The sequence below is a fragment of the Pseudomonas sp. 5C2 genome, assembly GCF_034314155.1.
Taxonomy (GTDB): domain Bacteria; phylum Pseudomonadota; class Gammaproteobacteria; order Pseudomonadales; family Pseudomonadaceae; genus Aquipseudomonas.
In genome coordinates this window covers 976,517-1,207,202 of sequence record NZ_JAVIWH010000002.1, presented here as the reverse complement: position 1 = coordinate 1,207,202, position 230,686 = coordinate 976,517, and the positions used below count along the sequence as shown (strand labels likewise).

At 57.2% G+C, this 230,686-nt stretch carries 197 protein-coding genes, 2 tRNA genes and 10 pseudogenes (2 of these 209 cut by a window edge); 103 read left to right on the top strand and 106 right to left on the bottom strand.

Annotation, left to right across the window (positions count from 1 at the left end):
• The 3 genes in view from RGU44_RS06190 to RGU44_RS06180 are tightly spaced (at most 10 nt apart) and all read left to right on the top strand, a layout consistent with a single transcriptional unit that may run on beyond the window.
• Window positions 1-1,164, top strand: partial view of an acetyl-CoA C-acyltransferase family protein gene (locus RGU44_RS06190; RefSeq protein ID WP_322216178.1) — the 3' portion only. Its footprint begins 18 nt before the window's first position; 1,164 of the gene's 1,182 nt are visible here — the last part of the coding sequence; its start codon lies off the left edge, out of view; its stop codon occupies window positions 1,162-1,164.
• 10 nt (window positions 1,165-1,174) lie between these two features.
• Entirely contained in the window at window positions 1,175-2,026 is an 852-nt protein-coding gene (locus RGU44_RS06185; protein WP_322179306.1) for a 3-hydroxybutyryl-CoA dehydrogenase, read from the top strand.
• The gene (locus tag RGU44_RS06180; RefSeq protein WP_322179307.1) at window positions 2,013-2,642 is read left to right on the top strand and encodes a TetR/AcrR family transcriptional regulator; all 630 of its coding nucleotides are present in this window, start codon (window positions 2,013-2,015) and stop codon (window positions 2,640-2,642) included. Before RGU44_RS06185 ends, RGU44_RS06180 begins: the two co-directional genes overlap by 14 nt.
• Here the strand turns inward: RGU44_RS06180 and RGU44_RS24940 are convergent.
• The gene (locus RGU44_RS24940; protein WP_369125130.1) at window positions 2,528-2,779 is read right to left on the bottom strand and encodes a helix-turn-helix domain-containing protein; all 252 of its coding nucleotides are present in this window, start codon (window positions 2,777-2,779) and stop codon (window positions 2,528-2,530) included. The two genes, RGU44_RS06180 and RGU44_RS24940, sit on opposite strands and share 115 nt — an antisense overlap.
• Window positions 2,780-3,221: 442 nt before the next feature.
• Between RGU44_RS24940 and RGU44_RS24935 the strand changes: the two genes are divergently transcribed.
• On the top strand, window positions 3,222-3,467 hold the full coding sequence (locus tag RGU44_RS24935) for a DUF2061 domain-containing protein (RefSeq protein WP_369125012.1): 246 nt from the start codon (window positions 3,222-3,224) through the stop codon (window positions 3,465-3,467).
• Between the two features lie 130 nt (window positions 3,468-3,597).
• Here the strand turns inward: RGU44_RS24935 and RGU44_RS06175 are convergent, their stop codons facing one another.
• From RGU44_RS06175 to RGU44_RS06060, 24 genes and pseudogenes are all read right to left on the bottom strand, one after another.
• The gene (locus tag RGU44_RS06175; protein ID WP_322179308.1) at window positions 3,598-3,756 is read right to left on the bottom strand and encodes a hypothetical protein; all 159 of its coding nucleotides are present in this window, start codon (window positions 3,754-3,756) and stop codon (window positions 3,598-3,600) included.
• Between the two features lie 35 nt (window positions 3,757-3,791).
• A complete protein-coding gene (locus RGU44_RS06170; RefSeq protein ID WP_322179309.1) occupies window positions 3,792-4,088 on the bottom strand; it encodes a 2Fe-2S iron-sulfur cluster-binding protein in 297 nt (98 codons plus the stop codon).
• Window positions 4,089-4,180: 92 nt separating this feature from the next.
• Complete coding sequence (locus RGU44_RS06165; protein ID WP_322216176.1) at window positions 4,181-4,609, bottom strand: tautomerase family protein; 429 nt, start codon at window positions 4,607-4,609, stop codon at window positions 4,181-4,183.
• A 58-nt stretch (window positions 4,610-4,667) separates the two neighbouring features.
• Complete coding sequence (locus RGU44_RS06160) at window positions 4,668-5,423, bottom strand: SDR family oxidoreductase (protein WP_322216172.1); 756 nt, start codon at window positions 5,421-5,423, stop codon at window positions 4,668-4,670.
• A 58-nt stretch (window positions 5,424-5,481) separates the two neighbouring features.
• The gene (gene dmpG / locus RGU44_RS06155) at window positions 5,482-6,537 is read right to left on the bottom strand and encodes a 4-hydroxy-2-oxovalerate aldolase (RefSeq protein ID WP_322179312.1); all 1,056 of its coding nucleotides are present in this window, start codon (window positions 6,535-6,537) and stop codon (window positions 5,482-5,484) included.
• Window positions 6,537-7,451 carry an acetaldehyde dehydrogenase (acetylating) gene (locus RGU44_RS06150; protein WP_322179313.1) on the bottom strand — a complete coding sequence of 305 codons (915 nt, stop codon included), beginning with the start codon at window positions 7,449-7,451 and terminating at the stop codon, window positions 6,537-6,539. Before RGU44_RS06150 ends, dmpG begins: the two co-directional genes overlap by 1 nt.
• A complete protein-coding gene (locus RGU44_RS06145; protein WP_322179314.1) occupies window positions 7,448-7,660 on the bottom strand; it encodes a tautomerase family protein in 213 nt (70 codons plus the stop codon). Before RGU44_RS06145 ends, RGU44_RS06150 begins: the two co-directional genes overlap by 4 nt.
• 24 nt (window positions 7,661-7,684) lie before the next feature.
• Window positions 7,685-8,488, bottom strand: a pseudogene (dmpH, locus tag RGU44_RS06140) (2-oxo-3-hexenedioate decarboxylase).
• Complete coding sequence (gene dmpE / locus RGU44_RS06135) at window positions 8,485-9,282, bottom strand: 2-oxopent-4-enoate hydratase (protein ID WP_322179316.1); 798 nt, start codon at window positions 9,280-9,282, stop codon at window positions 8,485-8,487. Before dmpE ends, dmpH begins: the two are co-directional and overlap by 4 nt.
• 7 nt (window positions 9,283-9,289) lie before the next feature.
• Window positions 9,290-10,750 carry a 2-hydroxymuconic semialdehyde dehydrogenase gene (locus RGU44_RS06130; protein WP_322216169.1) on the bottom strand — a complete coding sequence of 487 codons (1,461 nt, stop codon included), beginning with the start codon at window positions 10,748-10,750 and terminating at the stop codon, window positions 9,290-9,292.
• Between the two features lie 214 nt (window positions 10,751-10,964).
• The gene (locus RGU44_RS06125) at window positions 10,965-12,026 is read right to left on the bottom strand and encodes a phenol 2-monooxygenase domain-containing protein (RefSeq protein ID WP_322216166.1); all 1,062 of its coding nucleotides are present in this window, start codon (window positions 12,024-12,026) and stop codon (window positions 10,965-10,967) included.
• A gap of 15 nt (window positions 12,027-12,041) precedes the next feature.
• Window positions 12,042-12,398 carry a phenol hydroxylase subunit P4 gene (locus RGU44_RS06120; RefSeq protein WP_322179318.1) on the bottom strand — a complete coding sequence of 119 codons (357 nt, stop codon included), beginning with the start codon at window positions 12,396-12,398 and terminating at the stop codon, window positions 12,042-12,044.
• Window positions 12,399-12,462: 64 nt separating this feature from the next.
• Window positions 12,463-13,983: a YHS domain-containing protein gene (locus tag RGU44_RS06115; RefSeq protein WP_322179319.1), complete on the bottom strand. Its 1,521-nt coding sequence runs from the start codon at window positions 13,981-13,983 to the stop codon at window positions 12,463-12,465.
• Between the two features lie 15 nt (window positions 13,984-13,998).
• Window positions 13,999-14,268, bottom strand: coding sequence for an MmoB/DmpM family protein (locus RGU44_RS06110; RefSeq protein ID WP_322179320.1), 270 nt, complete (start codon window positions 14,266-14,268; stop codon window positions 13,999-14,001).
• 9 nt (window positions 14,269-14,277) lie between these two features.
• On the bottom strand, window positions 14,278-15,270 hold the full coding sequence (locus RGU44_RS06105) for an aromatic/alkene monooxygenase hydroxylase subunit beta (protein WP_322216164.1): 993 nt from the start codon (window positions 15,268-15,270) through the stop codon (window positions 14,278-14,280).
• Between the two features lie 47 nt (window positions 15,271-15,317).
• Window positions 15,318-15,611 carry a phenol hydroxylase subunit gene (locus RGU44_RS06100; protein ID WP_322179322.1) on the bottom strand — a complete coding sequence of 98 codons (294 nt, stop codon included), beginning with the start codon at window positions 15,609-15,611 and terminating at the stop codon, window positions 15,318-15,320.
• 10 nt (window positions 15,612-15,621) lie between these two features.
• Entirely contained in the window at window positions 15,622-16,551 is a 930-nt protein-coding gene (locus tag RGU44_RS06095; protein WP_219061755.1) for a catechol 2,3-dioxygenase, read from the bottom strand.
• Window positions 16,552-17,005: 454 nt separating this feature from the next.
• Entirely contained in the window at window positions 17,006-17,446 is a 441-nt protein-coding gene (locus tag RGU44_RS06090; protein WP_322216160.1) for a helix-turn-helix domain-containing protein, read from the bottom strand.
• Between the two features lie 5 nt (window positions 17,447-17,451).
• On the bottom strand, window positions 17,452-18,684 hold the full coding sequence (locus RGU44_RS06085; RefSeq protein ID WP_322216158.1) for a sigma-54-dependent Fis family transcriptional regulator: 1,233 nt from the start codon (window positions 18,682-18,684) through the stop codon (window positions 17,452-17,454).
• A 122-nt stretch (window positions 18,685-18,806) separates the two neighbouring features.
• Complete coding sequence (locus tag RGU44_RS06080) at window positions 18,807-19,871, bottom strand: methyl-accepting chemotaxis protein (protein ID WP_416194630.1); 1,065 nt, start codon at window positions 19,869-19,871, stop codon at window positions 18,807-18,809.
• A gap of 446 nt (window positions 19,872-20,317) precedes the next feature.
• Window positions 20,318-22,717 carry an efflux RND transporter permease subunit gene (locus RGU44_RS06075; protein WP_322179325.1) on the bottom strand — a complete coding sequence of 800 codons (2,400 nt, stop codon included), beginning with the start codon at window positions 22,715-22,717 and terminating at the stop codon, window positions 20,318-20,320.
• Window positions 22,717-23,730, bottom strand: a complete 1,014-nt coding sequence (locus tag RGU44_RS06070; protein ID WP_322216157.1) for a WD40/YVTN/BNR-like repeat-containing protein — start codon at window positions 23,728-23,730, stop codon at window positions 22,717-22,719. The genes RGU44_RS06075 and RGU44_RS06070 overlap by 1 nt, the downstream gene beginning before the upstream one ends.
• Window positions 23,731-23,965: 235 nt before the next feature.
• Window positions 23,966-25,321 (bottom strand): DUF1329 domain-containing protein, encoded by a 1,356-nt coding sequence (locus RGU44_RS06065; RefSeq protein WP_322216155.1) that lies wholly within the window; start codon window positions 25,319-25,321, stop codon window positions 23,966-23,968.
• A gap of 33 nt (window positions 25,322-25,354) precedes the next feature.
• Complete coding sequence (locus tag RGU44_RS06060; protein WP_322216153.1) at window positions 25,355-27,013, bottom strand: DUF1302 domain-containing protein; 1,659 nt, start codon at window positions 27,011-27,013, stop codon at window positions 25,355-25,357.
• Window positions 27,014-27,418: 405 nt separating this feature from the next.
• Here RGU44_RS06060 and RGU44_RS06055 point away from each other — a divergent pair, with 405 nt between their 5' ends.
• Window positions 27,419-28,318, top strand: a complete 900-nt coding sequence (locus tag RGU44_RS06055) for a LysR substrate-binding domain-containing protein (RefSeq protein ID WP_322216151.1) — start codon at window positions 27,419-27,421, stop codon at window positions 28,316-28,318.
• A 29-nt stretch (window positions 28,319-28,347) separates the two neighbouring features.
• Here RGU44_RS06055 and RGU44_RS06050 read toward each other — a convergent pair.
• The 11 genes from RGU44_RS06050 to RGU44_RS06000 all read right to left on the bottom strand — a co-directional run bounded on the left by RGU44_RS06050 (window position 28,348) and on the right by RGU44_RS06000 (window position 42,585).
• Window positions 28,348-28,443 (bottom strand) — tRNA-Sec (locus RGU44_RS06050).
• A gap of 12 nt (window positions 28,444-28,455) precedes the next feature.
• Window positions 28,456-30,369 carry a selenocysteine-specific translation elongation factor gene (gene selB, locus RGU44_RS06045; protein ID WP_322216148.1) on the bottom strand — a complete coding sequence of 638 codons (1,914 nt, stop codon included), beginning with the start codon at window positions 30,367-30,369 and terminating at the stop codon, window positions 28,456-28,458.
• Window positions 30,366-31,796 (bottom strand): L-seryl-tRNA(Sec) selenium transferase, encoded by a 1,431-nt coding sequence (gene selA, locus RGU44_RS06040; protein ID WP_322216145.1) that lies wholly within the window; start codon window positions 31,794-31,796, stop codon window positions 30,366-30,368. The genes selB and selA overlap by 4 nt, the downstream gene beginning before the upstream one ends.
• A 67-nt stretch (window positions 31,797-31,863) precedes the next feature.
• On the bottom strand, window positions 31,864-32,790 hold the full coding sequence (fdhE, locus tag RGU44_RS06035; protein WP_322179331.1) for a formate dehydrogenase accessory protein FdhE: 927 nt from the start codon (window positions 32,788-32,790) through the stop codon (window positions 31,864-31,866).
• 4 nt (window positions 32,791-32,794) lie between these two features.
• The gene (locus RGU44_RS06030) at window positions 32,795-33,460 is read right to left on the bottom strand and encodes a formate dehydrogenase subunit gamma (protein ID WP_322179332.1); all 666 of its coding nucleotides are present in this window, start codon (window positions 33,458-33,460) and stop codon (window positions 32,795-32,797) included.
• Window positions 33,457-34,407 (bottom strand): formate dehydrogenase subunit beta, encoded by a 951-nt coding sequence (gene fdxH / locus RGU44_RS06025; RefSeq protein ID WP_322179333.1) that lies wholly within the window; start codon window positions 34,405-34,407, stop codon window positions 33,457-33,459. Before fdxH ends, RGU44_RS06030 begins: the two co-directional genes overlap by 4 nt.
• The gene (gene fdnG, locus RGU44_RS06020) at window positions 34,408-37,473 is read right to left on the bottom strand and encodes a formate dehydrogenase-N subunit alpha (protein WP_322216144.1); all 3,066 of its coding nucleotides are present in this window, start codon (window positions 37,471-37,473) and stop codon (window positions 34,408-34,410) included. It lies immediately after the preceding gene.
• Between the two features lie 182 nt (window positions 37,474-37,655).
• Entirely contained in the window at window positions 37,656-38,204 is a 549-nt protein-coding gene (locus RGU44_RS06015; protein WP_322179335.1) for a cupin domain-containing protein, read from the bottom strand.
• 141 nt (window positions 38,205-38,345) lie between these two features.
• Window positions 38,346-39,629 carry an FAD-binding oxidoreductase gene (locus tag RGU44_RS06010; RefSeq protein ID WP_322217766.1) on the bottom strand — a complete coding sequence of 428 codons (1,284 nt, stop codon included), beginning with the start codon at window positions 39,627-39,629 and terminating at the stop codon, window positions 38,346-38,348.
• Window positions 39,630-39,683: 54 nt separating this feature from the next.
• Entirely contained in the window at window positions 39,684-41,174 is a 1,491-nt protein-coding gene (locus RGU44_RS06005; RefSeq protein WP_322179336.1) for an aldehyde dehydrogenase, read from the bottom strand.
• Between the two features lie 34 nt (window positions 41,175-41,208).
• Entirely contained in the window at window positions 41,209-42,585 is a 1,377-nt protein-coding gene (locus RGU44_RS06000) for a glutamine synthetase family protein (protein WP_322179337.1), read from the bottom strand.
• Between the two features lie 214 nt (window positions 42,586-42,799).
• Here RGU44_RS06000 and RGU44_RS05995 point away from each other — a divergent pair, with 214 nt between their 5' ends.
• From RGU44_RS05995 to RGU44_RS05980, 4 genes are all read left to right on the top strand, one after another.
• Window positions 42,800-43,561, top strand: coding sequence for a gamma-glutamyl-gamma-aminobutyrate hydrolase family protein (locus RGU44_RS05995; protein ID WP_322179338.1), 762 nt, complete (start codon window positions 42,800-42,802; stop codon window positions 43,559-43,561).
• A gap of 234 nt (window positions 43,562-43,795) precedes the next feature.
• The gene (gene potA, locus RGU44_RS05990) at window positions 43,796-44,938 is read left to right on the top strand and encodes a polyamine ABC transporter ATP-binding protein (RefSeq protein ID WP_322216141.1); all 1,143 of its coding nucleotides are present in this window, start codon (window positions 43,796-43,798) and stop codon (window positions 44,936-44,938) included.
• A 17-nt stretch (window positions 44,939-44,955) separates the two neighbouring features.
• Window positions 44,956-45,837 (top strand): ABC transporter permease subunit, encoded by an 882-nt coding sequence (locus tag RGU44_RS05985; RefSeq protein ID WP_322182696.1) that lies wholly within the window; start codon window positions 44,956-44,958, stop codon window positions 45,835-45,837.
• Entirely contained in the window at window positions 45,834-46,718 is an 885-nt protein-coding gene (locus RGU44_RS05980) for an ABC transporter permease subunit (RefSeq protein WP_322216139.1), read from the top strand. The genes RGU44_RS05985 and RGU44_RS05980 overlap by 4 nt, the downstream gene beginning before the upstream one ends.
• A gap of 157 nt (window positions 46,719-46,875) precedes the next feature.
• On the opposite strand, the gene RGU44_RS05975 is transcribed toward RGU44_RS05980, so the two are convergent.
• Complete coding sequence (locus RGU44_RS05975; RefSeq protein ID WP_322179341.1) at window positions 46,876-47,658, bottom strand: sulfite exporter TauE/SafE family protein; 783 nt, start codon at window positions 47,656-47,658, stop codon at window positions 46,876-46,878.
• A 192-nt stretch (window positions 47,659-47,850) separates the two neighbouring features.
• Window positions 47,851-49,209 (bottom strand): chromate efflux transporter, encoded by a 1,359-nt coding sequence (gene chrA, locus RGU44_RS05970; RefSeq protein WP_322216137.1) that lies wholly within the window; start codon window positions 49,207-49,209, stop codon window positions 47,851-47,853.
• A 341-nt stretch (window positions 49,210-49,550) separates the two neighbouring features.
• On the opposite strand from chrA, the gene RGU44_RS05965 reads away from it, so the two are divergent.
• The 8 genes from RGU44_RS05965 (at window position 49,551) to RGU44_RS05930 (ending at window position 59,765) form a co-directional block, all read left to right on the top strand.
• A complete protein-coding gene (locus RGU44_RS05965) occupies window positions 49,551-50,225 on the top strand; it encodes a DUF3313 domain-containing protein (RefSeq protein WP_322179343.1) in 675 nt (224 codons plus the stop codon).
• A gap of 309 nt (window positions 50,226-50,534) precedes the next feature.
• A complete protein-coding gene (locus tag RGU44_RS05960; RefSeq protein WP_322179344.1) occupies window positions 50,535-51,665 on the top strand; it encodes an efflux RND transporter periplasmic adaptor subunit in 1,131 nt (376 codons plus the stop codon).
• On the top strand, window positions 51,662-54,871 hold the full coding sequence (locus RGU44_RS05955) for a multidrug efflux RND transporter permease subunit (RefSeq protein ID WP_322179345.1): 3,210 nt from the start codon (window positions 51,662-51,664) through the stop codon (window positions 54,869-54,871). Before RGU44_RS05960 ends, RGU44_RS05955 begins: the two co-directional genes overlap by 4 nt.
• A gap of 1 nt (window position 54,872) precedes the next feature.
• Complete coding sequence (locus tag RGU44_RS05950; RefSeq protein ID WP_322216133.1) at window positions 54,873-56,327, top strand: efflux transporter outer membrane subunit; 1,455 nt, start codon at window positions 54,873-54,875, stop codon at window positions 56,325-56,327.
• Complete coding sequence (locus RGU44_RS05945; protein WP_322179347.1) at window positions 56,324-56,938, top strand: paraquat-inducible protein A; 615 nt, start codon at window positions 56,324-56,326, stop codon at window positions 56,936-56,938. The genes RGU44_RS05950 and RGU44_RS05945 overlap by 4 nt, the downstream gene beginning before the upstream one ends.
• Window positions 56,904-57,563, top strand: a complete 660-nt coding sequence (locus RGU44_RS05940; RefSeq protein WP_322216132.1) for a paraquat-inducible protein A — start codon at window positions 56,904-56,906, stop codon at window positions 57,561-57,563. The genes RGU44_RS05945 and RGU44_RS05940 overlap by 35 nt, the downstream gene beginning before the upstream one ends.
• The gene (locus RGU44_RS05935) at window positions 57,556-59,175 is read left to right on the top strand and encodes an intermembrane transport protein PqiB (RefSeq protein ID WP_322179349.1); all 1,620 of its coding nucleotides are present in this window, start codon (window positions 57,556-57,558) and stop codon (window positions 59,173-59,175) included. Before RGU44_RS05940 ends, RGU44_RS05935 begins: the two co-directional genes overlap by 8 nt.
• Window positions 59,172-59,765, top strand: a complete 594-nt coding sequence (locus RGU44_RS05930) for a PqiC family protein (RefSeq protein ID WP_322179350.1) — start codon at window positions 59,172-59,174, stop codon at window positions 59,763-59,765. Before RGU44_RS05935 ends, RGU44_RS05930 begins: the two co-directional genes overlap by 4 nt.
• A gap of 47 nt (window positions 59,766-59,812) precedes the next feature.
• Here RGU44_RS05930 and RGU44_RS05925 read toward each other — a convergent pair whose 3' ends face one another.
• The 8 genes from RGU44_RS05925 to RGU44_RS05890 form a co-directional block, all read right to left on the bottom strand.
• Entirely contained in the window at window positions 59,813-60,718 is a 906-nt protein-coding gene (locus RGU44_RS05925; protein WP_322179351.1) for an amino acid ABC transporter substrate-binding protein, read from the bottom strand.
• 55 nt (window positions 60,719-60,773) lie between these two features.
• Window positions 60,774-62,114, bottom strand: a complete 1,341-nt coding sequence (gene potE, locus RGU44_RS05920) for a putrescine-ornithine antiporter (RefSeq protein WP_322179352.1) — start codon at window positions 62,112-62,114, stop codon at window positions 60,774-60,776.
• A 61-nt stretch (window positions 62,115-62,175) separates the two neighbouring features.
• A complete protein-coding gene (locus RGU44_RS05915) occupies window positions 62,176-64,476 on the bottom strand; it encodes an Orn/Lys/Arg decarboxylase N-terminal domain-containing protein (RefSeq protein ID WP_322216130.1) in 2,301 nt (766 codons plus the stop codon).
• A gap of 199 nt (window positions 64,477-64,675) precedes the next feature.
• The gene (locus RGU44_RS05910) at window positions 64,676-67,786 is read right to left on the bottom strand and encodes an error-prone DNA polymerase (protein ID WP_322179354.1); all 3,111 of its coding nucleotides are present in this window, start codon (window positions 67,784-67,786) and stop codon (window positions 64,676-64,678) included.
• Window positions 67,783-69,198 (bottom strand): DNA polymerase Y family protein, encoded by a 1,416-nt coding sequence (locus RGU44_RS05905; protein ID WP_322179355.1) that lies wholly within the window; start codon window positions 69,196-69,198, stop codon window positions 67,783-67,785. Before RGU44_RS05905 ends, RGU44_RS05910 begins: the two co-directional genes overlap by 4 nt.
• A gap of 7 nt (window positions 69,199-69,205) precedes the next feature.
• Window positions 69,206-69,823: a translesion DNA synthesis-associated protein ImuA gene (gene imuA / locus RGU44_RS05900; RefSeq protein WP_322216127.1), complete on the bottom strand. Its 618-nt coding sequence runs from the start codon at window positions 69,821-69,823 to the stop codon at window positions 69,206-69,208.
• Window positions 69,823-70,440, bottom strand: coding sequence for a transcriptional repressor LexA (gene lexA / locus RGU44_RS05895; protein ID WP_322179357.1), 618 nt, complete (start codon window positions 70,438-70,440; stop codon window positions 69,823-69,825). The genes imuA and lexA overlap by 1 nt, the downstream gene beginning before the upstream one ends.
• Window positions 70,441-70,510: 70 nt before the next feature.
• On the bottom strand, window positions 70,511-71,185 hold the full coding sequence (locus tag RGU44_RS05890) for a hypothetical protein (RefSeq protein ID WP_322216125.1): 675 nt from the start codon (window positions 71,183-71,185) through the stop codon (window positions 70,511-70,513).
• A 415-nt stretch (window positions 71,186-71,600) separates the two neighbouring features.
• On the opposite strand from RGU44_RS05890, the pseudogene RGU44_RS05885 reads away from it, so the two are divergent.
• The 6 genes and pseudogenes from RGU44_RS05885 to RGU44_RS05860 form a co-directional block, all read left to right on the top strand.
• A pseudogene (locus RGU44_RS05885) lies at window positions 71,601-71,891 on the top strand (ABC transporter ATP-binding protein); the annotation flags it as partial.
• Window positions 71,892-72,072: 181 nt separating this feature from the next.
• Window positions 72,073-73,074: a LacI family DNA-binding transcriptional regulator gene (locus RGU44_RS05880; protein ID WP_416151999.1), complete on the top strand. Its 1,002-nt coding sequence runs from the start codon at window positions 72,073-72,075 to the stop codon at window positions 73,072-73,074.
• 91 nt (window positions 73,075-73,165) lie between these two features.
• Window positions 73,166-73,948 carry an AP endonuclease gene (locus RGU44_RS05875; RefSeq protein WP_322216123.1) on the top strand — a complete coding sequence of 261 codons (783 nt, stop codon included), beginning with the start codon at window positions 73,166-73,168 and terminating at the stop codon, window positions 73,946-73,948.
• Window positions 73,941-74,906: a sugar kinase gene (locus tag RGU44_RS05870; RefSeq protein ID WP_322216121.1), complete on the top strand. Its 966-nt coding sequence runs from the start codon at window positions 73,941-73,943 to the stop codon at window positions 74,904-74,906. The genes RGU44_RS05875 and RGU44_RS05870 overlap by 8 nt, the downstream gene beginning before the upstream one ends.
• An 83-nt stretch (window positions 74,907-74,989) precedes the next feature.
• A pseudogene (locus RGU44_RS05865) lies at window positions 74,990-76,298 on the top strand (MFS transporter).
• 5 nt (window positions 76,299-76,303) lie between these two features.
• On the top strand, window positions 76,304-77,293 hold the full coding sequence (locus RGU44_RS05860) for an NAD(P)-dependent oxidoreductase (RefSeq protein ID WP_322216117.1): 990 nt from the start codon (window positions 76,304-76,306) through the stop codon (window positions 77,291-77,293).
• Window positions 77,294-77,349: 56 nt separating this feature from the next.
• Here RGU44_RS05860 and RGU44_RS24930 read toward each other — a convergent pair whose 3' ends face one another.
• Together RGU44_RS24930 and RGU44_RS05855 are read right to left on the bottom strand one after the other, a co-directional pair.
• Window positions 77,350-77,499 (bottom strand): hypothetical protein, encoded by a 150-nt coding sequence (locus tag RGU44_RS24930; RefSeq protein WP_416194615.1) that lies wholly within the window; start codon window positions 77,497-77,499, stop codon window positions 77,350-77,352.
• Window positions 77,500-78,960, bottom strand: a complete 1,461-nt coding sequence (locus tag RGU44_RS05855; RefSeq protein ID WP_416194629.1) for a methyl-accepting chemotaxis protein — start codon at window positions 78,958-78,960, stop codon at window positions 77,500-77,502. It lies immediately after the preceding gene.
• A gap of 597 nt (window positions 78,961-79,557) precedes the next feature.
• On the opposite strand from RGU44_RS05855, the gene RGU44_RS05850 reads away from it, so the two are divergent.
• Window positions 79,558-79,833, top strand: coding sequence for a DUF1652 domain-containing protein (locus tag RGU44_RS05850; RefSeq protein ID WP_322182698.1), 276 nt, complete (start codon window positions 79,558-79,560; stop codon window positions 79,831-79,833).
• Here the strand turns inward: RGU44_RS05850 and RGU44_RS05845 are convergent.
• Window positions 79,802-82,123, bottom strand: a complete 2,322-nt coding sequence (locus RGU44_RS05845; RefSeq protein ID WP_322217763.1) for a UvrD-helicase domain-containing protein — start codon at window positions 82,121-82,123, stop codon at window positions 79,802-79,804. The genes RGU44_RS05850 and RGU44_RS05845 overlap by 32 nt on opposite strands.
• Window positions 82,124-82,584: 461 nt before the next feature.
• Here RGU44_RS05845 and RGU44_RS05840 point away from each other — a divergent pair, with 461 nt between their 5' ends.
• The 3 genes and pseudogenes from RGU44_RS05840 to RGU44_RS05830 all read left to right on the top strand — a co-directional run.
• On the top strand, window positions 82,585-83,280 hold the full coding sequence (locus RGU44_RS05840; RefSeq protein ID WP_322216115.1) for a pirin family protein: 696 nt from the start codon (window positions 82,585-82,587) through the stop codon (window positions 83,278-83,280).
• A gap of 19 nt (window positions 83,281-83,299) precedes the next feature.
• Window positions 83,300-83,407: pseudogene (locus tag RGU44_RS05835) on the top strand (IS3 family transposase); the annotation flags it as partial.
• Window positions 83,408-83,424: 17 nt separating this feature from the next.
• Window positions 83,425-83,640: pseudogene (locus RGU44_RS05830) on the top strand (integrase); the annotation flags it as partial.
• A 222-nt stretch (window positions 83,641-83,862) separates the two neighbouring features.
• On the opposite strand, the gene RGU44_RS24925 reads toward RGU44_RS05830, so the two are convergent.
• Window positions 83,863-84,570, bottom strand: coding sequence for a methyl-accepting chemotaxis protein (locus RGU44_RS24925; RefSeq protein ID WP_416194628.1), 708 nt, complete (start codon window positions 84,568-84,570; stop codon window positions 83,863-83,865).
• Window positions 84,571-85,921: 1,351 nt separating this feature from the next.
• Here RGU44_RS24925 and RGU44_RS05820 point away from each other — a divergent pair.
• The 5 genes from RGU44_RS05820 (at window position 85,922) to RGU44_RS05800 (ending at window position 88,460) form a co-directional block, all read left to right on the top strand.
• The gene (locus RGU44_RS05820; protein WP_322216112.1) at window positions 85,922-86,386 is read left to right on the top strand and encodes a DUF393 domain-containing protein; all 465 of its coding nucleotides are present in this window, start codon (window positions 85,922-85,924) and stop codon (window positions 86,384-86,386) included.
• Between the two features lie 291 nt (window positions 86,387-86,677).
• Window positions 86,678-87,388, top strand: a complete 711-nt coding sequence (locus RGU44_RS05815; protein ID WP_322216110.1) for an SDR family NAD(P)-dependent oxidoreductase — start codon at window positions 86,678-86,680, stop codon at window positions 87,386-87,388.
• Between the two features lie 14 nt (window positions 87,389-87,402).
• Window positions 87,403-87,708 (top strand): DUF6482 family protein, encoded by a 306-nt coding sequence (locus RGU44_RS05810; protein ID WP_322216108.1) that lies wholly within the window; start codon window positions 87,403-87,405, stop codon window positions 87,706-87,708.
• 190 nt (window positions 87,709-87,898) lie between these two features.
• Window positions 87,899-88,243 (top strand): cryptochrome/photolyase family protein, encoded by a 345-nt coding sequence (locus tag RGU44_RS05805; RefSeq protein ID WP_322216105.1) that lies wholly within the window; start codon window positions 87,899-87,901, stop codon window positions 88,241-88,243.
• A 31-nt stretch (window positions 88,244-88,274) separates the two neighbouring features.
• Window positions 88,275-88,460 (top strand): hypothetical protein, encoded by a 186-nt coding sequence (locus RGU44_RS05800; RefSeq protein ID WP_322216103.1) that lies wholly within the window; start codon window positions 88,275-88,277, stop codon window positions 88,458-88,460.
• Window positions 88,461-88,786: 326 nt separating this feature from the next.
• On the opposite strand, the gene RGU44_RS05795 is transcribed toward RGU44_RS05800, so the two are convergent.
• The 3 genes from RGU44_RS05795 to RGU44_RS05785 are packed head-to-tail and all read right to left on the bottom strand — an operon-like array spanning window position 88,787 to window position 91,773.
• A complete protein-coding gene (locus RGU44_RS05795; protein WP_322216102.1) occupies window positions 88,787-91,225 on the bottom strand; it encodes a flavin-containing monooxygenase in 2,439 nt (812 codons plus the stop codon).
• A complete protein-coding gene (locus RGU44_RS05790) occupies window positions 91,212-91,547 on the bottom strand; it encodes a GMC oxidoreductase (RefSeq protein WP_322216100.1) in 336 nt (111 codons plus the stop codon). Before RGU44_RS05790 ends, RGU44_RS05795 begins: the two co-directional genes overlap by 14 nt.
• On the bottom strand, window positions 91,486-91,773 hold the full coding sequence (locus RGU44_RS05785; RefSeq protein WP_322216098.1) for a lycopene cyclase family protein: 288 nt from the start codon (window positions 91,771-91,773) through the stop codon (window positions 91,486-91,488). Before RGU44_RS05785 ends, RGU44_RS05790 begins: the two co-directional genes overlap by 62 nt.
• Before the next feature lie 223 nt (window positions 91,774-91,996).
• Here RGU44_RS05785 and RGU44_RS05780 point away from each other — a divergent pair, with 223 nt between their 5' ends.
• Window positions 91,997-93,025: an AraC family transcriptional regulator gene (locus RGU44_RS05780; RefSeq protein WP_322216095.1), complete on the top strand. Its 1,029-nt coding sequence runs from the start codon at window positions 91,997-91,999 to the stop codon at window positions 93,023-93,025.
• Between the two features lie 79 nt (window positions 93,026-93,104).
• Complete coding sequence (locus tag RGU44_RS05775; protein WP_322216093.1) at window positions 93,105-94,100, top strand: IS3 family transposase; 996 nt, start codon at window positions 93,105-93,107, stop codon at window positions 94,098-94,100.
• A 45-nt stretch (window positions 94,101-94,145) separates the two neighbouring features.
• Here the strand turns inward: RGU44_RS05775 and RGU44_RS05770 are convergent.
• A pseudogene (locus RGU44_RS05770) lies at window positions 94,146-94,382 on the bottom strand (Arm DNA-binding domain-containing protein); the annotation flags it as partial.
• A gap of 479 nt (window positions 94,383-94,861) precedes the next feature.
• Window positions 94,862-95,086: a hypothetical protein gene (locus RGU44_RS05765; RefSeq protein WP_322216091.1), complete on the bottom strand. Its 225-nt coding sequence runs from the start codon at window positions 95,084-95,086 to the stop codon at window positions 94,862-94,864.
• A 479-nt stretch (window positions 95,087-95,565) separates the two neighbouring features.
• Between RGU44_RS05765 and RGU44_RS05760 the strand changes: the two genes are divergently transcribed.
• The 14 genes from RGU44_RS05760 to RGU44_RS05695 all read left to right on the top strand — a co-directional run bounded on the left by RGU44_RS05760 (window position 95,566) and on the right by RGU44_RS05695 (window position 109,341).
• Window positions 95,566-96,225, top strand: a complete 660-nt coding sequence (locus tag RGU44_RS05760) for a GntR family transcriptional regulator (protein ID WP_322217761.1) — start codon at window positions 95,566-95,568, stop codon at window positions 96,223-96,225.
• A 112-nt stretch (window positions 96,226-96,337) separates the two neighbouring features.
• Window positions 96,338-97,270, top strand: coding sequence for a 4-hydroxyproline epimerase (locus RGU44_RS05755; protein WP_322216089.1), 933 nt, complete (start codon window positions 96,338-96,340; stop codon window positions 97,268-97,270).
• On the top strand, window positions 97,267-98,382 hold the full coding sequence (locus RGU44_RS05750) for an FAD-dependent oxidoreductase (RefSeq protein ID WP_322216087.1): 1,116 nt from the start codon (window positions 97,267-97,269) through the stop codon (window positions 98,380-98,382). The genes RGU44_RS05755 and RGU44_RS05750 overlap by 4 nt, the downstream gene beginning before the upstream one ends.
• On the top strand, window positions 98,375-98,611 hold the full coding sequence (locus tag RGU44_RS05745; protein WP_322216086.1) for a (2Fe-2S)-binding protein: 237 nt from the start codon (window positions 98,375-98,377) through the stop codon (window positions 98,609-98,611). The genes RGU44_RS05750 and RGU44_RS05745 overlap by 8 nt, the downstream gene beginning before the upstream one ends.
• Complete coding sequence (locus RGU44_RS05740; RefSeq protein ID WP_322216084.1) at window positions 98,608-99,864, top strand: FAD/NAD(P)-binding oxidoreductase; 1,257 nt, start codon at window positions 98,608-98,610, stop codon at window positions 99,862-99,864. Before RGU44_RS05745 ends, RGU44_RS05740 begins: the two co-directional genes overlap by 4 nt.
• Before the next feature lie 74 nt (window positions 99,865-99,938).
• The gene (locus tag RGU44_RS05735; protein ID WP_322217758.1) at window positions 99,939-100,688 is read left to right on the top strand and encodes an AraC family transcriptional regulator; all 750 of its coding nucleotides are present in this window, start codon (window positions 99,939-99,941) and stop codon (window positions 100,686-100,688) included.
• 254 nt (window positions 100,689-100,942) lie between these two features.
• Complete coding sequence (locus tag RGU44_RS05730) at window positions 100,943-101,761, top strand: transporter substrate-binding domain-containing protein (RefSeq protein WP_322216083.1); 819 nt, start codon at window positions 100,943-100,945, stop codon at window positions 101,759-101,761.
• A gap of 10 nt (window positions 101,762-101,771) precedes the next feature.
• Window positions 101,772-103,559 (top strand): aconitase X, encoded by a 1,788-nt coding sequence (locus RGU44_RS05725; protein ID WP_322216081.1) that lies wholly within the window; start codon window positions 101,772-101,774, stop codon window positions 103,557-103,559.
• The gene (locus RGU44_RS05720; protein WP_322216079.1) at window positions 103,552-104,217 is read left to right on the top strand and encodes an amino acid ABC transporter permease; all 666 of its coding nucleotides are present in this window, start codon (window positions 103,552-103,554) and stop codon (window positions 104,215-104,217) included. Before RGU44_RS05725 ends, RGU44_RS05720 begins: the two co-directional genes overlap by 8 nt.
• 10 nt (window positions 104,218-104,227) lie before the next feature.
• A complete protein-coding gene (locus RGU44_RS05715) occupies window positions 104,228-104,878 on the top strand; it encodes an amino acid ABC transporter permease (RefSeq protein ID WP_322216078.1) in 651 nt (216 codons plus the stop codon).
• Window positions 104,871-105,593 (top strand): amino acid ABC transporter ATP-binding protein, encoded by a 723-nt coding sequence (locus RGU44_RS05710; RefSeq protein WP_322216076.1) that lies wholly within the window; start codon window positions 104,871-104,873, stop codon window positions 105,591-105,593. Before RGU44_RS05715 ends, RGU44_RS05710 begins: the two co-directional genes overlap by 8 nt.
• A gap of 9 nt (window positions 105,594-105,602) precedes the next feature.
• On the top strand, window positions 105,603-106,631 hold the full coding sequence (locus tag RGU44_RS05705; RefSeq protein ID WP_322216074.1) for a trans-3-hydroxy-L-proline dehydratase: 1,029 nt from the start codon (window positions 105,603-105,605) through the stop codon (window positions 106,629-106,631).
• A 122-nt stretch (window positions 106,632-106,753) separates the two neighbouring features.
• Window positions 106,754-107,671, top strand: coding sequence for a dihydrodipicolinate synthase family protein (locus tag RGU44_RS05700; RefSeq protein WP_322216072.1), 918 nt, complete (start codon window positions 106,754-106,756; stop codon window positions 107,669-107,671).
• Between the two features lie 89 nt (window positions 107,672-107,760).
• Complete coding sequence (locus RGU44_RS05695) at window positions 107,761-109,341, top strand: aldehyde dehydrogenase (NADP(+)) (RefSeq protein WP_322216070.1); 1,581 nt, start codon at window positions 107,761-107,763, stop codon at window positions 109,339-109,341.
• A gap of 147 nt (window positions 109,342-109,488) precedes the next feature.
• On the opposite strand, the gene RGU44_RS05690 is transcribed toward RGU44_RS05695, so the two are convergent.
• The 7 genes and pseudogenes from RGU44_RS05690 to RGU44_RS05660 all read right to left on the bottom strand — a co-directional run.
• Window positions 109,489-110,547: an AAA family ATPase gene (locus tag RGU44_RS05690; RefSeq protein WP_322216067.1), complete on the bottom strand. Its 1,059-nt coding sequence runs from the start codon at window positions 110,545-110,547 to the stop codon at window positions 109,489-109,491.
• A 3-nt stretch (window positions 110,548-110,550) separates the two neighbouring features.
• Complete coding sequence (locus tag RGU44_RS05685; protein ID WP_322216065.1) at window positions 110,551-111,594, bottom strand: aliphatic amidase; 1,044 nt, start codon at window positions 111,592-111,594, stop codon at window positions 110,551-110,553.
• A 14-nt stretch (window positions 111,595-111,608) separates the two neighbouring features.
• A complete protein-coding gene (locus tag RGU44_RS05680; protein WP_322179366.1) occupies window positions 111,609-111,956 on the bottom strand; it encodes a zinc ribbon domain-containing protein in 348 nt (115 codons plus the stop codon).
• 37 nt (window positions 111,957-111,993) lie between these two features.
• On the bottom strand, window positions 111,994-113,223 hold the full coding sequence (gene fmdA, locus RGU44_RS05675; RefSeq protein WP_322179367.1) for a formamidase: 1,230 nt from the start codon (window positions 113,221-113,223) through the stop codon (window positions 111,994-111,996).
• A 185-nt stretch (window positions 113,224-113,408) separates the two neighbouring features.
• Window positions 113,409-114,098 (bottom strand): urea ABC transporter ATP-binding subunit UrtE, encoded by a 690-nt coding sequence (urtE, locus tag RGU44_RS05670; protein ID WP_322216063.1) that lies wholly within the window; start codon window positions 114,096-114,098, stop codon window positions 113,409-113,411.
• Window positions 114,099-114,108: 10 nt separating this feature from the next.
• A complete protein-coding gene (gene urtD, locus RGU44_RS05665; RefSeq protein ID WP_322216062.1) occupies window positions 114,109-114,867 on the bottom strand; it encodes an urea ABC transporter ATP-binding protein UrtD in 759 nt (252 codons plus the stop codon).
• Window positions 114,864-115,397: pseudogene (locus tag RGU44_RS05660) on the bottom strand (ABC transporter permease subunit); the annotation flags it as partial. The gene urtD and the pseudogene RGU44_RS05660, both read right to left, overlap by 4 nt.
• Here RGU44_RS05660 and RGU44_RS05655 point away from each other — a divergent pair.
• The 7 genes from RGU44_RS05655 to RGU44_RS05625 all read left to right on the top strand — a co-directional run bounded on the left by RGU44_RS05655 (window position 115,369) and on the right by RGU44_RS05625 (window position 121,396).
• Window positions 115,369-115,998 carry an FAD-dependent oxidoreductase gene (locus tag RGU44_RS05655; RefSeq protein ID WP_322216059.1) on the top strand — a complete coding sequence of 210 codons (630 nt, stop codon included), beginning with the start codon at window positions 115,369-115,371 and terminating at the stop codon, window positions 115,996-115,998. The pseudogene RGU44_RS05660 and the gene RGU44_RS05655 sit on opposite strands and share 29 nt — an antisense overlap.
• Before the next feature lie 4 nt (window positions 115,999-116,002).
• Window positions 116,003-116,362, top strand: coding sequence for a RidA family protein (locus RGU44_RS05650; RefSeq protein WP_322216057.1), 360 nt, complete (start codon window positions 116,003-116,005; stop codon window positions 116,360-116,362).
• A gap of 464 nt (window positions 116,363-116,826) precedes the next feature.
• The gene (locus tag RGU44_RS05645; RefSeq protein WP_322179372.1) at window positions 116,827-117,792 is read left to right on the top strand and encodes an amino acid ABC transporter permease; all 966 of its coding nucleotides are present in this window, start codon (window positions 116,827-116,829) and stop codon (window positions 117,790-117,792) included.
• A gap of 15 nt (window positions 117,793-117,807) precedes the next feature.
• Entirely contained in the window at window positions 117,808-118,578 is a 771-nt protein-coding gene (locus tag RGU44_RS05640; RefSeq protein WP_322179373.1) for an amino acid ABC transporter ATP-binding protein, read from the top strand.
• 102 nt (window positions 118,579-118,680) lie between these two features.
• Window positions 118,681-119,520, top strand: a complete 840-nt coding sequence (locus RGU44_RS05635; RefSeq protein ID WP_322179374.1) for a transporter substrate-binding domain-containing protein — start codon at window positions 118,681-118,683, stop codon at window positions 119,518-119,520.
• Window positions 119,521-119,594: 74 nt separating this feature from the next.
• Window positions 119,595-120,899 (top strand): FAD-binding oxidoreductase, encoded by a 1,305-nt coding sequence (locus tag RGU44_RS05630; protein ID WP_322216054.1) that lies wholly within the window; start codon window positions 119,595-119,597, stop codon window positions 120,897-120,899.
• 26 nt (window positions 120,900-120,925) lie between these two features.
• Window positions 120,926-121,396, top strand: coding sequence for an Lrp/AsnC family transcriptional regulator (locus RGU44_RS05625; protein WP_322179376.1), 471 nt, complete (start codon window positions 120,926-120,928; stop codon window positions 121,394-121,396).
• Between the two features lie 1,044 nt (window positions 121,397-122,440).
• Here RGU44_RS05625 and RGU44_RS05615 read toward each other — a convergent pair.
• The 5 genes from RGU44_RS05615 to RGU44_RS05595 all read right to left on the bottom strand — a co-directional run bounded on the left by RGU44_RS05615 (window position 122,441) and on the right by RGU44_RS05595 (window position 126,188).
• Window positions 122,441-122,516 (bottom strand) — tRNA-Gly (locus tag RGU44_RS05615).
• 63 nt (window positions 122,517-122,579) lie between these two features.
• A complete protein-coding gene (gene pgsA / locus RGU44_RS05610) occupies window positions 122,580-123,140 on the bottom strand; it encodes a CDP-diacylglycerol--glycerol-3-phosphate 3-phosphatidyltransferase (RefSeq protein ID WP_322179377.1) in 561 nt (186 codons plus the stop codon).
• A 32-nt stretch (window positions 123,141-123,172) separates the two neighbouring features.
• Entirely contained in the window at window positions 123,173-124,996 is a 1,824-nt protein-coding gene (uvrC, locus tag RGU44_RS05605; RefSeq protein ID WP_322217756.1) for an excinuclease ABC subunit UvrC, read from the bottom strand.
• 1 nt (window position 124,997) lies between these two features.
• Window positions 124,998-125,642: a UvrY/SirA/GacA family response regulator transcription factor gene (gene uvrY, locus RGU44_RS05600; RefSeq protein WP_322179378.1), complete on the bottom strand. Its 645-nt coding sequence runs from the start codon at window positions 125,640-125,642 to the stop codon at window positions 124,998-125,000.
• Between the two features lie 180 nt (window positions 125,643-125,822).
• Entirely contained in the window at window positions 125,823-126,188 is a 366-nt protein-coding gene (locus RGU44_RS05595) for a helix-turn-helix domain-containing protein (RefSeq protein WP_322216052.1), read from the bottom strand.
• A gap of 81 nt (window positions 126,189-126,269) precedes the next feature.
• On the opposite strand from RGU44_RS05595, the gene RGU44_RS05590 reads away from it, so the two are divergent.
• On the top strand, window positions 126,270-126,503 hold the full coding sequence (locus tag RGU44_RS05590) for a DNA-binding protein (protein WP_322179380.1): 234 nt from the start codon (window positions 126,270-126,272) through the stop codon (window positions 126,501-126,503).
• A 78-nt stretch (window positions 126,504-126,581) separates the two neighbouring features.
• Here RGU44_RS05590 and RGU44_RS05585 read toward each other — a convergent pair whose 3' ends face one another.
• Window positions 126,582-127,028: a GNAT family N-acetyltransferase gene (locus tag RGU44_RS05585; RefSeq protein ID WP_322179381.1), complete on the bottom strand. Its 447-nt coding sequence runs from the start codon at window positions 127,026-127,028 to the stop codon at window positions 126,582-126,584.
• Window positions 127,029-127,725: 697 nt separating this feature from the next.
• On the opposite strand from RGU44_RS05585, the gene RGU44_RS05580 reads away from it, so the two are divergent.
• The 11 genes from RGU44_RS05580 (at window position 127,726) to RGU44_RS05530 (ending at window position 142,086) form a co-directional block, all read left to right on the top strand.
• A complete protein-coding gene (locus RGU44_RS05580) occupies window positions 127,726-128,826 on the top strand; it encodes a 3-deoxy-7-phosphoheptulonate synthase (protein WP_322179382.1) in 1,101 nt (366 codons plus the stop codon).
• 298 nt (window positions 128,827-129,124) lie between these two features.
• Window positions 129,125-130,006, top strand: a complete 882-nt coding sequence (locus RGU44_RS05575) for a triacylglycerol lipase (protein WP_322216050.1) — start codon at window positions 129,125-129,127, stop codon at window positions 130,004-130,006.
• A 107-nt stretch (window positions 130,007-130,113) separates the two neighbouring features.
• Complete coding sequence (locus RGU44_RS05570) at window positions 130,114-130,395, top strand: peptidylprolyl isomerase (RefSeq protein ID WP_322179384.1); 282 nt, start codon at window positions 130,114-130,116, stop codon at window positions 130,393-130,395.
• 290 nt (window positions 130,396-130,685) lie between these two features.
• Entirely contained in the window at window positions 130,686-132,554 is a 1,869-nt protein-coding gene (locus RGU44_RS05565) for an extracellular solute-binding protein (protein ID WP_322216048.1), read from the top strand.
• Window positions 132,555-133,628 (top strand): microcin C ABC transporter permease YejB, encoded by a 1,074-nt coding sequence (locus RGU44_RS05560; RefSeq protein ID WP_322179386.1) that lies wholly within the window; start codon window positions 132,555-132,557, stop codon window positions 133,626-133,628.
• Window positions 133,628-134,650, top strand: coding sequence for an ABC transporter permease (locus tag RGU44_RS05555; protein ID WP_219060133.1), 1,023 nt, complete (start codon window positions 133,628-133,630; stop codon window positions 134,648-134,650). The genes RGU44_RS05560 and RGU44_RS05555 overlap by 1 nt, the downstream gene beginning before the upstream one ends.
• Window positions 134,628-136,256 carry an ABC transporter ATP-binding protein gene (locus RGU44_RS05550; RefSeq protein WP_322179388.1) on the top strand — a complete coding sequence of 543 codons (1,629 nt, stop codon included), beginning with the start codon at window positions 134,628-134,630 and terminating at the stop codon, window positions 136,254-136,256. The genes RGU44_RS05555 and RGU44_RS05550 overlap by 23 nt, the downstream gene beginning before the upstream one ends.
• Window positions 136,257-136,258: 2 nt before the next feature.
• Window positions 136,259-137,674 carry a sigma-54 interaction domain-containing protein gene (locus tag RGU44_RS05545; protein WP_322216046.1) on the top strand — a complete coding sequence of 472 codons (1,416 nt, stop codon included), beginning with the start codon at window positions 136,259-136,261 and terminating at the stop codon, window positions 137,672-137,674.
• A gap of 271 nt (window positions 137,675-137,945) precedes the next feature.
• A complete protein-coding gene (locus tag RGU44_RS05540; protein WP_322216045.1) occupies window positions 137,946-139,337 on the top strand; it encodes a GntP family permease in 1,392 nt (463 codons plus the stop codon).
• 10 nt (window positions 139,338-139,347) lie between these two features.
• Window positions 139,348-140,118, top strand: a complete 771-nt coding sequence (locus tag RGU44_RS05535) for a 3-hydroxybutyrate dehydrogenase (protein ID WP_322216043.1) — start codon at window positions 139,348-139,350, stop codon at window positions 140,116-140,118.
• A gap of 12 nt (window positions 140,119-140,130) precedes the next feature.
• Window positions 140,131-142,086 carry an acetoacetate--CoA ligase gene (locus RGU44_RS05530; RefSeq protein ID WP_322216041.1) on the top strand — a complete coding sequence of 652 codons (1,956 nt, stop codon included), beginning with the start codon at window positions 140,131-140,133 and terminating at the stop codon, window positions 142,084-142,086.
• A gap of 12 nt (window positions 142,087-142,098) precedes the next feature.
• Here RGU44_RS05530 and RGU44_RS05525 read toward each other — a convergent pair whose 3' ends face one another.
• Entirely contained in the window at window positions 142,099-143,277 is a 1,179-nt protein-coding gene (locus RGU44_RS05525) for a PilT/PilU family type 4a pilus ATPase (protein WP_322179393.1), read from the bottom strand.
• 207 nt (window positions 143,278-143,484) lie between these two features.
• On the opposite strand from RGU44_RS05525, the gene RGU44_RS05520 reads away from it, so the two are divergent.
• Entirely contained in the window at window positions 143,485-143,760 is a 276-nt protein-coding gene (locus RGU44_RS05520; RefSeq protein ID WP_322179394.1) for a peptidylprolyl isomerase, read from the top strand.
• Between the two features lie 366 nt (window positions 143,761-144,126).
• Here the strand turns inward: RGU44_RS05520 and lpxO are convergent, their stop codons facing one another.
• Entirely contained in the window at window positions 144,127-145,026 is a 900-nt protein-coding gene (gene lpxO / locus RGU44_RS05515) for a lipid A hydroxylase LpxO (RefSeq protein WP_322179395.1), read from the bottom strand.
• Between the two features lie 557 nt (window positions 145,027-145,583).
• On the opposite strand from lpxO, the pseudogene RGU44_RS05510 reads away from it, so the two are divergent.
• From RGU44_RS05510 to RGU44_RS05500, 3 genes and pseudogenes are all read left to right on the top strand, one after another.
• A pseudogene (locus RGU44_RS05510) lies at window positions 145,584-145,943 on the top strand (site-specific integrase); the annotation flags it as partial.
• 20 nt (window positions 145,944-145,963) lie between these two features.
• The gene (locus RGU44_RS05505; protein WP_322216040.1) at window positions 145,964-147,553 is read left to right on the top strand and encodes an ABC-F family ATPase; all 1,590 of its coding nucleotides are present in this window, start codon (window positions 145,964-145,966) and stop codon (window positions 147,551-147,553) included.
• 154 nt (window positions 147,554-147,707) lie between these two features.
• Window positions 147,708-148,925 carry an MFS transporter gene (locus tag RGU44_RS05500; protein WP_322216038.1) on the top strand — a complete coding sequence of 406 codons (1,218 nt, stop codon included), beginning with the start codon at window positions 147,708-147,710 and terminating at the stop codon, window positions 148,923-148,925.
• Between the two features lie 42 nt (window positions 148,926-148,967).
• Here RGU44_RS05500 and glgB read toward each other — a convergent pair whose 3' ends face one another.
• Genes glgB through RGU44_RS05485 form a run of 3 tightly spaced genes read right to left on the bottom strand, consistent with a single transcriptional unit; the run spans window position 148,968 to window position 156,562 of the window.
• Window positions 148,968-151,196 (bottom strand): 1,4-alpha-glucan branching protein GlgB, encoded by a 2,229-nt coding sequence (glgB, locus tag RGU44_RS05495; RefSeq protein WP_322216036.1) that lies wholly within the window; start codon window positions 151,194-151,196, stop codon window positions 148,968-148,970.
• Window positions 151,196-154,519 (bottom strand): maltose alpha-D-glucosyltransferase, encoded by a 3,324-nt coding sequence (gene treS / locus RGU44_RS05490; RefSeq protein WP_322216034.1) that lies wholly within the window; start codon window positions 154,517-154,519, stop codon window positions 151,196-151,198. Before treS ends, glgB begins: the two co-directional genes overlap by 1 nt.
• A gap of 12 nt (window positions 154,520-154,531) precedes the next feature.
• The gene (locus RGU44_RS05485; RefSeq protein WP_322216032.1) at window positions 154,532-156,562 is read right to left on the bottom strand and encodes an alpha-1,4-glucan--maltose-1-phosphate maltosyltransferase; all 2,031 of its coding nucleotides are present in this window, start codon (window positions 156,560-156,562) and stop codon (window positions 154,532-154,534) included.
• A gap of 484 nt (window positions 156,563-157,046) precedes the next feature.
• On the opposite strand from RGU44_RS05485, the gene ccoG reads away from it, so the two are divergent.
• Both ccoG and mapR read left to right on the top strand, forming a co-directional pair.
• On the top strand, window positions 157,047-158,459 hold the full coding sequence (gene ccoG / locus RGU44_RS05480) for a cytochrome c oxidase accessory protein CcoG (protein WP_322179401.1): 1,413 nt from the start codon (window positions 157,047-157,049) through the stop codon (window positions 158,457-158,459).
• A gap of 58 nt (window positions 158,460-158,517) precedes the next feature.
• Window positions 158,518-159,927, top strand: a complete 1,410-nt coding sequence (gene mapR / locus RGU44_RS05475) for a GntR family transcriptional regulator MpaR (protein WP_322179402.1) — start codon at window positions 158,518-158,520, stop codon at window positions 159,925-159,927.
• Between the two features lie 26 nt (window positions 159,928-159,953).
• Here mapR and RGU44_RS05470 read toward each other — a convergent pair whose 3' ends face one another.
• The 8 genes and pseudogenes from RGU44_RS05470 to RGU44_RS05435 form a co-directional block, all read right to left on the bottom strand.
• Complete coding sequence (locus RGU44_RS05470; protein ID WP_322216030.1) at window positions 159,954-160,700, bottom strand: SDR family oxidoreductase; 747 nt, start codon at window positions 160,698-160,700, stop codon at window positions 159,954-159,956.
• Between the two features lie 80 nt (window positions 160,701-160,780).
• Window positions 160,781-162,883 (bottom strand): putative bifunctional diguanylate cyclase/phosphodiesterase, encoded by a 2,103-nt coding sequence (locus RGU44_RS05465; RefSeq protein ID WP_322216028.1) that lies wholly within the window; start codon window positions 162,881-162,883, stop codon window positions 160,781-160,783.
• A gap of 180 nt (window positions 162,884-163,063) precedes the next feature.
• On the bottom strand, window positions 163,064-164,533 hold the full coding sequence (locus RGU44_RS05460; RefSeq protein ID WP_322216025.1) for an efflux transporter outer membrane subunit: 1,470 nt from the start codon (window positions 164,531-164,533) through the stop codon (window positions 163,064-163,066).
• Window positions 164,530-167,636, bottom strand: a pseudogene (locus tag RGU44_RS05455) (efflux RND transporter permease subunit). The gene RGU44_RS05460 and the pseudogene RGU44_RS05455 overlap by 4 nt, the downstream one beginning before the upstream one ends.
• On the bottom strand, window positions 167,633-170,743 hold the full coding sequence (locus tag RGU44_RS05450) for an MdtB/MuxB family multidrug efflux RND transporter permease subunit (protein ID WP_322179406.1): 3,111 nt from the start codon (window positions 170,741-170,743) through the stop codon (window positions 167,633-167,635). Before RGU44_RS05450 ends, RGU44_RS05455 begins: the two are co-directional and overlap by 4 nt.
• On the bottom strand, window positions 170,740-172,044 hold the full coding sequence (locus RGU44_RS05445) for an MdtA/MuxA family multidrug efflux RND transporter periplasmic adaptor subunit (protein ID WP_322216023.1): 1,305 nt from the start codon (window positions 172,042-172,044) through the stop codon (window positions 170,740-170,742). Before RGU44_RS05445 ends, RGU44_RS05450 begins: the two co-directional genes overlap by 4 nt.
• A 162-nt stretch (window positions 172,045-172,206) precedes the next feature.
• Window positions 172,207-172,707 (bottom strand): thiol peroxidase, encoded by a 501-nt coding sequence (tpx, locus tag RGU44_RS05440; protein ID WP_322216020.1) that lies wholly within the window; start codon window positions 172,705-172,707, stop codon window positions 172,207-172,209.
• 65 nt (window positions 172,708-172,772) lie between these two features.
• Window positions 172,773-173,696, bottom strand: coding sequence for a LysR family transcriptional regulator (locus RGU44_RS05435; protein ID WP_322216018.1), 924 nt, complete (start codon window positions 173,694-173,696; stop codon window positions 172,773-172,775).
• Between the two features lie 155 nt (window positions 173,697-173,851).
• Here RGU44_RS05435 and RGU44_RS05430 point away from each other — a divergent pair, with 155 nt between their 5' ends.
• Window positions 173,852-174,847, top strand: a complete 996-nt coding sequence (locus RGU44_RS05430; RefSeq protein ID WP_322179410.1) for an aldo/keto reductase — start codon at window positions 173,852-173,854, stop codon at window positions 174,845-174,847.
• 59 nt (window positions 174,848-174,906) lie between these two features.
• On the opposite strand, the gene RGU44_RS05425 is transcribed toward RGU44_RS05430, so the two are convergent.
• The 3 genes from RGU44_RS05425 to RGU44_RS05415 all read right to left on the bottom strand — a co-directional run bounded on the left by RGU44_RS05425 (window position 174,907) and on the right by RGU44_RS05415 (window position 181,049).
• A complete protein-coding gene (locus RGU44_RS05425) occupies window positions 174,907-178,578 on the bottom strand; it encodes a translocation/assembly module TamB domain-containing protein (protein WP_322216015.1) in 3,672 nt (1,223 codons plus the stop codon).
• Between the two features lie 14 nt (window positions 178,579-178,592).
• Window positions 178,593-180,332, bottom strand: coding sequence for an autotransporter assembly complex family protein (locus tag RGU44_RS05420; protein ID WP_322216012.1), 1,740 nt, complete (start codon window positions 180,330-180,332; stop codon window positions 178,593-178,595).
• 66 nt (window positions 180,333-180,398) lie between these two features.
• Complete coding sequence (locus RGU44_RS05415) at window positions 180,399-181,049, bottom strand: GNAT family N-acetyltransferase (protein WP_219060168.1); 651 nt, start codon at window positions 181,047-181,049, stop codon at window positions 180,399-180,401.
• Window positions 181,050-181,248: 199 nt separating this feature from the next.
• On the opposite strand from RGU44_RS05415, the gene xthA reads away from it, so the two are divergent.
• On the top strand, window positions 181,249-182,061 hold the full coding sequence (gene xthA, locus RGU44_RS05410) for an exodeoxyribonuclease III (protein WP_322179413.1): 813 nt from the start codon (window positions 181,249-181,251) through the stop codon (window positions 182,059-182,061).
• Between the two features lie 99 nt (window positions 182,062-182,160).
• Entirely contained in the window at window positions 182,161-183,531 is a 1,371-nt protein-coding gene (locus tag RGU44_RS05405; protein ID WP_322179414.1) for a phosphate ABC transporter substrate-binding/OmpA family protein, read from the top strand.
• A 48-nt stretch (window positions 183,532-183,579) separates the two neighbouring features.
• On the opposite strand, the gene RGU44_RS05400 is transcribed toward RGU44_RS05405, so the two are convergent.
• Complete coding sequence (locus tag RGU44_RS05400; protein ID WP_322179415.1) at window positions 183,580-184,812, bottom strand: acyl-CoA dehydrogenase; 1,233 nt, start codon at window positions 184,810-184,812, stop codon at window positions 183,580-183,582.
• Between the two features lie 161 nt (window positions 184,813-184,973).
• Between RGU44_RS05400 and RGU44_RS05395 the strand changes: the two genes are divergently transcribed.
• From RGU44_RS05395 to RGU44_RS05385, 3 genes are all read left to right on the top strand, one after another.
• On the top strand, window positions 184,974-185,921 hold the full coding sequence (locus tag RGU44_RS05395) for a LysR family transcriptional regulator (protein WP_322216010.1): 948 nt from the start codon (window positions 184,974-184,976) through the stop codon (window positions 185,919-185,921).
• 166 nt (window positions 185,922-186,087) lie between these two features.
• The gene (locus RGU44_RS05390; RefSeq protein ID WP_219060173.1) at window positions 186,088-186,489 is read left to right on the top strand and encodes a MerR family transcriptional regulator; all 402 of its coding nucleotides are present in this window, start codon (window positions 186,088-186,090) and stop codon (window positions 186,487-186,489) included.
• A gap of 26 nt (window positions 186,490-186,515) precedes the next feature.
• A complete protein-coding gene (locus tag RGU44_RS05385; protein ID WP_322216008.1) occupies window positions 186,516-187,433 on the top strand; it encodes a hydroxymethylglutaryl-CoA lyase in 918 nt (305 codons plus the stop codon).
• A gap of 535 nt (window positions 187,434-187,968) precedes the next feature.
• Here RGU44_RS05385 and RGU44_RS05380 read toward each other — a convergent pair.
• Complete coding sequence (locus RGU44_RS05380; RefSeq protein ID WP_322216005.1) at window positions 187,969-189,648, bottom strand: AMP-binding protein; 1,680 nt, start codon at window positions 189,646-189,648, stop codon at window positions 187,969-187,971.
• 271 nt (window positions 189,649-189,919) lie between these two features.
• Between RGU44_RS05380 and RGU44_RS05375 the strand changes: the two genes are divergently transcribed.
• The 5 genes from RGU44_RS05375 (at window position 189,920) to RGU44_RS05355 (ending at window position 196,904) form a co-directional block, all read left to right on the top strand.
• The gene (locus RGU44_RS05375) at window positions 189,920-191,083 is read left to right on the top strand and encodes an isovaleryl-CoA dehydrogenase (protein ID WP_322179419.1); all 1,164 of its coding nucleotides are present in this window, start codon (window positions 189,920-189,922) and stop codon (window positions 191,081-191,083) included.
• Window positions 191,084-191,109: 26 nt separating this feature from the next.
• Window positions 191,110-192,717: a carboxyl transferase domain-containing protein gene (locus tag RGU44_RS05370; protein ID WP_322216002.1), complete on the top strand. Its 1,608-nt coding sequence runs from the start codon at window positions 191,110-191,112 to the stop codon at window positions 192,715-192,717.
• Window positions 192,718-192,741: 24 nt separating this feature from the next.
• On the top strand, window positions 192,742-193,578 hold the full coding sequence (locus RGU44_RS05365) for a gamma-carboxygeranoyl-CoA hydratase (RefSeq protein ID WP_322179421.1): 837 nt from the start codon (window positions 192,742-192,744) through the stop codon (window positions 193,576-193,578).
• Complete coding sequence (locus RGU44_RS05360; protein ID WP_322215999.1) at window positions 193,575-195,548, top strand: acetyl/propionyl/methylcrotonyl-CoA carboxylase subunit alpha; 1,974 nt, start codon at window positions 193,575-193,577, stop codon at window positions 195,546-195,548. The genes RGU44_RS05365 and RGU44_RS05360 overlap by 4 nt, the downstream gene beginning before the upstream one ends.
• A gap of 204 nt (window positions 195,549-195,752) precedes the next feature.
• On the top strand, window positions 195,753-196,904 hold the full coding sequence (locus tag RGU44_RS05355; protein ID WP_322217754.1) for a M14-type cytosolic carboxypeptidase: 1,152 nt from the start codon (window positions 195,753-195,755) through the stop codon (window positions 196,902-196,904).
• A gap of 36 nt (window positions 196,905-196,940) precedes the next feature.
• Here RGU44_RS05355 and RGU44_RS05350 read toward each other — a convergent pair whose 3' ends face one another.
• Both RGU44_RS05350 and RGU44_RS05345 read right to left on the bottom strand, forming a co-directional pair.
• Complete coding sequence (locus tag RGU44_RS05350; protein ID WP_322215997.1) at window positions 196,941-198,833, bottom strand: propionyl-CoA synthetase; 1,893 nt, start codon at window positions 198,831-198,833, stop codon at window positions 196,941-196,943.
• A gap of 105 nt (window positions 198,834-198,938) precedes the next feature.
• Window positions 198,939-200,153 (bottom strand): MFS transporter, encoded by a 1,215-nt coding sequence (locus RGU44_RS05345; RefSeq protein WP_322215994.1) that lies wholly within the window; start codon window positions 200,151-200,153, stop codon window positions 198,939-198,941.
• 105 nt (window positions 200,154-200,258) lie between these two features.
• Here RGU44_RS05345 and RGU44_RS05340 point away from each other — a divergent pair, with 105 nt between their 5' ends.
• Both RGU44_RS05340 and RGU44_RS05335 read left to right on the top strand, forming a co-directional pair.
• The gene (locus tag RGU44_RS05340; RefSeq protein WP_322179425.1) at window positions 200,259-200,816 is read left to right on the top strand and encodes a TetR/AcrR family transcriptional regulator; all 558 of its coding nucleotides are present in this window, start codon (window positions 200,259-200,261) and stop codon (window positions 200,814-200,816) included.
• A 2-nt stretch (window positions 200,817-200,818) separates the two neighbouring features.
• Window positions 200,819-202,129 carry a leucine-rich repeat-containing protein kinase family protein gene (locus tag RGU44_RS05335; protein ID WP_322179426.1) on the top strand — a complete coding sequence of 437 codons (1,311 nt, stop codon included), beginning with the start codon at window positions 200,819-200,821 and terminating at the stop codon, window positions 202,127-202,129.
• 27 nt (window positions 202,130-202,156) lie between these two features.
• Here RGU44_RS05335 and RGU44_RS05330 read toward each other — a convergent pair whose 3' ends face one another.
• From RGU44_RS05330 to RGU44_RS05310, 4 genes and pseudogenes are all read right to left on the bottom strand, one after another.
• The gene (locus RGU44_RS05330; RefSeq protein ID WP_322179427.1) at window positions 202,157-203,077 is read right to left on the bottom strand and encodes a LysR family transcriptional regulator; all 921 of its coding nucleotides are present in this window, start codon (window positions 203,075-203,077) and stop codon (window positions 202,157-202,159) included.
• Window positions 203,078-203,191: 114 nt separating this feature from the next.
• Window positions 203,192-204,509 (bottom strand): annotated as a pseudogene (locus tag RGU44_RS05320) (OprD family porin).
• Between the two features lie 635 nt (window positions 204,510-205,144).
• Window positions 205,145-206,185: an Ldh family oxidoreductase gene (locus RGU44_RS05315; protein WP_322179429.1), complete on the bottom strand. Its 1,041-nt coding sequence runs from the start codon at window positions 206,183-206,185 to the stop codon at window positions 205,145-205,147.
• 104 nt (window positions 206,186-206,289) lie between these two features.
• A complete protein-coding gene (locus tag RGU44_RS05310; protein WP_322215985.1) occupies window positions 206,290-206,478 on the bottom strand; it encodes a hypothetical protein in 189 nt (62 codons plus the stop codon).
• A 288-nt stretch (window positions 206,479-206,766) separates the two neighbouring features.
• On the opposite strand from RGU44_RS05310, the gene RGU44_RS05305 reads away from it, so the two are divergent.
• Together RGU44_RS05305 and RGU44_RS05300 are read left to right on the top strand one after the other, a co-directional pair.
• Entirely contained in the window at window positions 206,767-208,575 is a 1,809-nt protein-coding gene (locus RGU44_RS05305; protein WP_322179430.1) for a monovalent cation:proton antiporter-2 (CPA2) family protein, read from the top strand.
• Window positions 208,576-208,886: 311 nt separating this feature from the next.
• Window positions 208,887-209,093: a hypothetical protein gene (locus tag RGU44_RS05300; protein ID WP_322179431.1), complete on the top strand. Its 207-nt coding sequence runs from the start codon at window positions 208,887-208,889 to the stop codon at window positions 209,091-209,093.
• A 142-nt stretch (window positions 209,094-209,235) separates the two neighbouring features.
• Here the strand turns inward: RGU44_RS05300 and glp are convergent, their stop codons facing one another.
• Together glp and moaB are read right to left on the bottom strand one after the other, a co-directional pair.
• Entirely contained in the window at window positions 209,236-210,450 is a 1,215-nt protein-coding gene (gene glp, locus RGU44_RS05295; protein WP_322215982.1) for a gephyrin-like molybdotransferase Glp, read from the bottom strand.
• Window positions 210,451-210,456: 6 nt separating this feature from the next.
• Window positions 210,457-210,996: a molybdenum cofactor biosynthesis protein B gene (moaB, locus tag RGU44_RS05290; protein WP_322179433.1), complete on the bottom strand. Its 540-nt coding sequence runs from the start codon at window positions 210,994-210,996 to the stop codon at window positions 210,457-210,459.
• A 175-nt stretch (window positions 210,997-211,171) separates the two neighbouring features.
• Here moaB and RGU44_RS05285 point away from each other — a divergent pair, with 175 nt between their 5' ends.
• Window positions 211,172-211,396 (top strand): YgdI/YgdR family lipoprotein, encoded by a 225-nt coding sequence (locus RGU44_RS05285; RefSeq protein WP_322179434.1) that lies wholly within the window; start codon window positions 211,172-211,174, stop codon window positions 211,394-211,396.
• A gap of 92 nt (window positions 211,397-211,488) precedes the next feature.
• Here the strand turns inward: RGU44_RS05285 and RGU44_RS05280 are convergent, their stop codons facing one another.
• The gene (locus RGU44_RS05280; protein ID WP_322179435.1) at window positions 211,489-212,379 is read right to left on the bottom strand and encodes a pseudouridine synthase; all 891 of its coding nucleotides are present in this window, start codon (window positions 212,377-212,379) and stop codon (window positions 211,489-211,491) included.
• A gap of 417 nt (window positions 212,380-212,796) precedes the next feature.
• On the opposite strand from RGU44_RS05280, the gene RGU44_RS05275 reads away from it, so the two are divergent.
• The 3 genes from RGU44_RS05275 (at window position 212,797) to RGU44_RS05265 (ending at window position 214,845) form a co-directional block, all read left to right on the top strand.
• Entirely contained in the window at window positions 212,797-213,429 is a 633-nt protein-coding gene (locus tag RGU44_RS05275; protein ID WP_322215979.1) for a c-type cytochrome, read from the top strand.
• 10 nt (window positions 213,430-213,439) lie between these two features.
• Entirely contained in the window at window positions 213,440-214,357 is a 918-nt protein-coding gene (locus RGU44_RS05270; protein ID WP_322215976.1) for a c-type cytochrome, read from the top strand.
• 167 nt (window positions 214,358-214,524) lie between these two features.
• Window positions 214,525-214,845, top strand: coding sequence for a hypothetical protein (locus tag RGU44_RS05265; RefSeq protein WP_322179438.1), 321 nt, complete (start codon window positions 214,525-214,527; stop codon window positions 214,843-214,845).
• Between the two features lie 231 nt (window positions 214,846-215,076).
• Here the strand turns inward: RGU44_RS05265 and RGU44_RS05260 are convergent, their stop codons facing one another.
• The 8 genes from RGU44_RS05260 to RGU44_RS05230 all read right to left on the bottom strand — a co-directional run bounded on the left by RGU44_RS05260 (window position 215,077) and on the right by RGU44_RS05230 (window position 220,909).
• Window positions 215,077-215,457, bottom strand: a complete 381-nt coding sequence (locus RGU44_RS05260; RefSeq protein WP_322182706.1) for a rhodanese-like domain-containing protein — start codon at window positions 215,455-215,457, stop codon at window positions 215,077-215,079.
• A gap of 211 nt (window positions 215,458-215,668) precedes the next feature.
• Window positions 215,669-216,109 (bottom strand): group II truncated hemoglobin, encoded by a 441-nt coding sequence (locus RGU44_RS05255; protein ID WP_322215973.1) that lies wholly within the window; start codon window positions 216,107-216,109, stop codon window positions 215,669-215,671.
• 11 nt (window positions 216,110-216,120) lie between these two features.
• Window positions 216,121-216,408: a cyd operon YbgE family protein gene (locus RGU44_RS05250; RefSeq protein ID WP_322179440.1), complete on the bottom strand. Its 288-nt coding sequence runs from the start codon at window positions 216,406-216,408 to the stop codon at window positions 216,121-216,123.
• Window positions 216,405-216,527 (bottom strand): cytochrome bd-I oxidase subunit CydX, encoded by a 123-nt coding sequence (cydX, locus tag RGU44_RS05245; protein ID WP_322179441.1) that lies wholly within the window; start codon window positions 216,525-216,527, stop codon window positions 216,405-216,407. Before cydX ends, RGU44_RS05250 begins: the two co-directional genes overlap by 4 nt.
• A gap of 22 nt (window positions 216,528-216,549) precedes the next feature.
• The gene (gene cydB, locus RGU44_RS05240; protein WP_322215970.1) at window positions 216,550-217,686 is read right to left on the bottom strand and encodes a cytochrome d ubiquinol oxidase subunit II; all 1,137 of its coding nucleotides are present in this window, start codon (window positions 217,684-217,686) and stop codon (window positions 216,550-216,552) included.
• On the bottom strand, window positions 217,679-219,250 hold the full coding sequence (locus tag RGU44_RS05235) for a cytochrome ubiquinol oxidase subunit I (protein WP_322179443.1): 1,572 nt from the start codon (window positions 219,248-219,250) through the stop codon (window positions 217,679-217,681). The genes cydB and RGU44_RS05235 overlap by 8 nt, the downstream gene beginning before the upstream one ends.
• Window positions 219,247-219,423, bottom strand: coding sequence for a cytochrome oxidase putative small subunit CydP (gene cydP / locus RGU44_RS24920; RefSeq protein WP_322165175.1), 177 nt, complete (start codon window positions 219,421-219,423; stop codon window positions 219,247-219,249). The genes RGU44_RS05235 and cydP overlap by 4 nt, the downstream gene beginning before the upstream one ends.
• Before the next feature lie 166 nt (window positions 219,424-219,589).
• Window positions 219,590-220,909: a sigma-54 interaction domain-containing protein gene (locus tag RGU44_RS05230; RefSeq protein WP_322215967.1), complete on the bottom strand. Its 1,320-nt coding sequence runs from the start codon at window positions 220,907-220,909 to the stop codon at window positions 219,590-219,592.
• A 238-nt stretch (window positions 220,910-221,147) separates the two neighbouring features.
• Between RGU44_RS05230 and RGU44_RS05225 the strand changes: the two genes are divergently transcribed.
• Complete coding sequence (locus RGU44_RS05225) at window positions 221,148-222,026, top strand: MBL fold metallo-hydrolase (protein WP_322215964.1); 879 nt, start codon at window positions 221,148-221,150, stop codon at window positions 222,024-222,026.
• Between the two features lie 139 nt (window positions 222,027-222,165).
• Window positions 222,166-222,966, top strand: a complete 801-nt coding sequence (locus tag RGU44_RS05220) for a sulfite exporter TauE/SafE family protein (RefSeq protein WP_322179446.1) — start codon at window positions 222,166-222,168, stop codon at window positions 222,964-222,966.
• A 72-nt stretch (window positions 222,967-223,038) separates the two neighbouring features.
• Here RGU44_RS05220 and RGU44_RS05215 read toward each other — a convergent pair whose 3' ends face one another.
• Complete coding sequence (locus RGU44_RS05215) at window positions 223,039-223,536, bottom strand: PaaI family thioesterase (RefSeq protein ID WP_322179447.1); 498 nt, start codon at window positions 223,534-223,536, stop codon at window positions 223,039-223,041.
• A gap of 285 nt (window positions 223,537-223,821) precedes the next feature.
• Here RGU44_RS05215 and RGU44_RS05210 point away from each other — a divergent pair, with 285 nt between their 5' ends.
• The 4 genes from RGU44_RS05210 to RGU44_RS05195 all read left to right on the top strand — a co-directional run bounded on the left by RGU44_RS05210 (window position 223,822) and on the right by RGU44_RS05195 (window position 225,991).
• Window positions 223,822-224,148, top strand: a complete 327-nt coding sequence (locus RGU44_RS05210) for a metalloregulator ArsR/SmtB family transcription factor (RefSeq protein WP_322215961.1) — start codon at window positions 223,822-223,824, stop codon at window positions 224,146-224,148.
• Between the two features lie 526 nt (window positions 224,149-224,674).
• A complete protein-coding gene (locus RGU44_RS05205) occupies window positions 224,675-225,109 on the top strand; it encodes a YeeE/YedE family protein (protein WP_322215958.1) in 435 nt (144 codons plus the stop codon).
• A 2-nt stretch (window positions 225,110-225,111) separates the two neighbouring features.
• Window positions 225,112-225,531: a DUF6691 family protein gene (locus RGU44_RS05200; RefSeq protein WP_322179450.1), complete on the top strand. Its 420-nt coding sequence runs from the start codon at window positions 225,112-225,114 to the stop codon at window positions 225,529-225,531.
• 19 nt (window positions 225,532-225,550) lie between these two features.
• Entirely contained in the window at window positions 225,551-225,991 is a 441-nt protein-coding gene (locus RGU44_RS05195) for an OsmC family protein (protein ID WP_322179451.1), read from the top strand.
• A gap of 37 nt (window positions 225,992-226,028) precedes the next feature.
• Here the strand turns inward: RGU44_RS05195 and RGU44_RS05190 are convergent, their stop codons facing one another.
• Both RGU44_RS05190 and RGU44_RS05185 read right to left on the bottom strand, forming a co-directional pair.
• The gene (locus RGU44_RS05190; protein WP_322179452.1) at window positions 226,029-226,265 is read right to left on the bottom strand and encodes a glutaredoxin family protein; all 237 of its coding nucleotides are present in this window, start codon (window positions 226,263-226,265) and stop codon (window positions 226,029-226,031) included.
• A gap of 90 nt (window positions 226,266-226,355) precedes the next feature.
• Entirely contained in the window at window positions 226,356-227,564 is a 1,209-nt protein-coding gene (locus RGU44_RS05185; RefSeq protein WP_322215954.1) for an ammonium transporter, read from the bottom strand.
• A 356-nt stretch (window positions 227,565-227,920) separates the two neighbouring features.
• On the opposite strand from RGU44_RS05185, the gene RGU44_RS05180 reads away from it, so the two are divergent.
• From RGU44_RS05180 to RGU44_RS05160, 5 genes are all read left to right on the top strand, one after another.
• Window positions 227,921-228,235 (top strand): YqjD family protein, encoded by a 315-nt coding sequence (locus RGU44_RS05180; RefSeq protein ID WP_322179453.1) that lies wholly within the window; start codon window positions 227,921-227,923, stop codon window positions 228,233-228,235.
• Window positions 228,236-228,240: 5 nt separating this feature from the next.
• On the top strand, window positions 228,241-228,627 hold the full coding sequence (locus tag RGU44_RS05175; RefSeq protein ID WP_322179454.1) for a phage holin family protein: 387 nt from the start codon (window positions 228,241-228,243) through the stop codon (window positions 228,625-228,627).
• Window positions 228,624-228,965: a hypothetical protein gene (locus tag RGU44_RS05170; protein WP_322215951.1), complete on the top strand. Its 342-nt coding sequence runs from the start codon at window positions 228,624-228,626 to the stop codon at window positions 228,963-228,965. Before RGU44_RS05175 ends, RGU44_RS05170 begins: the two co-directional genes overlap by 4 nt.
• A gap of 120 nt (window positions 228,966-229,085) precedes the next feature.
• The gene (locus RGU44_RS05165) at window positions 229,086-230,249 is read left to right on the top strand and encodes an EAL domain-containing protein (RefSeq protein WP_322215949.1); all 1,164 of its coding nucleotides are present in this window, start codon (window positions 229,086-229,088) and stop codon (window positions 230,247-230,249) included.
• 81 nt (window positions 230,250-230,330) lie between these two features.
• A protein-coding gene (locus tag RGU44_RS05160) for a deoxyguanosinetriphosphate triphosphohydrolase (RefSeq protein WP_322179457.1) crosses the window boundary here: on the top strand, window positions 230,331-230,686 show its start. Its footprint extends 976 nt past the window's final position; only the first 356 of its 1,332 coding nucleotides appear in the window; its start codon is at window positions 230,331-230,333; its stop codon lies beyond the right edge, outside the window.

Sequence of the window (230,686 nt, the reverse complement as noted above, 5' to 3'; positions counted from 1 at the left end):
TACGTTGTCGGTGCCGCACGCACTGCAATCGGCACCTTTGGCGGATCGCTCAAAGATGTGCCGATGGCCGATCTGGCAACCACGGCCGTCAAGGCTGCCTTGCAACGCAGTGGCGTCGATCCTGCGCACGTCGAACATGTCGTGATGGGCAATGTCATTCCGACCGAGCCCCAGGATGCCTACATTTCCAGAGTCGCGGCGATGAACGCTGGCATTCCGAAGGAAACGCCCGCCTACAACGTCAACCGCCTGTGCGGTTCCGGTTTGCAAGCGATCATCTCGGCTGCACAAACCTTGCTGCTGGGCGACGCTGAAATCGCCATTGGCGCAGGGGTCGAGTCCATGAGCCGTGGTCCATACATCCTGCCTGCCGCTCGCTGGGGTGCTCGCATGGGCAACACCCAGGCGATTGACTACATGCTCGGCATTCTGCATGACCCCTTCCAGGGAATTCACATGGGCATCACCGCCGAAAATATTGCCGAACGCAATGGCATCAGCCGCGAGATGCAGGATGCCCTGGCCATGGAGGACCAGACCCGGGCGTTTCGTGCCATTGAGGAAGGTCGCTTTATCGAGCAAATCGCTGCCGTTGAAATTCGCAGCCGCAAAGGCACCCAACTGTTCAATATCGACGAGCACCCCCGTGCGACCTCTCTGGAGCAACTGGCGCAAATGAAGCCGGCCTTTAAGAAGGATGGCTCGGTCACTGCTGGCAATGCATCCGGTCTGAATGACGGTGCCGCCGCGTTGGTGATGGCCACCGGTGCCGCAGTCAAAGCCAATAACCTGCGTCCCCTCGCCCGCCTGGTCGCTTATGCCCATGCGGGTGTCGAGCCAGAATTGATGGGCCTCGGTCCGATCCCGGCCACACGTCTTGCGCTCAAGCGTGCGGGTCTGACTGTGGCTGATCTGGACGTTATCGAAGCCAATATCGCGTTCGCCGCGCAGGCGTGCGCTGTGACTCAGGAATTGAATCTGGATCCGGCCAAGGTCAACCCGAACGGTTCGGGCATTGCCCTTGGCCATCCGGTCGGGGCTACCGGCGCGATCATTGCGACCAAAGCTATCCACGAACTGCACCGCATCGGCGGGCGCTATGCGCTGGTGACCATGTGCATTGGTGGCGGCCAAGGCATCGCCGCCATTTTCGAATGCGTTTGAGGGGTTGTAAGTGAGTATTCAAAAACTAGCAGTCATTGGCGCAGGCACCATGGGCAACGGGATTGCCCAAGTGTGTGCACTTGCCGGAATAGACGTGACATTGATTGATATTTCCGATGAGGCGCTCGCAAAAGGTCTGTCGGCGCTGACTACGAATCTCGATCGCCAGCTGCGCAAAGAAACGATTACAGCAGCGGAGATGCAAGGTGCTCTCAACCGGATCTCTCTCAGCACCGACTACGTGGCGTTGAATGGAGCCGAGTTGGTCATTGAAGCGGCAACCGAGAATCTGGAGCTCAAAAAACGCATTCTCAAACGAATCGATGACACCGTGAGTGATGACTGCGTCATCGCAACTAACACGTCATCGCTGTCGATTACCGAATTGGCGGCAGTGGTCAAACACCCGGCTCGCTTCATTGGTCTGCACTTCTTCAACCCTGTACCGATGATGGCATTGCTGGAGGTCATCCGCGGTTTGCAAACGTCGGACATCACCCACGCCTTGGCGCTGAAACTCGCCGAACAGATTGGCAAGAGTGCAGTCACGGCTCGCAACAGCCCGGGCTTCGTGGTCAATCGCATTCTGTGTCCGATGATCAACGAAGCGATCTTCGTTTTGCAGGAAGGCCTGGCCAACGCCAAGGACATCGATACCGGCATGCAATTGGGCTGCAATCACCCTATCGGCCCGCTTGCGCTGGCTGATCTGATCGGCCTGGATACCATGCTGGCGATCATGGAGAGTTTCCATGATGGCTTCAATGACCCGAAATATCGTCCAGCGCAACTGCTCAAGGAAATGGTCGCGGCAGGTTATCTGGGCCGCAAAAGCGGGCGCGGTTTCCATGTCTATACCTGAGCGCTGTTCACGCTTCGCTCAGAGCCGTGACAAGGCACTGGATCTGTTCGCCAGAAAGGGATTCGGCCAGGTTGGCATGCGCGAGCTGGCAACCTATCTCGGGCTCACACCTGGCTCGCTTTACCATCATTATCCAAGCAAACAGCATTTGCTCCTCGACTTGATCGAGGAGCTTTACGAAGAACTGCTGACCACTGTACGTCTGATAGAGCAAAGCCCTGATGACGGGGTGAACACCTTGCAAGTCATTATCCGGGCACACCTGAATCTGTACCGGGAAATGCCGTTGCACTTTCGCCTGGCTGAACGCGACAGTTGTTGTCTGAACGAAGAACAACAACTGCGTGTCAGCCATTTACGCGAACAATATGAGCGCCAACTGCTCGTGGCACTGGGGTATAGAACACTGTTGACCCCGCATCGGCTTCAGGCCGCCGGGCACGCCATTGCCTCATTGCTCAGCAGCGCACCCTCCTGGTTGGTACAGCGCACCCTTGACGATCAGGACCGCGACGAACTGATGGAAGACTTGATGATGGGGGCGATTTGCTCGGTGCTCAGGTCACCGGCCTCCAGCAACGCGCGCGCCGTGTCGATGCGCAAGTTCTGCAAATAGGTTAGCGGCGACTGCTCAAGCACCCTATTGAAGCGGCGTATCAAGGTTCGCTCGCTAACTGCCAACCTCTGTGCCAGATCTGTCATACGTACCTGTTCCGCCAGGTGATCCTGAAGCCACTTCTGTGCGCATTGCATGGCGATGGCCTTTCCCGCAAATTTGTTGAGCACGTGAACAGCTTGCAATAGAAACGTGGCATGTGCGCTTATCGCATACCAGACACTCCGACTCAGTCACCATCGGACGCATTTGCAGATTGACCTGCGGAAATCTCTCGCGGAAATGCCCCTCCAGCCACCAAGTGGTTGTCGCCATTTTGTTATCGAGCAACCCCGTACCAGCGAGCAGTTGGACAAGTTGCTGAAAGCGGATCTTGTGACCTTCAACTTCCCACGGCACTAAAAATGGCGGCATAAAAATACGGCTGAAGCGACAACCACCTTGCAAAACGCCGGGGGTGGGAGGGACACTGAATTAAATTTATGTCTGCCTCTCGAGCAGCGAGGCAGACATACCCGCAACCGCTTGTAGCTGACGCATGTGTGCTAAGTTGAAACTGTTTCTACTCAAAATCTCAACATGGCAGGGCTCACCATGCCTCGAAGCGTCCTTCTACGTAGGTCAATGGTAAAAGCAGTCACCTATCGCGTAATAATTATGTGCCTGGACTTCATGACAATTTTTATATTTACGGGGACGCTGCGGGTGGCTATCGGTTTCATGGTCGTCAGTAATTTATACACCACGTTTGCTTATATTTTTCATGAGCGTCTGTGGGCAAAAATCACCTGGGGAATTGAAGAGCATCAAGATCATACCGGCTAAACAACTCGTGCCGATGCCTTCTGAGGCGCTGTTTAGATCAAAAGCCAGTGTCCTGCGTGGTTAATTCGTTTATCTATTTTAATTATTCGAATACCTGTTTCTGGCAGGCTTAAATTAACGAACTACCCACTCAGGACACTAGCTTCAAGGTGCGCAGCAACAGACGTGCGAAGAAAAATTCTGCAGTGGCCAGTTTCCCGCCATAGAAAGCTTCGTCTTCGCTGAGTTTGGCGAGATCAAATGGCTGACTGACGTAATACGAAAAGGCGCGACCACCTTTTCCACTCAAGGAATGGTGATCTTTCGCCAAGCCACCGCCATGCGTTAAAACTGTTTTTTCATCTTTCCGACAACGTGCACACACAAGTCGCTCTGAGGCATTACACGGCAAGCCAACACCGTGCCGGCCGCCAGTTCTTCTACGCTGACATGTGCGCGACTCATGGTCTTTACCTCAAAGGCACCCTTGAGGATCTGAACCTTACAGATACCGCATCCACCGCCACGGCATCCCAATGGAATGCCACGACGGCCAAGACGAGCCATACCATGCAGAACCGACTCACGCTCATCACAGGCGTAATGCTCTCCGGTGTCTTCGATCAATACTTGATATTCCATGGCCCGTTCTCACGCAGTGGAAGTGACTATCGGCAAAAGTCCAAGAGCCTCTAAAGCCGCAGTGGCACACACCTCGTCTTGTTCTTCAGTACTCATCCGAGAACTTCAAGCTTTGCAGCCCGTGCACAGATTTCCTGTTCGCGTAAGACATCTGCGCCAATGCCGCCAATCGACCAGTCCTGTGGTTCAACCCGGATGCACCTGCCCCGCACAACGCTCCGATCAACTGCTAATATTTCGACCAGCAAGGAAGTAAATCCGGTCATTAGCTTCTGACGTTCGTCCAATGGGCGTCCTTCGAGCACGATGAACTCGAAGTACGGCGCATGCAGTCGATGGGTACTGACACAGTGCCCGGCAACAGCAAACTCATCTGCTGCATGCAAGGTGATTATCGCCCGCACCCGGTCCATCGGTGACAGCAAAACCTTGCTGTAAAGATGTGAGGCATCCTGGAGCAAACGCACTTTTTGCTCAGCCGAACAAGACCCTTCAACGAGATGAAAATTTACTACCGGCATTTTTGAGGCCTCATGCATATTCTTATATTTATTGTTTAATCACACGACCCAACGCACATCAGGGCAAGCCGCGACGTCGTCCAGAATCCAGCATCAACGTGGATCCGGTCATCGCGTCAGCCTCGGGGGCTAGCAACAAACTAACGGCCCAGGCCACTTGCTCCGGCGTCGTGAAGGCACCGATGGAGGATTCAAGACACATCTCCTGCAGAACGGTTTCAGTGCTGACACCACGCTGCCTTCCCCGGTCGGCTGCCACTTTGTGCAAACGCTCCGTATCCGCAGGTCCCGGCGCAATAAGATGCGCCGTCACACCTCGCGAGCCATAAGCCAGACTGAGCTGACGTATCGCGTTCGCCAAGGCTGCGTTTGCTACTCCCGCTGAGGCCGCGTATGCCGTGGGTTCAAAACCGTAGTGTCCACCGATAGCGACGAGACGAGATCCTTTGACGAGACTCGCATCCACAGCACGGGTCAGGCGCAACAGACCGCCGACTTTAATATTGACCGCATCTGTCAGCGCAGACGTAGGGGCGTCAAGAACGCCGCCTACGACCGCCACGCCGGGGCCATGGACAATCATCCGCACCGGCCGATCCAGTACGTTTCGGATATGCGCAATGGACTCGTCGGCAGAAATGTCGGCAACACAAGGGATGACCCCAGGATGAATCCGGCTTAGCTCATCAATAGCCGCCGAGCTGCGGGCCACTGCGACGACGTCCAATCCGTTGGCGCACAGTCGCGCAACGATCTGTTTACCAAAGGCACCAGTTGCCCCCACCACCACCGCTAATTCATTACGTGAGTTCATCGTCCACCCGCCGTTAAGTTTCGGGTTCGGAGCATGCACCACATGCCCCGAAGCTTATTCAGGTGGGAAGAACTACTCCACGGTCCCTGGCCATGGTCATTGCCGTGTCGAAGATCATGTCCTCTTGGCCACCGATCATTTTCTTGCGTCCCAACTCGACCAGAATGTCGCGGGCCGGGACGCCAAATTGCAGGCTTGCACGCTTGGCATGCAGGAGGAATGTCGAGTAGACGCCTGCATAGCCGAGAGTCAGTGACTCGCGGTCAACCCGCACGATGTGCTCCATCATGGGTACGATGATGTCTTCTGCTACGTCCATCAGCTTGAACAGGTCCGTGCCGGTTTCGATGCCCATGCGTTCGCACACTGCGGCAAACACTTCCAGCGGCGTGTTGCCGGCACCGGCGCCCAAGCCAGCCACGGAACCATCAATGCGGCTAGCGCCCGCTTCGATGGCGGCGATGGAGTTGGCCACGCCCATGCCCAGGTTGTGATGGCCGTGGAAACCGATCTCGGTCTCTGGATTGAGTACCTCACGCAGGGCACCAATACGTGCTTTTACATCGTCAGGCAGCATGTAGCCTGCAGAGTCGGTGACATACACCGTCTGCGCGCCGTAGGACTCCATCAGCTTGCCCTGTCTGGCGATACCTGCAGCATCATTGAGGTGCGCCATCATCAAAAAGCCGGAGGTGTCCATCCCCAACTTGCGGGCATAGGCGATGTGCTGGGGCGAGGTGTCTGCCTCGGTGCAGTGGGTGGCCACATGCACGCTCCGCGCACCGCAGTCGAACGCCGAGTGCAGCTCCTTCATGGTGCCGAGCCCTGGAATGAGCAGGACCGATACTTTGGCCTGTTTCATCTTGGGTGCCACTGCGCTGATGTACTCCTCATTCGTATGAGGGGCAAAACCATGCTGCAGCGAATTGCCGCCCAGACCACCGCCATGGGTGACCTGAATGTAAGGCACGCCAGCGTCATCCAGCGCGGTAGCGACCTTGACCATCTGCTCGACACTGATCTGTTCACGCTTGGCATGCATGCCGTCGCGCAGGCACATGTCGTGCAGGATTACCTTGCGGCCTTTGAGGCTGGAACGGGGGGACTGACTCATTACGCGACCTCCGAAGCTTTAAGCTGAATCTTGCCGGCGAGCATTTCCTCGGCAAACATCTCTGCAGTGCGGGTAGCGGCTGCCGTCATGATGTCCAGATTGCCGGCATAGGTCGGCAGGTAGTCGCCGAGGCCTGCCACTTCCAGGAACACGGAGACTTTCTTGCCTTCAAAAACAGGCCCGTTGACCAGGCGGTAGCCCGGCACGTACTTCTGCACCTCGACGATCATTTGCAGAATCGACTCAGTGATTCGGGCTCTATCCGGCTCGTCATCCGTCAGGCAGTAGATGGTGTTGCGCATCATCATCGGTGGGTCGGCCGGGTTGATAATGGCCAACGCCTTGCCCTTGCGAGCGCCACCGACTTTCACAATGGCGCTTGAGGTGGTGTTGGTAAATTCATCCAGGTTGGCACGGGTGCCCGGGCCAATCGACTTGGACGCCAGGCTGGCGACGATCTCGGCATACTCGACGCTCTGAATACGCGAGACGGCATTGACGATTGGGATAGTGGCCTGGCCAGCGCAGGAGATCATGTTGACGTTCATCTCCAGCTTCTCCGCGTGCTCTCGCAGGTTCACCGGTGGCACGCACAGCGGGCCGATAGCCGCTGGGGTAAGGTCAATCATCAGCACACCGAGAGCGTTTAGCTTGCGGCTATTTTCGGCATGTACATAGGCGCTGGTAGCGTCAAAGGCGATCTGAATGCCATCTTCAAGCACGTGCGGCAGAAGACCGTCCACGCCTTCATGGGTGGTTTTCAAACCCATGGCACGAGCGCGCACCAAACCCTCGGATTCGGGATCGATACCGACCATCCAGACGGGCTCAAGCACTGGGCTGCGCAAGATTTTGTAGATCAGGTCAGTGCCGATGTTGCCTGAGCCTATGAGTGCACACTTGATCTTCTTCATTGAGATTGTTCCTTATTCTTCGCAGCGCGCTGTGCCATGTTCATACCGGCCACGTAAAACTCGTCGCTACCGTGCTCGGTAATGAGGATGCGCACTGTTTCCGGAGCACACTCCAGACTGTTGCAAACCGCCGTGGTGACTGCGGCTGCAACGCGGCTTTTCTGCTCTGCGGTGCGGCCTTCGACCATGTGCATTTCGATAATTGGCATGCTTGATTCTCTTCGTTTTTGTCGTTATTCAACGAAACGCATCGACACGGTACCCAGCTCCTGAAAGCGAGCCACAATGCTGTCGCCTGGTTTCACCGCAAGGGCCTCGGTGATGCCACCACTCATCACGAAGCTGCCGGCCGGCAGTATCTCGCCCATCTCCGCCAGGATATTCACCAGCATGGCAATGGCTTCGGCCGGATGGCCCATGACTGCCGCAGAAGCACCCATAGCGACGATCTCGCCATTTTTCTCCATCACTACGCCAAGGGTCTTGAGGTCCAGATCATCGACATAACGTGCCCGTCCACCCCCGACAAAGCGCGCGGAAGAACCGTTGTCGGCGATCACACTGGCCAGGTCGAACTTGAATCCGGAAAATCGCGAATCAATGATTTCGACCGCAGGGAGGACATAGTCGGTCGCCGCCAAAACGTCCTGGGCGGTGCAACCAGGCCCCTGCAAGTCACTCTTCATAACAAAAGCCACTTCGCATTCAACCCGTGGATGCACCAGGTCTGAAGTGGAGATGGCCGAACTCTCGGGGCGGGCCATGCGATCGGTCAAAAAGCCGATCGAGGGCACGTTGACACCCATCTGCTGCATCTTGGCTTTTGACGTCAGCCCGGCTTTTCAGCCGACCAGCTTGTGGCCTTTTTCGATGAAGCGACGACGAAGCTCGCTCTGCACGGCATAACCATCGGCGATGGTCATGTTCGGGTATTCGTCGGTCAGCTTGGGAATGGCGTAGGCGCGGGTCTGCGCACCTTCAACCCGCTCGCACAGGCGAACGATGTCCTCACGCAACAGTGTCAGGTTGCTGCTCATACTGCGCTCCTCCCGGAAAACTTGACGCGACAGCTACCAAGGCCGCCGACGGTACACACCAACTCATCCCCATCTGTCACCGGTACCAACGAAGACTGGGAACCCGAGAGAATCACCTCGCCTGCCTTGAATGGAATGCCCAATGCACCCAGGGTATTGGCCAGCCAGGCCACAGCATTCGCTGGTGAACCTTGCACCGCAGCACCGACGCCGGTAGAGAACAACTCGCCGTTCTTCTCCAGCACCATGCCTGCCAGGGTGATATCGAGCTTGCGCGGATCGCCCTTGGTTTTACCCAGGACGAATACGCCGCAAGAGGCATTGTCCGCAACGGTGTCCTGGATCTTGATCTGCCAGTCGGTAATGCGTGAATCGACGATCTCGAAACAAGGCACCACGTAGTCAGTCGCACGGATCACGTCCATCGCGGTGATGCCTGGCCCCTTGAGGTCATGCTTCAACACAAAGGCCAACTCGGCTTCGGCTTTCGGCTGAATCAACTGGCCGAGGTCAATGGTGTCGCCCTCTTGAAAAACCATGGCCGAAGTGAGCATCCCGAAGTCCGGCTGATAGACGCCGAGAAAGTCCTGTACAGGCTTGCTGGTCGCACCGATTTTCTTGCCGACGATGGTTTCACCCGCTGCCAGCCGCCGAGCGACGAAGCGCTCCTGGATACGGTAAGCATCCTCAATGGTGATCTCCGGCTCACGGGTGAGCAGTGGCGCAACGGCGCGACGGGAGACGAAAGCTTGGTAAAGCTCATCGCCGTAATGCTCGATCTTTTGCTTGTCCATAAGGGCCTCAGAGTTTCACGCAGATATTTCGGGTTTCGGTGTAGAACTCCAGCGAATGCACGCCGCCTTCACGACCGATGCCCGACTGTTTGGAGCCGCCAAACGGGGTGCGCAAATCGCGCAGGAACCAGCTGTTGATCCAGGTGATGCCAACGTCGATACGCGCCGCCATGCGGTGGGCACGAGATAAATTAGAGGTCCAGATGGTGGTCGACAGGCCGTAATCGGTCGCGTTGGCTTTCTGCACGACTTCGTCCTCGCTGTCGAACGGCGAAATGTGGCAGCACGGCCCGAAAATTTCTTCCTGCACAACGGAAGCTGTTTCAGGCAGGCCGGTCCAGATAGTGGGTTGCACCCAGGCACCTTCGGCCAGATCCGCCGGCATATCAGGCACACCGCCGCCGGTCACCAGAGTGGCGCCCTCCTCCACAGCCTTACGGTAGTAAGACAGCACTTTCTGCTTGTGCTCCTGGCTGATCAGCGGGCCGTAGTTGGCATGATGATCATCTGGACGACCATATTTGACCGCCTCCGCCTTGACCTTAAGGGCCTGGACAAAACGCTCGAAAATCGGCCGCTCGACATACACCCGCTCGGTGCCCAGGCAGACTTGGCCCGAGTTGAGGAATACCGAGCGTGAGAAGCTCTCAACCGCCGCATCAAAGTCGGCATCGGCAAACACGATGCCGGCATTCTTGCCACCCAGTTCGAACGACACATCGCGCATGCCTTCGGAAGCGGCTTTCATGATGGCCGTGCCAGTCCGGGTCTCGCCGGTAAAGGTGATGGCATCGACGTGCGGGTGTTGGGTGACGAACTCGCCAGCGGAGTTGGGCCCGAATCCGTTCACTACGTTGTAGACACCCTTGGGGATACCCACTGCGTTCATCACTTCACTCAGCAGTGCCGCCGTTTGTGGCGACTCTTCGGACGGCTTGACCACCACGGTATTACCGCAGGCCAGCGCCGGACCTACTTTCCAGGTCATCAGCATGAACGGGGCATTCCACGGACAGACCACCCCGATCACCCCCTTGGGGCGGCGAATCGAGTAATTGAAGGCGCCGCGACCATCAGGCGTATCCATCTGGAAGGATTCGCTGGCGACGTTCTTGATCACGTCGGCGAACACTTTGAAGTTGGCCGCCCCGCGCGGGATGAACACGTGCTTCATGACGTGCTCAGGCTGACCGGTGTCGGACATCTCGGCCTCAACGAAGTCGTCGAAGCGGCGGGTGATTTCGTTAGCGACACCGTAGAGCAACTCAATGCGTTGATCCGTGGTAAGACCACCCCACTCGCCCTGTAGCGCATTACGTGCAGCGCTGACGGCGGCATCTACCTCGCCGCGTCCGGCTTCACTGATCGAGCAAATAACACTGTTATCGACCGGTGAACGCTTGTCGAAACGTTTGCCACTGGCAGCGCCGACGAACTCACCGGCGATGAAATTTTCAATCTGGCGCATGGAAGCTCCGGGGTGTTGTTCTGTATGACTACCCGCTGCACCTTCCCCAGGTCAGCGGGTATTAGTCCCTGAAACGAGTCTAGAAAAGCCAGGCAATACCGGCTAATACTTTGTTTTACCAACTCTGATACCTACAGGGTATTGACACTGAGGTAACAAAATCAGCCCACACAAGCTCCCTTGACTAACCTGTTGGGGGCGCTAGTCGGCGCGATCAGATAGCCTTGAACAAGGGACTGCGGACCTGCTGAGCATCCGCCGCCGATATAAACTTCTCGGTATAGATGTCGCGCTCAAACAGGCGTCCCTGCATCAGCGTACTGATGCAGGAGTCAATCATTAAAGGCGGGCCACACAGGTAAGCCTTGTGCCCCCTGAAGTCGTTATTGAAGTGCGCCTTGGCCGCGTCATGGACGAAGCCACGGGAGCCTTCCCAGCCAGAGTCCTCCGGCTCATGGGAGAGCGCAGGCACGTAGTTGAAGTTCGCGTATTGCTGAGCCATGGCGAGGAAATCGTCGTGGTAATACAGCTCGCTACGATGGCGTTGGCCATAAATGAGGGTGATCGGCAGTTCAAAACCTTCCGCCAGCAGATCCAGAATCATTGAGCGCGGGCTGGAAAGCCCGGAACCGCCGCCCATGAAAATTACCGGCATATGCGCCGACTTCTTCACAAAGAAGCGACCGTAGGGGCCGGTAATGCTCATGCGCTCGCCGACCTTCACCTGCTCGTGCACATAACCCGTACCACGACCGCCTGGCACGATACGAATATTCAGCTCAATTTCACCGCCATCCGTAGGTGCACTGGCAATCGAAAATGCCCGGCTGCCGATACCGTCAGGCAACTGCAGATTGATGTATTGACCGGCCTGGAAGTGCATTCCAGCCGGATCGTCGAGCTTGATCCACACGCCCTTGATGGTAGGCGTGAGGGTTTCGATGCGGCTGACCGTACCGGCGAAGTCGCGGACCGGCAGATTCTCGGCATCCGGGTCTTCATCGATTTCCGCCTCAATCACCAGGTCGCTCTCAGCGGTAGCGCAGCAGGCCAGGCACTTCTTCTCTTCGCGCTCAAAATCCATCAGGGCAAAGCTGGAGGCCTCGCCGTGTTCAATCTCGCCATCCACCACCTGAATCTTGCAAGTCGCACACAAGCCGTGGCAGCAGGCGTGTGGCAGGTAGATGCCGGCCCGCAGAGCCGCATCGAGAATGGTCTGACCTTCTTCGATCTCGATGGTCTGACCCAGTGGTTCAATCGTCAGTTCGTAACTCATAGCCCGTCCCCCTTCTCAGCTAACTGCGCAAATAGTGTTGAGGCCCGGCGTACTGAAACGCAGCTGATCTTTGTGGCCGATAGCATTGTCGGCCAGGCTGAGATTGAAGTCGGGCACCCAAGGCCGGTTGCCCTTGAGCCACTCGACAGTGCGCCAGTTAATCGCTGCGGTATCCGGGTCCGCTTGCAGCAGCGGCTCGAGAGCGACCTGAATCAACTCGGCGAAAGTAGTCTGCGGCGGCAGACAAAGCAGGAACGGGGCAGCAAAAAGCAGATGGTGATCCCAGCTGACGTACACCAGCTGTTTGCCGTTGAAATTCTCAACGCGATCACGGGCAACGCCTACGTACTCTTTAAGGGCGACTACAGGCATTTTGTTCTCCTTATTATTGTGTTGGGCGTGGCCGCTTCAACTAACGACCACCCCCTTTAGAGGCTTACTGGTTCGACGTCGCCAGACCACGCCACAGTTCGAAGTTGTGGCGGTCCTGGGAATCGGCAAAATCACCATTGTCCTGACCGTCTTTCAGCGAAACCCACTCCATCCAGGCAGCCAGATCACCATTGAGCGGCGCTTGGAAGAGTGCAGGCATGGGCAGCCATGCCTGGATATATTTCTCCGGCTCATTATTGAAAATTTCCAGGCAATGATCAGAGCAGAAGTGATACTTATCGCCTTTGTATTCAACTTCACGGTGGCAAGTAAGCGTCGGATCATTTGGCTCGGTAAATACCGTCGGCAACTGGCAGCACTGGCACAGTTTAGCCAGGCCATAGTTCTTGAACGGCGTACCTGCCGCCGCCAGCTTTTTGATGTGTTCCCAGCGTGGCCGGTAATACTTGTCGAACGTGGTGGGGTACTTGGCAGATAACCATTGCAGGTCCTCATCCGAGGGGATCCATGCATGAAAGGCAGTACCAAAGCTCCACTGGTAAAGACCCAACATGAACTGGTGAGACATGTGGTCGATGCCTGCTTCGGCGTCATCCCAGCTCTTCGGTGGACGAATACCGTAACGCGCCAGGTCCTTGAACAGCGCACCGCCGTTCTCTGCACCGTAAATATCCCACGCCTCGCGCCACGACATGACGCGCTTGGGCAGCATGTAATCCATCATGGTGCTGACCAGGCCGAGAACCCGGAAGCCACGCCAGAACCACTTGTCGATCCAGCCCTGAACGATGGGCAGGTTGTCCGGATCCTGCTCGAGCATGAACTTGATGCATTCAAGCCCCAAGGTCATGTGCCGCGCTTCATCCGACTGGGCCGAGAAGCCGAAGGTCACCGTGGCCATGTCACCGTTGTAAGCTGCGCCGGACATGAACGGTACGAACAGCAGGTTGGTCAGCACGTATTCGAACGAGAAGCCGATGGCAATCATGAACTCAAACGGACCGGCCGACATCGCATCGTCAAAGAACGAGCGCGCCACAGACGTGTACCAGATGCGGTCACGCTGATCAGCAAACGCATGGAAGCCGTTGTAGAACTTGTTGTAATTGGACAGTGCGTGGACTTGCGTCTGGGCGTGGCGAATTTCATCAATGGCCTGCATCTGGCAGGCCACTTGCGTCCCCACACCGCGAAACTCACGGCCCACACGGGCAAACCCTTTATGCGCGGCGTACTCACCCGGACTGATGGCCTGCAGAAATATTTTCAAGGCCGACAGGTAGCGTGCATCGGTAATATTCAGATGGCCGTTATTCTGCGCATGGGCGTCGATAATCGCGTAAAACTTACGCTCTTTTTCCGCCTGATACTTCCAGTACGCATCCATGGTCAAGCGGAACGGATCTTCCCACTTGTTCCAGTCATGGATCTTCAGCCCTTCATAGGCAATGTAGGGAAAGAGTTCTTCCTCGGTGCGATAAGACGGTTCCCACGCCAGGTCGCGCGTCAACAACCGGTACTTTTCTTTCGCATTCATTTTTTTATTATTTGCTTTCATGTCCATGCTAAATATTCTCGCTTAGTTGCCCCAGGTCAGGGTCAAGGAGTCTTCGTCTTCAACGACGTTGCCGGAGAGCGTGATCAGGTTGATATTCAGCTCTTGCATATCAAAGCTGCGACCCATCTGTTCTTCAATGGTTTCTCGGCGAATGACCAAGCGGCCAGGCGCATTGATTTTGACCATCGCCGGTTCGCGATTGACCACGGCCTCGGGGTTATCTATTTCAATCGCCTCGATAATGGGGCGAGTCTCTTCATTGGTTTGCAATGCAATAAACACAGTCGACATAGAAACCTCTCAGACCACGACGCCGGTTTTTTCAAGGCGAGCCTTGAAGACGATCAATTGCTCAGCCATGACCTCATCGGCCTGGCCCGCAAAAACCTGCCCGATCACCGGCAGCAAGGCGGCTGCAGCGCGATCACGCCAAACGGCTGTCCAGGCCTGTAATTGCTCGCGGTTTTGCTCGGACTCAGCGGCCGCTACCTTCATGACCGCATCGACCCATTTGCGGGTCTCCTCAAACCAGTCGCTCATGAATTGAGTCAGCATGGCCACCGCCGAGCCGCCATTGGCCGCAAACCGGTCATCCACGATGCGCCCGTACACCAGCGGATAGAGCAAGCCATCCAGGGCCACGTTTTGCGCAACAAACAGCTCGAACGGATCGCGTACCGCCATGCAGTCCTCGGTATAACGACGCAGTGCTTGCCAGGTGTCTCCTTCCATCCAGGCGGCCTTGCCCTCTTCCAGGGCTTCGGTGCCACCCAGCAGCAGACCAATCCGCGACAGGTATTGAGCCGAACCCAGGTTATCCATCGCGTGGTACATACACGGCTGGGTAAACACCGTGCTGTAGCCGTAACCGCAGATAAAGGTGTTGTTGAGATTGGCGCCCCAGGCAGCGTGACGCAGCGGCACCAACAGATTGAGCGCGGAGCTGCGCAGATCGTCTGAAAGCATGTCGGCCAGGCCGCGGGTTTCAACGAAGTTGAAGTTCGCTTCGGTGTTCTCTTGCTGACGCGCGCGCGCCAGCGTGTAGGTGCTGTAGTAAAACTGGCGCGGGTCTTTCAAGGCGTACCAGTCGCGCATCACGATCTTGGTGATGCTGGCGTCGTAAAGCGCCTGCTCCGGGTCCCAGGTCGGCAGGTAGTGCAGATTTTCCTCAGGCTGGATGTCGTAGCTGCCTTCCTGATAGCGCGAAGAGGGCTTGTCGCCAAAACGACGGGCCAAGTGATCAAACGTCTGTCGCAATGGCTGGATGCTGACCGTGCGAAGATCTATATGCATGTGTATCTCCCACAAGCGTTTCACCTGAGGTGAAACGCCCAATTCGATTAGTTTTTGAAACGAACCTGTGTGGCGTCAGCGAGTCGCCAATCCCAATCAGCCGAAGCATCTTCCTCGTCCATAGCCGCAGTCGGCGCGGGCATCAACGCAACCTTGTTCGTGGCGCAGAACTCGGCGAATGCTTCATGAGTCAGGATCATTTCAACGAATAACCCTGGCTCGCCAATGGCGAAGTCGAACTCGACAAAGCGGCTCCCGCGATTGCCGGTAACCCGTACAAAACGCTTTTGCGTATCCAGGTCGGCCGGCTGCATTTCCAGTGACTCATCGGGCAAAGCCATAGATGTGCCCTCAGGTCACTACAGTCAGAAAGGTCTCGTGCAGTTTGCGCTGCGGGTAGTCGAGGCCTTGGGCGAAGTTGTCGTAGGTCCAAGACAGCGGCTCGTAATCTGGATAAGGGTGGTAGCCGCCCATGAAGGTTTCAAAACGATTGCCTGAGGGATCCCACGCATAGATGGTGCAGCCGCGGGTTACGCCATGACGGGTAGGGCCAATATCAACGTTCACTTCGTTCATCGACATGATGTCGCCGGCACGCAACACTTGCTCCCACGACTCGAGGAGGAATGAACAGTGGTGCAGCTTGCCCTTCTCCGGATACTCGACGAAGGCGATGTCATGGACTTTGTGCGAGCAGGACAACCAGATGCCCATGTCGCTGTCGCCATCCGGGCTGAGTACGCGCTCAACCAGAAAGAAGCCCAAGACGTCGGTGAAGATCTTCTTCACTTCGGCGATATTCGGGCCATACAGCAAGCAATGGTCCAGCTGGATAGGGGCGATGCCATGTTCGCGCTGAGCGTTCCACGGAGCCGGGTTGACTTGGGGAATGCCGTTACCTATACGGGTTTTCTCCGCATACAACTCGATCAGATGGCCGGATGGCAACTCGAAGCGCACGCGCTCGCCGGTTTCCAGCATTTCACCGGCCGGGATGCGTGTAGTGACCAAACCGTATGCTTGCAGGTCGGCATCAAGTTTTTCCAGAGTGGCCTTGTCCAACACCTTGAAGCCAAAGAAATCGATGCCAGCGGTGTCCGCCTCACGAATCACATAGCAGTTGTGATCACGCTCGTCCCAGCATTTAAAGTACACGCGCCCCTGGTCATCACGCCCGGTTTCCACCAGGCCCAGCACGTTGCGGTAAAAGTGGATGCCTTCTTCAAGGTTCAACACGCGCACCTGGGCATGCCCTGGACGCAATACACCTGTCATCGCCATTTGTTGTCTCCATTATTGGCTAGATGAGGTTGGCTCTACGCGTGCCCTTTCGGGCTAGCGACAAGCCGGACTTACAGTCTCGATCTAACTTTGCATAGAGGATGCCAATAACTTCAACTAATTGATTTATATGGTTTTTAATAGATAAACAAAAGAATAAGCCCCCCTCATAGGATGACGTTTCTGTCCATTCGCCACCCACGCCTTACAAAAACGTAAGGCCGCACATCAGCAAAACGCGATATCCCGAGCAAAACGATGTCCACCCACTGGCAAATGAGCCTGGAGTGACCGTTAGATGGGCAAAAAAAACACGTCGGGCGACGTGTTTGGCATAAGGCTTCTTAAAAAACAGGCATTCCTTCCGCCTTCACGGTCATGTCACAGGAATGCCTGGATTAAAGAGCACCTATGGATTGATAGGTGTACGCTTTTGTCAGGCGCTATCCGGGGCCTATTCGATATCACCCAATACCTGTTTTACCCGATACGCCAACTGACGACGGGTTATGCCGAGTAGACGTGCCGCGTGGGTGAGGTTGCCATTGGCCCGCAAAACAGCGAGCTGCAAAAGACGAGCTTCATGTGCCTGAAGATCGAAGCCCTCATCCAGTAAACTATCGTAAAGTTTATCTTTCCTGGCTTCATCCGCATTCCCCACCTTCCCCTGCCTGTCAATTACAGCACCGAGCGCAGTCACGGGAGCCATACCAGGGAACAGATGTTCCACCTCAATTTGTCCCCCTGAAGGAGCAAGCAAAACAGAACGCTCAACCAGGTTTTCAAGCTCACGGACATTGCCCGGCCAGTCATAGGCCATCAGCTCTTGCATCGCCAGATCGCTGATACCGTGAATAGTCTTGTGATAGAGCGGTGAGTATTTTTCGATAAGCACCGAGACTAACACCGGAATATCCGACTTGCGCTTGCGCAGGGGGGGATTTCTAATGGATAGGTCGCCAGGCGGTAGTAGAGGTCGGCGCGAAAACGACCATCGGCAATGGCTTGTTGCAGATTGACGTTGGTGGCGGCAACCAGCCGCACACTGACCTTGCGGGGCTTATCGTCGCCCAGTCGCTCGACTTCTCCGGTTTGCAGTACCCGCAAGAGTTTCACCTGGGCCGAAGGGGAAAGCTCACCCAGTTCATCAAGGAATAACGTGCCACCATCGGCTCGCTCGAACTTGCCTGGTCGTGAATTCTGCGCGCCGGTATAGGCTCCTTTCTGCACACCAAAAAGCTCTGATTCGATCAGGTCATTGGGAATCGCTGCACAGTTGATGGCTACAAACGGTTTATCTGCACGATCACTGTTTTCGTGCAGCCACTGGGCAAATACCTCTTTGCCGACCCCGGTTTCACCCAAGAGTAAAACCGTTATAGGACTGCTGGCTGCCTTACTGAGCAAACTGAAAGCAGCACTAAACGCTGGGGAGCTGCCCACCAGCTTGCCAGGCGGACGCTGTTCGCGCTGACGACCACGCACTTGCCACAGCTCCTCTTGCAACTGTTCAAAAGAAGTCTCCTTATCCTTTGGCTCCAGACAGTGTTCGAGGAAAGTGTCATCTCCCCAGTCTTCCACCGGTTTGCCAACCAGCACGCAGTTAGGGTCACCACAACACACGCATTTGGTTTCACGAAAAACAATGAAGCGCTTGAAGAATCGAGAGGTATAACCCGATGCATAGCCCGACAGGTGCCAGCAAGCAGCCTCATCGCCAGCACCAAATAATTGCAGATGCGATTCAGCTTCCCATGAGTTTTCACATTTCACTTCGCCGAAAAATGTCCCTTTTTCCCAGTCTATTTTTGCTTCGGTGATGGTTGATCGAACCAGACCTTCAAACGCGTGCAGCTCAGGGCCGATCTTGAAAACGTCAAAGTCGTCACCCTCGCCATAGAGCTTTTGCGCAAGGTCGGCATCATGCTGGCCAGCTGCAAAACCCATGCGAAACAAAAGTCCTTTGGCGCGCTTGGACCCAAGCGACTCAAACAACTCTTGGCGCAAGGCCCCGAAGGCCTTGGCGTGAAGCAGCAGCATGCGGTTTTCGTCGAGCCAGATCTGCCCGCTCTCGATATTAAAGCGCAGCCGTGAACGCAAATTGAAGCGTTCGGCAAGGGGTTGCTCGATCATGAACATTCCTAAAACGTAACGAAGCACGAGCCTTTCGATCTTGAGGACGGTAAAACTCACCAAAATCGATTGCGTTTTTTATTGTGCGTGCGATCTGAAGCGTTCGCTGCATGGGTCTTAGTTTATGCGGATAACGCGACACACGCCTCTTTGACTTTTAGGTAAGCGTTTCTGATCAAAGGAGTCGTGCGCTCACGTATCTGTTTCAGCTTCCCGCCTTGGGCAGCATTGAGCAGTTCATCACGAAGCACGCGATAGCCGTCCAAAGCTTCCCGCAAACGGGAGAAATGAGCTTTACGTGCTTCACCCCCTGCCCCTCCATCCAATTGCGCACGCCCCAGCAGATGATCGATTTCTGTGTCCAGAGAGCGTATCCGCTCTATATGCGGCAGCATCTGCGAGGTAGCGCGGGCATTCAAAACCATTATGTTGTGAGCACGAACTTCTTCGATTGCGTCAATCATGGAGGCCAGCGCATTACGACTGACATCTATTTTGTTCGCCAATACTTTCAGATCCACCAGACCCAACATCAATTGGCGTAAGCCCGCATTGCAGTCGTTGACCCGGTTATCCAGCTCGCTCGCCAAGCGGGCCACACCACCAGAGTCTTCCAGCAATTGCCCTGTCTTCTGCACTTCGACACTGGCACGCTGGGCAATCTCCTCCACCGCGCTAACGGTATTTTGCGCAGTACCTGCAATACCCTTCAGCACACCGCAAGCATCGTCGGCTTGTTTCACACCCTCGGTGGCTTCCTGGCGAGCCTGAGCCAGGCGCTGTTCAAGACGGTCAATACCGTCGCCGATCAGAGCGATGATTTCTCCGACGCCCAGTGTGGCGTCGCCTGTGCTCTCAGCCAGCTTGCGGACTTCATCAGCGACCACACTGAAACCCCGGCCTTGTTCACCCGCTCGGGCAGCCTCAATAGCGGCATTGAGCGCCAACAAATTAGTTTGCCCGGCGATGCTCCTGATAATGGCAACGATCTCGCTGATGCGTGCAATTTGATGACGAACACCATCAAACTCCTCACCCACTCCTGCCACCACATTGGCCAGATCGACCATCGCGGCGGCCACCTGCTGCACCTGCTCGCCACCACCAGACACCTGATTGCGAGCATCGGTAGTGGACGAGGCCAGTGCAATGGCCTCGCCCGACGTGGTCCGCGCGCGCTCAGCCATACCTTGGACTTCGACCATTGAGTTCACCGCCAACTCTGACTGCCGATCCGCCGTGCCAATGGCCTCGGTGAAACCCGAGACCAAGGTGCCTGCGGAAATCGTCAACTCCGAGGCCAGTACATTCATGCGCTGAACCGACTCGACCTTGTCTTGTAATACCACCAGCAAGCGCGCCATCGAATCCTGCATGCTTGTCGGTGCGGGCTGAGGATCTGCCAGCATCACAAGGGTGTTGTTCAGCGCAGCCGCGATCGCTCGTTCACGTCGCGAACTGCCACTTAGCAGCCCCCATGCAAGCAGCGCCGTCAAAATGGCCCAAAGCCAATGCAGTCCGCCTACGTCAAACCCTCCAAGCATTGCGCCAGTTGCCAGAAAAATGGTGTTGATCAGATCACGGCCGTGACCGCTCCATATAGTGCTCATAGTCAATGCACCCTTCTCGCCGGTCAGATCGCAACGCCCTGTTTGGGCTTCAACAAAAAGTGGGCCAGCGCGGGTAACAAGATCAGCGCTCCGAGCATGTTCCAGACAAACATGAACGCCAGCAAAATACCCATGTCAGCCTGGAACTTGATCGGCGACCAGACCCACGTCGCGACCGCAATCCCCAAGGTGATACCGGTTAACACCACCACCTTGCCGGTAAAGATCAACGCCTTGTAGTAAGCCTCCGAGAGCGACATGCCCTCCTTCATCCGCGCCAGCGTCACGGTCATCACGTACAGCGCGTAATCCACGCCTATACCCACACCGAGGGCGATCACTGGCAGAGTGGCAACCTTGACGCCGATATTCAGCCACACCATCAACGCCTCACACAGTACGGAAGTAATCATCAGCGGCACCACCGCACAGACAACCGCACGCCATGAGCGAAAGGTAATGAACGCCAGCACGATCACCGCCGCGTAGACCAGGAACAGCATTTGAACGTTGGCCTTTTTCACCACGATATTGGTGGCGGCCTCAATGCCGGCGTTGCCCGCGGCATTGAGAAAGCGGATGTCATCGCTGTTGTATTTAGCCGCGAAGCCTTCGACCACGCCGACCACGCTTGTCAACGTATCGGCTTTATGGTCCTTGAGGTAGGCATACACCGTGAGCAAGTCGCAATTCTGGTTGAACATCTCACGCGGGGCGCGAGTAATAATGGCATTGAGCATGTCTTGCGAACGTGGCACTTCGAACCATTTGAGACTGCCTTCGTTCATCCCTGCGTTAGCCACCTTGGCGATACCTGCCAGCGAACTGATGGCCTCGACCCCAGGCAGTTTCTGCAATTCATGCGACAGCGCATCGACAGCCATCAGCGTGCTGTAGTGAGCACACGCGTATTGCGGTGTCTTGACCATGATGATGAACACATCACTGCTCGCCGCGTAGTTGTCCACCATAAAGGCGTTATCACGGTTGTAACGCGAATCCGCACGCAGCTCCGGTGCGCCAGGATCGGTATCGCCAATTTTCAGATGGGTGCTCACCATCAGACCGATGATGCCCAAAACCAGGCCCACTGCCACGGCCACGGTCGCCCAGAAGCGTCGGGTAAACAGGTCGAGGAACGCCCAGAACGGATGCTTCCTGTGCTGCGTGTCGTTGTTTTCCGACAGTTCTGCCTTGAGGCTGCGCTTCGCTGCCGCAGGGCTGACTCCCGTGTAAGAAAGCAGGATTGGCAGCAGCACAAGGTTGGTGAAAATCAGCACAGCGACGCCGATACTCGCCGTGATAGCAAGATCCCGTATGACCTGGATGTCTATCACCATCAACACAGCGAAACCGACCGCATCGGCCAGCAACGCGGTCATGCCCGCCAGGAACAAGCGTCGAAAGGTATAGCGCGCAGCCACCCATCGGTGCGTCCCACGACCGACGTCCTGCATGATGCCGTTCATCTTCTGCGCACCGTGGCTCATGCCAATAGCGAACACCAGAAAAGGCACCAGGATCGAGTAAGGATCAAGCTCGTAACCAAGCGTAGGTAAAAGACCCAGTAGCCATACCACCGCGACCATTGAACAGAACACCACCAGCAAGGTGCTACGCAGGCAGCGGGTGTACCAAAAAAGTACCGCAGTGCAGATGACGATGGCTGCGGCAAAGAACACCAGGACCTGTCTCAGGCCATCAATCAGGTCACCCACTACCTTGGCGAAGCCGGTAATGTGGATTGCAATTTTGTCCGACTCGTATTTGGTGCGCAATTGCTCAACACGCAGGGAGAGTGCGTGATAGTCAATCCGCTCGCCGGTTTCAGAGACTTTTTCCTGAAGGGGAACCAGCACGATGCTCGACTTATAGTTCGCCGCCACCAACTGGCCAACTTCACCTGAGCGCTCGACGTTTATTCGGACCTGCTCAAGGCTTGGCACAGACCCATCATAGTTATCGGGAATAACCGGCCCGCCGTCCAAACCTTCTTCGGTCACGCCTGTCCAGCGTACGGCTGGTGCCCACAGCGACTTCATATAAGGGCGGTCGACACCCGGCAGCAGGAAGACTTCATCACTAAGCTTGCGTACCGTTTCCAGATACTCAGCACTGAAAATATTACCGTCTTTGGCCTCCACCGCAATGCGTAGCGTGTTGCCCATGCCAGACAGCTGCTTGCGGTTTTCCAGGAAGTTGACAATGTAAGGATGACCCGTAGGGATCATCTTCTCGAATGCCGCATTGAGCGAGAGCCCACGCGCCTGATAACCCAGCAACAGCGTGATGAACAAACACAGTGCAACGATCACTATGCGGTTGTTGAACAACAACCGTTCACAAAGTGTTCCTGATTGTTTATCGAACGCCTGCAGGTCGCTTATGACAGCTTCCGAGGGAATAAGCTGCGCATGATTCATTATTGAACTCCCGAAACTAATGTACCCGGCTCAATCCGGGACAGCCCGCGCGCGCCGAAAATGATCAGAGCACCCTCCGCCGACTCGACTACACCGCTGAGCCCGGCTTGCGCTTGGGTTTTGAGAGCCACAAAACTGCGGCCGTCGTCAGTACTGCGTAACAGGCGTCCACTTTCGTCAGCGAGCAGCAAAGAACCGTCGTGCAGTCGTCTTGCGGCGGTAAGTGTCACCGATTGTTCCGGCGCCACCCGTTGCCAGTTGGCCCCGTGATCCGGACTGCGCCAGACATTGCCGCGTAGACCGTAGGCCAGCAGCGTATCGCCCTCAAGATTCAGCACACCGAAGAAGGTGCCCTTGTAGGGTGTGGAGATCTCACTGAAATGGCTGCCTCCATCTATTGAGCTAAATAACACGCCTTGTTCACCGGCTATCAGCAATTCTTGATGATTGATCTGTACCTGATAAAGGTGCTTGCCACGTGGGTTAGGGATTCGTCCAACCAGCGATTGCCAGCTCTGGCCGCCGTCTGCAGTGGTGAGTGCTATGCCGTAAGCACCCACCACATAGCCATGCTGCTCATCACTAAACCGCACGCTCAAAAAAGGCTTGTCCGGACCATCGCTTATCAGGAACCCGGCACTACGCACCTCTGCGGCAGCGCCCTCTTGGCCAGCATCGGCGCGCTGGCGGGCATCGTCGAGAATCACCTGCGCGACTTTCTGGCCGTCAAGCTGACGCTGCCAGGTTTCGCCTGCATCGGTGCTGTGCAAGACCACACCGCTGTGCCCCACCGCCCAACCCTGGGTTGGTGTCGGGAAGTCCACGTCGGTCAGCAGCACACTTACCGGCACGCTCTTGGCTTGACGCCATGAATGCCCTGCGTCGTCGGAAAGCAGAACGCTACCGCGCTCGCCGACAGCGACCAGGCGCTGGCCTGCCTGGGCCACAGCCAGTAACAAACCCTGCCGTGCCCGTGTGTTCTGTTGTGCAGGAAGGTCGAGCACATCGGGCACGACCGATTGTCCTGCTGCAACGCAAAGGCTGGCCAGGCAGGAAAGACAAAGTGTGGCGACGGCAAAGGCCGTCGACCTTTTGAGCGCATTTAACATGTGCATCTGACGTACTCGAATACATCTCTCTGCCCAGATCTCAGCGTCAAGCACTGCATGGATGAGGCAAAAAAATGATGAGAAGAGACTGTCGCCACTGTGCCTGCGGGGCTCAGTGGCGACACTGCAAGCGCGTGATTTAACGTACGCCTTCGGCACCTACCGAGTCGCCGGTAAAGTAGGTCTCGGGCTTGCGTCCGACCACATGGAAAGTGGCCTCGTTAAGTGATTGCGATGAACTCATGGTATTGGCCTGCAAGTTGAATACATGCGCGGGCTTGAGTTCCAGCATTGGCACTGATGGCAACACGAACGGCGTAATCTGAGTGGTACGCCACAGCTTGCCTTCACTGTCGTAGCCATCCATCAGCAACACCATCCAGGAGTCTTCGTCGAGGTAGTAACGACGCTTGGGCACCGCATGACGCTTGCCAGCGGCAACGGTCGCCTCCACTTCCCACACGCGGTGCAACTCCCAACGCACCTTGTCAGGATTCAAATGGTGCTTGCCGTACGCCTGATCCAGCGAATCGATGACCACTTCATTGGTGTTGTAAGGTACGTACATCTCCCGCTTGCCCACCAACTTCCAGTCATAGCGGTCGACATGCCCCATCAAGCCCATAACTTCATCGAAGTAGTTCGCACCTGATGCCACGAAGTCAGGCGTGTCATACGCCACTGTCGGTGCTCGGCGCACACGCCGCTGGCCGACCAGGTACTGCCATGCCTGACGTGCCTGACTGACGTTGATGCTGTCACGAAACACCAGAGATTCCCCGGCCTTGAAGGGCGGTGCAATGGTGCTGAAACGCTGCAGGAAGTATTCGCCGCTCCATTTGTCTGCCGAACCATCTTTGTAGTAGTACGGGTATTGATTGGACTGGTCATTCATTGTCGCCATGGCCCGCGAGCCATCGGAAGTCAAAATGATGTTTTTGAAGTTGGAGACTTCAGTGGCTTCACTTTCGACGCGCAACAAGTGGTTCCAAATAGCCTCAACCCCTGATTTTGGAATCGGGAACGGCACGCCGCCATAGCAACCCTGCAAAGACATGCCATTGTCTTGAACCTTGCACTGGGTGGCATTTTTCATCGTGTTGTCATAGACATACTGCGGCGCTGCCGCCGTACGATGAGTGGGGTAAACATCCAGGCGAAAAGTATCAGGGTACTTCTTCAGCAACGCTTGAGTGCCTTCGGACAATTTATCCGCGTACGGCCCCATATTCTGTGCAGTGATCTTTGTCTGCGGCTTCTCATCCGCAAACAACTTGACGGGGATATCACCGACTTTTTCACTGGACGCCGACAATCCCTTGACCCCGCTCCAGGCCGGGATACTGCCGTCCTTATTTGCCGACATCTCTCCGCCGAGCGGTGTCAGGCTGCTTTTAAGCTTCGCAGCTTCGTCTGCGCTCACGGCAGCGTGTGCCATCTGCGTGGTTATAAAACTGGCAACCAACGCCGCCCATAAAACGGTTTTCTTATACATTGTGGTACCCCTCAGGCGGGAAAAAATTCAAACTTAAAAAGTGCGTTGAACCGACAACGAAATGAAATCACGGTCGCCGTGGAAGTTCTGGTAGGAAAGTTCGGGAACGTTGGTGTCGTACTTGATAACTGAACCGGCAGGCCCGTAGTAATGCGTGTAGTTGAGGCTGGTCTGCCAGGTTTTCATGTAATCACCTTTCAACCCAACGGTGACGTTGCCACCATGTTCTGAGGGCATTAGCACACCATTGACTGCAGAACGGCCAGAAATCCCATAGCTCACACCGATCGGAGCCTGCAGGTCCAGCCCAGGGGCAACCTGAAAGTACTCGGGCGTAAAGATGAATTGCAGCGCGCTCGCGTCACGCGTTGCCGATGGGTCCAACTGATCTCGATTTTCAGTGACGCTCAAGAGTCGGTTAAAGGCAAGTTCACCGATAACGGATGCGCCATCCCAAAACGGCGTAGCCGCCAAAACATCAATCGCTGACAAATTGGCATGCAGAGTGCGGCCCACAGGGAAGGCCGCTTTGCTGTCGCCATTTGCCCCCAGGCTAGAGGGCACGATCACCGTATTCCCGGAGGCTACCAACGGCATGTTGCTACGGAAAGAAACCTCTCCAGCGACGTTGGCTTCACCGACCAGGGTACTGAAGCTAGCGCCTATCGTACGGATATTCTCGCCGAAGACCTCCTCGTAAGAGCCGGTATCGGGGTGAACATAAAACTGAGGCATCTTGTCGTGGAACTGCGCCGCGTAAATACCGTATTCCACATCGCCTGTACTAAATTTTAGCTGGACGCCGCCCTGCCCCGAATTCTTGGCATCAATATCACGACCCCGGGAGAACGAGACCCCCGGCCCCATGATCAGCGACTCGCCGCCGTTATCAATGAAGTCGGCAAAACTGAAGTAACTGCCTGCGGCGGGCAAACGGCTTTTGCGCCATTCCAACTGGTAATAGGCGCCAATGGACACGTTTGAATTGATCTGCAATTGCCCAGAGAGCTGATCAATGGGCCGAAGAATCTCCTTGAACTGAGAGTTGGGAACTGAAAGCGCCTTGATCAAGTCGAGCGACGTTTGTGCTGCCGCAATACCGTTACTGCCGAAGAACAGGCTTTCACCGTAGAGCTGGGTAAAACGGCCCGCTTTAACGTTGAGCTGCATATCCGCTGGGGTAAAACTACCGTAAACGAACGAGTCCAACATCTCAGCGTCACGCCCCTGTAGTTTCTGGGTCGCGTGAGTGAAATGGTCATAACTGGCAGAGCGGGAATTCACCAGCGCGCCATTCAACGCGCCTGGGTTGTCGTTGGAATGGTTATAGACATCGTCATACCAGGCGGCACCGCTGAGGCGCAGACCGAAGTTACGCTTGAATCGCAGATCGAATTCAGACAACAGATCAAGGCGGTCGGAAATCAACCCACGGTCAAAGTTTAGATCACCATCGTTGGTGTTGGCCTGAACACCGGTTGAGTTATTCGCGACCTTGGAGTCTGCACCGCGAACCCGCCATGCAGCGCTGTATTTGATTGTGTTATCCAATGACATCTGAATGTCAGGATTACCGGAATCGATCTGAAATGCATAGGTTGCACTGCTCATCGACAATCCAGCGAGTACGCCAAGTGCCAGTGCTGATCGATAGCGAAAGGAAGCATTTGGTTGATAGGTATTGTTACCCATATCGTCTCCTCGATTTTTTTTGTTTTTGTAATTTCGTGCTGACGCCGCGAACATTTGCTTCGCGCTTACCGACAGCCGATGTACACGAAACTATGGGTCTTGAGGGTTACCGTCCAATACCAAAAACCTGCCAACCTGATACCTATCAGGTATCGCTATGCACGTTATGGCTAGCCGTCGTGGAGGGTCTCCCGTTCAGGTGCGGGCTGCGGTGACACACGGGCATCAGGAGGATCAATGAATCAAGCATTGACGGAGCATGCTTGATGGTTCTTCCAGCGCGTTCAACCGGCCAACGCGATGGTGGCAAAATGTATTGGTTGAATGCGTGGAACTCCAATACCATGATCGCCTCCCCTCAGTGCCTCTCGCGTACTGAGCAATCACCCGAAAGGTTTACCGCACATGGATCTACGCCATATTCGCTACTTCATCGCTGTTGCGGAGGAACTGAATATGCGCCGGGCATCCATCCGTTTACACATCTCCCAGCCTCCGTTGACTCGACAGATCCAGCAGCTTGAAGATGAGTTGGGCGTACAGTTATTCATTCGCACACCACGCGGTATGGAACTGACTCAGGCCGGTGAGTTGTTCCTCGCTGAAGCTCGCAATATTCACTCAGTGGTCGAGCAGGCAACCGAACGTACGCAAAGAGCCGGTCAGGGGAAGCTGGGCAAGCTCGATATCGGCATCTTTGGCTCGGGCATTCTTGATACCATCCCTAAGTTGCTATTGGCATTCCGCAACACCCATCCAGACGTAAAAATTGTTTTGCACAACATGAATAAGGACGAACAAATTGAAGCCTTGCGTCAACGTCGAATCGACGCGGGCTTCAACCGATTTATCACGCCGTCGTCCGACATTTCCAATGAGCTCGTTATCACGGAAAAGCTGTTACTGGCAGTCAACGAAAATCATCCTCTGGCACACGAAACTATCGTCCCGTTTCACTGCCTGGCCAATCATCCATTGATCCTGTTTCCCACGGGCTCGCGTCCAAACTTTGTCGATAAAGTCATGAGCATGTGTGAAAAAGCGGGGTTCATCCCACAGGTTGCGCAGGAGGTGGGCGATACCGTGACCGGAGTGGCCTTGGTGGCAAGTAACTTTGGCGTCTGCTTGGTGCCGGAGTCGGCCTCAGTGCTTGCTCTGCCGGGCGTGGTTTACCGGGCCCTGAGCGAGGAGCCCGATAACGCTCAAGTCGACTTGAGTTGCATTTACCGGACCGATGACCGTTCTCCGATTCTCAGTTCATTTCTAGAAATAGTTCGGGATTTTCGCACACGAAGAACGCCTTGATCTGAGGACTCCGTCTGTGCGGGGTGAAATGGCGGAAGGCAGCGGGAGTCGAACCTGCCCGGGAACGGATGCCGTCCCCAACCGGGTTTGAAGCCCGGCCGCGCCACCGGGCGCGATTGCCTTCCTTGAAATCAGTCTCACGAACTCTGTGCGAGTGCATTATCCGGACGGATACGGCGCTGGTCGCCGAGCCGTCGGGTCAAGCCAATACGGTCGAAGAACTCGAGAATCTGGATACTGCGCTTGCGGCCGATGCCCACTGCATCGCGAAATGCGGCTGCCGGTATCACTGGATTATCCGCGGACAGTTGCAACAGCATAGCTGCCAACTGGCGTACCGTGGCGTCAGTGTAAAACAGGTCGCGTACCACTTGATGGACCTGCCCCAACCGCGCCAATTTGCGCAGCAGCAAGCGCACGGCCGCTTCATCATGATGAGTCGCATTGGCCAGATCGCGGACCCAGGGCGAGTCGAAACCCGCCTGTTCGAACAGCGGCTTCAGCTGCAGCCACAGCACCTCGTCTTCTTCGCTCAGACGCACCTGGTGTTCGGGTAAATGCAACCAAGGGCCACTGGCGGCAATGGCGCCGCCGGCCAGCAATTCGTCGAGCAGGCTGATGAAGGTCGGTCGGTCCAGCGACATGCCTGCGAATCGACGCAAACGATCACGGTCCGGTCCCAATTGGTCGGGTTCCAGTTGATGAAAGCGCGCGAGTTGCTCCAGCATCCGGGCTTTCAGGGCCTGCCAATGGGCATCGCTGAACAATCGCGGCCCTTGGCGCGTGGCAATCACGAGGATATCGGCCGGTAGCTGCCACGTGGCGCGCAGGCGATTGAACTGGCGCTCAAGGCGTTGTGGGTCGAGCCCTGCGTCGCTATTGCCGAACAGCGTCGGCAAGACCTGTTCCAGGGTGTTGGTGTCGGCCAAGGCCTGTAGCTGTGCCAGCCGGGCCGGACTGCGCCGCTGGCGTGCCGGTGCAAACGGGTCGAGCACCCGCCCCCCGCCAAGGGTGCGTTGGGCGCTCTGGTCACGCAGGACCAGGTGATCACCCTGCACCGCCTGCAGTGGCGCATTCACCAACAATTGCGCGAACATTCGGTGCCCCGGCGCCAGGCTTTCACCCTCTAGTAATGCGACCCGAGCGGTGACATCTTGAGTGCCCAGGTGTACGTGCACCGGGCTGAAATGTGTAAAGGTACGCGTCTCGCTGGCAAGCAGTTGCATGTCGATGTCCAGACGTTGGGTGGGCGCATACAGCCACTCGGCCAGCAACCAGTCGCCACGATGGATCTGCTCCAGGGCCAGGCGCTCGGCGCTCAGGTTTAACGCCAACCGTTGCCCGGCCGATCCTTCGACGGCGGCCTGGTTCTGCGCATGCAGACCGCGCACCCGCACGGGCTTGCCGGATGCGCCCAGCAGCAACGTGTCGCCCACTGTTACCTGTCCGGCCAAGGCCGTCCCGGTCACCACGATGCCGGTACCGGCAACGCTAAAGGCACGATCGATGGCCAAGCGGAAACCGCCACAGGCAATGCGTTGCTGAATTTCGCGCTGTGCATCCAGCAATGCCTGACGCAGGGTCTCGATACCCTCCCCAGTCACGCTCGACAACACGATCTGCTGCGCCCCAGCATAGGGCCCGGGCGCGAGCAACGTTTCGACCTCGACCTGAACCGCCCGCACCCGTGCCGCGTTCACCCGGTCGCACTTGCTGATCGCCACCAGCGCCCGAGGGATCCCCAGCAGCTCGATGATCGCCAAATGCTCGCGGGTCTGAGGCATCACCCCATCATCCGCAGCCACCACCAGCAACACCAAGTCAATGCCCTGAATACCGGCGAGCATGTTGTGGATGAAGCGCTCATGACCGGGCACGTCAATAAAACCGGTAAGCGCCGCTCCGGGCTCCAGCACCGCGTAAATGAAACCCAGGTCGATGGTGATGCCACGCTCGCGCTCTTCCCGGCGGCGGTCACCTGACTGACCGGTCAAGGCCTTGAGCAAGGCGGTCTTGCCGTGATCGATGTGCCCTGCAGTGCCAACGATCACCCTGCCCGGCCCTGCCCTTGCAGTTGATCAAGCTGAGCCAACCAGGCCGTCTCATCGTCAAGCTGGCGCAGATCTAACCATAGGGCGTCGTCGTCGATGCGCCCGAGCACTGGAATGGGCAAGCCCCGCAATGTCGCCTCCAGCCCCTGCAACCAACGCCCGCGCAGCCGTTTAGGCGCGTGCGGTGTCAGGCACAATGCGGCGCTGGGCAGTCGGGCCACGGGCTGGCTACCGCTGCCGATCATGCTCAGCGCTGGCAACGCCGCGACGCCCCAGTCGTCGCCCAACACGTGCGCCAGTAAAGGGCGCAAGCGTTCAGCCTGAGCGAAAATATCGGTCTGGGGACGGGTGAGCAGGCGCAAGGTAGGCAGGCGTTCAGCCAGTCGGTCGGGGTCGCGGTACAAACCCAGTACCGCTTCGAGGGCCGCCAGGGTCAGTTTGTCTACCCGCAACGCACGCTTGAGCGGGTTCTTCTTGATTCGTGCGATCAGGTCCTTGCGGCCTACGATCAAGCCGGCCTGGGGGCCTCCCAGCAACTTGTCGCCGCTGAAGGTCACTATATCGGCACCGTCGATCAGCGCCTGACGCACCGTGGGTTCCGCGGGCAGTCCCCAGCGGGTCAAGTCCAACAGACTGCCGCTGCCCAGATCTTCGAGCAATGGCAGGCCGTGACGGTGGGCGAGTTGCGCCAGTTCGGCGGTGGGCACCTGAGCGGTGAACCCCTGAATGCTGTAATTGCTGGTGTGCACGCGCATCAACAGACCACTACGAGGTCCAATGGCGGCTTCGTAGTCACGGGCATGGGTGCGGTTGGTGGTGCCCACTTCATGTAGCTTGACCCCGGCCCTGGCCATGATGTCGGGAATGCGAAATGCGCCGCCGATTTCGATCAACTCGCCACGGGAGATAATGCCTTCTTTGCGCGCGCCCAGACTGTTGAGCGCAAGCAAGACGGCGGCAGCGTTGTTGTTGACCACCGTCACCGCTTCCGCGCCGGTCAGTTTGCGAATCAGGCCTTCAATCAAGTCGTCGCGGTCACCGCGTTTGCCGGTTTGCAAGTCGAATTCCAGATTGAGCGGATAGCGCGCAGCCTGTTGCATGGCCTCAATGGCTTCCTCCGGCAACAGCGCCCGCCCGAGGTTGGTGTGCAGCACCGTACCGGTGAGATTGAACACCCGTCGCACCCGGCTGGCGTGCTGGTTTGCCAGGCGTTCGCCTACCCTCCCTGCCAATACCTGCGCCGTGAGTTCAACCGCATCAAGCTGACCCCGCTGAACCGATTCGCGCAGGTCATCAAGCAATTGTCGCAGGGTGGCGAGCAATGCATCGCGGCCATACCGTTCTGCCAGTGGCTGGCAGGCAGGGCTGCGCAGCAGACTGTCTATCGAGGGCAGGCGCAAGACGCTGGAGGCAGGATTGGAGGGCATTCAGGGCTCCGGGAATGACGCGGAAGTGGGTCCGTGTATACAGAAAGCCTGAGTGTAGCCGCTGTGTTCAACCTCCTCCCGGTGTGAGCATCAGGTTCGGCGCTTGGCGTTGGTAGCCATCCAGGTCCAGACGCATGTCCAGCGTCAGGCTGGTCAGGTCCGCCGAAAGCGCCTCGGCTTCTGCATCATTTTCCAGGTAAAGCAGTTTCAGGTAGCTGTTGCAGCCGGGACAGATTTCAGCCCGCAGGGGCGCCTGATTGGCTGCATAGCGGTCATCTTCGAAGCTGACATATTTCAGCCCCTTGCTCTGTTCGCAGTAGATGCATTTGACCCGCACCACATGCCATTCGCAGGCACATAACGAACACACCAGGTAGCGCAATCCGTTGTACTTGCCACGGTGGCGAATCACCCCCGCCATGGCTGGCGAACCGCAGGCCGGGCATTGGCCGAGACTGTCGCAGGGCTTCAGGTCCACGGTTGGCATGTGCAGCAACCAGTGACTCCAGGCGGCCTGCAAGGCTGCACCGAGAAACGGCACCAGCGCTGCGGGCACCCCCTCAAACTGACCGCTGAGCAATGCGATGGCCCACGCCCTGCGCTGCCCGGCACTGGCGTTGCGCAAGGTCGCGAGGGCATTTTGCACTGGCGGCTGGGGCGGTGCCTGATAACGCAGTAGCAAGGCGTCCAGATACGGCTGCCAACCGTCCTCGCGCACCAGACTGTCGGCGGCCAGCGGCGGCAAGCCGTGTTGCTGACATAAAAGCACGTGCTCGGGGTCTGGGATTATGGCTGACGGCGGTTGATCCATCAGGCTCTGCTGGACGCGGCAAAGAGAGGCTATCAGCATCAGATAGTCGGCCAGCGGATGCCCATGGCCCACCTGTTCCAAACGTTGGGCACGTAACGTGAACAGAGTGTGCGGTGGCAGGTACAGAAACGGCGGCGCACTGGCTGACGCTTCGATCTGTCCGGGCTCTAGTATCGTGCTCAAGAACTCATCCCTTTTTGGTTATCGGACGGTCGGGACGCTCAACACGGTTGTCATCGCGAGTTACCTCGCGGTACCAGAGCTCATGGTGTTTCTTTGCCCAGGCACTGCTGACCCAGCCATGCAGCATGGCGTTCACAGAACCCTTGATCCAGATGCCCGCATAGATATGCACGATGATGCTCAGTATCAGCACAAAGGCCGCCACCGCATGCAACAGCATCGCCAGGCGAATGGCCGTGATACTGAAGTAGTTGCTGAAATAGACGCGCCAGATCACCAGACCGCTGAACAACAGCACCCACATGCAGATCAGTAAAGTCCAGAACAGCAGTTTCTGCCCAGGGTTGTACTTACCGATTGGCGGTACGCCCTCCTCTTCGTTACGCATTACACGGTTAATCCGCTTGAGCCACAGGCGGTCGTTGGCGATAAAGAAGTTAGCCCGCCAGAAACGGATAACCAGCCCCAGAAACAGCAGGAACATCAGGACGCCCATGAAGGGGTGCAGGATGCGTGTCCAGGGTCCGCCGCCAAACACGTGGCTGAGCCAGAACAGCGCCGGGTGAAACAATGCCAATCCTGACAGGGCCGCCATGAAAAACAGAATCGCTACCAGCCAATGGTGGGTGCGTTGATTGGCGGTGTAACGCAGGATCGGTTTGTGGTTCATGGTCTGTCCTCCCCGCGAGAGCCTGGGTTATGCGGATCATAGACATGCACGGCCGGGTCGACTTCGTGCACGCTGGGGTCCTTGCCTGCCTGATGTTCGTCTTCCTCGACCCGCTGCGGACCAATGCGCACGTAATGGAAAAAGCCCGCCAGCACCGCCGCCCCCATGGCCAGCAACGCCAGGGGTTTGCTCACGCCTTTCCAGAGGTCCACGAACGGGCTGATCACCGGGTCCTTCGGCAAGCCCGCGTAGAGCGAAGGATCGTCGGCGTGGTGCAGCACGTACATCACATGGGTACCACCGACCCCGGAAGGATCGTACAGACCCGCGTGCTCGAAGCCCCGGGACTTAAGGTCCACGATGCGTTCGGCGGCGTGCTCTTTCATGTCCTCTTTGCTGCCGAACACGATTGCTCCGGTCGGGCAGGTCTTGACGCAAGCGGGCTCCAGACCTACTGCCACCCGGTCCGAGCACAGCGTGCACTTGTAGGCCTTGTGATCCTTCCGCGAGATGCGCGGGACATCGAAGGGGCAGCCGGTGATGCAATAGCCGCAGCCGATGCAATGGTCCTGATTGAAGTCGACGATGCCGTTGGCGAGTTTGACGATTGCCCCCGGACTCGGGCATGCCTTCAGGCAGCCAGGGTCAGCGCAATGCATGCAACCATCCTTGCGGATTAGCCATTCCAGGTTGCCGGCCGTGTTTTCATGCTCAGTGAAGCGCATCAGCGTCCAGGTCTCGGCGCTGAGGTCCTGGGGGTTGTCGTAAGTCCCGTGGTTGTGGCCGACCTCGTCGCGCAGTTCATTCCATTCCGAACAGGCAACCTGACACGCCTTGCAACCGATGCACTTGGTGGTGTCGATCAGCTTGGCCACTTCCTCTTGTTGACGCACCGAGGGCGGTACGGTGGTGGTGGCCGAGCGGGCGATAATGTCTTGGCTGGCCATCTAGATTTTCTCCACGTTGACCAGGAATGACTTGGATTCCGGAGTCTGGGAATTGCCGTCACCGAGGAATGGCACCAGGGTATTGGTCAGGTAGCCATGGCGGGTGAGCCCGGTAAAGCCCCAGTGCAGCGGGATGCCGATATGGTGCACCGTCTGGTTGTTGACTTGCAGCGGTCGAATCCGTTTAGTCACCACCGCCACCGCCTCGATATGCCCGCGCTTGGAGCTGACCCGTACCCGGTCGCCCGCGACGATGCCCTTTTCCTTGGCCAGGACTTCGCCAATCTCGACAAATTGCTCGGGTTGGGCAATTGCGTTGAGCCGGCAATGCTTGGTCCAAAAGTGAAAGTGCTCTGTCAGCCGGTAACTGGTAGCGGCATAGGGGAAGTCCTTGGCCGTCCCGAGCGAGTCCCAGACTGAATCGAAAATACGGGCAGCCGGATTGCTCGTGACCTTTTTGTTGTTGGGGTGCAGCGGGTTGATGCCGATAGGCGTCTCGAACGGCTCGTAATGTTCCGGGAACGGCCCTTCGGCCATTTTGTCGACGGCAAAGAAACGCGCCACCCCTTCGGGGTTCATGATGAAGGGATTCATGCCCGCTTCTGGCGCCACATCGGCCTTGTAGTCGGGAACGTCAGTGCCGGTCCAGACCTTGCCGTTCCACCACAGTAGACGCTTGTTCTCGGCCCAGGGTTTGCCCTGCGGATCGGCCGAGGCGCGGTTGTAGAGAATGCGTCGGTTCATCGGCCAGGCCCACGCCCACCCTAGGTGCTGCTTCATGCCATAAGGGTCGCTGTTGTCGCGGCGGGCCATCTGGTTGCCCTGTTCGGTCCAGCTGCCGCAGAAAATCCAGCAGCCTGATGCGGTGCTGCCGTCGTCCTTGAGCTGGGCGAAGCCGGGCAGCTGCTGGCCGCTCTTGACCACCGCGCCGCTGGCATCGGTAAAGTCGGCGGTAGCGCTGCCATTGATTTCCCGGGCCAACTCCTCGGGTGATGGCTCGTCCGGAATCTTGTAGGGCCAACTGAGCTTGAGGATCGGGTCGGGAAATGCACCGCCGTGGGCCTGATAGCGCTGGCGCAGACGCAGGAACAGCTCGGTCATGATCTGCACGTCGGTGCGGGCTTCTCCAGGGCCGTCGGCGCCTTTCCAGTGCCATTGCAACCAGCGACTGCTGTTCACCAGCGAGCCGTCTTCTTCGGCGAAACAGGTGGTGGGCAGACGTATGACTTCGGTCTGGATACTGGCGGTATTGACGTCATTGTAGGGCCCGACATTGCGCCAGAACTCTGAGGTTTCGGTTGCCAGCGGGTCCATTACCACCAGCCATTTGAGCTTGGCCAACGCTGCGGTTACCCGATTTTTGTCAGGCAACGCCGCGATGGGGTTGAAGCCCTGGCACATGTAGCCGTTGACCTTGCCCTGGCCCATCATGTCGAACATTTTCAGGATGTCGTAGCTGGGGATGTCGAGTTTGGGCAGCCAATCGTAGCCCCAGTGGTTTTCCACCGTGGCGTTGGCGCCGTACCAGGATTTCATCAGGCTGACGTGGAACTTGCCGTAGTTCTGCCAGTAGGACAACTGCCCTGGACGCAACGGCTTTAGCGCACGCTTGGCAACATAGGCGTCGTAGTCCTGTTCGCCATCGCTCGGCAGTGTCAGGTAGCCGGGCAGCGAGTTTGACAAGAGTCCGAGGTCCGTCAGGCCCTGGATGTTGGAGTGCCCGCGCAAGGCATTGACCCCGCCGCCTGGCATGCCGACGTTGCCCAGCAACAGTTGCACCATGGCCGCGCTGCGGATCATTTGTGAGCCGACCGAATGCTGCGTCCAGCCCAGGGCATAGAGAATCGTCATGGTTTTGCCCGGTTGCGCGCAGGTGGCGATCTCGGTCCATATCTTGACCATGGCGTCTTGCGGCATGCCGCAGATCTGACTGGCCAGCTCCGGGGTATAGCGGCTGTAGTGGTGCTTCATCAACTGATAGACACAGCGCGGGTCTTGCAGGGTTGGGTCGACTTTAGCAAAGCCGTCCTCACCGAGTTCGTAACCCCAGCTTGATTTATCGGTATAGGTGCGTTTGGCCGCGTCGTAGCCGGTGAACAAGCCGTCTTCGAAGCCGAAGCCCGCCTTCACAATGAACGACACGTCCGTATAGGCCCGCACGTATTCGTGCTGGATCTGGTCTTCAGTCAGCAAGTAGTTGATCAGCCCACCCATGAACGCTATGTCGCTGCCGGTACGGATTGGCGCGTAATAGTCGGCCACGGAGGCGGTACGGGTAAACCGTGGGTCGGCCACGATCAGCCGCGCCTGATTGTGCGCTTTGGCTTCCGTTACCCACTTGAAGCCGCACGGGTGAGCTTCGGCAGCATTGCCGCCCATGACCAGGATCAGGTTCGCGTTGGCGATATCGGTCCAGGTATTGGTCATGGCTCCACGGCCGTACGTCGGGGCAAGACTTGCCACCGTCGGACCGTGTCAGACACGCGCCTGGTTATCGAACCCCAGCATGCCAAGACTTCGAATGACCTTATGGGTCAGGTACCCTGCCTCGTTGGACGCCGCAGAGGCGGCGAGAAACCCCACCGACAGCCAGCGGTTGACCGTCTGGCCCTGGGCGTTCTTCTCGATGAAGTTGGCATCACGGTCCGCCTTCATCAGGTCTGCGACACGGTCGAGCGCTTCATCCCAGGACACCCGCGTCCACTCATCGCTACCCGCCTTGCGCACCTGCGGGTATTGCAAACGGTCCGGGCTATGGATGAAGTCCAGCAAGCCAGCGCCTTTAGGACACAAAGTGCCGCGGTTGACCGGATGGTCAGCATCGCCTTCGATGTGGATGATGCTTTGGGCGACGTTCTTGGCCGTATCGCCCTGGCTGTACATGATCAAGCCGCAGCCCACCGAACAATAGGGGCAGGTGTTACGGGTTTCATGGGTGTGGGCCAGCTTGAAGTGACGCACGTGCTCGGCGAAGGCTGGCTCCGGGGCCATGCCTAGCGCGGCCAGGCTTGAGCCGCCAAGTCCAACAGCGGCGACCTTGAAGAACTGACGACGGTTGAGATCCATCGTGTACTCCTGATCAGGTGGAGGACACTCTGGACGTGGCCGGGGTGTCTTGGACGATCACGCTTGCGTCGACGGCGCGGCCGCCGACACTTGATACTTTAGTCAAGATTGCAAGCGCTGTAATGAAACCGGATCGCCGGTGATCGCCAACTGCCAGCCATCCCTGATCAAGGTGCTGGATATCAGAAGTTCGCGGGGGTGTTCGCGCTGATGATCTCAGCCTCGTCCTGCCCGATATTCTGGAACCGGTGAGGCAAGGTGGTGGAGAAATAGTAACCGTCACCGGCATTGAGCACGCTGACCTGGCCATCAACCGTCAACTCGACCGTGCCGCGTGTCACCAGTCCGCACTCCTCGCCTTCGGCATGCACGATGGGTTCCTCGCCAGAACTCGCGCCTGGTGCGTATTGCTCGCGCAAAAAGCGCATCTGCCGACTCGCCACGGTCGCACCTATGAGCAACAGACGCAGGCCATTACGGCCCAGATCGGGTTGTTCATTGGCGCGGAAGACGTAGCGGTCCTCCCGAGGGGGTTGATCAAAGGTAAAGAAATCCGCCAGCGACATGGGTATGCCGCCGAGCAATTTCTTCAGAGAGCTGACTGAAGGGCTTACACGATTCTGCTCAATCAGGGAGACCGTGGCATTCGTGACGCCGCTACGCCTGGCCAGCTCGCGCTGAGACAGTTTGTAGCTTTCACGTACTAATTTGAGTCGTGTCCCCGTGTCCATGGCAGCCTTATGTGAAAAATACTCAAAGGGTAGAGCGTCGAGTATTAAATCACGTTTGTTCATAGAGCTCAGCCGATTGCATAAGTGGCCGACAAAAAGAACGGCGGCCTGCGTTGAACGGGCCGCCGCAATCAATGTGTGCTAGATGCCGAACCGGTCACGCATGGCGTAATACGTGGCACCCAGGGCCGTAAGTGGAACCTGGAATGCCCTGCCACCCATCATCGGCATGTGCGGGAGCGATGCAAACGCGTCGAAGCGTTCCGCGTCACCACGGATCATCTCCGAGATCAGTTTCCCGGCCAGGTGCGAGCAGGTCACGCCATGCCCGCTGTAGCCTTGCATGTAGTAGGCATTTTTTTCAACACGACCGAACTGGGGCATGCGGGACATGGTCAGCAAGAAGTTGCCTGTCCAGCGGTAATCAATTTTGACCCCTTTCAACTGCGGAAACGTCTTGAGAATTTTGGGCAGGATCAGTTGCTCAATGTCTTTTGGCTCGCGGGCACCGTAAACCACCCCACCCCCGTAAAGCAGGCGGTTGTCCGCCGTGAGCCGGAAGTAATCGAGCAGGTAGTTACAGTCTTCGACACAGTAATTATGAGTGATCAGGCTCTTGGCAACTTTCTCCGACAACGGCTCGGTCACGACGATTTGTGAACCGCACGGCATGCTCTTGCGCGTCACGCGCGGGTCCAGGTCTTCGTTCAGGTAAGCGTTGCCCGCAATCAGCAGGTACTTTGCTCTGACCTGGCCTTTGGCCGTGCCCACAACGATAGGCTCGCCGTAAGCGATGTTGATCGCGGCCGACTGCTCGAAGATTTTACCGCCCAGCCGAATGATGGCCGCCGCTTCACCCAGCGCCAGGTTCAACGGATGAACGTGCCCACCCGACATGTCCAGAAGGCCACCGACATAATTATCAGTACCGACTTCTTTAGCAATGTCGGCGGCACTGAGCATCTGCAGTTGCTGGTTTCCGTAGCGCTCCCAATGACTTTTTTGCCCTGCAAGACCTTTGAGTTGCTTCTTGTTGAGCGCAGCGAAAATGCCGCCTTGGCGGTAATCGCATTGGATGTCGTATTGCTTGATTCGCTGGCGGATGATGTCTCCCCCCTCGAAAATCATGCTTCCCAGCACTTGCGCGGTTTTATCGCCGTAACGCTGTTCGATGACATCGACGTCACGGCTGTACGAGTTGACCAGTTGACCGCCGTTGCGACCGCTCGCCCCGAAGCCCACTTTGGCGCTTTCCAGGACGGTCACGCTGTAGCCTGCTTCGGTGAGAAACAGCGCCGATGACAAGCCGGTGTATCCCGCGCCGATCACACAGACATCGCATTCGATAACCTGGTCAAGAATCGGGAAATCGCCGACGTTGTTCCGGGTCGCGGCGTAGTAGCTATTTACGTAAGGTTGCATGATTGAATTCCTCGGCGGGACACACATCTGCGCATGTGTCCGCCTTTTTCAAGAGGTTTAAAGCTTGATCCAGGTTGCCTTGAGCTCGGTGTACTTATCGAACGCATGCAATGACTTGTCTCGACCGTTGCCCGATTGCTTGAATCCGCCAAAGGGCGCAGTCATATCGCCGCCGTCGTACTGGTTGACCCAGACACTGCCGGCCCGAAGGCCTCTGGCAACGCGGTGAGCCTTGCTCAAGTCCCGCGTCCAGACGCCCGCCGCCAAGCCAAAGATGCTGTCGTTGGCGATGCTCAACGCTTCTTCGACCGTGTCGAAGGTGATGACCGATAGCACCGGACCGAAGATCTCTTCCTGGGCAATGGTCATCGCATTGGTCACACCCTCGAAGATCGTCGGTTCGATATACAGGCCGCCGGTATCCTCAAGAATTCTATTGCCGCCCGCGAGTAACCGGGCGCCTTCCTTCTTGCCGACTTCGATGTACCTGAGTACGGACTCAAGCTGACGCTCATCGACCACTGCGCCTACGGTCGTCGCTGGGTCCAGAGCATGCCCTGGCATCCAGGCTTTTAGTGCGTCGACCACCATGGGAACGAACTGATCCTTGATCGACCGCTCAACCAGCAACCGTGAACCCGCCGTACAGACTTCGCCCTGGTTGAAGGCAATAGCACTGGCCGCCGCCTGCGCTGCAGCGTGCAAATCGGGAGCATCGGCAAAGACGATGTTAGGGCTTTTGCCACCCGCCTCGAGCCACACACGTTTCAGGTTGCTTTGCCCGGCATAGATCAGCAGCTGCTTGGCGACAGCGGTGGAGCCGGTAAACGCCAGTACATCAACATCCGCATGCAACGCCAGCGCCTTGCCAACCGTATGACCGAACCCCGGCAATACGTTGAAGACACCCTTGGGTATCCCCGCTTCCAGCGCCAACTGGGCAATCCTGATCGCCGACAGTGGCGACTTCTCAGACGGTTTGAGAATAAAGGAGTTACCTGCAGCCAGCGCCGGCGCAAACTTCCAGCTGGCCATGATCAACGGAAAGTTCCATGGCACGATGGCCGCGACGACTCCCGTCGGCTCACGGGTGATCAGCCCAAGTTGGTCCGCCGAGGTAGGTGCGACCTCGTCGTAAATCTTGTCGATTGCCTCTGCGTTCCATCGGATCGCGTTAGCAGTCGCGGGCACATCGATCGCCAGGGCGTCGCTGATGGGTTTACCCATATCAAGGGTTTCCAGCAGCGCCAGTTCCTCTCGATGGGCGAGGATCAGGTCGGCGAAACGGATAAGAATCCGCTTGCGCTCTACCGGCGCGAGCCGTGACCACACGCCCGATTCGAACGCCCGACGAGCGGCCTGTACCGCGATGTCGGCATCGGCCACGTCGGTGCTGGCGACGTTCGCCAGAAAGCGCCCGTCGACCGGGCTGTTACTGGCGAACGTTTGGCCGCTGGCGGCCCAGCAGTATTGGCCGTCAATGAATGCCCGACCTTCAAGGGTGAGTGACTGGAAGTACTGCTCCCAGTCGCTACGATTTTTGACCATATTTAAAACTCAACGCAGAGAATGTTGGCGAGCGTCAGACCGTGTGCAAGTACCAGTTGTACTCAAGGTCTGAAATGGAGTTCTCAAACTCGGCAAGCTCGCTCTCCTTGCACGCAACAAAAACGTCGATGTACTTGGGGTCGATGTAGCGCGCCAAAATCTCGCTGTCATCCAGCTCGCGCAACGCATCGCGCAGGTTGTTGGGCAGGCTTTGCTCGTTCTGTTCGTAGGAGTTGCCTGCAACAGGCTCCCCCGGCTCGATCTTGTTGGTCAGGCCGTGATGCACACCGGCGAGGACCGCCGCCATCAACAGATACGGGTTGGCGTCCGCGCCCGCCACCCGGTGTTCGATACGCACCGCATCCGGGGACCCGGTCGGTACTCGAATCGCCACCGTCCGGTTATCGATCCCCCAGCTAGGAGAGTTCGGTACATAGAACTGCGCGCCGAAGCGACGGTACGAGTTTACGTTCGGGCAGAGGAAAGCCATCGAGGCCGGTAAGGTTTCCAGCACACCACCAATGGCATGGCGCAGGATCTCGCTTTTTTCCGGGTCGTCGCAGGTAAAAATGTTTTTGCCGTCTTTGTCCAAAATAGAAATATGCACGTGCAGCCCGTTACCCGCTTGTCCGGGATACGGTTTGGCCATGAAGGTAGTGTCCATTTCATGGTCATAAGCGATGTTCTTGATCAGGCGCTTGAGCAAGACCGCGTAATCGCACGCCTTGATCGGATCAGCGACGTGATGCAGGTTCACCTCGAATTGCGCGGGCGCACTTTCCTTGACGATGGCATCCGCGGGGATACCTTGCTCCTTGGCACCTTCAAGAATGTCTTGCAGGCAATCGACGTATTCGTCCAGATCATCGATCAGGTACACCTGAGTCGAATGCGGACGTTTGCCGGAGATTGGCGAGCGTGGAGACTGCGGACGACCGTTCACGTTCTCCTGGTCAATCAGGTAGAACTCCAGCTCGAAGGCGGCGCAGATGGTCAGCCCCATCTCATCGAATTTGCTGACGACCTGACGCAATACTTCGCGAGGGTCGGCGAAAAACGGCTGCCCTTCGAGTTCGTGCATGGTCATGAGCAGTTGAGCAGTCGGACGTTTTTGCCAAGGTTCGTCGCAGAGGGTGTCAGGGATCGGATAACAGATTCGGTCGGAATCACCGATATCCAGACCCAAGCCTGTGCTTTCCACTGTAGAGCCGTTGATGTCCAGGGCAAACAGGGAGGCAGGCAGGTTGATACCTTTCTCGTAGACCTTGTGGAGACTGGTGCGCTCGATGCGTTTACCACGCACCACGCCGTTCATGTCCGCAATCAGCAGGTCAACGTACAAAACCTCAGGATGTTTCTTAAGGAATGCGTTCGCTTCATTGAGCTGAACGGCACGCAGGGGTACCGACATGTTGGAAGACCTTTATTGTTAATAATAATATTCACCGCCCTTTCACACCCCCAGTCAATCCGAAAGGATTTAGGAAGTCAACGGGTATTATTTGCGCAATATCGAACAGTAAGGATCTTTTGTGCGAAATCTTTTACAGAACGGTTGTTAATTAAAATCAACATGGCTAAGCTCCGGAAAAGCTCGTTCAAGTGCATTTTTCGAGGTGATAAAAATGGCAATCAAGCCATTGGTTGGTGTGACTGCGTGCGTCAAAGACATTGGGTTGCATACCTACCATGTGAGCGGGGACAAGTACTTGCGTGCTGTGTGCGTCGCCGCGCAAGGGATTCCCGTCGTTATTCCGTCCCTGGCGGAACTGACTGATATAGACGGGTTGCTGGAACATTTGGACGGCCTGTTGTTTACCGGTTCGCCCTCAAATGTTGAGCCGTTCCACTATCAGGGCGCGGCAAGCGAAGCGGGCACCGCCCACGACCCCCAGCGTGATAGCACCACCCTTCCCCTGTTACGCGCAGCGGTGGCTGCTGGCGTTCCAGTGCTCGGCATTTGTCGGGGTTTCCAGGAAATGAACGTGGCGTTCGGCGGCAGCCTTCACCAGAAAGTGCATGAGACCGGCACGTTCATGGATCATCGCGAAGCCGACGATTCAAGCCTGGAAATCCAATATGGTGCCGCCCATACCGTGCATGTGCAGCCTGGCGGCGTATTCGAAGCACTCGATCTGCCTCCTGTTATCCAGGTCAATTCAATTCATTCCCAAGGCATTGAACGGCTGGCACCCGGCTTACGGGTCGAAGCCACCGCCAGCGATGGACTGATCGAGGCGATCTCAATCGAGGGCAGCAAGACCTTTGCCGTCGGCGTGCAATGGCACCCTGAATGGCAGGTGCTATCGAACCCTCCTTACTTGAGTATTTTCCAGGCGTTTGGCGACGCGTGTCGGCAGCGTGCTGCGCGTCGAAGCGTGCGCTGACGGCTCGATTTCAAGCGCACACGACAATATCCAATGATCCAGACGTCACTGTGAAGTGGACTGTGCATCTGCACGTCCCTCACAGCGGCCACCCCGGTATTAACGACAAAACAAGATGCAGCATTGGGCGGCAGGGACAGCTGCGCCGGATAAACCCGCCTCAAGCGGGTTTGTCATCAACCCATTAAGTCCGGCCGTATTGGCCAGGCTACTAACACCTGTTGGGAGTTTCACATGGCTAACGCCTCCAGCATTTACAGGAAGGCTCTTGAAGGCAATCCGCGCCCTAAAAAGGTGCTGGTTAAAATTGATCGCGTAACCAAGAAGTTTGACGAAACGATTGCGGTGGACGATGTGTCCCTGGAAATCCATCAGGGTGAAATTTTCGCCTTGCTAGGCGGTTCAGGCTCAGGCAAATCAACGCTCTTGCGCATGCTGGCAGGCTTTGAGCGACCGACTGAAGGGCGAATCCACCTTGATGGTGTGGACATCACTGACATGCCGCCCTACGAGCGGCCAATCAACATGATGTTTCAGTCTTACGCGCTGTTCCCGCACATGACGGTGGCGCAGAACATTGCCTTTGGGCTTAAGCAGGACCGACTTCCCGCAGTTGAAATCGAAGCCCGCGTAGAAGAAATGCTCAAACTGGTTCATATGAGCCAATACGCCAAACGCAAGCCCCACCAGCTCTCGGGGGGACAACGTCAGCGTGTTGCCTTGGCTCGCTCACTGGCTAAAAGGCCCAAACTGCTGTTGCTCGACGAGCCAATGGGCGCGTTGGACAAGAAGCTGCGCTCGCACATGCAACTGGAGCTGGTTGAAATCATTGAGCGGGTCGGCGTGACCTGCATCATGGTGACCCACGATCAGGAAGAGGCCATGACCATGGCCCAACGTATCTCCATCATGCACCTGGGCTGGATCGCTCAGACCGGTAGCCCGATCGACATCTACGAAGCACCCGCCAGCCGCCTGGTGTGCGAATTCATTGGCAACGTGAATGCGTTCGACGGCGTCGTAATTGAAGACCAGGAAGGCTACGCGGTCATCCAGTGCCCGGATCTTGCGCAGAACATATACGTCGGCCATGGGATCAGTACATCGGTCGAAGACAAGACCATCACCTATGCCCTTCGCCCGGAGAAGCTCCTGGTGACGACGATAAAACCCGACGCCCGGTATAACTGGTCCGAAGGCAAGGTTCACGACATCGCCTATTTGGGCGGGCACTCGGTGTTTTACGTAGAACTGCCCAGTGGCAAGATCGTTCAGGCATTCATGGCCAATGCTGAACGCAGAGGCGCGCGTCCGACCTGGGATGATTCGGTCTATGTCTGGTGGGAGGATGACAGCGGCGTGGTATTGCGCTCATGAGCACTATCAAGCGGCTAATACCCAGCGGACGCCAAATGGTTATCGGCGTCCCCTTCATATGGCTATGCCTGTTTTTTGCGCTGCCGTTCTTCATCGTGATGAAGATCAGCTTTTCCGAAGCAGCGTTGGCCATTCCACCCTACACAGATATTTACACCTTCGCCGAGCAGAAGTTTCAACTGCTCCTGAACATGGGCAACTATGCCCTGTTGACCAATGATGAGTTGTACCTCTCGGCGTACCTGGGCTCATTGAAAGTGGCCTTTTTCAGTACGCTGATGTGCCTGTTGATCGGCTTCCCAATGGCCTATGCCATCTCCAAAGCCCGAAAGGAAGCACAGACCGTATTGTTGCTGCTGATCATGATGCCGACCTGGACGGCGATCCTGATCAGGGTTTACGCCTGGATGGGCATCCTGAGCAATAACGGTCTGTTGAATGCGTTTTTGCTTTGGACCGGTCTGATTCAAGAGCCGATAGAAATATTGAACACCAATATCGCTGTGTACATAGGCGTGGTGTACGCCTACCTGCCCTTCATGGTCCTGCCGCTGTTTGCCAACCTGGTCAAGCATGACCAGAGCCTGCTCGAAGCCGCCTCGGACCTGGGCTCAAGCACGCTCAACAGCTTCTGGAAAATCACCCTGCCCTTGGCCAGGAACGGCATCATCGCCGGCTGTATGTTGGTGTTCATTCCTGTGGTCGGTGAGTTCGTCATTCCCGAACTACTGGGCGGGCCGGAAACCCTGATGATCGGCCGTGTGTTGTGGCAGGAGTTTTTCAACAACCGTGACTGGCCTGTCGCCTCTGCACTCGCAGTGATCATGCTCGCCATCCTGATCGTGCCCATCGTGCTCTTCAACCGTAGCCAAGCCAAAGAGATGGAGGGACGGGCATGAACCGTTTCGGATTTTCAAGACTGATGCTGGTGCTTGGCCTGATGTTCATTTATCTGCCAATGCTGATTCTGGTGATCTTCTCGTTCAACGCCTCCAAGCTCGTCACTGTCTGGGGTGGATGGTCCATTCATTGGTACGCGGGCCTGCTCGACAACAAGCAATTGATGGGGTCCGTCGCCCGGTCCCTTGAAATTGCCTGCTACACCGCAGTCGCCGCCGTGATCCTCGGAACCCTGGCCGCCTTTGTCCTGACGCGAGTGACTCGCTTCAAGGGCCGCACGCTGTTTGGTGGTCTGGTAACGGCGCCACTGGTCATGCCGGAGGTGATCACCGGCCTGTCGTTGCTGCTGCTGTTCATCGCGATGGCCCAGATACTGGGGTGGCCTCAGGAGCGCGGCCTGATGACAATCTGGATCGCCCACACCACCTTCTGCTCCGCTTATGTAGCGGTGGTGGTTTCGTCACGTCTGCGTGAGTTGGACCTGTCGATCGAGGAAGCGGCCATGGACCTGGGCGCGCGTCCCTGGAAGGTGTTTGCGCTGATCACCATCCCCATGATCGCGCCGTCACTGGCAGCAGGCGGCATGATGTCCTTCGCCTTATCGCTGGACGACCTGGTACTCGCCAGCTTCGTTTCCGGCCCAGGCTCGACAACGTTGCCAATGGAGGTTTTCTCTGCGGTACGCCTTGGGGTCAAGCCTGAGATCAACGCCATTGCGAGCCTGATTCTGCTGACGGTCTCTTTCGCCACGTTCCTGGTCTGGTATTTCGGTCGCAGGGCCGAAGCCAACCGTAAAGTCGCGATTCAGGAAGCCATGGAGCAGACCGCGAGCGAATCGTGGAAACTACCGGAACAGAAAATGGCAGAAGCGGTTGCCTAGGCAGCCGCAGTTCCATGAACCGCCGCTGGACACGCGTAAAGCCCGGCAAATGGAACGCCACCTTGAATACAACCATAGGCGCCTTCGGGTGCCTTTTTTTTGAGGTGGATGTCGATCTGAGGAGTAAAACAACAGAGGGGCGATGATTCAAGCCAGATTAAAACGCCAGCTTGTAACCAATGAAAACCAGCATTATTGCCAGGCAAGGACGCAGTGTCTCGTCAGACACTCGACCCGTTAAATGGCTCCCCATGTAAATCCCTGGAAGTGAACCTATCAACAGGAAACCTAATACATGCCAATCCATATTACCCATACTCGCATGCCCCAAACCCGCAACCAGCGTCAGCGGGACCGCGTGTGCGATTTCGGTACCGACTAAGCGCTTGGTGGCCAGAAAAGGGTACAGGATAAAGAGTGCTACGGTGCCTAATGCGCCAGCGCCAATGGAGGTCAATGCCACCATGGTGCCCAGTATCAACCCCGTGAGTACCGTCAGCAGATTCAAGCGCGAGCCGCTGAGGTTATAGCTGCCGCCAGCACGTTTGTGGGCAAATTCAAGCAGCCTTTTCTTGAAGAAAACGGCGAGTGCTGTCACCAGCAAAACAAAGCCCAATGTTTGCTTAATCACCGCATTCATTGCTTCAGGGGCATGCAGACTGCTCAAAAACCACAGCGTCAGCGCCACCGCCGGCACACTACCAAGTGTCAGCCAGCCGGTGATGGCCCAGTCAATATTTTTGTTCTTTCGGTGAACCAGTACGCCGCCCGACTTCGTGATGGCCGCATACAGTAAGTCCGTGCCTACTGCGGTGGCCGGGTTAATTCCAAACCAAAGTAAAATCGGCGTCATTAAAGAGCCGCCACCCACGCCTGTCATCCCTACAACAAACCCGACAACCAAGCCTGCAACGACCAATCCAGCACTGCCAAAATCCATTACCACATCCCACAAATCAAGCGCGACTGCATGAAAAATATGGCCCGCAGCATAGCGACCTTTCTTAATAACCAGTTATATCGATATGGTCTATCTTTATGCTTTTCTCTACTGAATGGACTACACCTACACGTCCTTGCGCCAGGCCATGATTCGTTCAAGACTCATGGCCGCCAGATCGTCCCGCGCCCTCTAGCGCAGTAGATGCACGACCATACCAATAAGCGCACAGGCCATCAGTACCTGAATGACCCCGCGTTTGAAGCGAAACAAGGCAATAGCCGCTGCAATCGCGATCAGCGCAGAGGGCCAATCGAGATTGCCATTGAACCCTTTGGGCCAAAGCACGTGGTAACCGAAGAAACATGCCAGATTGAGAATCACACCAACCACCGCTGCTGTAATCCCGGTGAGCGGCGCGGTGAACTTGAGTTCGTTGTGAGTCGACTCCACTAGCGGGCCGCCAGCGAGGATGAACAGAAACGAAGGCAGGAAGGTAAACCACGTCACCAGTGTGGCCGCGACGGCGCCCGCAAGAAACACATGATCGGCACCGAAAACCTGCAGGACATAAGCACCGATGAAACCGACAAAGGCCACCACCATGATCAGCGGCCCAGGCGTGGTTTCCCCCAGCGCCAGACCATCGATCATCTGTGTCGGGGTCAGCCACCCAAAGTGACCGACCGCACCCTGGTAGACATAGGGAAGCACTGCATAGGCGCCGCCAAACGTCAGCAACGCGGCCTTGGTAAAGAACCAGCCCATCTGGGTCAAGGTGCCTTCCCAGCCAAAGAGCACAGTCAATACCCCCATCGGCAACGACCACAGTACAGCCCCTACGAGCATCAGCATTGCCAGTTTAGACCAGCGAAATCGGGCATGGTCAGGGGATGGGGTGTTGTCATCAATCAATGCCGGGCCGAAGGACTTTTGAGCTGCGCTATGGCCTCCGGTCCTGAAGGTCTCGGGAGCCAGGCGTCCACCGATATAGCCGAGCAACGCAGCACCCAGCACGATCAACGGGAACGGGACATTGAACGCAAATATGGCGATGAATGAAGCTGCCGCTATGGCCCACAGCCAATTGTTGTTTAGCGCTCGCGAGCCGATTCGATGAGCAGCCTGTACCACGATGGCCGTCACGGCGGGCTTGATGCCATAGAAAAGCCCAGCCACCACGGATACTTCGCCAAAGGCGATATACAGCCAGGATAATGCGATCAGGATGAACAGCGAGGGCAACACAAACAGCACACCTGCGATCACGCCTCCCCAGGTTCGATGCATCAGCCAACCAATGTAGATCGCCAACTGCTGCGCCTCGGGTCCTGGAAGCAACATGCAGTAGTTAAGGGCATGTAGAAATCGCCTTTCTGAAATCCAGCGCCGACGCTCTACCAGCTCCTGGTGCATGATCGATATCTGCCCCGCAGGCCCACCGAAGCTGATGAAACCTAATTTCAACCAGAACCAGAACGCCTCACGGAAACTGATGGCGTCAGGCCGTGGCAGCTCCTGTTCAACGGCTGAGGGGGTGACGTCACTCATGGGGATGTTCCTTTTTCACACGCTCGGCGAGCGTGAGCAATAGCCTTCAGGGGAAACGGATTCGCGTAAGGCCGCCAGTATACGTTCGATGCCAGCAGGTTCTACCGGTTGAATGGCCCTCTCATTGGCGAGCCTGCTTATTGACTGAACCCGACCAAACAATTTGACATTTATCAAGAAAATCCATGTCTCATGACCTATGTTTTAGCCATTCGAGCAAACGGGGACAGTCTCAACTAGCCTCTCTTTATTGCAAGAAAAAAGACCTCGGGACAAGCATAAAATCCCGGGTTCTATAGCTACAACTCGCGCTTAATAGCGCCCTTGAAGAGCGATGACTCATGAGCCTATTCCGCACATTGACCGTTGGTGTTGCCATGAGCTGCTGGTTAGTGGCTGGCTGCACCTCCAAGATTACAGAAAAGGAACAATATTCCGGTTTTATTTCGAATTACGACGGGTTGCAGGAAACAACCTTGCCCAGCGGTCAAACGGTGTTGCGTTGGGTAGCGCCCAGTTTTAAACCTTCGGCTTACTCTGTTGTTGTTTTTCGCCAACTCGAATTGTACCCAGCTCCCAAACCGAATGAACGCGTGAGCATGCAGACGTTGCAGTCATTGCAGTCGTTCGCCAGCTCTAGCGTAAAAACCGCTTTGGCTCAAAAGTACCGCGTCGTCACGACCCTGAAAGAAGCGCCTGCAGGTTCTCGCGCAATGATCTTGCGCTCGGCCATCACCGGAGTAACAGCGTCCAACGAAGGCATGCATTGGTACGAAGTGGTACCTGTGGCTGCTGTGGTAGGCGGTGTCACTGCAGCCTCTGGGAGTCGTGATCAAGATACGGAACTGTACGTCGAGTCCGAGCTTATCGATGCAACGACAGGTGCTCCCTTGGTGAAGGCGGTGCGAAAGGTGTTTGGTAAAACCCTCGAAAATAATCGCCAGGCTGTGAGTGCAGATGACTTCAAAGCCGCGATCAAGATTGTCACTGATGATATGAAGGCCTTTATCAAGTGATCGTCGTAATGGCTATCCTTTATGACCTGTAACTTCTGAAGTGAGTGGTCAGCACAACGGATACCGTGCCCGTTCTACAGACAACGGGCACGCATAAAGAATGACGGCGGTTGAGTATCGGCATTCAAGCTCAGGGACTGACAACGCAATCAACCCATGGGGTTGCTCATGAGTATTCGCTCAGCCAGACATTCGCGCCGGACACTAGCGGCTTTAACCATGGCCTTGGTGGCCGGTGTTCTCAGTCTGCTCTTCGGCTGTGGTAAAGAACCTGTTTCATCCTCTCGCCCCCCCACGGATGTAACCGTCATGACGGTTACTGCTCGCGACACGCCCGTGGTATTCGAATTCGTTGCTCAAACACAGAGTTCTCGCGAAGTCGAAATTCGTGCGCGAGTCGCCGGCTTTCTGGAAAAAAGGCTGTATACCGAAGGTCAGCTGGTAAAGGCCGGGCAAGTGTTGTTCCAGATGGACCGTCGGCCTTTCGAAGCAGCATTGCTGTCGGCCCAGGGACAATTGGCTCAGCAGCAAGCGCGTTGGGAAGTCGCCAAAGCCACGTTGGCGCGTGTCCGTCCACTGGCACAACAAAATGCAGTCAGCAAGATGGACCTGGACAATGCCGTCGGCAACGAGCGACAGACCCAGGCCGCCGTACTTGCCGCGCAAGGGCAGGTGCGCACCGAGCAACTGAATCTGGGTTACACCACAATTGCGTCGCCCCTTACCGGCCTGTCGAGCTTTGCCAAGAAACAGGAGGGCAGTTATGTGACGCCTGGGGAATCCGGGCTCTTGACCTCGGTATCACAGATGGACCCGATCTATGTCAATTTCAGCCTTTCGGAAAACGAAACGCTGAAACACCGTAGCGAAATTGCCGCGGGTCAGCTCAAGTTCCCACCCAACAGTAACTTTGAAGTCGAAGTGGTACTGGCGGACGGTTCGATCGTGCCCGATAGAGGTCGCCTTGACTTTGCTGCCCCCTCCTTCAGCCCGGAAACCGGTACATTTTTAGTCCGTGCGGTGGTGGCTAATCCAAAAGGCATGCTGCGCCCCGGCCAGTTCGTTCGCGCGCTGGCGATAGGCGCGTCTCGACCAAACGCCATTCTGGTCCCGCAGCGTGCAGTTCTGGAAGGCGCACGAAGTCACTACGTGTGGGTCCTCAATGGAGAAGGAAAGCCCGAGCAGCGCGTTGTCGAAGTCGGCGACTGGCATGATGCCGACTGGTTTATTACCCAAGGCTTGCGGGTGGGCGAACGAATCGTGGTCGACGGCGCGCTCCGGGTAGCCCCTGGCGCGCCGTTGAATATCGTCGACAACACTAATACGGCACCACCCAACACCGCCGTGGCGGCCGAGCGTCCCAAGGCTGCATCTTTACCGGTTCAAAAAGACCCGCAGAAAGCTGACCTGCCAGGCAATGAAAGTCGGCGGCAACCATGAGCATTTCTCATTACTGCATCGACCGGCCGATCTTCGCTTCGGTGATTTCCATCGTCATCACCCTGGCGGGGGCTGTCGCGATGTTGAACCTGCCGGTGGCCCAGTATCCGGAGATCACGCCACCACAGATCACCGTGTCGGCTACTTACCCGGGGGCTGATGCTCTGGTCGTTGCCAACAATGTGGCTGCGCCCATCGAGCAGCAGGTGAACGGCGCCGACAACATGATCTACATGAACTCGTCGAGTTCTGCGACGGGCAACATGACCCTGAACGTGTTCTTCGAAATCGGTACTGATCCTTCCCTGGCACAGGTCGACGTGCAAAACAGGGTCAACCTCGCCCTCCCCCAACTGCCCTCTGCGGTCCAGTCGCAGGGCATACAGGTTCAGAAAAAATCATCGGCCTTCATGATGGTCATCGCGGTGTATTCCCCCGATAACCGCTACGACGCCACCTACATAGCCAACTACGCCAACCTCTATGTGCTGGATGCGATCAAGCGCATTCCCGGCGCCAACCAGGCCAGTATTTTCGGGACACCCGACTATGCCATGCGGATCTGGCTGAAACCCGACCGGATGGCCCAGCTGGGGATCACGGCTGCCGATGTACAGAAAGCGGTGGCCAACCAGAACCAACAGTTCGCGGTTGGCCGCATAGGCCAATCCCCCACGGGCAAATCGGTGGAGCAGTCCTTTGCAGTCACGACCAAGGGCAGACTGACCGAACCCGCGGAGTTCGAGAACATCATCCTGCGGGCCAGTGGCGAAGGCGCCGCGATTGTTCACCTCAAGGACATCGGGCGGGCTGAGCTTGGACAAAAAGATTACTCATTGCGCAGCACGTACCAGGGAAGGCCCGCGACTTTGATGGCTGTTTATCAGCAGCCCGGCGCCAATGCGCTGGATGTCTCCAATGCGGTCACGGCGACCTTGGCGCAGATGAAGAAAACCTTTCCGGAGGGCATCGAATACAAGGTTGTGATGGACACAACCGCCTTCACCCGAGCCTCCATTACGGAGGTGGTGCGCACCTTCTTCGAGGCGCTGGTACTGGTCGTGATTGTGGTTTACGCCTTCCTGCAAAGTCTGCGCGCCACCCTGATCCCGGTGCTGGCTGTGCCTGTTTCCATCGTGGGTACATTCATCGGCATGACCGCGCTGGGCTTCTCGGTCAACATGCTGACCCTGTTCGGCATGGTCCTGGCTATCGGTATCGTGGTGGACGATGCGATCGTGGTGATCGAAAACGTCGAGCGCAACATGCACGTCCACAAAATGAACCCCAAAGATGCCGCCAAGCGAGCCATGGACGAGGTGGCCGGACCCGTGGTGGCAATTGTGTTGGTGCTGTGTGCGGTGTTCGTTCCCGTAGCGTTCATGGGCGGCATCACGGGCCAACTCTACAAACAGTTTGCAATCACGATTGCTATCTCCGTCGTGATCTCCGGTCTGGTGGCCCTCACCTTGTCACCCGCCCTGGCGGCCCTCCTGCTCAAACCCCACGTGGGAGAAAAGCGCGGATTCTTCCGTTGGTTCGATCGTAGCTTCGAGCGAGTGACCGAAGGTTACTCCCGCGCAGTCGCCTTCATGATCAAGCGCTTCATACTCGCGCTACTGCTCTTTGCCGGCATGATTGTACTGATCGTATTGATCATGCAAAGGGTACCAGGCGCCTTCCTGCCCCCGGAAGATCAAGGTTACTTGCTCGGCGCGGTGATCATGCCTGACGCTGCCAGCCTGGATCGCACGGGTGAGGTCGGTAAGGTTGCCAGTGACTACTTCATGAACAACGAGGCTGTCGAGGGCGTGGCCATCGTAAACGGCTACAGCTTGCTGGACAGTCAGAACAAGAACAATGCGGGCGTTTTCTTCGTCGGCTTCAAGGATTTTGAAGAACGTTACAAGAATTCAAAAACCATCGAAGCCCAGAGCGCCCCTGCCGTGATCAAGGCTGCGACCAAAGCATTCTCCCAAGTGCAGGAAGGCATCATCCTGCCAGTCAATCCGCCCTCCATTCCTGGTCTGGGGACTACCGGCGGTATGGAACTATGGATTCAAAGCAAGGGGGACGCCACCATCAGCCAATTGGCCGAGGTAGTGAGTAGCTTCAAAGCCAAGGCTGAACAGCGCCCGGAAATCGGCAGCATGACCAGCACGTTCAATGCGTTTTCTCGGCAGTTGCTCGCTGACGTTGACCGCGAAAAGGCCGAGACGTTGGGCGTGCCGGTGGAAGATGTGTACAGCACCATGCAAACCATGTTCGGCTCGCTGTACGTTTCCCAGTTCAACAAGTTCAGTCGTCTGTGGCAGGTGATTCTCCAGGCCGAGCCCACTTACCGCCTCAGGGTCGAGGACTTGCAGCAGATCTATGTGCGTAGCACCAACGGTCAGATGGTTCCCCTCAAGGCCCTGCTGACCACCCGCTACGTGACGGGCCCCGACCTGCTGACGCGCTTCAACAACTTTCCGGCGGTCAAGATGACGGCCAATGCCGCACCGGGATTCAGCTCCGGCCAGGCACTCAAAGCGCTTGAGGAAGTCGCCGCGCAAAGCATGACCGGGGACTATGGCGTGGCCTGGAGCGGCGAGGCTTTCGAGGAGAAAAAGAGCGGAGGTACGTCTTCCAAGGTTTTCGCCTTCGGTCTGATTATGGTGTTCCTGATTCTCGCGGCCCAGTATGAAAAATGGTCGCTGCCTGTGGGTGTACTGCTGGCGGTCCCGTTCGCATTGTTCGGTGCTTTGCTGGCGGTCCTGATGCGTGGTTTGGCGAACGACGTCTACTTCCAGATCGGCCTGACCATGCTTGTCGCGCTGGCGGCCAAGAATGCCATTTTGATCTTCGAGTTTGCCGTACTGAACCGTGAGTCCGGCATGTCCGTCTTCGACGCCGCGATGACCGCCGCCAAGGAGCGTCTGCGGCCCATCGTGATGACCTCTTTGGCGTTCATCCTCGGCTGCGTACCGCTGGCGATTGCCGTCGGCGCCTCCGAGAACAGTCGCCACTCCATTGGTACCGGTGTGATCGGCGGGATGCTCGCGGCGACGGTGATCGCAGTTTTTTTCATCCCGCTTTTCTATTACCTGGTGGAGCGTATTTCCGAGAAAAGCGGAAAATCCAAAGAGGCTGCGCAGCCTGATGACGGGGCACCTGTGGGCGGCGGCCCCGTTCATGCCCCGCAACAACGACATGAGGGGGATTAAGGTGCTCAGACCCCCGCTATTTCTGCTGCTCGGCCTCGCCCTCGGTAGCTGCACCGTGGGCCCCGACTATGAGCGCCCCAAGGTCGAGATACCCGGGACTTTCAGGTACGCGGACCAAGAGGCCAGACAGGTATCCAACACACTGTGGTGGGAACAGTTTCAGGATTCGGTGCTAAACGACTTGATTCGCACGGCGCTTAACGAAAACAAGGATGTCAAGATCGCCGCCGCACGGGTCGAGGAGTATCAGGGGCGCTACGGCGAAACGCATTCACGTCGGTTTCCTCAGATAGGGAGCGGGCTCCAGGGACAGCGGGCCAAGGCCCCGTTGAACAGTGGACCGGTACCTCTGACATCCGGTACCAACCCCATCTATGAGAACTATCAGGCCGTTCTTGGGGTGAGCTGGGAGCTTGATATATGGGGACGTCTACGTCGCCTCGACGAAGCTGCCCGCGCCGAGCTTCTGGCAACGGAAGAAGGCCGGCGCGCAGTCATCTTGAGCTTGGTATCGGCAGTGGCCACAAGCTACGTGAACTTGCGGGATCTGGACCGGGAGCTGGAGATTGCCCGGGCAACTGTCAAACTGCGCAGCGATTCCTACGAAATATTCAAGCTACGCTACACCGCCAGTGTCGTTTCCGAAATGGAGCTGGCACAGAGTCAATCCGAATACGAACGTGCTCTGTCTACCGTACCGAGACTCGAATCGCTGGCTGCTCAACAGGAAAATGCGCTGGCCGTACTCCTGGGACGTAATCCGGGGCCGCTGGTGCGCGGGCGTGCGTTAGGGCAATTAACCCTGCCGTCGGTCCCCAGCGGATTACCCTCAGCCGTACTGGAACAGCGGCCGGACCTGCGCCAGGCCGAATTGAACCTGATTGCAGCGAATGCGCGTATCGGTGCAGCCAAAGCCCTCTACTTTCCGACGATTTCCCTCACGGGGCTGGTGGGTTCAGTCAGCAATCAACTCTCCGACCTGTTTACCGGGCCAGCTGAAACCTGGTCTTACGCTGCAGCGGCCTCCCTTCCGATCTTTACCGCTGGGGGCATCGCCGGGCAGGTGCAACAAGCAAGAGCCATCCAGCAACAATATCTGCTGACCTACCAGCAGGCGATTCAGTCGGCGTTCAAGGATGTTGAAAATGCCTTGATTGCCTCGCAAAAGTCTCGTGAGCAGTTGGCCACACAGGCACGCCAGATAGACGCGCTGCGTACCTATGCAAGGCTGGCGAATCTGCGCTACGACAATGGCTACACCAGTTATATCGAGGTACTGGATGCCGAGCGCACCTTGTTCGATGTCGAATTAAGCTACGCCAATACTCAGGGCGCGGTACTCACCGCAATGATCGATCTGTACAAGGCCACCGGAGGCGGCTGGGTGGATGAGGCGGATAAGCTGACCAGGCTTGAGCCCACCCCGTTAGCCGATAAAGACAAGGGCGCGCCATGAGCCAGGCACAAAGTGGCCTGATCGCGTGCCATGAGTGCGATCTTCTGCAACGAGAACCCCGCCTGCCCAATGGTGGGGTTGCTCGCTGTTGTCGCTGCGGTGCAACACTGTTCCGCCGTCATCCACAAGGCTCGGAGCGTGCCCTGGCCTTTTGCCTGGGCGCGCTGATCTTGTTTGTGATTGCCAATGTGTTCCCCATCGTCGGTCTCACGATCAATGGCGAGTTTATTCAGACCACCCTCGTGGGGTCTGCGCGAGTCATGTATCGCGACGACATGGCCATGGTTGCCGGGCTCGTGCTGGTGACCACCTTCATTGCCCCGCTGATCCAGATGCTGACCATGATCTATCTTCTGCTACCGGCGTACTTCAGGCGTTGTCCGCCCCACGCGCAGCTGGCATTTCGCAGCATGGTCATGGTCCAGCCCTGGGGCATGGTGGAGGTTTTTGTCCTCGGCGTGCTGGTGTCCCTGGTCAAGCTTGCCCACCTCGCTACCGTGATTCCAGGAGTAGCGTTGTGGTGCTTTGGCGGCGTGATGCTGCTGATGGCGGCAGCGGCTTCGTCATTCGACACTCATGACCTATGGGCACGGCTGGGGTCGCTGCGGTGAAGGGGGCCCGAAGACCGCAGTTCGCTTCGGTCTGGTGACCTGCCATGGCTGCGGGCTGTTGCTGAAGTCGGACCACGGTGGAGGGGCTCGCTGCTCGCGTTGCGGCTGTACGCTGCATGATCGAAAACCCAACAGCCTGGCGTCCTCCTGGGCCTTTGTGATCGCCGCGGTGATCCTTTATATACCCGCCAACCTGCTGCCTATCATGGAAACCAGCTCTCTGTTCGGCTCCCAGGCCGACACCATCATGAGTGGCGTGGTGTATTTGTGGCGGTCCGGTTCATGGTACCTGGCGTTGGTGGTGTTCATTGCCAGCATCCTCGTACCGATGGCCAAACTGATCGCATTGATCCTCCTTCTGGTGTCGGTGCAACTGCATTCCCGCTGGCAGCCCCTGCAACGCGCAAAACTCTACCGAATGGTTGAACTGGTGGGCCGCTGGTCGATGCTCGATGTGTATGTGGTGACCCTGTTGGTGGCCCTGGTGCAGCTCGATGCACTGGCGACTATCAGACCAGGCCCCGGGGCGCTGGCCTTTGGTGCGGTGGTCGTCTTGACCCTGTTTGCGGCAATGAGTTTCGATCCACGCCTGATCTGGGATTCCTTGGAGCAAGACCATGACTGAAACGTCCCTGCCCTCCGATCTATCCACCGTGCCTGAAGCCGAAACAGCCCGAAAATCGCGATGGTCGCTGCAGTTAGTGTGGCTCGTGCCCTTGATCGCGGCGCTGATCGGGGGCTGGCTGATGGTCTCGTCGATTCTCAATCAAGGCCCTGTCATCAGCATTGTCTTCAAGAACGCTGAGGGTCTTGAGGCCGGCAAAACCAAGCTCAGGTACAAGGATGTGGAGATTGGAAAGGTCACTGAGGTGACCTTGTCGCGTGATCTCAAGCAAGTGGTCGCCACTGCCGAACTGACCAAGGATTTCAAACCCTATCTGGTTAAGGACACTGCATTTTGGCTGGTGACGCCACGAATTTCCGGCGGCAACGTTTCAGGGCTGAGCACGGTTCTATCTGGCGCGTTCATCGGGGTCGGCGTGGGTAAGTCCGATCAGGCGCAGCGGTCTTTCAATGCATTGGATGTGCCGCCGGTCATTCAGGTCGATACCCCCGGTCGTGAGTTCGTTCTGCGCAGCAACGACTTGGGTTCACTGAGCGCAGGGTCACCTATTTTCTTTCGTCGGGTACAGGTAGGTCAGGTGGTAGCGTTTGATCTCGACAAGGATGGTCAGGGATTGAGTATGCGAATCTTCGTAAATGCCCCCTACGACCAGTTTGTCACCGACAACACGCGCTTCTGGAATGCCAGTGGCATAGATATCAAGCTCGGCGCCAGCGGCATTGAGGTGAACACGCAATCGCTCGCCTCAATCCTCCTGGGCGGCATTGCCTTCGAGACGCCTGCGGATTCAGTCGAACGCCCCGCTGCCGCTGCAGACAGCCTTTTTGAATTGTTCAACGGGCGCACGACGGCGATGCACAATCCTGAACGTGACGTCTTGAAGATGGTCATGCTGTTCAACGAGTCCCTTAGAGGCCTGACGCCAGGATCGCCGATCGACTTTCAAGGCGTTACGCTGGGTGAAGTCTCGGATATCCGGGTGGAGATGGACCCGAGCAGCCACAGTATTGTCATGCCCGTCGAAGTGAGCCTGTATCCGGAACGCCTGAGGTTGCGCTCCCGAGACAAGAACAGGGCCAAGCTTTCAGATGAGGCGCGCAAACAGTTCTTGGAGGGGATGGTGGCAAACGGTATGCGTGCTCAGATGCGCACCGGAAATCTGCTCACAGGGCAGCTCTATATCGCTCTGGATTTCTTCCCGGACGTGGACAAGGCCACCATCAACTGGGGTAGCGACCTGCCCGAGCTGCCCACCGTGCCCGGGCGAATGGAAGAAATACAAGCTTCCCTGAAAAGCATCGCCAGCAGGCTGGAGAAACTACCTATCGAACAGATTGGCACTGACCTGCGCCAGACATTGCAGGCGGCCAGCGGTTTGTTGAATCGACTGAATACGCAGGTAACGCCGCAAATCGTGGCGGCCCTGACCGAAGCGCGTCAAGCGGTGGGTTCAGCCCAAGGACTTATATCGGCCAATAAACCCTTGTTACAGGACACTCACGAAGCCATTCGGGAATTAGGGCGCACGGCAAAGTCGTTACGCAGCCTGGCCGATTATCTTGAGCGCCATCCCGAAGCGCTGATTCGGGGCAAGCAGGAGGATCAACGATGAAACTGAGCTCGATAGCGCTTCTGGCCAGCTTGATAGCTGCGGCCCTCAGCGGCTGTGGCAGCGCACCAAAAGAGCATTTCTATACGCTACGGGCGGTTGCCGAGCGCGACCCGGCGGCATCCAATACGGCGTATTCAGTCAACGTTGGCCCGGTGACCGTACCCGAGCTGGTAGAGCGGCAGCAGTTAGTGTTGACGCGTAACGACAATCAGGTTGAGATTCTGGAGCAGACGCGCTGGGCGGCCTCGCTGCAAAGCATCATCGGCCATGTTATCGCGAGCAATCTGACACAGTTGACTGGCAACCCACGGATGGCGGTCTATTCCCCAGACACAACGGTCGATGCCGATTATCACGTGGCCGTGGACGTTCTGCGTTTCGAGTCGGTCCTGGGTACAGCGGCGAGTCTGGATGCCCGGTGGACAATCCGTACCGCCGATGAACAGGTGCTGAAATCGGGTCGAACGATCATCAGCGAACCCACCCGTGGTCAGGACCTGACTGCCTTGCTTGCGGCCCATGATCGCCTCCTGGCAACACTGAGCCGCGACATTGCCCACGTGCTCATCAATCGTAAGCCATCTCGATGAGTCCCCATGGGGCAGCGAGCGCTCAGCGCGGGCTGCCCCGATATGTTTCATGGGAGTGCATAGAGTTTGAAGAGCATGGCATTGACTTCGTTCGTCCCTCCAAAGTACTTGGCGTAGATATTCAATATCTCCCCTGATCGATACACACTGCTCAAGGCACTGTCTACCATGAGGCGAAAGTCTTCATCTTGCCGATCTACAGCCATGGCGATTGGCGCGAAGTCGTACAGGGTATCGAGCACTTGCAACTCATTGGCGGCGCTACTTTTCGCCGCGTAGCTGAGCAACACCCTTCGGTCCGCAAAAAACGCACTGGCTTTTTTCCGCGCAATCAAATCAATACCTTCGGCAAAGTTCTTCACTGTAATCACGTCGGCAATCACGCCGAGGGTTTTGATCCGCTCATGTATCCACTGTTCGGTAACACCTCCTACCATGACCACGTAGGTGTGATGAGACAGTCCCTGATTGATCGTTCCGCGCCAAGTGGGACCCGAATGGGCGACTTCACCATTGAGTACGCGTATTAAATCATTCGGGGCGTCCTTGCGAACCACCGCCGTCAGGCCTGCAGTAAATACAGGCACCGAAAAACTGACGGACTTGCGTGCTGCCAGGGTTTCAACGCCAGGTGTACACAGCAGATCGATCTTGCCCTGGCGCACGTCGTCAAGCCCGTTGCCCTCAGCGACTTCGACATAGTGAACGGCCAGACTGCTCAGTTGGGTCTGGGCTTTGACACGCTCGGCAATCAGGTTGCACAACTCAATCGCATAGCCACTGGCTTTCCCGTCCACGTTGGACGTGAAGGGGGACGCGTTTGGCAGGTACCCCAAGTTGATGGCCGAGCTGCCGCGAATCCGCGACAGCGTGTCGGCACTGCTCTGTAGGGGTGTCATTCCTGCCAGACACAGGAGGGTGATGGTGACGCCATTCAACAGTCGCTGCTTCATATTCTGCTCCCCGCATTATTCCGAATTCCGAGACCCATGTTTCATCTGCAATGGCTCACGCCTGGCCGGAACCCGGTGAGCTGACCGGTTGCGCTTTGACGAAGCCCTTGGCAATGAAGCCGTAGACCAGATAGCCGATGGCCAAAACGATGAACGCGCCGAATACCGCGTCTTTACCGGAGGCGTAAATGGCGTAGAACGAATAAGCCATCGCAACCATCAACACCGCGATATTTCGGACATAGATGCTGTGGCTGACTTGAGCCTTGAACATGATCACCAGCAGGCCGGACAGGGCCGTCACGTAGGGCAATAAGTTGGTCACCGCCGCCAGGTTAACCAGCTTGCCAAACTGCTCGCTGGCATTGGGTGAGATCGTCGATAACGCTAATAACGTCTGCAATACCCCACAGGCGATCATGCCAACCACCGGCGCGTCTGCGGCCGTCACCCTGCAGAACAGCTTCGGAAACATGCCCTGATCAGCAGTGACCTTGGCGGTTTGTGCCAGTGTGAACTGCCACCCCAGCAGTGAACCTATACACGCCATCACCGCCAACGCCATGATGATCTTGCCGATTAACGGGTTGAACATATGTGCATAGACAAAGGCGAAGGGTGCACTTGAGCTAGCCAACTCCGCATTCGGAATGATCCCCTGGATAACCGTGGTCGACAGCACATACACAACGGCGGCACCCAGCGTGCCAAAAAGGCAGGCCAAAGGCACGTTGCGTTTAGGGTCATCCACGGCATCCGAGTTTTGCGCGGCAGACTCCATCCCCAGAAACGCCCACAGCGTCAGCGGAATACTCTGTGTGATTGCGTCTTTTACCGGGATAGCATTCGGATTCCAGGCGTCCGAGAACACCTTCGGCTCGAACCAGAACCAACCAATAACGCTCAGTCCCGCGACCGGAATAATCACGCCCCAAACCGTAATAGCCCCCAACCGTCCCGTGATGCTCGCGCCACCGAAGTTGGCCGCAGTGGTCAACCAGATCAAACCCACACAACCGATGAATAGCGGGATAGCGCCAGAACCGAGCCAGGGGAAAAATGGCGTCAGGTAACCTACCGCCGAGATGCCAATGGCAACGTTACCGATGGCCAAGGAGAGAAAATAAAGGAATGAACAGAGGAAGAACGCCGATTTGCCATGCGCCTCCTCGGTATAGGCTGACATGCCTCCCGAACGCGGACAGTAGACGCCGCACTGAGCAAAACAATACGCGATGGCCATGGACCCAATGGCCGTGATGATCCAGGACAGCAAGGAGACAGCACCCAGGCGCGCCATGCTGGAAGGAAGCATGATGATTCCCGAGCCCATCATGTTCACCGCTACTAGGGTGGTGAGGCCCATGAGACTCATTTTTTTGTTTGACTCAGCCATTGCAGACTCCTCGTGCCCGATCTGCGCACGGAGCATTCTCCGAACGCGGGAGAATGAAGCATCATTGTTTGACAACATAAACCTTGTAGGTCAGCCCGTGATGAGCGTCGCGCTCGATCTCGATGCCATGGTTGTCATGCTCGAAGCCCGGAAAGCAGACGTCGAACTGCTCCATCGCCAACAGGTAGTCGATGATCGCCCTCTTGTCGGCGCCGACGGCTTCACCCGGCATCATCAACGGAATGCCGGGTGGATAGGGCACGACCTGTACGGCCACGGTTCGGTCTTGCAAATCGCGCACGGCAATTTGCTCTACGTCGCCTTTGACCAGTTTGGCGTAGGTGGCGCGTGGCGTACTCACCGGGTCCGGCAACAAGGTGAAGGCCTTGTCCATGTTGCGCAGCAGGCCACTTCTAACGATTTCGTCGTGCATGCGCTGCGCAAGATCCTGCAGCCCCAACCCCTCATAACTGTCGGGATACGCTGCGACCAGATCGGGCATTACCTCTTCCAGTGCGGTGTTGGCGTCGTAGTGCTTCTTGAATTCCATCATTGCGGCGACTAATGAACCCCATTTGCCTTTGGTCACGCCGATGCTGAACAGCACCAGGATGGAATAGGGCTCGGTCTTTTCCACGACAGTGCCGCAGCTGGACAAGAAGGAAGACACCAACGGTGCAGGAATCCCCCAGGCCTGTAGCTGACCTTGCGAATCCAGACCGGGCGTCAAAAGGGTGACTTTGATCGGATCGAGCATGCAGTAGTCATTGCCCAAATCACCGAAACCGTGCCATTGAGCACCGGGTTTGAGCACCCAGGCATCACTTTGATGCAGGCGTTGCCGATCGACCTCGGCAAAGGGCGTGCCGTCTACGTCGTCCGGTTGCCAGACGCCAAACCACCAATCGGTCGCGTTGCGCTGCACCACTTGCTGAGTCAAGCGAACCATGGCCTGGCGAAAGGTGATCGCCTCGTCGATCGATTCATCGGTGAGGTATTCGCCAGCGTCATCCATCATTTTTGCTGACACATCCGTGGAGGCGATGATGCTGTATTGCGGCGACGTCGAGGTGTGCATCATGAATGCTTCATTGAACAGCGCCGGCTTGACCGGCACTTTTCCTGAACGAATATGAATCATCGATGCTTGTGACAGGGCCGCCAGCAACTTGTGGGTGGAATGGGTCACGGTCACGGTGGCATCGTCGGCGTGCCGCTCACCCCGGTGCATGCCGTAACGGTTTTCGTAAAGCGAGTTGAAGCGGGCATAGGCATACCACGCCTCGTCGTAATGGATGCGATCCACGCTTTGGCTCAGTTCGCGCGTGGTGGTCTGTACGTGGTAGCAAAGACCGTCATAGGTGGAGTTGGTCAACACTGCAAGCACGGGCCGGATCTGTTTATCCGTAATCAGCGGGCTGGCGGATATCTTCCCCGCGATGGCTTCTGGCGTCAGCTCACTGAGCGGCACAGGGCCAATCAAACCCCGCGTATTACGGCGAGGCAGCAGGTACAACGGAATAGCGCCAGACATGTTCAGCGCGTAATTCAGTGATTTATGGCAATTGCGGTCAACTAACACGGCATCGCCATCGGTCACTGCTGAATGCAGAATGATTTCGTTACTCGCCGAGCTGCCTCCGACGGAGAAGAATGTGTAGTCCGCCCCAAACACCCGCGCCGCATTTTTTTCTGCCGCCGCTACAGGTCCGGAATGATCGTTTAGCGAACCTAGCTGACCGACTGAAACGCTCAGGTCGGACCGGAGCATTTGTTCACCGTAAAAATCGAGAAAGGTACGGCCCACGGCAGTTTTCATGAAGGCGGTGCCGCCGGTATGGCCTGGGGTGTGCCATGAATATTCATAGGTCTCGGCGAAGTTCACCATCGCACCGAAGAATGGCGGCAGGATCGTGTCGAGGTAACGACGTGCTGCGGCCTCAATCCTGCCGGCAATGAATGCCGGACTGTCTTCAGGTTGCCAGATGAAACCATCGATTTCCTCTACGAACGCCAGCGGAACATGACTGCTGTTCTCACTGGTCATTCCCAGCATGATCGGCAACTTGCTGGTTCGGCGACGGATCAGGCGAATCACTTTTTCAGCCTGCTCAATATTCGCGATACACAATCCCCAACCCAAGATCACGCAACAATAAGCAGGGTCTGCAGTAAGCGCGATTTCGGCATCTTCAAGCGACATTACTGTTTCTATTTCAAGGTCCAGCGCCCTTAGTGCGTCAGAAACTTCCAAGGCACTGCGAACAACGACGCTGTGGTCCGACAGCTGAGGGTTGACCACAATCATGACGGGATAGCGGTGGGCGAGATAGGCAGGTAGAGGGTTTCGAGCCGTACTCATTGCACACTCCATTTCAAGTCGTGAAACGGGTTATAAGCGCTAATTAACGCCCTTGATAAGGGACGCGCAGCAAGGAGTGCAGCCGGTCGCCGACTTCAACTAATAACAATAAAAACGCGGTTTTTTTTGATTTAGGTCAGATAACTCAGGTTATTGAAATAACTCGTTCGCGGGTGACATCGGCGCCCTCTTCTTTTATTTAATGGAAGTCCCGACTGCGCACATCGAGTCCGGTCAGTAAGGGCGTCAAGTCTTGCAGGCGACCGGCGATCAAATGACGCACTCCGTCTTTGGATTCCAGACGTCCATAGACCTGCAGCAGTTGCGCTCCCACCAGCACCCGGCGTTGGCGCTCGGCCAGATCACGCCAAACCACCACGTTGATCATCCCGTGTTCGTCCTCCAGCGTAACGAAGGTCACGCCGCTGGCTGTCTGCGGACGTTGTCTGCCGGTGACCAGACCAGCAACGCTTACGTTGCGCCCGTGTTCGATACCGACCAGCTCCTTTGAACTTCGGCAGCGCCGGGCATTGAGCTGACGACGCAACAATGCCAGCGGATGCGGACCCAGGGTCGTGCCGACGGTTGCGTAATCGGCATACAGGTCTTCGCCTACGGTGGGCAGTGGCAATGCCACGTAAGGTTCCTCGGTTGCGGACTGATCCGCGAACAATGGCCGTTGTGCCTCGACGCCGGCCACTTCCCAACGTGCGCGGTGTCGATGCCCGAGCAGGCCGCGCAAAGCACCGGAATCGGCAAGTAACCCTCGGGCCCGTGCATCCAGTTGTCCGCGCAGGCTGAGGTCGCTGGCATCGACAAACGCGCTGAGCGCTCTGGCTTTTTCGATGTGCAGCGCGTCTTCCTCGCGAAACCCACGCACCATGCGCAAGCCCAAACGGATCGCAAAAGCATCGATGCCACACGGTTCTAGCGAGCAGTCCCACTCGCTGTAGCGCACATCCACCGGACGAATCTCGATGTGATGACGACGAGCGTCCTGCAAAAGTTGGTCGGGGCTGTAGAAACCCATCGGCCAGCTATTGATCAGGGCGCAGGCAAAAGCTGCGGGCTCATGGCATTTGAGCCAGCAACTGGCATAAGTCAACAGGGCGAAGCTGGCAGCGTGGGACTCAGGGAAACCATAGCTGCCAAACCCTTTGATCTGCTCAAAAATCTGCTGGGCGAATTCAGCGGTGTAGCCGTTTTTGAGCATGCCTTGGGTCAGGCGCACTTGGTGAGGTTCCAGGCCGCCGTGACGTTTCCAGGCGGCCATCGAACGGCGCAACTGATCAGCCTCCCCCGGCGTGTAATCGGCAGCCACCACCGCCAGGTGCATCACTTGCTCCTGAAACAACGGCACGCCCAATGTGCGCTCGAAGACCGCCTTTAGTGCTTCGGAGGGATACGTCACCGGTTCTTCTTTGTTACGCCGACGCAGGTAGGGATGCACCATATCTCCCTGAATGGGGCCGGGACGGACGATAGCGACCTCGATCACCAGGTCATAGAAGTTCGTGGGTTTCAGGCGTGGCAGCATCGCCATTTGCGCCCGTGATTCGATCTGGAAGACGCCTACGGTGTCGGCGCGGCTGATCATGTCATAGGTCTGTTTATCCTCGGAGGGCACCGTAGCCAGAGTCAGGTCGTAACCCCGATAGCGGCGCACCAGATCGAAAGTCCTGCGCAGTGCGCTGAGCATGCCCAGCGCAAGGATATCGACCTTGAGCAGCCCGACCATGTCCAGATCGTCCTTGTCCCACTGGATGATGGTGCGATCAGCCATGGCGGCGTTTTCTACCGGGACCAACGTGTCCAGCGGCTGTTCGGAGATGACGAAGCCCCCCGGATGCTGTGACAGGTGCCGAGGAAAGCCGATCAGTTCGCCAGTCAAGGTCAAGACCCTATGCAGTATCGGGCTGTCCGGCTCAAAACCGCACTCACGCAGGCGCTCTTGCGGTGGCAGTTTATCGCTCCAGCGGCCAAAACAATCGGCCAACGCGTTGATCTGATCCGTTGGCAAACCCAGTACTTTGGCCACATCCCGTACCGCGCCTGCACCGTGATAGGTGCTGGCCACCGCAGTAATCGCTGCCCTGCCCCGGCCATAACGCTGAAACACGTACTGCAACACCTCTTCCCTGCGTTCATGCTCGAAATCCACGTCGATATCCGGCGGTTCGTTGCGCTCCCTGGAAATAAAACGCTCGAACAACATGTTCATGCGTGCCGGATCGAGCTCAGTAATACCCAAGGCATAACACACCGCCGAGTTGGCCGCCGAACCGCGACCCTGGCAAAGAATATGGCGGCTACGGGCAAATTGGACGATGTCATGAACCGTCAGGAAATAGCTTTCGTAACCCAGTTCGGCAATCAACCCCAGTTCGCGTTCGATCAGCTCTCGTGCCTTGTCGGGGGCACCTTTGGGCCAGCGTCGGCCCAGGCCCTGTTCGGTCATGTGGCGTAACCAGGACGTAGCGGTTTGCCCCTTGGGCACCAGTTCGTGAGGGTACTCGTAGCGCAACTGGCCCAGATCGAAAGTACATCGCTGGGCTATGTGCACGGATTCCGCCAACAGCGCTGGCGGGTAAAGCTCAATCAGCGTCGCTACAGGCCGAAGATGGCGCTCACCGTTGGCGAACAATCGATGCCCTGCCTCCGCCACCGTGGTGTGATGACGGATCGCAGTCATGGTGTCTTGCAACGCGCGACGGCCACGGGCATGCATGTGCACATCGCCGCAGGCCACGGTCGGGATGCTCAATGAGTGGGCCAATGCCTGAAGACTTATCAGCCGTTGGCTATCATCGGGACCACGATGCAGCTCGACGGCAAGCCACAGACGCTCCGGGAACAGGCCGCGTAACCATAACCCCTGCTCATGATGGGTAACGGACTCGCTTGATGGCTCTGGCAGCCACAGCGCCAGCAACCCGGCCAGCGGCTCGCAAAAATCCTCACGCAGCAGGCGGTATTCGCCTTTCTTCGCTCGGCGTCGGCCCAGAGTTATCAGTCGACACAACGCCTGATAACCGCAGAGATTTTCTGCCAGCAGTACGATATTCGGGCCGTCTTCAATCCTCATTTCACTGCCGACGATCATGGGCAATCCCACCTCGCGGGACGCCTGCCAAGCACGTACGATACCGGCCAGGGTGCACTCGTCAGTGATCGCCAGCGCGTGATAACCCTGGCGTTTGGCGCGCTCGAACAGCTCCCGCGCGCTGGATGCCCCGCGTTGGAAGCTGAAGTTGGACAGGCAATGCAATTCTGCATAGCCAGCATCGTTGGCAGACGCGCAAGGGGTCATGCAAACCACCCCTGTAGCAGTAGACTGTCGCCCTCTCCAACCGTTTGATAAGCCCAGGCCCGCTGACCTGAGTGGGTTTCGATCAAGTAATAGTCACGTCGCACGTCGCCGCCGTCCCACCAGCCTGATTCAATGCGTTCAGGCCCGGCGAGGATGCGCATGCCTGATTCGTGCATAGGGACAGGCTCGCGCAACAACCAGCCGGGGCGCGGAGACAGAGACAACGGGCTACCAGACGTTTGTCCATTGCCCGTTTGCCAGGCGCATTCGGGACGGTGGTCCGCATGGGCGTATACGCCATTGACCGCCTCATCGCCAAGACGGGCACGCAGGCGTTCACGCAGTTGCTCCCAAGGCAGCGCCTGGTGCGGACGCTCCTCGAACAATTCGCGGTGGGTCGGGACGAACCGGGGCAGATCGCGGGCTAACAAGCGCACCGCTCGCACTGGAGAAGGAACCTGAATCTGCTCCAGCCGTCCACGCGCCAACTCAAACAACATGGCAGCATCGCGCTCGGCGCTGAGCAGTCCGACCGGCAGCAGCGTGTCCTTGCCTTCCATGTGTTCCAGATGAATAGTAAAGCGCTGGACACCACTGTCGCGCCCGGCCAGAAATGCTGCCAGGTCCGAGATCAAGCGCTTGAGTGGGAACAGCAATGCCTGATGAGATTCGACGTCGAAATTCAGCTCAATGCGCAGATCGAAATAATCAGGCGGCAGATAACAATCCAGCGCCAAGGCACGCTCGCCGAGCAGAGAGTCCAGATGCTGCAACACTTGTGCAGGGAACCGCCGGGCCAAGGTGTTGCGCGGCAACGCCAACACGGAGTGCAGGGTATGCAGGCCCATGCGCGAAAAAGCAGTGGCCACCTCGCGGCTCAGCCCCACACGATCAATGGGCATCTGTTGCAGTGCCTCGCGTAAAGTTTCGCGGCACGTCACCGCGAGACCGTCGTGCACGTTCGCCAACACTCGCGCCGCCGCAGGATTAGGCGCGACCACGATCCGATGACTAAATCCCAAGGCGGTCAATTCTTCGCGCAGGCGGGCTTCAAATACGGGCCAAGGCCCGAACAGGCTGAGGCTGGATCCGACTTCCATCATCAGTACCCGGGGGTATTTCAAGCTGACCTGGGAGCTGAATCGATAAGCCCAGGCCGCCAATAAACGATGCCAGCGTTCGACCTCGGCCGGATCGTATTCGACCGTTGCAAACTGGCGTACCAGGGCTTGTGCTGCCGTGAGCGATTGACCGGGACGCAGACCGAGGGCGCGTGCAGCCGGGTTGACCGTCTGCACTACACGGCGGTGTGCGGTGCCCGTCAGCAACGCCAAGGGTTCATCGGGATCAGGACGACGACGCATGACGCCATCAAGCGCCAATTGCGGCAGCACTACACAGGCCCAGAGCATACGAACCTCAAGACCCGAAGGGAAACGGGATCGGTGCCGGCGGTACCAGACCACCCCGGCATTTGAGCACGCGTAACTGCCGGGGACGCACATCAATGGCGATACGCAGCGCAGCTGGCGAAGGATTGATCGCCGCTTGCGCGGGGCGGCAGGCGAAAGCCAGGGTCTGGCCGGTTTCGGCAGCGACTTGCAGGCGACGCAACGCCCGGTCATCCACGTGCTTCGGCCAGCACAATACCGCGCCACAATTGCCAGAGCGCAAACATTGCTCGGTCGCCCACAAGGCATCCCGAGCGCTCGCATCGACCATCACCAGCCAACGCAGATCGATGCCTGCGGCCTGCCAGGCTTGCGGGTAGGGAACATAAGGCGGCGCGACCAACACGATGCGTTCGCCGCTGTCAGCCAGTCGGACCAAGGCCGGCCAGAGCAACTGCAACTCGCCACTGCCGTCGGCAGCCACCAGAATTTCACTCAATGCCGCCGCTGGCCAACCGCCCGTAGGCAATGCTGCATCCAGCGCCGCGTGCCCGGTAGGGTGCGCGCTGACGGGCTGCGCCGCTGGTCGGCCTTTCCAGACCCGGCGCTCATCAAGCAGCGCGTCCAGGCTGACGACCGCGCCCATCATCCGCGCCTGACCAAACCACAGAAGACACCTTCGATGGCAAAGTCCTGATCAGGATGAACGATGATCGGCGCATAAGCCGGATTTCGCGGCAGCAGACGGAATTCGCCCGGCCGGGTTTCCAGACGCTTGATGGTGACCTCGCCGTCGAGACGCGCGACGACGATTTGCCCGTCCTGGGCCTCGGCACTGCGGTGCACGCCGACCAGATCGCCGTCGAGAATACCGTCTTCGATCATTGAATCGCCCTGCACACGCAGCAGGTAATCCGGCACCCGGGAGAACGTTGCGCGATCCAGCAGCAAAGTGTCATGCGTACCGACATCAGGACCAATCGGCGCACCGGCGGCGACACGCCCCAGCACGGGAATTTCTAGCAGTTCGGGTTTTCGTACGGCGTCCATCAGACGAATACCGCGAGCCTGATTAGGCGTGACCTCAATCAGCCCGGCCTCGGTCAAGGCCAAAATGTGTTTGCGCGCCACACTGCGCGAAGCAAAACCAAAGGCCTCGGCGATTTCAGCCAGGCTCGGCGGTTGGCCTTGCTGCGCGATACGGTCGCGGATGAAGGTCAGGATGGCAGCACGTCGGGGGCTTAATAGGCTCATGGAGTACATTTGTACTCCTTTCAGGCTTTTCTGACCAGCGCCTCTTGTCGGGCCTGGCTATCGCCGATGCGGTATTAGCTCAAGACGGGCACGTTGACGAGCCGCCATCCAGGCCCTGCCTGGATTTTTTGTAATGGAGGGTGGCCCTGCCGTCATGCCAGAGCACGGTCAGCACGTAGATAGAATCGAAGTCTTCCTTGTCCCAGTCATCCGCAATGGTCTGCTTTTGCCCGGTTGCCTCCTCGGCGACCTGATTGATCAGTTCTGGCAGATAGCCATTGGACCAGGCGGTGTAGACCGTTGCGCCGTGGTACTTGTCGCGCAACAACTCATCTGCCAGCTCATGAATATCATTAGCGCCAAAGTCGATATTGATCGGCAGCCCCAACTTGATTGCAGTAGGACCGACAGTCAGCAGCGGACGCAGGTAACCGTAGGACTCATCGTTATCACCTTCCTCGACATGACGGCTGGGGTCTGCAGCGAAGATGAAGTTGGCGTTGCCGAACTCCCGGGGCAACAACGTGGACAGGGCAATGGCCCGGTTCAACCCTTGGCAATTGAGTTGCCCGAGACCCATGGCAGGCTTTTCAGCGTGACGAAGGAATACCAGGGTTTGCATTCTGTCTTCTGCTTGCGCTTGCGCACCCATGGAAACCCAGAAAACAGCAGAAATGATCAATAACGCGGGCAATAAAAAAAGTACGAAGGGCCGGACGTATTTGAAGGCAGCGATACGGTTGTAGTTATTCATTATTCTCAATCAGAGCCTGATGGCCGTAGGTTTCGTGTCGGCATGACGGTGCCAATCTGATTCGGTTTCAGTGTGAAGGCTGCGCAGTTGACCTTGATTTATTCATTTAATCGATCACGAGTGTGTAAGAGGATTTGTCTGACAAGAAAATCAGACATTACTTTCACCATAAACAGAAAATTGCACACAGCGCGATGGCAAATACCGCAAGGCGTACACCCGACGCACGCCTGGAGCGGCAGTGCGCAACGCTGCGGCATGGTGTTTCTAGAGCGACACTGATTCAGCAGAGTGTTGCGTGACAGGCAGACCCAATCACCGATAGACGCTCTTATCGCAGCATTACTGGAGGCCCCAACCGGCGGCGCAGCGGCGAAGATGGGGCGAAATCTCGTACATGAGATGAGCTTTAACCATGTTGCTCGACGAACCGTTCAGCGCGGTGGATGCCTTCACCCGCATGAAGCTGCAAGACCTGCTGCTGCAGTTGGCAGAACATCATGCGATTGCCTTGCTCCTGGTCACTCACGATGTCGACGAGGCGCTTTATTTGAGTGATCGCGTGATGGTGATGGACAATCGGCCGAGCAGCATTCGTCAGGAGCTATGCGTCGATCTTGAGCGTCCTCGAGATCGACGCGACCCGGCCTTGGCGTTGCTGAAAGCCCAGGCATTGACCGAGCTCCATTTGGCTCACGTTATCTAGCTGATTAGCGTTCGCTACGACCTTCACCGACACAAATCCCCACCGCTCATGCCATCAAAGGTTGACGGATGCAACGCTTTGGTGTTTTCTGAAACCGTTTTCAGAGCCTTTGCCTCAGCACCTGCTGATAACCCCTATAACTATAATCAGGGTCCAGGTCGTGAATAGTTTTCCTACTCCTATGCGGTCCCGCGTAACGATGAATGACGTGGCCACACTGGCTGGCGTGTCCAAAGCCAGCGTGTCGCGCTTTATTGGCGAGGATCGACAACTGCTTTCCGACGCCATCGCACTGCGTATCGAACACGCCATCGACACCCTCGGTTATCGCCCCAATCAAATGGCGCGCGGGCTCAAGCGTGGTCGCACCCGACTGATCGGCATGCTGGTCGCCGATATTCGCAATCCCTATTCCGTGGCCGTCATGCATGGCGTCGAAACCGCTTGCCGCCTACACGGTTATAGCCTGGTGGTGTGCAATACCGATCGCAACGACGAGCAAGAACGTGTGCATCTGGCTGCGTTGCGCTCCTACAACATCGAAGGCCTGATCGTGAATACGCTAGGTCATCACCTTGATGAGCTGCGCCAATTGCATCAGGAACTGCCCATGGTGCTGGTCGATCGCAAGGTCGAGCAACTGCACAGCGATCTGGTCGGGCTGAACAATGCCGACGCGGTGCTGCAAGCCATCAATCACCTCGATGAGCGCGGTTATCGCGACATTGTGTTGGTCAGTGAGCAACAGGACGGCACCAGCTCTCGTCTCGAACGTGTGACCGCGTTCAATAGCCTGATCGCCGAGCGTACGCATCTGCGAGGACAGGTTCTGGAAACCAGCGATCAACTGGGTCTACAGTTACAGGCCTTCCTCGCCGCGCCCGGCCCGGGGCCCAAAGCGCTGTTCACCGGTAACGGTGTCGCGACCTTGACCTGCACGCGCCTGCTCCGAGAGTTGGGTTGCCCGCTGTTCGATGACATCGGCCTGATCGCCCTCGATGAGCTGGACTGGTACCCCTTGGTGGGCAGCGGTATTACCTCACTCGCCCAGCCAACCCATGAAATCGGCGTCACCGCGTTCGAGTGTTTGCTCAACCGCTTGCGTGGCGAGCAGGAGCCGGTACGGTCGTTCGATTTCACCGCGCAGCTGATCGTGCGTGGCTCGACCCGGCCCAGGCCCTGACTCTGCAACTTCCCCCTTGATGGCGAGTACAGCGGCCTTGATGGCCGCTTTTTTTGAATCAAAATGAAACCGGTTTCAGAGGACGATAACAATGAACCTTTACCCTGTCTCCATCAGCCTTTCCAGCTACGGTGCCGACGTGGTCCGTGAACGTGGTCAGGCCAGTTTTATTCCGTTGCTGGCCCGTGCTGGCGCCTCGCGCATTGAGTTGCGTGAAGAATTGTTTACCGTAGAAAACCACGAGGCATTGTCGCTGGCCATCGAAGCACAGGGGCTTGAGTGCCTGTACTCGTCACCACTGGAGCTGTGGAATGAAGGCCAGACTCAACCGAACGCCAACCTTGAGGCTACGCTGCTGCGGGCCACGGCCTGCGGTGCGACGTGGCTTAAAGTGTCCCTTGGGCATTTCAACCAAAACTGTGACATGAACGCCTTGGCCAGTTGCCTGACGCGGCATGCGGTGCGCGTGTTGGTCGAGAATGACCAGACCGTTCAGGGTGGCCGGATTGAGCCGCTGAGTCGCTTCTTCGCCCGCGTCCAGGCGTTGGATCTTCCGGTGGGCATGACCTTCGATATCGGCAATTGGCAATGGCAGGACCAATCGGCGATCAGCGCAGCCAAGCAACTGGGTCGTTATGTCGAATACGTGCATTGCAAGGCAGTTGCGCGCAATGCCCTGGGCAAGCTGATCGCAACACCTCCCGAACCGAGTGACCTTCATCAGTGGGAACAGCTATTGCGCCAGATCGTGCCTGGGGTGCCGCGCGCCATTGAATACCCACTGCAAGCCGAGGATCTACTCGCGCTCAGCCAACAACACATCAGCACCCTCGCCCGCCTCGGCCAACCACAAGGGGCGTTCAGCCATGCGTGAGATCGACATCCTCTCGTTCGGTGAAACCATGGCCATGTTTGTCGCCGAGCAATCTGGCGAACTGGCACAGGTCAGTCACTTCGAAAAACGCATTGCCGGCGCCGACAGTAACGTCGCTATTGGCTTGGCCCGGCTGGGCTTCAACGTCGCGTGGCTGAGTCGGGTCGGCGATGACTCGCTCGGGCGCTTCGTGATCGACAGCCTGCAACGCGAAGGCGTGGACTGCCGTCATGTAGCCGTCGATCCTGCGTATCCCACCGGTTTTCAGCTCAAGTCCCGCGAGCTCGACGGCCGTGACCCCTGTGTCGAGTATTTCCGCCGTGGTTCGGCGGCCAGTCACCTGTCGGTCGCTGACGTCAGCCCGATACTGCTGAGCGCTCGTCATCTGCACGCCACGGGTATTCCGGCGGCGTTGTCGCTCAGTGCCCGAGAGCTGTCCTCTCATCTGATGACGGCCATGCGCGAGGCTGGGCGCAGCGTATCGTTCGATCCCAACTTGCGCCCGTCGCTATGGTCAAACCAGGCGCAGATGATCAGCGAAATCAACCGTCTTGCCGTTCTTGCGCACTGGGTCATGCCGGGGCTGACCGAAGGCGCACTGCTCACTGGCTACGAGGACCCGGAAGACATGGCGGCGTTCTATCTGGATCAAGGTGTTGAAGCGGTGGTGATCAAGCTCGGTGCCAAGGGCGCTTATTACCGCACACAGATGGATCAAGGATTTGTTGCGGGCGTGCCGGTGGTCAACGTAGTCGACACCGTCGGCGCCGGAGATGGTTTTGCCGTCGGCGTGATCAGCGCCCTCCTGGAAAATCAGGGCTTTACCCAAGCGGTGGCGCGCGGCAACTGGATCGGCAGCCGCGCCGTACAAAACCGGGGGGACATGGAGGGCTTGCCATTGCGGGCGCAGCTGCTTGCAGCCGAGCCTGCCGATGAGCCACGACGACGACCCGCCTGACCCCTCATTCGAATCACACATTCGTTACCTGCTGCGACAAAAACAACAAGATCAGGAGCATCGATATGGAAAAGGCACTCGACATGACAAAGCGACTCATCAACCGTCGCTGGTTGTACATCATGCCCATCGTTTTCATCACCTACAGCCTGGCCTACCTGGACCGCGCCAATTACGGGTTCGCTGCCGCAGCGGGGATGGCGGAGGACTTGCACATCACGCCGGGCCTCTCCTCACTGCTGGGCGCGCTGTTTTTCCTCGGTTACTTCTTCTTTCAGGTGCCGGGCGCGATCTATGCGCAAAAGAACAGTGTCAAAAAACTGATTTTCGTCAGCCTGATCCTGTGGGGTGGGTTGGCGACGCTGACCGGAATAGTTTCCAACGCCTACATGCTGATTGGCATCCGCTTCATGCTGGGCGTAGTCGAAGCGGCGGTCATGCCGGCGATGCTGGTCTATCTGTGTCATTGGTTTACCCGTGCCGAACGTTCCCGGGCCAATACCTTCCTGATCCTCGGCAACCCGGTGACCATGCTCTGGATGTCGGTGGTGTCGGGCTATCTGGTGTCGCACTTCAGCTGGCGCTGGATGTTCATCATCGAAGGCCTGCCCGCGATCATCTGGGCGTTTATCTGGTGGAGGCTGGCCGATGAAAAACCGGCACAGGCCGCCTGGATGAGCGAAGAAGACAAAATCGATCTGCAAAGGACACTGGATGCCGAGCAGGTCGGGATCAAACCGGTGAAGAACTACGCCGAAGCCTTCCGTTCACCCAAGGTGATCATCCTGGCGCTGCAATTCTTCTGCTGGAGCATCGGTGTCTACGGTTTTGTCCTGTGGCTGCCATCGATCCTTAAACAGGGTGCCCATCTGGACATGGTCGAAGCCGGCTGGCTGTCTGCGCTGCCCTATCTGGCCGCCGTGATCGCCATGCTGGCAGTGTCCTGGGGGTCTGACCGAATCCAGCGCCGCAAGCGTTTTGTCTGGCCGCCCCTGCTGATCGCCGCCCTAGCGTTCTACGGTTCCTATGCGTTGGGCAGCGAGCATTTCTGGTGGTCCTACTCCCTGCTGGTGCTGGCCGGCGCCTGCATGTATGCGCCTTATGGGCCGTTTTTCGCGATCGTTCCGGAAATCCTGCCGTCCAACGTAGCCGGTGGCGCCATGGCGTTGATCAATAGCATGGGGGCGCTGGGTTCTTTTGCCGGGTCGTACCTGGTTGGCTACCTCAATAGCGCTACGGGCAATCCCGGCGCGTCTTATCTGCTGATGAGCGGCGCGCTGTTGGTTTCAGTGGTGCTGACGCTCCTTCTCAACCCACGCACCGACTCAACGCCAGCCCACACTCAACGCCCCCAGCGCAGAGTCGCGGTGCACCATTGATCACCCGGGATGAATACGATGAAAAAACAAGTCGTTCTGTATAAAAAGCTATCGCCAACGTTGATGAGCCGCCTGCAACAGCATGCGGATGTCACGTTGATCGACGAACCAACCCGCGATGGCCTGGCCCGACTGCGTGCTGCCCTGCCCCACGCCCATGGTTTGCTCGGCGCCAGTCTCAAACTGGATGCGCCTTTGCTGGATCTGGCGCCGCACCTTGAGGCGGTGTCAAGCGTCTCGGTTGGCGTCGACAACTATGATCTGGACTACCTTGACCGGCGCGGCATCCTCTTGAGCAACACCCCCGACGTACTGACCGAAACCACGGCCGACACCGGTTTTGCGTTGATCCTTGCTACGGCGAGACGTGTGGTCGAGCTGGCCAATCTGGTTCGCGCCGGGCAGTGGAAGAGCAACATCGGCTCGCCGTATTTCGGCAACGATGTGCATGGTAAAACCCTGGGTATCATCGGCATGGGCCGGATTGGTGAAGCATTGGCACAACGCGGCCATTTTGGTTTCGGCATGCCCGTGCTGTATCACAGCCACTCACCCAAGCCCGCCGTGGAAGCGCGCTTCAATGCGGGTTACCGAAGTCTGGAGGCGCTGCTGCAGGAAGCTGACTTCATCTGCCTGACGTTACCGTTGACGGCTGAAACCCAGGGTTTGATCGGTGCCAGGCAATTCGCACTGATGCGTCCGCAGAGCATCTTCATCAACATCTCGCGAGGCAAGGTGGTCGATGAGTCGGCCCTGATTGCCGCCTTGCAACAGGGCCAGATTCGAGCAGCGGGTCTTGACGTGTTTGACCGCGAGCCGCTGCCCCATGACTCGCCATTGCTGCAAATGAACAACGTGGTCGCCACGCCCCACATAGGCTCGGCGACCCACGAAACCCGTGAAGCCATGGCGCAATGCGCGGTAGACAATCTACTCAGCGCCTTGGCGGGTGAGCGTCCTCTGAATCTGGTTAACCCCAAGGCGTGGGGAATGCGGGTGTCCGGTTGACCGAGTTGGCCCCGTCACACAAGCTGTGCGACGGGGCCTGACACACCACCGGGCTCTTAAATCACAAACCGCGCTACCATGCCGTTAAGGTCTATGGCCAGGCGTGACAGTTCATGGCTGGCAACGCTGGTCTGATTAGCGCCGGCAGCGGATTGGGTCGCCAGATCGCGAATATTGACCAGATTACGATCCACTTCGCGGGACACCTAGGCCTGCTCTTCAGAGGCACTGGCAATGACCAGGTTGCGCTCGTTGATTTGCGAAATGGCTGCGGTGATCTGCTCCAGCGCCACACCGGCTGAGCGGGCGAGTTCCAAGGTGGTTTGCGTGCGGTTGGTGCTCAGTTGCATCGACTGCACGGCTTCACCTGTGCCGTTTTGAATGCCCGCGACCATTTGTTCGATCTCCTGGGTCGACTGCGCGGTGCGATGAGCCAACGCGCGCACTTCATCGGCAACCACAGCAAAGCCCCTGCCCGCCTCGCCGGCACGTGCAGCCTCGATGGCCGCGTTCAAAGCCAGCAAGTTGGTCTGTTCGGCGATGGAGCGAATAACATCCAATACCTTACCGATATCACGTCCCTGCTCCGCCAGGCCTTCTACCAGATCCGATGTGGTCTGCACATCTTGAGTCATGGCCTGAATCGCTGAAACGGTCTCGACCACCCGATCACGCCCTTCGCGCGCGGCTTGGGTGGACTGTTGCGACGCTTGGGACGTGGACACCGCGTTACGCGCGACCTCTTCTACGGCAGCGGTCATTTCATTAACCGCAGTAGCCGCTTGTTCGATCTCATTATTCTGTTGTTGCACGCCACGAGACGCTTCCTCGGTGACCGCGCTCAGCTCTTCGGCAGCAGACGCGAGCTGTGTAGCCGACCCGGAAATCTGTTCGATTGTCTTGCGCAGGTTCTGCTGCATGCCCACCAGTGCTTCGAGCAGGCGCGCCGGTTCGTCTTTGCCGTCGACTTCAATGTGTTTAGTCAGATTGCCACCCGCAATATCTTCTGCGGCGCGGACGGCTCTCGTCAGAGGGTTAACAATGCTGCGTGTCAACAACAAGGCCAGCAACACAGTCAGTAAAACGGCAAATGCCGCAACACCCAGGATGGCGACTTTCGCCCCATCGTATTGTTGAGCGGCAATGCTGGATGATTCCTTTGCGCCATTTTTATTGATGTCAACCAACTTTCTGATTTGTTCACCCATCAAGTCAGAGGCGTCTTTCATTCGGGAGTTGATCACGTTACGCATGTCGTCGACCTTGTTTTGTCGCGACAGATCCAGCGCTTCGCCTTGCGCACTCAAGTATTTATCAAGGGTGGCATCAAACTCTTTATATACCGCACGCTCTTCAGCTTCGGCGGGCAACGCAGCGTAGCTGGCCTTGGCTAACTGTAACTTGCTGACCAGGTCACGAATTCGGACTTCGGTTTCCTGCAACAATGCAGGTTCGCGATTGACCAGTATCCGGAAAGACGTGATACGCAGGCGCAGAACGCATTCAGCCGTCTCCCCCAGAAACCCTATGCTGGGGAGCATGTTGGTTTCCATATCGACCGTGGCCTGCCGAATCACGCTCATGCGATTCAGCGCGAAAAAGCCCAGTGCAATCACCAATAAGGCAATAAACGCGAAGCCAAGAAAAGCGCGCGGCGCGATATTCATGTTTCGTAGCGACATGGAGTGCCTCTCTTAAAAGTATGACTAAAAGCATCCATGCCATCGGGTATTTTGAATAGAAGTGTACAGGTTCGTTCAAAACTGAAGTGTGACCCACTGCCAGGTCAGCGCACTCAACATGTATATCGGCCAGACTTTAGTTTTTATTCGCTCTGAAGAAAAATATATTTCAGGGATGACAATGTGCGTACATATTGGATCCAACAAGCAACACTTAGCTTGCTATTTAAAGTGCGGAAACTTGAGCGTTCTGTACTTAATAAAGCATCCGTTTAATAGGCCCTTGAAGGAAGTGAGGTAGACAAGTCTCTCGCGCGTCCATACCGTAACTTGCCAGCTATTCACTAGAGTCTGCGGCAAAAAAATATAGCCGAATGCCACCCTGTGGGTGCTTCCCAAAATACGGCTATCCGGTGGGCAAACCACACAACAAGAGACGTGACCTGCATCAAGAAAACGTAAACGTTTTGTCAGGTAAGTAGAAAATCGTTCCTGCTGATCGCTACGGGTGCTACTTTATTTCTCGAAGGGTCAATGCAACTGACCCGTCCTCCGCGCATTGGAGCCAATGGAAGTGCTCGATTGAATAAGGTGGGCCGCATGAATCAAGTCACGTTTCCCAATGCATGCCAGCTGATGCGCTGGCATTTTCATCCGGTCGGTTTCGAGGCCACTATGGACGCGCCCAGCAGCATGATCGCCCGTCTGTTTGATCGCGCCAGTGGCGAAACAGTCATCGCTATCGCCGGTATCCCCTGCTCGACGGTGATGAATGCGACAGACGTCGAGCGAATCATCGAGGCCATCGAGGCTGAGCTGGAATCGTTCATTCCACCGCAAGTGTCGGGTTTTTTGTAACACCCTGCCCGCGTCTATCGTCGAAAAACGGCTTGTCTCCTGCGATTCTGTCGGAAGCTTTGGGGACAGCCGCGTTTTCGCTGCCACTGCTGTCGATGTACCAGTAGCAATGACGCACCGCCCGGGTAATAGCAACATACGCCAGGCGCAGGACTTCGTCTTTTTGTGCGGTGTCGAACGGGTCCGCATCACCGTCCTTGCCTAAACCAGCCATTCGATAGACCTGGTTTTTGTAGGGCGACAGGGTCAAATGTTGGCAATCCCCAAGCAGAAACACCGCGTCGGCTTGCAAGCCCTTTGAGCTGTGATAAGTCAGTTGCTTGAAGCGTCTCGATTCGGGTGGCAATCCAGAATCCTCATTAACCATCAGCTGTAACTGCTCGGAAAACCGGGCTTTTTCACTGCTCTTGCGGTACAGCAACAGGATCGAATCGCCATCGTTGTAATGCTGAATCAAACGCTCGGTCAGTTCATCGTCGTCGCGATCCTGCACGGTCACCGGCAGCAGCTCTTGAACACCGCCGGCCGCTTTGGCCTTCTTGCCAGCAATCGACGGTGCGGCGCGGACGATATGCTCGGCCGCGTCAATAATGTGCTGATGGCTGCGGAAGTTGTCGCTGAGCATCACTTTGGTGGTGGCAGGCGATGAGAACTCTTTGGCGAACTCCATGAAGTATTTTGGTGAACTGCCGCGCCACCCATAGATGGACTGCCAATCATCACCGACACACATCAAGGAAGAGCGCTGCGCAGCACGCCCACTGTGCATTGAGGGGCCGCGGCTGCGAATCTCCCGCAGGCTGGCGCGAATCCAGGAAACAATTTGCGGAGAAACGTCCTGAAATTCATCGATCATCAGGTGCGACAGTGGCCTTAGCAGCTCATCATTGATCCGTTTCAAGTTCTCGGGCGAAGTCTCCCCAAACAGCGCAAACATTCTGTTGTAAGTCATCACCGGCGGGGTCTGGGTGAGTAGATGCGCTTCGAACGCTTTCCAGAACAAACTCAGGGCTTCGAAGAAAAACCGATCAGGGTCATTTTCGGCGAAGCTCATCTGAGCGACAGCGGCAGGAACGTCCAGCCCCAGGTTCTCGATGAAGCTCGCAGCCGTGACAAAGGCATCCAGCACAGGCGCGGCGCTCAGCTCGCCCTTCACCTTGTAATCGAAGCCCGGACCCGCGACGGCTGATCCTGCTAGCGACTGTAAAACTCGTTTGGCGGCATCATAGTTTTCTAGCCAAATCACAGGCTTGCGGCAGAAAGCTTGAAACAGGGTGCGCTTTATTACCCACTCGGCCCAGATCGGCAACTTGGCTGTTGATCGTTTCATCTGCTGGTTTTCGGAGGGATCGAAACCCAGCACCACCCAAGCATCCAACTCGGCAATGTAGCCATGAAAATGAAATGAAAACCCATTGATTTCAACGGTTTGCCGCATAGGCTCAATGCCTTTTATCGGCCACGCCTTGGCACGAAACCACAGGTCCTCAATAGTGTCGCACAGCTCCTCATCACGCTTGGCCGACAACTCGGTCACCGTGATACGTTTCTGTACGTCCGGATGATCGCGGTCCAGCTCCTTGAGCTGCAACGCATGGCGATACAAGGGAGCCATGACCTCGCGAAACCGCTCGTTGCTTGCGTACAGATCCCGATAGCAGAGATTCAGTTGCTGACGTTGCGCGTCGTTTATCCGCAAATCGAACGGATTGCTGTCGGCGCCCTCTTCCCCGCTGATTGCCGCCTGATTGCTGAGGTTCTCGAAGGCGCGTAACTGGCTGAAACCCGGCAGGCTGCGTACCCATGGCAGGATCCGCGAATGAAAGGTGCGCACTAGGTCACGACCTTCTTTGAGGCTCAAGCTATGCCCCCACAGCGCCATAATCTGGATGAGCTTATTGATGAAGTCCTTACGCGACTCGCGCGTGAACGTCACCACGGTCATGGAACCGAGTTCAAAACCGAGGTAATGGCTCAACAGGAGAATACGCAGCACCAGCGATGTGGACTTACCCGCACCGGCACCGGCAATGACATAGGTAGACGGTGTGTCGCTGAAAATCATCTTCCATTGTGCGGCACTGGGCTGGGCATGACTGGGCAGCTTTAGCGCTACATCGGCTTTGATGCGTTTTTTAAGGTCTGCAGTGAGCGCCAGGCGCCAGTCATCGAACAGATGATCGTCGATGCGCGGGCCACGGTGTTCGGCGGGGCGGGTGTCGCGGATCAGCAACACGTGCTGGCTGTCCTCTACCGCGTCGAGCCGACCTTCTGCGTAACCTTCGTTCATACCTTCAGCGTGGCCGTTGAGGTAGCCATCGGCATGCCCTTGCAACCAGGACGGCACATGCTGCGAGCGCAAGCCCGTCAGGCTATGGCCGACGAGCCGTGCCAGCAGGCGTTTGAAAAAGGGCAATTGTTCAGGCGGGGACAGATCGGCAGGCAATTGATGCGGCACGCAGGCTCCAGATGTCAGCTTGTGAGCGAAGAAGGGTCTATGGTGGCTGGAATTGTCGACCAGTTCTAGCGAAATGCTTTGCCATCAGCGCGTTAGCCGATCAACTGCAGGTGCAGTCGACAGAGAGACCAATGATACGCAGACCCGACAAATCGAATAAGTAGATTGTTTTGGCGCGATTTTTCCGCTTATTTTCGATGAATAATTGATAGATGATGCTCGCCATCACCCATTGATTTATCGTTCAGCAGTACTGGCGCGAACAGCCTGGCTCTGCTTTGGAGGCCTCAATCATGCTCGAATTAAGACCCTTTAACACGTTGGGCGGCGCAAACCATGGCTGGCTGAACGCACATCATCACTTCTCTTTCGCGGAGTATTACGACCCTAAGCGCATGAATTGGGGCCAGCTGCGGGTATGGAACGATGATGTCATCGCCCCGCAGACCGGCTTCCCGAAACACCCGCACCGCGACATGGAAATCATTACGTACGTCCGTGAAGGTGCGATCACCCACGAAGACAATCTGGGCAACAAGGGCCGCACGGAGGCGGGTGATGTTCAGGTCATGAGCGCCGGAACCGGTATAGCCCACAGCGAATACAACATGGAATCGACTGCGACCAAGATCTTCCAGATATGGATTGTGCCTGATGAGACCGGCTCAGCGCCTTCATGGGGTGCCAAACCATTCCCTGAAGGTCAGCGTGAAGGTTTCGTCACGCTGGCCAGCGGAAAGGACGGCGATGACCAAAGCCTGCGCATTCGTGCCAACGCACGTTTGGTAACCGCCAACCTGAAGGCCGGTGAAACCGCTGAGTACCCCCTGGACGCAGGTCGCCGAGCCTATCTGGTTCCGGCTACAGGGATCATCGAGGTCAACGGTTTGCGTGCAGCGGCACGTGATGGCGTTGCGGTAGAGGATGAGCACTTGCTGCGCGTTACGGCCATTGAGGACAGTGAAATTATTCTGGTGGATGTGACCTGATTCCGCTTCACTCAGCAGTGATTACATCGAGATGTTCTACAACTCAAAACGCCGACATGGTTTCAACAATCAGCTGTCACCGGTAGAGTTTGAAAAGCGTTACGTAATGAGCTTGCAAGGTGTCTAGAGAATCCGGGGCGATTCACCGCTCTGGAGGTCTCGATGTATCAGACCCACTTAAGAAGTGAGGATTTCTTGTTCCCGAGCCGACTGCACGGCTCAGACCATCTCTCCACCAGGCAATACGCCCGAATAGTCAAAGCTTGGGTGACAACCATTGGTCTTCACCCATCCATGTACGGCACTCACACGCTATGACGCACAAAGGCACCTCTTGTCTCTCATAGAACGAAGGTATGAGGGGCAGTTCAGTTGCTACTTGGTCACAACCTGAAAGAACTGTCACATCCATAGCATTTCGTGTCACCGATAATTGAGCTCCTGCGACAGACTCACACAACATCGGTCAGCTTTTGCCGTCAAGCCCGAGTGAGCCGTCGCATAATTCAGTATTAAAGCGAAAGTAGAGGGTTGTTGGAATAGTCGTGGGCACAGCCTAAGCTCATCGATATTTGATAGCCTCTAAGCCACCCTGAAAAATGCCACCTTCTGGGTAAGGCGATCAGCTAGCTGCGCCAGCTCCTGGCTGGCCGTTGCCACTTCCCGTGATCCAGTTGCTGACTGCACGGTTGAGCTGTGGATGCGGGTGATATTCTGTGCTACGTCCTCGGCCACAGCACTTTGCTGGAGAGAGGCGCTGGCGATTTGGGTATTCATATGGTTTATGGCGCCCACTTCTTGGCTAATTTTGGACAGCGCTCTCTGAGCGTTGCGGGTTTGCGCCACTGTCCGATTTACCAGTTCACAGCTGTTACGCATGGTTTGTGCGGCAGTTTCGGTACCACTCTGCAAAGTGCTTATCATTGCGCGAATTTCCTCCGTCGACTGCTGCGTGCGGTTAGCTAGTGAGCGCACCTCGTCGGCCACAACCGCAAACCCTCGACCGTGTTCACCGGCCCGGGCGGCTTCGATGGCTGCGTTCAAAGCCAACAGGTTTGTTTGCGAGGCGATTGAATTGATCACGTCGATAACCGTTTCAATCTGTTCGCTATGCGCGGACACCTGCTCTACCGTGTTGGTGGTTTCAACCAATGTGGTAGCCAGTTGCTCGATAGCTAGCGTGGTGTCTGAAACCAGACGGTTACCGCTTTCAACTTCAGCATCTGCGAGACGCGTCGCATCCGCTGCTTGGGACGCGAAGCCCGACACCTCATTGACCGTGGCCGCCATTTGCGTAATTGCGGTCGCTACCTGCCTGGCCTCATGAGTCTGCAGGCTGATTTGGTCATTATTGGCGGACGATGTCGCCAACAGCTGCATGGACGAATGGTTGACCTCTTGGGCAGCAATGCGTACTTCACTGATGGTGTCGGCCAAGCGGCTGAGGGCGGTTTTCAACACGCCCATAACACTGTTCGGATAGTCGGTAACGATCGTTTGTTGCAAATCGCCTGCTGCCAACCGTTGGATAGCCTGTGCAACCTCCGTCGGCTCGGCGCCCAGCGTTGATTTGATGAAGCGAACAATAAAGGCCGCCAGGATAATGCTCAGCAGCAGCGCTATACCGGTAGCCAAAAGCATCAGACCGCGAAAATGACTAGCGGTAGCTTGTACCGCACTGAGCTGGGTCTTGATCGACACTTCTTCATAGTCAATCAGTGCGTTGACGCGTTTCAACCATTCGCTGTAGTCCCCGGAGGTTTGCCGCAGCAACAAAGCTCGTGCTCCAGAAATATCACCGGCGCGACGTAGGACAATCACCGATTTAGTAGACGCCAGAGTTTGCTTTTCAATGTCTTTAATCGTCAGTAGCAGTTGTTGCTCCTGCGACGTCACTCTCGGGCTTGCGAATAGCTGATCCAACGGTATGGCCGAATCAGCGTAGGCCTTTTCCAGATTGATGACTTCAGTCAGGTGGATTTCCAAGTCTTGATCAGTATCCACCAACACAGCGTCCCGAATAGCTATGGCGCGGTTGTGCACACTTCCGCGGAAGTTTATAGCGTAGCGCTGAACCTTCGCCGCATTCTGGCTGACGTCTTCCAGGGTGGAGTCGATAAAACCCACCCGTTGAATACCAACAGCGGTGATCAATATAAGCAGCGACACGATGGCGGCGAAGCCAAGGCCTATGCGCGTGGCTAGGGAGACTGAATTTTTCATGGGGAGAGCTCGGAGATAGACCCGGTAAGGGCTGGATTGAGCGATATAAATGAGCGATCACCCTGAGGGCAGGGTACGTTCCAGGGCTGCGGCCGCGTAATTGATATTGACGGGCGAGGCAATAGGTTAACGCTATGAAGTCATTTTGTTCTGCCCTTGCGAATGTCAGAACCAGTGCTTGAATGCCTGAATTTCATGACATGCGTCGACGGGGAGAAAACCCGCTACTCCTCATATTCAAATGCTCGATGCACCGCTTCGGTCATTTTTCATTCCGGCGGTGAGCCCAATAGAAAACCCATATGAACCTTCCTCCTGGGTGGGCATGACTGCTCATATCACGGTAAAAGGATGGCGGCTATTGTAAGTCTGTTTTTTTCGGCATACCTTATGCAAAACCTATACAAAGTGTATGCGTATGTACAATATAGAGCAATGGCCACTGACGCTTTACTTTGATGGTGAATGCCCGCTCTGCGCTCGAGAAATCAAGATCCTGAGCCTACGCGCCATACAGGCGCGACTGCTGTTTTTTGACATCAGTCACGATGACTTTGACGTCAAGGCACTGGGGTTCACTCTCGAGCAAATGCAGTCGTCACTTCATGCCAGCTTCGCCGATGGCCGCTGGGTTACGGGTCTAGACGCTACCCTATGGAGCTGGCGAGCAGCCGGTCTGGGTATGTGGGCCACTCCACTGACATGGCGCGCAATTCGGCCGCTGCTTGCAGCCGGCTATAGCCTGTTCTGCCGCTTACGCCCTTATTTGGCATGGCTACCTCATCCTGATGGCAGCCGTCGCTGTCCCGACAACCGATGCACGGTGCCGGAGCAGAAAACCGCGCCAAGCAACCAGCCGACATTGAAAACAAAGCAGACCTAGAAAGCTTCACTCTGTCATTCGCCCGACGAAAGACCTGGGCCACATGTGCTGCTCTACCGAAGCCTGAGTTATCTGCTTCAAACCTTGCGTGACAGGCACGTGCCTAATGATAAGAGTGGACGTCACCTGAAGTGCAGCATGGCTGAGAGGCATCAAAATGAACCCATCATTAGTCGAGCATCACCGTAAAACCCTCGTCGGCGTAATCAACTGCTCCAGCATGCCCAGGTTCGGCATAGAGATGGGGCACGTGACGTTATTTTTCCACCGCCAGTTTGCGGAGGAGACTCAATGAACGATCCCTTGCGGATGAATTCCCTTGGCGACGGCTACCGAGCCTTAGTGATAGGCGCCAGCGGCGCACTCGGGTCGGCCTTTTGCGAATTGCTCAATGAGGATCCACGTTGTGTGGGGGTTCGCGAACTGGGACGCCATAGTTTTCCACGGTTGGATCTGGAAGAGCCTGCGAGTATCGCCAAGGCTGCTGCCGAATTGGCCGAAGAAGCACCGTATCAGTTGATCCTGCATGCCGCAGGTCTGCTCCATCGTGGCGAAATCAAGCCTGAGAAAAGTTACTCCGAGATTGAAGACGATGCGTTCAGGACTGTATTTCAAGTGAATACCTTGGGACCCGCTCTGGTGTTGCGTCACTTTTTGCCATTGCTTGATTCTCGTGGAGCGATGGCGCTGCTCTCTGCCAAGGTCGGGAGTATTGGCGATAACCGCTTAGGCGGCTGGTATGCCTACCGTGCCTCCAAAGCGGCGTTGAACATGCTGATTAAAACAGCATCAATCGAACTGGCACGAACCTGCCCTAAATCCCGTTTACTGAGTCTTCATCCAGGCACCGTTATTTCGGGTCTTTCCCAACCCTTTCGTGGCGCCGCTGCAGCAAGACCGGCAAGTCTTGCCGCGCATGAGCTGCTATCGCTGATTGACCGCCTGGGCCCTGCCGACAGCGGAAATTTCTTTGCTTATGACGGAGAGCGCCTACCCTGGTAGGCAAGGAGTGGAACTTGAATCTGAAAAAATTGACTGAGCTGGCCGCGAATGGCGAGATACGGGAGCTGGAACTGCTATCTCTGGAGCGCGGTATCTATATAGCGCGCATTAGGCTAGATCACGGCCAGCTTACGCTGCTGAACGATTTGGCGAAGCCTATGCACCTTCGTTCCGTCACTCACTTGCGCGATCTGTTGCAACTGGTTCCGCCATTTCCTTGTGTGCTTGTGCAGCAGTGCGTCCATGATGAAATGTGCGGCGGGCGAGAAGGCCCCATTGAGTCGTTGCGAATTCCTTTTTCGCTGGCTGCGCCTTGGTGAGACCGCCTGTTCGAAATATGGGGCTTTTGCTGGGCGATCAGCTGTCTTTCGATCTGAGACTGTGCGATGCATTGGATACCGATCATGACGCCATACTGATGACGGAGGTCATCGCCGAGGCTAACTAGATACCACACCACCCTAGAATATCGCGCTCATCTTTAGTGCCACGCGTCACTTTGAGCTTGCCTTGCGCGAGCGTGGATGGAATTTTATTTACGCTCAAATCGATGAGGTCGGCAATAGCTGCACTTCGGCCTGTGAGTTGCGTCGTAGGGCCGGTAAATTGACGGCAGAGCATGTACACATAACCGAATATGGGGAATGGCGTTTAGAACAGAAGCTGCGTGAGTACGATCTGCAGATAGTCTGGCATGACGATCGGCGTTTTCTTTGCTCTAGCGAGGATTTCGTACACTGGGCAGGAGGGCGCGCTCATTTACGAATGGAAGTGTTCTACCGCGAGATGCGCAAGCGCACTCGACTGCTTCTCGAACCGGATGGCAGCCCAGTGAGTGGTGTTTGGACACCTTGACACGGAAAATCGTAAAAAACTGCCGAGGGGATTGAGCGGGCCTTTTCATGCGAGTTTCGCCGCGGATGACATTACCTGCGAAGTACTCGCAGTGGTTGGCGACCCGCTTCAAGGATCATTATGGAGCCTGGATCGTTTCGATTACCCGGTGACCCACGCAGAAGCCCAGGAGTTGTGGCGGCACTTCCTCGATAGCCCTAAACATCGTCTTGCTTAATGTGCGCCAACTCTGTGCCAGAGTGGCAGAGGTGAGTTTCGACCACGGCAGCGAACAATATCGACGCTTTACAGGCGCGACCATGATGCAGGAGTGTCAGCCTGGCGATGGGCGCGGCGACCTGATCGATGTCAGCCTTGAAGTCCTAGGTCAACATGAGCCTGCTAACAGTAATGGTGCTGCTCTTCTGGAGCATGGTTGGCGCATTGCAGTTGATGCTGGCACGGGTGTCGATACTGATGTTCAACAGGTGCACCCACTAGAACGCCGAGCAATAAAAAGCCCGCAATCCTTCAAGGGGATAGCGAGCTTTTCTGTTTCTGGCTTTACGATGCTTCGGGCTTCGCGCTCGCCAGCTGTTCACGGGCAAACGCGCCCAAAGCGTTCAGAGCCTTGGCCGCCGAACGCAGGTAAAAGGCTTGCAGTTGAAAGACGTGCCAACGTCCGGCGTACACCTCCAGACGGCAATCCACCCCGCTGTTGACTGCGTGTTCGGCCAAACGTGTGGAATCGGATAACAGCAGCTCATGGTCGCCAACCTGAACCAGCATTGGAGGTAGCCCATACAGATCCACCTGCAACGGACTGTGCATCACCTCGTTGGAGGCATACCAACCCAATCCCTGCTCAAGCCAACCGCGACGAATCATCGGGTCATCCTTGAGTCGCGAGGTCATTGAGGCGCCAGCAAAGTGTTCGTCGGTGACCGGAGACATTAGCAGCAGCCCTGCGGCAAAACGCTCGTAACGGTCCCGGAGCTTGAGGGCCAAGGCCAACACCAACGCAGCCCCCGCCGAATCGCCTGCCAGAAAAATCCGGTTGGCCGCATAGCCTTGGGCACGCAACGCCTCATAACAGGCCAACGCATCGTCCAGCGCCGCAGGGCAAGGATGTTCAGGCGCCAATCGGTAATCCGCTACCCATACCGACATCCCGGACGCCTTGGCCAGACGACTGGTGACGCTCCAATGTGTGTCCGGCGAGCCCAGGCAAAACGCCCCACCGTGCAGGTACAAAATGACGCCGTCATTTTCGCCTTGTTTGGGGGCAACCACCTGCACGGGGACGCCATTGACCTGCTGGCGATAATGGTTAACACCCGTGATGCCGGGCATCAGCCCGGAAAGCACGCTGACCACCCTTCTCTGTGCGACGACGCCCAATCCCGGCCCGATCAACGACCGAAACGTTGCACGCAAAAAGCCCCGCAAAAATAAGGCATTCAGCACTTCCGGCCAATCCCGAGATTCGGCAATCGTGGTGCCGCCTTCGAACTGACGGGAAAAACGATACGCATGCAAGCCCGAGAATCGCGTCAACCAGCGATAGCTCAAAGTGAAACCCGGCCAATTGGTACTGTTGTTGCCAGCGTCATCGACGTACCAGCTCTTGCAGCCGTTCCACACGGTGTTAGCCAGGCGTTTCTGGGTCTGCCCGTGGAAACGCTCATAAACGCCTTGATCGACTTCAACCGTGTTCGCCCCCGTTGCGTTCAGCGTGCGCCAGCAGCGCATGACATGAGCGATCTGGCTTTCCAGCATGTACACGATGGAATTGTGGCCCAAGTTGGTATTCGGGCCGTAGAGCATGAAGAAATTGGGGAAGTTTGGAACCGTCAGCCCCAGATAAGCACGGGTGCCGTCGCGCCAGACGTGGTTAAGGTCCACACCGCCGCGCCCGACAATGCGCATCGGTGACAGAAACTCGGTGGCCGCGAACCCGGTGCCGTAGATGATCGCATCAACCTCATGCTGCTCACCATCAGCGGTTTCAATCCCGTTCTCGATGACCCGCACAATACCGTCGGTGATCAATTCCACGTTGGACCGGTTCATGATCTTGAGGTATTCGCTGGACAGCAGGATGCGCTTGCAGCCGAAAGGATAATCCGGGGTCAGCTTCTCCCGCAGCACGGGGTCAGTCACTTGCTCGGTCAGCAGCTTGCGAAACGGAATACCCACCGCCCACTTCATCAACCCCTTGAACCGGGTAAACGCCAGCGCCCTTGATTCATACCGCATGTAGATCGAAGCTCGGTACGCCGTCATCGTCCAGGGGATATTGCGTAGCAGTGATTTTTCCCGCTCGGAGTAGGCGCGGTCTGGACGCGGTATCATGTGCGCGGGCGAGCGCTGGAACACCTTCAGGTGCTCGACCTGTTCGGCAATGGCCGGCACGAACTGGATCGCTGAAGCGCCGGTACCCACCACCGCCACCCGTTTACCCGCCAGCGAGTAACTGTGATCCCAAGTGGCCGAGTGAAAGACATGACCTTTGAAAGTATCCATGCCCGCCAGTTTAGGAAACGCCGGGCGGCTGAGCTGTCCGGTGCCACTGATCAACAAGGACGCGCTCAGTACGCTCCCGTTTTTCTGGGTGACCTGCCACAGTGAAGTGACTTCGTCGAATTCAGCGGACGCGACTTCGGCGCCAAAACGAATGTATTTACCCAGTCCATACTTGTCAGCACAGCGCCGCAGGTAGGCATGAATCTCACCCTGGGGTGCAAAGACTCGGCTCCAGTCCGGATTCAGTTCAAACGAAAACGAATACAAGTGCGAAGGCACGTCACACGCTGCGCCGGGGTAGCTGTTATCCCGCCAGACACCGCCGACGTCGTGCTTTTTCTCCAGAATCACGAAGTCTTTCACACCGGCCTTTTGCAGCGCAACGGCCATGCCGATGCCAGCGAAGCCGGTACCGATGATGATCGCAGTCAGCGGCGTTGCCGACTCAAGGTGGACATCAAAATCATGCAACGACATAAGGTGCCTCGTTCTTGTTATTGGCAGTGGTCGAGTCTTCAAATTTGAATGCCGCGACCCTGTCCTCCAGATCTTGTGGGTCCTGAAGAAAAGCCGGATCAATCCAGGGTGCATCCTGCGGGTCTTTACTCGCCAGCGACACCGCGCCGCGACTGCGTGGACGCAGCAGACAGACTTGGCAGGAAAGCCCATGACCAAGGCGAGATTTGCGGGCATGGTCCTCGACTGGGGCGACGACGAAATGCAATTGAATATCCGGTTTATCCAGATCCTCGCGGGTTTTGAGAAACGCCCCGCCCTCGGCAAAATTCGAGGTCAGCATGCCCCGGCGCTCCCGGCGGAAACGACAGACCTCTTTGAGCCCAATTGTTCACCGAGGTCGCCACCATGGTCACCATGGCGGCCGGGATATTGATCAGACTGGATTGGCCGCCACCGCCCGCCTCCAAAATACAAACGCTGACATCCGGATTTTCGGCCAGCCGCCCGGCGACCACACACCCAGCAGAACCACCGCCCACGACGATGTAATCGAAGGTCATTTTCATTGTTATTTTTCCATGCGCAAGGCAGTACAAAATGCCCAAGCATCTGCTCAGGAACATTCAATCGGGCCTTCTGACTCACCCAAGTGCCGCGACGGCCTTTTATTGTTATTAAAACGGCGAACCGTGCATGGATGATGGTGAGGCCCATCAGTAAAGAGACCCATGCTGGAAAGGGACAACTGTTTTATTATTCGGGCCAATCTTTCGCGACAGGCACACAGGCATGAGCTTTCGGGATTTTAGGCGCGGCCCGGCCAGCGCTTTGCTACTGGTGGAGTTCGGCCGCGAAAAGGGCCTGTCGGCCACCGCAGTGCTGGCCGGCTCGGGGCTGACGCAGGCGCAACTGGCCGATCCTAACGTAGAGCTGAGCGCCGACCAGGAGCTAGGCGTGACCGGCAATCTACTGCAATTGCTCGGGCAGCCGCCGGGGTTAGGTTATGAAGTGGGATCGCGCTACCACTTCTCCATCTATGGCCTGTTCGGCTACGGTCTGATCAGCAGTGCTACCACCGGTGATGCACTGGCCCTGGCTCTGCGGTTTCTGCCGCTCACCTACGCGTTCACGGTTATTTCCTATGAAGAGCAAGGCAGTGATGGTGTGTTGACCTTTGCTGTGCCTGGGCTGCCGCCGGACTTACAAGATTTTCTACTGGCTCGGGACATGGCTGCGGCGGCGGTGCTGCTCAACGAGTCGGGGGGCGAACACTTCTCGCTATCCCGTTTCACCCTCAAAGCCACTGCGCCAACGCAGCCTGGCAACGATCACGTGCTGGGCATCCCTCCCGCCTACTCGGCCAACTGCAATAGCTTGGCGTTCAATCGCGCGTTCCTGTCTCGCCCATTACCCCAGGCCAACGCCGTCACGGTGACAATGTGCGAGCAGATGTGCACGCAGTTGATGCAACGCCGAATCGCCCGCTCGGGCATGACTGCTTTGGTGCAGCACTACCTGACCAGTATCGACAATGCGCCACCGGACCTCACCTCCATGGCCCGTCTGACACACATCAGCGCACGCACCCTCAAGCGCCGATTGCACAACGAGGGCACCACCTTCCGGACACTCTTAGCCGAAGCCCGCAGCCGCAGCGCCATCGAAATGCTCAACGACTCCCGCCTGAGCCTGACCGAGATCGCCGAGCGACTGGGCTTCAGTGATCTGTCGAGTTTTTCCCAAGCGTTCAAGCGTTGGCATGGGGTGGCTCCGAGCCAGTTTCTCGGCACTGTTGGCGCTGATGCGATTTTGACCTAGGCTACTGATTTTTACTGACCCGTATGCAGCCTCTGAAATCGGGGTGCGGTAGAAATCTTGGACTACCTGGAGGTAGTTCATGTATTCATACGAAGACCGCATCCGAGCGATCAAGCTCTACATCAAACTGGGGAAGCACACCGGGGCAACTATTCGTCAGTTGGGCTACCCGGCACGGGATTCATTGCGTGCCTGGATTCACCAGTTGCACCCCGAACTGCACACGCGCGTCATTGGTCGATCTGATGGACTAGCATGGCCTCCAGCGATGAAGCAGGCTGGGGTCATCGCGCTGTGCACGCGACAAGAAAGTACGAACGCCGTGGCTCAAAAGCTGGGCGTGTGCAGGCCAACCTTGTACAACTGGAAAAATCAGCTACTCGGCCCAGAGGCATCCGCATCCATGAAACGCCGACAAAAAACTCCATCGTCACCGGAGCGAGAAGAGTTGCAGCGGCAACTTGAATCTCTTCGGCTAGACGTGCGCCGTCTGCAACTTGAGCACGACCTGTTGATGAAGGCGAATGAACTCATAAAAAAAGATACGGGCATCGACCGGCAAGTCCTGACCAATAGGGAGAAGACATTGCTGGCTGATGCCCTGAGGCCGACATACTCCTTGTCAGAGCTGCTTGAAGCGCTGGGCTTGGCCCGAAGCTCCTATGTCTATCATCGAGCCCGAATGCAGGTCGCGGAAAAATACACCGAAGTGCGTCGTGCCATGGCGGACATCTTCGAGCGCAATCATCGCTGCTATGGCTACCGCCGGATGCGGGTTTCGCTGAGCAGGCAGCGTGTGCGTCTGTCAGAGAAGGTGGTGCAGCGCTTGAATGCAAAGCTGATTCGTTCGATGTCGCGCAAGGGATGCTCGCCTGACAACGCGGCTTGTGAAGGCTTCTTCGGCCGGCTGAAAACGGAGCGGTTCTATCCTCGCAACTGGCAGTCAACGAGCATCGAGCAGTTTATTCAGGCCCTGGATTTATATATTCGCTGGTACAACGAGAAACGAATCAAGATTTCTCTCGGCGCTCTCAGTCCTGTTGAGTATCGTGAGAGCCTGGGCCTCGCGGCATAACCAGTCCAAGTTTTTTGCCGCACCCCCCCAGCACGGCGCTGCTGTTTTACGGCGCTCATAGGGATTGATGCCTTGGGCAACCAAGGTACGCGCTTCTTTGAGGCTAATTTGCGGGTAACAACCCAAGGACATGCGCTTCTGCTTGCCCGTCCAGTAGTAACGGAAAAGCCAGATCTTTCCACCGCTGGCCGTCACATTGAGCGTGAGGCCGTCACTGTCATCGAGCGTGTAGTTAATACCAGTGATTCGGGCGTGCCTAATAGACATTTCTGAGAGTGCCATCGCAAGCTCCTGAACAGAGTCAGGGCCAGATGCTCATCTCGGTACGCAAACTGCTCCAGCAACAAACCGATTTAGTACGCATCAAAATCCTGGACTTAAACGCACCGGATGGTGCTGGATTCCAGTGGTTCCCGCCGGAACGAAAAAAGGACCCGAAGGTCCTTATTTCAATCGTCACAGAATCCAATGGAATTCTGCAGCGCTATATTTGGAGCGGGAAATGAGACTCGCATCTGGCGTCCGACCCTTTGAAATCTAAGGGGTTTCTTTTCTTGCCGAAGCAGGAAAAGACTCAATTCTGGACTTGTTTTTGGGGTGTTTCAAGAGCGAAAAAAGGGGTGATTCTAAGCAAGGCTATTGGGTTCTACCCAAAGCCAATGGACGAACGATCATCAAGCTGGCAGTGTCATTTTCACAGGATCAACAGGTATGAGTCCCCCCCGAAAAGACGTCCCAACCTCCCCCGCTCACCAGGCAACTCACAACCGACGAATATCGACCACCGCAGGCAACTCTTCGGGCTGGTAGACCATGAGCAGATGTTCTGGAGCCCTCTCCCGCTCAGGATCGATGGCCGCTCGGAAGGATTGGATTAAATACTTGGCGATGGGGGCGCGGACGTTAAAAACCGTTGCTGCAGTACCCCCCATGTATTCCTCACGGACCATACGGGCCTGCTCGGCCGACAGATCCCTGTGTGGCACCAGACGCACTGCAACTATCCTGTGCCAATCTACGTCTCGATCCAGCCTTGGGAGGACGGCGTCTTCAGATGCACTTACCGCCGTAATTCGGCCAAGATTTAGGTCGCAGAAGTGCTGATGTTAGACCTGCGACAGTAAGAGCTGCCGGAAATGCCGTGAGCATAAGTTGCCTTGGGGCCTTAGAGCCCCAGGCTTCACTCGCCGACGCCTGAAAACACCTCGACAATCGTATCAATCACCGCATATACCCTCGCGGTATGCGGCAGATCTGCACGGGGAACTCCGGCACGACGCATGCCGCCTGCGGTTCAACAGTTCCGGGACCAGAGGCATGCCCTTGTCACCTTGCACAGTACCTGCACCAACTAATGGGTTTCCAGCAAGCGGCGAAAAGGCAACAGGGCGGTGGGGAATACCAAGGTAAATTCGTATACCCTATCTAAAATTCATTCCAAACGATCGCCACCGTGACCCTACCAATGCTCAATGCTCCAGACCTTGGCAATACGCCGTCGACTTCAGAGATCATCACCCGTCATTTACGTGACGCCATCGTCGCCGGACATTTCGCCGAGGACGAGCCGATTCGCCAGGACGACATCGCCCGCCAGTTCAACGTCAGCAAGATTCCGGTGCGCGAAGCCCTTAAACGCCTGGAAGCAGAAGGGCTGGTGATATTTCAGCGCAATCGCGGGGCCATGGTCACGCGTATCTCCGAGCCGGAGCTGGCGCAAATGTTTGAAGTGCGCATGCTGCTCGAAGACAAGGTGCTGCGCCTGGCTATTCCGAATATGACCGAGGAAACCTTCACCCGGGCTGAACGTATCTGCCAGGAGTTCATCGGCGAAAACGATGTGGGCCGCTGGGCCGAGCTCAACTGGGAGTTGCACGCCTGCCTGTATGAACCGGCGCAACGCCCGTTCCTGGTAAGCATGATCCGTTCGGTCAACGACAAACTGGAGCGTTACTTGCGCATGCAGATGAGCCTCTCGGCGGGCAAGGAGCGGGCCGACCATGAGCACCGGGAAATCCTTGAAGCCTGCCGCGCCGGTGATGTGGATCGCGCCGTGGTGCTGCTTGACGAGCACATTGCCGGTGTCTGCAAAACCTTGCTGGAACATCTACCCTGCGCTAAATAGCCGCCAGCCCCACTGTGCTGATTTCGTCATCGAGTCTTGGTAAATCCATCAAGCCGCCCAGCCCCCGCATGGGCCACTCTTTCGCTCACTCATCTGAACGGACGTGGCCCCCATGAAGCGCATCACTGTGATCGACTCCCACACCGGCGGCGAACCGACCCGCCTGGTGACCGACGGCTTTCCTGACCTGGGCAACGGCAGCATGGCCGAGCGCCGGCAACGGCTGGCCGAGGAGCATGACCAGTGGCGCGCCGCCTGTATGCTCGAGCCACGGGGCAGCGACGTACTGGTGGGGGCGTTGTTGTGCGAGCCGGTCGACCCTACGGCCTGTGCCGGGGTGATTTTCTTCAACAACGCCGGCTATCTGGGCATGTGCGGCCACGGCACCATTGGCCTGGTGGCCTCACTGGCACATGCGGGCAAGATCGGCGCTGGCGTACACCGTATCGAAACCCCGGTGGGCACGGTTGAAGCAACGCTGCACCTCGACCGCTCGGTGAGCGTGCGTAACGTCCCGGCCTACCGTTATCGCAAAGCCCTGGCGCTGCACGTGCCCGGCATCGGTGAAGTGGTGGGTGACGTCGCTTGGGGCGGCAACTGGTTTTTTCTGATTTCTGACCATGGCCTGGAAGTCACGGGGAGCAATCTCGATGCCTTGACCGCCTACACCTATGCCGTGCAACAAGCTCTGGAAGCCCAAGGCGTTCGCGGTGAAGATGGTGGTCTGATCGACCACATCGAACTGTTTGCCGACGACCCGCAAGCCGACAGCCGCAACTTCGTGCTGTGCCCCGGCAAGGCCTACGACCGCTCACCGTGCGGCACCGGCACCAGCGCAAAACTGGCGTGCCTGGCCGCCGACGGCAAGCTACAACCGGGCCAGATATGGCGCCAGGCCAGCGTGATCGGCAGCGAATTCGAAGGCTCTTACGAAACCCTGGGTGAGTGCATCGTGCCGACCATTCGTGGCCGTGCCTATATCAGCGCCGAAGCCACCCTGCTGATTGATCAGGACGACCCATTCGCCTGGGGCATACGCCCGTGAGCGAGGACCCAGTGGCCGATGTGATCGTGATCGGCGCCGGGATCATCGGTGCTGCCTGTGCTCAGGCGCTAGCCCGTCGCGGTTTGCGGGTGCTAGTGCTCGACGCGGGCCTGCCCGGCGCCACAGCCGCTGGCATGGGCCATTTGCTGGTGCTGGACGATAACCCGGCCGAACTGGCCTTGAGCCAATACTCCCTGCAACGCTGGCGTGAAACGGCACCGGCCATGCCTGAAGACTGCGCCTATCGCCGCAACGGGACCCTATGGCTGGCCGCCAATGCCGAAGAAATGGCCATCGCCCACAGCAAATACCTCAATCTGCAAGCACAGGGCGTGCCTTGCGAATTGATCGGCAGAGCCGAACTGCGCACGCGTGAACCGGCGTTGCGCGAAGGTCTGGAGGGTGGATTGTTGATCAATGGCGACGGCATTCTCTATGCCCCCGCCACCGCCCGCTGGATGCTTGAAAACCCGAGTATCCGTCAGCGTCAGGCGCGGGTTGTGGAAGTGGACGGCAGCCGTGTACGCCTCGACGATGGTCACTGGCTAAGCGCCGAAGCGGTGGTGCTGGCCAACGGCATTCAGGCAAACGAGCTGTGCCCTGAGCTGCCCATCGAACCGAAGAAAGGTCACTTGCTGATCACCGACCGCTACCCTGGCACGGTCACCCACACCTTGGTCGAACTCGGATACGTCACCAGCGCCCACAATGCCAGCGGGCCGTCGACCGCTTGCAATATCCAACCGCGCCCCACCGGGCAATTATTCATTGGCGCCTCAAGGCAATTTGGCACCACTGACCCACAGGTCGAAGGCTGGATGCTGGCCAAAATGCTCAAACGTGCCACCGAATACATGCCGGGGCTGGCCCAGCTCAACGCCATCCGCGCCTGGACCGGATTCCGCGCTGCCAGCCCCGATGGCATGCCGTTGGTGGGCCAACACCCACAACACAAAGGCTTGTGGCTGGCGGTCGGTCACGAGGGGCTGGGCGTCACCACTGCGCCCGGCACTGCGGATCTGTTGGTTGCGCAGTTGTTCGATGAACCGCCGCCTTTGGCCCCGCAACCTTATCTGCCACAACGTTTTCTCGGAGAGCCCGTCTATGCCTGAATTGACCCTGGACGGCCGTGCCCTATGGGTAGCCGAGGGTACCAGTGTCGCCGCCGCACTGGCCTTGGGCGGGGACGGCAGCAGCCGCACTTCGGTCAACGGTCAGCGCCGCGCGCCACTGTGTGGCATGGGTGTTTGTCAGGAATGCCGAGTGATCATTGATGGGCGTCGCCGCCTAGCCTGCCAGACCCTGTGCCGTGATGGCATGCGCGTGGAGACTCGAGGATGAGCGAATACACCGACCTGCTGATTATCGGCGCCGGCCCCGCTGGCATGGCTGCCGCTCTCTCCGCCGCGCCCAGCGGCGCGCGCATTGTGCTGCTCGACGACAACCCTTGGACCGGTGGACAAATCTGGCGCGACGGCCCGCGCGCCAGCCTGCCGTCCCAGGCTCGGCGCCTGCGTGAACGACTGGCGGCCTGCGCCAACATTCGCCACTACCCTGCGACGCGGGTTATCGCCAACGTCGGCGTCAAGACTCTGTTAGTGGAAGACAACGAACACGGCTGGTGCATCGGGTACGACAAACTGATCTTGTGCACAGGTGCCCGCGAATTGCTCCTGCCCTTCCCCGGCTGGACGCTGCCCGGCGTTACGGGTGCCGGGGGCTTGCAGGCGCTGATCAAGGGCGGCCTGCCGGTGCAGGGTGAACGTCTGGTCATCGCTGGCAGCGGTCCGTTGTTGCTGGCCAGTGCCGCCACCGCCAAAAACAAAGGCGCTCAGGTACTGCGTATCGCCGAACAAGCCTCCCGCGCCGCCGTCGCCGGTTTTGCCGCCCAGCTACCGCGTTGGCCACACAAACTGCTGCAGTCCTTCGCCTTGTTCGATGCGCAGTACCGCCCCCAGACCCACGTTCTCGCCGTTTTAGGTCACAGCCGCGTCGAAGGCGTACGCCTTCGACAGCAGGGCAAGGTCGTCGAAATGGCCTGCGATCGACTGGCCTGCGGTTTTGGCCTGATCCCCAATACCCAACTCGGCCAGGCCTTGGGCTGCGCCCTCAATGGCCAGACGATCGCCGTCGATCAATGGCAGGCAAGCAGTCTCGCCGACCACTACGCGGCAGGCGAATGCACCGGTTTCGGCGGCAGTGAATTGGCGTTGGTCGAAGGGCATATCGCGGGGCTGGCCGCCGTTGGAGAGCAAAAAGCCGCACAACGACTTTGGTCACGCCGGACTCGCTGGCAAGGTTTTGCCAAGGCACTGAACCACACGTTCGCCCTGGACCCAACGCTCAAAACCCTGGCCGAACCCGATACCCTGGTCTGCCGTTGCGAAGATGTGCCCTACTCGGCGCTGACCGAACACCGCCACTGGCGCGAAGCCAAACTGGCGACCCGCTGTGGCATGGGTGCTTGCCAGGGACGGATTTGCGGTGGCGCGTTGCACCACCTGTTTGGCTGGCAGGCTCCGGCACTGCGTCCGCCGTTCAGCCCGGCGCGTATTGAGACCTTCTTGTGCCTGGACGACAACCCGCCCGCGTGAATCATGCGCCGGGACTTTCGGGCACGGCGCCGAGTCTCTATGATCCCAAAGATCGCCACCAGGCCTTCAACGCCATGTATGTCTCGCTTAACAGCCTTAAGCCCTGCGATTTGCCCTCTTTGCTGAGCAGCCTGCAGCCGATCGCGCCGCTGCTCGACACCCTCTCGGACGTGGTGTTTTTTATCAAGGACTGTGAAGCCCGCTACGCCTTCGTCAACCAGACCCTGGCCAGGCGCTGCGGCTTCAAGCACAGCCACGAGCTCCTGGGACTCACCGCCGACAACGTGTTCCCCGAACGGTTCGGCCCGCTCTACGCCGAGCAGGATCGCCGGGTTCTAGCCAGCGGCCGAGAACTGGTAGACCAGCTCGAGTTACACCTTTATTACGGTAACCAGCCCGTGTGGTGTCTGACCCAAAAACTCGCCCTGCTCGATGCCCAAGGCCATGTCGTCGGCCTGGCCGGTATCTCCCGCGATCTGCAATTACCCCAGTCCACTCACCCCGCTTTCCAGAAACTGGCGGCAGTGGATGCCCATATCCGTAACCACTTCGCCCACCCTATCAGCCTCGCCGAGCTGACTGCGATCGCCGGGCTCTCGGTGGCGCAACTGGAACGTCACTGCAAGCGCATCTTCCACCTCACCCCGCGGCAGATGATTCACAAGGTACGTCTGGAAGAAGCCTCGCGCTTGTTGCTGGACAAAGACCTGCCCATCACCGACATCGCTCTGCGCTGCGGTTACACCGACCACAGCGCGTTCAGTCGCCAGTTCCGCGCTTTGACTAGCCTGTCGCCCAGCCAGTACCGCGAAACCCATCGCTGAAAGACTCACCATGAGTGCTCCCATAAGAGGCGCGCACGGGGCGATTCGCTCCCTTATGTAACACCCGTCTGATCCACGCCGTTGCGATTTATCTCTGCCTCTTCTACATACGCATCGTGTGAGACAGATACCGCAAGGCCTCGTAAATAATTCCCAGCCAACATCAGAAACAGGCACGCCGATTGCTAACTAGATATCGTATACGAAATAACATAGACGATAAGCAGCAGCACTTTTCCGATAACGAGGCCTCTATGAAAAACCCTGCATTTGCCGTAGCCCTCAGCGCTGTTCTCAGTACCTCTTTCATCGCCACAGCTCAGGCCGACAAGCTTGATGACATCATCGGTTCAGGCAAGCTGCGCTGCGCCGTGACCCTGGACTTCCCCCCCATGGGTTTCCGTGACGAAGCCAACAAACCTGTCGGTTTCGACGTGGACTATTGCAACGATCTGGCGAAGATCCTAGGGGTCGATGCCGAAGTGGTTGAAACGCCGTTCCCGGACCGCATTCCGGCGCTGGTTTCCGGGCGTGTCGACGTGATCGTTGCCTCGACCTCCGACACCCTCGAACGCGCCAAGACGGTGGGGCTGACGGTGCCTTACTTCGCCTTCCAAATGGTCGTACTGACCCGCGACAACACCGGCATCAACAGTTTCGACGACATCAAGGGTAAGGCCCTGGGCAATACCAGCGGCACCTTTGAAGCCATCGCTCTGGAAAAAGACGTGAAGAGCTGGGGCACTGGCAGCTTCCGCGCCTATCAGTCGCAAAACGATACCCTGTTGGCCGTTGCACAAGGCCACATCGACGCCACCGTCGTCACCAATACTGTTGCGGCCGCGACCATTAAATCGGGCAAGTACAAGGGCCTGAAAATCGCCGGTAACGCACCCTATGTGATCGACTACGTATCCTTGGGCGCCAAGCGCAGCGAGTACGGCCTGATCAACTACCTCAATCTGTTCGTCAACCAGCAAGTGCGTAGCGGTCGTTACAAAGAACTGTTCGTCAAATGGGTCGGCACCGAGATCCCTCCGACCGACTTGACCGTGCCAAAAGTTTACTACTGAGGTGTCCGGTATGCCTGGCAAGCCCACTTCCCTGACCGGGCGTAGCCTGGTCGCGGGTGCCGCCGAAGGTGCTCTGTTGTTCACCGACGTCGGCTTGAGTTTTTGGGGCGGAGTCGACGCTCTCAGCGGCGAGGTGATCGACCGTCACCATCCCCTCAGCGGTGAACACCTGGCCAACTGCGTGCTGGCCATTCCTAGCGGCCGTGGCTCCTGCACCGGCAGCAGCGTGATGATGGAGCTGATCAGTAATGGCCACGCGCCGGCGGCACTGGTGTTGGCCGAAGCCGATGAAATCCTGACCCTGGGCGTGCTCGTGGCACAGACCCTCTTCGAACGCTCCCTGCCGGTGCTCTGCATCGGCAGGGAGGCCTTTTCCGCCTTGCGGGGCAAGGCCTTTGCGCGAGTCGACGACACCCGTCTGACGCTGTTCGACCAGCCCCCTACCGATGCCTCGCAAGGGCACGGCACGGCTGTACTTGAGCCTGAGCCAGCAGATGCAACCTCTGTCGAACTCACCACCCGCGACCAGCAACTACTGGCAGGCGAACATGGCAAAGCGGCCCGGGTGGCGATGCACATCGTTCTGCGCATGGCCCAGTTGCAAGGCGCGAAAAGCCTGATGGATGTCACCCAGGCCCACATCGACGGCTGCATTTATACGGGACCCGCGAGCCTGCGCTTTGCCCAACAGTTGGTGCAGTGGGGCGCGAAAGTACGGGTGCCAACAACCCTCAATTCCATCTCCGTTGACCAGCGTCGCTGGCGCGAACTGGGCATCGACCCGGCACTGGGCGAACCCGCCAGTGCTTTGGGCGATGCCTACATGGCAATGGGCGCTCAAATGAGTTTCACCTGTGCCCCTTACCTGCTCGACAGCGCCCCCAAGGTCGGCGAGCAAATCGTCTGGGCAGAATCCAACGCGGTGGTCTACGCCAACAGCGTGCTCGGCGCACGCACCCTTAAATACCCGGACTACTTGGACATCTGCATTGCCCTAACCGGTCGTGCGCCCTTGATCGGCTGTCACCTGGACGCCCAACGCAAGGCGCAACTGCTCATCAAACTGCCCGACCTGGACGAGTTGGACGATGCTTTTTATCCCTTGCTCGGTTACCACATCGGCGCGCTGGCCGGCCGTCGGATCCCCCTGGTGTTGGGGTTGGCTCAGGCCAAGCCGACGCTGGATGATCTGAAAGCCTTCGGCGCGGCCTTTGCCACCACCTCTGCGGCGCCCCTGTTCCATATCGCAGGCGTCACACCAGAAGCCCTCGACCCAGCCCTGGTGCTGGAGCCGGGCAATCCGATACCGGGGATAAACATCAGGCTCAAAGACCTGTTGCTCAGTTGGCGCGAGCTCAACAGTGCCCGCGACAACCAGGTGGATGTGGTGTCGCTGGGTAACCCGCACTTCTCCCTCAGCGAGTTCGCTCATTTGGCACGTTTGTGTGCGGGCAGGCACAAGCACCCGGACGTGGTTGTGGCGATCACCTGCGGCCGCGCCGTACTGGAACAAGCGCGCAACGCCGGACACATCGCCGTTCTAGAAGCCTTTGGTGTGACTCTGGTCACCGACACTTGCTGGTGCATGCTCGGTGAACCGGTGATCCCGCCCGCAGCCCGGACATTGATGACCAACTCGGGCAAATACGCCCACTACGCGCCAGGTTTGGTCGGCCGGCCAGTGCATTTCGCAAGTCTTAGTGAGTGTGTCGAGTCCGCCTGTAGCGCTAAGGCCAGTGGTCGTTTACCCACATGGTTGCAACCCGCTGCCACTCTGGAGAGCCCCGCGCATGTTTGACTACACCTTCCAATGGCGCTCAGTACTGCGCGCCCTGCCGGACATGCTCGCAGGTGCCTGGGTAACCTTCGAAACCGCCGCGCTGTCGATGATTTTCGGAGTGCTGATCGCGCTGGCCCTGACCGTGATACGTGAAGCACGTTACCCGCTGTTGCGCGGCATCGGCAACGGCTGGGTTTCGATTGCGCGCAACACCCCGTCGCTGTTCCAGATATACGTCCTGTACTTCGGTCTGGGCTCCCTCGGACTGCATGTCAGCTCATGGTTCGCCTTGCTGGCCGGGATCACCTTTAACAACGCCGGTTACCTGGCGGAAAACTTCCGGGGAGGCCTCAAGGCTGTACCCAGCACGCAGATGCGCGCCGCGCGGTCCTTGGGCATGAGTGCGTTCCAGGCCTACCGGATGATCATCGTTCCGCAATTGCTGCGCATCGTGTTCTATCCGTTGAGCAACCAGATGGTCTGGGCTGTGCTGATGACGTCGCTGGGGGTGATCGTCGGGCTTAACAACGACCTCACTGGCGTGACTCAAGACTACAACGTCAAAACGTTCCGTACCTTTGAATACTTCGCCCTTGCCGCGGCGCTGTATTACCTGATTGCCAAGTTGATCGTAGCGGTAGCCCGGCTGATGGCCTGGCGGCTGTTCCGTTACTGAGGACGAGCCTATGTTTTCCACCAGTTTCTCCTGGAATGACCTGCTGTTTCTGCTCGACGGTGCATGGGTCACCCTGCAACTGACCTTCTGGGCAATCATGCTCGGCTCCTTCGCCGGACTACTGTTCGGCCTGCTGCGCGCCTTGCTGCCAAGGGCAAGCCTACCGCTGGCCTGGGTACTGGACATGTTTCGCAGTGTGCCGTTGCTGATCCAGTTCGTGCTGTTCAACTCGCTCAAGAGCATCGTCGGCTTGAACATCAGCGCCTTCAGCGTCGGCTGCATCGTGCTGGGGGTTTACGCCGCGGCGTACTTCACCGAAATAGTGCGCAGTGGCGTGCTCGCCGTGCCGCTTTCCGTCCGGCGCGCCAGCCGGTCCCTGGGCCTGAGTTACCTGCAGGACCTGCGCTGGATCGTACTGCCGATAGCCTCGCGCGTGGCCTTCCCCGGCTGGCTGAATCTGGTGCTCAGCGTGATGAAAGACACCGCGCTGGTGATGTGGATCGGCATCGTCGAACTGCTGCGGGCCTCGCAAACTATCGTGACCCGCATCCAAGAGCCCCTGCTGGTGCTGTGCGTCGCAGGCCTCATCTATTACGTCATGAGCCTGGTGGTCGCACGCCTGGGCGCCCGTCTGGAAAGAAGGTGGCAAGAAAATGATTGAGATCGATAACGTGTACAAATCCTTCGGCGACCTTGACGTGGTCAAGGGTGTCAGCCTGACGGTGAACAAGGGTGAAGTGGTGTCGATCATAGGCGGCTCCGGCTCCGGAAAATCGACCCTGCTGATGTGCATCAACGGCCTGGAGCCAATCCAGAAAGGCAGCATTCGCGTCGACGGGATCGAGGTTCACAGCAAAGCCACCAACCTCAACCGCTTGCGCCAGAAGATCGGCATCGTGTTCCAACAGTGGAACGCCTTTCCCCATTTGACCGTACTGGAAAACGTGATGCTCGCGCCGCGCAAAGTGCTCGGAAAAAGCCGCGAAGAAGCCGAGGCCCTGGCGGTCCGGCAACTAACGCATGTGGGCTTGGGCGACAAGCTCAAGACCTTCCCCGGCAAGCTGTCCGGCGGTCAACAACAACGCATGGCCATCGCCCGCGCCCTGGCAATGTCACCGGACTACATGCTGTTCGACGAAGCCACCTCGGCGCTGGACCCGCAACTGGTGGGCGAAGTGCTGGACACCATGCGCATGCTCGCCGAAGACGGCATGACCATGGTGTTGGTGACCCACGAAATCCGGTTTGCGCGGGACGTGTCCGACCGCGTGGCGTTCTTTCGTAACGGCCTGGTGCACGAGATCGGCTCGCCCGACCAAGTCATCGGTAACCCTATACAGCCGGAAACGGCCGCCTTCCTCAAATCGGTCAAATAGGAGCAGGTAATGCGCTCATCAAAAATCATTCATGTGGTCAGCTGTCATGCCGAAGGGGAAGTCGGCGATGTGATCGTCGGCGGTGTTGCACCGCCACCCGGCGCCACGATCTGGGAACAGTCGCGCTGGATCGCCAAGGATGAAACCCTGCGCAACTTCGTACTCAACGAACCGCGCGGCGGTGTGTTCCGTCACGTTAATTTGCTGGTCCCGGCCAAAGACCCGCGAGCGCAAATGGCCTGGATCATCATGGAACCGGCAGATACCCCGCCAATGTCTGGCTCCAACTCGCTGTGCGTGGCCACGGTGCTGCTCGACAGCGGCATCCTGGCCATGACCGAACCGCAAACCCACTTGGTGCTCGAAGCCCCGGGAGGCTTGATCGAAGCCGTGGCCGATTGCCGCGACGGCAAAGTCGAACGGGTGGAAATCAAGAACGTACCCTCCTTCGCTGACCGTCTCGACGCCTGGATCGAAGTTGAAGGAATAGGCGCGCTGCAAGTCGACACGGCCTATGGCGGCGACAGTTTCGTGATCGCCGATGCACTGCGCCTCGGCTTCTCGATTTGCCCTGACGAGGCGGCAGAGCTAGTGGAGGTCGGACTGAAAATCACCCGCGCAGCCAACGAACAATTGGGCTTTGTCCATCCACTGAACCCTGAGTGGTCACACATTTCCTTCTGCCAGATCGCGGCCCCCATCGTTTATGAAAATGGGATTGCCACCGGCGCCAACGCGGTGGTGATTCGGCCCGGAAAGATCGACCGCTCCCCCACTGGCACCGGTTGCTCAGCGCGCATGGCGGTGATGCAGGCCAAAGGCTTGATGCGCGTGGGCGATCACTTTGTCGGTCGCTCGATCATAGGTTCGGAGTTCCACTGCCGCATCGATTCGCTGACGCAAGTGGCCGGAAGACCCGCTATTTACCCCTGCATTTCTGGCCGGGCGTGGATTACGGGCACCCACCAATTGCTGCTGGACCCGAGCGATCCATGGCCCCAAGGCTACAGACTGTCGGACACCTGGCCTGGCGCCTGATAGCTGACTCGCTGATTTTCAAACACAAATAACACCCGAAAAACAAACTAAAAAAGTATTGGTCTGATCCCAGACTATAGAATATCGTATACGAAATACAATATAAATAACCGGAGGCAATTATGAGCAAGCGCATAGGCTGGAGTGGCGTCTTCCCAGCAGTGACCACTCAATTCAACGACGATTTCTCCATCAACCTGGAGAAAACTCATCAGGTAATCTCGAACGTAATTCGTGATGGTGTGTCGGGTCTGGTGGTGTGTGGTTCGGTGGGTGAGAACACGTCCCTGACCGCCGAAGAAAAAATCGCCGTGACTGAAGTGGCGGTTGACGCCTCACGCGGCCGGGTGCCAGTGATCTGTGGCGTCGCAGAGTTCACCAGCGTGCAAGCCGCCAAAGTCGCCAACGCCGTGCGCAAGGCCGGTGTCGATGGCGTGATGCTTATGCCAGCTCTGGTGTACGGCTCCAAGCCGTTCGAAACCGCCGAACACTACCGCTACGTAGCCAAGAACGCCGATGTGCCGCTGATGGTTTACAACAACCCGCCGATCTACAAAAACGACGTGACCCCGGACATCCTGATTTCACTGGCCGACTGCGATAACGTGGTGTGTTTCAAGGACTCCTCTGGCGACACCCGTCGCTTCATCGACGTGCGCAATGAAGTGGGCGATCGATTTGTGTTGTTCGCCGGTCTCGATGACGTGGTGCTGGAAAGCATCGCCGTGGGCGCAGAAGGCTGGGTCTCGGGCATGTCCAACGTGTTCCCTAAAGAAGGCGAAACCATCTTCCGCCTGGCTAAGGCCGGCCGCTTTGCCGAAGCCATGCCGATCTACGAATGGCTGATGCCGATCCTGCATCTGGACGCCCGTGCCGACCTGGTGCAGTGCATTAAGCTGTGCGAAGCCATCGCTGGTCGTGGTAGCGCGTTGACCCGTCCGCCACGCCTGGCACTGCCACAAGCTGAACGTGAATACGTCGAGCAGATCATGGCCAAAGCGCTGGCAAACCGTCCGGACCTGCCGGACGTCGGTCTCTGAGTGATTGCCCTCGGGACTGAAACGGGTCGTGGCCCCGCTCGCCAGGGTGATTCACGGGGCTGAGTCACCCTTCCACACAGGAGTTTTTCATGCCCGAGATCATCGGCCACAACTACATCGGTGGCGCACGCAGCGCTGTGGGCACTATCACTCTGCAAAGCCATGACGCCAGCAGCGGTCAAGCTTTGCCCTATCACTTCGTGCAAGCGACCCCTGAAGAAGTGGACGCCGCCGCCCAAGCTGCCTCCGCAGCCTACCCGGCCTTTCGTACCTTGCCGGCCAGCCGCCGCGCGGAGTTTCTCGAGGCCATCGCTACGCAACTGGATGCCCTGGGTGATGAGTTCGTCGCCTTGGTCACCCGCGAAACCGCACTGCCTACCGGGCGCATCCAAGGTGAACGCGGGCGCACCAGCGGCCAGATGCGCCTGTTTGCCCACGTCCTGCGCCGAGGCGACTTCTACGATGCGCGTATCGACCGTGCCCAGCCTGAACGCCAACCGCTGCCACGGGTAGACCTGCGCCAATACCGAATAGGTGTTGGCCCGGTCGCAGTGTTCGGCGCCAGCAACTTCCCCCTGGCATTCTCCACCGCCGGTGGCGATACCGCTGCCGCGCTGGCAGCCGGTTGCCCGGTGGTGTTCAAGGCCCACAGCGGGCACATGGCGACTGCCGAGCGAGTGGCCAACGCGATCATCCGCGCCGCCGAACAAACCAACATGCCCAAAGGCGTGTTCAACATGATTTACGGTGCGGGTGTCGGCGAGACCCTGGTCAAGCACCCGGCCATTCAGGCGGTCGGCTTTACCGGTTCGCTCAAGGGTGGCCGCGCCCTGTGCGACATGGCTGCCGCACGGCCGCACCCCATTCCTGTGTTCGCGGAAATGAGCAGCATCAACCCGGTGCTGGTGTTACCCGAAGCCCTGCAGCTACGTGGTGAGAAAATCGCCCGTGAACTCGCCGCCTCAGTGGTCCTCGGCTGTGGTCAGTTCTGCACTAAACCCGGATTGGTGATAGGTATTTGCTCCCCTCAACTGAACGTATTCATTGAGCATCTCAGCACTCTGATGGTCGAACAGCCGGGACAAACCATGCTCAACACCGGCACGCTCGACAGCTACAGCAAGGGCCTACAGGCATTGCACGCGCATCCGCGAATCACTCACCTGGCCGGCTGTGAACAACAGGGCAAGCAGGCCCAGCCCCAGTTGTTCAAGGCCGACGTGAGCCTGCTGCTCAACGGCGACCCGCTGCTGCAGGACGAGGTCTTCGGTCCGGCCACGGTGTTGATTGAAGTGGCCGACAAGGCCGAACTGCAACGGGCACTGCAGTGCTTGTACGGTCAACTCACCGCCACACTGATTGCCGAAACCGGTGATCTCCAAACCCATGGAGAACTGCTCTCGCTGCTCGAACAGAAGGTCGGTCGGGTGCTGTTCAATGGCTACCCTACAGGTGTCGAAGTCTGCGACGCGATGGTGCATGGCGGGCCCTACCCGGCCACCTCCGATGCCCGCGGCACTTCGGTTGGCAGCGTGGCCATCGAGCGCTTTCTGCGTCCGGTGTGCTACCAGAACTGCCCGGATGCGCTACTGCCCGAACCGCTTAAAGACGCCAATTCACTGGGCATTGCCCGCTTGGTCGACGGCAACAGCACCCGCCAGCCGCTGTGACGGTAACTCGCGAGTGCAGGAGGAATAGTGCTCCATGAGGTGGGGGCTGACTCCGATCAATGATGGGTTGGCCCCTGCAAGGGGCAGAAGAAAAACTTAACGTCGTGTCCGGGATTAGTTGACCACTGCGCAACATCCTATTATGGATTATGGAGTCCGTGAAAAACGCTTGGGAAGAACCACTAACGTGTTTGATTCGACCGTAGCAGTCATTCCCGTGGTTTGCGGCCAAGACAGCACGCACTCCGCAATCGCTGGCTCCAGTTCGACCCTCACTCTTCTTGTCAGCGCACGTGCACCGAAGCGTGAGTCATGGTTACGACACAGCCATGCACTTGCCGCATCGTCAAGAACCAGATTACGGCGATGCTGATCAAGGCGCTGATTCAGTTTGGCCATTTCGATCTGCAACAGCGCTTTCAGCCATTGGTCTTCAATACGCTCGAAGACCAGTATACGGTCGATACGGTTCAGAAACTCCGGTTCAAAACAGGCATGCAGCGCCCGTTCCAATACACCCTCCTCGCCTTTTTGGGCTACACCGAACCAACGCCTCCAACCGCGCGTGAAACGCTCTCGGTGCCTGCTGGCTTGCTGCGCGCCTATATTACTGGTCATAAAGATCAGGCTGTTTCGAAAGTCCAGCGTTCGACTACCGCCCGCTAGCGTCAGCTGGCCATTTTCCAGGATACTGAGCAAGCTGCGCACGACTTCCTTGCTGGCTTTTTCCAGTTCGTCGAACAACACGATCCCAGGGCGGCTGAACGTGCCCTGAATCAGCTCGCTATTGAACAGACTGACGCCTTCTTTGCTACCGACATAACCGGGTGGCGCGCCGGTGAGCGCCGCCGAGTAGTGCTCCTGGGCCAGGGTATGCATGTCGATGCGACAAAAAGCATCGGCACGACCGTGTATAGCCATGGCCAGCAGGCGCACGATCTCCGTTTTACCGACACCGGTCGGGCCCATGAACAGGTTTACCGTCAAGGGCCTCTCGCGCTTACCAATATCGGCTTTGACGACCTTAAGCACTGCTTCGATTGTAGCTAAGGCGGCATCCTGGCCGACGATACGGCTACGCAGCAGAGCCATCACCTGAGCAGGATCGAAGACAACGCGCGACGTCAGCAGGCCGGTCGAAGGCGGTGTGGCAGGCTGGTTCGGCTGCTGGTGATTGTGCTCAATACGATCATTGGCGAAAGGCATGTTCTAGCCTGCGGTTTTTTCTTTGCCACCGTGGGGAAGTTCACCCACAGGGCAATCAGCCACACCGATAGTGCCGCGGGTGAGTTTTTCCACATTCTCCTGAGCTTTTTGCGCGTCCAGAACCCAGGTCCGGTAAAAATCAAACGGACATTCGGCCACGCCCTTGTCGCCATCGCCAGAGTTGTAGACCCCGGTGTAACCACGATGCAGCAGCTTGAACAGATGATTCTGCGACTGGTCGTTGGCACGGGCATCGCGGATTTGCGAGATAGATAACTGGGCATACTGAATACCCATTTCTTCTTCGCCGCATTCGCCTAAGGTCCGACCGTCGAAACCAATAATCGCCGAGTGTCCAAAGTAAGAGTACACACCGTCGAAGCCGGCAGCATTGGCGACCGCTACGTAGCAGTTATTGGCCCAGGCCATACTCTTGGACATCATCACCTGCTGCTCTTTGGCCGGGTACATATAGCCCTGGCACCGAACAATCAACTCAGCCCCTTTCATTGCGCAGTCGCGCCAGATCTCCGGGTAGTTGCCGTCATCGCAGATGATCAGGCTGATCTTCATGCCCTTTGGACCATCGCAAACATAAGTACGGTCTCCTGGATACCAGCCCTCTATGGGGCACCAAGGAATACATTTGCGGTATTTCTGGACGATTTCGCCCTGGTTATCGATTAATACCAACGTGTTGTAGGGAGCCTTGCGTGGATGTTCCTCATGACGTTCACCCGTAAGTGAAAAGACCCCCCACGTGTTGGCCGCACGGCACGCGGCAGAGAAGATCGCAGTCTCCTCCCCCGGAATGCTGGCGGCAGTTGCCATCATCTCGTCGTGGTCATACATGATGCACATGGTGCTGTATTCGGGGAATACCACCAGGTCCATGCCAGGAAGACCGCGCTTTATGCCCGTGATGATCTCGGCAATTTTGTGGGCGTTTTCGATGACTTCGGCCTTTGTGTGCAGAAGCGGCATTTTGTAATTGACGACAGCGACACCAACGGTGTCCGGGCTGCTGGAAATATCACCATGGCGCATGAAATTGACCTCTGTTAATGGCTGATCATCCACGGTCTTGGACCGGTTTTACTCTTAAGGCCCAGTGGATTGGCCTTGCTCGACGTCACCGGTTTGCTCGGTGCGCAACAGCTACAACCACTGGGGTGACGCCGGTTCTGCTGGTATTCGCCGACGGTCTGCGGCGCGTTTGCACTGCGCTCATTGGTCGTGATCGCCATACGCTGATTGCTCGACAATGTCGGTAGCGACGGTGCCGAGAGGATCAACCGCCCTCCGTCACCCGCGCAGATCGGGCACTGACACGGTTGATGACGCTGGTCCATGGGCCGCAGCATCGTGAACGAGCCGCAGGTCTGACATTCGTACTCATAGGTCGGCATGCAGCTCTCCTGACAATGAATCGGGCGCCGAGGTGGCTTACAGGTCTGGGGCAATCGGCAGATCAATGCTGCCGTCGAGGTGTTTCGTCGGACCGTTGGCGTTGGGGTTGATGTCGAAATCGAAGATCTCGGTCGGCAACCACAACGTCGCGCACGCGTTGGGAATATCGACCACACCGCTGATATGCCCTTGCACCGGAGCCGAGCCCAGCAGCGCATACCCTTGAGCGGGCGAGTAACCGAACTTGGTCAGGTAATTGATGGCATTCAGGCAGGCCTGGCGGTACGCGATATTGACGTCCAGGTAGTGCTGCTTGCCCTCTTCATCCACAGAGATACCTTCGAAGATCAGGTAGTTCTGGTAGGTCGGAATGATCGGGCTCGGTTTGAATACCGGGTTTTTGATCCCGTATTTGGCCATGCCGCCCTTGATCAGCTCGACTTTCATATGGACCCAGCCGGCCATTTCGATGGCACCACAAAAGGTAATTTCGCCGTCGCCCTGACTGAAGTGCAGATCGCCAACCGACAAGCCAGCTCCCTTGACGTAGACCGGAAAGAAAATCTTCGAACCCCGTGAAAGGTCCTTGATGTCGCAGTTACCGCCATGCTCGCGGGGCGGAACGGTTCGCGCGCCCGTGGCGGCGGCTTCGTCGCGGGCCTGGCCCTTGAGTTTGCCCATGTGTGCAGTTGGGGCCATGGGTGCGTTGGCAAGCGGTGGCACCCGGGTCGGATTGGTATCGATCAGTTCCTGCTCACGCCGGTTCCAGTCCGCGAGCATCACGTGATCCGGCAGGCATCCGATCAGACCGGGATGGATCAAGCCCGCAAAATTCACACCCGGGATGTGCCGCGAGCTGGTGAACATGCCCTTGAAATCCCAAATGGCTTTCTGTGCGCTGGGGAAATGATCGGTCAGGAATCCACCACCGTTTTGCCGTGAAAAGAAACCGTTGAAACCCCACATCGATTCGGCTTTGGCACCGATATCCAGCAAATCGACCACCAGCAGATCACCCGGCTCCGCACCGTGCACCCCTACCGGCCCAGACAAGTAATGCACCGTCGAGAGATCGACATCACGAACATCGGAGGCATCGTCATTGTTCTTGATTGCACCGGCAGTCCAATCATAGGTTTCGAGGATGAAGTCCTCTCCGGGCTTGACCCAGCACGCCATCGGAATATCCGGGTGCCAACGGTTGTGGATCTGTTCGTTCTCGGTAGCGGCCTGATTGAGGTCAACCTTGATCAACGTGTCGGTCATGACGAAGCTCCTGGACTGAATAGGGCGTGAGGCGTTGGAGCCAGTTTCGAATGCTTGAGCCAATCAGAAAATACGTTGGATGACGTATGCCCATAGCCAGCAGGAACGGGGTCTTCAGTCCTTTTCCAGCGCACGCGAAAAAGCCCGCGCCGCGTATGAAAGCGGGCGGGCATAACGCATAAGGATCACACCGACAGGTAGCGGCTGATGGTAGCTTCGTCGACCTTGTCGCGGGTTTCTTCGACCACGAAACGACCTTTTTCAATCACCAGGAAACGGTCGGCGATTTCCAGAGTGAACGACAGCACTTGCTCCGAAACGACGATAGTCAGGTCGCGCAGGTTGCGGATTTCTTTGAGCGTGCGGGCGATGTCCTTGATGATTGACGGCTGAATGCCCTCGGTCGGCTCATCCAGCAACAACACTTTTGGATTAGTCGCCAAAGCGCGGGCGATCGCCAGTTGTTGCTGCTGGCCGCCCGACAAGTTGCCGCCCTTTCGCGAGCGCATTTCGTAAAGCACCGGAAACAATGCATAAAGGTCATCGGGCACCTTACCCTTGGCCGATGCCGGCAATCCGGTCTGGATGTTTTCCAGCACACTCATGCTGGGAAATATCATCCGCCCCTGAGGCACGTAGGCGATACCTCGCTCGACTCGTTCATGGGTTTCCAGCGGCGAGACATCATGGCCATCGACGCTGATGCGTCCGTGCCACTGCGGCAAGATGCCCATCAGACTCTTGAATAACGTTGTCTTGCCCATGCCAACGCGTCCCATCACGGCAACAATCTCACGCTTGGCGACGTTCAGGTCCAGGTCATGCAGGATTTGGCTCTGACCATAGCCGCAGGACAGTTTGTCGATGTTGAACATGTCCGACTCCTCAATGGCCCAGATAGACTTCAATGACTTTGGGATTTTTCTGTATGGATTCCATGCTGCCCTCGGCCAGCACCTTGCCTTGGTGCAGCACCGTGACCTTGTGCGCGATGCTCTTGACGAATTCCATGTCGTGCTCGATCACCAGCACGGAGCGGCCCTTGCTGATTCGCTTTAACAGCTCGGCGGTTTGTGCCCGCTCGTTGACGCTCATGCCGGCGACCGGTTCGTCGAGCATCAACAGGTCCGGGTTCTGCATCAGTAGCATGCCGATTTCTAACCACTGCTTCTGGCCGTGGGACAACAGGTCGGCTTGCTGTTGCAACAGGTCTCCGAGGAAAATCTCATTGGCTACCTCCTCTACCCGGGCAATCACTTCGGCACTGCGCTTGAAGAACAATGCACCGAACACCTTGCGGCCTGCGGGATAAGACATTTCCAGATTTTCAAACACCGTCAGGTTCTCGTAGATCGACGGGTTCTGGAATTTTCGCCCCACTCCAGCGCGGACGATGTTGTACTCATGCATCTTGGTCAGTTCCTTTCCATCGAACTGAATACTGCCGCTGGTAGCGCGGGTCTTACCGCAGATCAGATCAAGCACCGTGGTCTTGCCTGCGCCATTGGGACCAATCACCACGCGCACTTCGTTGCGGTCGATATACAGATTGAGGTTATCAACGGCCTTGAAGCCGTCAAAAGACACGGTCAGTCCCTCGATGGTCAGCACTGGCTTGTTCATTTCAAAACCACTGGCACTCATGGTCGGGTCTCCAGGGAGGTGCTGCTAGCAGGCTGAATCGACTGTGGAGCTACGCTGGCTAATTTGCTCACCACAGACATCGACGCGGGCTTGGCAAGGGGCCGTTGCGAGCGACGAAGCAGTTTTGCCAGGGCCTGCCGACCATGAGTATCCCAAAGACCAGCAAGGCCATTCGGGAAATACATGACCACTACGATGAACAGGCCGCCCATCAGGTACAACCATAATTCCGGGAAGGACTCGGAAAAGTAGGTCTTGCCGTAGTTGACCAGCAACGCGCCGTACACGGCGCCAAGCAGCGACATGCGCCCTCCTACCGCCGCGAATATCACCATCTCGATGGACGGCACGATCCCCACGAACGAGGGCGACATAAAGCCGACCTGCAAGGCGAACATTGCGCCGCCAATGGCCGAGAATGCAGCCGCCACACAGAACACGAAAATTTTGAAACTGGCTACGTCATAACCGGAAAACCGCACGCGCTCTTCCTTGTCGCGCATGGCCATCAACAACCGACCAAGCTTGGACAATGGTTTTCAGCGCAAAGGAGATCGAATCTCAGCACTGCAATTTGCGAATGCCGAAGACTTCACTGCTGACGATTACGTGCTCGCTACCGGCAACGCCAGCGATCGACTCGCGGCCCAATTGGGTATCCGCCTGCCGCTCTACCCACTCAAGGGCTATAGCTTAACTTTACCGCTTACCAGCAACGTCGGCGTCCCGGAAACCAGCGTGACCGACTTCGACAACAAGGTGGTGTACGCTCGACTCGGCCAACAGTTTCGCGTCGCCGCCATGGTCGACATTGGCATCAAAAACACCCATCCCGACCCAGAGCGCATTACGGCTCTGTGTCGCCTGTGCGAAGAAGCCTTCCCTGACGCAGGCGATTATCACCAGGCACGCGGCTGGGCTGGGCTACGCCCTTCTACACCGCAGGGGCCGCCCATTCTGGGACCCAGTCCCTTCAAGAATTTCTGGCTCAACACTGGCCACGGAAGCCTCGGTTTTACACTCGCGAGCGCCTGCGGTCAGATAGTGAGCGACCTTATCGCCGGTAGACCGGCACCGATCCATCTGGAAGGCCTGACGTTAAAAGGCCTGGATTGCCCCCCAAGGAGTTGACACCATGACTATTAAACGAATCGACCCAAACGGGCGCCTCAGTGGTGTTGTCGTCCATGGTTCTCTGGTTTACCTGTCTGGACAGGTCCCCAACGACCGACGCCTGGACTGCGAGGGCCAGACCCTTAATGTATTGGAAAAAATTGATCGACTTCTGGAACGTGCATCCAGCAGCCGCGAACATCTAGTGAGCGCGCATATCTGGTTGAAGGATATCGATCGCGACTTCGCAGTGATGAACCGTATCTGGAGCGAATGGCTGCCAACCGGATGTGCGCCGGCCAGAGCGACAACTCAAGCCACGCTGGCCTCGTCCGACATTTTAGTTGAAATCATGGTGGTTGCAGCGATACCGACGGTTTGAATCACTGCCGCGTTCGAACGCCGATATCGTGCGATGTTCAGGAAAGAGGACACAGCGGGGGATCTCGTACCCATCAGCACGACTGCCCATTGAGCTTCGGCGAGCATACACAGAGGACACCACTGTCAGCTGGTTGTGCTTTCGCGCAACGCGGCATCCCTGGCGCACCATTGGATACTGGGTTTTATCTGGTCCAGTTTTTTAAATGCTCGATCAATACCTGAAAATCAAGCACTGATCGTCGCAATTGGGGCTTCAGGCAGGTGAACGCCGACCTGCCATGTCAGACTTATCACCCGCGTGTTGCCGTACTAATACCGCCATATCTAAAGCTACCTACCCTGTATATGCTCAATAAAATAGCAAAATAAGTACAGATCGCAAGGTATTCCCCAGCAGTTCGCACACTCATAATGGAAATGAGACAAGTTGGCATTTCTACTCCATGGGGGGGACGAAAGACGATGTACAAAGACAACATCATTAGAAGTCGGGCGACCGACAACATCGCGTTCATGGGGGTGGTCGCTGTTGCTATATTTGCCATCACGCTCTTTGCTGGCGCTGGTGAGGGGGGCTTAGCAAAGCTGATGGGGCCCGTCGTTGCCGACCTCAAGTCACCCCTGCTACGTGATCTCGCGGTGGCGTTCACCTTGACCGTCACGCTGGTCGCCAACCTGTTCATCCTGGGACGATTCCCTTTGCGGGCGCAGATCATCACCGTATGGGTCGAGCTGCTTCTATTGTTCCTGCTATTTTTCGACAGCTTCAATTTGTCTTACAGCTTCATCCTCAGCAAAGTCGGATTCATGATCACCCAAGGGGTGTTCACCACTGTCTACGTGTCCGCTATTTCTATCAGCATCGCCTTCGTCCTGGCGCTGCTGGGAGCGACGGCAAAGTTATCGTCCAACGGCTTTGCTATTGCGATTGCCAACTTTTACACCTCATTCTTTCGCGGTGTGCCGCTGCTGATCCAGATCTATCTCATCTACCTGGGCATTCCCCAACTTGGCTATGTAGTAGGTGCGGTTCCGGCCGGAGTCCTGGCGCTGTCGCTCTGCTACGGCGCCTACATGACAGAGATCTTCCGTGCGGGCATCCGCAGCATCCCGCGCGGCCAGTGGGAGGCCTCCAGAGCTATTGGCTTGACCCCTTTCCAGGTCATGACCCGAGTGATCATGCCGCAGTCCATGCGGCTGATCATTCCGCCTACAGGCAACCAGTTCATTTCAATGCTCAAGGACAGCTCGTTGGTGTCAGTCATTGGAGTCTGGGAGTTGATGTTCCTGGCGCGTACACAAGGGCGTGCCGAGTTCCGGCATCTGGAGATGCTGATCACCGCCGCCGTGCTCTATTGGCTGCTGTCGATCGTTCTGGAGACCGTCCAGTCTCGCCTCGAGAAGCGCTTTGACCGCGCTCACCGCTGAACAAGGATCACCACGATGAATCGCGCCCTCGATCCCCTCAGCCCTACCCTTCAGCCGGCAGTGTCAGTTCGCAAACTGCAAAAATGGTATGGCGATTTTCACGTTCTCAAAGACATCGACCTGGACATTGCTTCCGGGGAAATCCTCGTGATTTGCGGGCCTTCCGGGTCCGGAAAATCGACGCTGATCCGCTGCCTCAATCTGCTGGAGGACTTTCAGAAAGGCGAAGTACTCATCAGCGGGACAGCACTGACCCGCAGCGCGGAGAGTGTGGCGGCGGTTCGGCGACACGTCGGCATGGTCTTCCAGCAATTCAATTTATTCCCGCATTTGACCGTGCTGGAAAACCTGATGCTGGGGCCGCGCCTGGTGAGCAAGCTCAGCGAAGCGGAGGCCCGCCAACTAGCGCACGAATACCTCACGCGTGTGCGGATTGATAACCAGGCCGACAAGTACCCCGGCCAGCTCTCGGGCGGGCAGCAGCAACGGGTCGCCATCGCCCGCGCCCTCTGTATGCGACCACGGATCATGCTGTTCGACGAGCCTACTTCGGCGCTTGACCCTGAGATGGTCAAGGAGGTGCTCGACGTGATGGGCGAACTGGCACAGGACGGCATCACCATGCTGTGTGTGACCCACGAGATGGGCTTCGCTCGGCGGGTGGCTGACCGGATCATCTTCATGGACCAAGGGCGAATCATTGAGCAGGGCGAACCACAGGCTTTCTTCGATAACCCGCAACACGAACGGGCCAAAGAATTCCTTTCGCAAATCCTCAGCCATTGACGGCCGGAGGGGCGGCAGGACGCAGTCGGCACTATCGCCGTGCACTCATCAGCGGATAAGCCTGACCATCCGCGTCAACCTGCAACATCTGGAGACTTACCGATGACCTCAGTCACTCGCTTCTTCGCTGCCGCAGCTGTCGCCAGCGCCGTATTCGTCACCACAGGCGCTGCCTGGGCTGGCGCAACGCTCGACCGCATCCATGAAAGCAAGGTCATGAAAGTAGCGACTGCCGCTAACTGGCCACCTCAGTCGTTCCTGGGTGACGACAATGCGCTAAAAGGCTTTGATATTGATGTGGCCACCGAGATCGGCCATCGACTGGGCGCCAAGGTGACGTTCGTCACGCCGGAGTGGGGCATCATCACCGCAGGGCGCTGGTCAGGCCGTTGGGACATATCGGTCGGCTCCATGACCCCCACCACCGAGCGCGCACGCGTCCTCGATTTCCCCGCCATCTATTACTACACCCCTTATGTGTTTGCGGTGCACAAGGATGCCGCCGGGACCAAGGTCGCTGATCTTAACGGCAAGGTGATCGGCGTCGAGGCAGGCACCACTTCCGAGGACTATATCAATCGCCGACTAAAGATCGACGCGGTGGGTGTGCCACCTTTCAGCTATGAGGTCGAGCCAGGCGAAGTGCGGACCTACGGTGACAGCATGGGGCCTCTGGATGACTTGCGTCTGGGCAATGGCACTCGCCTCAACGCCACGCTGTCCGCACTGCCGACGATCAAGGGCGCAGTGGAACATGGCTACCCCATCGTTCAGGTGGAGGGCAAACCCGCGTATTACGAGCCTCTGGCGTTAGCTGTCGACAAGGGTGACGAGGCGTTTTCGGCCGAGCTGAAGAAGATCGTCGAAGACATGAAGTCCGACGGCACGCTGAAGAAATTTTCCGAGAAGTGGTACGGCAACGACCTCACCACCGTGCAATGACCGACACGACTGTACGCCCGTCATGACGGCGGGCGTGCGGCATGTCTTTGCTCCTGCCAAAGGATGACCGATTCATGTCCCATTACAGTAACAGTTATTACACCGCTACGATGCGGTACGCATCGCCGCGCCCGACACTCATTGGCAATGTTCAGGCCGATGTCTGTGTGATCGGTGGCGGTCTGGCAGGTTTGAGCACGGCGTTGGAGCTGGTTTCCCGGGGACGCTCGGTAGTATTGCTGGAGGCCGCGCGGGTTGCATGGGGGGCTTCCGGACGCAACGGTGGCTTCGTACTGCAGGGCTGGTCCGAAGGGCTGTCATCAATTGAGCGCCGGTGTGGCACCGAGACGGCACGCGCGCTGTTCAAGCTTTCTCTAGAGGGCGTGGACATCGTTCGCGAGACGATCGATCAGCATCAGTTGGAGGGCTGCGCGCCCACCAGCGGCAAGTTGAGCGTGTTGCGCTACGACGATGGCGATAATCTCCAACGCCTACGTGATCGGATGGCCAAGGAGTTCAATTTCGAAATGGAGTACCTGGATACCCACGCGATCCGGGCACGGTTGAACACTGAGCGCTATTTTCACGGGTTGCGCGATAGCCATGGGTTTCACTTCCATCCACTGAACTATTGCCTGGGCGTGGCCGAGTTGATTGAGGCCAAGGGTGGCATTCTCTATGAAAACTCGCCCATGATTCGGGTAGAAAGCCAAGGCGACCGCCATCACGTGGTGACGCAGCAAGGGGTGATTGACTGTGGCAACGTGGTGCACTGCTGTGGCGGCTATGGCGGCCCTGAGTTCGGCCGATTGCGGCGCGCTTTTTTGCCGATCGCGACGTATGTGGTGCTCACCGAACACTTGGGCGACCGTCTGCGGGATACGATACGCACCACCGATGCCGTTGGTGACAATCGCCGCGCCTCGGACTACTACCGGGTGGTCGACGGTGATCGCCTGCTCTGGGGTGGGCACATCACCACTCGAAATGTACAGGATGAAAAGCGTTTGGCGCACATGCTGACCGACGATATTCTCAATGTCTTCCCACAATTGCGCGGCCTGCAAATCGAAAAAGCCTGGTCCGGCCTGATGGGCTACGCTCGCCACAAAATGCCGCACATCGGTACGCTGGGTCCGGGCCTTTGGGCTTGTACATCATTTGGTGGCCATGGTATGAACACCGCGCCTATCGGTGCACGGGTTGTTGCCGAGGCGATTTGTGGCGAGTCTGATCGTTACCGTCTATTCGATGCCTATGGCCTGGAATGGAATGGTGGGCCTTTCGGGCCTGCAGCAGCGCAGACGGTCTATGCCGGATTAAAGCTGATGGATATGTTCCAGGAAGCGCGCTCGACACGCCGGGCAGCTAGACACTGAACCCTATCAAGAGTACGAACCTATCCATGGATGAGCAGCGCCCCACTTCGTTGTTTCGTTTGACCGAGAAAGACAAGCAACTGCTTGCGCTTTTGCAGCTTAACGCCCGCGAGCCAACGGCCTCTCTGGCACGCAAGCTTGGGGTCTCGCGCTCCGCGGTACAGGAGCGGATCAATCGCCTGGAAAAGGCTGGGGTTATCACCGGCTACAGCGTGCGAATCGACCAAGACAAGCTGCAACAAACAGTCAACTGCTTCACCATGACGTCCTGCACCAACAAAAGTTATACCGATGTCATGACCGCACTGCGCAAGATGGATTCGGTCCAGGCAGTCTATGCCGTCTCCGGCGAATCGGATTTCATCATTCACGTCGCCACCCATACGTTGGGCGAACTCAACGGCGAGCTCACGCAGATCAACTTGATCAAGGGCGTGGCCCATACGTCGTCCTACATCGTCATGGAAACGAAATTCAACCGGCGCCTGATGTTGTAGCCCCAAACACGGATGCAAAAAAACCGATCCCGATCAGTAGTGATCGACTTTCCAGAGCGATGAAAAATCGGAGACTCAAGCGCATTGACAGATACACCGCGTTGGCGTCTTTGATCATTATTGTTTGACGCATAGGGATCTGGAAGACGTGTTGCCCGGGCTTACATGGACGCCCTGCTTGCCAAGCTTTCATCTAGTCAGTCCGGTTGGCAGCTTGGTCATCAGCCCTCACCAACTGACGACCTCCCGCAGCCGCGTCCCAGGCATGGCTAAGATTACAGGCCATGGCCACCAGTCTGGCAGTGGTCAACGGCTCGATCTCCACCCAAGTGCGGATCGCCAAACAGTGATTTGCTCGGGGTAAAGGCCTTTGCGGCGGCAATAATGGCCTTAGGTCGATCTCGGACAACCCGGCAGCTTCAAGGATGACAGCAAACTTGGTTTCGGCTGGCCAGTTCTGAGTCGATGACTTGTTTTCGGATCAGCGTTTTTCAAGGTGGTTGTCGCGTCAACCGTCTGACTATGCCGCTATTTTCTCGACCTGTTGCTCTCGATCCGGGTTCTCCAGCACGGTGCCGATCGGCTCCCAGTTACGTATTTAACCTGACCACTGTTCCGGCTTTTTCTCTTTGCGATGCGTCGTCGGCAGTACCTTCAAAACTGAGCTGCCGGACAACGTCACCTAGGGCATCGGCTTTATCCGCGACATCAAGTCATTCCAGCAGCCGGCGTTCAGTGAGGCTGAAGTCGGTGCCCTCATGCACACCCTGCGCCTGGACCGCCCGGCAAGCGATGTACGGAGACTCTATTGAAGATTCTCAAGATAGGCGAGAGGGTGTTCTGACGGCCTTCCTTTACACACAGCCTGCGGAACTCGACCCACTGATTGGATACCACTTCGACGTTATGCCTGCTGTTTACGGTGCGTCTCTGAATACTGGAGCGCACTGGACTGAAGTGTTTTTCGGCACAACGAAAAAAGCGACCCTAAGGTCGCTTTTTTCTACAACTCATGAACTTCAATGAAGTTCACAAGCCAAATTTTGGAGCGGGAAACGAGATTCGAACTCGCGACCCCGACCTTGGCAAGGTCGTGCTCTACCAACTGAGCTATTCCCGCATCTTGGTGAAGGCCGCTATTCTATAGATTCAAATTGTCCCGTCAACCCCTTGATTCAAAAACTTATTTTTTTTCTGCCGAGGTTTTGAGGTGCGGCCAGGCCGCACGCAAGTATTGCAACATCGACCACAACGTCAGCCCGGCAGCTATCAGTAGTAACGCGTAACCGACGACCACCCAAAAAGTGAAAGCCGGCGGGTTGGCCAGCAGGATGACCAATGCAAGCATCTGTGCGGCAGTCTTCCATTTACCCAGGCTGGAAACGGCGACATGTGCCCGAGCACCTATCTCGGCCATCCACTCACGCAATGCGGAAATCACGATCTCGCGGCCAATGATGACCGCTGCTGGCAATGTCAGCCACAGGTTGGCGTGCGCTTGAACCAGCAACACCAACGCCACGGCCACCATCAGCTTGTCGGCCACCGGATCGAGAAAGGCACCAAAGGGCGTGCTTTGCTCAAGGCGACGCGCCAGATAGCCATCTAGCCAATCCGTAGCCGCCGCGATCGCGAAGACCGTACTGGCTGCCATGTAGCTCCATGAATAAGGCAGATAAAACAGCAGAATGAAGATCGGAATCAGCAGGACACGTAATACGGTGATCAGATTAGGGATATTCATCGGCACAACTGGCTACGAGGTGAGCGAGCATTCTACTCGCTGTGCAGGTTTGCATAAATCGACTCTGCGAGCTTTTTACTGATTCCGGGCGCTTTAGCAATTTCTTCGACACTGGCGCGGGACAATTCTTGCAATCCACCGAAGTGTTTGAGCAGATCACGGCGCCGTGTCGGGCCGACACCAGCCACGCCTTCAAGAGTCGAGGTGCGCCGTGTCTTCCCGCGTCGCGCGCGATGTCCGGTGATGGCGAAGCGGTGAGCTTCGTCGCGGATCTGCTGGATCAGGTGCAATGCCGGAGAATCGCCAGGCAAGGTGAACTCATGCGCAGCATCGTTGAGGTACAGCGTCTCGAATCCGGCCTTGCGTGTGGCACCTTTGGCAACGCCCAACAGAATCAAGTCTGGCACCGCCAGTTCGTTCAGTACATCGCGGGCCATGGATAACTGCCCCTTGCCGCCATCCACCAACAGGATATCGGGCAACTTGCCCTCCCCCTCTTTGAGCTTGCTGAAGCGACGAGTCAGGGCCTGGTGCATGGCTGCATAATCGTCGCCAGCCGTCACACCTTCGATGTTGTAACGCCGGTAATCCGACTTTATTGGCCCTTCTGGACCGAAGACCACACAGGAGGCGACCGTCGCCTCACCGCTGGAGTGACTGATGTCGTAACACTCAAGGCGTTGTGGCGATTCCTCGAGATTCAATACCTTGGCCAGCGCATCAAAACGAGCCGTCACATGCTGACGGTTGGCCAGGCGTGCCGACAATGCCTGCTCGGCATTGGTCACCGCCAATTGCTGCCAGCGCGCCCGCGTACCCCGGACCCGATGACTGATGGTCATTTCATGCCCTCGCAACGCTTCAATCGCGTCGATCAAGGTCGGGAAGTCTTCATGGACCACATTGACAATAACTTCGCTCGGCAGCTCTCGGTCATGCCCCCCCAGGAAATACTGAGCGAGGAATGCCGCCACGACTTCACCCACCTCCTCCTCGATACCGACCTGAGGAAAAAAGCTCTTGCTGCCCAACACGCGTCCGCCGCGCACGCTGATCAAGTGAACACAGGCGCCACCCGGGTTGACGAACGCAGCGACCACATCCACATCGCCGGTTCCTCCGTCCATACTTTGTTGATCCTGGACACGGCGCAAAAGTGATATCTGATCACGCAGTTCGGCGGCACGTTCAAAATCCAGGGTCATGGCGGCTTTTTCCATGGCGGCATTAAGCTCGTCAGTCAGCGCGTTGCTGCGTCCCTCAAGGAACATGATCGAGTGCCGCACGTCCTGGGCATATACCTCAGGCTCGACCAGGCCGACACAGGGCCCCTTGCAACGCTTGATCTGGTACTGCAAACACGGACGGGTGCGATTCTTGAAATAGCTGTCTTCGCATTGGCGAACCAAAAAAGTTTTTTGCAGCAGACTCAGACTTTCCCGAATGGCACCGGCGCTTGGATACGGACCGAAGTATCGACCTTTGGGCTTCTTCGCGCCGCGATGGATACTCAGCCGAGGGTAATCACTGTCCGATAGATAGACGTAAGGATAAGACTTATCGTCGCGCAGCAGGATGTTGTAAGGCGGCCGCCACTCTTTAATGAGTGTCTGCTCCAACAGCAGGGCTTCGGTCTCATTGGCAGTGATGGTGGTTTCAATCTGTGCGATTCGGGCGACCAGCGCACCGGTTTTGGGCGCGTGCCCTGTCTTGCGGAAATAGCTGGCAAGCCGCTTTTTGAGATTTTTGGCTTTGCCGACATACAGCAGACGCGCCTCGGCATCGAACATGCGATACACGCCGGGACGGCCACTGCAGGTTGAAAGAAATGCGCTTGGATCGAACGGTTGGGTCATTTCAGAGACTGGCATCGACCATGCCGTGACGGACTGCCAACAAGGCCAGCTCGACATCGCTGCTGATCGAGAGCTTTTCAAAGATACGGTAACGGTAGGTGTTCACGGTTTTGGGTGACAGACACAGTTTATCGGAGATGGCCTGGACTTTCTGACAACCAACGATCATCAGGGCAATCTGAATTTCGCGCTCCGACAACAGATCGAACGGCGAATTACTACTTTGCGGCTGAAAAGACTTGAGTGCGAGTTGCTGAGCGATCTGCGGGCTGATGTAGCGCTGCCCGGCAAACACAAGCCGGATGGCCTGAACCATTTCAGCAAGGCCTGCACCCTTGGTCATGTAACCCGCAGCGCCCGCTTGCAACAGCCGGGTCGGGAACGGGTCATCTTCACACACAGTCACAGCCACAACTTTAATGTCGGGATGACTACGCAGTAACTTCCGGGTTGCTTCCAGACCGCCTATGCCAGGCATCTTGACGTCCATCAACACCACATCGGGCTTTAACTCGCGCGCTTGCTTCAGGGACTCTTCACCTGAATCGGCCTCCCCGACTACCTGTAAGCCCTCGATATCGGCCAACATCCGTGTAATGCCTGTTCGAACGAGATCATGGTCATCGACTACTAGCACCCTAATCAAGCAGACACCTCACAAAACGGTCATAACAAAGGCTAGTGACCTTAGCAAAAACGGCGAGCAAGACCTAGCTCAAAGCTCGATATTGGTGCAAGGTCGACACATGGCAGCGTGTTACACACGCTACCAATAACGTATTCATATATTTGATATATTTCTGAAGACCTAAAAAGACAACCCGGTCTATCCCTCCTCTGACGTTGACTTATTGTTGGTTGCGTATGACGTCGACAGCTCAGCCATGGTCGTGGTCAGTCGCCTGATGGCGTCCTGGTCTTCTTTATGCAAGGTTCTAAAACTTCCCAGTATTTTTTCTTCAGTGTGGCTCAGGTTGTCGACAGGCGTCGGGGTATAGGTGCCGGTGAGTACGAACAAAACGTCCACACCTCTGGCAGCAACAGCCGCCAGATAATCAGCCTTTGGGGCGCGGTCGCCACTTTCATACTTTCCCTGAGCATTTGCTTCTACACCACCTATTTCACCAAAAGCTCGTTGAGACAGCCCAAGGCGCTCTCTTTCTTTTCGTAGCCTGGAACCTATTCCACTCATTTGAATGCATAATCCTGTTGACCCCATCCTTACGAATGGTAGAATCGAGCTAAATTAAACTAATTTGAACGGTTTTGAACTATGCCCGGAATACGCACCGCTGCACAAGCCAAGGCCTGGCTTGAACAACAAGGTAAATCTGTTCAGGAGTTCGCTCGGGAAAACAGCATTGACCCGGCCACTACCTATCAAGTACTTGCAGGCCGCAAAAAAGGTCGGCGCGGAGAAGCTCACAAAGTGGCGGTTTTGCTGGGCATGAAAATCGGCAGCATACCCACCGACAAAGTGCTGGGTACCGCGCTGGGGGTCGACTAACGCCCGCAAACGATGCATCGCCTCACAGTACCTTGGTTGATGTACCTGTTGAAAACAGTCTAGACCAAGCGCGGTCGATTACTCTCGGCAAACGGCTGAGCTCTCCAATATACGCTCCATCCAGAACAAAGCCTTCTCTTGCCCGACAACCTCGTAGCCCTGTCGTCGATACAATTGCATCGCTGGATTACTTTTAAACACTTTCAGCCGGACGCTCCTGGCCCCTAGCTCGCACGCCATCGACGCTATCTGCCCCATCACCCACCCCCCTATGCCCTCGCCTCGGTAGGGTTCGCACAACTGCACATCGCGCAGATACAAATAGTGCGGCTCCATGCTGAAACTGAGAAAGCCGACAGGCTTGTCTGCCTTGTTGATGATGAAGCTCTGGCGTGCCTCCCACTCATCATCAAACGACTGCCCCTGCCAAACCCGAGCGTATTCGGCGTAATACTCACGCATATTCACCCTCGTCAGCTCACGAGCAAAACTCAGGTCGGCAGCGGTGGCCTTGCGAAGCTTCACAGTCAATCCATACCCCCTAGTGCTTCAAGCAACCACATGCACAGCCCTGGCTGATCAGCCTTGCAAATCCCGATTGGCTATCCGGGGCAAGTCTCCACCAGCACTGGCAGCACGCAAAAGCGTAGTGTTTTGAGATCCGATGGAAATGTCCCATTGAACCCAAAGCCTTATCTACAGTAAGCTCACTGTACCTACTGGAGAGCCGCCATGTCGCACATCCAATCGCCGAATTGCAATTTTACCAGCGTCCAACGCAGGTAACGGCAGTGGTTGCGTGGAATGTACAAAGCGCAGTTTCCCAGCAGCTCAACTCTTATTTTGGGTATTGGTTTAGCCACTGGCGCGCCTGATACCCATACGGCGCCCACACTAAAAGGGCCGCCAACCAGAGAATCCTCTACCCCCGGCCGGCTACCCGACCGGGGGTTTTGTTTTTTCGGGCCACCAGAAACATCTGCTTGTACTGAATTGCAACCGAATTGAATTGAGGAACACGACATGAACTACACCACTTATTACCGCAACGACATCAGCTTCACCTGGCGATTTAGCAACCTCCGCTCGGGACAGCCTGCCGCCTCCGACCGGTCACTTTCAGGTGGCAAAACAGCACTAAAGGCCAGTACGGCCAATTGTCGAACACCCCAATAGGGCGTCGAGCGCGGAAATACCCCGCGCCCGCCCAGGAAGCCAGAGCATGAACTCATCCGTCGCCGTAAACCCCCTCTCTGACCTGCTGCCCCAAAGCGTGACCCTGATCGACAGCGTCCCTGCCCCGCAGCGTCTACCCAGCACCCTGCAACTCAAACACCAGTTGCCCCTCGACCTTGCCCTTAGCCATCAGGTTGCAACCCATCGCCAAGCGGCCCGTGCGATTCTCGACGGTGAAGACTCCCGGCTGCTAGTAATCGTCGGCCCGTGCTCGATCCACGATCCACACTCTGCCCTCGAATATGCCGAACGGCTGGCGAAGCTGTCCGCTGAGGTCAGTGATCAACTGATGCTGGTAATGCGTGCCTACGTCGAAAAACCACGCACCACGGTCGGCTGGAAAGGATTGGCCTACGATCCGCAGCTTGATGGCAGTGACGACATGGCCGGCGGCCTGGCACTGTCCCGAGAACTGATGCGCGACATGCTGCGTATGGGCCTGCCCATCGCCACCGAAATTCTGCAGCCCATGGCGGCCGGCTACTTCGACGATATGCTCAGTTGGGTGGCCATCGGCGCAAGGACCACCGAATCGCAGATCCATCGGGAAATGGCCAGTGGTTTGGCGATGCCTGTCGGCTTCAAGAACGGCACTGATGGCGGGGTCGCGATTGCCACGGACGCCATGCGCTCAGCGGCGCATGCACATCGGCATTTCGGCATTGATCGACACGGTCATCCAGCGGTCATTGACACTCAGGGCAACCCGGACACGCACATGGTCTTGCGCGGCGGTCATCGCGGGACTAACTACGACAGTCAAAGCATTGCGAGCGTACGCACCAGTCTGGAAAAGGTCGGCATCCCGACGCGAATCATGGTCGATTGCAGCCACGCCAACAGTGGCAAAGACCCGCTGCGTCAGCCTGAAGTATTCAACGATGTGCTTGAGCAGCGGTTGCATGGCGATCGGTCGTTGATCGGCATGATGCTGGAAAGCCATCTGTTTGAAGGGTGCCAACCATTGAGCAAAGCCTTGCGTTACGGTGTTTCGGTCACCGACGGGTGCCTGGGTTGGGAGAGTACCGAGCAGCTATTGCGCGGGGCGGCGACCGCGTTGCGGCGTCAAGCAGCGGGCACACGCTGACCTGCGCGGGAAATCGGCTGACAGCCTGTAGCCGACCCGCTTTTTTCAGTCATAAAAAGCATCTGGGTCGCGCGGCCATCCCGCACAGGTTGTGGGGAATCCTCCCGGACGTTCTCCGAAACAAGAGCCGGCGGAGCTGTATGGCGCTGCACGCCACGCAGCCTGCCGGCCCCGGCCATCAACCACCGAATCAAGCGTCCATGTCTCCGCCGCTACCGGGGCAAAATCCAGGACCATTGCAACGGCTCATCTGCAGCTAATGTGGTTTGCACATTCCAGGCAAACACACAGGTCAACGATGAACACTCACGCGGCAACAAAATTCCCCATATTGCTGGTCCACGGCCTGTTCGGCTTCGAACGGATCGGCAACATCACCATTTTTCATGGTATCAAGGAAGCGCTGGAAAATGCCGGCGCCCGGGTGTACGTACCCTCCCTGTCCGGTGCCCACAGCAACGAAGTCCGTGGTGAGCAACTGCTCGTACAGATCGCCCACATCCTGGAACAAACCGGCTCACAGAAAGTCAATCTGATCGCCCACAGCCAAGGCCCGCTGGCGGCGCGTTATGCCGCCGCGACCCATCCAGAACACATCGCATCCGTAACATCTGTCAGCGGCGCCAATCATGGCTCGGAGCTGGCGGACCAGCTGCGTAAGGCATTTACGCCCGGGACACTACCGGAAAAAGTTGCTGATACCCTGATCGCTGGGTTTGCGCACTTTTTGGCCTTGCTCAGCGGCAATCCCCAACTGCCGCAAGACACCCTGCAAGCGCTTGATGCACTAACAACGGAAGGCGTTGCATCGTTCAACCGAAAATACCCGCAAGGCCTGCCCGCAGCCTGGGGCGGTGAAGGCGCGGAGCAGGTGGACGGTGTGTTTTATTACTCCTGGAGCGGCATCATCAAAGGAACGCTATTCGAAGAAGGGCATAACATAGTGGACCCGCTGCACTTGGCGTGTCGCAGCTATGCACAACTATTCCAGAACGAGAAAGAGCAAAATGACGGCTTTGTTGGCCGTTACAGCTCGCACCTGGGCAAGGTAATCCGCTCGGACTATGCGATGGATCACCTGGACACGGTGAATCAAACTGCAGGCGCGGTGCGAAAAGGTGCCGACCCGATCAAACTCTATGTGGAACACGCCGCGCTGCTTAAAAGCAAAGGTTTATAAAACATCCAAAGGCGAAGCTGACCGCTGGGACGCTGGAAGGAACTTTCGCGAGAAATGCCTTCCTTAATCCGGTAGGCTCTTCCTTTTTTTGACAGGAGTACGTTCCCATGGCTAAAGCCACTGCCCGCCACATCCTTGTTGCCAGCGAAGAAAAGTGCAACGAGCTGAAAACCCAAATCGAAGGCGGCGCTGATTTCGCCGAAGTCGCCAAAGCCAACTCGAGCTGCCCGTCCAGCCGTCAAGGCGGCGATCTGGGCTCGTTCGGTCCAGGCCAGATGGTCAAGGAATTCGACACTGTCGTGTTCAGCGCGCCAGTCAACGTCGTACAAGGCCCAGTGAAAACCCAGTTCGGTTATCACTTGCTGGAAGTGACCAGCCGCCAGGACTGATAGTCCGCCGCTGATCGCCTCAAACGGCCCGTCTACCTGACGGGCCGTTTTTATGTGTGCTCCCTTCCTCTCCAGCACTCCCCAATGGCATGGGTCATTCAAGCCATTCATGCCACCGGGCAAAAAAACAGATTGTGCAACTTCATATGTCAGTGACATCGTTACCGCGCGACTACTCACTCTCGGCATCCAGGCACAATGCAGCCTATGATCCAGCAGGTCTCTTCAAGGCCTTGTTTTTTTACCCTTAACCCTGACATTCCCTTGCGGACGTCAGTCAGGATCGAGCAATGCGTTTTGTTTTTTCATCACTGATTTTCGCAACGCTAGCCTTGATTTCAGGCTTTCAATACGTGTCCGCAACCCCCCAGCATGCCCTGACCGTCTATGGCGAGCAGCCCAAATACCCGGCCACATTCACCCACTTCGATTACGTCAACCCTGATGCCCCCAAAGGTGGCAGCATGCGTCGTTCGGCGCAGGAAATTGGCCAGTTCGACCACTTGCTGCCCTATATCGACAAGGGCACCGGTGTCTCGCAACTCAACGGCCTGCTCTACTCTCCCCTCGCGGTGCGCTCGCTGGATGAGCCCTACACGGTTTACGGTTTGGTCGCGCAGCAGATGGAGCGCAGTGAAGATGGCTTGTCCCTGCGTTTCTTCCTCAATCCCAATGCGCGCTTCGCTGATGACACGCCGATAACCGCTGAAGATGTGCGTTACACCTTCAATCTGCTGATGACCCAGGGCAGCCTGCAATACCGCACCCAATTCGAAGAAGTGAAGAATGTCGAGGTCGAGTCGCCGACACAGATCCGCTTCGACTTCAAAAACAATGAGAACCGCACCCTGCCTTTGGATCTGGCCTCACTGCCGGTTTTCCCCGAGCATTGGTGGAAAACCCGCGACTTCGCGAACGGTGGCGGTTTTGAAATTCCGTTGGGCAGCGGCCCCTATAAGGTCAGCAAAGTCGATGCCGGACGTAGCATCACTTTCGAACGCGACCCGAACTGGTGGGGCAAGGACCTGCCGGTCAACCGCGGCTTCTATAACTTCGATCAGTTCAGCGTCGAATACTTTGGCGACATCGACGTTGCCCGCCAAGTGCTGCGCGGCGGCGCCTACGACTACAACCGAGAGTACTCGGCAACCAGCTACTCCATCGGTTATGACAGCCCAGCCCTGAGCGATGGTCGCCTGCAAAAGGCGCAGTTGGCCAAAGGCGCCATACAGAGCTCGCAGGGGTTTGTTTTCAACCTGCAACGGCCCATGTTTCAAGACCGCCGGGTACGCGAAGCGTTGTCCATGCTCTGGGATTTCGAGTGGAGCAACCGGCAGATGATGCACAACGTGTATGTGCGTCAGAGCAGTTACTTCTCCAATGGACCGCTGGCTGCTGATCATGCCGCCAGTGCTGAAGAGTTGAAGATTCTCGAGCCATTGCGCGGCCAGGTTCCCGACGAGGTGTTCACCCAGGTATTCCAGGCGTCGAAAACCGATGGCACAGGGTTCATCCGCGACAAACAGTTAAAGGCTCTCGGTCTGCTGGAAGAAGCGGGCTGGATGCCCAAGGGCGACAAGTTGGTCAACGCTGCTGGCGAACCACTGAGTTTCACTTTCCTCAATGGCCAGGCCGGGTTCGAGCGACTGCTGCTGCCTTACAAGCGCAATCTGGCGCAAATTGGTGTCACGTTCGACATCCGCCGCATCGACGCTGCGCAGTACTTCAATCGAGTCATGGCCCGGGATTACGACATGATCGTCAGTGGCTATCCAGTGTCGTCCTCGCCCGGAGCGGAGTTATATAACTGCTTCGGCTCCAAGGGCGCCAAGGACCCAGGCTCTAGCAACTACATGGTGTTACAGGACCCTGCTGTCGACAGCCTGATCAATAATCTGGTCAAGGCCGATAAAAAATCGACCATGGTCAACTACGCCCACGCCCTGGATCGGGTGTTGCAATGGGGTTACTACTGGATCCCCAACTATTACCCGCCCGGCTCGGCCACCGTCTGGTGGAACCGCTTTGGCATTCCGGCCGTGCAAGCAAGCAACGGCGAAGCCATTGAGACCTGGTGGGAAATCAGTCCGACTTCGCTGACAAACGAGCAATTCGCGGCCAAACGCGGTGCTTCGGCCAACCCTGCGGAGGTGAATTGAATGCTCGGTTATCTGCTGCGACGGTTGCTACTGATCATCCCCACACTGTTGTGCATCCTGCTGGTCAATTTTTTCATCGTTCAGGCTGCGCCAGGCGGTCCGGTAGAACAGGCGATTGCCCGACTGCAAGGCATCGGCGGCGCCAGCACTGCAGTCGGTGGCGCGGCGGCAGAGTCGGTCGGCGGCAGCAATCCTTCACGCGCCAGTCGCGGCCTTGATCCCAAGCTGATCAAGGAAATCGAACGCCAGTATGGCTTTGACAAACCACTCCACGAACGTCTGTGGCTGATGCTCAAGAATTACGCTCAACTGGATTTTGGCAACAGCTTCTTTCGCGGCGCCAAAGTGACAGACCTGATCCTGCAGAAGATGCCCGTCTCGATATCGCTCGGGCTGTGGGCGACGCTGATCACCTACCTGATCTCGATTCCGCTGGGCATCCGCAAAGCCGTCAAACATGGCAGCCACTTCGATATCTGGAGCAGCACCGCCATCATCATCGGCTATGCCATGCCGGCCTTTCTGTTTGCCATGTTGCTGGTGGTCGTATTCGCCGGAGGAACCTCATTGAACTGGTTCCCGGTACGCGGTCTGGTGTCAGAAAACTTTCAGCAGTTGTCGACCGTGGGCAAGATCGCCGATTACTTCTGGCACCTGGTACTGCCGGTGGCCTCCCTGGTGATCGGCGGTTTTGCCACGCTGACCATCCTGACCAAAAACTCGTTTCTCAATGAAGTCACGCGCCAATACGTGGTCACGGCGCGAGCCAAGGGGTTAAGCGAGCGTCGCGTGCTGTACGGCCATGTGTTCCGCAACGCCATGTTGCTGGTGGTAGCGGGCATCCCTCAGGCATTCATCAGCGTGTTTTTCGCCGGTTCGCTGTTAATCGAAGTGATCTTCTCCCTCGATGGCCTGGGCCGCATGAGCTACGAAGCTGCTGTGTCGCGGGACTATCCGGTGGTATTCGGCTCGCTGTTCATCTTTACCCTGTTCGGCCTCGTGATAAAACTGATCGGCGATGTCTGCTACACGCTGGTCGACCCTCGAATTGATTTCAGTGCGAGGAACGCCTGATGTTCAGACTTTCCCCGCTAGGCCGTCGCCGCTTCGATCGTTTTCGCCATAACCGTCGAGGCTGGTGGGCGCTATGGCTATTCGTCGGGCTGTTCCTGCTGACCCTGGGCGGCGAATTGATCGCCAACGACAAACCGCTGGTACTCAGTTACCAGCATTCGTTGTATTTCCCGGCGTTCAAACGCTACACCGAGCAGGAATTCGGCGGACAACTGCCCTTCCAGCCGGATTACCGAAGCGACTACGTGCGCACGTTAATCGCCAAGGACGGTGGCTGGATGTTGTTCCCGCCCATTCCTTTTAGCGACGACACACCCAACTATGAACTGACCCGGCCAGCGCCCAGCCCACCGACCACCACCAACTGGCTGGGCACCGACGACCAGTCGCGCGACGTGCTGGCACGGGTGATTTTCGGGGCGCGAGTGTCGATCCTGTTTGCCTTGGCCCTGACCTTGATCAGCACGCTGATCGGCATTGCGGCTGGCGCCCTGCAAGGCTATTACGGGGGCTGGGTTGATTTGATCGGCCAGCGCTTGCTGGAAGTCTGGTCCGGCCTGCCGGTGCTTTATCTGCTGATCATTCTGTCGGGGTTTGTCGAACCGAATTTCTGGTGGCTCTTGGGGATCATGGCGCTCTTCTCCTGGCTGACTCTGGTGGACGTGGTGCGCGCCGAATTTCTGCGCGGGCGCAACCTGGAATACGTCAAGGCAGCCCGAGCGCTGGGCTTGGATGACAGCAAGGTGATCATGCGCCATATCCTGCCCAACGCCATGAACGCCACCTTGAGCTACCTGCCGTTTATTTTGACCGGGGCAATCTCGACCCTGACCGCGCTGGATTTTCTCGGGTTCGGCATGCCGGCGGGCAGTGCCTCTTTGGGCGAACTGATCGGCCAGGGCAAACAGAACCTGCAAGCACCCTGGCTCGGCCTGACGGCGTTCTTCACCCTGGCGCTCATCCTGTCCCTACTGGTCTTTATTGGCGAAGCGCTGCGCGATGCCTTCGACCCGAGGTCTTGAAATGTCAGACACTCTGTCTGCAACGTCCGACAACCTGATTGAAATTCGCGACCTGACTGTCGCCTTCAACGGGCAGACAGTGGTCAACAAACTGAGCCTGGATATCCCAGTCGGTGAGTGCCTGGCGCTGGTGGGTGAATCAGGCTCGGGCAAGTCGGTGACCGCCCACTCGATCCTGCAACTGCTGCCCAAAAGCGGCACGCAGACCACGGGGAGTATTTGTTATCGCGGCCAGCAGTTGATCGGTGCCGATGACAAAGCCCTGCGCGAACTCCGCGGTAACCGCATTGCCATGATTTTCCAAGAGCCGATGACCTCGCTCAACCCCTTGCACACGGTGTCCAAACAGATCGGCGAAACGTTGTTGCTGCACAAGGGCCTGAGCGGCAAGGCAGCCCAATGGCGAATTCTCGAACTGCTCGAACTGGTGGGCATCCAGCATCCGCAGAAACGCCTCAAGGCCTACCCGCATCAACTGTCCGGCGGCCAACGGCAGCGGGTGATGATCGCCATGGCGCTGGCCTGCGAGCCTGAACTGCTGATTGCCGACGAGCCAACCACGGCCCTTGATGTGACGGTGCAGCGCAAGATTCTGCTGCTGCTCAAGGAGCTGCAACAACGTCTGAACATGTCGCTGTTGCTGATCAGCCATGACCTCAATCTGGTGCACAGCATCGCCCAGCGCGTGTGCGTGATGCGCGCGGGTGAGATCGTCGAGCAGTCTAACTGCCATCTGCTGTTCAAACATCCACAGCACCCTTACAGCCGACTGCTGCTCGATGCTGAACCTGCCGGCGAACCTCTGCCACGGGATAGCCGTGAGAAAGTCCTGCAGGTCGACAACTTGAGCGTGTGGTTTTCCATGGCCGGCGGCATTTTTGGTCGCCATAAGGAATACCTCAAGGCCGTCGACGACATCAGCCTCAGCATCCAGCGCGGCAAGACCCTGGGTATCGTCGGTGAGTCGGGCTCGGGCAAGTCCACGTTGGGCCAGGCGATCCTGCGGCTGGTCGAGTCGCGCGGCAGCATTCGCTTTCAGGGGCACGCGCTGGACGGCTTGAACCACAAGCAGATGCGGCCATGGCGCAAGCAGATGCAAGTGGTATTCCAGGACCCCTACGGCAGCCTGAGCCCACGCATGTCAGTTGAGCAGATCATCAGCGAAGGCCTCGAGGTTCACAGCGAGCTCAGTCCAGCGCAGTGCGAAGCTGAAGTGATTCGGGTACTTGAGGAGGTCGGCCTTGACCCGCAAAGCCGTCATCGCTACCCGCATGAATTTTCCGGCGGGCAGCGCCAGCGCATCGCCATCGCCCGCGCGCTGGTGCTCAAGCCCGCTCTGATTCTGCTCGACGAGCCGACCTCGGCCCTTGATCGCACCGTGCAGAAACAGGTCGTCGCCCTGCTGCGCCAGCTCCAGGAAAAGCACGGCCTGACCTACCTGTTCATCAGCCACGACCTGGCGGTGGTCAAGGCCCTTGCCCACGACCTGATCGTGATCAAGGACGGCAAAGTGGTTGAGCGCGGTGCCAGCCATGATGTATTCGACTCACCCCAGCATCCTTACACCAAGGAATTACTGGCGGCGGCGCATCCGGAGTTCGCCTGATCATGAAAGACAGTGACAGCCTCAAGGATTACCAACGTGTGCGACAGTTGGCGATTCGTTCATTGTTCGAGATTATCGAGCAGTCCAGTGAAGGTACGGTGATCGTCGATAAAGACGCACGCATCGTCTGGATCAACGAGCGTTATGCCCGACGCTTTGGGCTGCAAGATGCAGGTCTGGCGGTCGGCCAACCCTGTGAAAGCGTCATCCCCGGTAGCCTGCTGCGCGAGGTAGTCAACACCGGCCGACCCGTTCTGTTGGATATGATGGACACGGCCAAGGACCCATTAGTGGTTATGCGCCTACCGATCCATGACGATGCCGGTGCGGTGATTGGCGCCATTGGTTTTGCCCTGTTTGACGAACTGCACGCCCTATCGCCCCTGCTCAAACGCTACCTGAGCATGCAAGAAGAGCTAGCCTCCACCCGCTCCTTGCTGCAGGCACGTCAAGCCAAATACAGCTTCGCGCACTTTATCGGCACCAGCACAGCCAGCCTGGAAGTCAAACGCCGGGCCCGACGTAGCGCGAGTGCCGAGTCACCGGTTTTGTTGCTGGGCGAAACCGGCACCGGCAAAGAGCTGCTCGCACACGCCATCCACAGTGCTTCACCCAGGGCACACAAAGCCTTCGTCAGCATCAACAGCGCAGCCATTCCGGAAACCCTGCTGGAAGCCGAGTTCTTCGGCACCGCTCCCGGCGCGTTTACGGGTGCTGACCGCAAAGGTCGGCCCGGCAAGCTGAAGATCGCCCAAGGTGGCACGCTGTTTCTCGATGAAATCGGTGACATGCCATTGCCCCTGCAAAGCAAACTGCTACGGGTACTGCAAGAAAAGGAATACGAACCGGTGGGTTCCAATGAGGTGATTCAGAGCGATATCCGACTGATCGCGGCGACCTCTACCGACCTTGAAGCGGCAATCAAGCGTGGCGAGTTTCGCGCCGACCTGTATTACCGCCTGAGCGTCCTGCCCATCAAGGTTCCACCGTTGCGAGATCGCCTGGACGATCTGCCTGCGCTCAGCGAAGCCATTCTGGAGGAACTGCGCAGCCAGCACGAGCTGGACCATGAGGCCCTCGCCCTGCTCAGCCAGCATGCCTGGCCAGGCAATATTCGCGAGCTGCAAAACGTCCTGGAGCGCGCCGCCTTACTAAGCGACGACCTGATCCTCGATGCCAACGAGATCCGGGCTGCCATTGGCACCCTTGTTCCAGTGAGCACACCTGCGGTACCTCAACCAGGCCCTGCTGAATTAGAAACGTTCAGTGCTGCCCGTGCGCGATTTGATCGGCAATTGATTGAATCGACACTGTCGCGCTGTAAGGGAAATGTCATTGAAGCGGCCAAGCAGCTTGGACTGGGACGTTCTACGCTATACAAAAAAATGACAGCGTTGGGGATTGCAGAGTCTCACTAAAGAGACTTTAGTCTCTTTAGTGAGATGCACGTTGCATGAATGGTCTTCATCGCGCGCAAGTGCGCTCTTACATAAAAAAACGATCAATTGTAGGAGTGGGCTTGCCCGCGATGTCTCTGTTTTGAGATACAAAAGATCGCCTTCATTTTCATGCTAGATAAAAATCCAATAAATTCATGCACTTAGAAACATGGCACGAAACTCGCTACACCTATTGCCAGCGCGGGCTTGCCCGCAGCTCAAAAAAAACAATAACAACAGGAGACACTCAATGAGTGTAATCATCGCCTTAGCGGCCCTCGGGCTGTTGATGCTCGCTGCATACCGTGGCTATAGCGTTATCCTTTTCGCCCCCATTGCCGCCCTCGGCGCGGTGTTGTTGACCGATCCTTCGGCCGTAGCCCCTGCGTTTAGCGGGGTGTTCATGGAAAAAATGGTCGGCTTCGTCAAACTCTACTTCCCCGTCTTTCTGCTCGGTGCCGTGTTCGGCAAATTGATCGAGCTGTCGGGATTCTCCCGCTCTATTGTCGCCGCTGCCATTCGGTTGCTGGGCACACGACAGGCCATGTTGGTGATCGTACTGGTCTGCGCCCTGCTCACCTACGGCGGTGTTTCCCTGTTCGTGGTGGTGTTCGCGGTGTATCCGTTTGCTGCCGAGATGTTCCGCCAGAGCGATATTCCCAAACGCTTGATTCCAGCCACCATCGCCCTGGGTGCGTTTTCCTTCACCATGGACGCCCTGCCCGGCACCCCGCAGATCCAGAACATCATCCCCACGACCTTCTTCAACACCACCGCCTGGGCTGCACCGTGGCTGGGGTTGGTCGGCACGCTGTTCGTGTTCTGCACCGGCATGCTGTATTTGCAGCGCCAACGCAACAAGGCTCAGCGCGCTGGCGAAGGCTACGGCACCGAATTGCGCAACGAGCCGGAAACCGCCGAGAACATCAAGCTGCCCAACCCATGGATCGCGCTGTCGCCGCTATTGCTGGTGGGCATCATGAACCTGCTATTCACCCGTTGGATTCCACAGTGGTATGGCAAGACCCACACCCTCAGCCTGCCAGGCATGACGACACCGGTGCAAACCGAAATCGCCAAACTGACCGCGATCTGGGCGGTTGAAGCGGCCCTGCTGATCGGCATTCTGGCGGTGTTGGCGTTCGGCTTTAACGCCATTCGCGGCAAGCTGGCCGAAGGCAGCAGAAGCGCAGTCGGCGGCGCACTGCTCGCCGCGATGAACACGGCGTCGGAATACGGCTTTGGTGCGGTGATTGCGTCCCTGCCGGGGTTCCTGGTACTCGCCGATTGGCTGAAAAGCATTCCCAACCCGCTGGTCAATGAAGCCATCACCGTGACGCTACTGGCAGGCATCACCGGTTCGGCCTCGGGCGGCATGAGCATCGCACTGGCGGCCATGTCCGACAGCTTTATCGCGGCGGCCCACGCGGCAAACATCCCTCTGGAAGTGCTGCACCGCGTGGCCTCCATGGCCAGCGGCGGCATGGACACCCTGCCACACAACGGCGCAGTGATTACCTTGCTGGCGGTTACCGGCTTGACTCACCGCGAGGCCTACCGGGACATATTCAGCATCACGATTATCAAAACATTGGCGGTCTTCGTTGTGATCGGCACTTTCTACGCCACCGGCATCGTTTGAGGAATTGCACATGAGTATTCAAGGAAAAACCGCACTGGTCACCGGCTCCACCAGCGGCATCGGCCTGGGCATTGCTCTGAGCCTGGCCAAAGCGGGCGCCAACCTGATACTCAACGGCTTCGGCGATGCCTCTACCGTACTGGCCGAGGTCAGACAGTTTGGCGGCAAGGTCGGCCACCATCCGGCGGATGTCAGCGACCCCGCACAGATCGCCGACATGATCGCCTACGCCGAGCGCGAGTTCGGTGGCGTCGATATTCTGATCAACAACGCGGGTATCCAGTATGTGGCCCCGGTGGAAGAGTTCCCGGTGGAGCGCTGGGACTCGATCATCGCGATCACCCTGTCATCCGTATTCCACAGCACCCGCCTGTGCCTGCCGGGAATGCGCACCAAGGGATGGGGGCGCATCGTCAACATCGCGTCAGTGCATGGTCTGGTGGGCTCAACCGGCAAGGCCGCCTATGTCGCCGCCAAGCATGGGGTGATCGGCTTGACCAAAGTGGTCGGGCTGGAAACCGCTGCCAGCAATGTTACTTGCAACGCGATTTGCCCCGGCTGGGTGCTGACGCCGTTGGTGCAGCAACAAATCGACGCCCGCGGCGCCGTTGATGGCGACCTGGAAAAAGCCAAGCATGATTTGCTGGCGGAGAAGCAGCCTTCGCTGGAGTTCGTCACGCCGCCGCAACTGGGCGAGCTGGTGCTGTTCCTCTGCAGTGAAGCCGGGAGCCAGGTGCGGGGCGCCGCGTGGAACATCGATGGCGGCTGGTTGGCGCAGTAAACGGAGCGGACCATGACTGAAGCACTTTGGACCCCAAGCGCGCAGCGAATTGGTGCCACGCGCATGGACGCCTTTCGGCGTTTCATCAATCAGCGCCACGGCCTTGAGTTGCGTGATTACCCGGCACTCCATCAGTGGAGTATCGACCAGCGAGAACACTTTTGGCAGGCGATTGTCGATGTCTTCGGCATCGAATTCCACACGCCGCCCAGCGCCGTACTTATCGAAGGCCCGCAGATGCCTAGCGCCCAGTGGTTCCCGGGCGCAACGCTGAATTTCGCCGAACACCTGCTGCGCCGTCGCGATGATTACCCGGCGGTGATTTCCGTGAGTGAAGATGGCCTGCGGATACAGTTGACCTATGCCGAACTGGCCGCGCATGTCGCTGGCTTGCAACAAAGTTTGCGGGCTGTGGGTGTTAGCGTGGGCGACCGCGTGGCCGCCTGTATGCCAAATACCTGGCAGACATTGGTCGCTATGCTCGCCACCACCAGCCTGGGGGCGATCTGGTCCTGCTCATCCCCGGACTTCGGCACCCAGGGCGTAATCGATCGCTTTGGTCAGATTGAACCGAAAGTCCTGCTCACTTGTGCGGGCTATCACTATGCTGGCAAATCCATTGACCAGACTGCCAAGATCAATGAAATCCTCGAACGACTGCCCTCTCTGCAGCAGCTGATCATCGTGCCCTACGCTCGCCCGGAAGCCCGAGTGGAGGATTTCCAGACACCGGCCAACGTGGCGCTATGGGATGACTTCTACTCCGTCGAAGGCGAACCCTACTTCGTTGCGGTGCCTTTTGCCCACCCGCTGTATATCCTTTATTCGAGCGGCACCACCGGCGTGCCCAAATGCATCATCCACAGCGCGGGCGGCGTGCTGTTGCAGCACGTCAAAGAACAGGGCCTGCACGCCGATATGGGACGTGACGATTGCCTGTTCTACTACACCACTTGCGGCTGGATGATGTGGAACTGGCTGGTCTCGGGCCTGGCGTTGGGGGCGACGGTCGTCCTTTACGACGGCTCACCGTTTTACCCTGGCCCGCAACGGCTGATGGACTTGATCGACGATGAAAACATCAGCGTATTCGGCACCAGTGCCAAATACCTCGCGGAACTGGAAAGGCACGCGATCCAGCCGCGTTTAACCCATCGCCTGACGCGACTAAAGACCCTGCTGTCCACGGGCTCACCGTTGGCGGCGAGCAGTTACAATTACGTTTACCGAGAAATAAAGGAAGACCTGTGCCTGTCGTCGATTTCCGGCGGCACCGACATCGTGTCCTGCTTCGTCATCGGTAACCCGGTATTGCCCGTGTATCGTGGCGAAATGCAGTGCAAAAGCCTGGGCATGGCGGTAGAGGTCTGGAATGACGATGGGCAGCGAGTGATCGGCGAGAAAGGTGAACTGGTCTGCACCCGGCACTTTCCAGCGATCCCCATCGGCTTCTGGAACGACCCACAGCAAGAAAAACTCCTGGCGACCTATTTCACCCAGTTCCCCGGCGTCTGGGCGCATGGCGACTATGCCGAAGAAACCGAGCGCGGAAGCATGATCATTCACGGGCGCTCGGACGCCGTGCTCAACCCCGGCGGCGTGCGCATAGGCACCGCAGAAATTTACCGCCAGGTAGAAAAAGTCGAGCAGGTGCTGGAGAGCATCGCTATTGGCCAGCGCTGGAAAGACGATGTGCGTGTGGTGCTGTTCGTCCGCCTGCAGGACGGGCTGCACTTGACGCCAGAGCTGGAGCAGGTGATCCGTCAGGTGATCCGCGCCAACACTACCCCACGCCATGTACCCACCAAAATTGTCGCTGTCACTGACATCCCCCGTACCATCAGCGGCAAGATCGTCGAGTTGGCGGTACGTAATGTGGTACATGGCCAGCCGGTGAAGAATACCGATGCGCTGGCCAATCCACACGCGCTGGAGCAGTTTCGGAATCGAGACGAGCTGAACAGCTAACTCGCCAGTCGATCAGCCGCGACGCGGGCCACCGTCGTCCCTTTCATCCACCAGCCCCCAGTTTGCAACATCCACTTCGGCGGCCGGTTCGGGCGCCGCCGGGGCTGATGTTATTTGTGTCGCAGGGCCATTTTCGCGGTGCAGTTTGAGGCGCAGACGCACGTTATTCATGGAGTCGGCATTCGTCAGGGCTTCCTCTTCACTGATGACGCCCTCAATCACCAGATCGAACAACGCGCTGTCGAACGTTTGCATGCCGAGGTTGACCGACTTCTCCATGATGCCTTTGAGCTCGCCCAGCTCATTGCGTTGAATGAGGTCGCGAATGGTCGGCGTGCCCAGCATCACTTCGACAGCGGCCCGTCGTTTGCCATCCAGGGTCTTGACCAGCCGCTGAGAAACGAATGCTTTGAGGTTGTTACCCAAATCATGCAACAGCTGCTGGCGCCGCTCTTCCGGGAAGAAGTTGATGATCCGGTCCAGCGCCTGGTTGGCGTTGTTGGCGTGCAAAGTCGAAATCGCCAAGTGACCGGTATCGGCAAAGGCCAGGGCATGCTCCATGGTCTCCCGGTCACGAATTTCACCGATCAGAATCACATCCGGCGCTTGGCGCAAAGTGTTCTTCAAGGCGGCGTGAAAGCTCCGGGTGTCCACACCCACTTCGCGTTGATTGATGATCGATTTTTTGTGCCGATGGATATATTCCACCGGGTCTTCGATGGTGATGATATGGCCGCTGCTATTGCGATTACGGTAGTCGATCAAGGCCGCCAACGACGTGGACTTACCCGAACCCGTGGCACCGACGAACAGGACCAGGCCGTGTTTTTCCATCACGACATCGAGGAGGATCGGCGGCAGGTGCAAGTCTTCGAAGCGAGGAATGTCCAGCTTGATGTTGCGCGCCACGATCGAGACTTCGTTGCGTTGCTTGAAAATGTTGATCCGAAAACGACCGATGCCGGCCAGCGACACCGCCAGGTTCATTTCCAGCTCACGCTCGAACTCAAGCTTTTGCTCCGAGTCCATGATGCTGGCGGCGACTGTCGCTACCTCTCCGCCCTTCAGGGCTTCGGTGCTCAGGGGCCTGAGCACGCCATTGAATTTGGCGCAGGGAGGTGCGCCGGTCGACAGGTAGAGGTCCGATCCGTCCTGGCTGGCCAGAATTTTCAACAGCGCCGGGAAATCCATGAGCAGCATCCGCACGAAATAGGGTAAATGAACGCTTGCCAGGAGTTAAGGCAGCTTGGGTACCTGTCTGATGGCCCCTAGCTTGAATTGATAACGCTTCCGGCGCAAATCGATATAAGTGTTCTGACGGACAAGTCTGAGGAAATGATCAATTGGCGCCAAGGACAGGCATAATAGCCACCGATTTTTCCAGGACTGCCCCGCGACATGAAAGCTCTCGCCCGCCATATTCTGGTGAAAACCGCCGAAGATGCCGAACAACTCAAGCAGCGTATTGCCAAAGGCGAAGCGTTCGACGTGTTGGCCAAAAAATACTCAACCTGCCCTTCTGGCAAGCGCGGCGGAGACCTGGGTGAAGTTCGCCCAGGACAAATGGTCGGCATCATCGATCAGATCATCTTCAAAAAGCCGCTGCGCGTCGTGCATGGGCCGGTCAAGAGTAAGTTTGGTTATCACTTGGTCCAAGTATTTTATCGGGATTGAGAAGGGCTGCGCCAGAGCTGACGCCTTCGCTCTCTCAAAATGAACTGCGCCCCAAAAGTTGGACATCCATCCAATCTCTGGGGTGTTTTTTCATGGGCAAATATTCAAAGCAGTTCAAGCTATCGGTTCTTCAGCCCATGTGGCGTGAGAAGCTGTCGTTTCGGCAGACGGCTGTGGTTTTCAATCTGGGCAATTCAACCCAGGTGGGCAGATGGCAGCAGCGATATTACAGTGGCGGTCCAGCTCGGGCCGAAGAAAAACTTAACGTCGTGTCCGGGATTAGTTGACCACTACAAGCGCCCAAGGTATTGGGATTGAGCACGGCATCAATCACCGCGCTCAAGGTCCACGTCTACCGCCAAAGACTTAAATCAATAAAAACAAGGTCAGCAACCCACCAAAGATCGCCCATTTTTCCAAGTAGTAGCGCGTACGATTGCGCCTTTTAAGTGCTTTACCACGCTGACGAAGGCTGTAAATTTTGGTAAATGCACGGTTCAGCCCACCCACTCTATCGTCTGCGCCGTTGGGCGAACTGGCAGCAGCCAAAACCGTACGGCTGAACCACCGGTTAAAAGCTGCAGCCCAGCGATACTTCATGGGCCGTTCCACATCACAGAACAGAATGATACGGTTTTGCTGAGTGGCGTTTTCGGCGTAATGAATAAAGGTTTCATCAAACATTACGCCCTCGCCGTCACACCAATGATAGTTCTGGCCATCAACACTGATGTAGCACTTGGGGTCATTGGGTGTTTGCAGCCCCAAGTGGTAGCGCACCGAGCCTGCATAGGGATCACGATGGCGAACCAGCTTCGAGCCGGGCGGAAGCTCTGCAAACATCGCGGCCTTGACCGTGCCGATGCGGTTGAGCAACTCAATGGTGCGAGGGCACAATTCGATAGCCGACGGATGATTATCGCCGTACCACTTAAGGTAAAAACGCTTCCAGCCTGTTTTAAAAAATGAGTTGAAACCCACATCGTTGGGTTGTTCGGAGCGTTTGATTTCTCCAGCGCGCAACAGGTTAAGCGCTTCCTCTCTGATCTCTTCCCAATGGTCCTGCAATGGCTGCAACTCCGGGAAATCGCTCGTTTGCAGGTAGGGTTTGCTGGGCACCTTGGAAAACAAGTAAAGGAAGCAGTTCACCGGCGCCAGGAAGCTGGAATGGTCGCTCAGTTGACGGCCCAGCTTGTGCCGAACGTTGCCGCGCAAGTGTACATAGGCAATCGAAAACACATAAACAGCAATAATGATAGGTTTCACAGGTGTGGTCACAGATCCAGGGAATACGCTGTCCTGCGTGCACTCAAGTTACCAGCCCGATTAACAAAAAAAGGTCGGGGCGTGTCACATCAGGCGCAGCGGATGCGCAAGATTAAAACACCCTGACGACGACTTTCCACTACTTCAGACTTAAGTCGCAGAGGCCATAGCCTGTTTGTCACAAAGCCATGCTAGGCCTCATTCAATGTTTCAAATGGCAGACGTCATGGCCACCACTTGCAGCTATCACACCGCATACGCTAACGATCAGCCCCCCCGCATACGAAGACTATGGGGCATCATCAGGTACAACGAGAGGTTAAGAGCCCCCGTGCGAGTACGCTCATGCCTGCTCTCATATCGCTGATCGCTTGCAACCTCACAGTGGAAATATCTCGTCAGCCCCACTACGACAGGTGCAAAAATCCGCAATGCCTAGGCAGTAATCAATGAGAAATACATGCTCTCCAATAAATTCAATTCCCCAGAGAACAGAGGTGAGCCCCTTATCTGGATCGTTGCTTAGCGTAGCCTGAAGAACATTGATTTCGTCAGTGCAATACGCCGACCGTCGAAAAAACGGCAAGGAGGAAATCAAGGAGACGCCGTATGTCTTCCCGCCTTCGAAGAACAGCGAGTACGTAAAACAGACCTCTGACGTCCACAAACAGTGGAGGCCAACGTTGGCTGAGCTGAAAATCCGCTACCGGCCTCCGTACAACTGCCGTCACACATATGCGACAATATGCTCAATGTCCGGCATGAATCCCGCATTCATCTCTCAGCAGCTTGGCCACAGCGTCCAAATGTTGCTGTCAACCCATGCGCGCTGGATCAACTCAAGCTCTGACTGGAGTGAGCTCGAAAAGCTCAACATTGGTATCAAACCGGTATCAGCGCAAACCAGTCAATCCTAAGCTATTGAAAGGTAAGGTAATTGATCTCCACAGCTAACATCACCATGCAATTCGGCGCAAAACCCTTGTTCGAGAATGTCTCGGTCAAGTTTAGCGGCGGTAACCGTTATGGCCTTATCGGTGCCAACGGTTGCGGCAAGTCTACCTTTATGAAGATCCTCGGCGATGATCTGGAGCCTTCGGGTGGGCAGGTGATGCTGGAGCCGAACGTACGTCTGGGCAAGTTGCGCCAAGACCAGTTCGCCTACGAAGAATTCACCGTGATCGATACCGTGATCATGGGTCACGAAGAGCTGTGGAAGGTCAAGGCCGAGCGCGACCGCATCTACTCGCTGCCGGAAATGACCGAAGCTGACGGCATGGCCGTGGCTGAGCTGGAAACCGAGTTCGCTGAAATGGACGGCTACACCGCCGAATCCCGCGCTGGCGAGCTGCTGCTGGGCCTGGGTATCGGTATCGAACAACACAACGGTCCGATGAGCGAAGTGTCGCCGGGCTGGAAACTGCGCGTATTGCTGGCGCAGGCATTGTTCTCAAATCCAGAAGTGCTGTTGCTCGACGAACCGACCAACCACTTGGACATCAACACCATCCGCTGGCTGGAAAACATTCTGACCCAGCGCAACAGCCTCATGATCATCATTTCCCACGATAGGCACTTCCTGAACAGTGTCTGCACGCACATGGCCGACCTCGATTACGGCGAACTGCGTCTGTTCCCGGGTAACTATGACGAATACATGACCGTGGCGACCCAGTCCCGCGAGCAATTGCTGTCGGACAACGCCAAGAAGAAAGCGCAGATCAACGAACTGCAATCGTTCGTCAGCCGCTTCTCGGCCAACGCCTCGAAATCCAAGCAGGCCAGCTCCCGCGCCAAGCAGATCGACAAGATCCATCTGGCCGAGGTCAAACCTTCAAGCCGGGTCAGCCCGTTCATTCGTTTCGAACAGAACAAAAAACTGCACCGTCAGGCGGTCATTGTTGAGCGCATGGCTAAAGGTTTCGATGGCAAGCCTCTGTTCAAGGACTTCAGCTTCACCGTTGAAGCCGGCGAGCGCGTAGCAATCATCGGCCCGAACGGTATCGGTAAAACCACCCTGCTGCGCACGCTGGTCAATGAGCTGTCGCCCGATGCCGGTACGGTCAAGTGGACCGACGCTGCCGAGCTGGGCTACTACGCTCAGGATCACGCGTCTGACTTCGAAGATGAGGCCAATCTGTTTGAATGGATGGGCCGCTGGACCCAAGGTGGCGAGCAAGTAGTTCGCGGCACACTGGGCCGCATGCTGTTCTCCGCCGACGATATCATCAAGTCGGTGAAAGTGATTTCCGGTGGTGAACAAGGTCGTATGTTGTTCGGCAAGCTGATCCTGCAAAAGCCGAACGTACTGATCATGGACGAACCGACCAACCACTTGGACATGGAATCCATCGAGGCGCTGAACCTGGCCCTGGAAAACTACCCTGGCACGCTGATCTTCGTCAGCCATGACCGTGAATTCGTATCGTCGCTAGCCACTCGCATCATCGAGCTGAGCCCAAGCGGTGTTGTCGACTTCAGCGGCACCTACGATGACTACCTGCGTAGTCAAGGCGTCGTGTTCTGATTTAGCGTCAACGCTGTGAGAGAAGCCCTGTCCCTGTGACGGGGCTTTTTCGTTCTGGTGAGCATGAGCATCAGAAAATCGTTAGCCTGCTTCCTTTTATCCCCTGCTCAGGCGATGATGGCGTTCTCCACCCGCCTGCCAGCGAACGAGCCCCATGTCTGCCGTACAACCTCCGCACCTCCAGACTCAATCATCCAGCTCCATGTCGATCACTCTGCAGATCGTCTCCATCGTGTTCTATACCTTCATTGCCTTCCTATGCATCGGCCTGCCAATCGCAGTGATACCAGGTTACGTCCACGATCAATTGGGTTTCAGCACGGTCATCGCCGGGGGGACCATCGGCTCACAGTACCTGGCAACGCTGCTCAGTCGGCCCTTGGCTGGGCGTGTTGCAGACAGCATCGGCACCAAACGCGCGATTGTGTATGGTCTGTCGGGCATTGCCGTCAGTGGTCTGCTGACCTTGCTAGCGACACTGCTCGACAGCATGCCCATAGTGAGCCTGACGATACTGATCATCGGCCGTGTGTTTCTTGGCGTGGCACAAGGGCTGATCGGCGTGGGCACAATCAGTTGGTGCATCGGCCAAGTCGGTATGGGGCACACTGCGCGGGCGATTTCCTGGAACGGTATTGCGTCGTACGGCGCTATCGCCATCGGCGCGCCGGTCGGTGTGGTGATGGTCGACAGCCTGGGCTTTGCCAGCCTGGGAGTTGCCTTGTCTATTGTCTCGTTGCTGGCCTTGGTGTTGATTCGCAACAAACCGTCAGTACCCGTGATCCATGGTGAACGCCTACCCTTCTGGTCGGTGTTTGGCCGGGTGGCTCCATTCGGCCTGAGCCTGACCCTGGCCTCCATTGGCTACGGCACCCTAACCACGTTTATCACGCTGTTCTACCTAAGCCGAGGCTGGCACGGCGCGGCGTATTGTCTGACGGTCTTCGGCGTTTGTTTTATCCTCTCGCGACTGGTTTTCATCAACGCGATCAACCGATTTGGCGGTTTCAATGCCGCCATGGCCTGTATGTCCATCGAAACCCTCGGCCTGACATTGCTGTGGATCTCACCCACGACCGCAGTCGCTCTGATCGGTGCAGGGCTGACTGGTTTCGGCCTGTCGCTGGTCTACCCGGCGCTGGGTGTCGAGGCAATCAAACAGGTACCGACCGCCAGTCGGGGCGCGGGTTTGAGTGCATATGCAGTGTTCTTCGACCTGGCGCTGGCCATTGCCGGGCCGGTCATGGGCGGCGTTGCCCTGGGACTGGGTTATGCGTGGATTTTCTTCGTTGCAGCAGTGCTGTCGTTGGCAGGCCTGTCACTGACCCTACTGCTGTCTCGCCGCAATGGCATGGTGGAGAACGGAGAGTGAGGATGAGCGCTGCGGCGCGTCAAGCCGCAGCACCCGGCAACATCAATCCAGCTTTGGCCGCAGGATCAACACACCCAAAGGCGGCAGGTTCAGCGCCAATGACGCCGGCATTCCATGGCTTTTACTGTCGTCGGTCTGCACGCCGCCACCATTGCCGACGTTAGAACCCGCATAGGTACTCGCATCGCTGTTTAGCAGCTCGGTCCACAACCCGGCGAACGGAACACCGATGCGATACCTCTCACGGGGCACAGGCGTCAGGTTAGCGACGACCAACACCGGATCGCCCTCCTTGCTCCAGCGCAACCAGGCAAAAACGCTATTGGCCGCGTCATCACCGATGACCCATTGAAACCCCTGAGGCACGCAATCCTGTTCGTGAAGTGCCGGTACTTCACGATAAATTCGGTTGAGATCGCTCACCAGTTTCTTCACGCCGATGTGTTCAGCGTACTGCAACAAATACCAATCCAGTTGCTCGTCGTGGTTCCACTCGCGCCATTGGCCAAACTCACAGCCCATGAACAACAGCTTTTTGCCTGGATGCGTCCACATGAACGCCAGATAAGCACGCAAATTGGCGAACTTCTGCCAACGGTCACCAGGCATTTTATCAATGAGCGAATGCTTGCCGTGCACCACTTCATCGTGGGAAATCGGCAGGATGAACTTCTCGGACCAGGCATAGATCAGGCCGAAACTCAGCTCCCCATGGTGATGGGCGCGGTGGATAGGGTCCTGCTGCATGTAATGCAGGGTGTCGTGCATCCAGCCCATGTTCCATTTATAGGAAAAGCCCAAACCGCCTTGCTGCGTGCTCTGGCTGACGCCAGGCCAGGCAGTGGATTCTTCGGCGATGACCATCGCGCCGGGCACCTCCAGTACTACCACGTCGTTGAGATGGCGCAAGAAATCAATGGCTTCGAGATTTTCTCGACCGCCATGGCGATTGGGCACCCATTCCCCCGCTTTGCGTGAATAGTCGCGGTAAAGCATTGAGGCCACCGCATCCACACGCAGGCCATCAACATGGAAATGCTTGAGCCAATGCAATGCCGACGCGAGCATAAAACCATGCACTTCTGTGCGGCCCAGGTTGTAAATCAGCGTGTCCCAATCTTGGTGGAAACCTTCCTGCGGATTGCCGTACTCATAAAGCGCAGTGCCATCGAATTGCGCCAAACCGTGAGCATCGGTGGGGAAATGCGCGGGCACCCAATCGAGAATCACGCCGATATCGGCCTGGTGGCAAGCGTTGACGAAAGCAGCAAAGTCATCTGGCGAGCCGAAACGAGCCGTCGGGGCAAACTGCGAAAGCGGTTGATAACCCCATGAGCCGCCAAACGGATGCTCCATGATTGGCATCAGTTCGATATGGGTAAAGCCCAGTTCCTTGATATAGGGAATAAGGCGCTCGCCCAGTTCGTGCCAGTTGTATTGACGAACAACAAATTCATCGCTGTGATCGAGCTGCCAGGACCCCGCATGCAACTCATAGATCGACAATGGCGCGCTCGCCACGTGACGCTCGCCCCGCGATTGCATCCAGCCATTGTCTTGCCAGTCGAATTGCAACGGTGCTGCCACCACCGACGCCGTGTCTGGCGGCAATTGGGTGGCCAAAGCCATAGGGTCGGCCTTGAGTGGCAGAATTCCATTGGCGCCCAGAATTTCATATTTGTACGCTTCGCCGGGCTTGAGCCGGGGAATGAATATTTCCCAAACCCCTGCGGGGTGACGCAAGCGCATTGGATGACGACGACCGTCCCAATTATTGAAACCGCCGACCACCGACACGCGCCGCGCATTGGGTGCCCATACAGAAAAGCGCACACCGTCGATGCCGTCGACACTCTTGACCTGCGCCCCCAAGCAACTGCTCAGGTCCCGGTGATTGCCTTCGGCGAACAAATACAGGTCCATCTCGCCCAACAAAGGGCCGAAGCTGTAAGGGTCTTCGGTGATTTGCTCACCGCCAGCCCAGTTAATTTTCAATAAGTAAGGCTGCGAGCGAGGAAAGTGTCCAGCGAAAAAACCCGGCACCTCGCTCATTTCAAGGGTCCCCAGCTCCTGCTCACCCTCACGCGACAGCACTTTCACACTTAACGCGTCGGGCAGGTACGCACGGATAAACTGCCCGCCCGCACCATCGTCACGGGGGCCAAGCATGGAGAATGGGTCATGATGTTCGGCGCGGATCAACGCATCCATATCGGCGGCCCCGGGCAGCAATCCCGATATGCCCCTGCCGTTTTCCTTAGGTGCATTCATTATAATTCTCCATCAGACAAGGTCAGCAGCCCACGTAAGCCTTGCAAAGGTACGGCCAACCAGCTGGGGCGGTGCTCGGCTTCGTAGACAACTTCATAGGCAGTTTTTTCCAGGGTAAATAATTCCAGCGTGGCGCTTTCGCCCTTCGCATCTTTCCAGCCGTGGGCCAGGTCAGTGGTCGCCCGGCGATAACCGTCGAGAAAGGCCTGACGAGCCTGGGTCAAATAGGTTTGCGCCACGCGTTCTCGAGCGGTCGCGGCTTCAGCCGAGGTGTCCACGCTTCGCGCATTGCGCACCGCCATGGCCGCCGCGTAATCGAATGACCGCAACACACCACTGACATCCTTGAACGGACTGTATTTGGCTCGGCGCTCAGTCAATGAACGCGCGGGTTCGCCCTCAAAGTCAATCAAATAGGCATCACCTTTTACCACCAGTACCTGCCCCAAGTGTAAATCACCGTGCACGCGCAGACGCAGGCCGCCCACAGAACGTTTTGCCAGCGTCTGAATGTAAGCCATCACCTGCTTGCGCTTGCTCAGCAGCTCAGTGACCAGGGCTTGGTCGACCGGTTCAAGACTGACTGCGTGTTGTTCGAGCAACTGCAAGGCACGCTCCAGTTGAGCCACCACGCTGCTACCCAATTGCTGACTGTCTTTGACACCGGTGGGTTCGGCGGCGAAATCCGGATTATCGGTCGGCGCTGCCAGTATTTGGTGCATCTCGCCAAGACGTTGCCCCAACAAGGCAGCGAAATCCGAGAGTTCCAACAAGGCGTTGTAATGCTGTTCCTGCTCAGAACGGCCGTAGGACAACTCATCACGCACCGCCCGCTCAAGGTTGTTCTGGGTCCACTCCCAGGCATCACCCTGATTGCTCAGATAACCCTGAGCAATCATCAGTAAATTGCTTTGCCCTTGTTTATCGATACGCACGACCGAACCCAGCAGCGGTGATATATACCCAAAGCCGGCTGCAGTCAGGTACGCGCCCATTTCCAGTTCCGGGTGAGTGCCCGCACTGACACGACGGATCATTTTCAGGACAAGGCTGCCACCGACCACCACGGAGCTATTCGACTGCTCAGCCGAGAGGTAACGTACTTCGGATTCGTTGTGCAACCCCAAGCTGTCCATTGCTGTGGTGTGCTCAAAGCGCAACTCGCCTTCGCTGCACGGCAGAACCGTCCTGGCCTGCATGCCCTGGATGACCGCGCGAATGAACGTCTCCAGCGTAAAAGCGTCCGTAATCAGGCCGACTTGACGGCCGCGCCGTACGCGAGCCAGCGCTAACTGCTGAGGCAATGCGCTGCTGATGTCATCTTCGGCCAATAGACCGAAAGGCAGTTGGTAGCGACCTTGATGATCGCCCGCAGTGACTTCAATTTCACTCAATAACACCGGATGCTGTGCGTCGCCAAAGCGCACTGCGTAAATAATGCTCACCTGATCGATGGCTTTGTCCTTACCCGCAAACCAACGGCGCTTAGGCAGATAAAGCGTCAACGACGTCTTCTCCATGGTGCTGCGCAACGGCTCGTCCAGTAGTTCTTCGAGGCGTTTTTTCAACACCAGGGTCGGGAAGTCCGGCATGCTTTTCACTGGTTCAACATGCCAGCTCGGCATTTGGTTTTCCGCCGCCAGCAGGAACCAATAAAAGCCATAGGGTGGCAACGTCAGCAGGTACGGAAGCTGGCCGACAGGTGGGAATGCGCTGCCACCGAGCATCTCAACCGGAACCATGCCAGCAAACGGCGACAGCTCAAGTTCCGCCGCCTGAGCCGCGCTGGAGACGTTGGCCACACACAGAATGATTTCGGTCTTGCCGTCCGGCCCTGTGTACTCACGGGTGTAGGCCAGAATTCGCCGATTGGTGGGCGACAGCATTTTCAAGGTGCCCCGGCCGAATGCTTTCTGCTGCTTACGCACCGTCAACATCCGTCGATTCCAATTCAGCAGCGAATGCGGGTCGTTGTTCTGGGTCTCGACATTGACCGATTGATACCCGTACAGCGGGTCCATGATCGGCGGCAGCACCAGGCTTGCCGGGTCAGCACGGGAAAAGCCGCCGTTGCGGTCAATGGACCATTGCATCGGCGTGCGCACGCCATCGCGGTCGCCCAGATAAATGTTATCGCCCATGCCGATTTCGTCACCGTAATACAACGTCGGCGTGCCGGGCATCGACAGCAACATGCTGTTGAGTAACTCGACGCGACGTCGATCACGCTGTACCAACGGCGCCAGACGCCGACGGATGCCCAGATTGATCCGGGCCCGGCGGTCGGCGGCGTAGTAATTCCACAAGTAATCACGCTCGCGATCAGTGACCATTTCCAGGGTCAGCTCATCGTGATTGCGCAGGAAAATTGCCCACTGACAGTTCGCAGGAATTTCGGGCGTCTGGCGCAGAATGTCGGTAATCGGAAAGCGGTCTTCCTGTGCCACGGCCATGTACATACGCGGCATCAGCGGGAAGTGGAATGCCATGTGGCACTCATCGCCGTCATTGCCTTTTGTATCACCGAAGTACAGCTGCGTGTCTTCCGGCCATTGATTGGCTTCGGCCAGCAGCATCCGGTCAGGGTAGTTGGCGTCGATTTCAGCACGGATCCGCTTGAGTAGCTTATGGGTCTCGGGCAGGTTTTCGTTATTAGTCCCGTCGCGCTCGATCAGATACGGGATCGCATCCAGACGCAGGCCGTCGATGCCCATGTCCAGCCAGTAGCGCATCACTTGCAGTACCGCATCCATCACATGCGGATTGTCGAAGTTGAGGTCTGGCTGGTGGGCATAAAAACGGTGCCAGAAGTATTGGCCGGCAACCGGGTCCCAGGTCCAGTTGGACTTTTCGGTGTCGAGAAAAATGATTCGGGTGCCGTCGTACTTCTGATCACTGTCCGACCACACGTAAAAATCCCGTGCCTTGGAGCCACGCTTGGCCGCACGGGCTTTCTGGAACCATGGGTGCTGGTCCGAGGTGTGATTAATGACCAATTCAGTGATCACCCGCAGACCACGGTCATGGGCCTCAGCGATAAACTTCTTGGCATCGGACATTGTGCCGTAATCGGCATGTACGCCTCGATAATCGGCAATGTCATAGCCATCATCACGGCGTGGCGAAGGGTAGAATGGCAGCAGCCAGACAGTATTGACCCCAAGCTCGGCGATGTAGTCGAGTTTGGCGATCAGGCCGGGGAAATCGCCGATCCCATCGTTATTTGAATCAAAAAATGACTTTACATGAACCTGATAGATGACCGCGTCCTTGTACCACAGCGGGTCATTGATGAAGGCTGCATGCCTGGGTTTCTTTGCCATCGTTGATTCCTTTTAATCCGTGGTCTGAATACGCCAGATGCCGAAAGGTTGATGCCAAGGCTCGATACGCATCCACTGCGTTTTGCCATACCAAGTCCAGCGATGGCCCGTCATCAGGTCTTCACCCGCAGTTGCCACGTCGTCAGGCAGACCCATTTCCCACAACGGCAATTCAAAATGCGCTTCCTGGGCGTTGACCGGGTCGAGGCTGACAGCCACCAGAACAAAGTTGCTGCCATCGGCGCTGCGTTTGCCGAAATACAAAATATTGTCATTCCAGGCGTTGTAGATTTTCAGGCCCAAGTGCGTTTGCAGCGCAGGGTTCTGTCGACGAATACGATTGAGTTGAGCAATTTCGGCAATGATGTTGCCCGGCGCGTTGTAATCCCGTGGCCGCAGCTGATATTTCTCCGAGTCCAAGTACTCTTCCTTGCCAGGCACCGGCGCTGCCTCGCATAACTCAAACCCGGAATACATGCCCCACAGGCCCGAGCCCATGGCTGCCAGCACCGCACGAATCAAGAAGCCTGCGCGGCCGGACTCATGCAGGAAGAACGGGTTGATATCGGGCGTGTTCACGAAGAAGTTCGGCCGGTAGCAATCTCGCCACGGCAACTGATTCAGCTGGGTGAAATACTCCGCCAACTCGGACTTGGTGTTGCGCCAGGTGAAATACGTATAGCTCTGGGAATACCCGACCTTGCCCAGCCGCGCCATCATCGCTGGCTTGGTGAACGCTTCTGCGAGGAACATCACCTCAGGGTACTGGCTGCGAATATCCGCAATCATCCACTGCCAGAAAGGCAGCGGTTTGGTGTGCGGATTATCGACGCGGAAGATTTTTACGCCCTCCTCGACCCAGCCCAGGACGATGTCACGCAACTCCAGCCACAAACTGGGGATCGCGTCGGGGGCATAGAAGTCGACGTTGACGATGTCCTGGTATTTCTTTGGCGGGTTTTCCGCGTAACGGATGCTGCCGTCCGGGCGCCAGGAGAACCAGCCCGGATGCTCCTTGAGCCACGGATGATCCTGCGAGCACTGGATGGCAAAATCCAGAGCAACCTCAAGCCCATACTCAGCAGCGGTCTTCACCAGATTGCGAAAGTCCTCGCGGCTACCCAGTTCCGAGTGAATCGCGTCATGCCCACCGTCGGCGCTGCCGATGGCGTAGGGGCTACCCGGGTCATCAGGCCCCGCTTGCAGCGAGTTATTCGGCCCCTTGCGATGGGCGCGGCCGATAGGATGGATCGGCGGAAAATACAGCACATCGAAACCCATGTCTCGAATCATCGGTAGACGAAACAGCACGTCATTGAAGGTGCCGTGGCGCGTCGGATCTTCAGTCACCGAACGCGGAAACAACTCATACCAACTGGCGAACTGCGCCCGTTCACGTTCCACATCCAGTGGGAATTCGACGCTACGGCTCAGGTAGGTATGATTCTCGGCCTGGGCCATCAGCGCCGCCGTTTCACTGTGCAGCAGCAACGCGACCTGGGCCGCGGGCTCGCTCTGCCCAAACCGCTCGATCACTGCACTGATTTGCTGTCGCAGTTCGGCCTGGCTGCGTTCAGCGGCCTGGACTAAATGAACGCGACCCTCCTCCAACTCCAGATGGATCGGCACCCCAGCGCCATGCTTTTTTCGCAACTCATAGCGATAGCTGGCGAACTGATCGATCCAGGCCTCGAGCCTGAAGACGTAAAGGGCGACTGACGTCGGGGTGAATTCGCCTTCCCAGCTGTCATTGACCAGCTCTTGCATGTGAGTACTGTGCCAATGCTCTTCATCGGCTGCACGCCAACGAATCAACACCGACAGCTTGTCGTGCCCATCGGCGAATACTTTGCTGGTCACACTCACCGGTTGCCCGATGATTGCCTTTACCGCAAATAACCCGCCCTCAATCACTGGCATCGTGTTTTCGATCACGATCCGCGGTAATTGCAGGGCCTGGGTCAAAGACAGAGGTCGGGTCGGGTGTGGAACGTCACTGGCCAAAGAATCCGGGCCGTAGGGCTGATCAGCGGTCACATTCATCGAGCATCACTCCTCACGCCCATTTAAAGACGCTCTTCAGCAGAATCCGTGCATTTAGGAACTGTATGTTTACACCCAGCATTGAACAAAACAGGTGTTCAGCAGCCGACTGCCAGCGACGGCACACCGGATCGGCCCGCCTAGTTTCCGAGCCCATCCAGGTGGGAAAAGTTCAAAACGGTTTAGCCGCGAGTGACAGCTTAGACCGGGCTTTGGCAATAGCCCGAGTGATTTGCACAGCCCCAAGGTACAACCTGTCAAACGCTGGAACAGTCCGGGAGTAATTGGCATTCGGGACGAGGATCAGTAGCCCCTTCCCTGCGGAAACACCTGACTCCACGAAATACGACACTGCATTGCCCGTGCCAAAGCCTGGGCAAGCCTCCAATCTGATCCGCTTTTTATTCAAATACCTGAGTCTGTTATGCAACCAGATGCTCGGCCATAGTTCAGCCGCCTGATACGGGCTGATGAGCATCCGACCATGAGCGAAAGAATTCCTGTCCAGATCATTGAACGCGTCGAACCTTCCAGAGCAAACGTGAAGGTCAAGTCCAGTGATCATTTGATTCATACCCGCAGTTTTACCGGGCTGTTCCGTAATTTACGTGTCAGTGGCGCGGGGTTTCTATTCCTGCTGTTCTTCGGCACCGTCTGGCTCGATTGGGGCGGACGCCAGGCTGTCCTTTGGGATTTGGCCGACAGTAAATTTCATATCTTCGGCGCGACGTTCTGGCCGCAAGACTTCATTCTGCTGTCGGCATTGCTGATCATTTGTGCCTTTGGCTTGTTCGCCATCACGGTGTTCGCAGGAAGAGTCTGGTGCGGATACACCTGCCCGCAGAGTTCCTGGACCTGGATTTTCATGTGGTGCGAGAAGCTCACCGAGGGTGAGCGTAATCAGCGGATCAAACTTCAGGCCGCGCCCTGGGGCATGAAAAAACTGCTGCGGCGCTCGGCCAAGCACAGTCTGTGGCTGGCGATCAGCGTATTGACCGGTCTGACCTTCGTCGGCTATTTCACCCCGATTCGACCGCTGGCCAATGAGCTGCTGACCTTGCAGTTGAGTGGCGTCAGTCTGTTCTGGGTCCTGTTTTTCGCGGGTGCGACCTATATCAATGCTGGCTGGCTGCGTGAAGCAGTCTGCATGCACATGTGCCCCTATGCGCGCTTTCAAAGCGTGATGTTCGACAAAGACACCCTCACCGTTTCCTACGACGCCGCTCGCGGTGAAAACCGTGGCCCGCGTAAACGTGAGGTCGATCCAGCGTCAGTGGGTCTGGGTGACTGTATCGATTGCCAGATGTGTGTGCAGGTGTGCCCGACCGGTATCGACATCCGTGACGGCTTGCAGATGGAATGCATTGGCTGCGCCGCGTGTATCGATGCGTGTGACTCGATCATGGACAAAATGGGCTATGCCCGTGGTCTGGTGAGTTACACCTCGGAAGCCGTATTGCAAGGCGGTCAAACCCGTCTGCTGCGGCCACGCTTGATCGGCTACTGCGCCGTATTGCTGGTGATGATCGGCGCGCTGGTGCTGGCGCTGGTCGAGCGGCCGATGGTGTCGCTGGATGTCAGCAAGGACCGGGGCCTGTTCCGGGAAAACAGCCAAGGCCAGATCGAAAACATCTACAGCCTGAAAATCATCAACAAAACCCAGCAGCGTCAGCAGTATCATCTGGCGCTTGTCGATGGGGACGACTTCCAGCTGCAGGGTAAAACCGAGGTCAGCCTCGCTGCGGGGGAAATCTTCGATTTTCCAGTGTCCGTGACAATGATCGCCGAACACCCAAGCAGCAGTTCGCAAAGCATCAGTTTTGAAGTGGTGGACAGCGATGATGCGAACGTACGCAGCCTGGCAAAAAGCCGGTTTGTCGCCCCGCTCAATCGCTGATCCCTTTAAAGTGGTGCCTGCCTCACTTCCCCGTCAGACCGCCAGTCAGCGAGAACCGATGAAACGTTATGAAAAGTTTGCAGACGATATCGCTGAACTGATTCGCTCCGGGGTGCTCGGCCCCGGCCAGCGCGTGCCCTCGGTACGTTATGCCAGCCAGACGTATGGGGTCAGCCCCTCGACGGTGTTCCAGGCCTATTACCTGCTGGAGCGACGCGGACTGATCCGGGCGCGGCCGCGCTCCGGTTACTTCGTCAACAATAATGCGCTACGGCAGTTTTCCGAGCCGGTGATCAGCACACAGGCCAGTGAGTCCACTGAGGTGGATGTCAGCGAGTTGGTGTTCTCGGTACTCGACTCGATCAAAGATCCGCAGACCGTGCCGTTTGGCTCAGCATTCCCAAGCCCTACGCTGTTTCCACTGCAACGGCTGGCACGCTCGCTGGCCAGCGCGAGCCGGCAGATGGACCCGCGCATGGTGGTCACCGACATGTCACCGGGCAACCCGCAACTGCGCAGGCAGATAGCGTTACGGTACATGGTCGGCGGCCTGATGCTGCCCATAGAGGAACTGCTGATCACCAACGGCGCGCTGGAAGCCCTGAATCTGTGCCTGCAAGCGGTCACTGAGCCGGGGGATCTGGTCGCGATAGAAGCCCCGGCGTTCTATGCCTGCCTGCAAGTGCTGGAACGCCTGAAGCTCAAAGCCGTGGAAATTCCGGTGCACCCACGCGATGGCATCGATCTGGGCGTGCTCGCACAAACCCTCGAGCGCCACCCGATCAAAGCGTGCTGGTGCATGACCAACTTTCAGAACCCGATGGGCGCCTCCATGCCCGAAGCCAAGAAACGCGAGTTAGTGGAATTGCTGCGCCAGCACCAGGTTCCGTTGATTGAAGATGACGTCTACGCCGAACTGTATTACAGCCCGCAAGCGCCGAAGCCGGCGAAAGCCTTCGACACTGAAGGGCTGGTAATGCATTGCGGCTCGTTTGCTAAAAGCCTGGCGCCGGGTTACCGAATCGGGTGGGTTGCCGCGGGACGTTATGCGCAGAAAATCGAGCGACTGAAACTGATGACATCGCTGTGCGCGTCGATGCCCGCTCAGGCGGCTATCGCCGATTATCTGCAGCATGGTGGCTATGACCGGCATCTGCGCAAACTGCGCTACGCCCTGGAAGAACAACAAAGCGCCATGCTCAGTGCCATCGCCCGCCACTTCCCCGCGCAGACGCGGGTCAGCCAGCCCGCAGGCGGGTATTTCCTGTGGCTGGAGCTACCCGAACACATGGACTCCCTGAAGCTGTTCCAGATGGCCCTGGCCCAAGGCATCAGCATCGCGCCCGGGCCGATATTTTCCCCGACCCAGCGCTTTCGTAACTGCATCCGCCTCAACTACGGTAGCCCGTGGGATGATGCGTCGGAACAGGCCATGGAGACCCTGGGCCGGATTATTCGCTCGTTCTGACAACGCCCGCCAAGCACCACGCGACGCTATCGACCGCCCCCCAGATCAATAAACGTCCCGGTGGCGTAACTGGCTTTTGCCGATAGCAGCCAGATGATCGCCTCGGCCACTTCCTCCGCACAGCCACCGCGCCCCATGGGAATGCCGGGTTCGAGTTTGCTGACCCTATGTGGATCGCCGCTCAAGGCATGGAAATCGGTAAAGATATAGCCCGGTCGCACCGCGTTGACCCGAATCCCTTCACCCGCCACTTCCCGCGCCAGGCCTAGGGTAAACGTATCCAGCGCGCCTTTGGAGGCGGCATAGTCGACGTATTCCCCGGAAGCCCCAAGCCGGGCCGCGACCGAAGAAACGTTGACGATGCTGCCACCTTTGCCACCATGACGTGGCGACATACGCAGCAAGGCGTGCTTGGCGCACAGCATCGGTCCGACCACGTTGGTTTTCATCATTCGGAGCATGCGGAACTCGGACATCTCTTCGACCCGGGAGACCTCCGCGACGGTGCCCGCATTGTTGACCAGCGCCGTCACAGGCCCCAACTCCGCGTCGATCCGGGCGAACAATCCGATAATTTCATCTTCATCGCTGACATCTGCCTGCACTGCCATCACCTGCGCCCCGAGTTTGCGAATGTGTGCGCACACCCGCTCGGCCGCTTGATGGTCGGACAGATAATTGATGCAAATACGATACCCCTGCTCTGCGGCAAGCAAAGCAGTTGCAGCCCCGATGCCACGAGAGCTGCCGGTGATGAGAAGAACTTTTTCCATGGGTGAGCTTCCGATCAATCGCTAATGGTGGTCAGCCTAGCGCAGGCTTGGGGCGAGAGAAAGCCATGATCCGACACAGATCACGCTTCATCAAGCACGCGCTTAACCTCCTCTTTCCGCTTCGCACGACTGATATCCGCCATAAAGCGTTCCGCCGGCAACGGATGACCTAAAAGAAAACCCTGCAGGGAGTTGCAGCCGAGTTCGGTCAGGAAATTTTGCTGCTTATCGGTTTCAACGCCCTCGGCGACGATGCGTAATCCAAGCGCCTGGCCCAGGGCGACGATTGCCGAGACGATCGCCGCGTCGTCGCTGTCGTGCTCCAGGTCGCGAACAAAGCCCCGGTCGATCTTCAGCTCGTTAGCGGGCAGGCGTTTGAGGTACATCAGGCTGGAATAGCCGGTACCGAAGTCGTCGATGGACAGGTCCACGCCCATATCTGACAGTTGCTGCAACACGGTCATGCTGACGTCAGCGTCACTCATGGCGGTGGTTTCGGTAATTTCCAGGGTCAGGCTGTTCGCTGGCAGACGGTGCAGCGCCAAGGCCCTGGCGACGCTGGTGACCAAATCGTTGTGGCAGAACTGCAACGCCGAGAGGTTCACCGCAATCCGCCAGTGGCTGTAGCCCTGCTCATGCCAGACGCGCATTTGCCGGCAGGCTTCGTTGAGCACCCATTCACCAATCGGAATAATCAACCCGGTCTTTTCCGCAAGCCCAATGAACGTGTCCGGCAGCAGCAAACCCAGCTGTGGATGGTGCCAGCGCAGCAAGGCCTCCGCGCCTAATGGCAGGCCACTACCGGCATCGAATTTTGGTTGGTAATGCAAGCAAAACTGCTCTTGTTTGAGCGCCCGACGCAAGTCCTGCAACAGTTGCAACTGGTTGCGCGCATTGGTGTTCATCGACGCATCGAAAAAACAGTAGCCGTTTTTCCCCGCACCTTTGGCGTGGTACATCGCGGCGTCGGCGTTCATCAGCAGCTCATGCTGGGTCTGGCCATTGCCGGGGTACAGGGCTATGCCAATGCTGGCGGAGACTTGCAAACTATGATCGGTGACCATAAAGGGCTGGGCGATCAAAGCCACCTGACGAGCTGCGACGCTCGACGCGTCTTCTGTCTCGCTCAGTTCGACCAGCAGGACAAACTCATCACCACCGATACGTGCCAGGGTATTTTTGCCGTGCAGGTCTTCCCGCAGCCGCAGCGCGACCTGGCGCAACAACAAGTCGCCCATATGGTGACCAAACGCATCGTTGACGGGTTTGAATCCATCCAGGTCCATGAACATCAGTGCAAAACAGCCGCCATGCTCGTCGACCTTGCCCATGGCGTGTTCGATACGGTCCGCCAGCAACACCCGATTGGGCAGGCCGGTCAGCGTGTCGTGCAGAGCCAGTTGGGTCAATTCTCGATTGGCCACGCTCAGCGAGTTGGACAGCTCGGCAGTGCGATCCTCCATGCGAGCATCAAGGATCGACGTCAGCAAGGCAATCGTCAGAACCGCAAGGCTGGTGACCAGCACGAGCGTGTCCAGGCCATCAACCCGCAACCCACTGCCGACCGCACCACAGAAACTGCCATCGGCAAAACCTGCCGCCGCCATACCGGTGTAATGCATGCCGACAATGGCCATGCCCATGAATACTGCGGCCCCGCCTCTAGCCAAGCGCACATAGGGCGTTTGCCGACGCAGCCGAAAGGTAATCCATAATGCTGCCGCTGAAGCACTGACCGCGATCACCAGGGAACCCACAAACAACGAGGGGGCGTATTCAATGCCCGGCTGCATCCGCAACGCCGCCATGCCGCAATAGTGCATGGCGCTGATTCCGGCGCCCATGACCAGCGCGCCAAAGCTCAGTTGCAGGGCTGGCAGTTGCGGTTGGCTGACCAGCCACAGGGCAAAACCGCAGGACAAAATAGCGAGTGCCAGCGACAGCAAGGTAATCGGCAAGTCGTAGCCGAGTTCGACTGGCAGATGGAACGCAAGCATCCCGATGAAATGCATGGACCAGACGCCAATGCCCATCGCCAACGCCCCGCCACCCATCCATAGATAAACCGCGCGGCCCTTGGCCGTGACAATACGCCCTGCAAGGTCCAGCGCCGTATAAGACGCCAGGATTGCGACGAAAATCGAGATCAGAACCAGCGAGGGTGTGTAACTGCCAATAAGCATGAGCGTTCTCGTGACCGTGGCAGATGATGAGCATTCATGCTGCTGAAAGGCCGAGAATTGTACTCAACTTGTACAAAAAATCGCAGTTTGTTTAATTGTTTTTTTCGTGCCCGTTACAGCCTGGATCCAGTGTAGGAGCGAGCTGCCTGCAATAGCGCCAGCTCTGGTGCATTGTGTCGATCACTCTTGAATATTCAATCCGCTCTCGGCATTCCAGCCACCGCCCAACGCCGCGATCATTTGCACACTGGCGATCAGCCGACTTTGCAGCAGGGTCAGCACGCTTCGTTCGTTACTTAGGGCAGTGGTTTGCACGTTGACCACATCCAGATAAGCAATAAGGCCGGCTTTATATTGGTTGTTGGTCAAGCGCAAGGACTCACGCGCCGACATCAAGGCCTCGGTGCGCACGCCAGCCTCATCTTCGTAGACCTTGAGCTGCACCAGATAATTTTCCACTTCCTGAAAACCGTTCAACACGGTTTGACGGTATTGGGCTACGGTCTGGTCGTAAACCGCTTCAGTGCGATCGACTTCCGCCGAGCGCTGGCCGCCATCGAACAGGGTCATCGCCAGCTGCGGTCCGACAGACCAGAAACGGTTCGGCAAGCTGATCCAGTTAGTGAACGTGGAGCTGCTATAACCGCCCTTCATACTCAACGTGAGGTCGGGGTAGTACGCGGCTTTGGCGACACCGATATTGGCGTTGGCCGCCATTACTGAGCGTTCGGCCGCAGCGATGTCCGGGCGACGTTCGAGCAACTGCGAAGGCAACTCCAGCGGGATCTGCGGCAACGCAGGAATGACGGTCGTGGCCGCCAGATTGAAGTCCGCCGGGGCTTGGCCCATCAGCACGGCGATTGCGTTCTCGAACTGAGCACGCTGCCAGATCAAATCGATCAAATCAGCCTGGGTGGTTTTTAGCTGGGTCTGCGCCTGCGCCACCGCATCTTTGCCGGAGATACCGGCACGGTACTGGTTCTGCGTCATGGTCAGCGAGCGCTGGTAAGCGTCGACCGTCGATTCGAGAAGGCGTTTTTGTTCGTCGATCACCCGCAGTTGCAGGTAGTTCTGCACCAATTCCGACTGCAAACTCAGCTGCATCGACGCCAGATCGGCAAGGCTGGCCTGAGCGCTGGCCTTGTCGGCCTCCAGACCACGACGCAGCTTGCCCCAGACATCGGCCTCCCAACTGACACCCAGCTGAGTGCTGTAAGTGTCGCGGATACCACTGCTGGAACTGGTCAGGCTCGAACTGCTGCTTCCGGCCCCCTGACTGGAGCGATTCTTACTCGCACTGAGATCAAGCGTCGGAAAGAACGCACCGCGAGCACTGCGCACCAAGGCCTTGGCCTGCCGGTACTGCGCTTCAAACTGAGCGACGGTCTGGTTTGAGCTGTTGAGTTTTTCCACCAGTCCGTTGAGTTGTGCATCGCCATACAACTCCCACCAAGCGCCCCGGGCCAGCGCATCGCTGGGCGCAGCCTGACGCCAGCCTTCGGCTTGTTTGAACTGCGCGGGCGTGGTCATTTCCGGCTTTTTATAGTCAGGACCGACCGCGCAGGCACTCAGGAACACGGCACAAAGCCCCAGACCGAGCCAACGCACAGGCCGCTGTAAAACGGGTTTGATTTGCAGGCGGTCGGTCATAGCGGAGTTTCCAAAGCAGCATCGGTGCGCACGCCACGCCATTGGTTGACGCGACGGCGCAAACGGTCGAGATAGAGGTAAACAACGGGGGTGGTGTACAGGGTCAGGATCTGGCTAAAAATCAGGCCGCCGATAATCGTCAACCCCAGCGGGTGACGCATCTCCGCCCCTTCGGCACTGCTCAGCAGCAAGGGCAAGGCGCCAAGAATAGCGGCCAGCGTCGTCATCAATATCGGTCGTAGACGTTGCAGGCACGCGCTGCGGATTGACTCCAGTGGCGTCATCCCGGACTCACGTTCCAATTGCAGCGCGAGGTCGATCATCAGAATGGCGTTTTTCTTCACCACCCCGATCAACAGAAACAGCCCGAGCAACGAGATCAGGCTGAACTGGCCACCCAGCAGATAGATCGACAGCAACGCGCCGACCCCCGCCGATGGCAAGGTCGAGAGAATGGTCAGCGGGTGAATGTAGCTTTCATAGAGGATCCCAAGCACCAGATACACCACCACCAGCGCTCCCAGAATCATCCACGGCTGGCTTTTCTGGGCGGCGGCGAACGTGTCGGCTGTCCCCGCCATTTTGGCGATGACATCGGTGGGCAAACCCACTTTGGCCACGGCGTGCTCAATGGCAGTAGAGGCTTGTTCAAGCGTCACGCCCTCCGCCAGGTCGAAGGAAATATCTTCGGAAGCGAACTGACCGTCATGGGTCACCCGGTCATTTTCCAGGCTGCGTTCGTAATGGGTGAAACTCGACAACGGAATGCGCTCGCCTGCGGCCGTGATCACCTGAACCTGCTCAAGTGTGACCGGGTCCTGAGCGTATTTCGGGTTGACCTCCATCACCACCTGATACTGGTTGAGGCTGTCATAGATGGTGGAAACCTGCCGCTGACTGTAAGCGTTGTTCAGCACTGCCGTGACCATGTTCATGTCAACGCCCAGTCGTTTGGCGGTATCACGGTCCACTTGCAGGGTAACTTGTTGCGCGCCACGACCTTCACGCCCATCGATAGCGGTCAGTTCCGGCAATGACTTGAGCGCCGCCAGCACTTTCGGGTACCAGAGACGCAGGCTGGTCAAATCGCCGCTTTGCAGGATGTATTGGTATTGCGAGGTGGTCTGCTCGCGTCCACCGCCGAATTGCAGGTCTTGATCGGCCATCAGAAACAAACGGCCACCGGGAACTTGCGGCATATTTTTACGCAAACGCTCAATGACTTTATCGGCGGCAATATTGCGTTCCTTGATGGGCTTGAGCCGCACAATCATCGTGGCATTGTTGGAGCCACCGTTGCCGCCAATAAAGCCGGCTACGCTGTCGACGGCGGGATCAGCCAGCACAGCCTTGCGGTAAATTTCCATCTTGGGCTGCATCACTGAAAACGAAAGGCCGTTGTCGCCCCGGATAAAGCCGATCAGTTGACCGGTGTCCTGTTGCGGCATGAACGTCTTGGGCACTACCACATACAGCGCGATGTTGACGCCGATGGTCAGCAGCAGGCTCAACAGGGTCAATCTTCGATGACGCAACGCCCAGCCAAGGCTGCGGTCGTAGCCCGCGACCATCCGCTCGTTGAGTCGACGACTCCAGCGTTGCAACGAATTTTCCCGATCCGGATCATGGGGTTTGAGCCAGCGGGCGCACAACATCGGGGTCAGGGTCAGGGACACCACGAGCGAGACGACAATCGATACCGCCAACGTGATGGAAAACTCGCGGAACAGGCTGGCAATAATACCGCCCATAAACAGGATCGACAGGAAGACCGCCACCAGCGATACGTTCATCGACAGCAAGGTGAAGCCTACTTCCTTGGCGCCCAGGTACGCGGCCTGCATCGGCGGCACGCCTTTGTCGATGTGCCGGGATATGTTCTCCAGCACTACGATAGCATCGTCCACCACCAGGCCAGTGGCGAGGATCAACGCCATCAGCGACAAGTTGTTCAGGGAAAACCGGACAGGTACATGACGGCAAACGTACCCACCAGCGACACCGGGACCGCCAGCGTCGGGATCAACGAAGCGCGGAAGTTGCCAAGGAAAAAGAACACCACCAGGATCACCAGAGTCACGGCGATTAACAGCGTCATTTCTGCTTCGTGCAAGGTCGCCTTGATCACTGGTGAGCGGTCCATGGCCAGGTCCAGATTGACGCTGGCTGGCAGCACTGCCTGCAAGGCCGGTAATTGCGCCTTGATCTGCGCCACGGTCTCGATGATGTTGGCACCGGCCTGACGGTTGATGACCAACAACACCGCCTGCTTGTCGTTGAAAAAACCGGCGTTATAGCGGTCCTCCACTGCGTCACTGACTTTCGCCACGTGACTCAGGCGCAGGGCCGCACCGTCCTGATAGCGGATGATCAGCGGTTCGTAATCCTTGGCTTTTTCCAGCTGGTCGTTCGCCTGCACCTGCCAGTTGTGGTCGGCGTCCTCCACCGACCCTTTAGGTTTGCGCACGTTGGCATTGGCAATCGTAGTGCGGACTTCATCCAGCGACACACCATACTGATTGAGTAGTTGCGGCTCGAGTTCGACCCGTACGGCAGGCAGCGAGCTGCCGCCGATCTGCACTTCGCCGACGCCGTTCACCTGAGACAGGCTTTGCGAGAGGATCGTCGACGCCAGGTCGTACAGCTGGCCCTTCTCCAGCACGTCAGACGTCAGCGACAGGACCATGATCGGTGCCTGGGACGGGTTGACCTTTTTGTAGGTGGGCATGCTGCGCATACCACTGGGCAGCAGATTGCGCGAGGCATTGATCGCCGCCTGCACTTCCCGCGCTGCACCGTTGATGTCTCGATCCAGGTCGAACTGCAGAATCACCCGGGTCGAACCCTGGCTCGAACGGCTGCTCATGGTGCTGATCCCGGCAATCGTGCCCAGGGAGCGCTCCAGTGGCGTCGCCACGGTGGAGGCCATGACCTCGGGGCTGGCGCCCGGCAAGCTGGCCGAGACCACAATCACCGGGAAGTCCATGTTCGGCAGGGGCGACACCGGCAGCAGACCGAAGCTGACACCGCCCAGCAAGATGATCGCCAGGCTCAGGAGCATGGTTGCAACCGGCCGACGGATGAAGGGCCCTGACAGGTTCATACGTCGGCCTGCTCCAGGCTCGCGGGCGCACTCGGTGTGTGCCCCCATCGCCGAGCCAGACGGTCGAAATACAGATAGATCACCGGCGTGGTAAACAGCGTCAGTACCTGACTGAGCATAAGACCGCCGACCATCACCAAGCCCAGCGGCTGACGCAATTCAGCGCCGGAACCACTGGCGAGCATTAACGGCACGGCACCGAACAGTGCGGCCATGGTGGTCATCAGGATCGGCCGAAAGCGCAGCAGCGCCGCTTCGTAAATCGCCGTTTCCGGATCGACGCCCCGATTGCGCTCCGCGTCCAGCGCGAAGTCGATCATCATGATCGCGTTCTTCTTGACGATACCGATCAACAAAATGATGCCGATGATCGCGATCATTCCCAGGTCATTGCCACTGATCAGCAGCGCCAGCAGCGCGCCGACTGCAGCAGACGGCAATGTCGAGAGAATGGTGATGGGATGAATGTAGCTCTCGTACAGCACGCCAAGCACGATATACATTGTCACCACTGCGGCCAGAATCAGCAGCAAGGTGCTCGACAATGACGCCTCGAACGCCTGGGCTGCACCCTGGAATTGAGTCTGCACGCCGATCGGCATGCCAATGTCTTTCTGCACCTGATTGATCACTTCCACCGCGCTGCCCAATGCCACGCCCGGGGCCAGGTTGAACGACATCATGACCGACGGGAATTGACCGATGTGGGCGATGGCCAACTGCGCCTGGCGCTGTTCGACCCGTGCCAGACTCGACAGTTTGACCTGAGTACCGGAAGTGGTCTTGACGTGAATCTGATCCAGAGCCTGCGGCCCGAGATCGCTGCCGGAAACCGCCTGCAACACCACACGGTATTGGCTGGCCTGGGTGTAAATGGTGGAAATCTGGCGCTGACCGAAGGCGTCGTAGAGCGCATCGGTGATGTTCGCCACGCTGACACCGAGGCGGCTGGCAGCGTCACGGTCGATCAACAAATAGACCTGCAAACCCTTGTCTTGCAAATCGCTGGCGACATCGGTCAATTCTGCTCGTTTACTCAAGGCCTGAGACAGCTTGCCGCTCCACTCGGCCAACAGATCGGAGTCCGGCGACGACAGACTGAATTGATACTGGGTACGGCTGACCCGATCTTCGACGGTCAGGTCCTGCACCGGCTGCATGAACAAACGGATGCCCGACAGCGTGTCGAGTTGCGGTTGCAAACGTTGAATGATTTGCGTGGCGCTCAGGTCGCGTTCGCTGTGAGGCTTGAGGTTGATCAACAAGCGTCCGCTGTTGAGTGTCGCGTTATCACCGTCCACGCCGATATAGGAAGACAGGCTCGCCACCGCCGGATCTTGCAGGATGATTTTCGCCAACGACTGTTGCCGCTCGCTCATGGCGGCGAAGGACACCGATTGCGGCGCTTCGGAAATGCCCTGAATCACCCCCGTGTCCTGCACCGGGAAAAAGCCTTTAGGCACGATCATGTACAGGAACACCGTCAGGCCCAGGGTGGCAATGGCCACCAGCAAGGTCAGCGGTTGATGCTTGAGCACCCAGCGCAACTTACGTCCGTAGGCCGCAATCATCCAATCGATCCAGGCCCCACTGGCGCGATAAAAACGGCCCTGTTCCTCTGCCTTGGGCTCACGCTTGAGCAACCTGGCGCACATCATCGGCGTGAGAGTCAGGGACACCACGAGGGAAATCAGGATCGCCACCGCCAGGGTGATCGCAAACTCACGGAACAGCCGACCGACTACATCAGCCATGAACAACAATGGAATCAACACGGCGATCAGCGAAATCGTCAGTGAGATCAGGGTAAAACCGATCTGCCGCGCGCCTTTGAGTGCGGCTTGCAGTGGCGTGTCGCCCTCCTCCAGGTGTCGCGAGATGTTCTCCAGCATCACGATGGCGTCATCCACCACAAAGCCAGCGGCGATGGTCATCGCCATCAACGTCAGGTTGTTGACCGAGAACCCGGCCAGGTACATCACACCAAACGTGCCGACCAGCGACAGCGGTACGGCAATCGACGGAATGATCGTGGCACTGACCCGACGCAAGAACAGAAACGTAACCAGGACCACCAGCGCGATGGCTATCAGCAACTCGTGCTGCACGTCAGTGACCGAAGCACGAATGGTTTGCGTGCGGTCAGTCAGGACAGTGACATCAAGCCCTGCGGGCAGGTTATCAGTGATACTGGGCAGCAGCGCCTTGATCCGGTCGACCACCTCGATGACGTTGGCACCGGGCTGGCGCTGAATATTGAGCAGCACAGCCTGGTTCTCGTTGGCCCAGGCTGCCAGCCGTTCATTCTCCGCCCCGTCGATGACCTGAGCCACGTCCTTCAGACGCAAAGGCGCGCCATTTTTGTAGGCGAGAATGAGTTCCGCGTATTCCTCCGGCGACTTCAACTGGTCGTTGGCATCCAGCATCGATACCCGCGTCGGGCCATCGAAGTTACCCTTAGGCTGGTTGACGTTGGACGCACCGATCAGCGTGCGCACATCCGCGAGGTTCAGGCCATTGGCGGCCAGCGCTTCAGGGTTGACCTTGATCCGTACCGCCTGACGTTGTCCGCCAGCAATACTGACCATGCCCACACCGCTAATCTGGGCGATTTTCTGCGCCATACGCGTATCGACCAGGTCGTTAAGCTTGGGCAGCAGCATGGTTTTGGAGGTAATTGCCAGGGTCAGTACCGGGGTGTCGGCCGGGTTGACCTTGTTGTACACCGGCGGTGCTGGCAGATCCGTGGGTAAAAGATTGGTCGCACCGTTGATCGCGGCCTGCACTTCCTGCTCAGCGACGTCCATATTGAGGTCGAGGCTGAAACGCAGGGTGATCACCGAGGCACCACCGGAACTGGTCGAGGCCATTTGCGTGAGCCCTGGCATCTGCCCGAACTGCCTCTCCAAAGGCGCGGTCACTGCGCTGGTCATCACTTGCGGACTGGCGCCGGGGTAAAGCGTCAGCACGCGAATCGTCGGGTAATCCACCTGAGGCAAGGCCGAGACCGGCAGCAAGGTATAAGCAATCAGGCCGGCCAGAACGATGGCCAGCATGCTCAGGGTGGTCGCTACCGGACGCAGGATGAACAGCCGGGAGATGTTCATACGCGGCTTTTTTCCGCCTTATTGGCTACAGCCGATTCATCAGTACCCTTTGAAGGTTGACCCTGCAACTTTTGCACCGGCGCGGCGGGGACGTCCTTGCTATCGTTGACCACTTCCACCTCACTGCCATCGCGCAAGCGATCGGTACCCTCGAGCACGACGCGCTCGCCTTCGGCCAGGCCGCTGGTGATAACGGTGGCTTTTTCGTCGCTCGCTCCGGTCTGCAATTGGCGAATCTTGACCTTCTTGTCGCCATCCATCACGTAGGCGAATGTCCCGTTGGTACCGAACTGGATCGCTGCAGAAGGCACCAGCACTGCGTGTTTAAGGGTGTCGGCACGCAGGCGCAGGTTGACGAACTGATTGGGAAACAGCAGTTCGTCCTGGTTATCGAAACGGGCCTTGAACTTCAATGTGCCCGTGGTGATGTCGATCTGGTTGTCCAGGCTGTACAGCACGCCGGTGGCTTGCAGTTTTTCGTCACCCCGGTCCCAGGCTTCCGCCAGCAGCTTGTCGCCACTGCGAAAACGCGCAATGACCACTGATAAGTCTTTCTCGGGCAGGGTGAAATTGACGGTGATGGGTTTGGTCTGGGTGATGACCACCAGCGCTGTGGTGTCATTGGCCGCCACCAAGTTGCCTACATCCAGTTGGCGCAGCCCGGTACGCCCTGCGATAGGCGCACGAATTTTGGTGAACTCCAGATTGAGTTTAGCGTTTCCCACCGCAGCCTGATTGGTCTTGATCGTGCCCTGATACTGACCCACCAGTGACGCAGCGGTGTCCAGTGTTTGCTTGGCAATGCTGTCTTCGGCATACAGGCCGCGATAGCGCTCCAGATCAATCTGCGCGTTTTTGAGCAACGCCTGATTGGTCAGCAATGTACCTTCGGCCTGCTCCAGCGCAATCTGGTAACTGCGTGGATCAATCTCGGCCAGCAGGTCACCCGCCTTGACCATCTGCCCTTCCTGGAAGTTAAGTTTGACCAACTGCCCCGCTACCTGGCTGCGAACGTTGATCGTGTTCATCGCCGTCACGGTACCCAGCGCTTTGTAGTAAATCGGGAAGTCACCCACGGTGGCAGGCGCCACACGTACAGGTACCGGCCCGGTTGCGCCGCCAAAGCCCGGACGAGGCGTACCGCTCGTAGACTTTGGATGGGTGGCTGCCGCGCTTTTGTGTGTGGCTGAAGACGGCCACCACCACCAGCACAGGCCGATGATAATCAACAGGACTGCCAGGCTGATCAGCCAGCGACGGGAACTACGGGGGCCAGAGGATTGCATGAATAAATCAACCATTGTGCGCGTGGCGCTTCTACGGGAGGCTGAACAATAAGCACAGTTGGGGCCCAAGCAAAGCGCCTTTACCGGCAATTTACTTAGCGCTTACTTTCGATAAGACCCTGAAGCACAAATAAAAACGGCCTGGACGAGGCCAGGCCGTTAATGTTTTACAACGTGTTACTTCAGAACAGCCAGAACAGCGTCGTAATTCGGTTCGTGGCCGATTTCAGAGACCAGCTCGCTGTGCAGTACTTTATCGTGTTCGTCGAGTACAACCACGGCACGCGCGGTCAGACCTACCAGCGGGCCTTCGGCAATTGCCACGCCGTAGTTTTCCAGGAACTCGCGGCCGCGCATGGTGGACAGGTTCTTGACGTTTGTCAGGCCTTCGGCACCGCAGAATCGGGCTTGGGCGAACGGCAAGTCGGCGGAAATGCACAGCACTACGGTGTTGCTCAGGTCATTGGCCTGGGCATTGAACTTGCGTACGGAGGTCGCGCAGGTCGGGGTGTCTACGCTTGGAAAAATGTTCAGCACTTTACGTTTCCCAGCGAAGGTGGCCAGGGTAGCGTCAGACAAGTCGCCAGCCACCAGCGTGAACGCAGGTGCGGAGTTGCCAACCTTTGGCAGTTCGCCGTTGACTTGAATAGGGTTGCCTTTCTGGGTCACTTGAGCCATGAGCTGAGTCCTTTTTAAAGGGTTTCTGGAAGAGCCGGAAGTTAAACACGAAAGTGCGTAGGGACCTATGGGCCTGACTGGATTTTGTCTAACCGATTGTTCCGGGCGCACAATTCCACCAACCAGTCGACGAACACCCGCACCCGCCGCGACATCTGCCGATGCGGCGGGTACAAAGCCGTCAAGGCCATCGGCGGCGGGCGAAACGTATTTAGCACCTCTACCAGCGACCCACTGCGCAGCTGTTCGACGATATGGTAGTACGGCGTCTGCACCAATCCGTACCCGGCTTCGCATGCAGCCAGGTAGCCGTCTGCGCTGTTTATTGACATCGCCTTGGTCAGACTGAAATCACGCACCTGACCGTCAATCAAGAACTCCAGGCCGTACCGTTTGTTGGAGCTGGCCGAGAAATACTCGATCACTTTGTGCTGCGACAAATCTTCCAGTGTCAACGGCGCGCCATGACGCTGTAGGTACTCGCGACTCGCGCAGGTCACTTGCGTCATATTCGCCAGCGGCCTTGCCACTAGCGACTCATCCAGCGACGGCCCTGCCCGCACCACGCAATCCACGCCCTCACGAATCAACTGCACAGGACGATCACTCATGCCGATTTCCAGTTCGATCATCGGGTAACGGTCGGTGAACTGCGGCAATGCGGGGATAACGATCAAGCGACCGAAACCCACCGGAATATCAATGCGCAATACGCCTTGTGGCGCCTTACTCGCCGATGAAAACGCCGCTTCGGTGTCTTCCAGATCGGTCAGCAGACTGACACAACGCTGGTAATACGCCTGGCCGTCCAGGGTCGGACTGACGTGGCGGGTGGTGCGTTGCAGCAACTGCACCCCCAAATGCGCTTCAAGTTGTTTGATCAGAATTGTCGCCGAAGCCCGCGGCATATGCAGGCTGTCAGCGGCTTTGGCAAACCCGCCCAGTTCGACGATACGGGTGAACACGCGCATGGCGTTGAATCGATCCATGGGGCGACGACCTTGTAGGTGAAGTGAGGTCAGGGAGGCAATTTTAGGCGCCACTGTTTAGATTTTCTAAACAGTGAAAGCATTTTAAGCCGGTTTATCTCTGTTCTGTCGAGCGTAACAATGGAAGTCACCTTTAAATCGGCAGGAGTTTATCCATGCAAACCCGTCAACTTGGTAAAAACGGCCCGCAGGTTTCCGCCATCGGTCTCGGCTGCATGGGCATGACCGACTTCTATACCACTGGCACTGACACCAAAGAAGCCATAGCGACCCTCCATCGCGCCCTGGAGCTGGGTATCACGCTGTTGGACACTGCCGATATGTATGGCCCGCACACCAACGAAGAACTGATCGGCCAGGCCATTCGCGGCAAGCGTGATCAAGTCTTTATCGCCAGCAAGTTCGGCTTTGTCCGCGATGCTAGCGACCCCACTGCCCGGGGGGTAAACGGCAGCCCGGAATATATTCGCAGCGCCATCGACGGCACGCTCAAACGCTTGGGCATCGAAACCCTGGACCTGTATTACCAGCACAGGATCGACCCACAAATCCCGGTCGAAGAATCCGTGGGCGCCATGGCCGAGCTGGTCAAGGCCGGCAAGGTTCGTTACCTCGGTTTGAGCGAAGCTTCTGCCAGTACGCTGGAGCGGGCGCATAAAGTGCATCCGATCAGCGCGCTGCAAACCGAATACTCGCTGTGGAGCCGAGAGCCGGAAGAGAATGGCAGCCTCGAAACCTGTCGCCGTCTGGGTATTGCTTTTGTACCCTACAGCCCTCTGGGGCGCGGATTCCTGACCGGCACGCTGAAAAGCCCTGACGACTTTGCAGCTGACGATTACCGTCGATCGAGCCCGCGTTTTCAGGGCGAAAACTTCGCGAAAAACCTGCTGCTCGTGGAGAAGGTACAAAAACTTGCCGCTGAAAAAGGCGTCAGTGCCGGCCAGTTGGCCTTGGCTTGGGTGCTTGCCCAAGGCAATGACATCGTGCCGATTCCGGGGACCAAGCGACGCAAATACCTGGAAGAAAACGTCGCCGCATTAGCGATAAAACTAACCCCGAACGAACTGCAGACCCTCAAAGACCTGTTTCCCATTGAGGCCATCGCCGGAAAGCGTTACAGCGACAGCTCGTTAAAACTGGTTAACCAGTAACAGCGGCCCGATTGTGGGAGCACATGAATTCGCTCCCACAACATTCATGAGTGCACTGCTCAAAAGTCCCGTTTATAGAACAGATCCAGTGAGCTGGCGATTCCGCTGGCGGCTTCCAGATAGAGCTTTTTGCTCAACATATAACGCAAGGCGATGGTGTTGGCCGGTTCGAACACGCCGACGCCATAGCGCAGGCTCAACTTGTCAGTAATCTTGCCACTGGCGACGACACTGGTCGTATTGCCGCTGCCTGACGTGTCCAGCTCGAAATCCTTGATACCAAGATCCTTGGCGAGCGTACCCGTGACTGAAGAGCTCCCGGCCAGGCCCAATGCCAACGCTGCCTGGGCCATCATGTTGCTGTCTTCGCCGGTGGTGCTCAACGGGCGCCCCATGATCAGATAGGACAACGCCTGCTCCTGGCTCATGGCCGGCTCTGAGAACACGACAGTGGTCGGCTGTTCGGCGCTGCCGGTCAGGCGAATACCGGCAACCACGTCGTCGGTTTTGCGAATTGCTTCGATATCAAGGTACGGCTGGTCGATGGGGCCAGCGAATAAAAGCCGTGCTCGGCGAATGGTCAAACGCTGACCATAAGCCCGATAACGCCCATCGTTGAGGGTCAGCTCGCCCCGAGCGTCGAGGTTGTCACCGATATGCACATGCCCGGCCAGATTCGCGGTCAGCCCAAAACCGCTGAAGCTGAGTGTTTCCTGACCTACTTCAACGTCGATATCCATGGCCATGACCAACGGCGGCGCGCCCTGTTCGGTCTGATGGCCGACGATCACGGTGTCACCCGACAGTTTGACTGTCGAGGGCGGCAGTTCACGAATCGTAATCGCGCCTTTGGGGATCAGCACCTTGCCGGAAATCGCCAGCTTACCGCCCTTCATGGTGATGTTTAGATTCGGTGCCACTTCCAGCAGGGCATAAGGTTCCACCGTGAGCGGCAGGTGCGCGCCTTTCAGATTGAGGTCCACCGCAAGCGCTTCGCCCCAGGATATCTGCCCATTCAACGTACCTTTTCCAGACTCGCCACTGTTCCAGCCGCCGTCCAGGCGCAAGCTTTCGCCAGCGATCAGGGCCTGAACCGTCAGGTCATGCAGGCTGACGGGCAGTTCCGGCCCAGTCACTTCGCCGTCGCTGAGGGTGACGCTGCCATTAACCTGCGGTGCCAGCAGCCCCCCAGACAAACGCCCACTGCCATTGAGCCTGCCGGTGAGTTTTTCGACCATCGGCACGAAAGGCCGGGCAATGGATATATCCACCCCACTGAGGTTGAACGCTCCGGACAGCGGTTTGTTTTTCGCCAGCGGATCAATCTGCACTGTCACTGACAGCGTGCCCAGTTTTCCACCGCGAAAGTCCAGCTGGGAGTCGATGCGTTTCGGGTTCAGGATGCTGCTGATCTTGAGGCTTTCATAAGGGAAATCCAGCCATTGGTCCTTCTCGCGAATGCTCAAAGTACCACCGCTGGTCTCCACCGAAACCTGGCCATTAGGGCCGGAAGTCGGGAGATCGAGTTGCACGTTGCCGTTGAGCAGGCCTTTCCAGGCAAAGTCCTTGGGCAACCACTGAGCCAGGCTGTCGAGGGGGAATTGCTTAAGGTGATAACGCAAGCGCGGCTCGGGCATCAGCCGCTGATCCTCACCGCACAAACTTGCCTGCCCCGAAATCCAGCAGTGAGCGGCAAAATTGACTTTGCCATCAGCCAGTCGTTCGAGCCTGGTCGGCTGCTGCAAGCGCCAATCCTGGCCCCCTGTTTGCACATCGCCACTGACCAGCCTGCCCCGCCAGTCACCTTTGCTCAGGTCGCCGTCGAGTGCCAACCCCAGCTTCAATAATGGGCCTTGCAGGTCGAGCGCCAATTGTTGATGTTTGATATCCCCCTGACCGTTGACCTTCAGCGTGCCCAGTTGCGTGTCGCCCAGTTGAATACCACCACCCTTGAGGTCAATGGATGCACGCTGAGCCGTGTCCAGTTTTGCTGCCAGGGCCAGGCTTCGCAGGCGGTTGTCTGCCATCGCCAGTTGCCCGCCTTGCAGTGCCAGTTGACCTTGCGGCGCTTGCAGTGTGCCCGCCAGGTCCAGGCGCCCTTTGACTTGACCCTGCAAACGCGGCCACAGCTGGCCCAGACGCGGCAAATTGATGTCCATTTGGCCAAGCAGACGTTGCTGCAAGCTGCCTTTGCCTTGAATGCGGTTATCGCCCAGGCGAACATCCAGCGAGCCGAGCGTCCACTTATCACCGGCGCCATCGACCTTGGCCTGCAGCACGGCCGGCTGCCCCCGCAACCGACCTTTGAGGTCGAGGTCGACGTTCAGGCTCAGTCGCTCGTTTTTGTATTCCCCGGTGCTGCGCAACGGTCCAGCCAAGGTACCCGGCAATTCTCCCAGCCAATACGCCGGGTTGATCGCACTCAGATCCAGCGCCGTATCCCAGCCTATGCCATCGGCGAATTGCAGTTTCAGGTGCCCATCAGCCTTGCCCTTGCCCGCAGCCAGCTCTAACTGAGGCAGAAAGATCTGCTTGAGATCACCGCTGAACGGACTGCTCAGGCTGAACGCCCCGGCGGGTCCATCGAAAGCACCGCTGAAATTGCCCAGGTATTTGCCATCGGTGTAGGAGACTTCGCCGCTGAAGGTGCGCAAAGCCACCTGCGGTTCATCAATCGCCGGATAAAGCCGATGCCACGGAAAGTTCAGCCAATCGATTTTTGCGTCGGCGCTGAAGCCCTGGCGCCAGTCCAGCCGACCGCTGAGCTTCAGTGATTGTTCTGCACTGGCCGTCAGATCAAGCGCCGCGATGTCCGCACCTTGAGCATCGACCCTGCCTTGCAGCGCCAGCGCGACCGGACCTTGCTCGGCAGGCAGACTGGCGTTGCCAGAGACCCGATAACCGTGCTTCAAATCGCCCTGAGCTGCCAGCTCAATCCGATTGAGTTGCAGGGTGTCCGGCAGATCGGCGCTGGCCTTGAAGCCATCCGCCGTGACTTTCACCTGTGCGGGCAGATTCTCCACCAGCGGTTGCAGTTGCCCGCTCAATTGACCTTGCAGATAACCACTGCTATCCGCCTTGAGCTGCAAAGTCTTGAGCAGATTGCCCTGAATGTTCAAGGCCAGCGTCCAAGGCTGATCACCCGGTGCCGGCAGCTTCAGCTGACCTTGGGCTGTCAGCGGCCAGTCGCCGTTTGGCTGCAATAACCCGGACAGATCAAGCACCAGATCATCCCGTTGCAGATGCGCAGCATTGATCTGCAGGCCGTTGGCCGTCCACTCCGCTGCCAGTTGCAGAGCGCGTAATTGTTCGCTGCCATTAAGCATCAGGCTGCCGATGCGCACGTCACCCAAGCGGATCGCCAGCGGCAGCTTCAGATCCGGCAGACTCATGGGGCCACTGCTTTGGTCGGCACCGGAAGGGAACTGTAGACCGACGCGCTCGGCCTGCAATTGATCGACACATAGCGTCATCTTCGCCAGACACAAAGGCGACCAGACAAAGACTGGCGCATCGACCTCGACGCGGCTATCGCCCTGTACCCACAGCAGATGATCGGCCCGCCATTGACCGGCCAGATGACCGCTGAAGTTTTCGATTTTCAGCCCCGGCACCAGCCCCAGCGCCCAACGGCTGCCCGCTTGCGTGCCCAGGATCAGGCACAGACTCAGGATCAGCAACACGGGTAACGCGATCAGGCTCAGGCCGGTAATTTTTATTGCGCGACGCACCGTTCAGGCACTCCTCATAATTCAGGGCCCATGGAAAAGTGCACACGAAACCCACCATCGCCATCCAGCGCATGAGCCAGATCCAGGCGCAACGGCCCGACCGGCGAGACCCAGCGCACGCCGATACCGACACCGGTTTTCAAGCGTGGCAGTTGCAATGTATTGAAGGAGTTGCCTTGATCGACAAACGTCGCCACACGCCACTTTTCAGCGATTGAATATTGATATTCGGCGCTGCCAGCGACCATGTACCGTCCGCCAATACGATCACCGTCGGAGTTCGTCGGTGATAGGGTCTGGTAGTCATAGCCGCGCACGCTTTGATCGCCGCCAGCAAAAAAACGCAAGGAGGGAGGGATCGATTGATAGCCGTTGGTCGCGCTGCCACCAAACTGCACGCGCCCAAGAAAACGGTGGTTTTGCCACACGGTCGTCAAGCCTTTAAGCAGTACAGTGCCGCGCAACACATTGGTGTCTGACGCCAGCCCCTCCTTGGCGACTTGCCCATCGAACTGCAGGCGATAACCGTTATGCGGGTCGATACGGTTGTCACTGCGCAAAAGTGAATAGCTGATACCCGGCATCAGCAACGTACTTAGCCCGGAATCATCGCCCAGACGATATTCCTCGCGCTGCCACTTCAATGAAATCACCCGATCCCAACCGCTGGACAGCCGACTGTGCCACTCAGGGCCGACGGTCAACAGCTTGCTCACGGTGTCGGTGCCCGCGATCTCTTCGTACTGGTAACCGCCAGCGAACCGCAGTTTGTCGGTCAGTGGCGGGGTCAGAGGTATGTCGTACCACAGGCCCACGTTTTGGCGCGGTGCGGACAGCTCCATCTCGGCACCATAGCTGTGCCCCTGAGGATTGACCCAATGGCGCGTCCAGTTAGCCTTGCCGCGCGCACCGACGTCGGTGGAAAAGCCAAGGCCGAGCCCCATCGTGCGGGGCTTGCGGGTTTGTAGCTGGACCGCCACCGGAATCACCTGATCCACTGCTGCCGTGGGCGCCGCGTCCACCCGCACGCCCTCGAAATAGCCGCTCGACTGCAAGGCCTGATTGAGTTCAGCGATCAGTTCCGAGTCATAAGGGGTGTAGGCTTTGAATGGCACCATGCGTTGCATCAAGTCGTCATCAAATGGCGCATCGCCGCTGAAGCTGACTTTACCTAGCACGTAACGCGGGCCACTCTCATAAATCAGTTCTATATCGGCAACACCAGCCTTTGGGTCGATACTCAGGCGCTGGCTGCTGAAGTGCCCACTAAAAAAGCCATAGCGCGATGCCTGATTCTGGATCAGGCGCTTGGCGTCTTCGTAGTAGCCATGATTGAGTACAGCGCCCGTTTTCAACCTGTCGCTTTTCGGCACTCGAAACGCCTTGAGCGAGGCGGCTGGGCCGTCAATCCGTACGGTGACACTACGCAGATGCACCGGCTCGCCAGGCACCACGTTGATCACCAGTCGCAGGTCCTTGCCGGTTTTTACTGTGCTGTCGATCTGCGCCTGGTAATAGCCCAAGGCTTGCGCCGCTTTTTGCGCCTGCTCTTCAGCCCCCAGACTGAAACGTTGCAGGGCCTCTTCATCGCGCTCGCCAAGGCTGCCCACATACCCTTCGATATTGGCTTTAAGTGCGTCGTTGGAGGGTTCGATCCTGATATCCAGTTGCGCCGCCGCGAACACCGAAAAAGTGCTGAACTGGACAATAAACAGCAGAACCAAACCGCTGGTGAATCTACCGGAAAACTTCATAGCGGCGGATGCTATCACGCGCGGCGAGTCGTACTGGAGCGCGTCTGACAGCGAAAGCCTGGGACTTTATGCCTGGGCTTTGAGCAATACCTGAGGATTGGGGTGGAAAAACACATGTTCCCGGATTGGTCCTACAGCAATCTCACCGATTTCCTCATAGCCCTGTCGCTTATAAAACTCCAGATATCGCGGATTGCCCGTGTCGAGCACCACGCCCTGTGAAGTTTCATCGACGGCGCACCATTGATGCAGCGCCGTGAGCAACTGCTCACCAAAGTGACGACCCTGAAATTGTGGGTGGACCCCCAGCAATGGCAAAACGTGCACAGCGTCAGAAGGCAGGCAGGCCAGCACCGCCTGGTGATACTCCAGATAGCGCTGGGTACAGCGCAACCCTGCACTGAGGACCATGCGCAAACGCCATGCCCAGCTTTCGGTAATATCGAGACGGCGTTGCGGTGGGGCAATCAGAGCGATGCCCACCAGCCGATCCTCGACGAACAACCCCAGCGCTGGCAGGTCCTGCAAGAAGTGCTGTTTGACCAGTTCACGCACGGTGGCCCTGACCCGATGCTCATAGCCCGGCCTGTCCGACTCAAACAAGTAAGCGAAGCTCGGTTCGTGGCGATAGGCGTGATACAGCAGCGAGCGCGCCTCGCGGGAGTAACCACTGTCCAGCTGGCGGACTTCAGCCACGGCTGTTGAAGTTTCAGGCATTCGGTTGACCTCATAGGTACAGCGCTGCTCGAACGACAGCGTTTGTGATGCGAAAGCTTCGAGTAACAGGTACGCATTACAGTTCCGACATTTTCGACTCTGCTACCCGACCCTAGCATTGGATCAGACAATCCGCCACGCTGGCCGTGAGTCGACAGGTCAGCTAGCATCGCTTTTTTGTTTGCCAGGATTGCCGCCCATGAAAATCGTCTCGTTCAACATTAACGGCCTGCGCGCCAGACCTCATCAGTTGGCGGCGCTGATTGAGAAACATCAGCCGGACGTGATCGGCCTGCAGGAAACCAAAGTCTCGGACGAGCAATTCCCCCAAGCTGAAATCGAAGCCTTGGGGTATCACGTGCACTTCCACGGGCAAAAAGGCCACTACGGTGTCGCTCTGCTCTCGCGCCAGGCGCCACTCACCCTGCACAAGGGTTTCGACACCGATGACGAAGAATCCCAAAAGCGCTTTATCTGGGGCACGTTCGCCGACACAAAGGGCGAGCCTGTGACCATCATGAACGGCTACTTCCCGCAGGGTGAAAGCCGCGACCATCCGACCAAATTCCCGGCCAAGGAGCGTTTCTACAACGACCTCCAGCTGTTGCTGGAAAGCCAGTTCAAAAACGATCAGCCATTGGTGGTGATGGGCGACGTGAATATTTCCCCGGAAGACTGCGACATCGGCATCGGCCCGGATAACGCCAAACGCTGGCTCAGGACTGGCAAATGCAGTTTCTTGCCTGAAGAGCGCGAGTGGATGGCGCGCCTGAAAAACTGGGGCCTGATAGACAGCTTCCGTCATCTTCATCCCGAGGTGATAGACCGCTTCAGCTGGTTCGACTACCGCAGCCGGGGCTTCGAAGATGAGCCCAAGCGCGGTTTGCGGATCGACGTGATTATGGCCTCCCATGGATTGCAGTCACGCATCAAGGCCGCTGGCGTGGACTACGACCTGCGCGCCATGGAGAAACCGTCTGACCATGCGCCGATCTGGCTGGAGTTGAGCTAGAACCGGCCCCGCAAACGCCCTTTTAGGCATGACTGTCATATTTCAGCAATCATTCTGACTTAATCTCCCGGCACTTTCTGTCTCTATAAGGTGCCGCACATGCTGCGCGCTCTGTTCACTGGTACTGCCCGACACCGCGCAGCCTGGCTATTCGGTTTTATCTGCAGCACCCTGCCCGGTGTGGTTTTCGCGGCACTGCCGATCCCTGCCGAAGGCATCCCGGCGTTACGCATCCAAGGCTCCAATACCATTGGCGCCGCGTTGGGCCCAGCGCTGGTCGAAGGCTTGCTGCACGCCCAAGGTCTGCAAAATGTGCGTATCGAAGCGGGCGCCCATGAGAACGAACAACGTGTGCTCGGCCAGACGCCTGCCGGACGCACGGTACTAATCGAGGTGGCGGCCCACGGTTCTGGGACGGGGTTCACTGCATTGAAGGCCGACAAGGCCGACCTGGCAGCCTCCTCACGGCCGATCAAGGACAGCGAACTGGCGAACCTGGCCTCGCTGGGCGACCTGAAAAGCCGCAAGGCCGAACAAGTCATTGCCATCGACGGCGTGGCGGTGATCCTCCATCCGGCCAATCCCTTGCATCAGTTGAACACTGAACAACTCGCGCAAATATTCTCGGGTGAAGTCCACGACTGGGAAGATCTCGGCGGTACCGGTGGCGCGATTCACCTGTATGCCCGCGATGATCACTCCGGCACCTTCGACACGTTCAATGAGCTGGTACTGCTCAAGTACGGCAAAACCCTGGCGCACAACACCAAGCGATTCGAATCCAGTGAGCAGCTGTCTGATGAAGTCAGCCAGGACCGTGGAGGCATTGGCTTTATCGGTTTGCCTTACGTGCGCAGGGCCCACGCTGTCGCGATTGCCGATGGCGATTCGAAACCGATGCTGCCGACCGTCAGCCTGATTGCCACCGAGGATTACCCTCTGTCGCGGCGCCTGTATTTCTACCTGCCACCTCAGGGCCTCCAACCATGGGCCGAAGCACTGGTGCAGTTCGCACAAAGCAGCAAAGGCCAGGCCATCGTTGCCAACAGCGGCTTCATCGCCCAGACGGTACAGGCGATCAAGGTCCAGGCCTCAGCAGGGCTGCCTGCGGACTATCAAGCCATCGTCAAGCAAGCACAGCGTCTGTCGGTGAATTTTCGCTTTGCCCAAGGCAGTGCGACCCTGGATAACAAGGCGCAACTCGACCTGCAGCGGGTCGTTGACTACCTCAAGACACACGACAAATTGAACGGCCACGTCACGCTGGTAGGGTTTGGCGATGCCAAGAGCGATCCAGCGCGGGCAGCGTTATTGTCCAAACTCCGGGCCATGGCGGTGCGGCGAGAGCTGGTCAAGGCGGGCGTGGTCTTGCGCGACATTCGCGGTTTGGGTGATGAGATGCCGGTGGCGGCCAACAACGCCGATGAAGGCCGGATCAAAAATCGGCGGGTAGAGGTTTGGGTGTATTGAGTACCTGGGTGGGGGGCGAATAAATCCGCCCCCCACCGCTACTCGCGGTCAGTGATGCTCGCTACGCAGCATTTCCTTCGGCATATACTTACCGATCTCGAACTTGCCTATCGCCGCGCGGTGCACTTCATCCGGGCCGTCGGCCAGGCGCAACGTGCGCTGCATTGCGTACATGTAGGCCAACGGGAAATCGTTGGAAACCCCTGCGCCGCCGTGCATCTGGATCGCCCGGTCAATCACGCGCAATGCCACGTTCGGCGCCACGACCTTGATCTGGGCGATTTCGCTTTTCGCGACTTTGTTGCCGACGGTGTCCATCATGTACGCAGCCTTTAGTGTCAGCAGGCGCGCCATGTCGATTTCCATCCGCGAATCAGCAATTTTGTCGATGTTACCGCCCAGTCGCGCCAACGGACGACCGAATGCAGTGCGGCTGATCGAACGCTTGCACATCAGTTCCAATGCCCGTTCAGCCATGCCGATAGAGCGCATGCAGTGGTGAATCCGTCCAGGCCCGAGTCGACCTTGAGCGATTTCAAAGCCGCGCCCCTCACCCAACAGGACGTTCTCGTAAGGCACGCGAACGTTCTCAAACAGCACTTCAGCATGACCGTGGGGGGCATCGTCGTAGCCAAATACTGGCAGCGAGCGGACGATTTTCACCCCAGGGGCATCGGTCGGCACCAGAATCATTGAGTGTTGCTGATGGCGCGGACCTTCGGGATTGCTCAGGCCCATGAAAATCATGATTTTGCAACGCGGGTCGCAGGCGCCAGAGGTCCACCACTTACGGCCGTTGATCACCCATTCGTCACCGTCACGTTCAGCGCGGGCGGCCATGTTGGTGGCATCGGAGGACGCGACGTCCGGCTCGGTCATGGCGAACGCTGAACGAATTTCGCCGCGCAGCATCGGTTCAAGCCACTGCTGCTTCTGGGCTTCGTTGGCATAGCGCACCAGCACTTCCATGTTGCCGGTGTCTGGCGCCGAACAGTTGAACGGCTCTGGCCCTAGCAACGAACGGCCCATGATTTCAGCCAACGGAGCGTACTCGAGGTTGGTCAGGCCCGCACCGAGCTTCGACTCTGGCAGGAACAGGTTCCACAACCCCTCAGCCTTGGCCTTGAGTTTGAGCTCTTCCATGATCGCAGTGGGCTGCCAGCGATCGCCCTCGGCGACCTGACGTTCGAACACAGGCTCTGCCGGGTAGACATAAGCATCCATGAACGCAGTGACGCGCTCACGCAGTTCTTGAACCTTTGGGGAGTACGCGAAATCCATGAGCAGCTACCTTCTGAAGGAGGTGGGTGAGTGCATGAATTGGATGCTAGATCAGCGATGAAAATTTATCTAACCTATTCTCAACGTGTATAAACATTCATAACCGATATATGATCGGCCTTCGTAACGTCTCAATAAAAACAACATGAGAGCGCAATGGAATGAATCTGAGCAAGGTCGACCTCAACCTCTTTATTGTCTTTGATGCCATCTATACCGAAGCCAATCTGACCCGTGCCGGACAGATTGTCGGCATCACCCAGCCTGCGGTCTCGAACGCTCTGGCCCGCCTGCGGGAGACCTTCAACGACCCACTTTTCGTACGGACCGCGCAAGGCATGGTGCCCACGCCCATGGCCCAGAACATCATCGGGCCGGTGCGCAACGCCCTGACATTGCTGCGCGTCTCGGTGCAGGAAAGCCGGATTTTCAATCCGTTGCAGGCAAACAAGACCTACCGCATCAGCATGACCGACTTGACCGAAGCGGTGATCCTCCCTGCGTTGTTTCAACGTCTGCGTCGACTGGCCCCGGCGGTGATTATCGAGAGCTTTTTGTCCAAGCGTCGCGAGACCACCAAGGAGCTGGCAGCCGGGCGGCTGGACTTCGCCGTCGATGCGCCCCTCAATACCGACCCGCAAGTGCGTCACGTCAAGCTCATGGAAGACAAATACGTGTGTGCCATGCGCAAGGGGCATCCCTTGGCGACCAAAGAAAAATTCAGCTTGGAAGACTACCTGTCCCTGACGCACATCCACATTTCCAGCCGCCGCAGCGGCCTGGGACATGTTGACCTGGCACTGGGCAAGATGGGCATTCAGCGCAAAATCGCCCTGCGCTCGCAGCACTACTTGATGGCTTCGCAAGTGCTACAACAGACCGATATGGTCATGACCGTGCCGGAGCGCTTCGCCAGACGCCATGATCTGCACTATGTCAATTTGCCGGTCAACGATGTGCCGCCGGTGGAAACCCACCTTTACTGGCACGAAAGCACTGATCAGGACCCGGCTAACCGCTGGATGCGGGAGCAGATAATCGAACTCTGCCAACTGGTGACAGCGCAAGAAAAGAAGCTAGATAAAGCTTTAGATATAAATCCCAAGTAATTGATTATAAAGTGTTAATTTTAATAACTTAAAGTCATTTCTAGGTTAAATGGTCGTGATTTGCGCATGGATGAGGCAGCAAAAGTGAATGAAGGCGCGGCAGGCAGCTTGACGTATACGTCAAGCACGCCGTAGGTTAGCCACACGTTGAACCGTGAGTCCCTTCATGAGCAGTCAGACCTACAGCATTTCCGACCTCGCCCGCGAGCTCGACATTACCACCCGCGCTATTCGCTTCTACGAGGAACAAGGCCTGCTCGCTCCCGAGCGGCGGGGCCTTGAGCGTGTCTACTCAGGCCGCGACAAGGTGAGTCTGAAACTCATTCTGCGTGGCAAGCGCATCGGCTTCTCCCTGGCAGAATGCCGGGAACTGATCGAGCTGTACGACCCTCGCGGCGACAATCGAAAACAGTTGAATACCATGCTCGGTAAAATCAGTGACCGTCGTACTCAGCTTGAACAGCAACTGCTGGACATCCAGCAAATGCAGCTGGAGCTGGACACTGCTGAAGAGCGTTGCCTGGCTGCACTTGAAAGAACAGTTACAGATCATGATGTTACTGAGTAAACCTCAAATAAATATAAGGTGATGCCATGCCCCTGCCTCAACATGTTCGCCTGGTGGAAGTCGGCCCTCGCGACGGCCTGCAAAATGAAGCCCAGCCCATTAGCGTCGCGGACAAGGTGCGGTTGGTCGATGAACTGACCGCCGCAGGCCTGAGTTATATCGAAGTCGGCAGTTTTGTCTCGCCCAAATGGGTCCCACAAATGGCCGGGTCCGCTGAAGTCTTCGCTCAGATCCAGCGCAAGCCCGACGTGACCTATGCGGCGCTGGCGCCCAACTTCAGGGGGTTTGAAGACGCCCTCGCCGCTGGCGTGACAGAAGTCGCGGTATTCGCCGCCGCGTCCGAAGCGTTCTCCCAGCGCAACATCAATTGTTCGATCAGCGAAAGCCTGGAGCGTTTCGTCCCGATCATGGAGGCCGCCCGCCTGCACGGCATCAGTGTGCGCGGGTATGTCTCCTGTGTGCTCGGCTGTCCATACGAAGGCCAGGTCGCACCACAGCAGGTGGCCTCGGTCGCCAACGAACTGTTCGCCATGGGCTGTTATGAGGTGTCCTTGGGCGACACTATCGGCACCGGTACACCGGGCGCGACTCGCACCTTGTTCGACGTTGTCGCCGGGCAGATCCCGCGGGGCAAACTGGCGGGCCATTTCCATGACACCTATGGGCAAGCGCTGGCCAATATCTACGCCAGCCTGCTTGAGGGGATTCAGGTGTTCGACTGTTCTATCGCTGGGCTCGGCGGTTGCCCCTATGCCAAAGGCGCCAGCGGTAACGTCGCGACCGAAGATGTGCTGTACATGCTCAACGGTCTGGGGATTGATACCGGCATCGATATGGATCGCTTGATTGCAGCCGGTCAGCGGATCTGTGACGTGCTGGGGCGCCCTACCGGTTCACGGGTCGCGAAGGCGCGTTTGGCGACCGGAGTGTTACCGCGCCAATAAAAGGTGGGGAGGAAACGGGTAACACGGAAACAATTACTGATAATTTTTCTCGGCGACTTTGGCAGGTATTTTTTCAAGCCATTGATTTTAAAGGACTTGATTAAGTTGGCACGGCTTCTGCTATAGGTTCCGTACAACAAAAATAAAAAATAATGCAGTACCCAATAAAAACAATACGTATCGGCTCTGACATAACAAGAACAACACGGACAGAGACGCAGCTAATAGATTTTTTTGGAGTGGATAGCTTTTCAGGGGTTTCGACCCCGCGACCGGGCAGAGAACAATAAAACTACCTCAGGTAGCTCCCGAACTGGTTGGATCACGCAGGTGATGAAAGCGAGTCAGCGCTCAAAAAAATACGTTTGCTCTTGATCCTGAATGGGATCGACTAAAACAGCGGTAAAAGGGAACGGTCGCCAAAAACAACAACAGGCCACCCTAAAACAATAAAAAAAGAGCATGCATAAAACCTTGAAGGGGAGCCTAGGCTCCCCTTCGTGCTATCTGGCGCTTGCCAAACCCCATCAAGCCCCTACTCAACCGCCTTCAGCAATTCTTCGACACTGATTTCCCGCATGCGAAATTTCTGAACCTTGCCCGTTACGGTCATGGGGAATTCGTCGACGAATTTGAAATGGCGCGGGGTTTTGTAATGGGCGATCCGGTCTTTGCACCAACCTTGCAATTCGAGCGCACTGACGACGTGCCCCGGGTGCAGCTTTATCCAGGCGACGATCTCTTCGCCATACCTGGTATCCGGAATGCCGATCACCTGGACGTCCGCCACTGCGGGATGGGTAAAAAAGAACTCCTCCAGCTCGCGGGGATACACGTTCTCGCCGCCACGGATGATCATGTCCTTGTTGCGCCCGGCGATGCACACGTAACCATTGTCGTCCATCGACGCCAGGTCGCCGGTGTGCATCCAGCCCGCTTGATCCAGCGCCTCGGCGGTGCCTTGCGGGTTGTTCCAATAGCCGAGCATCACGCTGTAACCCCGGGTGCATAACTCGCCTATCTGGCCGCGCGGGACGACACAACCGGTTTCGTCGATGATTTTGTTCTCGAGTTGCGGCTGAGTGCGGCCCACGGTCGTTACCCGCAGCTCAATGCCATCCTCAGGCCCGGTCTGCAGCGACACCGGACTGGTTTCAGTCATGCCATAGGCGATCTGCACCTCCTTCATGTGCATCTCGCTGATCACTTTGCGCATGACTTCTATCGGGCAGGTCGCGCCAGCCATAATCCCGGTGCGCAGGCTGGACAGGTCAAATGCCTTGAGTTGCGGATGATCGAGCATGGCGATGAACATGGTTGGCACGCCATACAGCGCAGTGGCTCGCTCCTCAGCCACAACGCGGAGGGTGAGCAAAGGGTCGAAACCGTCATTTGGGTAGATCATCGTTGCGCCATGGGTCATACAACCCAGGTTGCCCATGACCATACCGAAGCAGTGATACAGCGGCACCGGGATCACGACGCGGTCAGTCGCGCTCAAGCCAAGGCTTTCACCGACCATGTAACCGTTATTGAGGATGTTGTAGTGGCTGAGGGTCGCACCTTTGGGGAAACCGGTGGTGCCAGAGGTGTACTGGATATTCACGGGGTGATCGAATTGCAGACAGCGCTGTCGCTCGTTCAGTTGCTCGACACTGACCTCGACTGCCAAAGACGCCAACGCGCTCCATGGAAGAAAGCCTGCTGGCGGCTGCTCGTCGAGGCTAATCACCCCGCGCAACTCCGGCAGGGACTCACTGCGCAGCTGTCCTGCCGGGTAGTCACACAATTCAGGAACCAGCGTGGCACACATGGCGTGGTAGTTCGAGGTCTTGAACGCTCCGGCGCAAATCAACCACTGACAGCCAGACTGCTTGAGCACGTACTCCAGCTCACTGGTGCGATAGGCGGGATTGATATTGACCAGAATCACGCCCAGTTTCGCGCTGGCGAACTGGGTAATGCACCACTGCGCGCAGTTCGGGGCCCAAACCCCCAGGCGGTCGCCCGTCCGCAAGCCCAGCGCCATCAGCGCCCGCGCATGCAGGTCTACCGCTTCGCCCAACTGCGCCCAGCTATAGCGCAGTTGCTGATGGCGCACGACCAATGCCTCGCCAAGAGGGAATTTGGCGACAGTCTCGTCAAATGCCTGACCGATGGTCTGCGCCAACAGCGCTTTGTCCTGCCGACCGCGAGAATAGCTAGGTTGAATCATGGACCGTCCCTTTTTATGTTTGTTTTGGGATCACAGCCGTATCGTCGTTTCGCCAGACACAGCCATCATAGAGGCCTTACTCTTCGAACACGTCTACTTTGGCGCAAATTGACGTTAACGTAAAGGTCATGCCTATGAACGGATGTTGACAGGCAAAGCCCGACAGGTTTACGTTAACGTAAAGGTGAATACAGCATTCACCATAGCACTCATTATTTTCAAGACCCCAACCCAGGGTTTGCACCCAACAATAATAGGAAAGGTAAAAAGCATGAGCTACCCGAGCCTGAACTTCGCCCTCGGCGAAACCATCGACATGCTGCGCGACCAGGTTCAGGCCTTTGTCGCGGCAGAAATTTCGCCCCGTGCGGCGCAAATCGATAAAGACAATCTGTTCCCTGCTGACATGTGGCGCAAGTTCGGTGACATGGGTTTGCTCGGCATCACGGTCTCTGAGGAATACGGCGGCGCGGGCATGGGCTACCTGGCTCACGTTGTGGCGATGGAAGAAATCAGCCGTGGCTCGGCTTCAGTCGCCCTCTCCTACGGCGCTCACTCCAATCTGTGCGTGAACCAGATCAACCGCAACGGCAACCCCGAGCAGAAAGCCAAATACCTGCCCAAGCTGATCAGTGGCGAGCATGTGGGTGCCTTAGCCATGAGCGAACCCAATGCCGGTTCCGATGTGGTGTCGATGAAACTGCGCGCCGACAAGCGCGGCGATCATTACGTTCTCAATGGCAGTAAAACCTGGATCACCAACGGCCCGGATGCCAACACGTATGTGATCTACGCCAAGACTGACCTGGAAAAAGGCGCTCATGGCATCAGCGCTTTCATCGTCGAGCGCGACTGGAAAGGATTTTCCCGCAGCAATAAATTCGACAAGCTCGGCATGCGTGGCTCCAACACCTGCGAGCTGTTTTTCGATGACGTCGAAGTGCCGGAAGAGAACCTGCTCGGGGTGCTGAACAGCGGCGTCAAAGTCTTGATGAGCGGCCTCGACTACGAGCGCGTCGTGCTTTCGGGTGGCCCTACCGGGATCATGCAGGCCTGTATGGACGTGGTGGTGCCCTACATTCACGACCGTAAACAGTTCGGCCAGAGCATCGGCGAATTCCAGCTGATTCAAGGCAAGGTCGCCGACATGTACACCCAACTCAATGCCAGCCGCGCGTACCTGTATGCCGTGGCTCAAGCCTGTGAGCGCGGCGAAACCACGCGCAAGGATGCTGCCGGGGTGATCTTGTACAGCGCAGAACGCGCCACACAAATGGCTCTGGACACCATCCAGATCCTCGGCGGCAACGGCTATATCAATGAGTTTCCGGCCGGACGCCTGTTGCGTGACGCCAAGCTGTATGAGATCGGCGCGGGCACCAGTGAAATCCGCCGCATGCTGATCGGTCGCGAGCTGTTCAACGAAACGCGCTGAGCCTATTTGATCTTTTGGAGTGCCTCATGGCCATCCTGCACACCCAAATCAACACGCGCTCGCCCGAATTCGCACTCAACGGCGCAGCGATGCTGGAACACGTCAAAGGCTTGCGAAAGTTGCTCGCCCAGGTTCATCAGGGCGGCGGGCCTAAAGCCCAAGAGCGCCACACGTCGCGCGGCAAACTGCTGCCCCGCGAACGGATCAACCGTTTGCTCGATGCCGGTTCGCCTTTCCTTGAAATCGGCCAGTTGACGACTTACGAGGTGTATGGCGAAGACGTACCCGCGGCAGGTTTGATCGTCGGCATTGGCCGGGTCGAGGGCGTCGAATGCATGATCGTCGCCAACGACGCCACAGTAAAAGGCGGCTCTTACTATCCGCTGACGGTGAAAAAACACCTGCGAGCGCAAACTATCGCTCAGCAAAATCGCTTGCCGTGCATCTATCTGGTCGATTCCGGTGGCGCCAACCTGCCGCGTCAGGATGAAGTGTTCCCGGACCGCGAGCACTTCGGGCGGATTTTCTTCAACCAAGCGAACATGAGCGCCGTGGGCATCCCGCAGATCGCCGTGGTCATGGGCTCGTGCACCGCGGGCGGTGCTTACGTGCCGGCCATGGCCGATGAAGCAATCATGGTTCGCCAACAGGCGACGATTTTCCTCGCTGGCCCACCGTTGGTGAAAGCCGCGACCGGTGAAGTGGTGAGCGCCGAGGACCTGGGCGGTGCCGATGTGCACTGCAAGATCTCTGGGGTTGCCGACCATTACGCCGAAAGTGATGAACATGCCCTGGCCTTGGCCCGACGCAGCATCGCCAACCTCAACTGGCGTAAACAGGGTGAACTCAACGCCCTGCCCCCCATTGCCCCGCTGTATGGCGCCGACGAGTTGTACGGGGTGATCCCGGCTGACGCGAAGCAACCCTTCGATGTGCGCGAAGTGGTTGCGCGCCTGGTGGACGGCTCCGTGTTCGATGAATTCAAGGCCTTGTTCGGGACCACGCTGGTCTGCGGCTTTGCCCATCTGCACGGCTATCCCATCGCGATCCTGGCCAATAACGGCATCCTGTTCGCTGAATCGGCGCAAAAAGGCGCGCACTTCATCGAGCTGGCCTGTCAGCGCGGCATCCCGTTGTTGTTTCTGCAGAACATCACCGGGTTCATGGTCGGCCAGAAGTACGAAGCTGGCGGCATCGCCAAGCACGGCGCCAAGCTGGTCACCGCCGTAGCCTGCGCCAAGGTGCCGAAGTTCACGGTCATCATTGGCGGCAGTTTCGGCGCCGGTAACTACGGCATGTGCGGCCGCGCCTACGACCCGCGTTTTCTCTGGATGTGGCCCAACGCCCGGATCGGCGTAATGGGTGGCGAACAAGCTGCTGGCGTGCTGGTGCAGGTCAAGCGCGAGCAAGCCGAACGCAGCGGTCACACGTTCAGCGCTGAGCAGGAAGCCGAGATCAAGCAACCGATTCTCGATCAGTATGAGCACCAGGGTCATCCTTATTACTCCAGCGCCCGTTTGTGGGACGACGGTGTAATCGACCCCGCGCAAACCCGGGACATCCTTGCCCTGGCCTTGTCCGCATCGCTGAATGCGCCTATCGAGCCAAGCACATTCGGTGTGTTCCGGATGTAACCGGGCCGCGCCCACGGAGTGAACATGACCGATTTACACACAGTTGAATTGCACACCGATCCCCGGGGGTTCGCCACGCTCTGGCTGAACCGCGCGGACAAGAACAACGCTTTCAACGCCCAAATGATTCGCGAGCTGATCATCGCCCTGGATGATGTGCAAGCCGACACCCGTCTGCGCTTCATGGTGATCCGTGGCCGGGGCAAGCACTTTAGCGCTGGCGCCGACCTGGCCTGGATGCAGCAATCGGCGAACCTGGATTACAACACCAACCTCGACGATGCCCGCGAACTGGCCGAGTTGATGTACAACCTGGCCAAATTGAAGATCCCCACTTTGGCGGTCGTGCAAGGCGCGGCCTATGGCGGCGCATTGGGTCTGATCAGTTGCTGTGACATGGCCATCGGTACCGAAGATGCGCAGTTTTGCCTGTCGGAAGTGCGCATCGGCCTGGCCCCGGCGGTGATCAGCCCCTTCGTGGTGCAAGCCATCGGTGAGCGTGCGGCGCGTCGTTACGCCCTGACGGCCGAGCGCTTCAGTGGCCTGCGCGCACGGGAAATCGGTTTGCTTGCCGAGTGTTACCCAGCCGCCGAGTTCGAGCAGCAGATCGATCAGTGGATCGACACCTTGCTGCTCAACAGCCCACAAGCAATGCGTGCGAGTAAAGACCTGCTGCGTGAAGTAGGTAACGGTGCACTGACCCCTGCCCTGCGTCGTTATTGCGAAAACGCCATTGCCCGTATCCGCGTCAGCCCTGAAGGCCAGGAAGGCTTGCGCGCCTTTCTGGAAAAACGCGCACCGGCCTGGCAGTCCGAGCAGGCTGACGCCGCTCAATCCAATAAAAAGGAGCCGCGCCCATGAGCGCCTCGCAGCCCCCTACACCACCGCTGACCCGAATTCTGGTCGCCAACCGGGGCGAAATTGCGTGCCGCATCATGCGCACCGCCAAGGCGCTTGGGCTGACCACCGTTGCCGTGCACAGCGCCACCGATCGCGATGCTCGACACAGCCGCGAGGCTGACATCCGAGTGGATCTGGGTGGGAGCAAGGCGGCCGACAGCTACTTGCTGATCGACAAATTGATCGCTGCGGCCAAGGCCAGCGGCGCCCAGGCGATTCATCCTGGTTATGGCTTTTTATCTGAAAACGCAGGGTTTGCCCGCGCCATCGAAAACGCTGGATTGGTTTTCCTCGGTCCACCCGCCTCTGCCATCGACGCCATGGGCAGCAAATCCGCCGCCAAGGCCCTGATGGAAGACGCGGGCGTACCTCTGGTACCGGGTTATCACGGCGAAGCACAAGACGTCGCAACCTTCAGCGCCGCCGCTGAACGCATCGGTTACCCGGTGTTGCTCAAAGCCACGGCAGGCGGTGGCGGCAAAGGCATGAAGGTGGTGGAACAGGTCAGTGAAATGGCCGAAGCGCTGGCCTCGGCTCAGCGTGAAGCACAGTCATCGTTCGGTGACTCGCGGATGCTGGTGGAGAAATACCTGCTCAAGCCGCGTCACGTCGAAATCCAAGTGTTTGCCGATCAGCACGGCAACTGCCTGTACCTTAATGAGCGCGACTGCTCGATTCAGCGCCGCCATCAAAAAGTCGTCGAAGAAGCCCCTGCCCCCGGTCTCAGCCCAGAGCTGCGCCGTGCCATGGGTGAATCGGCGGTGCGTGCTGCTCAAGCCATTGGTTATGTCGGCGCAGGCACGGTGGAGTTTCTGCTGGACTCTCGCGGCGAATTCTTCTTTATGGAGATGAATACTCGCCTGCAAGTCGAACACCCGGTCACCGAAGCGATCACCGGGCTGGACCTGGTGGCCTGGCAAATTCGCGTGGCCCAAGGCGAGGCGTTGCCAATTACTCAAGCGCAGGTACCGCTGATTGGCCATGCCATCGAAGTGCGGCTGTACGCCGAAGACCCCGCCAACGATTTCTTGCCGGCCACCGGCACGCTGGACATCTACCGCGAACCTGCTGCCGGCCCCGGTCGACGCGTGGACAGCGGCGTAGCCGAGGGTGACAGCGTGTCGCCGTTCTACGACCCGATGCTCGGCAAACTGATCGCCTGGGGCGAGAACCGTGAGCAGGCACGTCTGCGTTTGCTGGCCATGCTTGATGAGTTCGCCATCGGCGGGCTGAAAACCAACCTGGCGTTCCTGCGCCGCATCGTCGCTCATCCTGCGTTCGCAGCGGCGGAACTTGATACCGGATTTATTCCACGCTATCAGGAACAGTTGCTGCCACCCGCCGGAGAATTATCGGCAGAGTTCTGGCAAGCCGCTGGCGAGGCCTTCAGCCAAAGCCAGCCAGCCACGGTTCGTCAGGACGACCTTTATTCACCGTGGGCCAGCCACAACGGTCTGCGTGCCGGGCTGCCGACAGAAATCGACCTGCACTTGATCTGCAATGGCCAGAAGCAGGTGATCCAGCTGCGCAACAGCAGCGCCTCGCTGGCCGAGCTGAGGGGCGAGCAACTGCTGATTGAACACGATGGCGTGCGCCGTCAGCATCTGGCGATCCGCCGGGGCGATACCTTATATCTGCATTGGCAAGGCGAGCTGCACACCATCAAACGCCTCGATCCGATTGCCGAGATTGAAGCCAGCCACAGCCATCAGGGCGGCCTGACCGCTCCAATGAACGGCAGCATCGTGCGGGTGCTGGTCGAGGTCGGTCAAAGCGTCGACGCGGGTGCGCAGTTGGTGGTGCTGGAGGCCATGAAGATGGAGCACAGCATCCGCGCACCCCATGCTGGAGTAGTCAAGGCGCTGTATTGCGTCGAAGGCGAGATGGTCAGCGAAGGCACGGCACTGGTGGAACTGGATGAAGCAAAATAAACTTTGATATGCGAATGATAATTGTTATTATTGGCGCCGTTGATCGCAAGATCAACCCGATAACCCAGAAGCCTCAGGTCGGCTTCCGGGTTATCTCCTCATCAGGCTAATCACGGTTTTGACCCGGCTTTTTGCCGGGTCTTTTTTTTGTTTCTTTCCGATGGGTGTACAGTACCGGCACGAATTGGTACCGCCGTACAGGAAATAACCGTGACTCAGACCCCTCTCAAAATCAGCGCTGATTTCGACAGCGGCAATATTGAAGTACTCGACGCCAGCAACCCTTCTAACGTAAGACTGGCGATCCGTCCCGACACGAACAGCCCCCATCTTCAGTGGTTTCACTTCAAGGTCGAACACTTGGACGTGGGCCAAAAACACGCCTTCAGCCTGACCAACGCCAGCCAGTCCAGCTACAACCGCGCCTGGAACGGTTACCAGGCCGTGGCCTCTTACGATCATGAACACTGGTTTCGTGTACCGACAACATTCGACGGCACGGCCCTGAATTTCAGCCTTGCGCCAACCGAGTCGCAGGTGTATTTCGCCTACTTTGAACCCTATAGCCGCGCACGTCATGACTGGCTGATAGAACAGGCTATCAACAAAGCCGGCACCGAGCTGATTGCCATCGGCAAAAGCGTCGAAGGTCGCGACATCCAACTGTTGCGCAAAGGCGACGGTGCTGTCGGCAAGCGCAAGGTCTGGATCATCGCCCAGCAACACCCGGGCGAACACATGGCCGAATGGTTCATGGAAGGCCTGATCGAACGCTTGCAGGAAAAACACGACCCGGTCATGGCGCAACTGCTGGCTGCCGCCGATCTGTACCTGGTGCCGCACATGAACCCTGACGGCTCATTCCACGGTCATCTGCGCACCAACGCCAAGGGTAAAGACCTGAATCGGGCTTGGCAGGATTCCAGCCGGGAACTGAGCCCGGAAGTGTTTTTCGTCCAGCAGCAGATGGAGAAATACGGCGTAGATCTATTCCTCGATATCCACGGCGATGAAGAAATCCCCTACGTGTTTGCCGCCGCGTGTGAAGGCAATCCCGGCTACACCCCGCACCAGCAGCAACTGGAAGAGCACTTCCGCCGCCGCTTGAGCGAAATCACCCAGGATTTCCAGACCCGCTACGGTTACCCGCGCAGCAACCCCGGCCAAGCCAACATGAACCTGGCCTGCAACAGCGTCGGCGAGCGTTTCCAATGCCTGGCATTGACCCTGGAAATGCCGTTCAAGGACAACGATGACGCGCCTGACGTCGTCACCGGCTGGTCCGGCAAACGCTCGAAACAACTGGCCAAGGATGTCCTGACCACCGTGTCGGAAATGGTCTCGGTCCTGCGCTGAGTCAACGGCCCCTTCAGGCAAATCCGCTCTTGGGGTTTATGTTGCTTTCAACGCAGCAGCAATCTCCCCGAGAATCGCTGGATCATCAATCGTCGACGGCGGAGTGAAGTCCTCGCCGTCGGCGATTTTTCGTAGAACACCGCGCAGTATTTTGCCGGAGCGGGTTTTGGGCAGGCGCTTGACCACGACCACACGCTGCAAGCACGCCAGCGCACCGATTCTCTCGCGCACCAACGCCACCATTTCGCTACGCAACTGCTCGGCACTTTCGCTGACGCCGTCCTTGAGCACGATCATGCCCAGCGGCACCTGCCCCTTGATCTCGTCATGCACGCCGATCACCGCACACTCGGCCACGGCGGGATGTTGGCTGACCAGGTCTTCCATCTCCCCGGTGGACAGCCTATGACCCGCGACGTTAATCACATCATCCGTGCGGCCCATGATGTACACGAAACCATTTTCGTCCACATACCCCCCATCACCCGTGTGGTAATAGCCGGGAAAGGTCTGCAGATAAGCTTCCAGGTAACGTGTATGGTCATTCCAAAGCGTCTGGCTGCACCCAGGCGGCAATGGCAAGGCGATGACGATAGAACCTTGCTGACCAGGCGCGAGCAACCGGCCCTCCTCATCCACCACCTTCACGTTGTAACCCGGTACTGCACGGTTGCTTGAACCGGGGGCCGGGCTGTGGCCTTCAAGACCTACGCACGGTGCAGTCACCGGCCAACCGGTTTCGGTCTGCCACCAATGATCGAGTACCGGCTTGCCAGTCAGTTGTTCCAGCCAGTGATGCGTGCTGGAGTCGAGTTTTTCCCCCGCCAGAAACAACTGTCGCAGCGAACTCAGGTCGCGGTTCTTGATCAACTCGCCGTCAGGATCTTCCTTGCGAATCGCGCGCATGGCAGTGGGAGCACAGAACAACGCGTTGACCTTATATTCTTCGATCACCCGCCAATACGCGCCGGCATCTGGCGTACGGATCGGCTTGCCCTCATACAGGATAGTGGTGCAACCGCACATCAGCGGTCCGTAGACAATCAGGGTGTGGCCTACCACCCAGCCAACATCGGAGATGCCCCACCAGACATCGCCCGGCTGCATCCCGTAGATATGGCTCATGGTGAAGGTCAGCGCGACTGCGTTGCCGCCGTTTTCGCGAACGATACCTTTGGGCCGGCCGGTGGTGCCCGAGGTGTACATGATGTATAGCGGGTCGGTGCTGGCGACGGGCACCGGATCGACCGGTTGCACACCGACCAAGGCTGCGTTCCAGTCCAGGTCGCGGCCCTTCTGCAACTGCGCCTGAACCTGTGGGCGTTGCAGCACCAGAACATGGCTCGGCTGATGGCGAGCCAGTTCCAGGGCTTTGTCCACCAAGGGTTTGTATTCAATAACCCGGTCGAACTCCAACCCGCACGAAGCCGTCAGCAGCAGCTTGGGTTTGGAATCGTCGATGCGCAGTGCCAGTTCATGGGCTGCAAAACCGCCGAACACCACGGAGTGGATTGCGCCGAGTCGGGCGCAGGCCAGCATCGCCATGGCCGCCTGCGGGACCATCGGCATATAGATGATTACGCCGTCGCCCTTCTCCACGCCCAATTGGCGGAGCAAACCCGCCAACCGCGCCACTTCGTCACGCAGTTCGTTGTAGCTGTAGCGCACCTTGCTGTGGCTGACGGGCGAGTCGTAGATCAGTGCCGTCTGCTCGCCACGGCCCTGCTCGATCTGATAATCGAGTGCCAGATAGCTGCTATTGAGCTGACCGTCGGCGAACCAGCGATGCGTGCCGTCAGCCAGGGTTTGCAGAGTCTGTCGAGGTGCCTGATACCACGCCACGTTGCGCGCCTGTAGCGCCCAGAAGGCCTCTGGATCGGCGATGGAATGGTCGTAATGCTGCTGATAATGCTTCTGTTGCTGGCTCATCGGTGTCCCTGTGCTTGTTCTTATTGAGGGCTTGGCGAGAAAGACTTACACCCATGAACGTAGCAGATGCACAGAGAAAAACAGCTACGACTTTTGTCGGCCGCTTTAGCCCTGAGCCATCGCACGGGCATTGGCCGAACGCTGGGTCAGCACACCCAGTAGAGCCAGCAATGCCAAGGCGATGACCACCAGGCCATAGACGTTGGTGGTCGCGATCAGCCCGAAGCTGTGTGCCGAGAGCCCGGCAACCAATGCAGGCACACAAAATGCCAGGTAACTGAGCACATAAAATGTCGACATCAGCCCGGCGCGTTCATGGGCGTGAGCCAGTGGCAATAATAAGCGCATGGCCCCAAGGAACCCTGCGCCGAACCCGCACCCGGCAACCACCGTCCCTACGAAAAACAGCCATAGCCAACCGCTGTTGACGGCCGCCAGAATCACCGCGACGCCTACGCCCATAAAGCTGGCACCCACGAACAAGGCCAGGCGGGGTGTACGTTTGCGCAGGTTCAGAATCGCCACCGCGCCACTTAGGGTTAATGCCGCCACGGCCAGCCCGCCATTGAGAACCGACGTCGAGCCGGTTGCTGCGGTTAATAATGATGGGCTCAGCGACAGATAGAATCCGCCCAACGCCCAAGCCGCTATATCCACTGGCAGCACCAGCCACAGCGTGCGTCTCGCCTGAGGTGGTACGTGCAACGAAAGCTTTAGCGACGCCCAGACACCCGGTTGTGGGCTGACCGTTTCCGGCAGACGCCACAGGTACAGAGCCTGCAACACAAAAGCGATCAATAGCACGACAAACGCCATCAACAGCGGCAAGGGCGCGAACGTCACCAGAACACTGGTGCCCAGCGCGCCCGCGGCCATGCCCAGCATCGGTGCGACACTGTTGATCAACGGCCCCTGTGTCTGATCACAATCAAGCAAGGCAGCGCCCAATGCGCTGGCAGCCATGCCCGTGGCGAAACCTTGCAGCACCCGTGCAATGATTAGCCAGGTCACATCGGTGGCGGCGATAAACAATACCATCGACAAAATCTCAAGCACCAGCGCGGCAAAAATGACCGGGCGTCTGCCCAAGTAGTCGGACAATGAGCCGACCAACAACAAGGCCCCCAGTAAACTCAGGGCATACACTGCAAAAATCAGGGTCAGTATCGCCGACGAGAAGCCCCAGCTTTGCTGATACAGGTGATAAAGAGGGGTGGGCGCGCTGGACGCAGCAAAAAAGCACAACACCGTGACGGCAAGAAACCCCAGTGCTCCACGACTACGAACGGTCGGGTCCGGGTTCTGCAAAGGATGAGACATGAGTACACTCTCCGATAAAGCAAACCGTTAAAGCAATAATTTAGCTTTTTCGAGTGTGCAACGCGATCCCGCTTAAAGCAAATTCTTTGTGTTAAGGTCTGCCGCATGGCTATTAAAGAAGGTATTCGCACGGGAGGCCGCAGCGCCCGTGTTCAAGAATCGATCCACGCGGCTATCCGTGACCTGTTGCTCGAGCACGATCGTGCAGCCCTCAGCGTCCCACTGATTGCTGCCCGTGCTGGTGTCACGCCCTCAACCATTTACCGACGCTGGGGTGACCTGACCACGCTGCTTGCAGACGCAGCGGTGGAACGTTTGCGTCCGGACATCCCGGTCAATTGCGGCAACCTGCGCGAAGACCTGCAAACGTGGACCGAGCAATACCTGGACGAAATGAGTTCAGCCCCGGGGCGGGAACTGATGCGTGACGTCGTGGCCAGTAGCGCGGCAACCTGCTCTGGAAAATGCTCTGCCATCGTTCGTGACCAATTACAAATCATCATCGGGCGCGCGCTCGCCCGAGGTGAGACTGCTCCACCGGCCGAAGAATTGATGGACGCCATCGTTGCGCCAATGGTGTATCGCATCCTCTACGCGGAAGCACCACCGAGCCTGGAACGCATGCATCGATTAATCGACATCTGCCTCGCGCGGCAGGATTAATGATGACGATCGACAATCAAACTCATACCCTTGAGCGTCTGCGCGCTGGCAAGCTTGCGGGCATCACACGGCTTGATCTGTCCTGCGGGCTGACCGAGTTTCCTGCGGAAATTTTCGACCTCGCGGACTCGCTGGAGGTGCTCAATCTGACCGGCAATGCGTTGAGCCGCCTGCCGGAAGATCTGCACCGTCTGAAACACCTGCGCGTGTTGTTCTGCTCGGAAAACAGGTTCACCGAGCTGCCAGCCAGTATAGGTCAGTGCCTGCAGTTGCAAATCGTCGGGTTCAAGGCCAATCAGATCCGCTACGTTCCTGCTCAGGCACTGCCGCCCTTGTTGCGCTGGCTAATCCTGACGGACAACTGCATCGAGGCCCTGCCCGACGCACTTGGCGCCTGCAGTGCCTTGCAAAAATTGATGCTGGCGGGTAATCGCTTGCAGAAGTTGCCTGAGAGTCTGGCGACCTGCACGCAACTTGAACTGGTGCGTATTGCGGCCAACCGCCTGACTGAATTGCCCGACTGGTTGTTGAAACTGCCCACGCTTGCCTGGCTGGCCTACGCCGGAAACCCGCTGACCGTAAGTCCCGCTGAAACGCCCATCCGCCAGATCCCGTGGGAGCATCTGCAGGTACAACAGCAACTGGGCGAAGGCGCTTCCGGGGTGATCCAACAAGCCCTGTGGCAACGTCAGGAGAACCAATCCACGCCTGTGGCGATCAAGCTCTACAAGGGCAGCATCACCAGTGACGGCTCCCCGCTCAACGAAATGTCTGCCTGCATTGCTGCGGGGGCTCACCCACAGCTGATCGAAGTCCAGGGGCAGATCGCTGAACACCCACAGGCACAGGTTGGTCTGGTGATGCAATTGATCGCCCCCAGCTTCAGCAACCTCGCTGGCCCGCCCAGCCTGGACTCCTGCACCCGAGACATCTATGCCTCAGGCACCCGGTTTTCGCTGGACGTCGCCCTGCGCCTGGCCTGCGGCATCGCCTCGGTTGCCGAGCATCTGCATGCAGGCGGTATCTGCCATGGCGACCTGTACGGGCACAATATCTTGTGGGACGAGGACGGCGATTGCCTGCTCGGCGATTTTGGCGCAGCGTCGTTTTATCCGACAGCCAACACCGCTCAAGCACAGGCACTGGAACGCGTTGAAGTCAGGGCTTTCGGGATCCTGCTGGGTGAATTGCTGACGCGTTGCGATCCAGCACCTGCCGAGTGGCTACTTAACCTGAAAAGCCGATGCACGCATCCCGACGTACTGGCAAGGCCGTCGTTTGCACAGGTTCATGGCGAGTTACGGCGCCTGTGACACGATGCAGTGCATTCACCCCTGGAGCTACTGGTCATACCCATGCCGGGCGAGCCCCCGCGCCGCCTCGGCAAAACACTCGCTCACCCAATCGACGAACACCCTAACTCGCGGGGACATGTGGCGGTTGTGCGGATACAGGACCGACACGGGCATCGGTGGCGGCGGGCATTGAGGCAACACTTCACGCAACACATCTTCGGACAGTTGCTGAGCAACCCGATAGCGCGGCACCTGAATGATGCCAATGCCGGCAACCGCCGACGCGGCGTAGATTTCAGCGCCAAACACCGCGACGCGACCCTCGAGCAGGACCTCCTGGCATTGCCCATCCACCATAAACTCGAAGGGGTAAGGTTTGCCGGTGGTTCTGGAGACATAGTTCACGCCCGTGTGAGTCGCAAGGTCCCTCACCTGTTTCGGCACCCCGTATTTGCGCAGGTACGCCGGGCTTGCACAGGTCACCTGCTCCAGCATCGCGATACGACGGCCGACCAACGATGAATCGCTGAGGTTGCCGGCCCGCACCACGCAATCCACGCCCTCCTGAACCAGGTCCACCAATCGATCAGCTTCGCTCAGGGTCAGTTGAATATCAGGATAACGCGCCATGAAGTCCGGCAAGGCTGGCACCACGAAGTACCTGGCCAACGTGCCGTGCAGGTTGATCCGCAGCATGCCTTTGGGCGCGACGCTGCGGAACGCATGTTCGGCATCTTCCAGTTCCGCCAGTAAATGGATGCATCGCGCGTAGTAGGCCTCACCGTCAAGGGTAGGTTTGACCCTGCGCGTGCTGCGCTCCAGCAAGCGCGTGCCGAGCCAGGCTTCCAGTTGGTTGAGGCTGTGAGTCAGCGTCGCACGCGGCAGGGTCAAGTCTTCAGCAGCCAACGTGAAGCTGCTGCGCTCATAGATACGCACGAAAATTTTCATCGCCTTGACCTGATCCATCACGGCCCTCGTCAATTGTTGGCGTTTTTTGAACAGTCCTGCGAATTTAGCATGAGCCCGCCTTGTCCTGTCGAAGTGGCTGGGCAAGGCGGCGTCGAAGCCGAAGACAATGCCTTATATAAGAGGAATGCTGTAGCTGACGATAAAGCGGTTTTCGTCTTTGTCGGCCACATCGTTGCCTCGAAGCACCGCACTGCGCCACGTAAAACCCAGCCCCTTGAGGCTACCTTGAGGGATCACATAGTCGATACGGAAGTCATGCTCCCATTCGCTATTCTGCTTGTTGAGCGCTTGAATATGCTGACCATTCCAGTAGGTATAACTTGTCTTTAAACCCGGTAAGCCGAGGGTTGAAAAGTCGTAGGCATACGCGGCCATTGTCGTGTCTTCGCCTGCATTGACGAAGCGCAGAACCTGCGAATTGGTGATCAAGTAAGGAGAGCGACCCTGGTCCTGGTTAATGAGGGAAGTCACTACGCCCGCTCGTTTGCTGATAGCCAACACTGATGGAGTGGCCTTGCAGGCTATACGTGAACAGGCTGCTCCATAGACGGTTATCTACTTCGCCCTTGCCAATACCTTGACCATAATAGCCCGCACTGACATAACCTTGATCACGGCCCGAAGCGCTGGCATTTTCACCGCCTGAGGTGCTATAGAAATAACGCAAGTCTGTTTTCAGCTGACCGACGGGCAGTTGCCACTGGTGAACCAACCCAAGAAAGTGCTGCTGATAAAAATCTTTCAAGCCGCCATAGTAGTATTGCAGTTGCAATTGCGGAGTGGCTTGATAATCAACCCCACCGTAATAGAACTGATTACTGAATTTCCCGGTGTCCGGGTTGTTTGCGCCCGCAATCGACATCCCCTGGGTATTTGAGGAGTTACGATCAGCCACCTGTTTTATATCACCCACGATAAAGTTTAAATGCTCAAACTCTTTTGATTCTACTTGCCACCCCTCAAAGGTTTCCGGCAATAAGCGCCCGTCGTTGTACGTCAAAACAGGCAGTTTCGGGAGCAACGTGCCGACCTTTAGCTGAGTCTGGGAAACACGAAACTTAGCGGTGGCCCCCAGCCGGCCATAATCATTAACCGCTTCTCCGTTGCTGTCCAAAGGAAATACACTTCCCGGGGTGTGATCCTCTTCCTTCTTACCCACGCGCCCTGCGGCGTCTAACCGCAGGCCATACAAGCCCAGCACATCCAAACCAACCCCTATCGGTCCCTGAGTGAAACCTGACTGGTAATTAAGAATGAAGCCCTGGCCCCACTCACGGTCAGAAGGTGCCTTTGCATTACGCGTGTCTTGGTTGAAGTAAAAGTTACGCAGGTCAAGTGAGGCTTTGCTGTCCTCAATGAAACCAGCGGCATGCGCTTGCTGTGCGACACCAAGGACCATGACCAGCGTGAGGTAAGTTTTATTGCGCATCGTTGTCTCCGATCGGCAGTGCTAATTCAGGGCTAACGGCCGTCCTAGAGCGGTTGCGGCGTTGAGTGGCGGCAATTTAAAGGATTTTATTTATTCTTTATAAGAATGAATTATTATTTTTTTATCTGCTTTTGGAATATATAAATCCCTAAATCGTTAACCTTTCCATGAGGATGTCTGCACGAACTCATTCCTCGCGGACGCTTGGCAGCGCCACACCATGGTTCCTGACAACAAGGGTAATCGTCACGCCCATTGGGGCTGCGCCCCTTTATAACCGGGGTTTCGAGGGGTCAGATCGGGGATTGAACAACGCTGATCGCTACGCGTTAACGGGGCGTATTTGTCGTGAAGTGGCCCGCTAGATACTGGCTCTAAATGAGGGCATTACAGACTTTAGAAAAAAAGAGTTGCTCTTCATATCTACGTGTCAAGACTACAAAAGTTACAGCCATTCAAGATGACACCAACGGTCGCTGATACCTCTTCCTCTGCGGTAACCATCATCCTGCAGGCCTGCAACTAGAGCCGGACTTTATTCGGTGCCCATTACAGACTCGCCTGATAATGGACTCGCGCGGTGTATCTGACGCGAGCCTCTACAAGCAAGCCTGCCGCAGGTTTAGGGTTTAACCCTACACGCCAGCCAACTCTCGCAATCGCGCCAGTTCAGCCACGGGAATATCGATGCCATGGGCCAGCGCCTTGGCGCGCTGCAGGTAGCGGCGGTCACCGGGCATGCGCTCCTGACCGACGTCATGCATCCGCCGGACCAGTTCCTCACTGCGCTCGGCAAAGTTCTGCCCGGAACCCTTGTTCGGATCAATGACGATAAACAACTGACCCGTCCAGGGGGTCTGTGCACCGGGATGCTTTGACCAGTCGAACTCGAACGAAAAATTACCGCCAGTGAGCCCCGCGGCGAGCAATTCGACCATCATCGACAAGGCTGAGCCCTTATAGCCACCAAAGGGCAGCAACGCACCACCATCAAGGATCGCCTTGGGATCCTCGGTCGGCAGCCCGGCGCGGTCCACACCCATGCCCGGCGGCAACATCGCGCCCTTGCGAGCAGCGATCTGCACGTCACCGTTGGCAATAGCACTGGTGGCCAGATCGAACACAATCGGGTCACCACCCGCCCTGGGTGCGGCAAATGCAATTGGATTGGTGCCGAACAGCGGTCGCTGTGCACCATGGGGCACCACGCACGTCATGCTGTTGACCACGCTCAACGCCACCAGCCCCTCACGAGCGAACGGCTCGACATCGGGCCACAGCGCCGCGAAATGGTGCGAGCTGCGAATCGCCAGAATGGCAATCCCCGCGCTCTTGGCTTTCTCTACCAGCAACGGTCTGGCAGCCGCCAATGCAGGTTGAGCGAAGCCGTTAGCCGCATCGACCCGAATAAATGCCGCGCCAACATCCTCGACTTTTGGCACCGCTTTGCCGTCGACCCAGCCGCTGGCCAGGGACGAAAGGTAACCGGGAATTCTGAAAATGCCGTGACTATGGGAACCGTCACGCTCAGCGCTGGCGCAGTTTTCAGCCAACACACTTGCCACTTCCGGCGAGGTGCCGTTGCGCAGGAAGACCTGACGCAGCAACTCGACCAACTCAGGAAAAGATATATTTTGCGTCTCGACGTGGGCTGCGGTATCGCTGGATGCAGACATTTTAAGCTCCGGTATATTTTTTTTGAGGGAGGTAATGACGTTCTTCATTGATCCCGCACGCTTGCTCAAGCAGGGATTGAGCCAACCTTAGCGTCACCTTGTCATTAAGGCTTGACCTTGCGCCGCATGAACCCGTTGATGATCACCACCAACACCGCGACCGAAACGGCAATGTACTGAAAGGTCTTCTCGGTGATCACGCCAATGTTCTGCAAGTGTGACAAGCCCAACATGATCCCCAGCACCACCAGGGCGATCAGAATCGAATACGTCAAACGCTGTTTGTTAGTCATTACGGCTTCCTGAATACCTGTAGAAATCATTTGCTCTGCGCAACTCCGGGCCCATGGTACCGCTGATGACTCGCAGACGGCAGCCTGGCATACAAATCCCCGGTACTGGCCGCCGGGTTGCCCGATAGAGGCTTCGACACTGATCCTGTGACCCTGATCAGAACAAAATGAACGCCAATGAGATAAACATCACATGTTTTAATGCCGCCCTATTCAAGACGGTTGCCGCCAAGCTTCCGCTCTCGCGCTTTAGCAGTGATCGAACAGCGATACATCAAGGAGTTCACTATGCCCAACGAAGGCAATCTACTGCAGGCCGCAGTCGTATTTCTGCTGGCCGCAGTATTGACCGTACCCTTGGCCAAGCGCCTGCAACTAGGCGCAGTGCTCGGGTATCTGTTTGCCGGGGTGATCATCGGCCCTTCAGTGCTGGGCCTGATCGGCAACCCGCAAAGTGTCAGCCATATTTCCGAATTGGGCGTGGTGCTGCTGTTGTTCATCATCGGCCTCGAGTTGTCGCCGCGACGTTTGTGGGTGATGCGCAAGGCCGTGTTTGGCGTTGGGCTTGCCCAAGTACTGCTCACTGGGGTGGCTATCGGCAGCGTCGCCCTGCTCGCCTTCGATCAGTCGTTTAACAGTGCGGTTGTGTTAGGGCTGGGTTTAGCACTGTCGTCCACCGCCTTCGGCCTGCAGAGTCTGGCCGAGCGCAAGGAACTTAACAGTCCACACGGACGGCTGGCCTTCGCCGTATTGTTGTTCCAGGACATCGCCGCGATCCCATTGATTGCCATGGTGCCGTTTCTAGCGGGGGTGGATCACAACGCCAGCACCTCAGACCACCTGACTCATGGTCTGCGGGTGGTGGGCAGCATCGCTATTGTGGTGATCGGCGGGCGCTATCTGCTGCGCCCGGTATTTCGGATCGTAGCCAAGACCGGTCTACAGGAAGTCTCGACCGCGACTGCATTGTTGGTCGTGATCGGCACAGCCTGGCTGATGGACCTGGCGGGACTATCGATGGCCATGGGGGCGTTTCTGGCAGGCCTGCTATTGGCTGACTCCGAATATCGCCACGAACTGGAATCACAAATCGAGCCCTTCAAAGGATTGCTGCTCGGGCTGTTTTTTATCAGCGTCGGCATGGGTACCAATATTGGCCTGCTGGCCAGCGCACCGCTGACCGTGCTGGGGCTGACAGTGCTGCTGATTCTAATCAAACTGCCCTTGCTGTTTGGCATCGGCCGTCTGGTCGGCGGCCTGGACCAGCACAGCGCCTTGCGCTTGGGCGTCGTGCTGGCAGCGGGTGGTGAATTTGCCTTCGTGGTGTTCAAGATCGGCCGCGACCAAGGGCTGTTCGAAGCGCGGCTGTACGACATTCTGGTGCTGACCATCACCCTGTCCATGGCCATGACGCCGCTGCTGTTACTCCTGATTTCGCGACTGCTCAAACCCAAAGTCACGCCGCAGATCGTGCCGGACGAGTACCGCGATATCGCCAGCGATTCGCCCAGGGTGGTCATCGCGGGTATGGGCCGGATGGGTCAAATCGTTGCGCGGATTCTGCGGGCACAAAAAATCTCCTTCGTGGCATTGGATAACGCTGTGGAGTCCATTGAGTTTTCCCGCAGCTCTGGCCATCTGCCGGTGTTCTACGGCAACCCGCTACGCCCGGAAATTTTGCGTGCGGCCAAGGTTGATCAGGCAGAGTTTTTCATCATCGCCACTGATGACCCGGACACCAACATCAAGACTGCCGAGTTGGTGCGCAAGCTTTATCCGCACATAAAAATCATCGCCCGGGCACGCAACCGTCAACATGTGCACCGGCTGATGGACGTAGGTGCTCAGGCGGTACGCGAAACGTTCTACTCCAGCCTGGAGATGAGCAGGCGTACATTGGTGGGGCTGGGCCTGAGCCAGGCTCAGGCCGATGCCCGGGTCAGTCGCTTCAAGCGTCACGATGAACAAGTGCTGAATGCCCAACATTTGGTGTATGACGATGACGCCAAAGTCCTGCAAACCGCCCGAGAAGCGAGAACGGAACTGGAGCAATTGTTTGAAGCCGACCGTCTGGAGGAAGAGTCCGCCAAAGACTGACAATATTCAGGCGCTCAACTCAGCTAATCAAACCTGGAACACACCCCATCGAACAAGCCTGAAGGAGCCTTCTCTTCGGACTTGCTCGATTGTTAGACAAACCCATCTATATTCAGGATAGTTTCAGCGGCCATATATAAACTTCCTACATAAAATTTAAAACTGTAGAAATACCCTACACGATTTTCCGCAACATTCACCCCGCCAAGCTATTTACCCCGACACCCGAAACTGTAAAAATTCGTTTGCAGCATTGCGCCTGGCAACTAACAAATACCACCTCCACTGAATAACTATAAGAGCTGATCTATATGAACCCGAACACTGCGACTGCTATCGACCTGTCGCTACCTGTCGCTGCCCCCCACACAACCAAGGCTTTTGGCCTGGAAAACCTCATGGCCCTGCGGGACGCGCTGATTGTTCTGAAAGGACCATTGGGCAATATTCCAGCCTTGCGCACCCGCATTCAGGACAGCGTATTTAATCACGCGGCGCAAGACCGCCTATTACGATAACGAACGCCTGAATCAACGCCGTCCAAATAACGGCCCCGGCTCGATCACCGGGCGGCCATAAGCCACGGCGACCAAAACGATTGGATCGACGTTGAGATGTAAGCGCCAGGTTTATAACCGCAGCACCACATGAGTCAGGTCGTTAGCCCAGCACCTCACTTAAAGGAATGAAGTTCAGCCAGTCACCTTCGGCGACCGTGGTCCCTTCGCGCACTTCAATCAGGCCTTCGGCCCACGCTGCGCTGCGCAGGACGCCCGAGCTCTGGTTGCTGTAGAGCACGGCGCGGCCTTGTTCGAATCGCCCGCGCAGATATTCGCGGCGGTCCCCGGCCTTGTTCCAGGTGAAACCGGCAGGCACCGGAAACTGCAGCGGCGCGACATCGGCGACACCCTGACGGCGCAACAGATAGGGCCGGGCGAGTAATGCGAAGGTCACCAGAGTCGAGGCTGGATTGCCCGGTAAACCAATCACCGGCACACCACGAAAATGGCCAAACGTCAGCGGCTTCCCAGGCTTGATGGCCAGCTTCCACAATGACAACTCGCCGTCCTCGCGCAGGGCATGTCCGAGAAAATCTGCCTCGCCCACCGATACACCACCGGTGGAAAGAATTAAATCGACGTGCCCCAGAGCGCCCAACGCGTTACGGGTTTTTTCCAGATCGTCTGGCAAAATCCCGGCGTCGTACACCTCGCAGCCCAACCGCTGTAACCAACTGCACAGCAACACCCGATTGCTGTTGTAAATCTGCCCAGGGCCCAGCGGTTGGCCCGGCTCGATCAACTCATCGCCGGTGGACAACACAGCAACACGCACGCGCCGCACGACATTAAGCCCGGCCAGGCCCAACGATGCTGTCAGGCCCAGTTCAATGGGCCCCATACGCGTACCGACGGCCAATACTTGCTCGCCAATCGTTGTTTCCTGGCCCTGGGGACGAATGTTTTGCCCGACTCTCATCGGCTCAATGAAGCGCACCCGCTGATCGACGAGTACCTCGGCGTTTTCCTGCATTTCTACGCAATCGGCGCCCGCCGGCACGGGCGCGCCGGTGAAGATCCGGGCACAGGTTCCAGGCGTCAATGGTTCGGGGGCTTGCCCGGCAAATATGCGCTGACTGACCTCCATTGGCTCACCCTTCCAGTCCGCCAGACACAAGGCGTAACCGTCCATGGCGCTATTGGGCCAAGGCGGCAGATCCAGGGTTGCAATCAACTCCTCGGCCAGAACCCGACCTTGCGCATCGGCCAGTACGACCCGCTCACGCTCAAGGATCGGCGTCGCCTCGGCCATCTCCAACAAGCGCGCCAGCGCCACTTCTACAGGCATCAACGATCGCGCTTCAGTGCGGCTCATATCAGTTTATCCGCGGGTTTCGCAGGGCTCGGCCTGCTTGAGGTGGGCGACGAAGTTACACGGACGGTGACGTGAATCCAGCTGTTCGGCAAGAATACCGTCCCAACCGGTACGACAGGCATTGGTCGAACCCGGCAGGCAGCAGACCAATGTGCCGTTGGCCATACCCGCCAGCGCGCGGGACTGCACGGTAGAGGTACCAATATCCGCCACGGAAATCTGCCGGAACAGCTCACCAAACCCATCGACCTGCTTGTCCAGCAAGCAGATCACCGCTTCAGGTGTACTGTCGCGACCGGTAAAACCTGTGCCGCCAGTGATCAGTACAACCTGCACGTCATCGTCGGCAATCCAGGTGGCAACCTGAGCACGGATTTTGTACAGATCGTCCTTGAGCAGCACGCGCTCGATCAGGCTATGACCTGCGGCGGTCAAGCGGTCAACGAAGACTTGCCCAGACGTATCGGTTTCAAAGGTACGGGTGTCGCTGACGGTCAATACGGCAATATTCAATGGCACGAAAGGTGTTTCAGCCTTCGCTTTCATAGGCTCGATCCAAAGAGAGGGGGAACAGCCTGTTGTTATATCACAGCCCCCTTTTCACTAACCCTTCGTTGATCTGAGTCAGCGATTGCGACAAGCCACTACTGTCCATGGAACTTGCGGATGATGTATACGTCTCAACCTCAATAATCAAAGCATTCCCTGACGGAGACACACCATGACTCAACGGACCTTACCCGCCGCCTTCCTGCTGGCTCTGAGCCTCGCAAGCCTCGCCGGCTGTGCTTCGCCCACAGTCATCACTCTCAACGACGGGCGCGAAATCCAGGCTGTTGATACGCCCAAGTATGATGAAGAATCGGGTTTCTACGAATTCAAACAGCTTGATGGCAAAGAAACTCGCGTCAACAAAGACCAGGTGAGTACGGTTAAGGATCTCTGATCCTTCACAACATCGCTTGCGATTTTGTTCAAAAGCCCGCCCTGCGCGGGTTTTTTGTATGCGGTGCACATTCATCCATCGCGAGAAACAACCTACCAGTCGAGCGCCAGTTGCGTCTCGAATTGCCTGTCTTCCCCGGACAACGGGTCAATGAAACGCAGACTCTGAGCTAACAGCTTCAGCGGCTGAGTATAGTCATCCACCGCATCTTTGAGCACGTCGGGATAAAACGGATCATTGCAGATCGCCGCGCCCAGAGCCGCCATGTGCACCCTTAACTGGTGTTTTTTGCCCGTCACGGGGTACAAGCCGTACCGCCAATATTCGCCATTGCGTTCACTGACTTCGATGCGCGTTTCTGTGTTGCTGATACCTGGCCCTTCCTGCATCCGAAAGAAGGGTTCGCCCGCGACCAGCCGGCTTTTATGCACACGAGGGAATTGCACTTCGGGCAACGCACGGGCAATGGCCTCATAGCGCTTGTCGATCTGACGCGTAGGAAACAGCGACTGATACGCCGAACGACTCTCCTTGTTTGCCGAGAACAACACCAAGCCTGCCGTGTGCCGGTCAATTCGGTGCAGTGGTACCAGGTCCGGATTATCCAGACGACGGATCAAGCGTCGGAGCAAGGTCTGCTCGACGTACTCACCGGCAGGAGTGACCGGTAAAAAATGCGGTTTGTCCGCCACCACCAGATGCTCGTCCGCATACAGGATCGTCTCTAGCACCGGTATCGGCGTTTCGTTCGGAACCTCGCGAAAGTAGTGGACACGCAAGCCTTCCCGGTAAGGCAACTCGACAGCTATGGCCACACCCTCCGCATCCAGAACCCGTCCCCTGGCTATTCGGTCCAGCCATTGCTCCCGGCTAATGGCGGAAAAATGCGCGCACAGACAATCGAGAACCGTTGCCCATGGCCCTGCTGGCAGGTACAGGGTGCTTGCTTGGCTCTGCGCGGGAGAAAAAACGGGCTCGGACATGGGTAGGCTCAAATCTCGGAACGCCTTGACTGGCTGGCTGCGCATTATCGCGCAAGGGCTGGGCAGAACCTAATGGCACCCGCTCATCCCGGCGCGTGGTGTAACAGCGGCTGCGCACTTCGCTGCCCATGCCCCCATTTAGGCGTGACGGACACCCTGGCTAACCGTAGGTGATGCATGCCTGCCACCGCGGTGAGGGGCCATCGAGAACGCCTAAACCGCGATGCTTTCTAGGCTCTCTGACTGTCTACGAACTCAAAAATGCGCACCGGCCCTTGGAATATTGGGTGAATGCCGGGGCTGCGAACAATTCGCTGTTGATACAGGGACCAAGGGATTATTTCTGCTCTACTCGCTACGATGGATGGGCACGGAAAAGAGGCACCTGATGAAAAGCCAATAATAATGAGGCTACTGATGGAAATTTCTCGATGGGCATTAGTTGGTCTGGGCAGCATGCTCGTTAGCCCAGGGTTTGCTGCGGACGCGCAAGAAATATTTACCCGAGGTGGCTCTCACCCTGGAGTCATCGCCTGTTCAGCCTGCCATGGCGCAGACGGCCTTGGGATGCCTGCGCCAGGTTTCCCAAGGCTAGCGGGCCTACCTGCTGAATATTTGGCAAAGCAGATTTCGGATTTCAGCTCTGGATCCAGGGCAAATGCCATCATGTATCCAATTGCCAAAGCATTGAGCCATGACGAATCAAAAGTCATCGCCGCCATGCTAGCCAAAATGCCAAGCCCGGAGGTTACACACGTAAATCGCGCGCACACAGCACAAGGATCTGGCGAGGTCCTTGCCTTGAGAGGCGCTTGGGACAGAAATATCCCTGAGTGCGTGGCTTGTCATGGTCCCAGTGGCGTCGGGGTAGGAGGCCTCGTCCCTCCGCTATCAGGCCAGTCAACGCAGTACCTGACCTCACAACTCAATGCCTGGCGACAGGGTACCCGAAACAATGATCCGAATGACCTCATGGGCCATATCGCTCGCTCATTGACCGATGACGAGGTTGAAGCAGTGTCAAAATATTTTGCTGAACTCAGTAAATAGAGGCCGGATCATGAAGTTAACAATTACAGCATTTATCAGCCTCAGCATAATGTCGTCAACTTACGCAGCAGAAACGGTGGTCTCGACTTCTGAGGCCAACATCCTCGACGGCACTCAAAAATCAGCACCGTCCTTTGTGCCCCCAGCCGAGGATACTCTGCCCGATAATGCTTACGGTCGCTTGGTGCTGCAAGGCCATGCGATATTTGTCGACACTAAAGCGAATGCGCCTGAGTTCGTCGGTAACGGATTGAACTGTACAAATTGCCATCTTGAGCAGGGTCGAAAAGCCAACTCGGCGCCCCTTTGGGCGGCTTACACGATGTACCCGGCTTATCGAAAAAAGAACGACAAGGTCAATACGTATGCTGAGCGTCTACAAGGGTGCTTTCAGTTCAGCATGAATGGTAAACCGCCTCCATCTGACAACGCGGTGATAGCAGCGTTGACGGCATACTCATATTGGCTGGCGACTGGAGCGCCCACCGGCAAAGAGCTACCGGGACGCTCCTATCCCGAGATTCCCCAGCCCGCTGGAGGTTTCGATTTAGCTAAGGGCAAAACAATTTATGTTGAGCAATGCGCCCTATGTCACGGCGATGAAGGCCAAGGACAGAAGGCTAGCTCGGACTACGTACTCCCGCCATTATGGGGCAAGGACTCGTTCAACTGGGGAGCTGGGATGCATCGAATCAATACTGCTGCCGGCTTCATCAAAGCGAATATGCCTCTGGGCAAGGGTGGAACACTTTCCACAGAGGAGGCTTGGCATGTTGCAGCTTATATGAATAGTCACGAGCGCCCCCAAGACCCAAGGTTCATCGACGGTTCGATCGAGCAAACGAGGGTGAAATTTCATGCCAATGATGGGGTTAATCTTTATGGCCAGAAAGTAGATGGCGTCTTGATAGGTCAGGGGACAAAGTAGTTTCCAACCCGATCGCCATTTAGATTTCGATGCTCACCCCTGCTTTGGGCGCATGGCCCCATACAGCTTTCTATTGAAAAATGTCATGCAGCACTCACTATATCCCGTTGACGCCTCTGAAAAGAGGCGTTATCCACCACATTAATCGACCTTGAAGGCCTTGAATAATGGATCTCAGCGAAATCGATAACCTTCATGTTGTGCTGCATGCTCCGACTCCCGATGCTTTGGCACGCGCCCGCAACAATGCAGTGAACCTATTGAAAGATGCTCCTCAGGCAAACGTCAGGATCATAGTCAATTCAAAGGCTGTTGCGGCGACCCTTGATGATCCAAATAGTGAAACGGACGCGATAACCTGGGTATGTCCAAACACGCTGAAAAATCTTGATCGTTGCGTGTCGGCGCCACTGAGAGTGTTGGCGCAAGGTGCCGTTTCTGAGCTTGTCAAAATGCAATCAGAAGGTTGGTTCTATATTCGGGCATAACGTTACTTACCGCTGCCGCTTTTTTAACGTCTACCAGTTAGTACTGGGCAGGTCCTGCTACCCAGCCAGTTCGATGGACCAATGTCTGGCAGCACCGCGATAAATACAGCGTTTTGTCGCCACGCCTACCCGCTGAGGGCATTGCGCCCTTCCCCATCAATGGACGATCCACCTTAGAGCCAGACGTGCTGCACACAGAATCTTACTGGATCGTCCATAGAACCCAAGGTGCTACTCGAAGATGGGTAAATGTGGACCCACGATCGGCTTTTCTGCACTAACCCAGGCGTCGAATCCACCTGTGATTGATTTGACATGCAGGTAGCCCATGTCATGCAGCGATGCGGCGGCGAGCGCTGCACGACCGCTCGTTTTGCAGTACAGCACAATCTTAAGGTCACGCGAACTGAGCTTGGAATCGTTGGTCAGTTTGAACTCCAGCATGCCGCGCGACGCGTGTATCGCGCCAGCGAGATGGCCGGCAGCATACTCGTCAGCTTCACGCACATCGATAAGTACATCCGCATCCTGGATAGCCTGATCAACGTCTTCGATGGCCACTTCTTCGATACGTGCTTTAGCGTCGGCTACCAGATCATGGGCAGTTTTAATCATGATGTTTTGGAAGACTCCAGTTGGGAGAAGTCAATGTTTTCTTGCTTAGCATAACCATATTGGATAACCCTCTACGCACGGGACTGCACGGGAGGGTTATTCAATCTGTTACAAGCAAGACGCCTAAAGAATTACAACGACTTGGTCGAGTGGTACCCATCCATTGTATCGAAACCTTCGGAGGCGCGGATTTCGGCACGCCGGATGTTCAGCCCGACACCGCAACACCTGTACTGCTCACATCGGTGTTAATCATGTGGTCGGCCATTTCTGAAAACATACGTTGCAGCTTCGCATTCAGGGCTGAGTCATCCACCTGCTCGTTGATCGCCTGGCGCATGCACAGCATCCATTCGTCGCGCTCGACAATACTGACCGCAAAGGGCGCGTGTCGCATACGCAAACGCGGGTGACCACGCTCCTGTTGAAATAGTGGCGGGCCGCCAAGCCAGCCACTCAGGAACTTAAATAGACTGTCCGCGCTGCCGGTGAGACTCGGCGGGTGCATCCCGCGCACTCTTCGTGCCTCGGATAGCACCTCCATCAGTTCGTAAAACCGGTCGACCAGTGCATGGATACCCGCCTCACCCCCTAACTGGAGATAAGCACTGGCATTGTTCTTGTGCTGGGCGCTCAATAGTTCAGTCATGTCATCAGCACTCAATGTAGGAACTTCATCCAACTGGCGAGCGCAAGCGCCGCAAGACAGGTCCAGCCTGAAAACAGCCAACGCCAGACGGGCATGCGCGGAACAAAACCCACACCTTTCACAAAGGCAACGCTCATGGCTGCGAACAGCGCGGTAGCGAGAGCATGGTCAGCTTTCCCATCGGGGGCTGCTATCAGTGGGGGATATAGCGTGCAAGCGAGCATGATCGCCACAGCGATAACCAAACTCAGCAAATGTATGCGTGAGGTCGGCGAGGCGTTAGCGACGCGGGCCATCATGACTCTGCCTCGTCACTGTCGATCATGGCTCGGCCAGCTTCGTTCTCGCCCCACATCGCATTCAATATAGCCAGCAACAATGCAAAGCCGACCCCCAGCATCCAGGCGAAATACCACATAATTTTTACTCCTTTGCTGGCACTAGTAGGCTGAATGGTCGTTGGCTTTGATATGCGCGATGGTCACCTTGCCCCGCATGACGCGGTACGCCCATGAGGTATAAAGAACAATCAGCGGCATGAAGATCAGCGCGGCCCAGAACATGATGGCAAGGCTAAGATGGCTTGAAACGCTGTCCCAAACTGTCAGGCTCGCAGCCGGCATTGACGACGACGGCATAATGAACGGAAACATCGATACACCCGCAGTGCCTATGACACTGACAACAGCAAGCGATGACGCCACAAATGCTGAGAGTGTACGGCGCGCCATCAGCAACATGGCCGCGCCCGCCGCGCCAGCCAATCCCATCGCAGGCAACAGCCACAGCAAAGGGTAACGGCTGTAATTTGCCATCCAGGCACCTGCTTCGCGCACTACAGACTTGCCGAGGATGTCGGGTAGTCCAGCGGTATCAATCACCGACGTAATGCGATAGCCATCAATCGATTGCAGCCAGATCCCGGCGATTACGAACGAGCACACCAACACGATTGCCGCCCCAACCGAGCCCGTGATGGCTCTGGACTGGATGACACCTTCAGTGCGGTGTGCCAGATAGCTTCCGCCCTGCAGAGTGATCATTGCGCTGCTGACGACGCCCGTCAGTAGTGCGAAGGGATTTAGCAACTGCCAGAAGCTGCCTGTGTAGGTTGACACCAGATAGTCATTGAACTGGAACGGTACGCCTTGCAGCAAGTTGCCGAACGCGATCCCGAACACCAGTGGAGGAACTGTCCCCCCCACAAAAAGTCCCCAATCCCAAGTGCTGCGCCAGGTTGGATTGTGGATCTTGCTGCGATAATCGAAGCCCACCGGGCGGAAGAACAACGCCCAGAGAACCAGGATCATCGCCCAGTAGAATCCGCTGAACGCCGTCGCATAGACCACAGGCCATGCTGCGAACAATGCGCCGCCAGCGGTGATGAACCAGACCTGATTCCCATCCCAATGAGGACCGACGGTGTTTATAACGACGCGCCGCTCCATATCATTGCGGCCAACGAAAGGCAGCAAGGTGCCGACCCCCATATCGTGGCCGTCCATGATTGCGAAACCGATTAGCAGTACGCCGACCAGCGCCCACCAGATAATTTTCAGGGTGAAATAATCAAGCATGGTGGCTTTCCTTCAAATTAGCGTCGTAGGCATAACGGCCAGTTCCGAGACTGCCTGGACCTTGACGTGCGAACTTGACCATCAAGAACATCTCAACCACCAACAGCGCGGTGTAGAAGACGATGAATCCTGCTAGCGAGCCGTACAGGTTGTTGACGCCGAGCGTGGATACGCTCATGTGAGTTGGCAGCACACCATAGATAGTCCAGGGCTGGCGGCCGTATTCGGCCACGAACCAGCCAAGTTCGCAGGAGATCCAAGGCGCAGGCAGCATGCAGAGAGCCAAACGCAATAACCAGCGGCGTCGTGTGCAAGTCGACTTCAATGTGCTCCAGAACGCCAGCCCAAAGAGCAGCAGCATCGCAAAGCCGAGACTTACCATGATCCGAAATGCCCAAAACATAGGTGTCACACGTGGCACGGTATCGTTGACGGCTTTATCTATGATGGCCGGTGTGGCCTGATTGACATCCTCGACATACTTTTTAAGCAGCAGGCCGAAACCGAGGTCTGCCTTATATTCTTCGAACACCTGTAGCGCAGCGGGATCACCGCGATGCTTGCGCAACGTTTCCAGCGCATTGACTGCGGTAATGCCGCGCAGGATACGGGCCCGGTTTTTCTCCTTGATCTCATGGATACCAGGAATTTGCTTGCTGACTGACCGGGTGCCGATCAGGCCCATCAGCCACGGCACTTCAACTTCCCAGTTATTCTTCGATTCGGCTTCGTTGATGCTGGCCACCAATGTCAGGCCGGCGGGTGCAGGTTTCGTTTCCCACATGGCCTCCATGGCTGCCATTTTGGTCTGCTGGGCCTCGCCCACCGTGTAGCCAGACTCGTCACCCAAGACGATGACACTCAGCACTGACGCCAAGCCAAAGGCTGCCGCAACCCGAAAGCTTCGCTTTGCAAACTCGACATCTCGATTCTTGAGCAAATACCAACTCGAAATCGACAGCACAAACATCGAACCGGTGACGTAACCGGCCGAGACGGTGTGCACAAACTTGGCCTGTGCTACTGGATTGAAAACCACAGCCCAGAAGTCGACCATTTCCATGCGCATGGTGAGATAGCTGAATTCAGAACCCACCGGATTTTGCATCCAGCCATTGGCAATCAGGATCCACAGCGCTGAAAGGTTGGTACCAATGGCCATCAGCAGCGTGACCAGAAAATGGTGCTCCTTTTTTAATCGGTCCCAACCGAAGAAGAACAGGCCAATCATTGTTGATTCGAGGAAGAACGCCATCATGCCCTCGATCGCCAGTGGGGCACCGAAGATGTCGCCGACGTAATGCGAGTAATACGCCCAGTTGGTACCGAACTGAAACTCGAGTGTGATACCCGTGGTCACGCCCAGGGCGAAGTTGATACCGAACAGCTTGCCCCAGAAACGCGTCATGTCTTTCCAGATGACATTACCCGTCATCACATAGACGCTTTCCATAATGACCAGCAGCCACACCATGCCAACGGTGAGAGGTACAAAGAGAAAGTGGTACAGCGCGGTGGCTGCAAACTGCAGCCGTGACAAATCCACCAGATGTTCTGAAATCACTTGCTTGCCCCTTGAGTCGAGGTGGGTACGCCGAACCTGTCGCCGATGGTGTTCGAGTCGACGCTAACGCGCGAATCTCGGATGAACAGCCACCAAAGCACTGTCAGCACCATCAACTTGATTAGCACTGCTATTAGCAGATGGCGCCGCAATCGTTTGTCGGAATTGGTCATGACTATGCAGTTAGCACACGTCATGCCAAGAGGGGAAATGTGATATTTATTGTTTAATAACAATCACTTAAATATTTAAGCACGAAGACGGCAGATGCCTTGACTGGTAAATATGCTGCCAATCTGCCATGGCGGCAGTGATTGGCAGTCATAGGCTGACATGTGGTCAGGCGAGTCCTTGTTCTTTCAGTCGTCTATACAAAGTACGTTCGCTAATGCCCATGTGCTTGGCCAGTTCGCTGCGGGTACCTTTGAACGTGGCCAGTACGTGTACCAGCGCGCCGCCCTCGAAAGGAGACTGGATAGAGACCTGAGGAGATATCGACGCTGGCGCTGCAGGCAAATGTACGCAGCGGATTACACCGTCGTCGGCGAACAGACTGGCTCTCTCCAGAACATTGCGTAACTCGCGGACATTGCCCGGCCAGGCAAACCGCTGCAATTGCGTCAAGGCATCGACCTCTATAGTCAGCCTGCGCTTGCCGGGGACTACCCGTTGCAGAATTGAATTGGCAAGCAAGCCAATGTCTTCGATCCGGTGGCGCAATGGCGGCAACTGAATCGGAAAAGCACTGATGCGGTAGTACAGGTCCTGCCGGAACTCACCCTTTTCCATCATTTTTTCGAGTGGCTTGTGGGTCGCCGCAATCAACCTGAAATTCGCGTGCAAGGTCTCGACGCTGCCGACACGGCGATAAGTGCCTGACTCGATCAGGCGCAGCAGTTTCACCTGCATCGCCAGCGGAACGTCGCCTATCTCATCGAGAAACAACGAGCCGCCCTGCGCCGTCTCGACTAAGCCCGGCTTGCGCGTGGTGGCACCAGTGAACGCTCCCTTTTCATGCCCGAACAGCTCACTCTCGAATAGCGTTTCGGTCAGCCCCGAGCAATCGACTACCACAAATGGCCCAGCGGCCCGCTCGCTGGTTTCATGTACCGCGCGGGCGAACAGTTCCTTACCTGTGCCGGACTCTCCCAGCAACAGTACCGGCAACATTGAGGGGGCCACCCGCTGCAACTCCGACAGGGCAAGGTTGAAGGCAGGCGATGAGCCGACCAGCCCCTCGTTACTGGGCCGCGCTGATGCGCTGCGAACCAGCTTGAGGCGTTCCACATAAGCGGTGATGACACCCTTTGCGTCTAGAATCGGGCGTAATTCGACTTCGACATGCTCAGGACCGCGCGGTGTGTGGTGGATATGCAAAACCCGGTCTGGAGCGCGCAGCTCCTGGGCTTTTTTCATCGGGCAATGCTCGCCAGCCTGATCACAAGGGACATCGTAATGGTGTGAAATCTGATAGCACTTGTGGCCGATAAAAGGCTTGTCGACACTGCCGAACTGACGCTGGTACGCGGTGTTGGCAGCCAGGATGTTGTATTCGGGATCGAGCACGATCATAGGGTCTGCTTCGTGCTCAAGAAACGAGACAAGTGATTGCACTTGGTCCCGGTGTGGGCCGTTTGGAGGGGGCAGGCTGCTGGTCATCATGGCTCCTGAGAATTCGCCCATACTGTTGTGGCACTGCCACCTATGTCAACAAACACTGCCAATGGCAGTTCCTTCTTGCTTTTGAATACGAAACCAGCCCATCAAAAAAAATATATAACCTAATAAAATCAATTAGATAAATTTATTTTAAGCAGTAATTTTAGTTGGCAGCTTTATTGCATCTGTCAGCCCTTGGTGCGAGCGACTCGAATAAGAGCCCCTAAGGAGACAGATCATGACCGCAAAACTTCAGGTTGAAGGATTCTTCGATCCTGCTACCAGCACCGTCAGCTATCTTGTGCTGGATCTAACCACCCGCCACTGCGCCTTGGTAGACAGCGTGCTTGATTACGATCCTAAATCAGGCCACACCGCCACGATGTCTGCCGACAAGTTAATTGCGAGAGTGGCCGAACTCAATGCGAAGGTCGACTGGATCCTCGAGACCCATGTTCATGCGGACCACCTGACGGCAGCGCCGTACCTGAAGGAAAAACTCGGCGGCAAGATAGGTATCGGCAGCCAGATAGCGACTGTGCAGGAGGTCTTCGGAGCTTTGTTCAACACAGGTAGCGACATGGCCCGTGACGGTAGTCAGTTCGATCACCTGTTCACGAATGACGAGTCGTTCGCCATTGGCACGCTGCAATGCCGAACACTGCATACGCCAGGCCACACGCCGGCTTGCATGACGTATGTGGTCAGCGATGGTGAGGAAACGGCAGCATTCGTCGGCGATACCCTGTTCATGCCCGACTACGGTACCGCACGTTGTGACTTCCCCGGCGGTGATGCGCGCACGCTATTTCAGTCAATTAACAAGGTGCTGAGTCTGCCGGCCAATACCTTGCTGTACATGTGTCACGACTATCAACCTGGTGGTCGTGAAGTGCAATTCATCAGCACCGTTGCTGACCAGCGCGCGCACAACGTTCATGTCCGTAACGGCATCAGTGAGGAGGCGTTTGTAGCGATGCGCACCAAGCGTGATGCATCAATGGAAATGCCGACGCTAATCCTGCCATCGGTTCAGGTAAACATGCGGGCTGGACATTTTCCTGAGCCCGAAGCAAACGGCACACGCTATCTGAAAATACCGCTCAATGTCGCCTGACGTCGCCCGCAAAAATACCCATAACAACAATATTTTTAACGGAGACACCTATGTACATTCGCCACCTCGTACAAGGACTGTCGGTATCGGAGCAGATTGTGCCCCATCAGTTGGCAGAACTGAAAGCAAGGAGACTGAAATGCTTATAGTCTTGCTGCTCGGATTTACTGTTGGTGTCATTCTTGCTCTCACTGGCGCAGGCGGTGGAATACTTGCCGTTCCATTACTCGTTTTTGGCGTTGGATTGAGCATGGCCGAAGCCGGGCCTATCGGTTTGCTCGCTGTTGGATTGGCGGCAACCTTGGGTGCTGTGATGGGGCTAAAAAACGGCACCGTACGTTATAAAGCGGCGCTCTTGATCGCTGGAGCGGGGATCGTGTGCTCCCCATTTGGCCTTTGGCTGGCACAACGCACACCTAACCGCCCGCTGACGATCGTCTTTGCTTTTGTGCTGATGTACGTTGCATTTCGAGTGTTTCAACGATCATTGCCTGCTTCCGTCGAGTCAAAGACAGACGTCAAGAACAAGCCACCGCCCTGCCTATTGGACGCGAGCCGAGGCAAGCTAAACTGGACGGCTCCTTGTGCCTGGGCGCTCACAGTTTCTGGCATTGTCGCGGGTGGACTTTCTGGCTTGCTGGGTGTCGGCGGCGGCTTTGTCATGGTGCCGGCGCTCCAGCGATATACCGATTTGACAGCACAGTCAGTCCTGGCAACGTCTCTAGCCGTTATTGCACTGGTTTCAATCTCCGGAGTTGCCGCAAGCGCGGCGGCTGGACACTTGCAATGGGCAATTGCTTTTCCGTTTTCCATTGGCGCATTAGTAGGCATGATCAGCGGACGTCTGGTCGCCGCCAAGCTGTCGGGGCCTCATTTACAAAGAGGGTTTGCCATTGTGTCCGGCGTGGTTGCAGTCGCCTTGTTTGTAAAAGCTATTTAGCTGATCGAGTAGGTGACGGATTGCAAATCCGCCACCTACTCACACCGCACCTACGGCTTCTCGTACGGCGACTCAGATTACCGCTTGTGCTTCGGCCCTTAGTTTCTCAGTGCTGACCCTGACAAAGACAGAGTCGCCGATTACCGTCAAAACATCACCTGCCCAAACCTCGCAAATAATCCGTGACTTGCGCCCTACCTCTCCTTCAACCCATGCCTTCAAGGTGAGCTCGACACCCATCGGTGTAGGCTTACGGTAGGTGAGGTTCAACTGCCCAGTCACGCAATCAATGCGAGGTAATGTTCCAGGCTCCCGCCCTTCCGCACGATAGTGATAGGCCATCGCAGTCCAGTTCGAGTGGCAGTCTACTAACATTGCAATGAAACCACCGTAAACCAACTCTGGCCAGCCAGTAAATTCAGGGGCCGGGGTGTGTTTGCACACAACATGAACTCCGTCGGCATCCCAGTGGCTTTTTATGTGGAGACCGCTTGGGTGTGCGCTTCCGCACCCGAAACAGATGCCTTCCGGGGCCGCTTGATCTTGCAATGGAAGAACGTGGATAGTCATCGATTGTCCTTTTTTGATTTGCTATCGGATTGCCGAAGTTTAACTAACTGCTAGCGTATGAACATGAAGGATTGCAGCCTCTCAACCCATTTAAAAATATATAGACGAACCGCCATAGCCTAACTTATCCGCTCAGGCAACTATTGAGCATTTGCACCTTCGGCTCGGAGTATTGCTCTCTGATTCAGGTGCAGGAGCGGCCGTCCCCACAGTGCCTGATGATTAACAAATTGCACGACAATATACAACAATATATAGTGTATGCGCATTAACTGAGAAGGCACAATGAACGCTCATATACCTGAACTAGACATCCAGCAACTGCGCGCCAATGCCGATGCTGCCAGCCAGCTTCTAAAGGCCTTGGCCAATCAGGATCGCTTGATGCTGCTATGCCAATTATCCCAAGGTGAGCGCAATGTCAGCGATCTGGAGTCACTGCTAGGGATACAGCAACCGACTCTTTCACAACAGCTGGCGGTGCTTCGCCGCGAAGGACTGGTGGAGACCCGTCGTGACGGAAAGCAGGTGTTCTATCGCATCAGTAGTCCCGCTGCACTGGCAGTCATCAATACTCTGCATCAACAATTTTGTGCCGAAAAAGCCTCCTGATGGCTCACCTTCACTCCGCGGTCATCCCGTGCGCCGCGCGGACACCCTGACAGTATCGAAAGGTGGTTAAGACGCTCAAACCTGTTGAGATCCCGAACGGTTACAGCGTCAACGCTGGTCCGGGGATCAATATCACCACCGCGATTCTGGGAGCGTTACTCATAGCCTATCTGGCCATTATGTGAGCAAAGCGCTGGTCTCCCTTCGTCGGACGGAACATTGCCCGTTGGTTGATTATGTCCCGGCGAGGCCTGCCAACTCTGCTTTATGCGCTTATCGCTCCTGCTTCGTCCGCTGATCCTCTCCAAAGCAATAACAGCACTTGCCAAGTACTATATAAAAAAATATATTGTTTTTGTCTTAATTGAGCGCTTTTATCATGATCGCCTTTGAAGCCCCCTAACACCCGTGGAACGACAGGTCTAGACGCTTTGCCATGGCAAGCAGACCGATTAAACATCAGCAGTCCGGCAGCGCCTGCCGCCACCCAGACTTTTTACCCACTATTCCGTGCAGGAAACGCGACATGAGCATTGACTGGTTTAACTTCACTCCCTGGTCGGCACTGGCAGGAGGAGCACTGATTGGGCTGGCGGCCAGCTTCTTTGTTCTCGCCAATGGCCGTATTGCCGGAGTAAGCGGATTGCTCGGTAGCGTACTCCAGTGGGGCAGTGATGGCTGGGGCGAGAAGGCGATGTTTCTTCTGGGCTTGCTGCTGGCACCCCTGCTGTGGGGGCTGTTTGCCGCCTTGCCGGTAATCCAGTTTCAGACAGGCTGGTTCGGGCTGGTGTTAGCCGGCCTGCTAGTAGGCGTCGGCACACGTTACGGCTCCGGCTGCACCAGTGGTCACGGCGTGTGCGGCATCTCGCGCCTATCCCCTCGCTCCATCATGGCAACGTTGTGTTTTATGGCGGCAGGCTTTACCACGGTGTACGTAGCTCGTCATGTGTTGGGGGCTTGAATATGATCAAGTTGACTGCTTTTTTCTCTGGACTGATCTTCGGACTTGGCGTGCTGCTGGCAGGCATGGCAAACCCCGCCAAGGTGTTAGGTTTTCTCGACTTGGCCGGTGCCTGGGATCCCTCTCTAGGGCTTGTCATGACCGGCGCTATCGCAGTTGCGATCCTGCCACTGAACTGGGCCCGCAAACAGAAGCAGTCCCTGCTGGGTGCACCCATGCAGATACCGGTCAAACGTGAACTGGATTCCCGACTGATTGGAGGTAGCCTATTGTTCGGGGTCGGCTGGGGCATCGCTGGTATTTGCCCCGGGCCCGCAGTGGCGATTTTGCTCACTGGGCACTGGCAAATCATCGTATTCATGGGGGCCATGCTGGCCGGTATCTTATTGTTCTCAGCGCTAGAAAACCGCCGAACGAATTGAGCAAAGGAGCAACACGGACATGACCCTGAAAACTATTAGCGCCCACGGCACCCTCGGCTCAGGCTTTGCAATCGACGTGACGTGCGGTGAACACCGCGTCATCATGGATCAGCCCAAGCACGCGGCCGGACAAGATACCGGGCCTACGCCACTTGAATTGATTCTCGCCGCGGTTGCCGGATGCTTTGGCACGATTGGCCGCTTTCTCGCGCATCAGCGCAAAATTGAACTGCGCGGTATGCGCTTTGAAATTCAAGCTGATTATGACCCTGCGGGATTACTCGGACGGGATCTTTCTGTTCGACCGGGATTTCAGGCATTGCGAATACTGGTAGACATTGACGCGGATCTAAGCACTGAGGAAAAACTGGCGTTTTTGCACGAGGTTGAACGTCGCTGCCCGCTGGCTGACAACTTGACCCATGGAACTCAGTTACATAGCCAGTTGGTGATGTCTTGAGCGAAATATTTTTGATCGGGTATTTTTGTCGTGCGCATCACTGAAGGAACACCACCACTTGCTCTGCATCGAACGGCCAGTCCAGCTCGGCGCCAGTGTCCACGCGCCGCAGCACGGGAATGCGCAGACCGTAATCGTCCACCAGCGCAGCGCTCTCTCCAATATCGACCAGTTCGACCAGCAAACCATGCTCGACCAATGGCAGCAGTTCGGCTTCGGCGACTTCACACAGATGACACCCAAGGGTGCCTAGCAATTGGCATTCAGGAGGCATGAAGACACCTTCAGCATGGCGTGTAGAGAATTGAGAGTGGTAGCATTTTAGGCCGACGCGGATAACCGCGTCGAGCCCGAATCCGCAGCCTCAGTCCTGACTGACTGAACCGATTTTGTGGATCGACAGGTCGGCGCCGTAGTACTCCTGCTCCTGAGTCAATCGCAAGCCAATGATCATTTTGAGTGTGCCGTATACCAGGAACCCGCCAAGCAGGGCCACAACCACACCCAGCCCGGAGCCGATCAATTGGCTGATGAGGCTGACCCCGCCCAGCCCACCCAGCGCTGTTTGACCAAAGACACCACACGCGATCCCACCCCAGAGGCCGCACAACCCATGCAGAGGCCAGACGCCTAACACATCATCGATTTTCCAGCGCACCTGGGCCGCAGTAAAGCACCAGACAAACAGCGCTCCGGCGATAACGCCCGTGATCAAGGCCCCTACCGGATGCATCAGGTCCGACCCGGCACAGATCGCCACCAGGCCAGCCAACGGACCGTTGTGCAGAAAGCCGGGGTCGTTACGTCCCACAATCAACGCGGCAACCGTGCCACCGACCATTGCCATCAATGAGTTGACCGCCACCAACCCGCTAACACCTTGCAAGGTCTGGGCACTCATGACGTTAAAGCCGAACCAGCCAACGATCAGGATCCACGAACCCAGCGCCAGGAACGGAATGCTCGAGGGTGGATAGGCAACCAACCGCCCTTCCCGGTATCGTCCATTGCGCGCCCCTAGCAACAACACGGCCGCTAACGCCAGCCAGCCGCCCATGGCATGAACCACGACGGAGCCGGCGAAGTCATGAAAGCTGGCACCAAAACGCTCCAACAACCAGGACTGCAGGCCAAAGTTGCCATTCCAGACGATGCCCTCGAAGAACGGGTAGACAAAGGCGACAATTAATACGGTTGCACACAACTGAGGCGCGAACCGGGCACGCTCGGCAATACCGCCAGAAATAATCGCCGGAATCGCTGCGGAAAAGGTCAGCAGGAAGAAAAATTTCACCAGCTGATACCCATGATTTGCACTGATCACGGACGCGGGTTGTAAAAAGTTTACCCCGTAAGAAATCCAATAGCCTATAAAGAAGTACGCCAGTGTCGATACAGCAAAATCGCTGAGAATCTTCGACAACGCATTGACCTGATTCTTGTGCCGGACCGTGCCGACTTCAAGAAAGGCAAAACCGGCGTGCATGGCCAGCACCATCACCGCACCGGTCAAGATAAACAAGGTATTTGAGCTTTGGACCAAAGAGTCCACAGCGCTTTGTAAATTTTCCATGGAGGGCAGGCCTGCAATTCGTCAAAAAGCACCAAAGCGGGTCAAATGATCCTCGTTGTGCACCGAACTGGCGCCATGCATTGGCAGATAGGCGCAATGCGTGACCCGATTTGGAGCAGCCTACTTTTGAGGAAAAATTGTCGCTTGAGCTTTTTCTCAAGTTTTATGATGTAAGCGTAAGATCTGGGCACATTTGCCATTGTCTTCGCTCTTATTCAGCGCATCGCCCTCCATGGCGCACCATCTGGAAGCAAAACCTGTACCAGCTGATCGATTTAATACGGGTGTGAATTGAAATGAACCTTCCGTAATCCCTTAGACTCGAAATACGATTAAGCCACTAGACGGAGATAACCATGGCTAGCAAAACCGCGCAGAGCGCTCAGGAAATATTAATGGCTGATTTTCAAACTTTGGTCAGCGACACGGAAAAGCTTCTCGCGCACACCGCCACGTTGGCTGGCGATCAGGCCGATGAATTACGGGGGCAGATTAACGACAGCCTGTTAAAGGCAAGGGAAACACTGCGCCTGACAGAAGAGTCCCTGCGCGTACGTGGTAAAGCGGCGGTAACGGCCACCGAAGATTATGTTCAGAGCAATCCATGGCAGTCAGTGGGTATCGCCGCTGGCGTCGGTTTCCTCCTGGGTCTTCTGGCTACAAGGCGCTAACGGCTATGGGCACGGAATCAGGTTCGTCATCGGCGGACCAACACTCGTCACCGCGGCGCTTGGGTGCCGCTTTTCTGGGCCTGCTACACAGTCACGTGGAATTGTTCGGCATCGAACTGCAGGAGCAAAAATCACGCACATTGAGCCTGCTGCTATTCGCCGGGCTGGCGCTGGTTTTTACACTGCTGCTGCTGATCGGGTTATCCGCTTTATTGCTGATCGTCGTATGGGATAGTTATCGCTTGGCCGGCATCATTGGTCTCTGTGTTTTCTATGCCCTGGCTGCGGTGTTCTGCGGTTTGCGTTTGAAAGCGGCGATCTTCGACGAATCGTCACCGTTCAATGCCACGCTCCAAGAGTTGGCCAATGATCGCGAGCGACTGATGCCATGAACCTGCCTGAACTGTCGCACACAGCCTCCCGGCGAGAACTGCGCAAGGCGTTGATTCGCTTGCGCATGGAAATGCATCGCCAGGAGATTCGTCACGAATCGAGTCAACTGCTGGAGCCGATACGCCGCGTACGCAATATGACGCAGGATTGGCAAGGCACGCTGGGCATTAAACACGCGCCTCTGTGGGGCATTGGCATCGTCACCCTGCTGGGCTTCCTCAGTGGAAAAGGAGCCAAAGGTGGCGGCGTCGGTGGTGTTACGCGCCTCGTAAAGCTGGGCGCAAGCCTACTCCCGCTGATAAAGCTCGCGTTACAAGGTTCCCCGCCTAAACGCTGAGTTGCCCCATCTGGCTGCATTCTTGCAAAGCACTCCAGAGCCTGCCACCTCATGGTCCTCCGTGGGGTGACAGGCTCTGCCTGCACGGCAAACAATTCCAAGATCTACTAAGGAGGCTCCGTGATCGACGGGCAACCGCTTGCCTGCTTTCAGCCGTTCATCGACACCGCTACTGGTCGCATTGCCGGCGTTGAAGCCTTAGGTCGCCTACGCCAGAGCGATGGTCGCCTTTTATCCGTTGGCCCCCTGTTTGCTGATCCCAAGATGTCTCCTGCCATCCTGCGCCGTCTAGACCGGGCGATCCGCGACAATGCCTTGAGCCGCCTGCATGAAGTGCCCAACGACTGGTTTCTAAGTCTGAATATTTCCCCACGCTGGATCAATCGCCTGCGACCGGGTCAACCATTGCCCAGCCTCAAGCAGCTGCAGAGCCATGGCGTGGCACCACAGCGCATCGTCTTCGAAATCACTGAGCTGGGCGGCAACAGCCAACGTTTGACCGATGTTGTGGCGCGCTATCGGGAAGCGGGTGCGCGCATTGCTATCGATGACTTTGGGGCCGGCTATTCGCAACTGGACCGGGTACTGGCGCTGCAACCAGACATTTTGAAACTGGACATGCGCTTGTTTCAGGCCGCCGCCCGGGGCGGCCACAGCAGTGATGTGGTCAAGGCACTGGCGCAAATGGCCGAGAAGACCGGCTGCTCGATTATCGCCGAAGGGGTGGAGACCGAAGCCGAACTGCATTTCGCCCTGGAGTGTGGCTCACGCTATGTTCAGGGGTTTTTGTTCGCCAAAGGTGAACTGGAGTTCTTTGCCGGCGATGCTTTCGTTCAGCATTTTGCTCAATTGCGTGACCGCTACGTGCTGCAAAAAGTGGCCGAGCGCGCCCGCCTGATGACCCTGCGCCTACAACTCAGCACGTTAATGAACCTGCTACAGAGTTGGGCCGAAGGGCAAGCCCCCCTGAGCCAGATACCTCAACTGCACGACTATCCGTGGCTATTGCGCATCTATCAATGCGATCGCCATGGCACGCAGCTCACACCGAATTTTGAATGGCGCAATGGAGTCTGGCAGGCTGATACCAGTTATCTGGGCCACAACTGGTCCTGGCGCCCGTACTTCTACCACTTGCTGGCAGAGGGGTGGGGTGAACGGCGCCTGACCCTGTCCAATACTTACCGCGACGTGACCAGTAACCAATATTGCCTGACTGCCGGACAGTTCTTCGAGAACGGCCAGTGCCTGCTGTTGATCGATATCGACGCCGCCGGTTTGTAATCACGGCGTTGCGACCAAGGCCCTTGCAGCCTATCGACTGAACCGGGAAGCTAGACGCAATCAATAGACGGAGTGAACGCCTTGGATTGGCAAACCCTGCTTAACCGCGAACGACTTGGCAAACCCATTTATAGCCCTGAAGAGCTGGGGCGCAGTCCTTTCCACAAAGATCATGACCGCATTATTTTTTCCGGCGCGTTCCGTCGACTGGGCCGCAAGACCCAGGTTCATCCGGTCACAAGCAACGATCACATCCACACTCGCCTGACCCATTCATTGGAAGTCAGCTGCGTTGGCCGCTCGCTCGGTATGCGGGTCGGCGAAATCATTCGCAGCGCCCTGCCTGACTGGTGCGAGCCAAGCGATCTTGGAATGGTCGTCCAATCAGCGTGCCTTGCTCATGACATCGGCAACCCACCATTCGGGCATTCAGGTGA

Excerpts from the sequence above, each read along its gene's own strand:
- RGU44_RS05550 (WP_322179388.1), top strand. The coding sequence starts at position 134,628 with ATGCCTTCGACCCGAGGTCTTGAAATGTCAGACACTCTGTCTGCAACG.
- RGU44_RS06055 (WP_322216151.1), top strand. The coding sequence starts at position 27,419 with ATGGATCTACGCCATATTCGCTACTTCATCGCTGTTGCGGAGGAACTG.
- RGU44_RS05740 (WP_322216084.1), top strand. The coding sequence starts at position 98,608 with ATGAGCGAATACACCGACCTGCTGATTATCGGCGCCGGCCCCGCTGGC.
- RGU44_RS05705 (WP_322216074.1), top strand. The coding sequence starts at position 105,603 with ATGCGCTCATCAAAAATCATTCATGTGGTCAGCTGTCATGCCGAAGGG.
- RGU44_RS24935 (WP_369125012.1), top strand. The coding sequence starts at position 3,222 with ATGGCAGGGCTCACCATGCCTCGAAGCGTCCTTCTACGTAGGTCAATG.
- RGU44_RS05880 (WP_416151999.1), top strand. The coding sequence starts at position 72,073 with ATGCGGTCCCGCGTAACGATGAATGACGTGGCCACACTGGCTGGCGTG.
- RGU44_RS06130 (WP_322216169.1), bottom strand. The coding sequence starts at position 10,750 with ATGCGCCAGATTGAAAATTTCATCGCCGGTGAGTTCGTCGGCGCTGCC.
- RGU44_RS06095 (WP_219061755.1), bottom strand. The coding sequence starts at position 16,551 with ATGGCGATGACAGGTGTATTGCGTCCAGGGCATGCCCAGGTGCGCGTG.
- imuA (WP_322216127.1), bottom strand. The coding sequence starts at position 69,823 with ATGGGCGCGGTCGTCAGCCTGGACGCGCTGCTTGATGAGCGCCGGGTC.
- chrA (WP_322216137.1), bottom strand. The coding sequence starts at position 49,209 with ATGAGTGACGTCACCCCCTCAGCCGTTGAACAGGAGCTGCCACGGCCT.
- RGU44_RS05285 (WP_322179434.1), top strand. The coding sequence starts at position 211,172 with ATGACTCAACGGACCTTACCCGCCGCCTTCCTGCTGGCTCTGAGCCTC.
- lexA (WP_322179357.1), bottom strand. The coding sequence starts at position 70,440 with ATGTACTCCATGAGCCTATTAAGCCCCCGACGTGCTGCCATCCTGACC.
- RGU44_RS05795 (WP_322216102.1), bottom strand. The coding sequence starts at position 91,225 with ATGTCGTTGCATGATTTTGATGTCCACCTTGAGTCGGCAACGCCGCTG.
- RGU44_RS05575 (WP_322216050.1), top strand. The coding sequence starts at position 129,125 with ATGAACACTCACGCGGCAACAAAATTCCCCATATTGCTGGTCCACGGC.
- RGU44_RS05785 (WP_322216098.1), bottom strand. The coding sequence starts at position 91,773 with ATGAAAATGACCTTCGATTACATCGTCGTGGGCGGTGGTTCTGCTGGG.
- RGU44_RS05185 (WP_322215954.1), bottom strand. The coding sequence starts at position 227,564 with ATGGAAAATTTACAAAGCGCTGTGGACTCTTTGGTCCAAAGCTCAAAT.
- RGU44_RS05395 (WP_322216010.1), top strand. The coding sequence starts at position 184,974 with ATGAATCTGAGCAAGGTCGACCTCAACCTCTTTATTGTCTTTGATGCC.
- cydB (WP_322215970.1), bottom strand. The coding sequence starts at position 217,686 with ATGCTTGATTATTTCACCCTGAAAATTATCTGGTGGGCGCTGGTCGGC.
- RGU44_RS24925 (WP_416194628.1), bottom strand. The coding sequence starts at position 84,570 with ATGGCGGCCACGGTCAATGAGGTGTCGGGCTTCGCGTCCCAAGCAGCG.
- RGU44_RS05540 (WP_322216045.1), top strand. The coding sequence starts at position 137,946 with ATGAGTGTAATCATCGCCTTAGCGGCCCTCGGGCTGTTGATGCTCGCT.
- RGU44_RS05385 (WP_322216008.1), top strand. The coding sequence starts at position 186,516 with ATGCCCCTGCCTCAACATGTTCGCCTGGTGGAAGTCGGCCCTCGCGAC.
- fdxH (WP_322179333.1), bottom strand. The coding sequence starts at position 34,407 with ATGGCCAGCCAAGACATTATCGCCCGCTCGGCCACCACCACCGTACCG.
- RGU44_RS05535 (WP_322216043.1), top strand. The coding sequence starts at position 139,348 with ATGAGTATTCAAGGAAAAACCGCACTGGTCACCGGCTCCACCAGCGGC.
- RGU44_RS05435 (WP_322216018.1), bottom strand. The coding sequence starts at position 173,696 with ATGGATCGATTCAACGCCATGCGCGTGTTCACCCGTATCGTCGAACTG.
- RGU44_RS05630 (WP_322216054.1), top strand. The coding sequence starts at position 119,595 with ATGTCCCATTACAGTAACAGTTATTACACCGCTACGATGCGGTACGCA.
- RGU44_RS06170 (WP_322179309.1), bottom strand. The coding sequence starts at position 4,088 with ATGGAATATCAAGTATTGATCGAAGACACCGGAGAGCATTACGCCTGT.
- RGU44_RS05530 (WP_322216041.1), top strand. The coding sequence starts at position 140,131 with ATGACTGAAGCACTTTGGACCCCAAGCGCGCAGCGAATTGGTGCCACG.
- RGU44_RS05780 (WP_322216095.1), top strand. The coding sequence starts at position 91,997 with ATGAGCTTTCGGGATTTTAGGCGCGGCCCGGCCAGCGCTTTGCTACTG.
- RGU44_RS06160 (WP_322216172.1), bottom strand. The coding sequence starts at position 5,423 with ATGAACTCACGTAATGAATTAGCGGTGGTGGTGGGGGCAACTGGTGCC.
- RGU44_RS06145 (WP_322179314.1), bottom strand. The coding sequence starts at position 7,660 with ATGCCAATTATCGAAATGCACATGGTCGAAGGCCGCACCGCAGAGCAG.
- RGU44_RS05195 (WP_322179451.1), top strand. The coding sequence starts at position 225,551 with ATGACCCTGAAAACTATTAGCGCCCACGGCACCCTCGGCTCAGGCTTT.
- RGU44_RS05470 (WP_322216030.1), bottom strand. The coding sequence starts at position 160,700 with ATGGAAAAAGTTCTTCTCATCACCGGCAGCTCTCGTGGCATCGGGGCT.
- RGU44_RS05370 (WP_322216002.1), top strand. The coding sequence starts at position 191,110 with ATGGCCATCCTGCACACCCAAATCAACACGCGCTCGCCCGAATTCGCA.
- RGU44_RS05645 (WP_322179372.1), top strand. The coding sequence starts at position 116,827 with ATGTACAAAGACAACATCATTAGAAGTCGGGCGACCGACAACATCGCG.
- RGU44_RS05360 (WP_322215999.1), top strand. The coding sequence starts at position 193,575 with ATGAGCGCCTCGCAGCCCCCTACACCACCGCTGACCCGAATTCTGGTC.
- RGU44_RS05520 (WP_322179394.1), top strand. The coding sequence starts at position 143,485 with ATGAAAGCTCTCGCCCGCCATATTCTGGTGAAAACCGCCGAAGATGCC.
- cydX (WP_322179441.1), bottom strand. The coding sequence starts at position 216,527 with ATGTGGTATTTCGCCTGGATGCTGGGGGTCGGCTTTGCATTGTTGCTG.
- RGU44_RS06075 (WP_322179325.1), bottom strand. The coding sequence starts at position 22,717 with ATGAATCATGCGCAGCTTATTCCCTCGGAAGCTGTCATAAGCGACCTG.
- tpx (WP_322216020.1), bottom strand. The coding sequence starts at position 172,707 with ATGGCTCAAGTGACCCAGAAAGGCAACCCTATTCAAGTCAACGGCGAA.
- RGU44_RS05960 (WP_322179344.1), top strand. The coding sequence starts at position 50,535 with ATGACGGTTACTGCTCGCGACACGCCCGTGGTATTCGAATTCGTTGCT.
- RGU44_RS05715 (WP_322216078.1), top strand. The coding sequence starts at position 104,228 with ATGTTTTCCACCAGTTTCTCCTGGAATGACCTGCTGTTTCTGCTCGAC.
- RGU44_RS05570 (WP_322179384.1), top strand. The coding sequence starts at position 130,114 with ATGGCTAAAGCCACTGCCCGCCACATCCTTGTTGCCAGCGAAGAAAAG.
- RGU44_RS05400 (WP_322179415.1), bottom strand. The coding sequence starts at position 184,812 with ATGGATTTCGCGTACTCCCCAAAGGTTCAAGAACTGCGTGAGCGCGTC.
- RGU44_RS05975 (WP_322179341.1), bottom strand. The coding sequence starts at position 47,658 with ATGGATTTTGGCAGTGCTGGATTGGTCGTTGCAGGCTTGGTTGTCGGG.
- ccoG (WP_322179401.1), top strand. The coding sequence starts at position 157,047 with ATGAGCGAAAGAATTCCTGTCCAGATCATTGAACGCGTCGAACCTTCC.
- RGU44_RS05965 (WP_322179343.1), top strand. The coding sequence starts at position 49,551 with ATGAGCCTATTCCGCACATTGACCGTTGGTGTTGCCATGAGCTGCTGG.
- RGU44_RS05995 (WP_322179338.1), top strand. The coding sequence starts at position 42,800 with ATGGCAATCAAGCCATTGGTTGGTGTGACTGCGTGCGTCAAAGACATT.
- RGU44_RS06015 (WP_322179335.1), bottom strand. The coding sequence starts at position 38,204 with ATGGACACGGGGACACGACTCAAATTAGTACGTGAAAGCTACAAACTG.
- mapR (WP_322179402.1), top strand. The coding sequence starts at position 158,518 with ATGAAACGTTATGAAAAGTTTGCAGACGATATCGCTGAACTGATTCGC.
- pgsA (WP_322179377.1), bottom strand. The coding sequence starts at position 123,140 with ATGAATATCCCTAATCTGATCACCGTATTACGTGTCCTGCTGATTCCG.
- cydP (WP_322165175.1), bottom strand. The coding sequence starts at position 219,423 with ATGACCAATTCCGACAAACGATTGCGGCGCCATCTGCTAATAGCAGTG.
- RGU44_RS06065 (WP_322216155.1), bottom strand. The coding sequence starts at position 25,321 with ATGTATAAGAAAACCGTTTTATGGGCGGCGTTGGTTGCCAGTTTTATA.
- xthA (WP_322179413.1), top strand. The coding sequence starts at position 181,249 with ATGAAAATCGTCTCGTTCAACATTAACGGCCTGCGCGCCAGACCTCAT.
- RGU44_RS05555 (WP_219060133.1), top strand. The coding sequence starts at position 133,628 with ATGTTCAGACTTTCCCCGCTAGGCCGTCGCCGCTTCGATCGTTTTCGC.
- RGU44_RS05340 (WP_322179425.1), top strand. The coding sequence starts at position 200,259 with ATGGCTATTAAAGAAGGTATTCGCACGGGAGGCCGCAGCGCCCGTGTT.
- RGU44_RS05925 (WP_322179351.1), bottom strand. The coding sequence starts at position 60,718 with ATGAAGCAGCGACTGTTGAATGGCGTCACCATCACCCTCCTGTGTCTG.
- RGU44_RS06110 (WP_322179320.1), bottom strand. The coding sequence starts at position 14,268 with ATGTCGACTGTGTTTATTGCATTGCAAACCAATGAAGAGACTCGCCCC.
- RGU44_RS05445 (WP_322216023.1), bottom strand. The coding sequence starts at position 172,044 with ATGGTTGATTTATTCATGCAATCCTCTGGCCCCCGTAGTTCCCGTCGC.
- RGU44_RS05945 (WP_322179347.1), top strand. The coding sequence starts at position 56,324 with ATGAGCCAGGCACAAAGTGGCCTGATCGCGTGCCATGAGTGCGATCTT.
- dmpG (WP_322179312.1), bottom strand. The coding sequence starts at position 6,537 with ATGAGTCAGTCCCCCCGTTCCAGCCTCAAAGGCCGCAAGGTAATCCTG.
- treS (WP_322216034.1), bottom strand. The coding sequence starts at position 154,519 with ATGGCAAAGAAACCCAGGCATGCAGCCTTCATCAATGACCCGCTGTGG.
- potA (WP_322216141.1), top strand. The coding sequence starts at position 43,796 with ATGGCTAACGCCTCCAGCATTTACAGGAAGGCTCTTGAAGGCAATCCG.
- RGU44_RS05280 (WP_322179435.1), bottom strand. The coding sequence starts at position 212,379 with ATGTCCGAGCCCGTTTTTTCTCCCGCGCAGAGCCAAGCAAGCACCCTG.
- RGU44_RS05720 (WP_322216079.1), top strand. The coding sequence starts at position 103,552 with ATGTTTGACTACACCTTCCAATGGCGCTCAGTACTGCGCGCCCTGCCG.
- RGU44_RS05170 (WP_322215951.1), top strand. The coding sequence starts at position 228,624 with ATGAACCTGCCTGAACTGTCGCACACAGCCTCCCGGCGAGAACTGCGC.
- moaB (WP_322179433.1), bottom strand. The coding sequence starts at position 210,996 with ATGAAAGCGAAGGCTGAAACACCTTTCGTGCCATTGAATATTGCCGTA.
- RGU44_RS05300 (WP_322179431.1), top strand. The coding sequence starts at position 208,887 with ATGAACCCGAACACTGCGACTGCTATCGACCTGTCGCTACCTGTCGCT.
- RGU44_RS05725 (WP_322216081.1), top strand. The coding sequence starts at position 101,772 with ATGCCTGGCAAGCCCACTTCCCTGACCGGGCGTAGCCTGGTCGCGGGT.
- RGU44_RS05745 (WP_322216086.1), top strand. The coding sequence starts at position 98,375 with ATGCCTGAATTGACCCTGGACGGCCGTGCCCTATGGGTAGCCGAGGGT.
- RGU44_RS06180 (WP_322179307.1), top strand. The coding sequence starts at position 2,013 with ATGTCTATACCTGAGCGCTGTTCACGCTTCGCTCAGAGCCGTGACAAG.
- RGU44_RS05685 (WP_322216065.1), bottom strand. The coding sequence starts at position 111,594 with ATGCGCCATGGTGATATTTCCAGCAGCCCGGACACCGTTGGTGTCGCT.
- dmpE (WP_322179316.1), bottom strand. The coding sequence starts at position 9,282 with ATGGACAAGCAAAAGATCGAGCATTACGGCGATGAGCTTTACCAAGCT.
- RGU44_RS05735 (WP_322217758.1), top strand. The coding sequence starts at position 99,939 with ATGTATGTCTCGCTTAACAGCCTTAAGCCCTGCGATTTGCCCTCTTTG.
- RGU44_RS05855 (WP_416194629.1), bottom strand. The coding sequence starts at position 78,960 with ATGAATATCGCGCCGCGCGCTTTTCTTGGCTTCGCGTTTATTGCCTTA.
- RGU44_RS05840 (WP_322216115.1), top strand. The coding sequence starts at position 82,585 with ATGCTCGAATTAAGACCCTTTAACACGTTGGGCGGCGCAAACCATGGC.
- RGU44_RS05910 (WP_322179354.1), bottom strand. The coding sequence starts at position 67,786 with ATGACCCCTTGCGCGTCTGCCAACGATGCTGGCTATGCAGAATTGCAT.
- RGU44_RS05215 (WP_322179447.1), bottom strand. The coding sequence starts at position 223,536 with ATGACTATCCACGTTCTTCCATTGCAAGATCAAGCGGCCCCGGAAGGC.
- RGU44_RS05390 (WP_219060173.1), top strand. The coding sequence starts at position 186,088 with ATGAGCAGTCAGACCTACAGCATTTCCGACCTCGCCCGCGAGCTCGAC.
- RGU44_RS05485 (WP_322216032.1), bottom strand. The coding sequence starts at position 156,562 with ATGAATGTGACCGCTGATCAGCCCTACGGCCCGGATTCTTTGGCCAGT.
- RGU44_RS06030 (WP_322179332.1), bottom strand. The coding sequence starts at position 33,460 with ATGAACCACAAACCGATCCTGCGTTACACCGCCAATCAACGCACCCAC.
- RGU44_RS05205 (WP_322215958.1), top strand. The coding sequence starts at position 224,675 with ATGAGCATTGACTGGTTTAACTTCACTCCCTGGTCGGCACTGGCAGGA.
- RGU44_RS05955 (WP_322179345.1), top strand. The coding sequence starts at position 51,662 with ATGAGCATTTCTCATTACTGCATCGACCGGCCGATCTTCGCTTCGGTG.
- RGU44_RS05345 (WP_322215994.1), bottom strand. The coding sequence starts at position 200,153 with ATGTCTCATCCTTTGCAGAACCCGGACCCGACCGTTCGTAGTCGTGGA.
- RGU44_RS05940 (WP_322216132.1), top strand. The coding sequence starts at position 56,904 with ATGACCTATGGGCACGGCTGGGGTCGCTGCGGTGAAGGGGGCCCGAAG.
- RGU44_RS05255 (WP_322215973.1), bottom strand. The coding sequence starts at position 216,109 with ATGACTGAACTATTGAGCGCCCAGCACAAGAACAATGCCAGTGCTTAT.
- potE (WP_322179352.1), bottom strand. The coding sequence starts at position 62,114 with ATGGCTGAGTCAAACAAAAAAATGAGTCTCATGGGCCTCACCACCCTA.
- RGU44_RS05270 (WP_322215976.1), top strand. The coding sequence starts at position 213,440 with ATGAAGTTAACAATTACAGCATTTATCAGCCTCAGCATAATGTCGTCA.
- RGU44_RS05760 (WP_322217761.1), top strand. The coding sequence starts at position 95,566 with ATGCTCAATGCTCCAGACCTTGGCAATACGCCGTCGACTTCAGAGATC.
- RGU44_RS05180 (WP_322179453.1), top strand. The coding sequence starts at position 227,921 with ATGGCTAGCAAAACCGCGCAGAGCGCTCAGGAAATATTAATGGCTGAT.
- RGU44_RS06125 (WP_322216166.1), bottom strand. The coding sequence starts at position 12,026 with ATGAGTTACGAACTGACGATTGAACCACTGGGTCAGACCATCGAGATC.
- RGU44_RS06085 (WP_322216158.1), bottom strand. The coding sequence starts at position 18,684 with ATGATCGAGCAACCCCTTGCCGAACGCTTCAATTTGCGTTCACGGCTG.
- RGU44_RS05500 (WP_322216038.1), top strand. The coding sequence starts at position 147,708 with ATGTCTGCCGTACAACCTCCGCACCTCCAGACTCAATCATCCAGCTCC.
- RGU44_RS05250 (WP_322179440.1), bottom strand. The coding sequence starts at position 216,408 with ATGATGGCCCGCGTCGCTAACGCCTCGCCGACCTCACGCATACATTTG.
- RGU44_RS05695 (WP_322216070.1), top strand. The coding sequence starts at position 107,761 with ATGCCCGAGATCATCGGCCACAACTACATCGGTGGCGCACGCAGCGCT.
- RGU44_RS05230 (WP_322215967.1), bottom strand. The coding sequence starts at position 220,909 with ATGACCAGCAGCCTGCCCCCTCCAAACGGCCCACACCGGGACCAAGTG.
- RGU44_RS05775 (WP_322216093.1), top strand. The coding sequence starts at position 93,105 with ATGTATTCATACGAAGACCGCATCCGAGCGATCAAGCTCTACATCAAA.
- fmdA (WP_322179367.1), bottom strand. The coding sequence starts at position 113,223 with ATGACCGACACGTTGATCAAGGTTGACCTCAATCAGGCCGCTACCGAG.
- RGU44_RS05350 (WP_322215997.1), bottom strand. The coding sequence starts at position 198,833 with ATGAGCCAGCAACAGAAGCATTATCAGCAGCATTACGACCATTCCATC.
- RGU44_RS05820 (WP_322216112.1), top strand. The coding sequence starts at position 85,922 with ATGTACAATATAGAGCAATGGCCACTGACGCTTTACTTTGATGGTGAA.
- RGU44_RS05755 (WP_322216089.1), top strand. The coding sequence starts at position 96,338 with ATGAAGCGCATCACTGTGATCGACTCCCACACCGGCGGCGAACCGACC.
- RGU44_RS05980 (WP_322216139.1), top strand. The coding sequence starts at position 45,834 with ATGAACCGTTTCGGATTTTCAAGACTGATGCTGGTGCTTGGCCTGATG.
- RGU44_RS05690 (WP_322216067.1), bottom strand. The coding sequence starts at position 110,547 with ATGCCTTTCGCCAATGATCGTATTGAGCACAATCACCAGCAGCCGAAC.
- RGU44_RS05580 (WP_322179382.1), top strand. The coding sequence starts at position 127,726 with ATGAACTCATCCGTCGCCGTAAACCCCCTCTCTGACCTGCTGCCCCAA.
- RGU44_RS05200 (WP_322179450.1), top strand. The coding sequence starts at position 225,112 with ATGATCAAGTTGACTGCTTTTTTCTCTGGACTGATCTTCGGACTTGGC.
- selA (WP_322216145.1), bottom strand. The coding sequence starts at position 31,796 with ATGCCCTCCAATCCTGCCTCCAGCGTCTTGCGCCTGCCCTCGATAGAC.
- RGU44_RS05635 (WP_322179374.1), top strand. The coding sequence starts at position 118,681 with ATGACCTCAGTCACTCGCTTCTTCGCTGCCGCAGCTGTCGCCAGCGCC.
- RGU44_RS05915 (WP_322216130.1), bottom strand. The coding sequence starts at position 64,476 with ATGAGTACGGCTCGAAACCCTCTACCTGCCTATCTCGCCCACCGCTAT.
- RGU44_RS05310 (WP_322215985.1), bottom strand. The coding sequence starts at position 206,478 with ATGACTAACAAACAGCGTTTGACGTATTCGATTCTGATCGCCCTGGTG.
- RGU44_RS05210 (WP_322215961.1), top strand. The coding sequence starts at position 223,822 with ATGAACGCTCATATACCTGAACTAGACATCCAGCAACTGCGCGCCAAT.
- RGU44_RS05405 (WP_322179414.1), top strand. The coding sequence starts at position 182,161 with ATGCTGCGCGCTCTGTTCACTGGTACTGCCCGACACCGCGCAGCCTGG.
- RGU44_RS06150 (WP_322179313.1), bottom strand. The coding sequence starts at position 7,451 with ATGAAGAAGATCAAGTGTGCACTCATAGGCTCAGGCAACATCGGCACT.
- RGU44_RS05565 (WP_322216048.1), top strand. The coding sequence starts at position 130,686 with ATGCGTTTTGTTTTTTCATCACTGATTTTCGCAACGCTAGCCTTGATT.
- RGU44_RS05420 (WP_322216012.1), bottom strand. The coding sequence starts at position 180,332 with ATGAAGTTTTCCGGTAGATTCACCAGCGGTTTGGTTCTGCTGTTTATT.
- RGU44_RS05380 (WP_322216005.1), bottom strand. The coding sequence starts at position 189,648 with ATGATTCAACCTAGCTATTCTCGCGGTCGGCAGGACAAAGCGCTGTTG.
- RGU44_RS05365 (WP_322179421.1), top strand. The coding sequence starts at position 192,742 with ATGACCGATTTACACACAGTTGAATTGCACACCGATCCCCGGGGGTTC.
- RGU44_RS06120 (WP_322179318.1), bottom strand. The coding sequence starts at position 12,398 with ATGCCTGTAGTCGCCCTTAAAGAGTACGTAGGCGTTGCCCGTGATCGC.
- RGU44_RS05225 (WP_322215964.1), top strand. The coding sequence starts at position 221,148 with ATGACCGCAAAACTTCAGGTTGAAGGATTCTTCGATCCTGCTACCAGC.
- RGU44_RS05650 (WP_322216057.1), top strand. The coding sequence starts at position 116,003 with ATGACTATTAAACGAATCGACCCAAACGGGCGCCTCAGTGGTGTTGTC.
- urtE (WP_322216063.1), bottom strand. The coding sequence starts at position 114,098 with ATGTTCAACATCGACAAACTGTCCTGCGGCTATGGTCAGAGCCAAATC.
- RGU44_RS05275 (WP_322215979.1), top strand. The coding sequence starts at position 212,797 with ATGGAAATTTCTCGATGGGCATTAGTTGGTCTGGGCAGCATGCTCGTT.
- RGU44_RS24940 (WP_369125130.1), bottom strand. The coding sequence starts at position 2,779 with ATGCAATGCGCACAGAAGTGGCTTCAGGATCACCTGGCGGAACAGGTA.
- RGU44_RS06115 (WP_322179319.1), bottom strand. The coding sequence starts at position 13,983 with ATGGACATGAAAGCAAATAATAAAAAAATGAATGCGAAAGAAAAGTAC.
- RGU44_RS05465 (WP_322216028.1), bottom strand. The coding sequence starts at position 162,883 with ATGCTTATTGGCAGTTACACACCCTCGCTGGTTCTGATCTCGATTTTC.
- RGU44_RS05450 (WP_322179406.1), bottom strand. The coding sequence starts at position 170,743 with ATGAACATCTCCCGGCTGTTCATCCTGCGTCCGGTAGCGACCACCCTG.
- RGU44_RS05415 (WP_219060168.1), bottom strand. The coding sequence starts at position 181,049 with ATGCCTGAAACTTCAACAGCCGTGGCTGAAGTCCGCCAGCTGGACAGT.
- RGU44_RS05335 (WP_322179426.1), top strand. The coding sequence starts at position 200,819 with ATGACGATCGACAATCAAACTCATACCCTTGAGCGTCTGCGCGCTGGC.
- RGU44_RS05790 (WP_322216100.1), bottom strand. The coding sequence starts at position 91,547 with ATGCTGACCTCGAATTTTGCCGAGGGCGGGGCGTTTCTCAAAACCCGC.
- RGU44_RS05680 (WP_322179366.1), bottom strand. The coding sequence starts at position 111,956 with ATGCCGACCTATGAGTACGAATGTCAGACCTGCGGCTCGTTCACGATG.
- RGU44_RS05625 (WP_322179376.1), top strand. The coding sequence starts at position 120,926 with ATGGATGAGCAGCGCCCCACTTCGTTGTTTCGTTTGACCGAGAAAGAC.
- RGU44_RS06005 (WP_322179336.1), bottom strand. The coding sequence starts at position 41,174 with ATGGTCAAAAATCGTAGCGACTGGGAGCAGTACTTCCAGTCACTCACC.
- RGU44_RS05935 (WP_322179349.1), top strand. The coding sequence starts at position 57,556 with ATGACTGAAACGTCCCTGCCCTCCGATCTATCCACCGTGCCTGAAGCC.
- RGU44_RS05700 (WP_322216072.1), top strand. The coding sequence starts at position 106,754 with ATGAGCAAGCGCATAGGCTGGAGTGGCGTCTTCCCAGCAGTGACCACT.
- RGU44_RS05460 (WP_322216025.1), bottom strand. The coding sequence starts at position 164,533 with ATGACCGACCGCCTGCAAATCAAACCCGTTTTACAGCGGCCTGTGCGT.
- RGU44_RS05870 (WP_322216121.1), top strand. The coding sequence starts at position 73,941 with ATGCGTGAGATCGACATCCTCTCGTTCGGTGAAACCATGGCCATGTTT.
- RGU44_RS05905 (WP_322179355.1), bottom strand. The coding sequence starts at position 69,198 with ATGCTCTGGGCCTGTGTAGTGCTGCCGCAATTGGCGCTTGATGGCGTC.
- RGU44_RS05525 (WP_322179393.1), bottom strand. The coding sequence starts at position 143,277 with ATGGATTTCCCGGCGCTGTTGAAAATTCTGGCCAGCCAGGACGGATCG.
- glp (WP_322215982.1), bottom strand. The coding sequence starts at position 210,450 with ATGAGCCGCACTGAAGCGCGATCGTTGATGCCTGTAGAAGTGGCGCTG.
- RGU44_RS05890 (WP_322216125.1), bottom strand. The coding sequence starts at position 71,185 with ATGAATAACTACAACCGTATCGCTGCCTTCAAATACGTCCGGCCCTTC.
- RGU44_RS05220 (WP_322179446.1), top strand. The coding sequence starts at position 222,166 with ATGCTTATAGTCTTGCTGCTCGGATTTACTGTTGGTGTCATTCTTGCT.
- RGU44_RS06000 (WP_322179337.1), bottom strand. The coding sequence starts at position 42,585 with ATGTCGGTACCCCTGCGTGCCGTTCAGCTCAATGAAGCGAACGCATTC.
- RGU44_RS05430 (WP_322179410.1), top strand. The coding sequence starts at position 173,852 with ATGCAAACCCGTCAACTTGGTAAAAACGGCCCGCAGGTTTCCGCCATC.
- RGU44_RS05190 (WP_322179452.1), bottom strand. The coding sequence starts at position 226,265 with ATGCCTCCTGAATGCCAATTGCTAGGCACCCTTGGGTGTCATCTGTGT.
- RGU44_RS05710 (WP_322216076.1), top strand. The coding sequence starts at position 104,871 with ATGATTGAGATCGATAACGTGTACAAATCCTTCGGCGACCTTGACGTG.
- glgB (WP_322216036.1), bottom strand. The coding sequence starts at position 151,196 with ATGAATGCACCTAAGGAAAACGGCAGGGGCATATCGGGATTGCTGCCC.
- RGU44_RS05845 (WP_322217763.1), bottom strand. The coding sequence starts at position 82,123 with ATGAACGAAGGTTACGCAGAAGGTCGGCTCGACGCGGTAGAGGACAGC.
- RGU44_RS05815 (WP_322216110.1), top strand. The coding sequence starts at position 86,678 with ATGAACGATCCCTTGCGGATGAATTCCCTTGGCGACGGCTACCGAGCC.
- RGU44_RS05560 (WP_322179386.1), top strand. The coding sequence starts at position 132,555 with ATGCTCGGTTATCTGCTGCGACGGTTGCTACTGATCATCCCCACACTG.
- RGU44_RS05930 (WP_322179350.1), top strand. The coding sequence starts at position 59,172 with ATGAAACTGAGCTCGATAGCGCTTCTGGCCAGCTTGATAGCTGCGGCC.
- RGU44_RS06105 (WP_322216164.1), bottom strand. The coding sequence starts at position 15,270 with ATGCATATAGATCTTCGCACGGTCAGCATCCAGCCATTGCGACAGACG.
- RGU44_RS05595 (WP_322216052.1), bottom strand. The coding sequence starts at position 126,188 with ATGAGTGGAATAGGTTCCAGGCTACGAAAAGAAAGAGAGCGCCTTGGG.
- RGU44_RS05265 (WP_322179438.1), top strand. The coding sequence starts at position 214,525 with ATGGATCTCAGCGAAATCGATAACCTTCATGTTGTGCTGCATGCTCCG.
- RGU44_RS05730 (WP_322216083.1), top strand. The coding sequence starts at position 100,943 with ATGAAAAACCCTGCATTTGCCGTAGCCCTCAGCGCTGTTCTCAGTACC.
- RGU44_RS05860 (WP_322216117.1), top strand. The coding sequence starts at position 76,304 with ATGAAAAAACAAGTCGTTCTGTATAAAAAGCTATCGCCAACGTTGATG.
- RGU44_RS05330 (WP_322179427.1), bottom strand. The coding sequence starts at position 203,077 with ATGGATCAGGTCAAGGCGATGAAAATTTTCGTGCGTATCTATGAGCGC.
- RGU44_RS06165 (WP_322216176.1), bottom strand. The coding sequence starts at position 4,609 with ATGCCGGTAGTAAATTTTCATCTCGTTGAAGGGTCTTGTTCGGCTGAG.
- RGU44_RS05315 (WP_322179429.1), bottom strand. The coding sequence starts at position 206,185 with ATGTCTGCATCCAGCGATACCGCAGCCCACGTCGAGACGCAAAATATA.
- RGU44_RS05590 (WP_322179380.1), top strand. The coding sequence starts at position 126,270 with ATGCCCGGAATACGCACCGCTGCACAAGCCAAGGCCTGGCTTGAACAA.
- RGU44_RS06080 (WP_416194630.1), bottom strand. The coding sequence starts at position 19,871 with ATGGCTGAGCGCGCGCGGACCACGTCGGGCGAGGCCATTGCACTGGCC.
- RGU44_RS05305 (WP_322179430.1), top strand. The coding sequence starts at position 206,767 with ATGCCCAACGAAGGCAATCTACTGCAGGCCGCAGTCGTATTTCTGCTG.
- RGU44_RS06060 (WP_322216153.1), bottom strand. The coding sequence starts at position 27,013 with ATGGGTAACAATACCTATCAACCAAATGCTTCCTTTCGCTATCGATCA.
- RGU44_RS05175 (WP_322179454.1), top strand. The coding sequence starts at position 228,241 with ATGGGCACGGAATCAGGTTCGTCATCGGCGGACCAACACTCGTCACCG.
- RGU44_RS05545 (WP_322216046.1), top strand. The coding sequence starts at position 136,259 with ATGAAAGACAGTGACAGCCTCAAGGATTACCAACGTGTGCGACAGTTG.
- uvrC (WP_322217756.1), bottom strand. The coding sequence starts at position 124,996 with ATGACCCAACCGTTCGATCCAAGCGCATTTCTTTCAACCTGCAGTGGC.
- RGU44_RS06100 (WP_322179322.1), bottom strand. The coding sequence starts at position 15,611 with ATGGCTTTGCCCGATGAGTCACTGGAAATGCAGCCGGCCGACCTGGAT.
- urtD (WP_322216062.1), bottom strand. The coding sequence starts at position 114,867 with ATGAGTGCCAGTGGTTTTGAAATGAACAAGCCAGTGCTGACCATCGAG.
- RGU44_RS05375 (WP_322179419.1), top strand. The coding sequence starts at position 189,920 with ATGAGCTACCCGAGCCTGAACTTCGCCCTCGGCGAAACCATCGACATG.
- RGU44_RS05640 (WP_322179373.1), top strand. The coding sequence starts at position 117,808 with ATGAATCGCGCCCTCGATCCCCTCAGCCCTACCCTTCAGCCGGCAGTG.
- RGU44_RS05875 (WP_322216123.1), top strand. The coding sequence starts at position 73,166 with ATGAACCTTTACCCTGTCTCCATCAGCCTTTCCAGCTACGGTGCCGAC.
- RGU44_RS05655 (WP_322216059.1), top strand. The coding sequence starts at position 115,369 with ATGGCCATCAACAACCGACCAAGCTTGGACAATGGTTTTCAGCGCAAA.